Genomic DNA, 184,919 nt, shown 5'->3' with positions numbered 1-184,919 from the left:
GGCTCGAGGAACTTCGTGAGCAGGTTGAAGCAGGTCGTCTTGCCTGCGCCGTTGGGTCCGATGAGCGCGTGGATCGAACCGCGCACGACCGAGAGGTTGACCTTGCTGACAGCAGTGAAGCCCTTGAACTCCTTGGTGAGCTGGCGTGTTTCGAGAATGCAGCCGCTCATCGACGGACCTCTTCGCGCGGCGTGTCCTGGTTCATGCGCGCCCCGTTCATTCGTTGACGCACGAGAAGCTCGCCGCCACGTTGACATCGCCGCTGCCCTTGTACTTGGGCCAGGCCGGGTAGTCGCAAAGCGGCCGGGTGCGTCCAGGCACGCCCGCGGTGTCGGCCACGATCGGCGCGGTCGGCGCCGCGTCCTTCTCGACCCAGTTCTCGAGCGCGCTCAGCGAATCCCAGCTGGCGTTGAACACCGTGCCCACGGCATGCGCGTAGCCCGGGATCTGGTAGTAGCGCATGAAGCCCTTCACGCGCTCCGCCCCCATGGTGGCGCGCACCCGGTTGAAGTACTGGTCGGTGGCGCGCGTGCTGACCAGTTGATCGGCGGTGCCATGCGCCATCAGCAGCTTGCCGCCGTTCGCGGCGAACGCCGAGAGGTCGGCCTGGTTGATGTCCTGCAGCCCCGTGAGCTCGGCGATGCGTGCCTGCCAGGGTCCGGGATTCTCGGGATCGAGCGTCAGCGAATCGAAGGCGGGGTTCTTCGTCACGAAGAAGCGCACCCACTGGTCCCAGAAGTTGGCGAGGTAAGCCGCGTCGGCGGGCATCGGCGATGCGGGCTGCTGCGTTCCCAGGCCCAGGTGGGTGACGGTCGATTGGGTCGGGTCGGCGCCGGGCCGGCCGAACTCGGCCCCCCAGGCATTGAAGCCCGGATACTGGTTCTCCCCACTGCCGAGCGGGTAGTTGAAGACTGCCGGCGTGTCGATCACCTTGAAAAGGGCGATCTGCGCATCCGACAGGCAGTCGTCCGCCGTGTCGGCACCGCCCGGGCAGCGCAACGGCTTTCCGTCGAGCAGCGCGGTCGCGGGATCGAAGCGCTGGTTGCACGCGCTCTGGTTGCTGATCAGCCCGTCCTTCACGCCATCGATGGCATCGCAGGCCTGCATCACCGCGTCGAACAGCGCGGCGCGCTTCGTGAGGTTCGGGTAGGCACCCGGCACCGTCATCGCACGCGTGATGCGTCCGAATTGAAGATCGAGGCTGGCGGCGTTGAAGGCCGGGTAGAGCACGATGGCGCCGTTGAAATCGGTCGGCCATTTCTGCACCACCGCAAGCGCTTCGCGGCCGCCCGACGAGCCGCCCGCGAAGTAGCTGCGCTGCGGGCGCTGGGCATAGCGCTGCTCGATCAGGAACACGGCCGCGTCGCGCGTCTTCTTCAGGGCCTCGAACGAGAAGTTGCGCAAGGCCTCCGTGTTGAGCGCGAAGGCCCCGAGGTTGGCGGGATCGGTGGTCGCGTCGTGGCCCGAGTCGCTTCCGAACACCGCATAGCCGCGCCCGACCGGGTCGAGTGCGTCGACGGGACCGGCGGGCACGTTGCCGGCGACAACGGGAATGCTGCCGTCGTAGCCGCCACCGCCGTACATCATGGCCTTGCGGTTCCACTCGGTGGGCAGCAGCAGCGTCAGCTTGATCGGCGGCGCGGCCGGGTCGACCGGTGCGATCTCGGCGCTGAGCTGGCAGTACTCGCCGTGGCTCTTCGGCGCCTTGCCGCCCGCGGGCACCAGCGTGGCCGCCGTCACCTTGGCGCCGCCGGTGGCGAGCGCGATCGCCGAGGCGGGCACGGAGAGCTTCGCCATCTGCTCGCAGTTCAGCGGCGTGGCCGCGGCCGGCGCCGGTGCTGGCGCTGGCGCTGGCACCGCTGCCTGCGGGACGAAGGCCACGCCATCGCCGCTCCCGCCGCAGGCACTCAGCAAGGCCGCTGCGGCGAGCGTCGCGGCGAAGGAGATGCGCGGCACGGCGCTCGTCGCGCGGCGTTGCGATGAAAACTGGATGCTTCTGTTCATGCTTGTCTCTCTTTGTGGTGGAGTCGAGAAATCGCCATGCGTGCATGGCCTGCGGGATTCACGGCGACGGGCGCCGATCGATACGGCGGGCGCTACCGCGCCAACATGCCCTGGCGGCGTTCGCGCACCGATTGCCAGTGCGCGTCGGTCCATTCGTAGAAGCCGTGGCCGGAGCTCGCGCCGCATCGGCCGGCCGCCACCAGGGTCTGCAGCAGCTGCAGCACCGACTCGTTCTTCTCGAGTTGGGGCATCAGGTGAGCGCCGATGTCGAGGAAGGTGTGCAGGCCGCCGAGGTCGGCCGTCTCCAGCGGGCCGAAGGAGGCGTAGCGCTTGCCGATGCAGGCGCGCACGACCGCGTCGACGGTGGCCGCGTCGGCCACGCCGCTTTGCACCAGGTGGAGCGCTTCGCGCAGCACCGCGAACTGGATCCGGTTGCCGACGAAGCCGGGCGCCGCCTTGCTCAGCAGCACCGCCTCGAAGCCGGCGCGTTCGAGCCGGCTTCGCAGGGTTGCGCAGGCCTCGGGGGCGGTGGCCTTTGCCGGCACGAGTTCCACGAACGGGATGACGTGCGGGGGGTTCCAGAAATGCGCGACGAGAAAGCGCTCGGGGTGCTGCATGCGCTCGCACAAGGCGTCCGGCAGGAAGCCGCTGGTGTTGCTGGCGATCACGGCGTCGGGCCACAGTACCGCTTCGAGCTCTGCATAGAGCGCATGCTTGACCTCGAGCCGCTCGACGATGGCCTCTAACACGAGCGTGGCATCGGCCACCGCCGCGAGTTCGGCCACGACGCGAATCCGCGCGCGGGCCGCGTCGCGCTCGGCCTCAACGATACGGCCCGCGGCCATCAATTCCTCGAAGATTTTGTCCGCCAGCGCGGGCAGCTCATCGCGCCGCGCTTCGCTGAGATCGAACACGTCGACCGCTTCACCGGCGAGTGCCAGGCAGCTCGCGATGCCCACGCCCATGAGGCCCGCTCCCACCACGGCCACGCGTCGATTGATCTCGTTCATGCAACTTGTCTCCAGCATCTTGTGGCGCCGAAATCGCTCGGCCCTTGGCGCTGGTTTTGCAGAAAGCGTGCCCGTCGATCGCGGCCGTCGCGGCGCGCGTGTTTCTCATTCGGGCGCTTCGCGTAAACCCGAATGCCGCGAGCGCGCGCGACGCTGTGCAAGCGATGTCCAATACTGTCCAGGCCAATGCACACCACGTCCAACAACTGGACATCGATTCGGAGCGTCTAAAGTCACGCCCCTGCGCGCCACCGCCGCGCGTCATGGACATTCGCACCCGCGAACCAAGGGAGTCAGCCATGCTGCAGATCAAGGGAGACCAGGCCTTCGACCTGGCGAGCATCCGGGGCCAGGCCCTGCAGTCCTTCTTCGAGCTGTTCGGCCAGCTCGCCGAGGGCGCCTTCGTGATCGGGCGCGATGGCAAGGTCATCTGGGCCAATGCGCGCTACCTGGCCTTCATCGGCCTGGAGCCCGACCGGCCGGTGGTCGGCCAGCACATCTCGACGGTGGTGCCCGCGACGCGCATGCCCGAGGTGGTCGAGACCGGCCGCTCGATCCCCTTCGACCTGGTCGAGGTCAACGGGCGCTGGGCCGTGGTGTCGCGCTTCCCGATCAAGAACGACGCGCAGGAGGTCATCGGCGGTTTCTGCTTCGTGCTGTTCGACGAGCTCGATCCGCTGCGGCCGATGCTCGCGCGCATCCAGCAGCTGCAGAACGAGCTCGAGCGCACGCGCTCGAAGCTCAACCAGTTGCGCCGCACGAAGTACGAGTTCAGCCACTTCGTGGGCTCGAGCCCGCAGGCCGCGCAGGTGCGGCGCAGCGCGCGGCAGGTCGCGGCCACCGACTCGACGGTGCTGCTGCTCGGCGAGACCGGCACGGGCAAGGAGATGGTCGCGCAGGGCATCCATGCGGCCTCGCGGCGCGCGCGGCAGAACTTCATCGGCGTCAACGTGGCGGCCATTCCCGAGGAACTGATGGAGGCCGAGTTCTTCGGCTCCGCGCCGGGCGCCTACACCGGTGCCCATCCCAAGGGCCGCACCGGCAAGATGATGCTGGCCGACAAGGGCACCTTGTTCCTCGACGAGATCGGCGACATGCCGATGCGCATCCAGGTCAAGCTGCTGCGCGCGCTGCAGGAGCGCGAGATCGAGCCGATCGGCGGCAACACCGTGATCCCGCTCGACCTGCGCGTGATCGCGGCCACCAGCCGCGACCTCCGGCAACTGGTCGAGACCGGCCAGTTCCGCGCCGACCTCTACTACCGCCTGAGCGTGGTGCCGATCCAGATCCCGCCCCTGCGCGAGCGGCTCGAGGACCTGCCCGAGCTGGTCGACCTGCTGCTGGCCGAACTCTGCGCCACGCTCGGCATGCGCGAGAAGGACATCGCGCCCGACGCGCTGGCGCTGCTCGCGACGTTCGGCTGGCCCGGCAATGTGCGCGAGCTGCGCAACGTGCTCGAGCGCGCCTGCGTGGTGTCTGGCGATGCCTCGGAGCTGCGCGCCGAGCACATGCTGCTCAACGACGGCGCGCGGCCAGCCGCGGTTGCTGCGTCGGCCGCGACGGTGGCTCCGGCGCGCCACGACCTGCACGCCGCCGTGAACGAGACCGAGCAGAAGGCCCTGCTCAACGCGCTGCAGGAGACCAAGGGCAACAAGCTGCTCGCGGCCCGCCTGCTCGGCATCAGCCGCTCGACGCTCTACAACAAGCTCAAGCAGATGGCGCTCGAGCGCTAGCGGCCCGCGCGTTCAGCCGCCGCGGAACTGCCCGCGCAGGAAGTTGCGGTGCCGCGCGATGTGCCCCATCTGCGCGGGCGCGATGGTGCCGCCCAGGTCGTTCTCGTCCGCGCCGTTGAGCACCGCGTTCGCATGCGCGAGCGCGCGCGCCACGATCTCCTCCTCGCTCACGCCGAGCTGCGCGCCCAGGTCCAGCGCCACGCGCCGCATCGCGCGCTGCGACAGCATCCACATCGCGCCGAAGCGGTCCCAGGCGAGTGCGGACTCGCCGGCCTTCTCGTGCTCGGCGAGGATGTCCTTGAGCGGCTTGGCGAGCAGCTCGTCCATCGCCTCGAGCCGCTCGATCAGCGCGGCATTGCGCTCGGCCAGCTGCTCGGGCGTGGGCCCCGGCTCCGCCGCCTTGGGCGCGGGCGGCGGCGGTGGCACGAAGCCGGCCACGTGGGCATCGGCGGGAACGATCTGGAGTTGGTCTTGCAGGCTCATGATTTCTTTCCGTGGCCGGTGTCTGTGGAGGAAGTCTTGCGGCTCGTCATCGCCGTCGCGCGCAGCCCGGGCAGGTCGAGCACGCGCAGGCCGCCGTATTCGACGCGGATCAGGCCCTGCGCCGACAGCCCGTTGAGCGCCTCGTTCACGCGCTGGCGCGACAGGCCCACGAGGTAGGCCAGTTCCTGCTGCGTGATGCGCAGCACCTCGCCCACGCCCGGATAGAGCACCGGGTTGAACAGCGAGACCAGGTTGCGCGCCACGCGCGCGTCGGGGTTGTTGAGGCGGTCGATCTCGAGCGCGGCGATGAACTGGCCCAGGCGCTCGTTGAGCTGGTTCATCACGAAGCGGTTGAAGCCGATCGAATGGTCGAGCAGCCAGTGGAAGCTCTCGATCGGCAGGCCCGCGACGAGGCTGCGCCGCAGTGCCTGGATGTTGTAGCGGTAGGGCTCGCGCTTCATCACCGTGCCCTCGCCGAACCAGCCGCCGGGCGGCACGCCGGTGTAGGTGACCGAACCGCCGTCGGCGTTGTCGTTGCTCATCTTGAGCAGGCCCTCGACCACGCCGAACCAGTAGGTGGGCGAACGCCCCACGCGGCACACGAGATCGCCGACCTCGGCCTCGCCGACCACCAGCGCGGCCTCGGCACGGCGGCGCTCGGGCGCGGTGAGCGTGAGCAGCCAGGGGATGCCGTCGAGCTCGGCGGCATTGGGCGGACGCACGCGGTCCTTGATCGAACTGCCCGCGGCGAGGGGGAGGTTGAGCGAGGGGCTGCCGGTCGGCATCGGGAAACTCCGGGGAGTAGTGTCCCTAGGATTGTCGTTGGAACGACAACTGGACGTCAAAGTGCGGCCCTACGATCCGCGCACCGTGCAAACAAACGCCCTCACCTTTCCCCGCCTGCTGCTTGCGCATGCGCAAGCGCAGCCCGAGTCGCCCGCGGTGCGGGAGAAGGACCTCGGCATCTGGCAGACCTGGACCTGGCGCGCCGTGGCGCAGGAAGTGCGCGAGATCGCGTGCGGCCTCGCGAGCCTGGGCTTCCAATCCTTCGACAACCTCGCGATCGTCGGCGCCAACCGCCCGCACCTGTACATGGCGGTGGTCGCGGCGCAGAGCCTGCGCGGCGTGCCGGTGCCGCTGTACCAGGACGCGGTGGCCAACGAGATGGTGTTCATGCTCGACGACGCGGCCATCGACTTCGTGGTGGTCGAGGACCAGGAGCAGGTCGACAAGCTGCTCGAATGCCGCGACCTGCAGGCCGAGCGCGTGGCGCGCGGCGAGGGCCGCCAGGGCATCCGCCACATCATCTACGACGACCCGAAGGGCCTGCGCCACTACGACCAGCCCGGGCTGATCGGCTACGAGCAGTTGCGCGAGCTCGGCCGCGCCTACGACCAGGCGCATCCCGGCGTGTTCGACGCCGCGGTGGCCAGCGGCGAGGCCACCGACGTGGGCGTGATCCTCTACACCTCGGGCACCACCGGCCGCCCCAAGGGCGTGTGCCAGACGCATGCGAGCTTCATCGCGGCGGGCCGCGGCGGCGTGGAGACCGACAGGCTCGGCCCCGGCGACAACATCATGAGCTACCTGCCGATGGCCTGGGTCGGCGACCACCTGTTCTCGGTGGCGCAGTGGCTGGTGGGCGGCTTCACGCTCAACTGCCCCGAGTCGGCCGCCACGGTGATGAACGACATGCGCGAGATCGGCCCGAGCTACTACTTCGGTCCGCCGCGCACCTTCGAGGGCCTGCTCACCGCCGTCTCGATCCGCATGGAGGACGCGGCGGCTCCGAAGCGCTGGCTCTATGCGAAGTTCATGGCGCTCGCGCAGCGCGTGGGTGCCGACATCCTCAACGGCCAGCCCGTGGGCGCCGGCGACCGGCTGCTGTACGGCCTGGGCAACCTGCTGGTCTACGGCCCGCTGCGCAACGTGCTGGGCATGAGCCGCATCCGCGTGGCCTACACCGCGGGCGCGGCGATCGGGCCCGACCTGTTCCGCTTCTACCGCTCGATCGGCGTCAACCTCAAGCAGTTCTACGGCCAGACCGAGACCTGCGCCTATGTCTGCCTGCAGCAGGACGGCAAGGTCAAGCTGCAGACCGTGGGCACGGCCGCGCCGGGCATCGAACTCAAGATCGCCGACGACGGCGAGGTGCTGGTGCGCGGCGTCTCGGTGCTCAAGGAGTACTACAAGCGCCCCGACGCCACCGCCGAGGTGCTCGATGCGAACGGCTACTTCCACACCGGCGACGCCGGCGTGCTCGACAGCGAGGGCCACCTGCGCATCATCGACCGCGCCAAGGACGTGGGCCGGCTCGCGGGCGGCGCGATGTTCGCGCCCAACTACATCGAGAACAAGCTCAAGTTCTTCCCGCAGATCAAGGAAGCCGTGTGCTTCGGCCATGCGCGCGACGAGGTCAGTGCCTTCGTCAACATCGACTTCGAGGCCGTGGGCAACTGGGCCGAGCGCCGCGGCCTGGCCTACGGCGGCTACGTCGACCTGGCCGGCAAGCCCGAGGTGCTGGCGCTGATCGCCGAGTGCCTCGGCAAGGTCAATGCCGACCTGGCCGCGGAAGCCGGCATGGGCGAGACGCAGATCGCGCGCTTCCTGGTGCTGCACAAGGAGCTCGACCCCGACGACGACGAGCTGACCCGCACGCGCAAGGTGCGCCGCGGCTTCATCGCCGAGAAATACGCGGTGCTGGTCGAGGCGCTCTATGGCGGCAAGACCGAGCAGTTCATCGAGACCCAGGTGAAGTTCGAGGACGGCCGCACCGGCGCGGTGAGCGCGACCCTGAAGATCGTCGAGGCGAAGCGCTTCCCCGGCATGGCAAAGGCGGCCTGACATGGCAAGAAAAACCGGCGACGTCATCCTGGACGTGCAGAACATCTCCCTGAGCTTCGGCGGCGTGAAGGCGCTGACGGACATCAGCTTCAACGTGCGCGAGCACGAGGTGCGGGCCATCATCGGGCCCAACGGCGCGGGCAAGAGCTCGATGCTCAACTGCATCAACGGCGTGTACTGGCCCCAGCAGGGCTCGATCACCTTCCGCGGCCAGACCTTCAAGCACATGAACTCGCGCCAGGTGGCCGAGATGGGCGTGGCGCGCACCTTCCAGAATCTCGCGCTGTTCAAGGGCATGAGCGTGCTCGACAACATCATGACGGGGCGCAACCTCAAGATGAAGAGCGGCCTGCTCGCGCAGGCGCTGCGCTGGGGCCCGGCCGAGCGCGAGGAGCTCAAGCAGCGCGAGTTCGTCGAGCACATCGTCGACTTCCTCGAGATCCAGGCGCACCGCAAGACGCCGGTGGGCCGCCTGCCCTACGGCCTGCAGAAGCGCGTGGACCTGGGCCGCGCGCTCGCGATGGAGCCGCAGGTGCTGCTGCTCGACGAGCCGATGGCCGGCATGAACGTGGAGGAGAAGCAGGACATGAGCCGCTTCATCCTCGACGTGAACGACGAGTTCGGCACCACCATCGTGCTGATCGAGCACGACATGGGCGTGGTGATGGACATCTCCGACCGCGTGGTGGTGCTCGACTACGGCAAGAAGATCGGCGACGGCACGCCCGACGAAGTGCGCAACAACGAAGACGTGATCCGGGCGTACCTGGGCGTGGAGCATTGATATGGGCTTTTTTCTTGAGACCCTCTTCGGCGGCCTGATGGTCGGCATGCTCTATTCGCTGATAGCGATCGGCTTCGTGCTGATCTACAAGGCCTCGGGCGTGTTCAACTTCGCGCAGGGCGCGATGGTGCTGTTCGCGGCACTCGCGATGGCACGCTTCGCCGAATGGATCCCGCAGTGGCTGGGCTTCCAGAGCCTGATCCTCGCGAACATCCTGGCCTTCATCGCGGCGATGGCGATCATGGTGGTGGTGGCCTGGCTGATCGAGCGGCTCGCGCTCAGCAAGCTCGTGAACCAGGAGGGCATCACGCTGCTGATGGCCACGCTGGGCATCGCCTACTTCCTCGACGGCCTGGGCCAGACGCTGTTCGGCAACGACATCTACAAGATCGACGTCGGCATGCCGAAGGAACCGCTGATGGTGCTCGAGAGCACCTTCCAGGGCGGCCTGCTGCTGAGCCAGGAGGACCTGATCGCGGCGCTGGTGGCGGCCGCGCTGGTGGTGGTGCTCGCGATCTTCTTCCAGAAGACCGCCACCGGCCGCGCGCTGCGCGCCGTGGCCGACGACCACCAGGCGGCGCAGTCGATCGGCATTCCGCTCAACCGCATCTGGGTGATCGTGTGGTCGGTGGCCGGCTTCTCGGCGCTGGTGGCCGGGATCATCTGGGGCTCCAAGCTCGGCGTGCAGTTCTCGCTCTCGCTGGTGGCGCTCAAGGCACTGCCGGTGGTGATCCTCGGCGGCCTGACCTCGATCCCGGGCGCGATCATCGGCGGCCTTTTGATCGGCGTGGGCGAGAAGCTCTCGGAGATCTACCTCGGGCCGATGCTCGGCGGCGGCATCGAGATCTGGTTCGCCTATGTGCTGGCGCTCGTGTTCCTGCTGGTGCGGCCGCAAGGGCTCTTCGGCGAAAAAATCATCGATCGGGTCTGAGACATGTTCTACAGGGAAAACGGCCAGTTCAAGTCGACCTACCGCGCCGATCAGCAGATCTTCCCGATCCTGCAGGACCGCGTGGCGATCCTGGCGCTGCTCGCGGTGGCCTTCATCGCGGTGCCGCTGGGCGTGTCGGACTACTGGATGCGCGCCATCCTCACGCCCTTCCTGATCCTGTCGCTCGCGGCCATAGGCCTCAACGTGCTGGTGGGCTACTGCGGCCAGATCTCGCTGGGCACCGGCGCGTTCATGGCGGTGGGCGCCTACGCGGCCTACAACTTCCACGTGCGCATCGACGGCATGCCGCTGATCGCATCGCTGCTGCTGGGCGGCCTGTGCGCCACGGTGATCGGCGTGCTGTTCGGCATCCCGAGCCTGCGCATCAAGGGGCTGTACCTCGCGGTCGCCACGCTGGCGGCGCAGTTCTTCACCGACTGGGCCTTCCTGCGCATCCAGTGGTTCACCAACAACTCCTCGTCGGGTTCGGTCAGCGTGGCGGGCCTCAACGTGTTCGGCATCCCGATCGAGTCGCCGGTGCAGAAGTACCTGTTCTGCCTCGCGCTGGTGGTGATCTTCGCGCTGCTCGCGAAGAACCTGGTGCGCAGCGCGATCGGCCGCGAGTGGATGGCGATGCGCGACATGGACGTGGCGGCCGCGGTGATCGGCATCCGCCCGGTCTACGCCAAGCTCACGGCCTTCGCGGTCAGCAGCTTCATCGTCGGCGTGGCCGGCGCGCTGTGGGGCTTCGTGCACCTGGGGGCCTGGGAGCCTGCGGCCTTCAGCATCGACCGCTCGTTCCAGCTGCTGTTCATGGTGATCATCGGCGGCCTCGGCTCGATCATGGGCTGCTTCTTCGGCGCCGCCTTCATCGTGCTGCTGCCGCTGCTGTTGAACCAGCTGCCGGGCTGGCTGGGCTTCTCGATCTCGACCGCCCTGGCCTCGCACCTCGAATACATGATCTTCGGCGCGCTCATCGTTTTCTTCCTGATCGTGGAACCGCACGGCCTCGCGCGGCTGTGGTCCACGGCCAAGGAGAAGCTGCGGCTGTGGCCCTTCCCCCATTGAGCTTTTCAAGCGTTTTTTCGGCGTTGACAACCCGGCACCGCGGTGCCCCCAAAAAGGAGACAGGCATGAAACTGAAATCGCTCGCTCTGACCGCCGCCCTGGTGGCCGGCACCCTCGGCACCGCGCTGGCGCCCTCGCTCGCACAGGCACAGGCCAAGGAGCAGTTCTTCCCGCTGCTGGTCTATCGCACCGGCCCCTATGCGCCCAACGGCACGCCCTGGGCCAACGGCAAGCAGGACTACCTGAAGCTGGTGAATGCGCAAGGCGGCATCAACGGCGTGAAGATCTCGTACGAGGAGTGCGAGACCGGCTACGCCACCGACAAGGGCGTGGAATGCTACGAGCGCCTCAAGGGCCGCCCGGGCGTCGCGCTGTTCGACCCGCAGGCCACCGGCATCACCTTCGCGCTGACCGACAAGGTGCTGACCGACAAGATCCCGCTGATCACGCTGGGCTACGGCCTCGCGGCCTCGCAGGACGGCGGCGTGTTCAAGTGGAACTTCCCGCTGATGGGCAGCTACTGGACCGCGGCCGACATCCTGATCCAGCACATCGGCAAGAAGGAAGGCGGCCTCGACAAGCTCAAGGGCAAGAAGATCGCGCTGGTCTATCACGACTCGCCGTTCGGCAAGGAACCGATCCCGCTGCTGCAGGAGCGCGCGAAGCAGAACGGCTTCGAGCTCTCGCTGATCCCCGTGACCGCGCCCGGCGTCGAGCAGAAGTCGGCCTGGCTGCAGGTGCGCCAGCAGCGTCCCGACTACGTGCTGCTGTGGGGCTGGGGCGTGATGAACTCCACCGCGCTCAAGGAAGCCGTGGCCACGGGCTACCCGCGCGAGAAGATGTACGGCGTGTGGTGGGCCGGCGCCGAGCCCGACGTGAAGGACGTGGGCGCGAATGCCAAGGGCTACAACGCGCTGGCGCTCAACACCTCGGGCACGCAGCCCAAGGTGATCCAGGACATCCTCAAGCAGGTGCACGAGAAGGGCCAGGGCACGGGTCCGAAGGACGAGGTGGGCTCGGTCCTCTACACGCGCGGCGTGATCATCCAGATGCTGTCGGTCGAGGCCGTGCGCCGCGCGCAGGAGCGCTTCGGCAAGGGCAAGGTCATGACCGGCGACCAGGTGCGCTGGGGCTTCGAGAACCTCGCGCTCGACCAGAAGAAGCTCGACGCGCTGGGCTTCTCGGGCGTGATGCGTCCGGTGAGCACCTCGTGCCAGGACCACATGGGCTCGACCTGGGCGCGCGTCCACACCTGGGACGGCGCGCAGTGGGGCGGCATGTCGGACTGGTACCAGGCCGACGAGCAGATCATCAAGCCGATGGCGAAGGCCGCGGCCGACAAGTACGCGACCGAGAAGAAGCTGACGCGTCGCGACGCGGCCGACTGCCAGAGCTGACGCTCTGGCAGGTGCCAGGGACTGACGGCACCCTCCCCCTACCCCCTCCCGCCAGGCGGAAGGGGGCCTGCCTCCCCTTCATGGGAAGGCGGCATCCGCAAGCGCAGCGTCTCGTTCCACGTGCGCTTGCGGATGTCCGAAAGAACACCATGAGCCAACCCAACATCCTTCTCGACGTCAACGGCATCGAGGTCATCTACAACCACGTGATCCTGGTGCTCAAGGGCGTGTCGCTGAGCGTGCCCGAGGGCGGGATCGTGGCGCTGCTGGGCGGCAACGGCGCGGGCAAGACGACGACGCTGCGCGCGGTGAGCAACCTGCTGGCGGGCGAGCGCGGCGCGGTCACCAAGGGCACGATCGAATTGCGCGGCGAGCGCATCGAGGCGCTGTCGCCGGCCGAGCTGGTCAAGCGCGGGCTGATCCAGGTGATGGAAGGCCGCCACTGCTTCGCGCACCTGACCATCGAGGAGAACCTGATGACGGGCGCCTACACGCGCACCGACGGCAAGGCCGCGGTGCAGCAGACGCTCGAGAAGGTCTATGCCTACTTCCCGCGCCTGAAGACGCGGCGCACCTCGCAGGCGGCCTACACCTCGGGCGGCGAGCAGCAGATGTGCGCGATCGGCCGCGCGCTGATGGCCAACCCGACGATGGTGCTGCTCGACGAGCCCTCGATGGGCCTGGCGCCGCAGATCGTGGAAGAGGTGTTCGAGATCGTGAAGGACCTCAACACCAAGGAACGCGTGACCTTCCTGCTGGCCGAGCAGAACACCAACATGGCGCTGCGCTACGCCGACTACGGCTACATCCTCGAGAACGGCCGCATCGTGATGGACGGCGCGGCGCAGAGCCTGCGCGAGAACGAGGACGTGAAGGAGTTCTACCTCGGCGTGGGGGGGGCGGATCGCAAGAGCTTCCGGGATGTGAAGAGCTACAAGCGGCGCAAGAGGTGGCTGGCTTGATGTTCTTTCCTGCCGTCTGTGCTGTCCCTGCCGTCTACGGGTGGGGGTGGGCTCGCGCCGACGGGGTACTCCCCTCCGCGAATGTCCCCCGCCTTCGGCTCCTCCTTTATTTCGCTGCGGGGAGTACCCCATCGACGCGAGCCGGGACGCAATCGCTGTTGAACCGCCGGCACCACCGCAGCGCCCACGTGCACAGGGCAGTGGGTGCTTCCCGCAGCGAAATAAAGGAGGAGCCCGAAGGGCGGGGGACATTCGCGGAGGGAAGTACCCGCTGTCCTGTGCACGCGCCCCGGACGCCCCTCTCGAAGCAAGACAGCAGAAATCCGAATTGAACAGATTGAAGGGTACGGACATGACCGACCACTACGACGCACTAGAGATCCGCGACCCTGCCGAACGCGAACGCGACCTGCTGGCCGCGCTGCCCCGACAGATCACCCAGGCCCAGACCGCCGCACCCGCCCTCTCGAAGATCCTCGACGGCATCACGGCCGCCGACGTCACCACGCGCGAGGCCCTCGCCAAGCTGCCGGTCACGCGCAAGTCGGAACTGCTCGAACTGCAGAAGCAAGGCCGCGAGAACGATCCCTTCGGTGGCTTCTCGGCCATTGCGCGCGGCACCCGCATGCCGCGCATATTCGCGAGCCCCGGCACCATCTACGAACCCGAGGGCGAGGCGCGCGACTACTGGCGCACCGCGCGCGCGCTGCATGCCGCGGGCTTTCGAAGCGGCGAGCTGATCCACAACAGCTTCAGTTATCACATGACACCGGCCGGCTCCATCATGGAGAGCGGCGCGCGCGCCGTCGGTTGTACCGTGTTCGCGGGCGGCACCGGCCAGACCGAACAGCAGCTCGAGGCCATGGTCGACCTCAAGCCCGAAGGGTATGCCGGCACCCCGAGTTTTCTCAAGATCCTGCTCGAGAAGGCCGAGGAGAAGGGCCAGAAGCTGCCCTGGCTCACCAAGGCCCTGGTCTCGGGCGAGGCCTTCCCGCCGAGCCTGCACGACTGGATCGCCGCGCGTGGCGTGAAGGGCACCCAGTGCTATGCCACCGCCGACCTCGGCCTCATCGCCTACGAGACCAGTGCGCGCGAAGGCCTGGTGCTCGACGAGGGCGTGCTGGTCGAGATCGTGCGGCCCGGCACCGGCGACCCCGTGCCCGACGGCGAGGTCGGCGAGATCGTCGTGACCACCTTCAACCCCGACTATCCGCTGGTGCGCTTCGGCACCGGCGATCTCTCGGCCGTGCTCGCGGGCACCTGCCCTACCGGCCGCACCAACAAGCGCATCAAGGGCTGGCTCGGCCGCGCCGACCAGACCACCAAGGTGCGCGGCATGTTCGTGCATCCCTCGCAGGTGGCCGAGATCGCGCGGCGCTTTCCCGAGATCCAGCGCGCGCGGCTCGTCGTGTCGGGCGAGATGGGCGACGACCAGATGAACTTCCGGCTCGAATGCGCGGGCGCGCCCGAGGGCCTGGTGGTGCGCATCGCCGAGGCCGTGCGCGAGGTGACGAAGCTGCGCGGCACCATCGAGCTGGTGGCGCCCGGCAGCCTGCCGAACGACGGCAAGGTGATCGAGGACGCGCGCAGCTACAAGTAGCGACGGTACAGCCGGCGCGTCATGGCACGCGCCAGCAGCACCGTGAGCGCCGCGTAGAGCGCGATCAGCACGGCCATGAAGCCGGCCATCGCGCCGATGCCCTGCAGCGCCTTGATGGCGCCCACCGCGAGCGCGAACCACAGGAACGCGAAGACGATGCAGCCGAGCTGCACCAGCACGAAGCTCAGCAACGCGGCTGATACCGCGCGGAACGGCCGCACCGGCCACAGGCCCGGGCGCGTGCCCAGCCAGCCGCCCCAGAGGGCGAGCGCGCCGGCCACGACCGGCGGCAGGGCCCAGGTCAGCAGCAGTGCCCAGGGCCCGCCATCTTGCGAGGCACCGGCCCAGCGCGCCACGGCGAGCGCGCTCCAGACCTGCAGCGACGCGAACAGCCCGCCCACCAGCAGCGCCACCGCCGCGCGCGGCGAGGCTCCGGCCGGCACCGTCGAGACTTCATCGGGTGCGCGCGCATCGAGCGCCTCGGCCGTTGCGGAGCGGCTGCGGCGCAGCGCGAAGCGAGCCGCGAGCCAGAGGCCCAGCACCAGTACCGCGAGCTGCACCAGCGACTGCAGCAGCGCCGCGAGTCCCAGACTCAGCCGTGGCACCGCGCCGCCCAGCAACTCGGCATAGCGCCCGCCCGGCATGAACATCAGCTGCAGCTCGTAGAACAGCGGCGTGAGCGCGAGGTGGTTGAGCACCAGCACCAGCAGCCAGGCACCGCCGAAACGCAGCCGCGCGCCGCTCGACAGCGCCACCCGCGGCACGCCCAGCCGTTCGAGCGCGTGGCGGCCATGGCTCCAGGCCAGGCCACCGATCAAGGCCCACGACATCGCCGTGCTCGCGACCAGCAGGATCCACACGCCGGCCTGCGCATAGGCGCGGCGGATCTGCGCCGCATCGTCGGTGCCCGGCAGCAGCAGCATCGACAGGTTGAGCGCCAGCAGCACGGCATCGAGGCCGACCGCGATCAGCGCGAAGTCGCGCGGCAGGCGCAGCGCGCGGGCATGGGCGGGATCGGCGGTCGTCATCGGTCGGTACGTCGTGTCGCTGAAAATGGCAGTCGACACGAGCGTATCGGAGGACGGCGGGACCGCCGTGTAGGCTCAGTGCGCGAGTGCGGGCTCCCGCGCGGCGGGTTCGGGGCCCACGTAGACCGACTGCGGCCGGATCAGCCGCCCCTTCTGCACCTGCTCGCGCGCATGCGCGAGCCAGCCCGCGGTGCGACCGGCCGCGAACACGCAGGTGAAGCTCTCGCGGCCGAAGCCCAGCGCCTCGAGCAGCAGCGCCGTGTAGAACTCGACGTTGGTCTCGAGCGGCCGGTCGGGCTTCTTCTCGCGCAGGATCGCGAGCGCGGCCTGCTCGGCGGCCTCGGCCAGCGCGAAGCGCGCGGCATCGACCCCGCCCTCGGCGCTGAGCCGCTTCAGCGCGCCCTTGAGCGCATCGGCGCGCGGATCGCGCACCCGATAGATGCGATGGCCGAAGCCCATGAGGCGCTGGCCCTCGGCCACGGCCGCCTCGAGCCAGGCACGGGCCCGCTCGGCGCTGCCGATGGCGTCGAGCGCATCGAGCACCGGCCCGGGCGCGCCGCCATGCAGCGGCCCCTTCAGCGCGCTGATGCCCGCGAGCACCGCCGAGGCCAGGCCCGCGCCCGTGGACGCCACCACGCGCGCCGCGAAGGTCGAGGCATTGAGGCCGTGGTCGCAGACGGTGACGAGGTAGGTGTCGAGCGCCGCCGCCTGCGCGGCCGTGGGCGCGCGGCCATGCAGCATGCGCAGCATGTCGGCCGCGTGGCCCAGGCCTTCGTCGGGCGCGAGCGCCGGCACGCCGAGCCGCCAGCGCATCACCGCGCCGGTGTAGACCGCCGGGCCCGCGAGCAGGCGCAGCGCGGTCGCGAGGTCGTCGCCGTCGGGCAACCGCGCGAGCAGCGCGCGCACGGCCTCGATCGCCGGCAGGCGGCGCAGCTGCGCCTCGTCGCCGGGCTGCAGCCGTTCGAAGGCCTCGCGCCGCGCGCGCCCCAGCGCGACGCGCAGGCTGGCGGCATCGGGTGCGCGTTCGAAGAAGCCTTCGAACAGCGCGGCCGCCACGTCCTCGAACTGCCAGCGGCGCGCGATCTCGTCGAGCGTGTGGCCGCGGATCACCAGCCGGCCCGCCGCGCCATCCACCTCCGACAGCACGGTGTGCGCCGCCACCACGCTTTCGAGTCCATCGTCGTTCATCGTTTCATGCTCCATTCGTGTTCACGATGCGGACGATTCTGGCGCCGCTAACATTGACGTCAATCTTGATCCATTTCGTCAACATGACCCGTTCCTCGCCCTGGCTTCCCGCCGCCGAAGCGCTCGCCCTGATGCAGGTGCGGCCCCAGACGCTCTATGCCGGCGTGAGCCGCGGCCGCATCCGCGCCAAGCCCGATGCCGCCGACCCGCGGCGCAGCCTCTACCACCGCGACGACGTGCAGCGGCTCGCGGCGCGCGCGCAGGGGCGGCGCAGCAGCGAGGCGGTGGCGAGCGAGGCGATCCAGTGGGGCGAGCCGGTGCTGCCCTCGGCCGTGTCGACCGTGTCCGGCGGGCGGCTCTGGTACCGCGGGCAGGATGCGTGCGCGCTGTCGATCCAGGCCACGCTCGAGGACGTGGCGGGCCTGCTGTGGGAATGCGCGCCGCCGCGCCTGTCTGTCGATGAAGCCACCGCGCGCGACGGCATGCCGCCGCTGCAGGCGGGCCTGCGCGCGCTCGCCATGCGCGCGGCGGTCGACCCGCCCTCGCGCGGCCGCTCGCCGCAGGCCCTGCGCGCCGAGGCTGCCGAGGTGGTGGGCACGCTGGCCGATGCGCTGATCGGCAAGGTGCCCGCGAGCGCCGCCGCGCAGCCGCTGCATGCGCGCCTCGCCGCGGCCTGGCGCCGGCCGCGCGCCGCTGCGCAACTGCGCCGCGCGCTGGTGCTGCTGGCCGACCACGAACTCAATGCCTCGACCTTCGCGGCGCGCGTGACGGCCTCCACCGGCGCCTCGCTCGCGGCCTGCCTGTTGACCGGCCTCGCAACGCTGACCGGCCCGCTGCATGGCGGCGCGGCGCGCGCGGTGCAGGCGCTGGTGCGGCAAGCCGAGCAGTCGAGCGCCGACGCGGCCGCGCGCGAGTGGCTCGCGCACGACCGGCCGCTCGCGGCCTTCGGCCATCCGCTCTATCCGGCCGGCGACGTGCGCTGCGCCGCGCTGCTCGAGGAGCTCGAACTGCCGCCGGCCTTCGCGGCGCTGCGCGAGGCCGGCGAGCGCCTGGTGGGAGAGCCCGTCAACATCGACTTCGCGCTGGCCGCGCTCGCGGCCGTGCACGAGCTGCCGGCCGATGCGCCGCTGGTGCTGTTCGCGCTCGCGCGCAGCGTGGGCTGGACCGCGCACGTGCTCGAGCAGGCGGCCACGGGGCACCTGATACGGCCAAGGGCGCGCTACACCGGGCCGGCGGTCTCAGTCGACTGAAGCCCCCTCCAACCCGTTCACGCTGAGCCTGTCGAAGCGCCGCGCGAGGCTTCGACAAGCTCAGCCCGAACGGTAGTTGCCGGACTCAGTGATGCTGCAGCGCCGCCTCGTGCGCCAGCTCGAACAAGCGCACCATCTCGCGGTTGAAGGCCGGCAGGTCGTCGGGCTTGCGGCTGGTCACCAGCTCATGGTCGACCACGACCTCCTGGTCGCTCCAGCGCGCGCCCGCGTTGCGCAGGTCCGCGCGCAGCGAGGGCCACGAGGTCATGCGCCGGTCCTTCACGCCGCCGGCATCGATCAGGGTCCAGGGTCCGTGGCAGATCGCAGCGATCGGCTTGCCGGCCTCGACGAAGGCGCGCACGAACGCGACCGCCTTCTCGTCGATGCGCAGGGCATCGGGATTGACGACGCCGCCGGGCAGCAGCAGCGCATCGAAGTCGTCGGGGTTCGCGGTCTTGAGCGGCACGTCGACCTCGAAGGTGTCGGCCGGGTCGTGATGCTTCCAGCCGCGCACGCTGCCGTCGAGCGGCGAGACGACCTGCGTCTTCGCGCCCGCGGACTCCAGCGCCTTGCGCGGCTCGGTCATCTCGACCTGCTCGAAGCCGTCCGACACGAGGATCGCGACCGTCATTCCGTCCAGTGAAGAGGTGGTGATGGTGGGCATGGTGAATCACTCCTTGGGTGGGTTTCTCGAGGCAATGAAACTTCACCCTAGGCCCGTGCCACGCATGCCGCATCGGCCGGCGCCGGCCGCCGTTGTCGGACAGTTCGACGGCCGGCAACCTCCGCTTACTTGTCGAGACCGGCGAGACAGACGTACTTGACCTCGAGGAAATCGTCGAGCCCGTACTTCGAGCCCTCGCGCCCCAGCCCCGACTGCTTGACGCCGCCGAACGGCGCCTCGGCGGTCGACACCAGGCCGGTGTTGACGCCCACGATGCCCGACTCCAGCGACTCGGCCACGCGCATGATGCGGCCGATGTCGCGGCTGTAGAAATACGCGGCGAGGCCGAACTCGGTGTCGTTGGCCGCGGCGATGGCCTCCTCCTCGGTGTCGAAGGCGAAGATCGGCGCCAGCGGGCCGAAGGTCTCCTCGCGCGCGAACAGCATGTCGGCGCTGGCACCGCCGATCACGGTGGGCTCGTAGAACAGGCCGCCGAGCGCATGGCGCTTGCCGCCGGCCAGCACCTGGCCGCCCTTGGCCACGGCATCGGCCACGTGCTCCTCGATCTTCTCGACCGCCTTGGCATCGATCAGCGGGCCCTGGTTGACGCCGGCCTCGGTGCCGTCGCCGACCTTGAGCGCCTTGACCTTGGCCACCAGCTTCTGCGTGAAGGCCTCGAGCACGCCGCGCTGCACGTAGAGGCGGTTGGCGCAGACGCAGGTCTGGCCGGTGTTGCGGTACTTCGAGACCATCGCGCCCTCGACGGCCGCGTCGATGTCGGCATCGTCGAACACGATGAAGGGCGCGTTGCCGCCGAGCTCGAGCGAGAGCTTCTTGATGGTGTCGGCCGACTGCTTCATCAGCGTGCGGCCGACCTCGGTGGAGCCGGTGAAGCTGAGCTTGCGCACGATCGGGCTGCGCGTCATCTCGCCGCCGATCTTGCTGGCCGAGCCGGTGAGCACCGACAGCAGGCCCTTGGGCACGCCCGCGCGCTCGGCCAGTTCGGCGAAGGCCAGCGCCGAGTACGGCGTCTGCGTGGCGGGCTTGACCACCATCGCGCAGCCCGCGGCCAGCGCGGGGCCGGCCTTGCGCGTGAGCATGGCGGCCGGGAAGTTCCAGGGCGTGATCGCGGCCGTCACGCCCACGGGCTGCTTGAGCGCGAGGATGCGGCGGTCGGCCTGCGGCGCGGGAATGGTGTCGCCGTAGACGCGGCGCGCCTCCTCGGCGAACCACTCGATGAACGAGGCGGCATAGGCGACCTCGCCGCGGCTCTCGGCCAGCGGCTTGCCCTGCTCGGTGGTCATGATCAGCGCGAGGTCGTCGACGTTGGCCAGCATCAGGTCGTTGAGCTTGCGCAGGATCGCCGAGCGCTCCTTGGCGGGCAGCCTGGCCCAGCCCTTCTGGGCCTTCTCGGCGGCCGCGATGGCACGCTCGGTCTCGGCCGTGCCGCACATCGGCACGCTGCCGATGGTCTCGCCGTTGGCGGGGTTGGTCACCGCGACGGTGGTGCCGTCGTCGGCATCGATCCAGGCGCCGGCAACATAGGCCTGCTGGCGCAGCAGGGTCGGGTCTTTGAGTCGAAGGGCGGGCATCGGGCAGGGTCTCCGGGTCGTCGTTGCTGAAAGGGGAAACGACGAGGGGACCACGCCCGGGCCCGGGCCGCAAGCCGTGCGCGCCAAATCCGCGCGTGCGGCTCGGGTTTGGCGACGCCTACTTGCAGCTCGCGGGCAGCGCCTTCTCGGCCAGGCCCTCGCCCGCGCCGCAGGTCCAGCGCAGGCCGTTGCCCGAGGGCGCGGGCTCCATCAGCAGCGTGCCGCGCGCGGTCTGCACCTCGACCACCATGGTGTCGCTGTCGAGCCGCAGCGCGGTGCCGTCGGGCAGGGTCTCGGGCAGCCCCGCGGCCTCGAGGCTCTCGGGGATCTCCTCCTTCTCGCGGTAGTACTCGGCGAGCGCGAGGCGCACCGGCGCACCGTTGGCCCAGGCCTGCGCGACCACCGCGCGCGACTGGTAGTCCTGGTAGGCGGGCAGCGCCACCGCGGCCAGGATGCCGATCACGGCGACCGTCACCAGGATGCCGAGCGCGCCGCCGCCGGCGCGGCCCGCGTAGGGCACGAACAGGCCCAGCAGGTAGGCCGCGGGATTGCGCTCGGGCAGTCGCGCGGCCGGGTCGATGGCACGCGCCACGCGCTTGGTGAGCCAGGGGTAGCCGCCGACCACTTCGTGGAACGAGCCCCAGAAGCCGGCATTGGCGCGCGACTGCGCCGCATAGGCGTTCATGTCGACGTTGCGCCACTGGTGCGCGCCGGCGGCCAGCGCGAGCAGCGCGCGCGGCGCGGAATCGAGTTGCTCGCAGCAGGCGGCACCGTGCAGGTCGCAGGTGTATTCCTTGGCGCGCGCATAGGCCGCGCCCAGCAGCGGCAGCCACAGCACCGGCGCGCGCCAGAAATGGCCCGTGAGGTGCTTGCGCCGGATGTGGCCGAGCTCGTGGCCGATGTAGAAGTTGATGCCGTCGGGTTGCGGCTCCATCGCGTCGACCACGTCCGACAGCAGGATCACGAAGTCGCGCCCGAGGAAGCGGGTGGCGAAGGCGTTGAACATGCCGTCGCCGTGCAGCAGGTAGGCCTCGGGCGGCGTGGCGATGCCGAGCCGGGCGCAGCAGGCCTCGAAGCGCGCGTTGAGCTCGGGCAGCTGGGTCGGCGAGAGCTTCACGCCGGTGCCCTTGATCCAGGCGATCAGCGCCGAGTGCGCGAAGCAGTAGCCGATGAAGCCCATCAGCAGGTAGAGCAGCAGGATGCCGAAGGTGCCCACCAGCAGGGCCAGCCAGACCAGCAGGCCGAGCACGAGCGTGATCGCGCCGAGCGTGCGCTCGCGCGGATAGACCAGAGGATCCATGTGTGTTTTCCCTTCTTTTGTCGCGGCCCGGCGGGCCGCACCGTCGTTGCGGCATGCGCGCCCCCCATGGCGCGTCTCCCAGGGAAACATCATGCCCGAGCAGCGCGGCGCAACGATGGCGCCCCTCCTTCCGCAGGAGCCTCTGCCCGCATCGCCGTGTGGACTAGGGCTTGTGGGGATTCGTCAGGGCATGGTCAGCCTTTAAGATCGCGCCCGCTTTCAATTTCCCTTCATTCCTTTTTCCTCTTCCGGGGGTCCTCTCCATGAAAAAACTGCTAGCCCTGACGGCGATCGCCGCTGTTGCCATCGGCGCCCACGCCCAGGACTACCCGAGCGGCAAGCCCATCAGCATCGTGGTGCCCTTCGCCGCCGGCGGCCCCACCGACCGCGTCGCGCGCGACCTGGCCGAGGCGCTGCGCAAGCCGCTCGGCGGCGCCAGCGTGGTGATCGACAACGTGCCCGGCGCCGGCAGCTCGATCGGCGCGGCCAAGGTGGCGCGCGCGGCACCGGACGGCTACACGCTGCTGCTCAACCACATCGCGATGTCGACCATCCCGACGCTGGTGCGCAACGTGCCGTTCAAGGTCGAGAGCGACTTCGAGTACCTGGGCATCATCAACGACGTGCCGATGACGCTGATCGCCAAGCCCAGCCTGCCGGCCAACAACTACAAGGAACTGACCGACTGGATCGGCGCCAACAAGGGCAAGATCAACCTCGGCAACGCGGGCGTGGGCTCGGCCTCGCACCTGTGCGGCCTGCTCTACCAGAGCGCGATGAAGACCGAGATGACGCCCGTGCCCTACAAGGGAACGGCGCCGGCCATCACCGACCTGATCGGCGGCCAGATCGACCTGCTGTGCGACCAGACCACCAACACCTCGCCGCAGATCGAGGGCAAGAAGGTCAAGGCCTATGCCGTGACCACGCCCAAGCGCCTGACGGTGCCGCTGCTCAAGGACCTGCCCACGCTGCAGGAGTCGGGCCTGAAGGACTTCCAGGTCACGATCTGGCACGGCCTGTACGCGCCCAAGGGCACGCCGGCACCGGTGCTGAAGAAGCTCAACGACGCGCTGAAGGTCGCGCTCAAGGACCCCGACTTCCTGAAGAAGGAAGAAGCGCTGGGCGCCGTGGTGGCGGTCGACGGCCGCATCGAGCCCGATGGCCACAAGAAGTTCGTGCAGGCCGAGATCGCCAAGTGGAGCCCGATCATCAAGGCCGCGGGCGTGTACGCCGACTGATCGATCGCGTCGCTCGCATCAACGACGAAGCCGCCGGCCCTCGCGGGCCCGGCGGCTTTTTTCATGGGCCGCGGAGCGCGGCCCGGCCGGTTCACTTGGGCCGGATCGCGTCGGCCGTGCCCTGGATGAAGGCCTTGATGCTCTCGATGTCGTCGGCCGAGAGCTTGCCCGTGAAGTCGGGCATGCCGCGCGCCATCGCCGGGCCCTTGAGCACGAACTTGTCGAGGTTCTCGATGTACGCGGAATCGAGGTAGCCGAGGTTCGGGATGTTGCCGCCGCGGTCCACGCCCGGCACGCCGTGGCAGAAGACGCAGTTGCTGACGTAGAGCATGGTGCCGGCCTGGACCTTGGCCGGGTCGTACTTCACGCCCTGCACCAGCTTGCTCATGCGGTACTGCACGAAGTCCGGCATCTTGGCGGTGCCGCCGACCGCAAAGGTGTAGACGGTGCCCGGGCCCTGGCGCTCGGTGGCGCGCTGCGCGAGGCCGTAGACGCCGCCCCAGCCCACGGCCACCGACACGTACTGCTTGCCGTCGACCATGTAGGTGGCGGGCGCGGCGACCACGCCGGTGCCGGTGGGCGTCTCCCAGAGCTTGTCGCCGTTGCGCGCGTCGTAGGCCACGAGCCGGCCGTCGGCCGTGCCCTGGAACACCAGGTTGCCCGCGGTGGTCAGGGTGCCGCCGTTCCAGGGCGACGCATAGTCCACGCCCCAGGCCTCCTTCTGCTTCACCGGATCCCAGGCCACGAGGCGGCCGAAGGGCTTGCTGGTGGGCGGCTCGACGTTGGCGAACTTGCCGGTGTTCCAGCCCAGCGCGGCATGCGGGCGGCCCGGTGCGTTCTGGTCGAACTTCCAGTCCTTGTCGTCCATCAGGTTCAGCGGCACGTGCTGCGCGGGCAGGTAGGCCAGGCCGGTCTGCGGATTGAAGGACATCGGGTGCCAGTTGTGCGCGCCGAAGGGGCCGGGGATGCTGTCGCCGGGCTTCTCGTTCTGGCGCGCGGCGGCGATCTCGATCGGGCGGCCGTTCTTGTCGAAGCCGGTGGCCCAGTTGACCTCGACGAAGTTCTTCGCCGAGATGAACTTGCCGTTGGTGCGGTCGATGACGAAGAAGAAACCGTTCTTCGGCGCATGCAGCACCACCTTGCGCTGCTTGCCGTCGACCTTGATGTTGGCCAGGATCATCGGCTGCGTGGAGGTGTAGTCCCAGTTGTCGCCGGGCGTCTCCTGGTAGTGCCAGACGTACTTGCCGGTGTCGGGATTGAGCGCGACCACCGAGCCCAGGTAGAGGTTGTCGCCGCCCTTGGGGCTGCGCGCCTTATGGGCCCAGGGCGAGCCGTTGCCGGTGCCGATGTACATCAGGTTGAGCTCGGGATCGAAGGCCATCGAGTCCCACACGGTGCCGCCGCCGCCGGCCTCCCAGTACTTGCCGTCGGGGTCCCAGGTCCTGGCGGCGCGCGCCATGGCCTCGTTCTCGAAGGGCTTGGCCGGATCGCCGGGCACGGTGAACCAGCGCCACTTCTGTTCGCCGCTGGCCGCGTCGTAGGCCGTGATGTAGCCGCGCACGCCGTACTCGGCGCCGCCGTTGCCGATGATCACCTTGCCCTTGAACACGCGCGGCGCGCCGGTGATGGTGTAGCTGCCCTTCTGGCCCTCGATGGTGTTCTTCTCCCAGAGCTTGCGGCCGCTGGCGGCATCGAGCGCGATCAGGCGGCCGTCGTAGGCGCCCACGTAGACCTTGCCCTCGTACAACGCAACGCCTCGGTTCACCACGTCGCAGCAGCCCCTGAAGCCTTTGGACTTATCGACCTCGGGATCGAAGGTCCACAGCTTCTGGCCGGTGCGCGTGTCGATCGCATGCACCACGCTCCACGAGGCCGTGACGTACATGATGCCGTCGACCACCAGCGGCGTGGCCTCGACGCCGCGCGTGGACTGCAGGTCGTAGGACCAGACCAGGCCGAGCTGCTTCACGTTGCCCGCGTTCACCTGGTCGAGCTTGCTGAAGCGGGTCTCGGCGTAGTCCAGGCCGATGCTGGGCCAGTCGGGCGTCTGCTTCTGCGCCGCGTTGGCGCGGATGAAGCTGCCGTTGACACGCTGGGCGGCGGCGGCGGCACGGTCCTGCGGCGAGGGCCCGCTGCCCTGCGCCGCGGCGATCGATGCGGCCGCGAACAGCCATGCGGCGGCCAGCGCCGGCAGCCCGGAGGAATTCCTTCTTCTCGTCATCGTGGGTCTCCTTGTGCCCAGAGAATCGTCCGAGCGGCGCATGCGTTCACCTTCGGGATTTCCCCGATCCGGTGCTGTTCCATTGCGGAACACATTCGATGCTGGTCCCCGGTCCCCCACGGAGGCGATGGCACATGACCCTCGACAGGCTGGGCACGGCGAACGCGCCGCGCCAACTCTTCGCCACCACGCCGGCGCAGCGCGTGGCGCTCGCGCGGCAGCAGTTCTTCGAGGAAGGCGTGCGGCCCTCGGGCCTCGTCGGCGAGGCGGTGCTGCAGTCGTGGATGCGCTGCAGCCGCACCCACAGCGACCGCCAGCGCATCGTGCCCTTCGACCCCGTGACGCCGAGCCGGCTGCACGCCACGCTGGCGCGCAACCGCGAGCTGCTCGAGGTGGCGCGCCAGGAGCTCGCGAGCATGGAGCACTCGCTCGCGGGCACCGACTGCCGCGTGATCCTCACCGACCGCGACGGCGTGGTGGTGCACGTCACGCACGAGCCCGCACCCGCGCACCAGCCGGTGCTGCGCAAGACCGCGCGCGTGGGCGTGAACATCTCCGAGCGCGTGGTGGGCACCACCGCGCCCGGCATCGTCGCGAGCACCGGGCTGGCCTGCACGGTCGACGGCGCCGAGCACTACTTCGACGTGCTGCGCGAGATGCAGTGCGCCGCGGCGCCGATCCGCGACGTCGACGGCCGGCTCGCGGGCGTGCTCGACCTCACGGTGGAGGCGCAGCGCTTCGGCTTCGACGCGGCCTCGATGGTCGCGGTCTATGCGACCACGATCGAGAACCGCCTGCTGCAGGCGCAGTCGCGCGAGCACCTGATCCTGCGCTTCCAGGCCAGCCCCACGCTGCTGGGCACGCCGCTCGAGGGGCTGGCCGGCATCGCGGCCGACGGCACCATCGCCTGGCTCAACGGCGCGGGCGCGCGGCTGATCGGCCACCTGCCCGAGCATGCCGACGAGCGCGGCGTCGAATGCCTGCTGGGCCACGACCTCGCGAGCCTGCTGCGGCTGGGCCGGCGCGAGTCGGCACAGCCGCTGCGGCTGGCCAGCGGGCTCGGCGTGTGGGTGCAGGCGCAACTGCAGGGTGCGAACGGCATCGACTTCCGGCATGCGGTGGCGCTGCCGCAGCGCGTCGAGGTGCCGGCGCCCGCGCAGGAGCCGGTGCAGCAGATGCAGCAGGAGGACGCAACCGTGTTGCAGTCCGCCGATGCGCCGGCCATGCCGCAGGCGGGCACGCTGCGCGAGCACAGCCGCAAGCTGATCGAGGAGACGCTGGCCGCGCACGGCGGCAACGTGTCGCAGGCGGCGCGGCAGCTGCGCGTGTCGCGCGGCACGCTGTACCGGCGCCTGCGCAGCTGGGAGCAAGGGACCGACGAGCCGGGAGAAAGCTAGCTCACTCGCCCTCGCGGCCCGAGCCCGCCTCCACCGGCTGCGATTCGAGCAGCACGCAGATCGCGCGCACCTGCTGCTCGATGATCTTCGCCACCTCGGCGCGGCGCGCCGGTCCCATGCGGCTGGAGATCGCGGCCACGCTCACGGCCGCGATCGGGTTGTCGGGCGGAAAGGCGACGCCGATGGCGGCCGCGCCCGGCGTGGCCGCGCTGTCGAGGAACGAATGGCCCTGCGCGCGCGTCTGCGCGATGGCTTCGCGCAGGAAGCCCGGCGCGAAGGCGGCGCCGAACTTCGCATAGCGCGCCTCGTTGGAGGCCACGATCAGTTCGGCTTCGGCCTCGGGCAGCGCGCTGAGGATCGCGAGGCCGCCGGCGCCCACGCCCATCGGCCGGCGGATGCCGACGTCGAGCGTCAGCGCCTTGATCGGGTAGGCACCGAGCGCGCGGCTGGTGCAGATCGATTCGGGGCCGCGCCGCTCACTGAGGTAGACCGTGTCCTGCGTGAGTTCGGCGATGGTGCGCAGCGCCGGCTCGCAGAGTTCGCTCAGGTGGTAGCGCGGCTGGGCCAGCATGCCGAGCTCGTGCAGCAGCGGCCCCAGGTGGTACTTGCGCGTGAGCAGGTCGCGCACCAGCAGGCCCTCGACCTCGAGCCGCTGCAGCATGCGAAAGCAGGTCGACATCGGCAGGCCGCTCAAGTTCACGACATCGGCGATGCGCATGCCGCGCCGCCCGCGCGAGGCCACCACGCGCAGCATGCCCACCACGCGCTCGATGCTCTGCGTGCCCGAGCGAGCGCCGCTGGCGGTCGGCGGCGGGGCGGGCTTGGCGGTGGTTCGGCGTTTAGTTTCCACGATGCGGCAGTAATTCGGGTTGCTCCCCAATAGGGAAGAAGTTGGCTCGACTGTAATCGGTTGATCGAAATACAAGAACTGCCACATCGTGGAAGTCGAAAGCCGAACAAGATGCCCCAGACGATGACCGAGAAGATCCTGGCCCGCGCCGCCGGCAGACCGCGCGTGGTGCCCGGCGAGGAGATCACCGCGCGGCCCGATTTCGTGATCGCCTACGACTTCCCGGGCTACACCGACGTGTTCTTCAAGGAGACGCGCGAGGACTTCGGCATCGAGAAGGTGTCGAGCCCCGAGCGCTTCGTGCTGTTCATCGACCACATGGTGCCGGCCACCGCGCCGAAGGAAGAGGAACTGCACAAGATCACCCGCGCCTGGGGCAAGGAACAGGGCGTGCCGGTGCACGAGCGCGAGGGCATCGGCCACCAGGTCGCGGCCGAGCTCGGCTACGCCACGCCGGGCGCCTTCGCCGTGCACTTCGACGGCCACGTGAGCCAGCTCGGCGCCTTCGGCACCTTCGCCTTCGGCGCGCGCAAGGGCGTGCTCGAGTCCTTCGTGACCGAGACGCTGACCCTGACCGTGCCCGCGACCGTGAAGGTCGAACTCACGGGCACGCTGCAGCCCGGCGTGATGGCGCGCGACGTGTTCCATCACATGGTGCGCGTGATGGGCCCGGCCTCCTGCCGCTTCAAGGTGGTGGAACTCTGCGGCCCGGTGATCGACGCCATGAGCATCGAGGGCCGCCAGACGCTCTGCGGCCAGGCCATGTTCCTGGGCGCGACCACGATGCTGATCGCGCCCGATGCGAAGACGCTGGCCTACGTGCAGGGCCGCTCGAAGATCGCGCTCGATCCGGTCTACCCCGATGCCGATGCGACGTACGAAAGCGTGGTGACGATCGACGTCTCGACGCTCGAGCCCATCGTCGTGATACCGCCGAGCCCCGCCAACACGCGCGACCTCAAGGACTACACCGGCGTGGAGGTGCACACCGGCTACCTGGGCTCGTGCGCCAGCGGCCGGCTCGAGGACCTGCGCATCGCGGCCGAGGTGCTGCGCGGGCGCCGCATCCAGCCGGGCTTCCAGCTGCACGTGGTGCCGACCTCCAAGGCCATCATGGCGGCGGCCGCGCGCGAGGGGCTGATCGAGGTGCTGGTCGAGGCCGGCGCCTTCATCAGTTCGCCGAGCTGCGACTACTGTTTCGGCCGCATCGCGACCATGAGCGACGGCCAGCGCGCCGTGTCCACCGGCACGCTCAACACGCCCGGGCGCATGGGCAGCGTGGATTCGGAGATCTACATCTGCAACGCGGCCGTGGTCGCGGCCTCCGCGCTCGAGGGCCGCATCGCCGATCCGCGGCCCTACCTGGCGGCGGCGCGCGAAGGAGTCGCGGCATGAGCCTCGTGAACCTGCGCGGCCGCGCGGCCTGGGTCTTCGAGGAAGACGACTACGACATCGACCTGATCGTCGGCGTGCGCAACATCAAGATCACCGACGTGAAGGAACTGGCCGCGCTGGCCATGACCGACTACGTGCCCGGCTTCGCGGCGAGCGTGAAGAAGGGCGACCTGCTGGTCGGCGGCCACAACTTCGGCTACGGCCATCCGCACTACCCGGCCATGCGCGCCATGCGGCACCTGGGCATCGCGGCGGTGATCGCCGAATCCTTCTCGCCGGGCTTCTTCCGCGGCGAGATCAGCATGGGCTTTCCGCTCGTGAGCTGCCCGGGTATCCGCGCGGCCACGGCGCGCGGCGACGAGCTGACGGTCGACTGGGACACGAACGAGGTGAGGAACCTGCGCTCGGGCCAGACCTTGATGCTGCAGCCCTTCTCCGAATCCGAGCGCGGCATGCTCGACGCGGGCGGACTCATCCCCTACCTGAAGCGCCGCGTGATCCCCGCGAGCTGAGCCCTCTTTCTCTTCCTTTGCAGTGAGTTCATGGCGCAGCGCCCATGTCGGGTCGCCACGCCCTTTTTCTGGAGACACACGATGACTTCATCCCGCCAGGCGCTGCGCCAGCGCATCACCCACGGCCCGACGCTCTGGTTCGGCGGCGCGCAGGACGCGCTGTCGGCCCTGCTGGTCGACCAGTCCGAGTTCGACGGCATCTTCAGCACCGGCTTCGGCGTCTCGGCCGCGCTGCTGGGCCAGCCCGACATGGAGCTCTACACGCTGAGCGAGAACGTCGCCACCGTGAACCGCATGGCGAACGTGGTGCGCAAGCCGATCTTCGTCGACGCCGACACGGGCTACGGCAGCGTGCTCAACGTGGGCCGGGCCGTGCGCGAGTTCGAGAAGGCCGGCGCCGCGGCGCTGCAGCTCGAGGACCAGGTCAGCCCCAAGCGCTGCCCGGCCGCGGCGGCGCCCTCCACGCTGGTGTCCATCGACGACGCGGTGGCGCGCATCAAGGCGGCGCTCGATGCGCGCCTCGACCCCGACCTGCTGATCGTCGCGCGCACCGATGCCCAGGACCCGGGCGAGGCGCTCGAGCGCGCCGCGCGCTATGCCGAGGCCGGCGCCGACCTGATCCAGCCGATCTCGCGCACCTTCGAGCGCCACGAGCAGCTGGTGCAGCTGCGCGAGGCCTGCGGCCGCCGGCTGTCGCTGATGCTGATGGCCGGCACCTGGATGACGGCGCTGACGCGCGAACAGATCGAGAGCGTGGCGGCCTTCGCGAGCTATCCGATCGCGGGCCTGCTGACCACCGTGCACACGGTGCAGGCCAACCTGCGCGAACTGGCGCGCCGCCGCTCGGGCGATTTCGCCGACCTGCCCTTCGCGCAGACCTCGATGGCCGACTTCAAGCACATCATCGGCTGGCATGCGCTCGAGGAGCGGCAGGCGCACTACGAGGTCCGCTGAGCCGGCCCCACCCGTTTTCCCACCAGAAGAATCAGGAGCACACGTGCGTACCCTCACCCTCATCGGCCGTGTCCTCACGGCGGGATCCCTGGCCCTGGGCCTGGGCGGCGCCGCCCTGGCGCAGGACGCGGCCTATCCGACCAAGCCGATCCGCCTGGTCGTTCCCTACCCGCCGGGCGGCGCCACCGACGTGGCCGCGCGCATGCTGGGCCCGCGCCTGCAGGAGGAGCTGGGCCAGACCGTGCTGGTCGACAACCGGCCCGGCGCGGGCGGCAACATCGCCATGGTCAACGTGGTGCAGAGCCCGCCCGACGGCTACACGCTGGCGGTGACGCTCACGGGCATGCTGTCGATCAACCCGGTCATCTACAAGAAGGCGGGCTTCCAGGCCTCGGACTTCGTGCCGGTCGCGCGCGTGTCGCTGGCGCCGCTGCTGCTGGTGGTGCCCGAGAAGTCACCGTACAAGAACGTGCAGGAGCTGCTGGCCGCGGGCAGGAAGGCCGGCAAGGGCGGCATGCCCTACGGCTCGGCCGGCGCGGGCGGGCTCTCGCACCTGGCGTCGGAAGCCTTCAACGCCAACGCCGACGGCAACTTCACGCACGTGCCCTACAAGGGCGGCGCGCCGCTGGTGCAGGCGCTGATGGCCAACGAAGTGAGCTGGGGCCTGCTGGGCACGGGCGACGTGCGCAGCTTCATCCAGTCGGGCAAGCTCAAGGCCATCGGCCAGCTGCGCAACGGCCGCTCCGAGCTGTGGCCCGAGGTACCGACCCTGACCGAGCAGGGCGTGCCCGGCGGCGTGGACTTCGACGTCTGGTTCGGCGTGGTCGCGCCCGCGAAGACGCCGCCCGCGGTGGTCAAGCTGCTCGGCGAGAAGATTGCCAAGATCACGGCCGAGCCGGCCTTCCGCAAGCGGCTCAACGACCTCGGCGGCGTGGCGCCCGCGACCGGCAACACGCCCGAGGCCTTCGCCGAGGTGCTCAAGCGCGAACTCGCGATCCTGCCGAAGGCGGCGCAGGACGCGGGCCTGCAGCTCGATTGAGTTCCTAGCGCTTGGGCAGCGCGTAAGCGATCACGTGGTCGCCGGTGCGCGTGCCCAGCGAGCCATGGCCGCCCGCGGCCACCACCACGTACTGGCGGCCGTCGCCGCCCTCGTAGGTCATCGGCGTGGCCTGCCCGCCCGCGGGCAGGCGGCTGCGCCAGAGCTCCTTGCCGCTGTTCACGTCGTAGGCGCGCAGGTAGTAGTCGAGCGTGCCCGAGAGGAAGGCCACGCCGCCGCCCGTGAGGATCGGGCCGCCGAGGCTGGGCACGCCCATCGCGAAGGGCAGCGGCAATGGCGAGCTGTCGCGCACGGTGCCGTTCTTGTGCTTCCAGAGGATCTGGCCGCTGCGCAGGTCGGCGGCCGCCACGTGGCCCCAGGGCGGCGCCTGGCACGGCAGGCCGAGCGCCGAGGTGAAGGGATGGAGCTTCACCGCGAAGGGCGCGCCGAAGTTCTCGTTGAGCGCGGGCAGGCTGCCCTCGGGCGGCTTGCCGCCCTGCACGTAGAGCGTGCTGTCGTCGGCGCGCGGGACCAGCGTGGAGACGAAGGCCAGCGAGGCCGGCGTGGCGAACGCGATCTGGCGCTGCGGATCGACCGCCACGCCGCCCCAGTTGAAGACGCCGAAGTTGCCCGGATAGATCAGCGAGCCCTGCGTCGACGGCGGCGTGAAGCGGCCCTCGTAGCGCAGCCGGTGGAAGGCGATGCGGCAGGCCAGCTGGTCGAACACGGTGGCGCCCCACATGTCGGCCGGCCGCAGCGCGGGCGGGTCGAAGGACAGGCCCGACACCGGCTGCGTCGCCGCCGTGCGGTCGCCCTGCGCGGCGCCCTGCGGCGCGGCCTGCTCGCGCACCGGCACCACGGGCTGGCCGGTGCGGCGGTCGAGCACGAACAGCTCGCCCTGCTTGGTCGGCTGCACCAGCGCCGGCACGCGCACGCTGCCCACGCGCAGGTCGACCAGGCTGGGCTGCGCGGGCACGTCGTAGTCCCAGAGGTCGTGGTGCACGGTCTGGAAATGCCAGCGCACGCGGCCGGTCGCGAGGTCGAGCGCGACCACCGAGGAGGCATAGCGCTCGGCGCCCTCGGTGCGCTTGCCGCCCCACTGGTCGGGCGGCTGGTTGCCCATGGGCACGTAGACCATGCCGAGCTTCTCGTCCACGCTCGAGATCGACCAGCTGTTGGGCGAGTTGACGGAGTAGGTCCGGCCCGGGCCGATCGGCGCGGTGTCCTCGGGCCGGCCCGAGTCCCAGTTCCACACCAGCGCGCCGGTCTCGATGTCGAAGGCGCGGATCACGCCCGAGGTCTCCTGCGTCGAGACGTTGTCGAGCACGGTGCCGCCCACCACGATCAGCGAGCGCGTGACCACCACCGGCGAGGTCGAGTAGTACGAGCCCGGCTTCACGTTGGGCATGTTCTTCCACAGGTCGATCTGGCCGCTGCCGCCGCCGAAGCGCGCGCAGGGCTTGCCGCTCTCGGGATCGAGCGCGAGCACGCGGCCGTCGGCCGTGGGCATGAACAGCTTGGCGGCGCAGGCGCCATCGGCCGAAAGGTTGGGCGACGGCGCCGTGGCCGGCGGCGGCTGGTACGAGAGGCCGCGGCAGGTGAGATGCTGCAGCGCGAGCGAGGGCGCGATCTTCGGCGTGTGGCGCCACAGCTCCTGGCCCGTGGTCGCGTTGAGCGCCACCACCGACTGGTGCGGCGTGCAGAGGAACAGCCGCTCGCCGACCTTCAGCGGCGTGACCTCGAAGGTGGTCTCCTCGGGATCGCCGGGCTGGCCGCGCACGTCGCCGGTGCGGTAGTGCCAGGCCTCCTGGAGCTGCGACACGTTGACCGGCGTGATCTGGCCCAGCGTCGAATAGCGCTGGCCCATGGCGGTGCCGCCGTAGGCGGTCCAGTCGGCGCCGGCAGGCGGCAGCGCCTCGCCGGTGAAGGGCGGATCGGCCTGCGGCGCGATGCCCTCGAGGCGCTCGTCGCCACGCACCCACGACAGCACGGCCGCCACCGCGAAGGCCGCGAGCACCAGGCTCAGCGCCCGGCGCGAGGCCACGATGCCGGCGCCGTCGCGCCGCGCGAGCGCACGCGCGACCCAGGGCGTGAGCAGCAGCAGGCCGAGCAGGAAGAACAGGTCGCCGCGCGCGGCCATCGGCCACCATGCGAGCCCCACCTCCCACAGCGCCCAGGCCAGCGTGAACGCGACCACCAGCGCATAGACCATCAGGCCGCGCCCGCCGCCGCGCGGCAGCAGCAGCGCGGTGGCGACGAGGCCCAGGCCCGCGAGCAGGTAGTACCAGGAGCCGCCGAGCGCGATCAGCCAGCCGCCCGCGACGACGAGCGCCAGGCCGGCCAGTCCGATCAGCAGCGCGAGGACGAGGAGCAGCGCGCTGGCGCGGGGACGGGTGGACGAGGGCATGGCGGGGACTCCGGAACGGCGGGCAAGCGCCCACCGTAGTCCCGTGCGCGCCCTGCCGGCGTAGGCGGTTCGCGCATGTGCCTCCCGGCGCGGCGCGGCAGATCGCGCGCACGGGGACCAAGGTATGCAGCGCGCGGGCGCGGCGTGGACGAAGGTACTCGCGCGCTCAGACCCGCGCGCTCAGGCCCGCGCGCGCATGGGCCAGCGCCGCGCGCGCGCGACGCGCCCGCGCATCGGGTTGCAGCGGCCGCAGGTACTCGTGCAGCGCGAGCGCGGCCGCGCCCACGGCGGGCGCGAGCGCGTCGTAGCGCGCGGTGCGCAGCTCGGGCGCGGGCATGCCGGCGCCGTCGGCATGGTGCTTGACGCTCGCGAAGGCGGCCTGCGCGAAGCCGCGGTGCTCGGCGCAGGACTTGCCGCCGAGCACGATGGCGCGCGGATTGAAGGTGACCCAGAGGTTCTGCAGCAGCACGCCGAACAGCGCGGCGGCGCGCTGCATGTCCACGCCCTCGCGCGCCAGCACGCGGGCGCCGAAGAAGGCCTCGGCGCAGCCGCGCCGGCCGCACGAGCACGGCGGACCGTCGAGCTCGAGGATGGTGTGGCCGATCTCGCCGGCCATGCCCTGGGCGCCGGTGAACAGGCGGTCGTTGAGCACCACGCCCGCGCCCACGCCGACGTCGCAGTTGACGAAGATCAGCGGATCCTCGCCCTCGCCCGCGGCGAACTCGTACTCGCCGAGCGCGGCGGCGTCGGCATCGTTCTGCAGCTGCACCGTCACGCCCGTGAGGCCGGCCGCGGCCAGCGCGTCCTCGAGCATCGGCAGCAGGCGCACGTTGCGCCAGCCGAGGTTGGGCGCGAAGCGGACCTCGCCGGTGCAGTCGTCGACCGCGCCCGGCACGCACACGCCGATGCTCGACAGCCGCAGCCCGCGCTCGGCCAGCCGGCGGTGCGCGGCCGCGGCCATGCGCGCGACCTGCGCGCAGGTGCCGGCCGGCGCGCTGTCGGCCAGCGCCTGCTCGTCGGAATGCAGCACCTCGCCCTGCAGCGAGACGCAGGCCAGCCGCGCCGTGTCGACCGCGATCTCGATGCCCATGAGCGCGCGCACGCCGACATTGATCTGCAGCGGGGTCGAGGGCCGCCCGAGCCCGTCGGCCACCGCGGCGCCCGATTCGCTGAGCCAGCCCTCGTCGAGCAGTTCGCGCACCAGCAGGCTCACGGTCGACTTGGTGAGGCCGCTCTCGCTCGCGAGCCGCGCGCGCGACAGCCCCGGCTGCGCGCGCAGGAGCCGCAGCAGCACGCTGCGGTTCATGCGCTTGAGCAACTGCTGGTCGCCGATGGTCTTCATGCGCGGGGCCGGATGGGAAGGCCTCAGGCCGCGGCCACCGCCGTCGCCGCGTGCGGCGCCTGCTCGCGGCCCTCGGGCCGCTTGCCCGCGATGATCATGCCGAGCACCTCGTCCTCGGTGACATCGGCGGTGCGGTAGGTGCCGACCAGCTTGCCGTTCTTCATCACCGCGAGCCGGTCGCTCAGCGAGAACACATCGGGCATGTCGTGGGTGATCAGGAAGATGCCCACGCCGTCGTCCTTGAGCTGCTTCACGAGCCGGCCGACCATCGCGGTTTCTTCGGGGCCGAGCGCGGCGCAGGGCTCGTCCATGATCAGGATGCGCGCGTTGAAGTAGAGCGCGCGCGAGATCGCCACCACCTGGCGCTGGCCGCCCGAGAGGCGGCGCACCGGGATGCGGATGTTGGTGAAGTTCTTGTTCAGGCGCTGGAACACCTTGCGCGCCTGCACTTCCATGAAGTGGTCGTCGAGCGTGTTCCAGGCCGTCATCTTCTCGCGGCCCAGGAACAGGTTGGCCACCGAGTCGAGGTTGTCGGCCAGCGCCAGCGTCTGGTAGATGGTCTCGATGCCCTGCGCCTGCGCCTCGGCCGGGGTGCGGATGTTGACCCTGTCGCCCGCGATGCGCACCTCGCCCGAATCGATCGGGTAGGCGCCCGCGAGCATCTTCATCAGCGTGGACTTGCCGGCGCCGTTGTGGCCCAGCAGCGCCACCACCTCGCCCGGATAGAGGTTGACGCTCACGCCGTCGACCGCCTTCACGCCGCCGAAGGCCTTGCGGATCTCCTGCAGCTCGACCAGCGGCCGGGTCTTGTCGATCTCGGCCATCTTCAGTTCTCCCCGAATTTGCGGCGATAGAGCACGTCGAACACCACGGCCACGATCAGCACCTGGCCGATGATCACCATGCGCTTGCCGATCGGCACGTCGAGCAGCAGCATGCCGCTGTCGAGCGACTGCATGATCAGCGCGCCCAGCACCGAGCCGAAGATCGAGCCGCTGCCGCCGGCCAGCGCGGTGCCGCCGATGACGGCCGCGGCGATCACGTAGAGCTCCATGCCGGTGCCCAGCGAGTTGGTGCCGGCGTTCAGCCGCGCGATCGAGACGATGGCCGCGATGGTCACCAGCACCGCGAGCAGCGCGAACAGCATCAGCGTGACGCGCTTGACCGGAATGCCCACCAGCGCCGCCGCATCGGGGTTGCCGCCCATCGCGAAGACGTAGCGGCCGAAGCGCGTGCGGTGCACGATGAACGACAGCACGATCGCCACCACGGCCCAGATCAGCACCGGGATCGGGATGCCCTGCGGCGCATCCTTCGAGTCGATCTTGTAGTGGTTCATCACGGCCGCGAACAGCAGCACCACGGCCGCCGGCACCGCGGTCAGCAGCAGCTCGATCCACAGCGGCTCGTTGGGCATCTCGTGGCGCGTGCGCGCGCGCCGCTTCTGCACCATGCGCGCGAACAGCACCACGGCCACCAGCCCCGCGATCACCCAGCTGGCCGTGACGCCGATGCCGCCGTCGTAGCCGCCGCCCAGGCGCTGGAAGAACTCGTCGTTGACCGGCTGGGTCTTGCCGTCGGCCACCAGGAAGGCCGCGCCGCGGAACGACATCAGGCCGCCGAGCGTGACCACGAACGAGGGCACGCCGAGCACCGCCGTGAGCCAGCCCTGGTAGATGGCCACCAGCAGCGCCACCGCGAGCCCCGCGAGGCAGGCCGTGGGCCAGGACCAGCCCGAGGTGTACTGCAGGTAGGCGATCAACACGCCCACGAAGCCCATCACCGAACCGACCGACAGGTCGATGTGGCGCGCCACGATGATCAGCACCATCACGGTCGAGACGATGCCGACCACGGCCGTCTGCTGGGCCACGTTGTAGAGGTTCTCGGGCGTGAGGAACACGCCGCCCGACATGAGGTTGAAGGCGATCGCCAGCACCGCCAGCAGCACGCACATCAGCACGAGCCGCAGGTCGATGCCGGTGCGGCGCCACCAGCCTGGGGTTGGATTGCTCATTGGAGGACTCCCTCGGAGAAAACGGGATGGGCGGCGGCGGTCACGGCCGGCCCGTCGGGGACGGGGCCCGCGCCCTGCCGCGGATCGCGCGCGGCGCGGCGGGACGCACCGCGCGGTGCGCCCCCTGCCCTGTTCTTACTTGCAGGCCGCCGGCGCGTTCGCGCCCGAGACGCCCTTGCAGAGTTCGTCCTTCTTGATCCAGCCGGCCTTGACGACCACGTCGAGGTTGTCGCGCGTGACCGGCACCGGCGTCAGCAGGCGCGAGGACAGCGAGACCTTCTTCGGGCCCGAGTTCCAGGTGCCGGCCTTCTCGACCGGCTTGCCCTGCGACAGCGCCAGCGCGGCGCTGGCGGCCTCGCGGCCGAGTTCGCGCGAGTCCTTGAAGATGGTGGCGGTCTGCGTGCCCAGCGCGATGCGGTTGAGCGCCGCGAAGTCGGCGTCCTGGCCCGACACCGGGATGCCGCGCAGGCCCTTGGCCGTGAGCGCGGCCACCGCGCCGCCGGCCGTGCCGTCGTTGGCGGCCACCACGGCGTCGACCTTGTTGCCGTTCTTGGTGAGGATCTGCTCCATGTTCTTCTGCGCCACCTCGGGTTTCCAGCCCTCGGTGTATTCGTCGCCGACGATCTTGATGTCGCCCTTCTTGATGGCATCGGCCAGCACTTCCTGCTGGCCCGCGCGCAGGAAGTCGGCGTTCGGGTCGCTCGGCGAGCCCTTGATGATCACGTAGTTGCCCTTGGGCTTGACCTTGAGCACCTCGCGCGCCTCCATGCGGCCGACCTCGACGTTGTCGAAGGTGATGTAGAACACGCCGGGCGCCTCGATCAGGCGGTCGTAGGCCACCACGGGCACCTTCTGGCGCGTGGCCTTGGTCACCGCGGGCAGGATCGCGTCCTTGTCCATCGCCAGCACGATCAGCGCCTTCGCGCCCTTGGCCATCAGGCCCTCGATGTCGCCGAGCTGCTTCTCGGGCGAGCCGCCCGCATCGGCACTGATGTACTTGGCGCCGAGCTTCTCGAGCTGCGCCTTGATCGCGGCCTCGTCGGTCTTCCAGCGTTCTTCCTGGAAGTTGGACCAGCTCACGCCGACCACGGTCTGGGCCATGGCGCCCACGGCCGTCAGACCGAAAGCCATGGCGGCCAGGGTGTGTTTCAGTTGCATCGATGTCTCTCCAGTGTTGAGTCGCCCGGTGCAGGCGGCCTGTGCTTCGGGACCGGCGCGAGAAGGCCGGAACCCGCCCCATGCCACGCCTGTGGTTCGCCGCGGACCCGATTGAGAACCTTGGCGCTACTTAGTTTGGCTGGCGAACTAACTATCCCATCGCAGGCGCGGCGGGGGCATCGGGGAATTCCCCGAGCGGGTCGGACGGACGGGGGAAAAGGAGGCGCCCCGGCTCAGGGCGCGGGTGCGTTCGCCGGCGCGGGGGCCGGCCAGGCGACCTCGCTGGCCACGCGCGGCTTGCCCATCGGCGCGCCGGCCTTGCCGATGCGCACGGCCGCCATGTCGGCCTCGCTCGGGTACTGGTCCGAGAGCCAGTAGTCGAACACGCGGCGCGCGATCGGCGCGGCGGCGCCGGCGCCCCAGCCGGCGTTCTCGACGATCACGGCGAGCGCGATCTTGGGATCGTTGACCGGCGCGAAGGCCATGAACAGCGCGTGGTCGCGCTGGTGTTCCTCGAGCGCGCGCGCGTTGTACTTGGTGTTCTGCGCCTGCGTCACGGCCTGCGCCGTGCCGGTCTTGCCGGCCGCCTGGTAGCCCGCGCCCGCGAACACGCTGCGCGCGGTGCCGCTGGTGACCACGCTGGTCAGGCCCTCGCGGATGACGGCGATGTTGGCCGCCGTGAGGCCCAGGTTCACGCCCGGCGGCTGCGGCAGCGGCACCACCTGGCCGCTGACGGTGTCGCGCGTGGCGAGCGCGAGGTGCGGCTTGTGCTTGATGCCGCCGTTGGCCACGATCGCGGTGGCCTGCGCGAGCTGCAGCATGGTGAAGGTGTTGTAGCCCTGGCCGATGCCCAGCGAGATGGTCTCGCCCGCGTACCACTTCTTCTGCTCGGGCCGCTTGTAGGTGTTGCGCTTCCACTCGGTGCTCGGCAGCACGCCGCGCACCTCGCCGCCGAGGTCGATGCCGGTGATCTGGCCGAAGCCCAGCGGCTTCATGAAGTCGTGGATCAGGTCCACGCCCATCTCGTTGGCCAGCGAGTAGTAGTAGATGTTGCTCGACAGCTGGATCGAGCGGCGCATGTCGACGCCGCCGAGGTTGCCTTCGGGGCTGCCGAAGCGGTGGCCGCCGAAGTTGAAGTAGCCGGGGTCGTTGACTACCACGCTGGCGCCGCGCTTGCCGGTCTGCAGCGCGGCCAGCGCCATGAAGGGCTTGTAGGTGGAGCCGGGCGGGTAGGTGCCGCGCAGCGCGCGGTTGAGCAGCGGCTTGTCGATCGATTCGGTCAGCGCCTGCCAGCTCTCGGTGTCGATGCCCTCGACGAACAGGTTGGGGTCGAAGGTGGGCTTGCTCACGAAGGCCAGCACCTCGCCGGTCTTGGGATCGATCGCCACCAGCGCGCCGCGCCGGTCGCCGTACATCTCCTCGACCAGCTTCTGCAGCTTGATGTCGATCGACAGCATGACGGTGTTGCCCGGCGTGGCCGGGTGGCTCGCGAGCCGGCGCACCGCGCGGCCGCCGGCCGAGGTCTCCATCTGCTCGACGCCGGTCTGGCCGTGCAGCGTCTTCTCGTAGCTCTGCTCGATGCCGAGCTTGCCGATGTAGTCGGTGCCCTTGTAGTTGGCCTGCTCTTCCTCGTCCCAGTCCTCCATCGCGATCTTCTCGCGCTGGTTGATGCGGCCGATGTAGCCGAGCACGTGCGAGCCCAGCTCGCCCTGCGGATAGTTGCGGAACAGCCGCGCCTTGATCTCCACCCCCGGAAAGCGGTAGCGCTGGGCCGCGAAGCGCGCGACCTCCTCGTCGCTCAGGCGGGTGCGGATCGGGATCGAGTCGAAGCTGCGCGAGTCCTCGCGCAGGCGCTTGAAGCGGCGCCGGTCGCGCGGCGAGACCTCGACCACCTGCGTCAGGTCGTCGATGGTCTGCTCGACGTCGCCCACCTTCGAGGGCGTGATCTCGAGCGTGTAGGCCGAGTAGTTGGAGGCCAGGATGATGCCGTTGCGGTCGAGGATCAGCCCGCGATTGGGCACCACCGGCACCACGGCCGTGCGGTTGCTCTCGGCCTGCTCGGCCAGGTCCTCGTGGCGCGTGACCTGCAGGTAGATCAGCCGCGACGACAGCAGCCCGAAGGCGAACAGCACCGTGAGGCCGATCACGATCACGCGGCGCTTGAAGCGCGCGAGGTCGGCGGCGACGTTGCGGATTTCGGTCATGGGCGGCGAACGGTCAATGGATGAGCTTAGGCTTCATGCGGTGGCGAGGCAACCGGCCCGGTATCGCCGGTGCCGGCGGGCACGAAGTCCACCGTGGCGCCAAGCGCGCGCAGGCTGCGCAGGTCGGCCTCCAGATGAGTTTGGAAACCGCTGCACAGTTCCAGCGGCAGCGCCTTGAGCAGCGCGAGCGCGCGTGCCGGCGCGACATCGAGCAGCCGCACCAGGCATTGCGCGACCTCGACGCGGCGCGGTCCCGCATCGCGCAGCACCAGCGCGCCGCGCGTCCAGTGCGCGGGGTCGACCGGCGCGGACGGCTCTTCCTCTTCGTCCTCTTCGGGCGCGTCCATGGCCTCGGCGAGGTTGGCGCGGATCTCGCGCCAGGGCGCGCCCTCGGTGCCGGGCTCGCGCTCGATGCGCGCAAGCATCGCGCCCGGGTCGTCGCCCAGCGCCGCCAGCGCCTGCAGCAGCGCGCCGAAGCGCTCGATCGACGCGGCCACGGGCGACGGCGTCCAGCGGCCGGCCGAGGCCGGTGCCCACCAGACCGGATAGCCCGCGTCGGCCTCGCGCAGGTCGATGAAGTAGGGATCGCGAAAGTAGTTGGCCGCCACCGCGAGCCAGGCGGGATGCCACTGGCCCGGCGCCTCGCTGCTCAGGTCCTCGCCGGTGTGGCCGTGCGAGCGGTAGCCGACCTGGAAGGCATCGATGCCGCCGGGCTCGGGATACCACTGCGGCAGCCCGAGGTCGCCGACCACGAGGGCGGCATCCACGAAGGCCTGCACGGACGGCGGCAGGGAAGGTCCGGCGGCGGACATGGTCACAAGGGACGGTTTTCGTCGGGCTCGGGCGTGCGGCGCTGCGGCGCCAGCAGCACGAAGGTGGCCAGCGGCCACAGCGCGGCCTCGACGGCCGGCGAGATCAACACCGACCAGCCCGGGAACACCCCGCCGCCGAGGATGCGCGTGACGATCTCGATCAGCTGCGACAGCGCGAACAGCGGCAGCACCTGCAGCGCCTGCGACAGCACCGGGTACCAGAGCAGGCGCCGGTGGATGGTGATCGCGAAGAAGCCCAGCGTGGTGTAGGACAGCGCATGCTGGCCGAGCATCGAGGCCTGGTGCACGTCCATCAGCAGGCCGAAGACGAAGGCGGCGCCGATGCCCACGCGCATCGGCTGGTGCACGCCCCAGAACACGATCGCCAGCGCGAGCAGGTCGGGCATCCAGGCGGCGCGGCCGATCGGGACCATGTTGATCAGCAGGGCCACCACCAGGCTGCCCCACATGAACACGGGGCTGACGGGCAGCAACAGCTGCTGCTGGCCGGGTCGCTTGATCATCGCGCGGCCTCCGCGGGTTTCTTCGCGGCGGCGGCGGCGCCGTTCTTCTCGGACGCCTTCTCCGCGCCCTTGACGGCCGCGCCGGCCTTGCCTTCTGCCTTCTTCGGGCGCGGTGCCGGCGCGGCCGCGGCCGCCGGCGGCGGTGCCGAGGGCGCGCCCGTGGGCTTCAGCACCAGCACGTAGCGCGCGGCCATCACGTGCGCGAGCGGCACGCAGTAGATGCGCGCGAAGGCCGAGTCGGCGCGGCGCTCGATGCGCTCGATCTTCGCCACCGGCAGTCCGGCGGGATAGATGCCGTCGACGCCGCTGGTCGACAGCAGGTCGCCCTCCTGCAGGTCGGCGTTGGCGGCCATGAAGCGCAGCTCGAGCCCGCCGCCATGCGCCGAGGCATCGCCGAAGGCCACGCTGCGCACGCCGGTGCGGGTGTTCTGCACGGGAATGGAGAGGTCGCGGTCGATCACCAGCGTGACCTCGCTCGTGAAGGGCTGCACCGCCGTCACCTGGCCGAGCACGCCCTGCGCGTCGATCACCGGCGAGCCCGGCGCCACGCCCTGGGCCAGGCCCTGGTCGATGACGATCTTGCGCGTGTAGGGGTCGGCCGCGTCGTACAGCACCTCGGCCGCGCGGCCCGGCGTCTGCTGCAGCTGGCGCAGCTCGAGCAGCGCGCGCAGCCGCGCGTTGTCCTGCGCCAGCGTGTCGGCCTGGCTCGCGCGCTCGGCCTGCAGCATCAGCGCCTTGCGCGCGTCGGCCTCGTTCTTCTGCGCGGTCTGCAGGTCCTCGAGGTAGCCGCCGGCGCCCACCACGAATTGCACGGGCTTGAGCGCCACCCATTGCACCGGGTAAAGCACGGCCGCGATGGCCTGGCGCACCGGCTGCACGATGTGGAAGCGGGCGTCCGCCACCATCAGGAAAAGCGCGAGCGTGCTGAAGAAGATCAGCTTGCTCAGCGCCGATGGCCCCTGGTTGAACAGGGGTGGCGCGGTGCGGTCGAGCGTGCCCAGGGGCATGGGATCAGGTCGGGTGCTGCGGCATCAGATGACAAAAGGCCGGCCCGCGCAAGCGGGGGCCGGCCGATGGAGGCGGCGCTGCATTCACTCGCTCGTGAAGATGCTTCCCAGCCGGTCCATGCGCTCGAGGGCGATGCCGCAGCCGCGCACCACGCAGGTCAGCGGGTCCTCGGCGACCAGCACCGGCAGGCCGGTTTCCTCGGCCAGCAGGCGGTCGAGGTCGCGCAGCAGCGCGCCGCCGCCGGTGAGCATCATGCCGCGCTCGGCGATGTCGGCGCCGAGTTCGGGCGGGGTCTGCTCGAGCGCGTTCTTGACGGCCGAGACGATGTTGTTGAGCGGGTCGGTCAGGGCTTCCAGCACTTCGTTGCTGCTGATCGTGAAGCTGCGCGGCACGCCCTCGGAGAGGTTGCGGCCCTTGACTTCCATTTCCTTGACCTCGGAGCCCGGGAAGGCCGAGCCGATGCTCTTCTTGATGACCTCGGCCGTGGGCTCGCCGATCAGCATGCCGTAGTTGCGGCGGATGTAGTTGATGATGGCCTCGTCGAAGCGGTCGCCGCCGACGCGCACCGAGCCCTTGTAGACCATGCCGCCGAGGCTGATGACGCCCACCTCGGTGGTGCCGCCGCCGATGTCGACCACCATCGAGCCCGAGGCTTCGCTGACGGGCAGGCCGGCGCCGATGGCCGCGGCCATGGGTTCCTCGATCAGGTAGACCGAGGTCGCGCCCGCGGCCTCGGCCGCGTCCTTGATGGCGCGGCGCTCGACCTGGGTGGAACCGCAGGGCACGCAGATGATGATGCGCGGGCTCGGCGTGAGCAGCGTGCGCGGGTGCACCATCTTGATGAACTGCTTGATCATCTGCTCGGTGATCACGAAGTCGGCGATCACGCCGTCCTTCATCGGGCGGATGGCCTCGATGTTGCCCGGCACCTTGCCGAGCATGGCCTTGGCCTCGCGGCCGACGGCCTGGATCACCTTCTTGCCATGCGGACCGCCTTCGTGGCGGATGGCGACGACCGAGGGTTCGTCCAGCACGATGCCCTTGTTGCGGGCGAAGATGAGCGTGTTGGCGGTGCCGAGGTCGATCGCGAGGTCGGTGGAGAAGTACCGACGGAAAGCTCCAAACATGTGCGGAATCCTCTGGAGCACGGGCTGCGCATCGGCAGAACGTCGCTCACTCTATGGGTGTTTTGGGGGTGCTGGAAGGGTGAATTTGATCGTTTTTGCAGCAAAAGCCGGCGCGTTCGCGGGGGTTGCGGCAAAGGCGGGATAATACCCGAATCCCCTCTGAATCCCGTGTTGGCGGCCCTTGCGGCGCGCTATTTACCTCCGGTTTTTCGGCCGGTTCCACCATGTCCCTTTCCGCTTCCGATATCGCCCGCATCGCCTCCCTGGCGCGGCTGCAGCTCGCCCCCGACGAAAGCGAGCGCATGCTCAGCCAGCTCAACGGCTTTTTCGACGTGGTCGAGCGCATGCGCTCGGTCGACACCACCGGCGTCGAGCCCCTGGCCCATCCCGTGGCCGCCATCGAGGACATCGTCCTGCGCCTGCGCGAGGACGTCGTGAGCGAGCCGGACAACCGCGAAGCCAACCAGCGCAGCGCCCCCGCCGTCGAAGCCGGCCTGTTCCTCGTGCCCAAGGTGATCGAATGAGCGGCGCCAAGGACCTGCACCACCTCGGGGTGGCCGCGCTGGCGAAGGCGCTGGCCGGGCGCGAAGTCTCGGCCGTCGAGGCCGCGCAGCACTTCCTGGGCCGCATGAAGGCCCACCAGGCGCTCGGCAGCTTCGTCGAAGTGAACGAGGACGCGACGCTGGCCCAGGCCCGCGCGGCCGACGCGTCGATCGCGGCCGGCAACGCCCCGGCGCTGGCCGGCGTGCCGATCGCGCACAAGGACATCTTCGTCACCACCGACTTCGCCACCACCGCGGGCTCGAAGATGCTCGCGGGCTACCGCTCGCCCTTCGACGCCACCGTGGTGCGCCGCCTCGCCGAGGCCGGCACCGTCACGCTGGGCAAGCTCAGCTGCGACGAGTTCGCGATGGGCTCGGCCAACGAGAACGTGGCCGTGCCCGCCGTCGGCCACGACCAGGCCGTGCCGGTGCGCAACCCCTGGAACCTCGAGCGCATTCCGGGCGGCTCCTCGGGCGCCAGCGCCGCCGCCGTGGCCGCGCGCCTCGCGCCGGCCGCCACCGGCACCGACACCGGCGGCTCGATCCGCCAGCCGGCCTCGTTCTGCGGCGTGACCGGCATCAAGCCCACCTACGGCCGCGCCTCGCGCTACGGCATGGTGGCCTTCGCCTCCAGCCTCGACCAGGCCGGCCCGATGGCCCGCTCGGCCGAGGACTGCGCGCTGCTGCTGTCGGCCTTCTGCGGCCCCGACCTCGACCGCGACTCGACCTCGCTCGACCGCCCGGCCGAGAACTTCGGCCGCACCTTGCACGACTCGCTCGAGGGCCTGCGCATCGGCGTGCCGAAGGAGTTCTTCGGCGAGGGCGTGGCGCCCGGCGTGCGCGCCGCCATCGATGCAGCGCTGTTGCAGTACGAGAAGCTCGGCGCGAAGCGCGTCGAGGTCTCGCTGCCGCGCACCGAGCTGTCGATCCCCGTCTACTACATCATTGCCGCGGCCGAGGCCTCGAGCAACCTGAGCCGCTTCGACGGCGTGAAGTTCGGCCACCGCGCCAAGGACTTCTTCGACCCCGCGAGCAAGAAGACCGCGCTCACGCAGATGTACGAGCGCACGCGCGCCGAAGGCTTCGGCGACGAGGTCAAGCGCCGCATCATGATCGGCACCTACGTGCTCTCGCACGGCTACTACGACGCCTACTACCTGCAGGCGCAGAAGGTGCGCCGCATGATCGCCGACGACTTCCAGCAGGCCTTCGCGCAGTGCGACGTGATCGCCGGCCCGGCCGCGCCGACCACCGCCTGGAAGATCGGCGAGCACGGCGACGACCCCGTGGCCGACTACCTGGCCGACATCTTCACCTTGCCGGCCTCGCTGGCCGGCCTGCCCGGCATGAGCCTGCCGGTGGGCTTCGACGGCGGCATGCCCGTGGGCCTGCAGCTGATCGGCAACTACTTCGGCGAAGCGAAGCTGCTCAACGCGGCGCACCGCTTCCAGCAGGCCACCGACTGGCACGCGCGCACGCCGGAGGGCTTCTGACATGAGCGAGACAGTGAACACCTTCGAAGCACAGCAACAGGGCCGCCCGACCGGCCCGCTGGTGCGCGGCTATGAAGTCATCATCGGCTTCGAGACCCACGCCCAGCTCTCGACCGCGAGCAAGATCTTCAGCCGCGCCTCCACGGCCTTCGGCGCCGAGCCCAACACGCAGGCCTGCGCGGTCGACCTCGCGCTGCCCGGCACGCTGCCCGTGATGAACAAGGGCGCGGTCGAACGCGCAATCCGGCTCGGCCTCGCGCTCGGTTCGCACATCGCGCCGCGCAGCGTGTTCGCGCGCAAGAACTACTTCTATCCCGACCTGCCCAAGGGCTACCAGATCAGCCAGTTCGAGATCCCCGTGGTGCAGGGCGGCTCGGTGAGCTTCTTCGTCGGCGAGGAACAGAAGACCGTGCGCCTGGTGCGCGCCCACCTCGAGGAGGACGCGGGCAAGTCGCTGCACGAGGACTTCGTGGGCCAGAGCGGCATCGACCTGAACCGCGCCGGCACGCCGCTGCTCGAGATCGTGACCGAGCCCGACATGCGCTCCACCGCCGAGGCCGTGGCCTATGCGAAGGAGCTGCACAAGATCGTGACCTGGATCGGCATCTGCGACGGCAACATGCAGGAAGGCAGCTTCCGCTGCGACGCCAACGTCTCGGTGCGCCGCCCCGGCGAGAAGCTCGGCACGCGCCGCGAGATCAAGAACCTGAACAGCTTCAAGTTCATGCAGCAGGCGATCGACTACGAGATCAGCTGGCAGATCGACACGCTCGAGGACGGCGGCAAGATCGAGCAGGCCACCGTGCTGTTCAACCCCGACACCGGCGAGACGCGCGCGATGCGCGCCAAGGAAGACTCGTCCGACTACCGCTACTTCCCCGACCCCGACCTGCCGCCGCTGGTGATCGCCGCCGACTGGATCGAGCGCGTGAAGGCCGAGATGCCCGAGCTGCCGCGCGTGATGGCCGAGCGCTACGTGCGCGACCATGGACTGTCGGCCTACGACGCCGCGCAGCTCACGCAGGGCCCGGCGCTCGCGCGCTACTTCGACGAGGCGGTGAAGGCTGGCGCCACGCCCAAGCTCGCGAGCAACTGGATCACCGGCGAGATCGCACGCCGCCTCAATGCCCAGGAGATCGGCATCGAGGCCGCGCCGGTCAGCGCGGCGCAGCTCGGCCAGCTCGTGAAGCGCATCGCCGACGGCACCTTGCCGAACAACGCCGCGCGCCAGGTGTTCGAGGCGCTGTGGACCGGCGAAGGCAGCGACGTCGACGCGATCATCGAGGCCAAGGACCTGAAGCCGATGAACGACGCCGGCGCGCTCGACGCGATCCTCGACGAGGTGATCGCGAAGAACGCGAAGAACGTCGAGGAGTACCGCGGCGGCAAGGAGAAGGCGCTCAACGGCCTCGTGGGCCAGGTCATGAAGGCCAGCGGCGGCAAGGCCAACCCGGCGCAGGTCACGGAACTGCTGAAGGCCAAGCTGGCCTGAGCCCGGGCTTCGTCCCGGCACGACGGTGAAGCGGGCCCCGCGCGGGCCGCTTCACCGTTTTTTCTTTGGGGAATGCCGCTCAGCGCGAGGTGGTCGCGGTCTCGCCCGACCACAGCTGCTTGAGCCGCACGCGCTCCTCGTCGAAGCGCGCGTTGACACGCTTCTTCTCGTCTTCCTGCTCGCCGATGAAGCGGTTCTGCACCGCCACGCTCTTGGCGTTGTCGTCGAGCCGGCGCCGCAGCACGCCCGGCGCCTTGCTCGCGTCGCCCTTGTAGAACTCGAGCTCCTCGTCGATCTTCTTGCGGTCGTCGGCCAGTTCGGACAGCCGCTTGCGCGCCGCCTGGATCACGGCATCGACCTGCACCAGCGCCTCGCCGCGCTCGCGCTCGTGGGCGGCGGCGTTCGGGTAACGGATCAGCAGCGCGCGCTCGCGCCGGCGCTCGTCGGCGATGCGCGCGGCCTGCGCCGCGGCCTCGCGCGCGCGGTCCTCGCGCTCGGCCTGCTCGCGCGCCGTATAGGTGGGCTCGAGCCGGCGCCGCGTCATGCCGCTCGGGCTCAGCTCGCGCTGCTCGCGGTCGCTGCACTCGGCGATCGGCCGGTCGGCGGTCAGGGTGCGGCCCTTGGCATCGACGCACGAATAGATGCCCGCGGCGCTGGGCACCGGCGCGCCCTTCTGCGCCTGGGCCAGCGCCAGCGTGCAGCCGGCGGCGAGCACCGCGGCCAGCGCGGCACGGGCGTTTCCGATGGCGCGGAATCGGCTGTGGCGGACGCGGCGCGGCAGGCGGTGCATCGGGCGTGTCCTTCAGAGGGCGCCGTAGCGCGTGCGGTAGGCGAGCACGCGCTCGCGGTGGGTGCCGAGGTCGGCGGCCGCGCCGCCCGAGAGGTAGCTCAGCAGGTCGTCGAGGGTGGCGATCGCCACCACCTGCAGGCCGAGCTGGTTGCGCACGTACTGCACGGCGCTGTGGTCCACGTCGACGCCGTTCTCGGTCGCCTTCTCCTGCCGGTCGAGCGCGATCGCCACCGCGTGCGGCACCGCGCCCGCGGCCTGGATCGCGGCGATCGACTCGCGCACCGCGGTGCCCGCGGACATCACGTCGTCGACGATCAGCACCCGGCCCTGGAGCGGCGCGCCGACCAGGTTGCCGCCCTCGCCGTGCGCCTTGGCTTCCTTGCGGTTGTAGGCGAAGGGCACGTTGCGGCCGCGCCGCGCGAGCTCGGCCGCCACCGTGGCGCCCAGCGGGATGCCCTTGTAGGCCGGGCCGAAGATCATGTCGAACTCGAGCCCGCTCTCGATCAGGCGGTCTGCATAGAATCCCGCGAGCCGCGCGATCTTGGCGCCGTCGTCGAAGAGGCCCGAATTGAAGAAATAAGGACTCATGCGGCCGGCCTTGGTCTTGAACTCGCCGAAGCGCAACACGCCCGCGTCGAGCGCGAACTGGACGAAGTCCTGCGCCACCGCACTGCTTTTCTCACCATCTACAGCCATCGGAATTCCTTGTGTTCAAACTGACCAGTCTCAATCTCAATGGCCTGCGCTCGGCCGCCACCAAGGGCGTTGCCGACTGGGTGGCCGAATTGGCGCCGGATTGTATTTGCATGCAGGAGATCCGGGTCCAGGCCAGCGACATCGAAGGCCGCTTCGAGGAAATGGCCGGCCTCAAGGGCCACTTCCATTTTGCCGAGAAGAAGGGCTATGCGGGCACCGCGATCTACACGAAGCACGTGCCCAGCGAGGTGGTGGTGGGCTGGGGCGACGCCGAATTCGACGCCGAGGGCCGCTACCTCGAGCTGCGCTTCGACACGCCGAAGCGCAAGTTCTCGGTCATCAGCTGCTATTTCCCGAGCGGCAGCTCGGGCGAGGAGCGCCAGCAGGCCAAGTTCCGCTTCCTCAAGGGCTTCTTCCCGCACCTGGTGGCGCTGAAGAAGCAGCGCGAGTTCGTGCTGTGCGGCGACATCAACATCGCCCACAAGGAGATCGACCTCAAGAACTGGCGCGGCAACCAGAAGAACAGCGGCTTCCTGCCCGAGGAGCGCGCCTGGATGACGAAGCTGCTCGACGCCGGCGCCGAGGGCGCGGGACTGGTCGACGTCTACCGCATGCTCAAGCCCGACACCACCGGCGAGGCCTACACCTGGTGGAGCAACCGCGGCCAGGCCTATGCCAACAACGTGGGATGGCGGCTCGACTACCACCTCGCCACGCCAAAGACCGCCGCGCTCGCACGCACCGAGCAGATCTTCAAGACCATCAAGTTCAGCGACCACGCGCCGATCACGCTGGAGTACGACTTCACGCTCTGAGCGCCGCCTGGGCGCTGGCAGTCATACCCACAGGCGCGCACCCGAGGGCCGGACCCGACGCGCAATGACCAACCGCTATCAAACCACCGGCCCCGAAGGCGAGTTCGAGCCGGGCTCGAACGGACAGGTGCTGCGCAACCTGGTCGGCATCGCGTCCGCCGACGACATGAACGACCTCGAACTGCAGCTGCTGAGCGCGCTGTACGACGAGGTGCTCTTGCGGAATCTGCCCGACCGCCCGTTGACGGTGGCCGACCTTCGGCGCTGGCACCGCGTGTGGCTGGGCAATGTGTATCCATGGGCGGGGCAGGAACGCTCGGTCAACCTGGGCAAGGGCGGCTTCCAGTTCGCCACCGCCGCGCTGCTGCCGGGCTTGCTGAGCGACTTCGAACGGGAGTGCCTGACGAGATGGACGCCCTGCGGCGAGCTGGCGCCCGACGAACTGGTACATGCCATTGCCGTGACGCATGTGGAGCTGATCGTGATTCACCCGTTTCGCGAGGGCAATGGACGCTTGTCACGCCTGCTGGCCGATGTGATGGCCGTGCAGGCCGGCCATGAGCCGCTCGACTACAGCAGTTGGGAGCAGAACAAGCCGGCCTATATCGGCGCGATTCACTCTGGTTTTTCAGGGGACTACGGCCCCATGGGTCAGCTCGTGGCCCGGGCCATCGCCGATGGCGATGCCAGCCTCAGCGAGCCAGCTTGATGTGAGGAAAGCGCACGGCGGGTTGCTGCAACCGGCGCTCGAGCTGCGCGACGTCCTGACCTGTTTCCACCGCCGTGGAACTGGCCACCGACCGCAGCACGGCCTTGCGGCTCGGTGCTTTGCGTTGAGGTACGGCGGGTTTGGTCATGCTGTGATTTCGACAGGCGAAGGCTTGAATTTTATCGGAAATCACATGCGTTGCGCCTCCCCTTGAGCACGGCCTTCAGCCGCAACAGCGCCCGATCCGCCCCTCGCGGTACAGCGGCCCCAGGTCCTCCGCCAGCGCCCCCAGCGTGCGGCGCCATTGCGCATGCGAGGGATCGGCCGCCAGCGCCGCGCGCATGCGCGCCAGCAGCTCGGCGCGCAGCGCGGGCTCGTCGATGCCCAGCACGCGCCCGGCATCGACCGCCAGCCGGCCGCCGACCAGCACCTGCGCCACATGGCGCCCACTGGCGCGCGCCAGCACCAGCTCGAGCGGATCGATGTCGTCGAACAGCGCGTCGTCGTCGAGCGTCTCGAGGTCCAGCAGCACCAGGTCGGCCGGGGCGCCGGTCGCGATGCGGCCGCCCGACACCAGCGCGCCGCCCACGCTGCGCGGGCCGTGGCCGGCGGCGAAGGACCAGAGCTGGGCCGGGGTCATGGTGCGCTCGTAGCCCCAGCCGCGGTGCAGCGCATAGGCCAGGCGCATCTCGCGCAGCGCATCGTCGTCCTCGTCGAAAGCCATGCCGTCCAGCCCCATGGCCACGCGGCAGCCCTGGCGCAGCATCTCGGCCAGCGGTGCGATGCCCGACTGGAGGCCGAGGTTCGAGCTGGTGTTGACGGCGATGGTGGCGCCGCGCTCGGCGATCAGCGCGAGCTCGTCGGGCCGCGCCCAGGTGCAGTGGGCGAGCGTGAGGCGCGGGCTCAGCAGGCCGATCGCATCGAGGAAGCGCACGATGCCGCCCGGATGGTGGGCATCGGCCCAGTCGCGCTGGTAGCGGGTCTCGAGCAGGTGCATGTGGACCGGCCGGCCGGTATCGGCCGAGGCGCGCGCGATGGCCTCGAGCAGCGGCGTGCCGCACCACTGGACCGCGGTCGGGCCGTACTGCACGGTGACGTGCGCGCCCAGGCCCTCCTCCTCGACCATGCGCGCCACCGCGTCGACCTGCGCGAGCTGCCGCGCGGGCTCGACCGGCTGCACCGCGAGGCGCCGCGCGACCGCGTCGCGGATGCCGGGGCGCAGCAGGGCCAGCACGGCGGCATCGTCGTCGTAGGCGATGCCGTGGCGGTCGCGCATGGCGACCGCGAAGCCGATGCGCACGCCGACGTCACGCGCGGCCCGCGCCACCGCGCGCGCCTCGTCGACGTAGTCCATGCCGCCCTGAACGCGCGTGTAGTGGACCATCAGGTTCGTCACGCCATGGCGCAGCGAGCGCGCGAACGAGGTGGCGGCGCAGAGGTAGGGGTCCATGCCCGGCACCGTGCCCAGGAAGGGCAGCCAGCTCTCGAGCGGCTGGCCGAAGGCGCCGAGCGTGGCGCTGCGGAAGGTGCGCGCATGGTCGTGCGCATTGGCCAGCGCCGGCAGCGCGAGCAGGCGCGGCGCGGGGCCGGCGGCATCGCGCGGCGCGATCGCGCCGAAGCGTTCGCCGTCGAATTCGATGCGCATGCCGGCCTGCGCGGGCCGCAGGCCCGGCTCGGCCAGCAGCCAAGCGCAGTCGATGGCGTCGGAATGCGGGGCAAGGCTCATGCGCGATGCCTCAGCTCGCCACCACCCGGCGCGCGGCCGCGGGCGGCAGGAAGCGCCGGTCGAACACCTCGCCGGGCGCGGGCGCGCGCGGCAGCTCGAAGGCGGTGCGCAGTTGCGCGATGGCGCGGCCCATGCGCGCGTCGTCGACATCGCCGATGCCGGCCTGCGCGACCGCGGGTGTCAGCATCACGGTGCGCAGCGTGTAGAGCAGGCGCCGCTTCTCGAGCGCGGCATCGAGCAGCGGCTCGCGCTTGGCGAGCGCGGCGATGGCCGCGTCGGGATCGGCGATGGTGTCGAGCACCGCGCGGTGGATCGCGCGCACCAGTCCGGCCACGGCCTCGGGCCTGTCGCGCAGCAGCGCGCGCGACACCATCACGCCGTTGCCGTAGAGGTCCACGCCATGGTCGGCATAGTGGAACCAGCGGATGTCGCGGTCGGGGTCGACGCCCTGCGCCACCAGGTTCATGTAGCTGGTGACCGAGAACACGGCCGAGCCGTCGACATGGTCCTTGAGCAGCATCTGCTCCTGCAGGTTGGGCGCCATGCCGGTCCACTGGACCTTGGCCGGGTCGATGCCCGCGCGCGCCGCGATCACCGGGAACATGCGCGCCGCGGCGCCGCCGGCCGGGCTGCCGAGCGTGCGGCCCTCGAGGTCCTTCAGCGTCTTGATCGGTCCCGACGCCTTCACGATCAGCGCGAAGGGCGCGCGGTCGTAGAGCATGTAGACCATCACGGGCGCGTCGGCCGGCCGCGTGGCGGCGTTCTGCACGATGGCGTTCATGTCGCCGAAGGCCGCCTGGTAGGCACCGTTCATCACCTTGGTGACGGCGGCCGCCGAGCCGTCGCCCTGGTCGATGCTCACGGCCAGCTTCTCGGCCGCGAAATAGCCGCGGTCCTGCGCGAGGTAGTACCAGGCATGGATGCCCTGCAGCTTCCAGTCGAGCACGAACTTGATCGGCGTGGGTGCCTGCGCGAAGGCACGCGGCGCGCCGAGCGCGGCCGCCAGCGCGGGCAGGGCCGCGAGCGCGCCGCGGCGCGAGAGGGTTTGCAGCATGGGAGCTCCTTGGTCTTGCGTGAAGTTCAGGCGGCCTCGAAGCGCACGTCCTGCGCGCCCTCCCACAGCACCCGCCGGCCGAGTTCACGCAACTGCTCGCGCCCCTCGACGATCCTCAGGAAGTGGTTGCCCGCGAGCTGGCCCATGCGGCTCGAGAAGCTGCAGGCGCCGTAGGCCAGGATGATCTCGGTCTCGCTGTAGCCGCCGGGATAGAACAGGATGTCGCCCACCGAGGGATGGCTGGTGTGGTTCTCGAAGCCCACGCCGAGCTGGAAGTCGCCCAGCGGCACCCAGCAGCCCTCGCCGCTCCAGCGCACGTGGATCAGCTTCTGCCGGTAGGGCAAGAGCTTCGAGAACGCGGCCACGGTGAGCGGCGCGTCGGGATGGGTTTCGGCCACGAAGCGCAGGTCGCCCGCGGTGATGAGGATGCGTGTGGAAGTCATGTCGGTCTCGTCGTGGGGGAGTCAGGCCATGGCCATGTCGGTCTTGCGCTGGGCCCAGCCCGTCATGCGCCGTTCGACGAGAGCCGACACCGCATACAGCAGCACGCCCATCGCCGCGAGCAGGAACAGGCCCGCGAACACCATCGGCACGTCGAAGTTGCCGCTGGCGATCATCATCACGGTGCCGATGCCCTTGTTGGCCGCCACGGTCTCGCTGAGCACCGTGCCCACGAAGGCCAGCGTGATCGCGATCTTGAGCGAGGCGAACAGGTAGGGCAGCGTGCGCGGCAGGCCCACGTTCCAGAGGATGTCGCGCTTGCGCGCGCCGAGCACGCGCAGCACGTCCTCGAGCTCGGGCTCGGTGCTCGCGAGGCCGGTGGCCACGTTGACCACCACCGGGAAGATGCTGATCACCATCGAGGTCAGGATCGCCGGCACCGTGCCGGCCCCGAACCACACCACGAACAACGGCACCACCGCCACCTTCGGGATGCTCGAGAAGCCCACCAGCAGCGGATAGGTCACGTCGTAGGCCAGCTTCGAGGAACCGATGGCCACGCCGATCAGCACGCCCGCGGCCACGCCCAGCACGAAGCCCGCGAGCGTGGTGTAGAGCGTCTGCACGGTGTGCGGCCACAGCAGCGGCATCTTCTCGAGCAGCACGTGGGCGATCTGGCTCGGCCGCGGCAGCACCAGGTCGGAGATGCCGCCGGCCAGGCAGGCCAGCTCCCACAGCACGAAGAAGCCGAGCAGCGCTCCGGTCGACAGCAGGCGCTGGCGCAGCACGGGGGAGATCGCGTTCATGCCGCCACCTCCGCGACCAGCGGCTCGGCCGCTGCACCTTCGGGCACCGCGTCGCCGCCGCGGCGCGCCTGCGCGATGCGCATGCGCAGCTGCTGCACCAGCGCTGCGAACTCGGGCGCATAGCTGCTCTCGAGCGTGCGCGGCCGCGCGAAGCCGACCTCGCGCGTCTCGAGGATGCGGCCCGGCCGCGCGCTCATCACGCAGATGCGGTTGGCCAGGTAGGCCGACTCGCGCAGGTCGTGCGTCACCAGCAGCACCGTGGGCCGGCGCGCGATCCACAGCGACTGCATGATGTCCCACAGCTCCTCGCGCGTGAACTGGTCGAGCGCGCCGAAGGGCTCGTCGAGCAGCAGCAGCTCGGGCTCGTGCACCAGCGCGCGGCACAGCGAGGCCCGCTGCAGCATGCCGCCCGAGAGCTGCCAGGGCCGCTTGTCGCCAAAACCCTTCAAGCCGACCTGGGCCAGCAGCGCATCGGCGCGCTCGGCGTATTCGCCGCGCTTCTTGCGCCGGTAGTCCTGGCGAAACGGCTCGACGATCTTCAGCGGGATCATCACGTTCTCGCGGATCGTGAGCCAGGGCAGCATGGTCGGGTTCTGGAACGCGAGGCCGATGCGCAGCCGCGGCGCGGCCGAGGCATGGCTGCCCGCGGGCGTGCGCACGCCCACGGCGCCCACCTCGCGCCCGCCCGCGATCACCGCGCCGGCGCTGGGCCGCAGCAGCCCGGCCACCAGCTTGAGGATGGTCGACTTGCCGCAGCCGCTGGGGCCGACCAGCGCGACGAAGTCGCCCTTGTCGATGCCCAGCGTGGTGTGGTCCAGCGCGATGGTGCCGCCGCCGTAGCGCAGCATCACGTCCGACAGTTGGATGAAGGCTCGTTCCATGGTCGCTTTCAGGAAGAAGGAGAGGACGCGTGCGCGTCCTCGACGCGCACGATCGCGGCCACCGGTCCGCCGCCCGCGGGTCCCTGGTGCTCCGCGCCGCCCGAGACATAGAGCGCGGTGTGGCCGGCCAGCGAGGCCAGCACGCCGCCGACCACCGCGCGCGCATGGCGCGTGGCATGGATGTCGGAGTCGTTGAGCATGGTGTGGCGCTCGCCGCGCACGCGGCCGTCGGGGCTGGCCTCGGCCTTGGCGAGCAGGTTCACGAGCCGGCGCGAGACGGCCTGCGCGTCGCGCTCGGCATCGAGGCCGAAGGCATCGCGCAGCAGCGCGCGCACGCTGTGGCCGTCGATCGCGTCGCGCATCACGCCGTGGGCGATGCGCAGCGCCGAGGCGCTGGCGCGCGCCTCGCCGAGCACGATGACCACGTTGCCCTCGAGCTCGATGCCGGCCGAGGCCGAGGCGCGCGCCGAGTAGGCGCTCCAGTCGGCCATCACGCTGGCGTCGCCGATATCGGCGCGCGCCACCTCGCCGAGCGCCACCGCCACGCCGAGCGCCGAGGCGCCGCGCGAATAGCCCATCGACTCGTAGCTGTCGTGCGTGACCGGCGCGGCACCGCGCGCGAGCGCGGCCGCCACCTTGGCCGATGTCAGCAGCGGGCACTTGACCTGCACGAAGTGCACGTCGTGCGTGCCGTCGATGCCCGCGTCGCGCATCGCCGCGGCCACGGCCTCGGCGGTGGCATCGATCTGCGCGGCACGGCCCATCTCCTCGGGCAGGAAGTCGCGCGTGTGCGCCACGCCGACCACCAGCCGCTTCTCGCCATGCGCGGGCACGGCCTCGTCGCGCCAGCGCCGCGCGAACACGGTGAAGTGCGGCGAGAGCACGCCCTCGGTGCCGCCCGACATCACGAGCGCCACCTGGCGGTGCACGGCTTCGGGCGTGCAGCCGAGCCCGCCCGCGAGCAGCTGGCACCAGGCCGCGGAAGCGTACTCGCGCGTGAAGTCGTTGACGCAGCCGTTGCCCTCGGTCTTGCCCATCACCGCGACGATCTCGGACGGCACGAGCTCGCCCGCGTCGATCAGTGCCCGCGCGCCGCGCAGGTCGCCGGGCCCGCTGCACGGAATGCGCCAGACGCGCACCTCCTGGATACGGCCGCCGCTCATGCCGCGTTCCAGTCGATCTCGCCCACCGGCACCGCATTCACGGGCACGCCCGGCGGCGTCTCGAGGATCGCGCTGCTGTAGTGCTCGGTGTTGCGCGGCCTGGCCAGCGGCATGCGCTGCACGCCCTTCACCGAGCGGCCCCAACCCGCGGCCTCGGCCACCAGCCGGCCGTCGCGCATCACGAAGCGCCCGCGCAGCAGGGTGTGCAGCGGATAGCCGCGCACCGCGCGCCCGTTCCACGGCGAGATCTTGCTGATGCTCTGCAGCTTGTTCTGCGACAGCACGCCCGCGCGGTTCATGTCGACGAAGGCGATGTCGGCATGCGCGCCCGGCGCGATCACGCCCTTGGTGCCGTACAGGCCCCAGGCCTTGGCCGGGTTGACCGAGCTCCAGCGCACGTAGTCCATCAGCGAGGCGCGGCCGCGATTGACCTCGGTCAGCATCAGCGGCATCTGCGTCTCCACGCCCGGAAAGCCGCAGTCGCAGTCCCAGATGCTCTCGCGCGTCTTCTCCTCGGGCGCGTGCGGCGCATGGTCGGTGGCGATCATGTCGAGCGTGCCGTCCATCAGCGCGTCCCACAGCGGCTGGTTGTGGCGCGGTTCGCGGATCGGCGGATTCAACCGCATCACGCCGCCGAGCGTGCGCATGTGGTCGGTGTTGAGCAGCAGGTACTGCGGGCAGGTCTCGGCCGTCACGTCGACGCCGCGCGCGCGCGCCGCGCGCAGCAGGTAGAGCGAATCGGCCGCGCTGTGGTGCGCGATGTGCACGCGCGCGCCGGTCCATTCGGCCAGGGTGAGCACGCGGCCGATGGCCTCGATCTCGGCCACCGCGGGCCGCGCCGCCAGGTGCGCCATCGCGTCGATGCGCCCGGCCGCCTGCATCTTCTTCTGGCGCCGGAACAGGATCGAGGAGTTCTCGGCATGCACGACGGTGCGGATGCCCAGCGGCGCGAGCTTCTCGAAGCCCTCGAGCAGCGCGCCGTCGGTGGGCGCGGGCAGGTTGCCGAAGGTGTTGCCGACGAAGGCCTTGAAGCTGGTCACGCCGGCCTCGAGCAGTTCCTCGAGCCGCTCGACGGTGTCGTCGCCGAGCAGGCCGTGGATGCCGAAGTCCACGTACGAGGACTCGGCCGCCTTCTGCTTCAAGCGCAGCGCCTCGACGGTGCCGGTCGGCGGGTTGGTGTTGGGCATCTCGAACACGGTGGTCACGCCGCCGAGCGCCGCGGCCGCCGAGCCGGTCTTCCAGGTCTCCTTGTTCGGATAGCCGGGATCGCGGAAATGCACGTGGCTGTCGATGGCGCCCGGCAACAGGTGCAGGCCGTCGGCGCGCATCTCCTCGCGCGCGCTCGGCATAGTGTCGTCGTGGCCCACGGCCACGATGCGCTCGCCGGCGATCGCGACGGCGGCTTCGAAGATGCGGTCCGGCGACACCACCTGGGCGCCGCGGATGACGAGGTCGACTTCCTTCATGGTTCGTTCCTCGCGTTCAGAGCATGGCCCAGCCGCCATCGACCGGCAGGTCGACGCCGGTGATCTGGCGCGAGACCTCGCTGGCCATGAACAGGCAGGCGTTGGCCACGTCGGCGTCGGTGGAGACGCGGCGCAGCGCGTAGTCGGCCGCGTGGCGCGTCATCGCCTCCTCGAGCGTGATGCCCAGCTTCTCGGCCATGTTGGCGCACACCTTCTCGCGAAAGCGCGGCCCGTCGACCATGCCCGGCGCGACGCAGTTGACGTTGATGCCGTGCGGGCCGGCCTCGAGCGCGAAGCTCTTGGTGATGCCGCGCAGCCCCCACTTCGAGGCCGAGTAGGCGAGCCGGCCGGCGCGCCCGCGCATGCCGAAGGTGCCGCCGACGTTGACCACCTTGCCGCTCTTGCGCTCGATCATCGAGGGCAGCACCGCGTGCATGGTGTTGAAGCAGCCCGTCATGTTGAGCTGCACGATCTCGTCGAACTCCTCGCTCGTGGTCTCCCAGCCGGTCTTGCCGATCGGGCCCGAGCCGCCGGCCACGTTGACCAGGATGTCGATGCGGCCGAAGGCCTCGAGCGCATGCGCGGCCAGCGCCTCGGTCTGCGCGCTCTGCGTGAGGTCGCAGGGCACCACGATGGCGGCCACGCCGAGCGCGCGCGCTTCGGCGGCCACGGGCTCGATGGCGGCGGTGTCGCGGCCGGCCAGCACCAGCTTCGCGCCTTCGCGCGCGAAGGCCAGCGTCACGGCGCGTCCCATGCCCTTGGCGGGGCCGGTGATGAGCGCCACCTTGTCCTTGAGTTGCAGGTCCATGTTCGTGTCTTTCTCTGTTCGTTCGTCGTTGTGGCGGGGTTCAGGGCTGGCGGTCCAGGCTCGAGGGCCGCTCGGCGCGCGCGGGCAGGAAGCCGCGGTCGAAGACCTCGGCCACCGTGGGCTTGCGCGGCAGCTTGTTGGCATCGGCCACGATCTCGATCGCGCGCTGCATGCGCGCCTCGTCGATGTCGCCCAGGCCGATGCGCGCGATCTCGGGATGGCTCATGTCGTTGCGCAGGGTGGCGAGCAGCTTCTCCTTCTCGACCTCGCGCTTGAGCAGCGGCTCGCGCTTCATCACCGCGGCCACGCCGGCATCGGGATCGGCGATCACGTCCTTGATCGCGCGGTTGAGCGCCTTCACGAAGCCCTGCACCGCCTTCGGGTTGTCCTTCACGAAGGCGCGCGAGAAGAAGACGGCGTTCGAATAGAGGTCCATGCCGTGGTCGCCGTAGCGGATGAAGCGCAGGTCCTTCGCGGGATCGAGGCCCATGGCCTTGGCGCTGAAGCTCACGGTGGTCACGTAGCCGAAGGCGGCGTCGATCTGGCCTCGGCTCAACATCTGCTCGCGCAGGTTGGGCGCCATGTTGGTGATGTTGACTTTGGCGGGGTCGACGTTGGCGATCTTCGCGAAGGCCGGGAACAGCTTGAGCGCGCCGTCGTTGGCCGGGCCGCCGATGGTCTTGCCCTCGAGGTCCTTGGGCGTGCGGATCGGGCTGTCCTGCTTCACCACCAGCGTGAAGGGCGGCGTGTTGTAGAGCATGTAGACCGCCACCGGCGCATCGGCCGGGCGCTTGGAGGCCAGGTCGATCAGCGCGTTCACGTCGCCGAAGCCGGCCTGGTAGGCGCCCGCGGCCACCTTCGGGATCGAGGCGGCCGAGCCCTCGCCCTGGTCGATCTCGACATCGAGGCCCTCGGCCTTGAAGTAGCCCTTGTCCTGCGCGGTGAAGAACCAGGCCTGCGCGCCTTCGTACTTCCAGTTGAGGACCATCTTGACCGAGGTCTGGGCGGCGGCGCCGGTGGCGGCCAGCGCGAGCGCGCAGGCCGAGAGCAGCGCGGGCATGGGAAGGCGGAAGAGGGACATGTCAGAACTCCTGGTGGGGCGGGGTGGATGCGGTGCGGCGCGAACGCTTCGGCAGCGAGGCCATGAGCGCTTCGGCCGTGGCGACGAAGCCGTGCAGCTGCTGCACGATGAAATGGATGCCGCGCGTGACGTAGGCCGGCGACGGCGTGTTGCAGGCGTCCTTCAGCAGCACGCAGTCGTAGCCGAGGAAGGCCGCGTCCTGCAGCGTGGAGAACACGCAGCGGTCGGTGTTGATGCCGGCGAACAGCAAGGTGGTGATGCCCTGCTGGCGCAGCAGGCTGTCGAACTCGTTGTCCCAGAAGCCGCTCAGGCGGTGCTTGTGCACGGTGATGTCGGTGGCGGCGACCTCGAGCTCGTCGATCACGCGCGCCCCCCATTCGCCGCGCACCAGCGAGGGGCCGTGGTCGATCGGCGAACGCTCGGCATAGCCCACGCCGTCGGCGCTGCGCTTGCCCTTGAAGTGGATGGTCGGGCTGAGGTTGAGCGCATCGGCGCGGATGCCCCAGTTGAGCCACACCACCGCGCCGCCGGCCGCGCGCCAGGCGGGCAACAGGCGCGCGATGACGGGAATGGGCTTGCGCGCGGCCTTCGTGCCCAGGCCCTTCTGCGCGAACCAGCCCTCGGGGTGGCAGAAGTCGTTCTGCATGTCGACCACCACGAGCGCGCTGCGCGCGAGGTCGAACTGCACCGGCTGCGGCTGTGCATCGATGCGCACCGGAACGGGTCGCCTTGGTGCGCGCACCAGGCTCACGCCCTGCGCGTCGAGCGTCCAGGCGTTGTGCGCGGCGGGGCCGAAGCGTGCCGGCTGTTCGTCTTTGGTGCGCGGGATATCGGATCGGCGTTTCATGCCCGACCTCCACGCAGTCACCGTGCCAGAAGGTGCTCCGAATCCATACCGTTTCGCGGACCCTGCGTTGCCGCAACGGCAACGCACGTCCGGAGCCGCCATTGGCCCGGATCGTGCAATCGCCCGCGGCCACACCCTCCACACGACGATCCGCCATGAACCACCTGCGCTTCCTGCGCTATGCCGACGAGGTCGCCCGCGCGGGCTCGATCCGCCAGGCCGCCGAACGGCTGCATGTCGCGCCCTCGGCCGTGAACCGCCGCATCCAGGACATCGAGGAGGAGCTCGGCACGCCGATCTTCGAGCGGCTGCCGCGCGGCATGCGGCTGACCACCGCGGGCGAGCTGTTCATGCGCTATGTGCGCGGCCGCGCGGCCGACCTCGAGCGCGTGCGCTCGGAGATCGAGGAGCTCAAGGGGCTGCGCCGCGGCACGGTGCGGGTGGTGGCGAGCCAGGCGCTGGCGCCGCGCTTCCTGCCCGCGGCGATCCACGACTTCCGCCGGAGCCATCCGCTGGTGGCCTTCGAGGTGCGCATCGGCGACCACGTGCAGGCCGCCGAGGCGCTGCGCAGCTTCGGCACCGACCTCGCGCTGGTGTTCAACCTCGCGCCCGAGAGCGACATCGAGCGCCTGACCTCGGTCGAGCAGCGGCTCATGGCGCTGATGCATGCGCGCCATCCGCTCGCGATCGCCACGGGGTCGGCCACCGGCGTGCGGCTGCGCGACTGCGCCGAGTACCCGGTGGTGCTGCCCAACCGCGACACCGGCGGGCGCCAGCTGATCGAACGCTTCCTCGCGCGCAGCTCGACACGCATCGACGCGATGGTGGAGAGCAACAGCTTCGAGTTCCTGCGCGGCTGCGTCTACGACCGCCGCTCGATCTCGTTCCAGATGGCGATCGGCGCCCTGCCCGACGACCGCGAGGTGGTGGTGCGCGAGATCGAGGACCGCGGCTTCCCGCGCGGCGAGCTGGTGCTCGCGAACCTGCGCGGGCGGCAGCTGCCGGTGATCGCCTATGCGTTCGCGGAGTTCCTGGGCAAGCGGCTGGCGGCGCTCGACTGAGTCAGCGCGACAGCGCTGGCAGCGCCTTCATCAGCGTCTCGCTGAAGGCCCGCAGCGCCTCGGTCTCGTGCGCGCCGCGCTTGGTCACGCGGAAGAAGTCCATGCCCACGCGCGGCTTCACGAGCACGTCGGTCCGCACGCGGTGACGGCGGCAGGCCGCGAGCGCGAAGGTGGGCATCACGGCGGTGCCGAAGCCGGCCTCGACCATCGAGATCAGCGTGCCGAAGAAGTTGAAGGCGGGCCGCTGGGCGTCGGCCAGCCCCATCTCGCCGAGCTGGCGGTCGATCACCTTCTGGATCGGGTTGCCGGGCGGCAGGCCGATCAGCGCGGCACCGCGCAGCGCCGACCAGGGCGCGCTGCCGACCGGCTCGCCGTCGGCCGCGGCCTGCGTCACGCGCATCAGCTCGAAGCGGCCCACGGGCGTGCGGTCGAGGCTGGGCGCGGCCCTGAAGAAGAAGCCCAGGCCGAGGTCGGCATCGCCCGCCTCCACCATCGCCTCGACGTCACGCAGGTCGGCATCGAACAGCCGCAGCGCGACCTGCGGATGGGCCTCGCGAAAGCTCGCGAAGACCCAGGGCAGCAGGTGCGACGACACCAGCGGCGTGGCCGCGATGCGCAGGGTCTGGCGCGCCGCGTCGCCCTCGGCACCGAGCTCGGCCGCCACGTCGTCGAGGTCGGTCAGCAGCCGCTCGACCACCGGCAGCAGCCGCCGGCCGGCCGGCGTGAGGCTCACCATGCGCGTGGTGCGGTCGAACAGGCGGCAGCCGAGCTGCTTCTCCATCTCGCGGATCAGGATGCTCAGGCCGGCCTGGGTGATGTGCGCCTGCTCGGCCGCGCGCGTGAAGTTGCCGATGCGCGCCACCTGCAGGAAGGCGCGCATCTGGCGCGTGCTCAGATTCATAAGGATTCATGATAAATCCATATCACATCTAAATTTCCCCTATGGCTCGTTTCAGGTCCCAATACGGCCCCCATGAGCACCGCATCCAACGAAGTCATCATCCTGGGCGCCGGCATCGGCGGCCTGACCCTCGCGCTGAGCCTGCACCAGGCCGGCATCGCCTGCCGCGTCTACGAGGCCGTGCCCGAGCTGCGCCCGCTGGGCGTGGGCATCAACCTGCTGCCGCACGCGGTGCGCGAGCTGTCCGAGCTGGGCCTGCTCGAATCGCTCGACCGGGTCGGCGTGCGCACGCAGGAGGCCGTGTTCTTCACCGAGCACGGCCAGCTGGTGTTCCGCGAACCCGCGGGCCGGCATGCGGGCTACGACTGGCCGCAGTACTCGATCCACCGCGGCGACCTGCAGACCGTGCTGCTCGAGGAGACGCTGAAGCGCCTCGGCCCCGACAGCGTGCGCTGCGGCCACCGCTGCACCGGCGTCGAGCAGGACGACGCGGGCGTGACGGTGCATTTCGCCGACGGCCGCGCGCCGGTGCGCGGCGCGGTGGCGATCGGCTGCGACGGCATCCACTCGGCGCTGCGCAAGCAGCTCTATCCGGACGAGGGCGCGCCGCGCTACTCGGGCATCAACATGTGGCGCGGCACGGCCGCGTGGCAGCCGTTCCTCACGGGCGGCAGCATGGTGCGCGCGGGCTGGCTCACGGTCGGCAAGATGGTGATCTACCCGATCCGCAACGACATCGACGCGCAGGGCCGCCAGCTCGTGAACTGGGTGGCCGAGATCCACGCGCCGCAGCCCGCGATGCGCGACTGGAGCCGCGCCGGCCGGCTCGAGGACTTCCTGCCCGCCTTCGCCGACTGGCACTTCGACTGGCTCGACGTGCCGGCGCTGATCCAGGCCTCCGACACCATCCTCGAGTACCCGATGGTCGACCAGGACCCGCTGCCGCGCTGGACCCACGGCCGCCTCACGCTGCTGGGCGACGCCGCGCACCCGATGGTGCCGCGCGGCTCCAACGGCGCGGGCCAGGCGATCATCGACGCACGTTTTCTCGCGGGCGCGATGAAGCGCGAGGGTGTCGGCCAGGCCGCGCTCGAGAGCTACGACCGGGTGCGCGTGAAGGCCACCACCGAGGTGGTGCTGACCAACCGCAGCAACCCGCCCGACACCATCCTGCGCGAGGTGTTCGAGCGCTCGGGCGGCAAGCGCTTCGACAAGCTCGACGAGATCGTGACGCAGCAGGAGCTGCAGGCGATCTCGGACCACTACAAGCGCGTGGCCGGCTACGACCCGGCCGCGCTCAAGCAGCGCGCCTCGTACCTTTGACCCCTTCCCACAAGAACATGCCCACGGAGACACCATGCGCCTTCTGACCAAGACCCTCGCCACCCTGCTTACCGCCGCCAGCGCCATGGCCGCCCATGCCTGGCCCGACCAGGCCGTGACGCTGGTCGTGCCCTACACGCCCGGCACCGGCATCGACCTGATCGCGCGCCAGCTCTCGGCGCGGCTGCCCGCGGTGCTGGGCCAGCCGGTGGTGGTGGAGAACGTGGCCGGCGCCAGCGGCAACATCGGCAGCGAGAAGGTGGCGCGCGCCAAGCCCGACGGCTACACGCTGATGGTGCAGGTCAACACGCTGGTGATGAACAAGAGCCTCTACAAGACGCTGGCCTATGACCCGGTGGCGGACTTCACGCCGGTGTCGCTGACCTCCTGGGGCACGCTGCTCTTGGTGACCAACCCGAACACGCAGAAGGCCACCACGCTCGCGCAGCTCGTGGCCGCGGCCAAGTCGCATCCGGGCCAGCTGACCTACGCCACGCCCGGTGTCGGCACGCCGCACCACCTGTCGATGGCGCTCTTGATGCAGGGCACCGGCACCGAGCTGCTGCACGTGCCCTACAAGGGCACCGCGGGCGCCGTCACCGACCTGCTCGGCGGGCGCATCGACGCGATGTTCCTGCCGGTGCACGTGGCGCTGCAGCACATTCAGGCCGGCAAGCTCAAGGCGCTGGCCACCGGCAGCAGCCACCGCCTGCCGCAGCTGCCCGACGTGCCCACCCTGGCCGAGGCCGGCGTGACCGCCGACAACGTCGACATGTGGTACGGCGTGCTCGCGCCCAAGGGCACGCCGGCCGACGTGGTGGCGCGGCTCAACAAGGAGATCGCCGCGGTGCTGAAGTCGCCCGAGGTCGCCAAGTCCTTCGAGTCGCAGGGCATGGTGCCCGCGAGCTCGACGCCGGCGGAGTTCGGCACGCTGATCCAGAAGGATGCGCAGCGCTGGGCGGCGGTGGTGAAGAAGGGGAACATCACGGCGGATTGAGCACGGCGGTCGAGCTCGCCCCGCCCCGCCCCACCCCCTCCAAAAGGAGGATGGCACAACACTTTCGGCACGAAGCGCCCCGGCATTCGCCCCTCGGATTCGCTCTAGCGTACCTCGACCCACGACAGCTCTCGCCCGCACCGGGCGGCTCGCGCACGCCCCGCCCCTTCGCCCGACACCTCGACGGCGATCGCTCGCAAAGCTGAGATACTTTGCGGAATAAGTATTAACCGCCGTGCATGCGTCATGCATCGCTGCGCGGCTTCGAGCGACAGAGGAAAAGAGGGGCGAGGGAATGAAGCTGAAATTCACGGCCATTGTTGGCTTTTGTCTGGCATTGGCCGCCTGCGGGGGCGGTGGAGGCGGCGGCGGAGGGGGAGGATTCCCCGGCTTCGTGGGTGGTGTTCCCGGCGCCACGGGTCAACCGGAAACGCCTGCGTCCAACCCCGTCATCACCTTCTCGCCATCCACGCTCACCGGTAACCAACAGACCGGCACCAGCGCCAGCTATGTGGTGAAAGTCAACGTCACCAACCCCGACGTGTTCACTGGCCCTGTCTATGCAGTGGTCCTGGATCGCGAGCAGATCCTGAGACAGGCCGATGGCCTGCGTCTCGTCGCCATTGACAAAGTCACCTTCGCCGCAACCCTGAATACCTCGGGCAGCCTGACGCCAGGCCGCCACAGAGGCACGTTCTCCGTGTCCCTGTGCAAGGACACCGCGTGCATCGGCCAGTACGCAGGCTCTCCGGTTTCGCTTCCCTACGACCTCACGGTCACGCCAAAGCCGCTGTCGGCTCTCGCGCCGACCGGTACGCGTGCAACCGTTCATGTGGGCGCCGCCAACCCGCCCGAGGTCGACGTCCACGTCGGCGGCCCCGACGGCACCTGGAAGGCCACCACGAGCAGCAGTTGGCTGAAGGTCGCGCAGGCGGAAGGCCAGCTGCCGGCCACGCTCAAGGCCCGCTTCGTCACGCAGGGCATGACTGCCGGCATCTACCAGGATGAGCTGGTGGTGCGTTCCGCCGACGGTCAGGAAGCCAAGGTCGGATTCACGCTCGAAATGCTGGCCACGCAGTTCCAGGTCAGCACCGACTCCTTCACCTTCACCGGGGTGAATGGCGCGACCATCCCGCCACAAACACTGAATTTCGAGCTAGACAACGGCACGCCCGCGAGCTGGACGGCCAGCGCCGCCTCGCCATGGCTGCTGCTCCAGCCGGGCACGGGCACCACCCCGGGCTCGCTGACTGCCCGCGTCGATGCCAGCAAGTCCAACCTGGCCTCTGGCGACTACACCAGCAGCATCGTGCTGGCTTCGGCGGGTTACCCGAGCAAGACCGTGGGCACCGCGCTCACGCTCACGAAGCCCACGCTGTCCGCTCCATCCATGGCAGTCATCCTGGGCGGCGCCAAGGGACGGGACGAGGTCGCGCAATCGCTCTCCATGAGCCTGAACACGGGCACCAACAAATGGCCCTGGACGCTCTCGACGCCGCTGCCCAACTGGGTCAACGCCGCCGCCACGTCCGGCAGCGTCGATGCGAACGGCACGCCGCTGAGCTTCTCGCCGATCTTCAATGGCATCACGCCAGGCACCCATTCCGGCCTCGCGACCGTGACGGCGAAAGTCAACGGCGACACGGTCACGCTGCCTGTGAGCCTGGTCCTGAATCGGGACCAGCGGCAACTGCTTCCCTCCGAGTGGGGCATCGGTTTCGCCAGCGTACCTGACGGATCCGTGCTCACGAGAACGGTGCGGGTCACCGACAACTTCGGCGGCGCACTGCCCTGGACCGCCACCTCCAGCGCCCCCTGGCTCTCCGTGACGGGCAATGGCACGACAGGAACCAGTCCGGGCCTGGTGCTCACTGCGGATCCGAAGCTGGCGCCCACGGGCCAGACAAGCTATGCGACCGTCACGCTGAAGACATCCAATCCGGACGTGGCTGCCGCGGTCATCAACGTCGGGTTGTGGAAGGCCACCAGTGGATTGACCGCCTTGACCACGCTGCCGGCCGAGTACACAAACATCGTCGCCGACAAGATCCGCCCTTACGTCTACGCGCATAGTGGTGGCACGTCGATCGATATCTACAACGCGCATCTGGGCACCAAGGTCGGCAGCATCGCCAACGTCGGAGGCTCGCTGGCGGAGATGACCGTTGCACCCGATGGAAGCAAGCTCTATGCGGTGGATACGGGTGGCCAGGCCATCGCCGTCGTGGACCTCGCGACCGCATCGAAGATCGAAGCTTGGCCGCTGATATCGAGCGCCGATCCGTACCTGAGCTTGCTGGCGATCCGCACCAACGGCAAAAACATCGTCATCGCGGGTGACGGCAATGCGTACGTGGACGGCCTGAGCATCAACACACTGTCGCCCGGCGGCATTCGCCTGGTCCTTGCCGCCTCGTCCGACGGCCGGAGGGTTTTCGCGCAGGACACGGGCTTCAGTCCCGCCGGCTTCATCGCGTTCGATGTCGACTATTCCGCCATGGGTGGCGGCACCCTGCTGGTGACGAACACTGCATCGGGGGCCGTCAACGGTGCCGCGAATGGGCAGGATATCGCCGTGAATGCGGACGGCACCGCCCTCTACACCGCGTCGGGCGCGCCCTACCGCTGTTCTTCCGTGAATCCCATCAGTCTGGCGTTCATTGCCAGCCTGCCGGGCGGAGAGGCCTATCCCAACAATGTCAAGGTCACCAGGGACGGCCGTGTGATATGCGGCGTGGATGGCGGACTTGCGAATGCGGACGTCTGGGTCCATTCCGCCAACGGAACGCTGTTGAAGTTCTTCAAGTTCGGCGGTCTTCTCCGGCGCCAGTTGGCGGTGACACCGGATGGAATGACGGCCGTGGGCCTGACAAGCCTTCCCCAGATGGTGTTCGCCCCCCTCGGCGCGCCGTAATCGCACGGCACCTGAAGCAGGTGCATCAACTCAGCGCGGCGCGCGCCCCGCGTGCCGCGCCAGGTGCACCTGGTGCAGCGTGATCTTGCGCACCTCGGCCTGGCTGGTCTCGATGTGGGCGCGCAGCAGCATCGCGGCCTGGTCGCCGCGGTTGGCGCGCACGGCCTTGAGGATCTTGGCGTGCTCGTCGTAGGTGGCGTCGATGCGCGGCTGCTGCGTGAAGTCGAGGCGGCGGATGATGCGAATGCGGTCGGTGACGTCGCGATGCACGCGCGCCATCTCGGCATTGCCCGCGGCCGCGACCAGTGAGCAGTGGAAGGCCTCGTCCCAGGCCGCGACCTGCGCCATGTCGGTGCTGCGCTGCGCGGCGGGCACCAGCCAGATGGCCGCGAGCTCGTCGAGCAGGCTGCGGTCGACGCGGCGGTCGGCCTCGCACAGGCGGTGCACGGCCGATGTCTCCAGGATCATGCGCAGGTCGTAGAGCTGCTCGAACTGCTCGAAGTCGAAGGGCAGCACGCGCCAGCCGCTGCGGAACAGCACCTCGACGAAGCCCTCCTGCTGCAGCCGGAACAGCGCCTGGCGCACCGGCGTGCGCGAGACGCCGAGGCGGTCGCTGATCTCGTTCTCGGTGAAGCGGTCGCCCGGCACGAGGATGAACTCGGCCACGTCGCGCTTGAGCTGCGCATAGACCTCGTCGGCGCGCGTGCGGAACACGACCGCGTCGGCGGCCACCGGCGTGGACGCGGGGGCGCTGGGTTCGGCGGCTTCGGTGCCGTGGCGGGGACGGGCGATGGTCGACACGGGGCGAATGGTAGTCGCTGCGGCGCGCTTCATGCGCCGCCGAGCGCTTCGATGAGCTGGCCGCCGGTGGCGGTCCAGCCGACGATGCCGCCCTGGGCGCGCACCATCTCGACGGTGGCGGCCTTGAAGGCCGGGAAATAGCTCTCGGTGCAGTCCTCGAGCAGCAGGCCGTCGTAGCCGCGGTCGTTGGCCTCGCGCATGCTGGTCTGCACGCAGACCTCGGTGGTGACGCCGCCGAACAGCAGGTGGGTGATGCCGCGTGCACGCAGCAACTCGTGCAGCTCGGTGGCATAGAAAGCCCCCTTGCCGGGCTTGTCGATCACGATCTCGCCGGCCACGGGCGCGAGCGCCTCGATGATCTGGTTGCCGGGCTCGCCGGCCACGAGGATGCGGCCCATCGGTCCCTCGTCGCCGATGCGCAGCGTGGGATTGCCGCGGTTGCGCTTGGCCGGCGGGCAGTCCGAGAGATCGGGCCGGTGCGCCTCGCGCGTGTGGACGACGAGGCCGCCGGCTGCGCGCCAGGCGGCAAGCACGCGCTGCGTGGCCGGCACGATGGCCTCGAGCAGCGAGACGTCGTTGCCCAGGGTCTCGCCGAAGCCGCCGGGCTCGATGAAGTCGCGCTGCATGTCGATCAGCACGAGCGCGGTGGTCTTTGGGTCGAAGTCGTAGGGGAAAGGAAGTGCCTGCGCGATCTGCATGTTGGATGTCCTTCTAGTGCCCGCCGCCCATGTGCGCGCCGATCACGTGCCTCTCTGCACCCGCGGCGGCGGTCTCGTGGACCACGCGGCCCTCGCTCATGACGACGATGCGGTCCGACAGCTCGAGCAGCTCGTCGAGGTCCTCGCTGACCAGCAGCACGGCTCCGCCCTTCTCGCGCACCTGCACGATGCGCGCGTGGATCTCGGCCACGGCCGCGAAGTCGAGGCCGAACACGGGGTTGGCCGCGATCAGCACGTTGATGTCGCCCGCGAGCTCGCGCGCTAGCACGGCGCGCTGCACGTTGCCGCCCGAGAGGCTGCGGATGGGGGCGCCTTCGCCCTGCGTCTTGACGCCGTACTCGGCGATCCATTCGCGCGCCCGCGCACGCCAGCGCGAGAAGCGCAGCAGGCCGCCGGCCGCGAGCGGCGCTCGGTCGAAGTCGCGCAGCGCCATGTTTTCGGCCACGCTGAGGTCGCCCACGCAGGCATTGCGCAGCGGCTCCTCGGGCAGGCTGCGCACCTTGAGTTCGCGGTTCTCGGCGCGGCTTGCGCGGTAGGGCGTGCCCATCACGCGCACCCGGCCCGCGAGCCGCGGGCGCTGGCCGACCAATGCCTCGACCAGTTCGCGCTGGCCATTGCCCGAGACACCCGCCACGCCGAGGATCTCGCCTGCGCGCACCGACAGGCTCAGGTCGTGCAGCGCGAGCGTGCCGCGATCGCCGAGCGCGCGCAGGCCCTCGACCTCGAGCGCGACGGGCGCATCGGCGGCCGGCGCGCGGCGCGTGGAGGCAGCGGCCTGCGCCGGAGCCGCGGCGGTCTCCTGCGCGCCCATCATGGTCGCGGCGAGCAGCGCCGGGCTGGTGTCGGCCACGCGGCCGTGGTGCACGGCCTTGCCGCGCCGCAGCACCGTCACGCCGTCGGCATAGGCCATGACCTCGCGGAACTTGTGCGTAATGATCAGCACCGTGCACAGCCCGCTGCGCGCGAACTCGCGCACATGGCCCAGCACCTCGTCGGCCTCCTGCGGCGTGAGCACCGAGGTCGGCTCGTCGAGGATCAGCAGGCGCGGCTTCAGGTAGAGCTGCTTGAGCAGCTCGAGCTTCTGCTTCTCGCCCGCGGCCAGTTCGGACGGCCGCGCATCGAGGTCGAGGCGGAACGGCGTGGTGGCCAGGAAGGCCTCGAGCTCGGCGCGCTTGGCCTTCCAGTCGATCACCGCGGGCGTGCGGCCGCCGGCCAGCAGCAGGTTCTCGGCCACGGTCATGCCCGGCGCCAGCGTGAAGTGCTGGTAGACCATGCCGATGCCGAGCGCGCGCGCGACGATCGGGTTGGCGATGTCCTGCTCGCGGCCGTCGATCAGGATGCTGCCCTCCTCCGCGCGCTGGAAGCCGGCCACGCACTTGACCAGCGTGCTCTTGCCCGCGCCGTTCTCGCCGAGCAGCGCATGCACGCTGCCGGGTTCCACGCGCAGGGTCACGCTGTCCATCGCGGTGAAGGCGCCGAAGCGCTTGGTGAGGCGGTAGGTGTCGAGCGCGAGGGCGCCGGTGCCTGGGGGGAGGCCGCCGATGGCGTGGGTGCTCATGTCCGAGCTCCAGCTTCGTTGGCACCCGAGAGGTTTCGTTCGGGGCGCATGCACAGGCCGCCGGGTACTCCCCTGTGCGAATGTCCCCCGCCTTCGGCTCCTCCTTGATTTCGCTGCGGGGAGTACCCGACGCCCTGTGCACGAGAAGCGCAGCGGTGGTGCGGCCGGCACAGGCGCTGCGCCCCTCGATCACGTCGCTGGGGTGCCTTGCGCAGCGAAATCAAGGAGGAGGCCGAAGGCCGGGGGACATTCGCGGAGCAAGGCACCCCAGTGGCGTGATCGCGCCCCAGCCGTCGAAAGCCCGTCCCCATGACACGAACCGAATGACCCGTCCTCATAACGCCGCCAGCAAAGCCTGCGACGAAGCATGCGCCCCGAACACCCCGCCCTGCATCGTGATCATCTTGAGCGCCGCGAGATGGTTGCCATGGTCGGTCGCCGCCGTGCAGTCCGACAGCAGCAGGCATTCGAAACCGCGGTCGTTGGCATCGCGCATGGTGGTGTGCACGCAGACGTCGGTGGTGATGCCCGCGAGGATCAGGTTCTCGATGCCGCGCGTGCGCAGGATCAGCTCGAGGTCGGTGGCATAGAACGAGCCCTTGCCGGGCTTGTCGATCACGGTCTCGCCGGGCAGCGGCGCGAGCTCGGGGATGATTTCCCAGCCCGGTTCGCCACGCACCAGGATGCGCCCGCAGGGACCGTCGTCGCCGATGCCCACGCCGTTGGCGCCGATCTGGCGCGAGCGCCAGCGCTTGTTGGCCGGCAGGTCGGCGAGATCGGGTCGGTGGCCCTCGCGCGTGTGGATCACGTGATAGCCCAGCGGCCGCAGTGCCGCGAGCGTGCGCGCGATCGGCTGGATCGGCGCCTGCACCAGCGACAGGTCGTAGCCCATCACGTCGACATAGCCGCCCTTGCCGCAGAAGTCGGTCTGCATGTCGATCACGATCAGCGCCGTGTTGTCGGGCCGAAGCTGGCCGTTGTAGGGCCAGGCGTAGGGCTCGGCCGCGACGTGGCGCTGCACGGCGGCGGTGTCGGTGGTGCTCATTGCTCGGGTCCTGCGTAGCTGCGTTCGGGCGGCGCGAAGCCGCAAGGCGTGCCGTCGGTCACCTTGACCTCGGCGCTCCAGGGCAGGCGATAGGTGCCCGCGGCCATGTCATGCATGTAGGTGTAGGGACAGTCCTGCGCCCCGCCCTTCACCGCCACGTAGCCGCGGTGGTAGAGCTGGTAGATGTTGTTCTCCACGCCCCAGCCGGTGCGCGCCTCGCGCACCAGGTCGGGCCGCAGCTCGGCCGTGACGATCTCGTCGACGCGGCCGCCGCCCTCGACCAGCACGGTGCCGTCGAAGCTGCAGAACATGCCCTCGCCCATCGAGTCGAAGCTGCCGTCGCTGCCGCTCAGGCACACGCTGGCCGTGTAGGCGAGGTTGCAGAAGGCGTTGGCCTGGTTGGTGATCTTCCAGGCATGGCGGATCGGCGCGGTGTAGCCGGCCGTGCGCAGGATGATCTCGGCGCCCTTGTACGCGGCCTCGCGCGCCATCTCGGGGAACATGCCGTCGTGGCAGATGATCAGCGCGAGCTTGCTGCCGTTGGGGCCGTCGCACACCGGCACGCCGAGGTTGCCGGGCTCCCAGGGCTCGACCGGCACCCACGGATGCAGCTTGCGGTAGTAGAGCCGGATCTCGCCCTGGTCATCGACGATCAGGCCGCTGTTGTAGGGGTTGCCGCGCGGGTTGGCTTCCATGATCGAGAAGCAGCCCCAGATGCGGTGCTCGATGCAGGCCCGCTGGAAGGCCGCGACCTCGGGGCCGTCGAGCGTGCACATGATCTCGGGGTTGGTGTCCATCGAGAGGCCGTGCAGCGCGTACTCGGGAAACACCACCAGGTCCATGGTCGACTGGTTGCGGCGCGCCTTGCCCACCAGCGCGCAGATGCGCGCGGTCTGGGCCGCGAGCTCGGCACGCGTCTTCACGTTCGGCAGCTGCAGCTGCACCAGGCCGACGACGACGCCGTTGGCCGATTTGTTGAGTCCGCCGAGGCCGCTCATGGGCGATGTCCTTGTGTGATGGGTTCTGTGGTCATGTCGAAGCTCAGTTCCTGGTGGCCGACAGCTCGCCAGGGCTGCCCGCGGCCGCGCTGCCGGGACGGCAGGTCAGCACCAGGATCGCCAGCGTGAGCACGTAGGGCACGGTGTTGAAGAGGTGGTAGCCCCAGCCGATGCCGATCGACTGCAGCGCCGGGCCGATGGCGCCCGCGCCACCGAAGAGGAAGGCCGCGCCCACGCAGCGCAGCGGGCTCCAGCGCGCGAAGATCACCAGCGCCACCGCGATCAGGCCCTGGCCGCTGGAGATGCCCTCGTTCCAGCTGCCCGGATAGAACAGCGTGAGCGAAGCGCCGCCGAGCCCCGCGATGAAGCCGCCCGCGGTGGTGGCCGCGATGCGCAGGCCCGACACCGAATAGCCGAGCGCGCGCGTGGCCTGCGCCGAATCGCCGGCCATGCGCACCAAGAGGCCGATGCGCGTGCGCGCGAAGCCCCACCACAGCAGCAGCGCGAGCGCCAGGCCCACCGGCACCAGCGCATTGAGCTGCAGCGCCGAGCGCACCACCGGGTTGTCGCTCCAGAAGCCCAGCGGGATCGCGGGAATCTGCGGCGCCTGCGGCTGGATCAGCGGCTTGCCGAGGTAGAACGCCAAGCCGGTACCCAGCAGCATCAGCGCGATGCCGGTGGCCACGTCGTTGACGCGGTCGAGCGAACACAACAGGCCGTGCAGCAGCGCGAGCGCCGCGCCCGCCGTGGCACCGATCAGCACGCCGAGCCAGGCCGAGTCTGTGAGGTAGGCACCGCCGAAGGCCGCCATGGCCGACAGCACCAGCACGCCCTCGAGGCCGAGGTTGATGCGGCCCGATTTCTCGGTGAGGCATTCGCCCAGGCTCACGAACAGGAAGGGCGCGCCCACGCGCAGCGCGCCGCCGACGATGCCGGCCACGAGCGCGATCCATTGGTCAGCGGTCATGCAACGGAACTCCTGTCGTAGCTCTTGGCCTCGGGCAGCATGCGGTCGCCGAACTTCTTCCAGTTGACCGTGCGCAGTCCCTCGCTCGCGAGGATCAGCACGAAGGCGATGCCCTGCAGCACCAGCACCGAGGCATCGGGCAGGCCGACGCGCCGCTGCAGCAGGCTGCCCGCGGCGCCGAAGCCGCCGAACAGGATCGCCACCGGCACGATGGCCGCGGGGTTGTGGCGCGCGATGAAGGAAACGAGGATGCCCGCGTAGCCGTAGCCCGCGATCAGCGAGGCGTTGGCGTTGGTGTGCACCGCCGCCACCTCGATCGCGCCGGCCACGCCCGCGCAGGCGCCGCCGAGGCCGCAGGCGCCGAGGATCAGCCGCGTGGCCGGCAGCCCGACGAGCTGCGCGGTGCGCGGGTTGCCGCCCACCACGCGCACCGAGAAGCCCGAGGGCGTGGCGCGCAGCCAGGCCGCGAGGCCCAGGCAGGCGACGATGCCGACCACCAGGCCCCAGTGCACGTCGGAGCCGCCGATGCCGCCGATCAGCAGGCCGTCGGGCAAGGTGTGGGTCGAGGGCTTGTTGAGGCTCGCGGGATCGCGCAGCGGCCCTTCGACCAGGTGCTTGAAGATGCCGATCGCGATGTAGGCCAGCAGCAGGCTGCTGATGGTCTCGTTGATGCCGCGGTACTGGCGTAGCCAGCCCGCGAGCATGATCCACAGCGCGCCGACCGCCGCGCCCGCGATGCACAGGAGCGTGATGCCGGCCACGCCCGAGGGCAGAGGCAGTGCATGCGCGAGCGCCGCGCAGGCCAGGCCGCCGAACACCAGCGCGCCCTCGCCGCCGATCACGATCAGCCCGGCGCGCGCGGGCAGCGCCACGCACAGGGCCGTGAGCATCAGCGGCGCCGCGCGCTGCAGCGTGTTCTGCCACGAGAACCAGTCGCCGAAGGCGCCCTTGAACAGCGTGGTCCAGACCTCCACCGGATCGACGCCCGCGAAGGCGACGACCAGGCCGAAGACCAGCAGCGCCGCCGCGATGGCGAAGACCGGGAGGGCGAATTCCTTGAGCGCGTTGCGCATGGCGATGCGATGGACGGCGCTGCGCTCAAACTGAGCCGAGCACGCCTTCGACCAGGTAGTTCATCTTCTCGAGCTCGAGGTCGGTCTGCTTGAGCACCTTGCCCGCGGGCACCACCACCGCGCCCTTGTTGTCCTTGATGCCGTCCTTGAAGATGTCGAAGGTGCCCGCGATCATTTTCGCCTTGATGTCGTCGGCCTGCTTCTTCGCGGCGTCCGGCACCATCGGGCCATAGGCCGACATCTTCACGTAGCCTTCCTTCAGGCCGCCGCGCAGGAAGTTGGGATGCGGCTTGCCGGTCTGCGCGGCCTCGATCGCGGTCTTGTAGGCGGTGAGCCAGTTCCACTCGGCGCCCGTGAGGTAGGCGTTCGGCGCGAGCTTGGCCTGGCTCGCGTGGTAGCCGCAGACCATCTTGCCGCGCTTGGCGGCCGTCTCGACCACCACCTTGGGGCCGTCCACGTGCATGGTGAACACGTCGCAGCCCTGGTCGGCCAGGCTGTTGGTGGCTTCGGCCTCCTTCACGGCCATCGACCAGTCGCCCGTGAAGATCACGCTGCAGGTGATGTTCGGCTTGACCGAGCGCGCGCCGAGCGTGAAGGCGTTGATGTTGCGCAGCACCTGCGGGATCGGCTTGGCCGCGACGAAGGCGATCTTGTTGCTCTTCGTCATGTGGGCGGCGATCACGCCGTTGAGGAACTGGCACTCGTCGATGTAGCCGAAGAAGCTGCCGACGTTCTTCGGGTGCTTGCCCTCGGTCCAGAGGCCGCCGCAGTGCGAGAAGCGCACGTCGGGGTTCTTGGGCGCGACGGCCAGGATGTGCGGATCGAAGTAGCCGAAGGAGGTCGGGAACAGCAGCTTGGCGCCGTCCTGCGCGATCATGCCCGACATGGTCTTCTGCACGGCCGCGGTCTCGGGCACGTTCTCCTCTTCCACCAGCTTGATGCCGGGCAGCTTCTTGATCTCGGCCGCGGCCTGCGCGTGCGCCTGGTTGTAGCCGTAGTCGTCGCGCGCGCCGACGTAGATCACGCCGACGGTGAGCGGCTTGGCCTGCGCGCGAGCGAAGGGGCTCAGCGCACCGAGGGTGCCGGCCGCGCCGAGGGCGGCCAGGGTCTTGAGGGAATCGCGGCGATTGGGTTGGCTCGTCATGCTGTGCTTTCGGGAGGGTGGAGGTGGGGGTGCAAGAAATGGGCCCTGCGTCGGAACGTGTACTCAGGCGCCGAGCAGGCTCACGTGCGCGGCGACCACGCGCCAGCCCTCGGCCGTGCGCATCCAGGTCTGGCTCTGGCGGCCGGTGCGTTCGCTGCCTTCGCGGCGGAACTCGCAATTGGCGGTCGCGAAGTCGCGGCCGTAGGTTGTGACGACGACGCGCAGCAGTTCGCGCGCGAGCCCCTGGGCGGGGCGCGAAGCGCGGAAGGCCTGGATCGCTTGGTAGCCGTAGAGGTTCTCGGTCGCGCCGTAGCGCAGCGTGGTCGGGCTGGCCCAGAACAGTTCGTCGAGCACCTCGACCTCGTTGTTCACCAGCGCGTGCTCGTAGCGCGCGAACACGGCCTCGACTTCGGCGAGCACGTCGGGCAGGTTGATCTCGGGAGTGGTCATGAAGCTGGGTTGTCCGTCGGTCGTCAAAGGGTGGCCACGGGCGCGCGCGCCACGCCCGCGTCCTCGAGCGCCGCGGCCACGCGCAGCGCGAGGTCTTCGCGCCAGGGCGCGGCGATCAGCTGCACGCCGATCGGCAGCCGCGCATGCGCGCCCCACACCGGCATGCTGCACACCGGCAGGCCGATGCACGAGATCGGCTGCGTCAGCAGCCCCATGTTGGGCCGCACCGGCAGGCTCTGGCCGTTGATCTCGAAGCGCTCGGCGCCCACCGGCGTGGCGGCGCTCGGCGTGGCGGGCGCGAGCAGCACGTCGAAGCGGCCGAACACCCGCGCCACCGCCTCGGCATAGGCGCGGCGCACGCGCTGGGCGCGCGCGATCCAGGCGGCCGGCAGCAGCGCGCCCGCGAGGAAGCGGTCGCGCGACAGCGGCTCGAAGTCGTGCGCGCGGCGGCGCAGGTCGTCGAGGTGCAGCGCCGCGCCTTCGGCGTTGGTGATCAGGAAGGCGGCCGCGCGGCCGGCCTCGACCAGCGGCAGCTCGACGCTGGCGTGCGCGGCCAGCGCATCGGCCACGCGGTCGACCGCGGCGTTGGCCTCGGCGCCGGCGTTGGCGCGGAAGTAGCCGCCGAGCACGCCGATGCGCAAACCCTGCGTGCCGCGCACCAGCAGCGGCGCCACCGGTTCGACCGCGCGCTGCGTGCAGCCGGGGTCGCGCCGCCCGGCGGGATCCTCCGGCCCCTGCATCGCGTCGTAGGCCAGCGCGAGGTCGCGCGCCGAGCGCGCGAAGGGCCCGAGGTGGTCGAGGCTGGAAACGAAGGGATAGCTGCCGCTGCGCGGCAGCCGACCGAAGGTGGGCTTGAGGCCGAACACGCCGCACAGCGAGGCCGGCACGCGGATCGAGCCGTTGGTGTCCGAGCCCAGCGTGAGCGCGACCTGCCCCGCGGCCACGGACGCGCCCGAGCCGCCCGAGGAACCGCCCGCGATGCACGAGAGGTCGTGCGGATTGCGCGTCGGGCCCTCGTGGCTGTTCTCGGTGGTGAAGCCGTAGGCGTACTCGTCCATGTTGAGCGCGCCGACCAGCACCGCGCCCGCGCGCTCGAGCCGGCGCACCAGCAGCGCGTCGGCATTCGCGGGCGCGGCCTCGCGCTCGATCTTCGAGCCGGCCAGCGTGGCGATGCCCGCGATGTCGAACAGGTTCTTGACCGCGAAGGGCACGCCGAGCAGCGGCAGTTCGCGCGTGCGCTCGGCCGTGGCCGAAGCCAGCGAGGCATCGACCTGCGCGGCGCGGCGCAGCGCGCGTTCGCGCAGCACGGCGGTGAAGGCGTTGACGCGGCCGTCCGTGGCCTCGATGCGCGCGAGGCTGGCTTCGACCAGCGCGCCGGCGCTGACCTCGCCGCGGCGCACCGCCTCGGCCATGGCGCTCGCGTCGCTGGCGATCAGGCTGGCGGTGTTCATCGGCCGGCCTCCGAAGCCGAAGCCGGTGCCACGGGAACGAACTGCACCGCCGCCTCGTCGTGCACCGACAGCGGCACCGCCTCGACGGTGGCCGCGAAGCCGGCCGCGAGCGCGAAGTAGCGCAGCACGCCCTCGCGGTGCGCGGGCGAGAGCGGGAGGCCGAGCGCGGCCGCGGCCGCGTCGACATGGCGTTCGATCTGTTCGGGCGTCATCGCGTCGTCCCCTTTCAACGGCGCACTTCGCGCTGGAAGATGTCGAGGCTGAGCTTCTTCATCGCGACGAAGCTCTCGGTGCTCAGGGTCTCGACTGTGCGCGGGCGCGCATCGCCATAGCGCAGGATCTCGGCCACCTTGGTCGGGCGCTTGGTCAGCAGCAGCACCTCGTCGGCCAGGTACACGGCCTCCTCGAGGTCGTGCGAGACCAGCAGCATGGTGGTGCCGGTCTGCATGAACACCTCCTGCAGCTTCTCGCGGATGAACAAGGTCATCTCGAAATCGAGCGCCGAGAAGGGCTCGTCGAGGAACAGCACCTCGGGGTTCGGCGCGAGCGCGCGCATGATCGACGCGGTCTGCTGCTGGCCGCCCGAGAGCTCGTAGGGAAAGCGATTGAGGTCGAACTTGACGTCGAAGGAAGCGACCAGCTCCTCCATGCGGCGATCGACCTCGGCCTTGCTGCGGCCCTCGAGCTTCAGCGGATAGGCGATGTTGTCGATGGTGCGCATCCACGGGAACATCGCCTCGCGGTAGTTCTGGAACACGTAGCCGATCTTGGTGTCCTTGCGTTGCTTGCCGTCGAACAGGATCTCGCCGCTGTCGATGGGGATCAGCCCCGCGATCATGTTGATCAGCGTGGACTTGCCGCAGCCGTTGGGACCGAACACCGAGACGATGCGGTGCTTGGGGATGTCGAGGTCGAAGTTCTCGTACAGCGGCCAGCCCGCGAAGTACTTGGTGAGGCCGCGGATGGTGATGTGGGTGCCGGCCGGGCCGGGCTTGAACACCGGCTTGGGCACGTCGGCATACACCGGGCCGTTGACGACGATGTCGGGCGTGGCTTTCATCGGCCGCTCCAGTGAACGATGCGGCGCTCGGCCACGAGGAAGAGGATGTTGAGCACGTAGCCCAGCGCGCCGGCCGCGAGGATGGCTGCATACATGCTCTTGACGTTGAGCACCTGCTGCGCATCGATGATGCGGTGGCCCAGGCCGTTGTCGGAGCCGATGAACATCTCGGCCACGATCACGATCACCAGCGCCATCGAGACCGCCGAGCGCAGGCCCACGAAGCTGGGCTGCAGGCTCTCCCACACCAGCACGTCCTTGAAGATCTGCCAGCGCGAGGCGCCCATCACGCGCGCCGCCATCACGCGCTGCTTGCGCGCGTTGATCACGCCGTAGGCGCTGTTGAACACCACGATCAGCAGCGCGCCGAAGGCCGCGATCGCCACCTTGTTGATGTCGGACACGCCGAAGATCAGCAGGAACAGCGGGATCAGTGCCGACGAGGGCGTGGAGCGGAAGAAGTCGATCAGGAACTCGACGCTGCGGTAGGCGCGTTCGTTGCTGCCCAGCAGCACGCCCAGCGGCATGCCGACGACGGCGGCGATCGCGAAGGCCTGCACGGTGCGCCACACGGTGACGGCGAAGTCGAGCAGCAGCGGCCCGCCGGCCAGGCCGGTGATGAGCGCGGCCACGGTGTCGGCCGGCGAGGGCAGCAGGATCGGCTTGATGAAGCCGAGCCGCACCACCAGGTCCCAGACGATGAACAGGACGACCGGCCCGATGGCCGGCAGCCAGCGCTCCCAGGCGGGCGCCTTCGGTGCCGCGGAGGCGGCGGCGTTGCCCGCGGGCGGCGCCCACGGGGAGGCGGTAGTGCTGCTGTCGGCCATGGCGTCAGGCCTTGTAGAGCAGGCCGTCCACCAGGACCTTCTTCTCGAAGATCCCCTTCTCGGTGAACAGGTCGTAGAACTTCTGGAAGTAGGCGACGTCGCTGGGCTTGAACTCGTTGTAGAGCATGTACGAGGCCAGCGGCACCTCGGCCGTGAGCTTGCCCTCGATGGCGGTGTAGCCCTTCATGTACTGGCGCGCCTCGTCGGGCTGGCTGCGCACCAGCTCGACGCCGCGCGCATAGGCGGCGATGTACTTCTTCGCGGCGTCGGGGTTCTTCTTGAGGAATTCGGTCGTGAGGCTGGCGGCGCCGCCGTGCCACGGCGCCATCGGGTCGCCGAGGATGTAGCGCGCGACCACGCCGGCCTCGAGCACGCGCGTGGTGCCGTTCATGCGGCCCACGGTGCCGGTGGGCTCGAGCGTGTAGCAGGCGTCGACCTGCCCCGCCACCAGCGCGGCCACGTGCTGGCCGATCGGCAGCTCGCTGACCGACACGCCCTTGGCGCCCGCGCGCTCGAGCATGGTCTTGCACAGCGTGACGTTCTGGATGCCCGGGCCCGAGGCCACCTTCTTGCCCGCGAGCTCGGCCATGGCCTTGATCGGGCTGTCCTTGGCGACGATGAACTCGTCGAGCACGAACTTCGCGTTGCTCGGGTTGGTGCAGAAGATCTTGAACAGGCCCGGCTGCGCGATCTCGCCGATCGCGAGGTTGGCCGAGCCGGTGCCGTTGGCGCTGCCGTCGCAGCGGCCCGCGAGCATGGCTTCCATCACCTGCTGCGCGCCCGCGAACTTCTGCGGTTCCACGTCGAGCCCCGCCTCCTTGAAGAAGCCGCGCTCGACCGCCGCGAAGAAGGGCAGGCCCGCGGCCACCGGCCAGAAGCCGACGCGGATCTTCGGTGCCGCCTGGGCGCGCACGATCGCCGGCGCGGCGAGCACCGCGAGGCCGGCGGCGCCGGCCTGCAGCAACTGTCGGCGCGAGGCGGTGGAAGGGAAGTCGGAGATGGACATGGAAGACTCCTCGGTCGGGGTTCGAAGACAACAGGGATTCAGGCGGCGCGGCTCGCGAGGTAGGCGCGCCAGCCGCCATGGCGCGTGACCTCTTCGGCGCCGGCCAGCGCATGGCCCTCGCAGATGAAGCCGTGCACCCAGCGGCCGTCGGCCAGCTCGACGCTGCCCAGGCCCAGCGGCGCGGGGATCAGCGCGAGGAAGCCGCCGACCTCGGCCAGCGGCAGGTCCCACACCTCGAGCGCGATCGCGGCGCCGCCCTCGGCGCTGCGCTGCAGGCCGGGCTTGGGCGGCACGGTGCCGGGCAGTGCGTACAGGCGGTAGCGCGGCGCGGTCTGGATGGCTTCGCGCAGCACTGCACCGCGCTCGGTGAGCTGGCCGTTGAGCGGCATGCCGCTGAGGTGCGCGCCGACCACCGCGATCGGCAGCGTGGCGGCCTGCGCCGGCGCGAGGCCACGGATCGGCCGCGGCGCGGGCAGCGGCTCGCCGGTCGCGCCCTGCGCGAGGCCGGTGGCATGGTGGTAGCGCTGGCCCAGCTCGGCCAGCGCGAGGTCGCTGCCGCAGCGGCCGATCAGCGTGATGCCGAAGGGCAGGCCGTCGGGCCGCAGGCTGCTGGGCACCGAGAGCGCGGCGTAGTCGAGCAGGTTGACGAAGTTGGTGTAGGCGCCGAGGTTGCGGTTGAGCGCCACCGGGTCGGCGCGCATCGCGTCGCGCGTGTAGTGCGTGGGCGCGGTGGGCACCAGCAGCACGTCGATGTCGCGCCACATCGGCTCGGCCTGCTGCGCGAGCGCGCGCAGCCGGGTCTGGGCCTCGAACACGTCGGCCGCGTTGTAGCCGCGGCCCTGCGCGAGGATGCCGCGCACGGGCTCGACGACCTCGGCCTCGTGGCGGTCGAAGAAGGCGCGCACCGCCGCATAGCGCTCGGCCACCAGCGCGCTGTCGTAGAGCAGCGCGGCGGCCTCGGCCAGCGGCGCGAAGGGCACGGTGACGGCCGTGCCGCCCAGCGCCTCGAGGCGGCGGCGCGCGTCGGCGAAGGCGGCCTCGGCGAGCGTGTCGCCGAAGAAGGCGAGGCGGTCGGGCACGCCGAAGCGGAAGGCGGCGGGCAAGGGTTCGGCATCGAGCGCGATGTCGCGTGAATAGGGATCGCGCGCATCGAAGCCGAGCGCGGCCTGCAGCACCTCGACCGCGAGCGCGACGGTGCGCGCGAAGATCGAGACGCAGTCGACGCTCTGCGCGGCCGGCACCACGCCGGCGGTGCTCAGCAGCCCGCGCGAGGGCTTGAGGCCGACGATGTTGTTGAGCCCCGCGGGCACGCGGCCCGAGCCGGCCGTGTCGGTGCCGAGCGCGAAGTCGGCCTCGCCGGTGGCGACCACGCGGGCCGAGCCCGAGCTCGAGCCGCCCGAGACATAGCGTGCATCGAAGGCATTGCCGACCTCGCCATAGGGCGAGCGCGTGCCGTTGAGGCCGCAGGCGAACTGGTCGAGGTTGGTCTTGCCGAGCAGCGACGCACCGGCATCGAGCAGCCGCTGCACCACAGCCGCATGGGCCGCCGGCAGGCGGTCGAAGGCCGGGCAGGCGGCGGTGGTGGGCACGCCGGCGACGTCGATGTTGTCCTTGACGGCGAAGCGCAGGCCCGCGAGCGGGGCGGGGGCGGCGGTGGAAGCGGGCGTGGCTTCCCGCGTGTCGTCGTTCTCGCGCGTCAGCGGCTGCGCGAAACGCAGGATCCACGCCGCGGCGGCCGGGTCTTTCTCGTCATGCACCATGATCAGGCATCCAAACTTGTGTACAAGTCGAGATGCAAGCGGCGTGCCAGCGCGCGCGGGCCGCTGCCGACGCGCCTATGGCATCAGCCGCTCAAGTATTTATGTATGGCTCCCTCCCCCGCTGGGGGAGGGTTGGGGTGGGGGCGCCGAGCCTTGCAACAGCGCTGACCGTGTCCACCGCCCGGAGCCCCCATCCCGGCCTTCCCCCAGAGGGGGAAGGAGGAAGACAGGGCGCTCAGCTCTTCTTGGCGTCCCGGTACAGGTTCTCCACCTTCGGCAGATTCGCCTGCAGCTTCGCGATCCGGTCCGGCCCGCTCGGATGGGTGGAGAGGAAGCTCAGCCCGCCCTGGTTCTTCGAGGCCGCGGCCATCTTGTTCCACAGCGACACCGAGGCCTTCGGGTCGTAGCCGGCGCGCGCCGCGAGTTCCAGGCCGACGAGGTCGGCCTCGGTCTCGTCGCCGCGGCTGAACTTGAGCGTGAGCAGCTGGGTGCCCGCGCGCGCCGCGAGGTCGCCGACCTGCCCCAGGCCGAGCAGCTGCGCACCGATCGAGAGCGCGGCGCCGGTGCCCGCGCTCTTGGCCATGCGGGCGCGCGCATGCTCGCGCAGCGCATGGGCCATCTCGTGGCCCATCACCATCGCGACCTCGTCGTCGGTGAGCTTGAGCTGGTCGAGGATGCCGGTGAAGAAGGCGATCTTGCCGCCCGGCAGGCAGAAGGCGTTGATCTGCTTGCTGCCGATCAGGTTGACCTCCCACTTCCATTGCCGCGCGCGGCTGTTCCAGGGCGTGGCGAAGGGGATCAGCCGGTTGGCGATGGCGCGCAGCCGCTGCAGCTGCGGATTGCCGTCTCCCGCGAGCGCGTTCTTGGCGCGCGCCTGCTGCAGCAGCTCGCCGTACTGCTGGCCGCCCGCGGCCTCGATGCGGTCGGCCGGCACCAGGTTGCGCGCCACCGAGGCATTGCCGACGTCGACCTGCGCCAGCGCCGGCCCGCTCAATGCCGCGCCGGCCGCGGCCAGCAGGAAGGCGCGCCGCGGCTGCCAGGCCGAGGCATGGGAGGGGACCGGGGCGGAGCGATCGCAGCGTGTGCACATATGGGGCCGGATGATAGGAACAAATGAAGACGCCTTGGTGGATGACCCGGCCGCCGGCAGGCGCGGCGCTCATGGACAATCGCCCCCACATGTCTTCCGTCCCGCCCGCCGAATCCACCGCCGCCGGTTCGCCGCCCTGGCGCGACGCCCTGAAGGTCTACCTAGAACCCGCCACCCTGCGCATGCTGGCGCTGGGCTTCTCGGCCGGGCTGCCGCTGCTGCTGGTGCTGGGCACGCTGAGCTTCCGGCTGCGCGAGGCCGGCATCGACCGCGCCACCATCGGCTACCTGAGCTGGGTCGGCCTGGCCTACGGCTTCAAATGGGTTTGGGCGCCGCTGGTCGACCGGCTGCCGCTGCCGCCGCTGACCACGCTGCTCGGGCGCCGGCGCGGCTGGCTGCTGCTGGCGCAGGGGATGGTGATCGCGGGGCTGGTCGGCATGGCGGTCAACGATCCGCGCCAGGGGCTCATGCCGATGATCTGGTGCGCGCTGCTGGTGGCCTTCGGCTCGGCCACGCAGGACATCGCGCTCGACGCCTTCCGCATCGAGTCGGCCGAAACCCGCAAGCAGGCGGCGCTGGCCGCGGCCTACCAGACCGGCTACCGGCTCGCGATGATCTGGGCCGGGGCGGGGGTGCTGTGGGTGGCGGCCTGGGCCGAGGTCGCGCCGGCCGCGGCAGCGGTGGGCGCGGCTGCCGGCGCGGCCTACCAGAACGGCGCCTGGAAGACGGCCTATCTCGTGATGGCCGGCTCCATGTTCGTGGGCGTGCTCACGGTGCTGCTGTCGCCCGAGCCCGCAAAGCGCTCGCTGTCGGCGCCGCGCAATGCCGCCGAGTGGCTGCGCGACGTGCTGGTCGAGCCCTTCGCCGACTTCATCCGCCGCTACAAGTGGCAGGCGGTGCTGATCCTGTCGCTGATCGCGATCTACCGCATCAGCGACGTGGTGATGGGCATCATGGCCAACCCCTTCTACGTCGACATGGGCTTCACCAAGGACGAGGTGGCCACGGTCAGCAAGATCTACGGCGTGGTCATGACGCTGGTGGGCGCCTTCGTCGGCGGCGTGCTGTCGATGCGCCTGGGCGTGATGCGGGTGCTGATGCTGGGCGCGGTGCTCAGCGCGGCGAGCAACCTGCTGTTCGCCTGGCTGGCCTCGCGCGGCCACGACCTGACGGCGCTGATCGCCGTGGTCTCGGCCGACAACCTCGCGGGCGGCATCGCCTCGGCGGCCTTCATCGCCTACCTCTCGAGCCTCACGAACATCAGCTACTCGGCCACGCAGTACGCGCTGTTCAGCTCGCTGATGCTGCTGCTGCCGAAGTTCATCGCCGGCTACTCGGGCGTGTTCGTCGACGCCTACGGCTACAGCACCTTCTTCTATGCGACCGCCCTGCTCGGCGTGCCGGTGCTGGTGCTGGTGGCGCTGGCCTCGCGCACGCTGGCGGCGAGTCCGGACAGCGGGAAATCCTGACCCGGCCCCATAGGAAACCGCCGACACGGCCCCACCCCCGCAACTGGTAGGCTTTGCGCTGCTTTCCCCAGACCCGACCACAAGAACTACTCCTCCAACCGCGTCACCGCCCAGCCACGCCCACACCGTGCCCGCCCGCATTCCCCCCCTCCAGATCAGCGCCTACACGGCCACCTCGGCCGTCGGCGTCGGCAAGGAGCCGCTTGCCGAAGCGCTCGAACATTCGCGCAGCGGCCTGCGCGCCAACGACTTCGGCCCCGCGCCGCTGCCGACCTGGATCGGCCGCGTCGACGGCCTCGAAGAGATCCGCCTGCCCGAGGCCTTCGCGCGCTGGGACTGCCGCAACAACCGGCTGGCCTGGCTCGGCCTGCAGGCCGACGGCTTCCTCGAGGCGGTGGCCGCGGCGCGCGGGCGCCATGGCGCGGCGCGCATCGCGCTGATCCTCGGCACCTCGACCTCGAGCATCGGCGAGACCGAGCTGGCCTACACCCAGCTCGACGCCGACGGCCATTTCCCGCCCGCGCAGCGCCGTCCGGCGGTGCACACGCCGCATTCGCTCGCGATGTTCGTGCAGGAAGTGCTGGGCCTCGAGGGGCCGAGCGAGACCATCTCCACCGCCTGCTCATCGAGCGCCAAGGTGTTCGCCTCGGCCGAGCGGCTGATCCGCCTGGGCCTGGTCGACGCGGCCGTGGTCGGCGGCGTCGACACGCTGTGCGGCAGCGTGCTGTTCGGCTTCAACTCGCTCGAGCTGGTGTCGGGCGGGCCCTGCCGGCCCTTCGATCCGGACCGCGACGGCATCAGCCTGGGCGAGGCCGCGGGCTTCGCGCTGCTCGAGCGCGCCGATGCGTCTTCCGGCTCGGGGCTGCAGTTGCTGGGCTACGGCGAGGCCAGCGACGCGCACCACATGTCGACGCCGCATCCCGAGGGCCTGGGCGCCGAGCGCGCGCTCGACGAGGCACTGGCGCGCGCCGGCCTCGCGCCCGAGGCGATCGACTACATCAACATGCACGGCACCGCGAGCCAGAAGAACGACGAGGTCGAGGGCGCGCTGGTGGCGCGCCGCTTCCCGGCGCGCACGCATGCGAGTTCGACCAAGGGCTTCACGGGCCACACGCTGGGCGCCGCGGGCATCGTCGAGGCGGTGATCAGCCTGCTGGCGATCGAGCGCGGCCTGATGCCGGGCACGGTCAACTCGGCCGCGCTCGACCCGGGCTTCGGCCCGCAGATCCGGCTCGCGCCGGCGCACGGCGAGGTGCGCTACGCGCTCTCCAATTCCTTCGGCTTCGGTGGCAACAACTGCGCGCTGGTGTTCGGCAGGGCGGCGCAGGCATGAGCACCACACCGACGATCTACATCGAGGGACCCGCCTTCTGGGCCCCCACCCTGCCCGGCTGGGAGGCTGCGCGCGCGGCCTTCCGCGGCGAGGGCGCGCTCACCGATCCGCCGGCCAAGCGCCCGGCGCCGCAGGTGCTGGCCCCGGCCGAGCGCCGCCGCGCGCCCGACACCGTGGCGCTGGCGCTCGAGGTGGCGGCCGCCGCCATCGCCGGCTCGGGCCGACAGGCCGCCGACCTGCCCTGCGTGTTCGTCTCGGCGCACGGCGACCTGTCGATCAACGACTACATGTGCAGCACGCTCGCCACCGATCCCTCGGTGCTGTCGCCCACGCGCTTCCACAACTCGGTGCACAACGCCGCCGTCGGCTACTGGACCATCGGCACCGGCTGCATGGCCGCGAGCAATTCGATCTCGGCCTACGACAGCAGCTTCGGCGCGGCCCTGCTCGAGGCCGCGGCGCAGTGCGCGGCCGACCGCGAGGCGGTGCTGCTGGTGGGCTACGACGCGCCCGCCTCCGGCCCGCTGGCGGCCGTGACGGGCAGCCAGGGCCAGCTCGCGCTGGCGCTGGTGCTGGCGCCCGAGCCCACCGAACGCACGGTGGCGGCGCTCGACTGGTCGCTGGCCAGCGACGGCGCGGCCGGCACGGCGCCCACGTCCGAGGCGGCGAAAACGCTCGCGCAGGTCAACCCGATGGCGCAGGCGCTCGGCCTGTTCGAGGCGCTGGCGCGGCTCGACGGCCGCACCGATGCGCCGGTGACGCTGCCCCTGTCCTCCACCCTCTCGCTGAGACTGCTGCTGCGGCCCGGCGGGCATTGACGGAAAACCCCGAATGAAGCCGACCGCCCCTCGTTACGACGCAGTGATCATGGGTGGCGGTCTGGCAGGGCTCACGCTCGCGCTGCAGCTGCGCCAGCGCTTCGACGACCTCTCGGTGCTGGTGCTCGAGCGCCGCGCGCACCCGGTGCCGCATGCGGCGCACAAGGTGGGCGAATCGTCGGTCGAGATCGGCGCCCACTACTTCGACACGGTGCTGGGCCTGAAACCGCACTTCGAGAGCGCGCAGCTGCGCAAGTTCGGCTTCCGCTTCTTCTTCAGCGAGGGCCGGCGCGACATCGACGGCGTGACCGAGATCGGCGCCAGCCGCTACCTGTCGGTGCCCAGCTACCAGATCGACCGCGGCATCCTCGAGAACTACCTCGCGCAGGAGGCCGCGCGCCACGGCGTGCACTTCGCCGACGACGCCTTCGTGCGCCGCATCGAGCTGGCCGAGGACGGCGCCACCCACCACCGGCTGCAGTGGACCCAGGGCGGCGAAACCCGCGACACCGAGGCGCGCTGGCTGATCGACGCCTGCGGGCGCGCCGGCCTGCTCAAGCGCAAGCTGGGGCTGGCGCAGCCCAACGACCACGACGTGAACGCCGTGTGGTTCCGCATCGGCGAGCGCATCACCATCGACCACTGGAGCGACGACGAGGCCTGGCGCGCGCGCTGCGATCCGCAGGCGCGCTGGCTGTCGACCAACCACCTGGTGGGCGCGGGCTACTGGGTGTGGCTGATCCCGCTGGCCTCGGGCTCGCACTCGGTGGGCATCGTGGCCGACCAGAAGCTGCATCCGCTGGCCACCATCGACAGCTTCGACAAGGCCATGGCCTGGTTCGCGACCTACCAGCCGCGGCTTTACGAGGCGCTCGACGGCAAGCGCCACCTGCTGCAGGACTTCGCGTTCCTGCGCCACTTCTCGTACGGCTGCAAGCAGGTGTTCTCGGACCGACGCTGGGCGCTGACCGGCGAGGCCGGCCTGTTCCTCGACCCCTTCTATTCGCCGGGCAGCGACTTCATCGCGATCGGCAACACCTACATCACCGACCTGATCGCGCACGACCGGCGCGGCCGCTCGATCGAGGCGCGCGCGCAGCTCTACGACCAGATCTACCACTCGTTCTACGAGAGCACGCTGGCGCTCTACCAGGACCAGTACCCGCTGTTCGGCGATCCCGAGGTACTGCCGGTGAAGGTGATCTGGGACTATGCCTACTACTGGGGCGTGCTGTCGCAGATCTTCTTCCAGGGCCGGCTCACCGACCTGGCGCTGCTGGGCAGCGTGCGCGACGAGCTGCAGCACTGCCAGCGCCTCAACCTCGCGGTGCAGGCGCTGCTGCGCGCCTGGTCGGGCGCGAGCGAGAAGCGCAACCGCGCGGCGATGCTCGACCAGGCCGCGATGCCGTGGTTCGCCGAGCTCAACCGCAGCCTCAACGACCGGCTCGACGACGCGGCCTTCAAGGCGCGCATCCGGGCCTCGACCGCGCAGCTGCGCCGGCTGGCCGGCGAGATCCTCGCGCGGGCGCGCGACTGCGACCCGGCGCTCGAGGCCGTCGCGCTCGAGGCCCTGCTCGCGCAGCCCGAATACCGCGGCGCGGAGCGGCTTTCGGCGGCCTCGCAGGACGACGGCGCTATGCTTTTCGCAGTGCCGGCCGGTTGACACCGCGGCACCAGGTTTACCCAACTTTACGGAGCGTTCAAGCCAGCTTGCTCCCGGTGGAACACCATGAAGCGCATGAGCACCCCCCAACTCCTGATGATCGAAGACGACCAGCGCCTGGCGCAGATGGTCGGCGAATACCTCACCCAGTCGGGCTTCGGCTTCAACCATGCCGGCGACGGCGCCAGCGGCCTCGAGCAGCTGCAGCAGCACGCGCCCGACCTCGTCATCCTCGACCTGATGCTGCCCGACACCGACGGCCTCGAGGTCTGCCGCCGCATCCGCGCGCTGCCGGGCGCGATCTCCAAGGTGTCGGTGCTGATGCTGACCGCCAAGGGCGACCCGATGGACCGCATCATCGGCCTGGAGATCGGCGCCGACGACTACCTGCCCAAGCCCTTCGAGCCGCGCGAGCTGCTGGCGCGCATCCGCGCCGTGCTGCGCCGCCGCGGCGAGAGCAGCACCGAGGCCGAGGCGGCGTCGATGATGCGTTTCGGCACGCTCGAGATCGACCGCAACGCGCGCACCGTCTCGGTGGCCGGCCAGGTGGCCGACCTCACCTCCTACCAGTTCGACCTGCTGGTCGCGATGGCCGAGCGCGCGGGCCGGGTGCTCACGCGCGACCAGATCATGGAAGCCGTGCGCGGCCGCGAGCTCGAGGCCTTCGACCGCTCGATCGACGTGCACATGGGCCGCATCCGCGCGGCGATCGAGGTCGACGCGAAGAATCCCAAGCGCATCCTCACGGTCCGCGGCGTGGGCTACGTGTTCGCCAAGCAGCAGGACTGAACGGCCGACGGGTGATTTCCGTCCCGCTCGTGGCACCTCTCCAGAAAAAGCGGCCGGCCCCGGCCGCCGCACTCCCCACCTCCCCATGATCAATCTGTACTCCCGCCACCTCTACGTGCGCATCTGGCTCGCGGTGGTCGGCGGCGTGGTGATCCTCACGCTGATGGCCAACTGGATCGTGCGCGTGGCGGCCGAGGCCGAGCGCGAACGGCTGGCGCCGGTGCCGCGCGAGGTGGTGGTGCTCGACGCGCAGGACAAGCAGATCGGCGCCGGCAAGGCATTGCGCGTGCCGGGCCAGGGGCTGGAATTCGACGTGACGCTCAGCGACGGCAAGGAGATCACGCTGCGCGTGGCGCCGCGCGAGCGCGCCACCGGCACCAGCGGCTTCGCGCCCTGGCGCACGCCCTTCGGCCTGGGCTGGATGATCGCGCTGGTCGGCGTGGCGGTGGCGCTCGGCGTCTATCCGATCGTGCGCCGGCTCACCAAGCGGCTCGAGACGCTGCAGCGCGGCGTGCAGCGTTGGGGCGAGGGCGATCTGTCGGTGCGCGTCACCGAGGAAGGGCAGGACGAAGTGGCCGATCTCTCCAAGCGCTTCAATGCATCGGCGGTGCGCATCGAGCAGCTGGTGCGCTCGCACAAGTCGCTGCTGGCGAATGCCTCGCACGAGCTGCGCTCGCCGCTGACCCGCATCCGCATGAGCCTGGAACTCATGGGCGACCAGCCGAGCCCCGCGGCGCGCGCCGAGATCTCGCGCAACATCGCCGAGCTCGACCAGCTGATCGACGAGATCCTGCTGGCCAGCCGGCTCGACGCCAGCGAGGCCGACATGGGCACCATCGAGGCGGTCGACCTGACCGGCCTGGCCGCCGAGGAATGCGCGCGCGTCGACGCCGAGCTCGACCTGGTGGCAGGCACCGACAACGCAGCGCTGACCGTGCCGGGCGTCTCGCGGCTGCTGCGCCGCGTGATCCGCAATCTGCTCGAGAACGCGCGCCGCTACGGCGCCGGCGAGATCTCGGTGGAACTCGGCAGCACCGACGGCCAGGCCACGGTGCGCGTGAACGACCGCGGCCCGGGCGTGCCGGCCGCGCTGCGCGAGCGCATCTTCGAGCCCTTCTATCGGCTGCCGGGCGCGAGCGAGCGCAACGGCGGCGTCGGCCTCGGGCTGGCGCTGGTCAAGTCGATCACCGAGCGCCACGGCGGCACGGTGCGCTGCGAGGACCGGCCCGGCGGCGGCGCGAGCTTCGTGATCCGGCTGCCGCGCGGCTGAAGCACGGCGCGGCCAAGCCCCGCGCGCCCCGGGGTGAAGTCAGGTTGCGCCGGAATCCGGCCCCCTAGAATTCGCGCCCTATGCAGAGATCGCACATCGTCCGGCCCGCGGCCATGTTCTGGGGGCTCGCGGTGTACATGCCGGTCGGCGTCACCTACCTCTCGGCCCTGCTGCTGCTGGTCGCCCTGCTGGTCGCGGGCAGCGGCCGCGAACGCATCGCGCGGCTGCGCGCCAATCCGCTGTGGTGGCCGGTCGTGGCCTATGTGGCCTGGACCCTGATCGTGCTGGCCATCCGGCCGCACTACCCCGAGACCCCCTCGAACCTGGTGCACGGGCTGCGCATCGCGGCCACGCTGCTGATGGCGATGGCGCTCGCGCGCGACGAGGCGATGTGGGCGCTGCGCGGCTTCCTGCTGATCTCGGCGCTCAACCTGCTGCTGGTGGTGGTGTTCTACGCGGTCGGCGGCTTCCACATCTGGGCGCCGCTGCGCGGCGTGGTGATGGAGGTCGGCAACAAGTCGATCAGCAATGCGCTGCTGTTCAGCGTGGTGGCATCCACGGCGGCGGTCTGGGGCCTGTCGCAGATCGCGGCGCATCGGCCGCTGCGCGCGCTGCCGGCCTTCGGGCTGGTGCTGCTGCTGATGGCGGTGGTGGCGCTGCCGCTGACCTCGCGCACCTCGGTACTGGCGCTGCTGCTGGTGCTGCCGCTGGTGTGCATCCACCAGTGGCGCAGCCACCTGAAGGCGCTGTCGGCGGCGCTGATCGTGGGCGCCGTGGTGCTGGGTGCGGGCCTCTATCAGCTGCCGCAGCTGCAGCAGAAGGTCGAGGTCGGCATCCAGGAGATCGAGAAGGCGCAGGCCGGCGAGATCTTCCACGGCAGCATGGTCATCCGCTACTTCATGTACCGCGACACCGGCCGCATGATCGCCGACCGGCCGCTCACCGGCTGGGGCATCGGCGGCTGGACCGAGCAGTGGCACCAGCGCGGCCCCGCGCTGTTCGCCGACTCGAACATGCCGCACAACGACTTCCTCTGGATGGGCGCGCAGGGCGGCCTGCCGGGCCTCTTGAGCCTGCTCGCGATCATGGTCGCGGCCGTCTGGCAGGCCTGGAAGCGGCCCGACATCGCGGGCCGCTATGCGCTGGCCGCGACCCTGATCGCGCTGATCGCTTCCTGCGTGAACTCGGCGCTGCGCGACGCGCAGATCGGGCTGGCGCTGCTGTGGATCGCGATGGTCTACCTGCGGCTGGCGCAGGAGCGGCAGGACCCCGAGCCCTGGCGCGACCTCTGGCCGGGCCGGCGGATCGGCAGCGAATCCGAGGCCTCGAAGCGCGCGGCGGCACCGGGCTGACTACGAAATTCCGGCACTAGACGACTGGTCTAATCGGCGCTAGAGTCCGGCGCCATGACTGCCGTCGCCACGCCTCCCGACGTTCGCCGCCACATCCTCGACGTGGCGCATCCGCTGTTGCTGCGCAAGGGCTTCACGGCCGTCGGGCTGGCCGAGGTGCTGAGCCTGGCCAAGGTGCCGAAGGGCTCGTTCTATCACTACTTCGGCTCGAAGGAGTCCTTCGGCGAGGCCGTGCTCGAGGCCTATTTCAGCGACTACCTCGCGCGCACCGACGCCCTGCTGGCCGAGTCGGGCACGGGCGCGCAGCAGCTGGTCGCCTACTTCCAGGATTGGCTCGACTCGCAGACCGGCGACGACGCCCAGAGCCGCTGCCTCGTGGTGAAGCTGGGCGCCGAGGTCTGCGACCTGTCCGAGACCATGCGCGCGGCGCTGGACCGCGGCATCCGCCAGATCACCGACCGGCTCGCGCGCTGCATCGAGACCGGCCGGGGCGACGGCTCGCTGCCGGCCGCCGAAACTGTCGATCCCGCGCAGAGCCAGGCCGTTTCGCTCTACCAGAGCTGGCTCGGCGCCAGCCTGCTCGCGAAGATCGCGCGCGACCGCGCACCGCTCGACCGCACCATGGCCGGCACCCGGCAGGCGCTGGGTCTGGCGCCCGTTCCCACCCCGGTCGGCTGAGAGGCGGGACGACCGATGTCGCTCCCGCCTTTTTTGCGGCCCTTTTCTAGACGACCGGTCTAATTACCTGCCAGGTCATCGCCTTTCCACCACCCAGGAGCCCCTGCCCATGCCCCAAAGCGACACCGTCAACCGCCGCCTCGTCCTCGCCGCTCGCCCGCGCGGACTGCCGACGCCCGCGCACTTCCGCCTCGAGGAGAGCGCCGTGCCCGCGCCCGCCGAGGGCCAGGTGCTGCTGCGCACGCTGTACCTCTCGCTCGACCCCTACATGCGCCAGCTGATGGACGAGGTCGCGCCGATCTACGCGGCCTCGGTGCCGCTGGGCCAGCCGATGGTGGGCGGCACGGTCAACCGCGTCGTGGCCTCGAGGCATCCGCGATTCAGCGCCGGCGAGCTCGTGCTCGGCAATGCCGGCTGGCAGGACTACGCGCTGTCCGACGGCCAGGACCTGATGCCGCTGGGCGACATGGCGCGGCCCTCGCTCGCGCTCGGCGCGCTCGGCATGCCGGCCTTCACCGCCCATGTCGGCCTGCTCGACATCGGCCAGCCCAGGCCCGGCGAGACCGTGGTCGTGGCCGCGGCCACCGGCGCGGTCGGCGCGATGGTCGGGCAGATCGCCCGGCTGAAGGGCGCGCGCGTGGTCGGCATCGCGGGCGGGGCGGACAAATGCCGCCACGCGGTCGAGGTGCTGGGCTTCGACGCCTGCCTCGATCGCCACGATCCCGCGCTGGCCGAGCGCCTCGTCGCGGCCTGCCCCAAAGGCATCGACGTCTATTTCGAGAACGTCGGCGGACCGGTGTTCGACGCGGTGCTGCCGCTGCTCAACATCGGCGCGCGCGTGCCGGTCTGCGGCCATATCGCCGACTACAACGCCGACGGCGAAACCCAGGGGACGAACCGCCTGCCGCTGCTGATGGCCTCGCTGCTGCAGAAGCGCATCCGCATGCAGGGCTTCGTCATCCTCGACCACTACGGCGACCGCTTCGAGGCCTTCCGCCGCGAGATGGGCGACTGGATCGAACGCGGCGAGGTCCGGCCGATGGAAGACATCGTCGAGGGCCTGGAGCACGCGCCGGCCGGCTTCATCGGCCTGCTGCAGGGGCGCAACTTCGGCAAGCGCGTGGTGCGCGTGGCCGACGAGACCTAGTTCGAGAACAGCGCCCTGATGCGCGCGTCGTGCGCCTCGATGTTCGGCGCGTGCGCCGGATCGAGCGTGCGCAGGAAGGCCGCGTTGGCCTGCGCCTGCGCATCCAGCTGCGCATCGTGCGTCTCGGCCGCCCGCTCGATCGCGGCGGCGGCCTCGAAGACCTCGAACTCGGGGTAGTAGTAGCCCACCTCGCGGAGGAACGGCGAGTTGTGCACCAGCGCGTAGTTGCCGTAGAGCGCCTCGTACAGCAGGTAGTTGAGCCCGTTCTCCCACTGATGCGACACCACGATGTCGGTGTGGTGCGCGGCCCATTCGACGAAGGGCGCGCGCGGGTCGGCCGTGGCCTTGCCGTCCTGCACCATGCGCAGGCCCAGCGCGATGTGCTTGAAGGCCGTGTTCTCCTTCTTGTCGAAGGTGTTCGTCATGTACACGTGCTGCACGAGCTCGGGCCGCCGCACATGGCATTCGTTGGCCGCCAGCATCGGGATCAGCGAGCTCTTGACCACGTTGAGGTTCGGCTCGAAGAAGGCGATGCGCTTGGCCCGGCCCTGGTTGCGGTAGCCGAAGCGTGCCTTGAGCTCGGCGTTGGCCGCGAGGCTCCGGTCGAGGAAGTACGGCGACCACACGTGCGGCAGCACGTGCGCCGGCGCGCGGTACACGGCCTCGAAGTAGCTCTTGCAGGTGTGGGCGTGCTGCGGGTTGGTCCAGAGCTCGTCGAACTGCACGCGGTGCGGGTTCGGCAGCCAGGGATTGGCCTGGAAGTTGATGGTCTCGACCGCCACCACGTAGTCGTTGCCGAAGCGGTACGACACGCAGTGCCCGCCGCGCTGGCGCACCGCCTCGACGTGCGTCGGGTGCACCAGCGCATTCATCTCGATCAGCAGGTCGGTCTGGTGGACCACCGCCGAGAGCGGCCGCAGCGCGCCGGCCAGTTCGCCGAGCATCATGCCCTCTGCATAGGCGGCGACGCCGTCGCCGTGCACCAGCCAGACCTCGCCCACCAGCGGCGAGCGCTTCAGCAGCATGTAGAGGTACACGCAGTGCTGGTTGGCGCCGTTGAACCAGATCGATTGCCGTGCATCGGCCCGGATCTCCATCGTGATCGCGACGTTGATCTTCATGGATGTTCCGGGCCTCCCCCGGTCTCTTTTTCTAAGGTTGCGTCAGTGCCGCGCCGACACCACCTCGCCGGCCTTGAGCCGGTAGGTGGTGCCGCAGTACGGGCACCTGGCCTCGCCGGTGCGCGCCACGTCCAGGTAGACCTTGGGGTGGCTGTTCCAGAGCTTCATGTCGGCCTTGGGGCTGGGGCAGAACACGCCGCCCTGGTGGTTGAGCTCCTTCGCGAGGAGTTCGACGACTGCAGTGGTGGACATGTTCTTCAGACCTTCGTGAGCCAGTGGGCGTACTTGGGATTCTTGCCGTTCACGATGTCGAAGAAGGCCGCCTGGATCTTCTCGGTCACCGGGCCGCGCGCGCCGCCGTCGCCGCGGTTGCCGATCTCGACGCGGTCGAGTTCGCGGATCGGCGTGACTTCGGCCGCGGTGCCGGTGAAGAAGGCTTCGTCGGCGATGTAGACCTCGTCGCGCGTGATGCGCTTTTGCACCAGCTCGATGCCGAGGTCCTTGCACACGTGCAGGATGGTGTTGCGCGTGATGCCGTTGAGGGCACCGGCCGACAGGTCGGGCGTGTAGACCACGCCGTTCTTGACCACGAACACGTTCTCGCCCGCGCCTTCCGACACGAAGCCGCTCGCGTCGAGCAGCAGCGCCTCGTCGTAGCCGTCGTCCAGCGCTTCCATGTTGGCGAGGATCGAGTTGGTGTAGTTGCTGACCGTCTTGGCCTGCGTCATCGTGATGTTGACGTGGTGGCGCGTGTAGCTCGAGGTCTTCACGCGGATGCCGCGGCGCATGCCTTCCTCGCCGAGGTAGGCGCCCCAGGACCAGGCCGCGACCATGGCGTGGATCTTGTTGCCCTTGGGGCTCACGCCGAGCTTCTCGGAGCCGATCCAGATCAGCGGGCGCAGGTAGCAGCTCTCGAGCTTGTTCTCGCGCACGACCTGCTTCTGGGCCTCGTTGAGCTGTTCCTGCGTGAACGGGATCTTCATGCGCAGGATCTTGGCGCTGTTGAACAGGCGCTCGGTGTGCTCGGCCAGGCGGAAGATCGCCGTGCCGCCGTCGGCCGTCTTGTAGGCGCGCACGCCCTCGAAGGCGCCGCAGCCGTAGTGCAGCGTGTGGCTCAGCACGTGGATCTTGGCGTCGCGCCAGTCCACGAGTTCGCCATCCATCCAGATCTTGCCGTCACGGTCGTCGAGCGAGGGGGGGATCGAGCTCATTTCCTGATTCCTTTGGGAGCTTTTGCAGAAAGCCTTCAGCGGGGGGAGGCTGTGGGGTGCGGCCTGAAGGCCGCCAAAGCCGCCGATTTTACGGCGCCGTGCCACGCTTGCCTGACCGGCGCCCCGGGCCATGCAGCGCCGGTGGCGCGAACCGGCCCGACGCCGCGACAATGGCCGGTTCCGCCAAACAAGCGATTGAAGGGAAAGATTCTCCGTGTCCGTATTCAAGAACGTCATCGTCTACCGCATCGAGCCCGGCTGGTCGCAAACGCTGGCCGAGGCCGAGGAAGGCCTGGGCAAGCAGCGCTTCGAGCCCTGCGGCGCCTCGCAGGAGAAGTCGGCCGGCTGGGTCGAGCCGCGCGGCGAGGCCCACGGCCCGCTGGTGGAATCCATCGACGGCCAGTGGCTGCTCGAGTACATGATCGAGAGCAAGTCGGTGCCGGGCTCGGTGGTGCGCCGCAAGCTCGACGAGCGCTGCGCGCAGATCGAGGCCGCCACCGGCCGCAAGCCCGGCAAGAAGGAAAAGAAGGACCTCAAGGAGGACATCACGCACGAGCTGCTGCCGATGGCCTTCACGCGCACCGCGCGCGTCACGGTCTGGGTCGACCAGGCCGAGCGCCGGCTGGTGGTCAACAGCTCCAACGCGGCGCGCGCCGACGAGGTGGTCAGCAGCCTGGTGCAGAACTTCACCGGCTTCGGCACCATGCAGCTCAACACCCAGATCGAGCCGGCCGCCGCCATGTCCGAATGGCTGGCCTCGCAGGAGCCGCCCGCGGGCTTCACCATCGACCGCGAGTGCGAGCTCAAGGCCACCGACGAATCGAAGGCCGTGGTGCGCTATGCCAAGCACCCGCTCGACATCGACGAGGTCAAGCAGCACATCGCCGACGGCAAGCGCCCCACCCGCCTCGCGCTGACCTGGGACGACCGCGTGTCCTTCGAGCTCACGCACGGCCTGCAGATCCGCAAGATCGTGTTCCTCGAGGGCACCGACGAAGGCGCCGGCGGCGGCAAGAAGGAAGACAACTTCGATGCCGACGTGGCGATCGCCACCGGCGAGCTGGGCCAGCTGGTGCCGGCGCTGCTCGACGCGCTCGGCGGCGAGGCGGCGTTCACCGCGGCGCCGGCCGAGGACGCGCCGAAGGCCGCTGCCAGCGCGACGGCCGTGACCACGGCCGAAGAGGAAGACGCGCCGTTCTGAGCCGGCGCGGCCGGCGTCAGGCCACCAGGTAGGTCTGCGCCAGCCGCACCCAGCAGGCCGCGCCCAGCGGCAGCACCTCGTCGTTGAAGTCGTAGCCGGGGTTGTGCACCATGCAGCCGCCGAACTCGCCTTCGCCGTTGCCCAGCAGCACGTAGCAGCCGGGCAGCTCGGCCAGCATCCAGGCGAAGTCCTCGCTGCCCGCGAAGCCGCGCGGCACCGTGGCCGCCACCTTGTCCGCGCCCACGAGCGCGGCGCACACCTCGGTCATCAGCCGGCTCTCGGCCTCGGTGTTGACCACCGGCGGCACCAGCGGCCGGTAGTCGATGGAGGCCTCCACGCCATGCGCCTGCGCGGTCAGCGCGACGATCTCGCGGATGCGCGACTCGACCAGCGCGCGCGTCTCGGGCCGGGCCGCGCGCACGTTGAGCCCGAGCGCGACCGACTGCGGGATCACGTTGTGGGTGGCGCCGCCGCGGATGAAGCCGACCGACAGCACCGCCGTGTCGTCGGGCGCGACGTTGCGCGCCACCACGCTCTGCAGCGCGGTCACGGTGGCGGCGGCCGCCACCACCGGGTCCTGCGCGCGGTGCGGCATCGCACCATGGCCACCCTTGCCCTGGATCGTCACGTCGGCCACGTCGGACGAGAGCGTGACCGGCCCCGCCTGCACGATGAAGCTGCCGGCCGGCACGCCGGGCGCGTTGTGCAGCGCATAGACCGCGTCGCAGGGAAAGCGCTCGAACAGGCCGTCGGCGATCATCGCGCGCGCGCCGCAGAGGTTCTCCTCGTCGGGCTGGAAGATCAGGTTCAGCGTGCCATCGAAGTCGCGGCTCTTGGCGAGCGCCTTCGCGGCCGCGAGCAGGATCGCCGTGTGGCCGTCGTGGCCGCAGGCATGCATGCGGCCGTGCTGCCGGCTCGCGTAGGGCAGGCCCGTGGCCTCGACGATCGGCAACGCGTCCATGTCGGCGCGGATGCCCAGGCGCCGCGTGCCGCTGCCGAGCCTGAGCTGCCCCACCACGCCAGTCTTGCCGATGCCCGTGTGCACCTCGTAGCCCCATTCGCGCAGCAGCCGCGCGACCAGTTCGCTGGTCGCGCTCACCTCGAAGCCCAGTTCGGGCTCGGCATGGATCCGGCGCCGGATGTCGACGAAGGCCTCGGTGTCGATCTCGATCGGCGGCAGCAGGCGGGACAGGAGCTTGGTGGTCTGGAGGCTGAGTTCGCGGGTCATGGGAAGGAATCGTTTCGCGGAAAAGGTGGGGAGGAAGGCGGCGCTCAACCGACGCGCCGTTCGCGCAGGCTCAGCAGCGCGCCGATGCTCAGCACGCCGCAGGCCATCATGTAGAAGGCCGGCGAGAGCGGGTTGCCCGTCTGCGCCAGCAGCCAGGTCACGATGAACTGCGAGGAGCCGCCGAAGATCGTGACGCCCACGCTGTAGATCACCGAGATGCCGCTGGCGCGCACGCCGATTGGCAGCATCTCGAGCAGCATCAGGAACATCGGCGTGGTGCCGATGTTCACGCTCGCGGTCAGCAGCGCCGACAGGCACAGCACCAGCGGCACGCTCGGATGGTGGCTGATGAGCCAGAACACCGGGCCCACCGCGACCAGGCTGAACAGCAGCGAGCCGATCGCCAGCGGCTTGCGGCGCTCGAGCCGGTCGGCCAGCCGGCCCGCCACCAGCGACACCACGAACAGCGTGATGCCGGTGACGCAGCCCGACAGCAGCGACAGCGAGGGCGGCATGTGGAGCACGCGGATCATGTAGGTGGGCATGAAGAACACCACCAGGTACATGGTGGCCGTGCCCGCGGTGGTCGCGAGGATGCCCTTGAAGACGGTGCCGCCGTGCGCGCGCAGCAGCCGGCCGATCGGGCTGGCTTCGTGGCTCTCGGCCTGGTGCGTTTCCTCGAGGTGCGCGCGGATGTACAGGCCCACCGGCGCGATCAGCAGGCCCAGCAGGAAGGGCAGGCGCCAGCCCCAGCTCTCGAGCGAGGCCTGCGGCAGCAGCGCATACAGCAGCGCACCGGTGAGCGCGCCGGCCAGCGCCGACAGGCCCTGGCTCGCGAGCTGCCAGCTGACGCGGAAGCCGCGGCCCTTGACGCCGCCGGCCTCCATCAGCATCGAGGTCGCGGCGCCGACCTCGCCGCCGAGCGAGAAGCCCTGCAGCAGCCGGCCCGCGACGATCATCAGCGAGCCGAACACGCCGGCCGAGGCATAGGTGGGCGCGAGCGCGATGCACAGCGTGCCGGCCACCATCAGCGCGATGGTCAGCGTCATCGCGGCCTTGCGGCCCTTGCGGTCGGCGTAGTTGCCGATGATCACGCCGCCCAGCGGCCGCATCACGAAGCCGATGCCGAAGGTCGCGACCGCGAGCAGCAGCGAACCGAAGGCGCTCTCGGAGGGAAAGAACAGCTTGCCGATCAGCAGCGCGAAGAAGCTGTAGACGGTGAAGTCGTACATCTCGAGCGCGTTGCCGATCGAGCAGGCGGCGATCAGCCGGAACTGGCTCTGGCCGCCCTTGGTGGCGGCGGCGGGTGGGGAAGAAGCCAGCACGGGGCTGGCAGGCAGGGCGGCGGCTTCGCTCATTCGATCTCCACGGGGCGTTGTTGCGGACGACGGATTCGCGAAGCGCGAACTTCATGCGGCGCATGGCACCCCGAACCCGTGGCGGCGGAGTATTCAGGCAAAGCGCGGTGGCGAGGAATCACAAATTTTCATGCCGATAACCAAAAGGCATCCCCCGCAGAAGCGGGGCCGCGAAGCCATCGGTGGAACTACCGAGATGGCGCATCGCGCGCCATTCGCGGGCATGGCGCCTTCACAATGGCGCGTCGGCGCCCTGCCGCTTCCCAGCCCTCGAGAAAAAGGACAACACCATGAAGCTCATCCGCCACTGCCTCTGCCTGCTGGCCCTCGCGCCCTGCTGCATGATGGCCGCCTCGGCCCAGGGCAGCCGGCCCGTCGTGCAGTTCATCGCCACCGGCGGCACCATCGCGATGAAGGTCGACCCCGTCACCAAGGGCGTGGTGCCCGCGATCTCGGGCGACGACCTGATGCAGACCGTGCCCGATGCCGGCAAGTACGCCACCATCGAGGTCAACAACTTCTCGGCCATGTCGGCCAACTACGTCGAGCCCAAGTGGTGGACGCGCCTGACCAAGGCGGTGGACGACGCGCTCGCGCGCCCCGAGGTGGCGGGCGTGGTGATCGCGCACGGCACCGACACCATGGAGGAGACGGCCTACTGGCTCGATCTCACGGTCAAGTCGAACAAGCCCGTGGTCCTGATCGGCGCGCAGCGCAATGCGTCCTCGAGCGACTTCGACGGCCCGCGCAACCTGCTCAACGCGATCCGCATCGCCACCACGCCCGAGGCCGTGGGCCAGGGCGTGATGCTCGCGATGAACAACCAGATCAATGCCGCGCGCACCGTGACCAAGACCCACACCGGCAACGTCGAGACCTTCAAGTCGGGCGACTTCGGCTTCATCGGCGAGGTCTGGGACGACAAGGTGGTGTTCTCGCGCACCGCGCTGCGCCGCCAGCACATCGACATCGGCAGCGCCGAGATGCCGCGCGTCGAGATCCTCGCGATGTTCGGCGGCGCCGACGGCTCGCTGCTGCGCTACGCGGTGGACCAGGGCGCCAAGGGCATCGTGGTGCAGGCCGTGGGCATGGGCAACATGAACGTCTCGATGTACGAGGCCGTGAAGTACGCGCTCGGGCGCGGCGTTCCAGTGGTGATCGCCACGCGTGTGCCGAACGGCCGCACCATGCCGCTGTACGGCTTCGTCGGCGGCGGCAAGACCACCTTCGACGCCGGCGCCGTGATGGCCGGCGACCTGAGCCCGCAGAAGGCGCGCCTGCTGCTGATGCTCAAGCTGCACCAGGGCGTGAGCGACAAGGCCGGCCTGCAGGCGGCCTTCGACCGTTGAGGCCCGGGCGCGCGCGATGAAGCTGCAGCAGTTGCGCGTGCTGCTCGCGGTGGCGCAGCACGGCAGCATCCACGAGGCGGCGCGCGGCCTGCACACCACGCAGCCGGCGCTGTCGAAGGCAATCGCCGAGCTCGAGCGCGAACTCGGCGTCACGCTGATGTCGCGCTCCACGCGCGGCGTGAGCCTCACGCCCTACGGCGCGGCGCTGGTCAAGCGCGCCAGCGTGGTCGAGCAGGAGCTGCGCCATGCGCTCGAGGACATCGAGGCGATCCGCGGCCACGACGAGGCGCGGCTGGACATCGGCTTCACCGCGGTGGCCTCGAACGGCCCGCTGCCCGAGGCCATGGCCGCGTTCCGCCAGCGCTTTCCGAACGTGGCGCTGCGCGCCTTCGAGATGCGGCCGCAGCAGATGCTCGAGGGCCTGCGCGAGGGCCGGCTCGACCTTGGCCTGATCTCGACCTGCAGCGGGCCGGGCTCGAACGTGTTCCAGTGGGAGCCGCTGTTCTCGGTGGCGATGCACATCTCGGTGCGCGCCGGCCATCCGCTGCGCCGCGTGCGCAAGCTGCGGCCGCTGCTCGATGCCGACTGGCTGGTGCTCGATCCGGTCGACGATCCGTTCAGCCCGCTGGTCAGCACCATGCGCCTGCACGGCCTCGAGATGCCGCGGCGCATGGTGCAGAGCGCCTCGAACCTGCTGGGCCTGCAGCTCGCCACGCAAACCGACCTGGTCAGCATGTGGTCGGACGCGGTGTTCCACGGCGCCGGGCCGCTGCGGCTGAGCGGCGACGCGCTCGAGCGGCTGCCGATCACCGACGAGCTGCCCGACTTCGAGGTCTACCTGGTCTACCGCTCCGCCGACCTCATGACGCACGTGTGCACCGAGTTCGTGAAGGAGGCGCGCCACCATGCGCGCACCAATCCGCCGTGGCGCGCGCCGCGCGGCGCGCGCAAGGCCGCCGATTAGGCCGAAGGAGACGCCGGCGCCTCGGGCTCGTCGTCCTGGACCTCGGGCCGCGTCAGCGTCCAGCTCTGCAGCCGGCCGCCGTTGAACACCGTGTCGACGTAAGAGCCGCCGGCATCGGTCCAGCGGTAGTGCTCGGGCTGCTCGTCCTGCGGCGAGCGCAGCTGGCCGAGCGCGCGCGTCATCGCGACCACGTGCATCAGCGTCACGCCCGGCTTGAGCTTGGCGTTGAGCATCACCGAGCTGGCCACCGTGCCCACGGGCCGGTCGGCCGCGCGCTTGAGCACCTGCATCGCGCGGTTGAAATGCATCAGCAGGAACATCACGATCGCGCCGGCCGCCAGGGCCACGCCGCCCCAGCCATAGCTGCGCCAGGCCACGCCGAGCACGACGAGCGCCCCGACGGGCACGAGAAACTTCTGGAAATTCATGGCCCGCATTGTCGCCGCGCCGGCGCGGCGGGGTAGCGAGCCCGGCTACCGCCAGGCGCATCTCGCGCTACCGGGCCACAAAGCCGCCCGCGCCGCGGGCCGTCGCGGGCACATTTCGCCGCACGGGCATCGGCCCGGGCCCCGCGAACACAGCAGATGAACATTCCACGCTCCGTCACCTTCGTCCGGCTCAGCCTCGCCGCCCTGCGCGGCACCGGCGAACCCCGGCGCGAACCAGGCGGCCGCGGCGGCCCACGTTGTCAGGGAGAGGCCGTCGCCGACGGCCGGAACGCGATGAACCCGGCCCCGTCGCCCGGCGGCCAATGCCGGCGCGACGGCGGACCGGCGTTCACGCAGCGCATCGACGCACGAATCAGGGGGTAGGAGGGCAGGGAGCCCGCCCGGCGCGCCGCCACCGATGCGCCGGGCGTCTTTTCAACGGGCCATGACGGCCCGTTTTTTTTGGGCGCTCACTCGAGCTCGCGCACCACGTCCATCGCCTCCTCGATGCGGTCCACCGCATGGATCGTCAGGCCCTCGATGTCCTTCGTGCCCTTGCGCGGCGCATTGGCCCTGGGCACCACCGCGATGCTGTAGCCCAGCTTGGCGGCCTCGCGCAGCCGCTCCTGGCCGCGCGGCGCGGGCCGCACCTCTCCCGCCAGGCCCACTTCGCCAAAGGCGATGAAGCCCTTGGGCAAGGGCTTGCCGCGCAGGCTCGAGGTGATGGCCAGCATCACCGCGAGGTCGGCTGCCGGTTCGCTGATGCGCACCCCGCCGACCGCGTTGACGAACACGTCCTGGTCCATGCAGGCCACGCCCGCATGGCGGTGCAGCACCGCCAGCAGCATCGCGAGCCGGTCGCGGTCCAGGCCCACCGACAGCCGGCGCGGGCTCGGCCCGCCGTCGTCGACCAGCGCCTGGATCTCGACCAGCATCGGCCGCGTGCCCTCGAGCGTGACCAGCACCACGCTGCCGGGCACCGGCTCGGTGTGCTGGCTCAGGAAGATCGCGCTCGGGTTGGCCACGCCCTTGAGGCCGCGCTCGGTCATCGCGAACACGCCGATCTCGTTGACCGCGCCGAAGCGGTTCTTGATCGCGCGCACCAGGCGGAAGCTCGAGTGCGTGTCGCCCTCGAAATACAGCACCGTGTCGACCATGTGCTCGAGCACGCGCGGCCCCGCGAGCGCGCCCTCCTTCGTGACGTGGCCCACCAGCACCACGGCCGTGCCGCTGGTCTTGGCGAAGCGCGTGAGGTGCGCCGCGCATTCGCGCACCTGCGCCACCGAGCCCGGCGCCGAGGTGAGCTGGTCGGAGTAGACGGTCTGGATCGAGTCGATCACCGCGATGGCCGGGCGCGTGGCGTCGAGCGTGGCGATGATCTTCTCGAGCTGGATCTCGGCCAGCACCTGCACCTGGGAGTGGTCCAGGCCCAGCCGCTTGGAGCGCAGCGCCACCTGCGCGCCGCTCTCCTCGCCCGTGACGTAGAGCGCGTTCTGCCCCGCGCGCTGCAGCGCGTCGACCGCCTGCAGCAGCAGGGTCGACTTGCCGATGCCCGGGTCGCCGCCGATCAGCGTGACGCCGCCGGCCACCACGCCGCCGCCGAGCACGCGGTCGAGCTCGTCGAGGCCGGTGGGCGTGCGCGCGACGTCGCTGGCCTCGATCTCCGAGAGCACCGCGAGTTCGGAAGCCCCGGCGAGCGACGCGAACTGCGTGCCGAAGCGGTTGTTGGCCGGGGCGTTCGCGCCGCCGGCCGCTTGTTCGATCAGTGTGTTCCAGGCGCCGCAGCTCGGGCACTTGCCGAGCCACTTGGCGCTGGTGCCGCCGCATTCGCTGCAGACGTAGATGGATTTGTCCTTGGCCATGGCCAGGAGTTTAGGGCGTGCCCCCGCGCCATCCCGGCGCGGGGCCGCCCGCTCAGCACACGCGGTTGACCAGCGCGCCGACGTCGCCCACGGCCAGGGCCGCCGCGTTGTCCAGCAGCATCGGCAGCACCTGCCGCGCATAGACGTCGCTGAGGCCGCCGATGTGCGGCGTGGCGATCACGTTCGGCAACCGGCGCAGCGGATGATCGGCCGCGAGCGGCTCGGTCTCGTACACGTCGAGCCCGGCGCCGGCGATGACCCCGTTCTCGAGCGCCGCGAGCAGCGCGTGCTCGTCGACCACGCCGCCGCGCGAGAGGTTGACGAGGAAGGCATGCGCCGGCATCGCCGCGAGCACCGGCGCATCGATCAGGTGATGGGTGCGCGCATCGTGCGCGGTCAGCACCACCACGAAGTCGGCCTGCGCCACCACCTGTTGCAGCCGCTCGCGCCCATGCACTTCGTCGAAGCCGTCGATGGTCGCGGGCGTGGCCGAGATGCCGCTGACCCGCATCCCCATCGCCTGGCAGCGCCGCGCCAGCTCGCGCGCGACGTGGCCGGTGCCGACCAGCACCGCGTGCCGGCGCCACAGCAGCGGCTGGGCCCATCGGTTCCAGGCGCCTTCGCGCTGGTCGCGCAGCATGCGCGGCAGGTCGCGCGCCAGCGCCATCATCATCAGCAGCGCCAGCTCGGACATCTGCGGCCCATGCACGCCGCGCGACGAGGTCACGAGCGTGCCGGGCCGCAGCGCGGACGAGCCGGTGATGGTGTCGGTGCCCGAGGTCAGCGCATGGACCCAGCGCAGCGCGGGCCCGGCCGCGAGCATCGCGTCGTCGACCCACGGGCCCGAGACCACCAGCGCCTCGACCTCGGCCAGCAGGCGCAGGGCCTCGGGCCGCTCGGTGGTGGCGTGCACTTCCAGCGCCGGGCAGCGGGCGCGCAGGGCCTGCGCATAGAACCCGGCCTCGCCGTTGAAGACCAGCAACGAGCGCAGCGGCGGCGCCGTCATTCGAGCTTGATGCCGGCGGCCTGGATCACGGCGCGCCACTTGGCATTCTCCGAGGCGATGAACTCGGTGAACCGGGCCTGCGAGGACGGCGCGGGCTCGACGCCGATGAGTGCCAGCTTCGCGCGCACGGCCGGATCGGCGATGACCTTGTTGAGCTCGAGCGCCAGCCGGTCGACGATGGGCTGCGGCGTGCCCTTGGGCACGGCCAGGCCGGCCCAGGTGTCGAAGTCGATCTCGCCCACGCCCGCCTCGGCCAGCGTCGGCGCCTCGGGATAGAGCGCCGAGCGCGTCTTGCCCGCGGTCGCGATGATCTTCGCGCGGCCGCCCTGCACGTGCGGCAGCGCGGCCGGCAGGTCGGCGAACATGAACGACACGCGGCCGGTGGCGACCTCGGGCGCGGCCTGCACCATGGCCTTGAACGGCACCGCCGTCATGTCGGCCTTGAGCTGGCGCTTCATCAGCTCCGAGCCCAGGTGGCCGCCGCTGCCGCTGCCGCCGATCGCGAACAGCAGCGGCTGGCTGCGCGCCGCCGCGAGGAACTTCGGCATGCTGTCGAGCGGCCCGCCGGCCTCGACCATCAGGAACAGCGGGAAGTGCACCAGCTGCGTCACCGGCGTGAGCGCATCGCTCGCATAGGGCAGCTTGTCGTAGAGGTTCGGTATCACGGCCATGGTCGACAGCGCCGCGAAGAACACGGTGTAGCCGTCGGGTGCCGCCGAGGCGGCCGCGGCCGCGCCGATGATCGTGTTGCCGCCGGGCCGGTTGTCGATCACGATCGGCTGGCCCAGCGCCACCGAGAGCTTCTCGGCAATGATGCGCGAGCTCTGGTCGGTGCCGCCGCCGGGCGTATAGGGCACCACCCAGCGGATCGGCTTGCTCGGCCAGGCGGCCTGCGCGCTCGCGGGCATGGCGCCCGCCGCGAACTGCAAGGCCACGGCGGCCATGCCCAGCCAGGTGGCAGCGCGGCGCGGCCATCCAACGGTCTTCGTCTTCGTCATCGTGTGTCTCCTGTCGTTCTTGTGGGGCTGCCGGCTTCAGGTCGCGTACGACGGATCGATGCGGTCCAGCAGCCGGCGCAGCGCCGGCCAGTCGTTGTCGCGTGCCGAGCGGCCGGGCCGGTCGAGCGCCTGCGCCACCTTCTCGGCGATCTCGTCGCTGCATTCGATGAGCTCGGCGCCGCCCGACTGCGCGCGCACCTGCGCCTCGCAGGCACGCTCGAGGTAGTAGAGGCGCTCGAAGGCCTCGCGGATGGTGTCGCCCGCGGCCAGCAGGCCGTGGTTGCGCAGGATCATCACGTTGTGCGGGCCGAGGTCGCGCACCAGCCGGTCCTGCTCGCTGAAGTCGAGCGCCACGCCTTCGTAGTCGTGATAGCCGATGCGGCGATGGAAGCGCATGGCGTGCTGCGACAGGTTGAGCAGCCCGCGCCGCTGCGCCGCCACCGCGATGCCGGCGGCGGTGTGGGTGTGCAGCACCGCATGCAGGTCGGGCCGCGCACGGTGGATGCAGCTGTGGATCAGGAAGCCCGCGGGATTGATGCCGATGCCGGTCGGGTCGAACACCACCTCGCCGTCGAGGTCGACCTTGACGAGGCAGGAGGCCGTCACCTCGTCGAACAGCACGCCGTAGGGGTTGATGAGGAAATGCGCCTGCGTGCCCGGCACCTTGGCCGTGAGGTGGGTGTAGATCTGGTCCGTCATGCGGTAGTAGCCGGCCAGCCTGAAGGCCGCCGCCAGATCGACGCGCTGCTGCCACTCCGCGTCGGACACGGCGGCGCGCGTGTGCGCGAATGAAAAGCCCGAGCCGTTCATCGAGTCTCCTGTTGTCGTTGGCGCCCTCCGGATGCAGGGCATGGGCGAGATTGGAGCGGAGGACGCAGCGCGAGAGAATCGAAACTTATTTTGCAAGCGTCGAAATAAATTCATGAATCACGATGGCTCGATCCCCGGCACCAGCCTGCGCCAGCTGCGCGCCTTCGTGGAGGTCTATCGCTGGCGCAAGCTCAGCGCGGCCGCCGACCGGCTCTACCTCACGCACTCGGCCGTCAGCGTGCTGGTCCGCCAGCTCGAGGCCGCCACCGGCACCAGCCTGTTCGACCGCACCACGCGCTCGCTGAGCCCGACCGAGGCCGCGCACGAGATGCTGCCGGTGGCCGAGCGCATCCTGCGCGACGTGCGTTCGCTCGAGACCGGCTTCCGCGGCCAGGCCGCGCCCAGCGGGCGCATCGGCATCGCGGTCACGCCGACCATCGCGCTGACGCTGGTGCCGCCGGTGATCCGGCATTTCAACGACCTGCACCCGGGCGTGCGCGTGCAGCTGGTCGACTGCGAGACCGAGCAGTTCGTGCCCCGCATCCTCTCGGAGCAGGTGGACTTCGGCATCGGCTCGCCCGACCAGGAGGTGGCGGCACTGAGCCAGCGCACGCTGATCCACGACCACCTCGCGCTGGTGTGCCTGCCCAGCCATCCGCTGGCGCGGCGCCGCCAGGTGCGCTGGAGCGACCTCGCGGGCCATGCGCTGATCACGGTGAAGGCCGGCTACGGCATCCGCAATGCCATCGACCGCACCGCGCGCGCGGCCAACGTGGCGCTCGACATCCAGCAGGAGGTGTCGCTGTTGACCACCGCGCTCGCGATGAGCGCCTCGGGCCTGGGCGCGTCGATCGTGCCGGCCGAGCTGGTGGCGCAGTGCGGCTTCAAGGAACTGGTGGCGCGCAAGATCCACGCGCCGGTGGTGACGCGCAACATCTCGGTGGTCGCCAAGCGCGACCGCACGCTCTCGGTGGCGGCCAAGACCTTCATCGAGACCATGCAGGCCTATCTCGCGCGGCCGCGCGCCTGAGCCTTCAGATCGCGAATTCGCTCGCCAGCAGGTCGGCGAAGGCGGCCGCGGCCGGCGACAGCGAACGGCCCTGCCGCGTGACCACCGCGATGTTGCGCGCCACGGTCGGCCGGATCAGCCGGCGCGCGACCAGCCGCGAGGGATCGGCATGCGCAAGGATCGAGGCCGGCAGCAGCGCCGGCCCGAGCCCGCCCGCGGCCATCGCGAGCGCGGTGGTCAGCAGGCTCACCTCGTAGGCGATCTCGAGCCGCACGCCGGCCTCGGCGGCCGCGGCATCGATGCTGTTGCGCACGCCGTAGCCGGGCTTGACCGTGATGAGCCGCAGCGCCGCGAGCTGGCGCCAGGTGATGCCCGCGGCGCCGCCGGGCAGCGGCAGGTCGCGGTCGGCGATCACCGCGAGGTGGTCGTGCACGAACACGCGCTCGTCCAGGCCCGGCGTGCGCGCCTGCAGGGTGCCGACGCCGAAGTCGACCTGGCCGCTCAGCACGGTCTCGACGAACTGGCTCGGCGCGCAGTCGTCGATCGCGACCTTCACATCCGGATGCTGCTGCGTGTAGCGGCGCAGCGCGCGCGGCATCAGCGTCTGCGCGATGGTGGAGGTGACGGCGATGCGCAGGCGGCCGCGCCGCCCGGCCGCGAGCTCGGCCATGCCGCTGCCCAGCGCGTCGAGCTCGGCCAGCACGCGCTCGGCATGGCCGATGGCCTCGTCGGCCGCGGCGGTGCGGTGCAGGCTGCGCGTGGTGCGGTCGAACAGCCGCACGCCGAGCCGGTCCTCGAGCTCGCGCAGCAGCACGCTGACCGCCGGCTGGGTGAGCGACAGCGCCGCGGCGGCGCTCGACAGCTGGCCGCTGTGATAGACGGCCGCGAAGGCGCGCAGCTGGCGCACCGAGGGCACGCCGCGCATTGATAAAGGCTTTTTATGAATGGCCATGAAAGTTTCACTTCTGTCGGATGGCACTTCAGCACTGTAATGGCCGCCGTCCACAACGAGAGACAAACGAACCCATGACAGAACCACTGCAGGCGCAGGTGCTGATCGTCGGCGGCGGGCCGGTCGGCCTCACGCTGGCCATCGACCTGGCGCAACGCGGCATCGACGTGCTGGTCACCGAGATCCGCCACCGCGGCGAGCCGCCGAACGTGAAGTGCAACCACGTGTCGGCCCGCTCGATGGAGATCTTCCGCCGGCTCGGCGTGGCGCAGGCACTGCGCGACGCGGGCCTGCCGGCCGACTATCCGAACGACGTGGCCTACCGCACCACGGTGACGGGCCCCGAGCTCTCGCGCATCCCGATCCCCGCGCGGCGCGAGCGCTACACCGCCACCGGCGGCCCCGACACCTGGTGGCCCACGGCCGAGCCGCCGCACCGCATCAACCAGATCTTCCTCGAGCCGGTGCTGTTCGCGCATGCCGAGGCCACGCCGGGCCTGCGCATCCGCAACCGCACGCGCATCGACGACTTCGAGCAGGACGACGAGGGCGTGTGGGCGACCGGCGTCGACCTCGACGACGGCAGCGCGGTGCGCATCCGCTGCAGCTACCTGATCGGCTGCGACGGCGGGCGCTCGACCGTGCGCAAGAAGATCGGCGCCAACCTGCGCGGCACCGACGTGGTGGGCCGCGTGCAGTCAACCTACTTCCGCGCGCCCGCGCTGCTGGGCCTGCTGAAGAACAAGCCGGCCTGGGCCACCTTCGCGCTCAATCCGCGGCGCTGCGGCAACGTCTATGCGATCGACGGGCGCGAGACCTGGCTGCTGCACAACTACCTGCTGGCCGACGAGACCGACTTCGAATCGATCGACCGCGACTGGGCGATCCGCCAGATCCTCGGCGTGGGTGCCGACTTCGAATACGAGGTGATCTCGAAGGAGGACTGGATCGGCCGCCGCCTGGTGGCCGAGCGCTTCCGCGACCGCCGCGTCTTCATCTGCGGCGACGCGGCCCACCTGTGGATCCCGATGGCAGGTTACGGCATGAACGCCGGCATCGCCGACGCGATGAACCTGTCGTGGCTGCTCGCGGGCCACCTGCGCGGCTGGCTCGCCGAGGCCGCGCTCGGCGCGCACGAGGCCGAGCGCCAGCCGATCACCGAGCAGGTCTCGAAGTTCGCGATGAACCATGCGCTGGCCCTGCAGAAGCAGCGCGAGGGCGTGCCCGAGGGCATCGAGGCACCGGGTCCCGAGGGCGACGCGCTGCGCGCCGCGCGCGGCCAGGCGCTGTACGACCTCAACGTGCAGCAGTACTGCTGCGGCGGGCTGAACTTCGGCTACTTCTACGACGCCTCGCCGCTGATCGCCTACGACGGCGAGGCCGCGCCGGCCTACACCATGTACGACTTCGAGCCGTCCACCGTGCCCGGCTGCCGCACGCCGCACCTGTGGCTGGCCGACGGCCGCTCGCTCTACGACGCGATGGCCGCGCTCGGCGAGGGCTACGTGCTGCTGCGCCGCGACCCGGCGCTCGATGTCGCGCCGCTCGTGGCAGCGGCCGCCGCGCGCGGACTGCCGCTGCGCGTGCTCGACATCGACGGCCCCGAGGCCGCCGCGCTCTACGACCGCGCGCTCGTGATCTCGCGCCCCGACCAGCACGTGGCCTGGCGCGGCGATGCCGTGCCGGCCGATCCCGAGGCGCTGGTCGACCTGCTGCGCGGCGCCACGCCCGCGGCCGCTTCCGAATCCAAGAAAGAAAGAGAGACATCCGCATGAACCGCCGCCACGCCCTGCGCCAGCTCGGTGCCCTGTCCGCCGCCGCCTGCGCCGCCGGCCCGCTCGCCGCGCTGGCGCAGAACGACAAGCCCATCACCATCGTCGTTCCCTACGCGCCCGGCGGCACCACCGACATGCTCGGCCGGCTGATCGCGCAGCAGCTCGGCACGGCGCTCGGCCGCACCGTGATCGTCGACAACAAGCCCGGCGCGGGCACCGCCATCGGCGCCTCGCAGGTGGCGCGTTCGGCGCCCGACGGCTCGACCTTGCTGGTGGCCACCAGCACCACGCTCGCGATCAATCCCTGGCTCTACAAGAAGCTCTCGTACGACCCGGCCAAGGACTTCGCGCCCGTGGGCCTGATCGGCGCGGTGCCGCTGATGGTGGTGGTGCATCCCTCGGTGCCCGCGCGCACGCTGGCCGAGCTGGTGGCGCTCGCCAAGTCCAAACCCGAAGGCCTGAGCTACGGCTCGGCCGGCAACGGCAGCCCGCAGCACCTGGGCGCCGAGATGTTCAAGTTCGCCACCGGCACCGCGATGACCCACGTGCCCTACAAGGGCAGCGCGCTCGCGCTCACCGACCTGCTCGGCGGCCAGCTGCAGCTGATGTTCACCGACATCGCGCCGGCGCTGCAGCACGTGCGCAGCGGCAAGCTGCGCGCGCTGGCCGTGACCTCGAAGAAGCGCCAGCCCACCTTCCCCGACGTGCCGACCGTGGCCGAGTCGCGACTGCCTGGCACCGCCGATTTCGAGGCCGTGGCCTGGCAGAGCATCGTCGCGCCCGCGGGCACGCCGGCGCCGGTGGTCGAGCGGCTGAGCCAGGAGATCGCGAAGGTGATCGCCCAGCCCGCGCTGCGCCAGAAGCTCGAGAACGACGGCTTCGAGCCCGGCTCGAGCACGCCCGCGCAGCTCGCGGCCTACATCCGCAGCGAATCGGAACGCTGGGGGCAGGTGATCCGCGCCTCGGGCGCGACCGTCGATTGAGGCAAGCCACCCTGGCCCGCGCGGGCCAGGGTTATCCCGTAGCCGTGTTTTTTTGCCGATCATTTAACATGTTAAATAAATCGATCGACATGAGCACCGCCTTTACCCACCGCAACCTTCCGCGCCTGCTGCTGCAGGCGCGCGAAGCCGTCATGGCCCACACCCGGCCCAGCCTGCGCGTGCATGCGCTGTCGGACCAGCAGTGGCGCGTGCTGCGCGTGCTCGGCGAACACGGCGCGGTCGAAACCGGCCGCGTGGCGCGCGAGGCCTTCATCCTCGGGCCCAGCCTCACGGGCGTGCTCGCGCGCATGGAGCGCGACGACCTGATCACGCGCAGCCGCGACCCGGCCGACCAGCGCCGCACCGTGGTCGAGGCCACGCCGCGCGGCATGAAGCTGGTGAACAAGCTGTCCTCGAGCATCGAGGCGCACTACCAGTGGATGGAGCAATCCCTGGGCAAGGACAAGCTCGGCCAGCTCTACGAGCTGCTCGACGAACTGATCGCACTGGAACAGCCATGAGCCCCCCTTCTTCACCTTCCCATTTCCTTCCCGCCGGCACCGTCTACGGCACGCTGCTCAACTTCCGCGCCGAGGTGGAAGCGCTCGCGCCGCAGATGAGCGCGCCGCCCTACAAGGCGCCGCCCAAGGCCCCGGTGCTCTACGTCAAGACCGCCAACACCTGGAGCCCGCACGGCGCCGCGATCCCGGTGCCGGCGAACGTGCCCGAGGTCGAGGTGGGCGCGAGCATCGGCATGGTGGTCGGCGCCGACGGCGACATCGAAGGCTTCGTGCCGATGAACGACCTGTCGGTGCCGCATGCGAGCTTCTTCCGCCCGCCGGTCAAGTTCAAGTGCCTCGACGGCTTCCTCGGCATCGGCCCCGCGCTGCGCGACGCGCAGGAGGTGGACGATCCCGCGGCGTTCCGCGTCGAGGTGCGCATCAACGGCGAAGTCAGGCAGACGCTGGACTTCTCCACCCTGGTGCGCCCCGCGCGCCAGCTGCTGGCCGAGGTCGGCGAATTCATGACGCTGGCGCACGGCGACGTGCTGATGCTCGGCTGCGGCGCGGGCCGGCCGCTGGCGCGCGTGGGCGACCGCATCGAGATCTCGGCGCCGGGCTTCGAGACGCTCACCAACACCCTGGTTGCAGAAGAAAAGGGAGCCGCCGCATGAAGCACGCACGCATCCGCTACGAGAACGCCGTGCACGAGGCCGTCGAACACGATGGCGCGCTGCGGCTGGCCGATGGCCGCATGGTCGGCTTCGACGCCGTCGACTGGCTGCCGCCGCTCGCGCCCACGCCGCGCCCGCGCACCATCCTCGCGCTCGGCCTCAACTACGCCGACCATGCGAAGGAGCTCGAGTTCAAGGCGCCCGAGGAGCCGCTGGTCTTCGTCAAGGGCGAGAGCGCGCTGATCGGCCATCGCCAGAAGACCTTCCGCCCGGACGGCGTTCAGTTCATGCACTACGAGTGCGAGCTCGCGATCGTGATCGGCAGGACCGCGCGCCATGTGAAGCGCGACGATGCCTACGACTTCATCGGCGGCTACACCGTGGCCAACGACTACGCGATCCGCGACTACCTCGAGAACTGGTACCGCCCCAACCTGCGCGTGAAGAACCGCGACACCTGCACGCCGATCGGCCCCTGGCTGGTCGATGCGAAGGACGTGGCCGACCCGATGGCGCTCGCGCTGCGCACCACGGTCAACGGCCAGGTCACGCAGCAGGGCAACACGCGCGACATGATCTTCGACGCGCCCTTCCTGATCGAGTACTTCAGCCGCTTCATGACGCTGTCGCCGGGCGACCTGATCCTCACGGGCACGCCCGACGGCGTGGTCGACTGCCAGCCCGGCGACGAGGTCGTGACCGAGATCGAGGGCATCGGCGCGCTGGTCAACACCATCGCGGCGGCGGCCTGATTTCCTTCCCGCGCATCCGCACGGCGCGCTTTTCTTTTCCCTTCGTACACACAAGAGATCAGCGGAGACGACACGACATGATCACCGGCAAGAAGCTCCTCCAATCCGTGGCGGCCGCAACGATGGCACTGGCCGTCTCGGCCCTCGCCGTCGCGCAGACCGCCTATCCCGCCAAGCCGGTGCGCTGGGTGGTCGGCTATCCGGCCGGCGGCGGCACCGACTTCCTCGCGCGCACCGTGGGCGCGCAGGTGTCGCAGCAGCTGGGCCAGCCGGTGCTGGTCGACAACCGGCCCGGCGCCGGCGCGATCATCGCGTCGGAGAACGTGGCGCGCTCGGCCGGCGACGGCTACACCGTGTTCTCGGCCGACAACGGCGTGCTGGTCTACAACCCCGCGCTCTACAAGAAGCTGCCCTACGACGCCGAGAAGGACTTCGCGCTGGTCGGCATGATGGGCCGCTCGCCGCTGATCATCACGGCCGCGCCCAACGCCGGCATCGCCGACGCGAAGGCGCTGCTGGCCGCGCTCAAGGCCTCGCCCGGCAAGTACAGCATCGCGACGCCGGGCACCGGCAGTCCGCACCATCTCGCCTACGAACTGTTCCAGCGCGAAGCCGGGGTGTCGATGCTGCACGTGCCCTACAAGGGCGGCGCGCCCGCGCTGCAGGACCTGATGGGCGGCCAGGTCGCGCTGATGATGCTCGACCTGCCCAGCGGCGTGAGCGCGGTCAAGGCCGGCAAGGTGGTGCCGTTGCTCGCCATGTCGGCCGAGCGCGTGCCGCAGCTGCCGAACATTCCCACCGCCAGGGAACTGGGCTTCGCCAACGTCGAGGCCTACACCTGGCAGGGCCTGGTCACGCCCGCGGCCACGCCGAAGGAAGTGCAGGCGAAGCTCGGCACCGAGCTGCAGAAGGCCATGGCCGATGCCGGCGTGCGCCAGAAGCTCTACGACGCCGGCTGGGAGGCCCGCCCCGCCGACGCCACCGAAATGACGCGCTACACCGATGCGGAGCGCAAGAAATGGCATGCCTTGATCAAGGCACGCGACATCAAACTGGACTGAACCGGATTCCCTCATGCAACAGATCGACCATCTCATCGGCGGCAAGTCCGTCAAGGGCTCGGACTACTTCGAGACCGTCAACCCCGCCACGCAGGAAGTGCTGGCCGAAGTCGCCTCCGGCGGCGAGGCCGAGGTGAACGCGGCCGTGGCCGCCGCCAAGGAAGCCTTCCCGAAGTGGGCCGGCATGCCCGCGCCCGAACGCGCGAAGCTGATCCGCAAGCTCGGCGACCTGATCGCGAAGAACGTGCCCGAGATCGCGCAGACCGAGACCAACGACTGCGGCCAGGTCATCGCGCAGACGGGCAAGCAGCTGGTGCCGCGCGCGGCCGACAACTTCTACTACTTCGCCGAGATGTGCACGCGCGTCGACGGCCACACCTATCCCACGCCCACGCACCTGAACTACACGCTGTTCCACCCGGTCGGCGTGTGCGCGCTGATCAGCCCGTGGAACGTGCCCTTCATGACCGCCACCTGGAAGGTCGCGCCCTGCCTGGCCTTCGGCAACACGGCCGTGCTGAAGATGAGCGAGCTGTCGCCGCTGTCGGCCGCGCGCCTGGGCGAGCTAGCGCTGGAAGCCGGCATTCCGCCCGGCGTGCTGAACCTGGTGCACGGCTACGGCAAGGAAGCGGGCGAGCCGCTGGTGGCGCACCCCGACGTGCGCGCGATCTCGTTCACCGGCTCCACCGCCACCGGCAACCGCATCGTGAAGAGCGCGGGCCTCAAGAAGTTCAGCATGGAGCTCGGCGGCAAGAGCCCGTTCGTGATCTTCGACGACGCCGACCTCGACCGCGCGCTCGACGCGGCCGTGTTCATGATCTTCAGCAACAACGGCGAACGCTGCACGGCCGGCTCGCGCATCCTGGTGCAGCAGTCGATCTACGCCGACTTCGCCGCCAAGTTCGCCGAGCGCGCCAGGCGCATCACGGTGGGCGACCCGCTCGACGAGAAGACCATCGTCGGCCCGATGATCTCGCAGGCCCACCTGGCCAAGGTGCGCAGCTACATCGAGCTGGGCCCGAAGGAAGGCGCCACCCTGCTGTGCGGCGGCCTCGAAGCACCGAGCAACCTGCCCGACCGCGTGAAGAAGGGCAACTACGTGGTGCCCACGGTGTTCGCCGACGTCGACAACCGCATGAAGATCGCGCAGGACGAGATCTTCGGCCCCGTCGCCTGCCTGATCCCGTTCCGCGACGAGGCGCATGCCATCGAGCTCGCCAACGACATCCAGTACGGCCTGTCGAGCTACGTCTGGACCGAGAACATCGGCAAGGCGCACCGCGTGGCCGCGGCCGTGGAAGCCGGCATGTGCTTCGTCAACAGCCAGAACGTGCGCGACCTGCGCCAGCCCTTCGGCGGCACCAAGGCCTCGGGCACGGGCCGCGAAGGCGGCACCTGGAGCTACGAGGTGTTCTGCGAACCGAAGAACGTGGCGGTATCGCTGGGCTCGCACCACATCCCCCATTGGGGCGTGGCATGAGCCTGGGTCGTCGCACGTTGCTGCAAGGCACGGCCGCGCTCGCGGCACTGCCGATGCTGGCGCGCGCCCAGGCCGCGTGGCCGGCCCGGCCAGTGCGCATCGTCGTGCCCTTCCCGCCCGGCGGCACCACCGACTTCGTCGCGCGGCTGGTCGGCACCGAGCTCGCGAAGGCCTTGGGCCAGCCCGTGGTGATCGAGAACAAGCCCGGCGCGGGCACGGTGATCGGCGTCGACACGGTCGCCAAGGCCGCGCCCGACGGCTACAGCTTCGTCTGCGTGGCCAACAGCTTCGCGGCCAACCAGACGCTGGTGCGCAAGCTGCCCTACGACACGCTGAAGGACCTGCGCCCGGTGGCGCTGATGGGCATGTCGGAACACGTGCTCGCCACCCATCCGGGCAGCGGCCTCAAGACGCTGGCCGACCTGCGCGACCAGGCCAAGGCCAGGCCCGGCACGCTGAGCTTCGCCTCCTTCGGCAACGGCACCTCGGCCCACCTGTCGGGCGAGATGCTCAAGCTGCAGATGGGCCTGGACATCGTGCACGTGCCCTACAAGGGCCAGGGGCCGGCGCTGACCGACCTGCTCGGCGGCCAGGTCACGATGATGTTCGGCAACTGGCCCGAGTTCCGCGGCCACGTCGAGGGCGGCAAGCTGGTGGCGCTGGGCATGGCGACCGCGCAGCGCTCGCAGTACGCGCCGAACATTCCCACACTGGCCGAACAGGGCGTGGCGATCGAGTCCAATTCGTGGAACGGCCTGCTGGCGCCCGCCGGCACGCCCGACGCCGTGGTGCAGCGCGTGAACGCCGAGGTCAACCGCGCGCTCGCGGGACCGGTGGTGACCGAGGCCTTCCGCAAGGGCGGCATCGCGTCGCTGTCGGGCTCGCCCGAGCGCTTCGCGGTCTTCGTCCAGAGCGAAATCGCGAAGTACGGCGACGTGATCCGCAAGGCCAACATCCAGATCGAGGGCTGACCATGAGCCTCTATGCGATGCAGAAATTCCTGTTCGCGCTCAACCGCGATGCCGAGGTGCAGCGGCGCTATGCCGAAGGCGGCGACACGCGCAAGGCGCTGCTCGGCGGCTACGACCTCAGCGACGAGGAGCGCGAGGCCATCGACAGCGGCGATGTCGGCAAGCTCTACGTGCTGGGCTGCAACGGGCAGCTCTTGATGCACTTCGCGCCGCTCCTGGGCATTCCGTGGGCCGACTACCTCGAGGCCATGCGCGAGGGCGTGCGCAAGTACGGGCCGGTGCGCGCCGGCATCTATGCAATGACGACAAGCACAGACGAAAAGGTGGCGGGCGTATGAGTCTCGTATTCGCAGGCGTTTGCAGCCACGCCCCCGGCATCACCGGCCGCGCGCATCTCGCCGACCCGGCGGTGAAGGACGAGTTCCACGCGCAGTTCCATCGCTTCGGCGAGGCCATGCGCGCGACGAAGCCCGACGCGGTGATCGTGATCGCGGCCGAGCACTTCGCGAACTTCTTCATGAACAACATGCCGGCCTATGCGATCGGCATGGCCGACAGCTACGAGGGCCCGATCGAAGACCCGAAGTGGCTCGGCATCGAGAAGCACACCATTCCGGGCGATGCCGCGCTGTCGCAGCGGCTGATCCGCGAGGTGATGCAGACGGTGGACGTCGCCTATGCCGAGGAGTGGAAGTTCGACCACGGCATCATGGTGCCGCTGAACTTCCTCACGCCGAACTTCGACACCAAGGTCATCCCGGTCAACATCAACTGCCAGGGCCCGCCACTCACGCCGCTGCACCGCGCCTGGGCTTTCGGCGAAGCGCTGCGCCGCGCCTGCGACAAGGTGCCCGAGCGCATCGCGCTGGTGGGCACCGGCGGCATCTCGCACTGGCCGGCCACGCCCGACTCGGGCAAGGTCAATGCCGAGTGGGACGCCGAGTTCATGCGCCGCTGGTGCGCCAACGATCGCGAGGCGCTGCTGTCGCTCGACGACTACGGCGACGAGGCGACCTACCGCGAGGCCGGCCAGGGCGGCTTCGAGATCCGCACCTTCCTCAGCGTGGCCGCGGCCGCGCGCGGCCAGGGCGAGATCTTCCACATGAAGGCCATTCCGATCTTCGCGGTGACCTGCACGGCCGCGACGATGTCGGTGGTTTGAACGGAGCACGACCATGCCGCACCTGGTGATCCTCTACACGCCCAACATCGAGGCCGAGACCGACATGTCGGCGCTGTGCCGCACGCTGGCCGACACCATGCTCGAGCAGCGCGACGAAGCCGGCAAGCCGGTGTTCCCGACCGGCGGCACGCGCGTGCTGGCCTACCCGGCCGCCCACTACGCGGTGGCCGACGGCCAGGCCGACTACGCCTTCGTCTACCTCAACCTGCGCATGGCCTCGGGCCGCTCCGAGGCCGTGAAGAAGAAGGCCGGCGACGAGCTGCTGGCCAAGGTGCGAAGCCACTTCGAGCCCGTCTTCTCGCAACGCCACATCGGCATCACGCTGCAGATCGACGAGAGCCCCGGCCAGGTCTACGACGGCAAGCACAGCAACCTGCATCCCCTGTTCAACAAGAGCTGACCCCACACACACCGCCATGCTTTCTTCCGACACCATCGCCCGGCTCGCGGCCGAACTGCACGAGAGCGAACGCTCGCGCGTGCAGGTCGAGCATTTCTCCAAGCGCTTTCCCGAGATGACCATCGAGGACGGCTATGCGATCTCGCGCGCATGGGTCAAGCAGAAGATCGCCGAGGGCCGCGTGGCCAAGGGCCACAAGATCGGCCTGACCTCGCGCGCGATGCAGCAGTCGAGCCAGATCACCGAGCCCGACTACGGCACGCTGCTCGACGACATGTTCTTCGAGCAGGGCTCCGACATCCCGTTCACGCGCTTCATCGCGCCGCGCATCGAGGTCGAGCTGGCCTTCATCCTCGGCAAGCCGCTCAAGGGCCCGGGAGTGACCATCTTCGACGTGCTCGCGGCCACCGACTACGTGGTGCCGGCGATCGAGATCATCGACGCGCGCATCGAGCAGTTCGACCGTCACACCAAGGCGCCGCGCAAGGTCTTCGACACCATCGCCGACAACGCGGCCAATGCCGGCATCGTGATCGGCGGGCGGCCGGTGAAGCCCGACGCGGTCGACCTGCGCTGGGTCAGCGCGCTGCTCTACAAGAACGGCGTGATCGAGGAATCGGGCGTGGCCGCGGCCGTGCTCAACCATCCGGCCACCGGCGTGGCCTGGCTCGCGAACAAGCTCGCGCCGTGGGACGAGCACCTGGAGGCCGGCGAGGTCGTGCTCGGCGGCTCGTTCACGCGCCCGACCACCGCGCTGCCCGGCGACACCTTCCATGCCGACTATGGCCCGCTGGGCGCCGTGTCGTTCCGCCTCGTCTGACCTTTTCGGAATCCTCCATGCACACCCCCATCAACCTGTTCAAGAAGGCCATGGCCGAGAAGCGCGCCCAGATCGGCCTGTGGGTCGGCCTGGCCGACGGCTACGCGGCCGAGATCCTGGCCGGCACCGGCTACGACTGGCTGCTGGTCGACGGCGAGCACGCGCCCAACGACGTGCGCTCGGTGCTCGCGCAGCTGCAGGGCATCTCGAGCGCCTGGTCGGCGCTGCCCGAGGGCGCGACCCGGCCGCAGCCGATCGTGCGCGTGCCCGTGGGCGACACCACGCTGCTCAAGCAGTACCTCGACATCGGCGCGCAGACGCTGCTGGTGCCGATGGTCGACACCGCCGAGCAGGCCGCGCGCATGGTGCAGGGCATGCGCTATCCGCCCGAGGGCATCCGCGGCATGGGCAGCGCGCTCGCGCGGGCCTCGCGCTGGCAGGCCTATCCCAATTACCTGCACGAGGCCAATGCCCAGACCTGCCTGCTGGTGCAGGCCGAGACGGTGGAGGCGATGAAGAACCTCGACGCGATCGCGGCCACGCCCGGCGTCGACGGCGTGTTCATCGGCCCGGCCGATCTCTCGGCCTCGATGGGCTTCGTCGGCCAGCCCAACCATCCCGAGGTGCAGGCGGTGATCGCCGACGCGGTCGCGCGCATCCAGAAGGCCGGCAAGGCCGCGGGCATCCTCTCGACCACCGAGGAGCAGGCACGCAAGTGGCTCGCGGCCGGCGCCACCTTCGTGGCCGTGGGGGTGGACACCATCGTGCTGGCCGCGGCGGCGAAGCAGCTGCTCGCCAAGTACAAGGACCGTGCAGCAAGCCCCGAATCGTCGAGCTATTGAGCCGCGCCCGGACCGCTGTCGCCTTGAACGCATGATAAATTTGACGTACGTTAAATCCATCGTACTTCAATGAAAATCAATCCAGGCGGAGCGCTGGCGCTCGAAGACATCGTCGGCAGGGACGCCCTGGTCGCCCAGGTCATGGACGCCCTGGAAACCCAGAGCCTGCAACTGGTCGCGGAGCGGCGCATGGGCAAGACCCATGTGCTGAGCAAGCTGGAGGCCCAGCGGCGCGATGGCTGGGTCATGGTCAAGCGCGATCTCGAGGGGGTCCGCAGCGCGAACGAGTTCGTGCAGTACGTGATGGCGGATCTGCACCCGCTGCTCGGCAAGCTCAAGAAGTTCAGGGAATGGCTCGCGGGCATCGGCTCGGAAGCGGCCGGGCTGAAGATCGGCCCGGTCACGTTCCCCAACTTCACGGCCAAGACCTGGAAGCAGGGCCTGGTCGATACCCTGGCGCACCTCGGTGAATCGGCGCAGACCGAGCAGGTGGTCTTCCTGTGGGACGAGCTGCCCATGATGCTGCAGAACCTCGCGAAGACCGCGCCGCAGGAGGCGATGGAACTGCTGGACGTGCTGCGCAGCATCCGCCAGCAGAACCCCAAGGTGCGGATGGTGTTCACCGGCTCGGTCGGCCTGCATCACGTGGTCCGCCATCTGAAGCAGCAGGGCTATGTCAATGCGCCGGTCAACGACATGGCCACGATGGAAGTCCCGCCGCTGGCCCATGCCGATGCGGCCTCGCTCGCTCTGCGGCTGTTCAACGACAACCGCATCGCGCTGGCCGACGATGCCGTGGCGGATACGGTGGCGACGCAGGTGGACGACATCCCGTTCTACATCCACCACGTGCTGAGCAAGCTCAAGTCGAAGCATGCGGGCTCGGGCTATCGCGTGACGAGCGACGACGTGCGCAAGGAAGTGGCCGAGGCCATCCGGTCCGCGCTCGATCCCTGGCATCTGAAGCACTACGAGGAGCGAACGCAGGAGTACTACGCCGGCGACCGCGCCGCTTGCCACGCCCTGCTGGACGCGGTGGCCTCCACGCCGGCTTCGATGCCGATGCAGTCCGCCATCAACCGCGCCAAGGGCACCGTTGCGGCGCTGGAGCGGGAGAGTTGGCTCGAGCTCACGCACCTGCTCGAGCGCGACTACTACTTCGTTCGCGATCCCGACAGCGGCAACCTTCGCTACAAGTTCAGCATCGTGGCGCGCTGGTGGCGCTGGCATCGCGGTGTGTCCGTGAATGACGGAGCCGGCGCATGAAGAAGACCGCCAAGCCCTCCGCGATGCCGACGCCGATGACGCAGAAGGCGTTGTACCTGTCGCACTTCACGCCGAGCATGATGCAGCCCGACACGCTGCAGCAGATGCTTGTGCAACGACAGCCGCTGATCGACGCGTGCTACGACGACGTCGTGCACAGCGTGACCACGCGGTCGAAGCACCACTACCTCTTCGTCGGTCCGCGCGGCATCGGCAAGACGCACCTGGTCTCGCTCCTGCATCACCGGCTTTCCCAGTCGAAAGAGGTTCGCGAGAAAGGCTTGATCGCCTGGATGCGCGAAGAGGAATGGGGCGTGACCAGCTTCTTCGAGCTGGTGCTGCGCATCCTGCGCACGCTCGACCAGAAGCATCCGGACCTGGGCATCGCGGCGCGCACCACGCCGCTGTACGAGCTGACGCTCAAGCAAGCCGAGGCACAGGCCTCGTCGCTGCTGCTCGACGTGCTCGGCGACAAGACGCTGATCGTGCTGCTCGAGAACCTCGACGACCTGTTCGACCAGTTGGGCGACGCCGGGCAGCGGCAGTTCAGGGCCTTCATCCAGAACCATCCGCAGCTGGTGCTGGTCACCACGACGCCCTCGTTGTTCGCGGGCGTGAGCCTGCAGAAGTCGCCGTTCTACGGCTTCTTCGATATCCAGGCGCTGAAGGAATTCAGCCTCGAGGACGTTGTCGATCTGCTGAAGAAGATCGCCGTGGAACGCGGCGACGAGGCGCTGGCCGAATTCATCGGAACGCCCGAAGGCCATGCACGCATCCGCGCCGTGCATCACCTCGCGGAAGGCAATCCGCGCATCTACGTGATCTTTGCGCAGTTCCTGAGCCGCGAGGCGCTCGACGAACTGGTGCAGGCCGTGATGCACACGCTGGACGAACTCACGCCCTACTACCAGGCGCGGATGAAGGAGCTTTCGGGCCAGCAGCGGAAGATCGTGGAATACCTCGTCAGCTATCGCGGCGCGGCACCGGTCAAGCAGATTGCCAAGGCCTGCTTCATCACGCACCAGACCTGTTCGGGGCAGCTCAAGCAACTGCGCGAGAAGCGCTATGTGCGTTCGATCGAGCAGGGGCGCGAGAGCTACTACGAGCTGACCGAGCCGTTGATGCGGCTTTGCATGGAGGTCAAGTCGCAGCGTGGGGAGCCCATTGGCTTGTTCGTCGAGATCCTTCGCATTTGGTACACGGAAGCGGAGTTGAGCGAGTGGCTGGAGGGCTCTCGCGCCAAGGGTTCCATCGAGGAACAGTATGTGCGGCGAGCGTTGGAGCTGACGAAAAAGAGTACTGGTATTGATCCCATCCTGATTGCCCAGATCAAAGCCTTGTCAGCATCCATCCGCGACACGGCTCCGGAAAAGACATCCAGTGTCTTTGACGAGATCTACGCGCGATCCCCAATGAATAAGAAAAGCCGAGAAGCCAGGGCTCTGGTGCTACTCAGTGTGCATTGGATTGTCCCGTCATCTCAAAAAAACTTGAAGACGAGCGTCAACGACCTCGAATCCGATCTGCAAAGCGCCGTCGAATCTGGCAGGGCTGAACTTTCCCATTCCAATGCGTACCAGACTTACCTGGGGCATTTGGCAGCAGCTATCGGCCTTGTTCAACTGGAAGAGCGCAAGGCAGAGACAACGGCATCCATGCTTGTCGAAAGCCTAGACGTTTTCCCCTCGCACGCGGCGGTCGCACTACTTCACTCTGGCATTCAAGCGATCCATGACACATCGAGACGGCAAGCATTCCTGGCAACCTTCGACGCTATCTTCCAGATCGCATCGCAAGGCATCCAACCCGAAGTAAGCAGAGTTTTCATTCGTCTGTTCCAAGCGATCGTCAATTGGAAACGTACGAACAACGAGAAAGAACTTTTGGTTCTGTCCAGAGAGGAGCGAAATCTCGTGATGAACCTCCCTCCGTTCGAAGCGCAGATCACATACACACCAGAGGCCACTGAATGAATTCGATACGCATACTTTTTTTGGCAACCACCGCCATCTTGGCCTTGCTCCTTACCGCCTGCGCCCAACTGCCCGCCACCGGCCCCGGAGCCCAACAGGAAGCCAACCGCCAGGCCGTCCTGGCCTTCTACGAGAAGGGCCTGAACCAGAAGGACGCCGAGGCCGCGCTCCAGTACGTGGGCAACCGCTACGTGCAGCACAACCCGACCGCGGCCGACGGCCCCGAGGGCTTTCGCAAGTTCATCGCCTTCCTGCGCGAGAAATTCCCGAACTCGAAGAGCGAGATCAAGCGCAGCTTCGCCGAGGGCGACTACGTGATCCTGCACGTGCACGCGGTGCGCGAACCGGGCACGCGCGGCAACGCGATCGTCGACATCTTCAAGCTCGAGAACGGCAAGATCGTCGAGCACTGGGACGTGATCCAGCCGGTGCCCGAGACCGCCGCCAACAGCAACGGCATGTTCTGACCCTTTTCTTCTCCTTTCCGAGCCAGCCCGCCGCCAGCCGATGACCACGCCCACCGATCCCAAGCCGCCGCGCTTCCGTTCCGCCACCATCCGCGAGGGCACGATTCGCGCTACCACGCGCAGCTTCCTGCATGCGCTGGGCCAGGACGACGAGGACATCGAGCGTCCGCACGTCGGCGTGTTCCACACCGGCGGCGAGATGAGTCCTTGCAACCTGAACCTGCGCGAGCAGGCGCAGCATGCCAAGACCGGCATCTACGCGGGCGGCGGCACGCCGCACGAATGCCCGGTGGTGTCGGTCAGCGACGGGCTGACCATGGCGCACTCGGGCATGCGCTTCTCGCTGATCTCGCGCGAGCTGATCGCCGACAGCGTCGAGGCCTCGGTGCGCGGCCACCAGTGGGACGGCATCTTCGCGATCGGCGCCTGCGACAAGAACCTGCCGGGCCTGATGATGGGCATGGTGCGCTGCAACGTGCCGAGCGTGTTCGTGCACGGCGGCTCGGCGCTGCCGGGCCAGATGCCCGGGCCCGACGGGCGCGACCTCAACGTGGTCGACACCTACGAAACCATCGGCAAGGTGCTGGCCGGCACGGCCACGCACGACGAACTCGACGCCATGAGCCGCGCCTGCCTGCCCACGGCCGGCGCCTGCGCAGGCCAGTTCACGGCCAACACCATGGGCATGGTGTCGGAGGCGCTGGGCCTCGCGCCGATCGGCTCGAGCATGGTGCCGGCCGTGTTCAGCGAGCGTGCGCCGCTGATGCGCCGCGCCGCGAAGACGCTGATGAAGGCGGTGATGGGCGACAGCCCGCTGCCGCGCGAGATCGTCACGCGCAAGGCGCTCGAGAACGCCTGCGCCGTGGTCTCGGCCACCGGCGGCTCGACCAATGCCGCGCTGCACCTGCCGGCGATCGCGCACGAGGCCGGCATCCGCTTCCACCTCGACGACGTGGCCGAGGTGTTCGCGCGCACGCCGCTCATCGCCGACCTGCGCCCGGGCGGGCGCTACCTCGCGCGCGACGTGTTCTACATCGGCGGCGCCGGCGTGATCCTGCGCACGCTGCTCGAGCAGGGCTTCCTGCACGGCGACGTGCTCACCTTCACCGGCCGCACCATGGCCGAGGAACTGGCCGACGCCCTGGCGCCCGACGGCCGCGTGGTGCGCGAGGCCGGCAACCCGATCACGCGCGACGGCGGGCTGGCGGTGCTCAAGGGCAACCTCTGCCCCGACGGCGCGCTGCTCAAGACCGCCGGCCTGCAGACGCTGGTGCACCGCGGCCCGGCGCGCGTCTTCGATTCGGAGGAACAGGCGCAGACGGCGGTGCAGAACCGGCTGTACGAGGCCGGCGACGTGATCGTGATCCGCAACGAGGGCCCCAGGGGCAGCCCCGGCATGCGCGAGATGCTGGGCATCACCGCCCTGCTCTACGGCCAGGGCATGGGCGACAAGGTGGCGCTGCTGACCGACGGACGCTTCTCGGGCGCCACGCGCGGCCTGTGCATCGGCTATGCCGGGCCCGAGGCGGCCGACGGCGGCCCGATCGCGGCGCTGCGCGACGGCGACCTGATCGCGATCGACGCGCGCGCGGCGGCGCGCACCATTTCGGTGGAACTGACGGACGAGGAGATCGCGCGGCGCCTCGCCGGACGTGAGGTAAACGCGGGGGTCCCGCGCGGTGGCTTGCTGGAAAAATACGCGCTCACCGTGCGCCCGGCCCACCAGGGCGCGGTGACCCATTCGGGCGCGGTCACCTGGCTGCGCGACGAGTCCTGACCCCCAACCACCGTTACCCGGAGACAGAACCATCATGAGCTTCACCCGCCGCCAGCTGCTGCAGTCCACCGGCGCCTCCGCGCTGCTTGCCGGCATCGGCCAGCGCGCCTTCGCGCAGGCCGGCATCGAGACCGCGACCATCGTCACCGGCTTCGCGGCCGGCGGCACCTCGGACACCATCTGCCGCCGGGTCGCGACCAAGCTGAGCCCCGACTACGCGCGCGCGGCCGTGGTGGAGAACCGCACCGGCGCGGGCGGCCAGATCGCGGTCGGCTACGTCAAGGGCCGGCCGGCCGACGGCACCACGATCCTGCAGACGCCGACCTCGATCCTCACGATCTACCCGCACATCTACAAGAAGCTGCCGTACGACCCGATGGTCGACCTCACGCCCGTGACCATCGGCTGCATCTTCGACTTCGGCTTCGCGGTCGGCCCGGCCGTGCCGGCCAGCGTGAAGACCGTGCCCGAGTTCCTGGCCTGGGCCAAGGCCAACCCGGCCGGCGCCAACTACGGCTCGCCGGCGGCCGGCTCCACGCCGCACTTCATCGGCGCGCTGCTCGGCAAGAAGGGCGGCGTCGAGCTCAAGCACGCGGCCTACCGCGGCACGCAGCCGGCCATGCTCGACCTGCTGGGCGGCAACATCTCGGCGGTGTCGGGCCCGATCGGCGACATCACGCAGCACCTGCCCACGGGCAAGGTGCGCATCCTCGGCGTCTCGGGTGCCAAGCGCAGCCGCTTCGCGCCCGACGTGCCGACCTTCGGCGAGCAGGGCATCCAGGACATGGCGCACAGCGAATGGTTCGCCTTCTTCCTGCCGGCCAAGGCCTCGCCCGAGCTGGTCGCGAAGCTCAATGCCTCGATGAAGAATGCGCTGGCGCAGAAGGACGTGGTCGACGGCCTCGGCACCTTCGGCCTGGAAGCCATGTCGTCCACGCCCGCCGAGCTGACCGAACTGTTGAAGAAAGACACCGCCAAGTGGGCGCCGATCGTCAAGGAAGTCGGCTTCACCGCGGAAGGCTAACCGTATGAAGGAACTGCAATGACCTCTCTCGCCACCACCACGCCGTCGTCCGCGTCGGCCCTGGTCCATCCCTCGATCCATCCCGACGAGCGCGCCGCGCGCGAGGAGCTCGCGGCCTGCTACCGCATCTTCGCGATGCTGGGCTGGACCGAGATGATCTACAACCACATCACGGTGCGGCTGCCCGACAGCGTGACCGGTGGCGAGAAGCAGTTCCTGATCAATCCCTTCGGCCTGCACTACAGCGAGGTGACGGCCAGCAACCTGGTGAAGATCGACCTGCAGGGCCGAGTGCTCGACGGCTCGACCTTCCCGGTCAACCCGGCCGGCTTCACGGTGCATGCCGCGATCCACGACGGCCTCGAGGGCGCCCACTGCGTGATGCACACGCACACCACCGCGGGCGTGGCCGTGGCCTGCCTGCAGGGCGGCCTGCAGCAGACCAACTTCTACACCGCGCAGCTGCACGGCATGGTGGCCTACCACGAGTTCGAGGGCATCACCATCCACGCCGACGAGGGCCCGCGCCTGCTGCAGAGCATCGGCGACCGCAATGCCGTGATCCTGCGCAACCACGGCCTGCTGGCCTGGGGCCAGACGCTGCCGCAGACCTTCGCGATCCTCTGGACCCTGCAGCGCGCCTGCGAGATCCAGATGGCGACCTTCTCGATGGGCGCCGCGATCCCCGTGAGCGAGGAGATCGCGCGCCGCTGCACGCGCGACGCGCTGCAGTTCAGCCCCGCGCACGGCGCCGGCCAGGACGTGTTCAATGCCCTGGTGCGCCAGGTCGACCGCATCGATCCTTCCTACCGCGCCTGACCGCTACGATCCGACCATGAAGATCTGCATTTACGGCGCCGGCGCGATCGGCGGATGGATCGGCGTCGGCCTCGCGCAAGCGGGCCAGCGCCTCAACGTGGTGGCGCGCGGCGCCACGCTCGAAGCGCTGCGGCGCGACGGTCTCTCGCTGATGCGCGGCGACGTGCGCACGCGCGTGCCGGTCAACGCGGTGGCCGACCCCGAGGAACTCGGCGTGCAGGACCTGGTGGTGATCGCCGTCAAGGCACCGGCGCTGGCCGGGGTGGCCGAGCGCATCGCGCCGCTGATCGGTGCCGACACCCTGGTGCTGACCGCGATGAACGGCGTGCCCTGGTGGTTCCTCGAGGGCGGTTTCGGCGGCCCCATCGCGGGCCACCGCCTGGGCGCGGTCGACCCCGACGGCGCGATCGCGCGCGCCATTCCCGCCGCCAACGTGATCGGCGGCGTGGTGCACTGCAGCTGCTCGCTCGACGCGCCCGGCGTGGTGCGGCACCACTTCGGCAACGGCCTGATCGTGGGCGAGCCCTCGGGCGAGGCCACGCCGCGCGTGCAGAAGCTGGTCGAGCTGCTGCAGGCCACGGGCATCGAGACCACGCTGTCGCCGCAGATCCAGCGCGACGTCTGGTTCAAGCTCTGGGGCAACATGACGGTGAACCCGATCAGCGCGCTGACCGGTGCCACCACCGACCTGATCATGGGCGACGACTACGTGCGCGGCTTCATCTCGGCCGTGATGCTCGAGGCCAAGGAGATCGGCCGCCGCATCGGCATCGAGATCGCGCAGAGCCCGGAAGACCGCCATGCCGTCACGCGCAAGCTCGGCGCCTTCAAGACCTCGATGCTGCAGGACGTGGAGGCCGGCCGCTCGGTCGAGCTCGACGCCCTCGTGACCGTGGTGCGCGAGCTCGGCGAACTGACCGCCGTGGCGACGCCGTTCACCGATGCGCTGCTGGGGCTGGCGCGCCTGAAGACGCGGCAGCTGGGCCTGTACTGAGCGGCGCTGGCGCTACGCCAGCGTGCGCAGCGCGGCCTCGAGCACGCGCGCGTGGTCCCGCGGATGCGCGGGCAGCCATTCGTGCAGCTTGTGGCCCGCGCCCGCGAGCCGCAGCACTTCCACGCTCTTCGCGCGCCGCGCCCGCTGCGCGTACTGCGCGAGCACCGCGGCGGGAATGACCGCGTCCTCGTCGCCGAGCACCAGCAGCAGCCGGCCCTCGAAGCGATCGAGCGCGGCGAAGGCCGGCGAGGCCGCGTAGTCTTCGTCGCGGGTCGCGCGCAGGAGGCCCTGGAAGCGCGGGCCGAAGGGCGCGTCCTCGGCCTCGGCCACGTAGGCGGCCGGGCAGAACAGCACCAGCGCGGGCGGGTTCAGCACGGGAATCAGCGCACAGGCAATGTGGCCGCCCATGCTGCTGGCGATCAGCGACAGCGGCCGGTCCGGCGCCACCTGCGCGGCGACGGTCCGCGCCTGCGCCACGCGGTGCGCGAGGCTCGAGCCCTCGAGCTGCCCGCCGCTCTCGCCATGGCCGCAGAAGTCGAAGGAGGCGCAGGGCACGCCGCCCTGCACCAGGCCGTCGAGCAGGTAGCGGATGCCGCGCCGCGAGGCCTGGACGCCACCGCCATGCAGCGCCAGCACGCGCGGCGGCTCGCCCGCGGCATTCGGAAGGATCGAGCCCCGCAGGGTGTGGGGGCCATGGGCCACGGAGAAATCGGTCATGCGCTCCGAGGATGCCATGCCCGGCGGGCTCAGCCTCGGCGCGGCGGCAGCGTGACCCACCACGCGGCCGCGACGATCATCGCGCCGCCGATCCAGCCGCCCGGGCCGACCCGTTCGCCGAAGCCCCAGACCGCGATCAGCGCGCCGAACACCGGCTCGCTGCCCATCAGCAGCGAGACCCGGCTCGGGCTGGTGCGCGAGGCCGCATGGTTCTGCGCGAAGAAGGCGAACACGGTGCACAGCAGCACGAGGTAGGCCATGCCCCACCAGAACGAGGCCGGGGCCGGCGGCAGATGCCAGGCGCCGCCCGACACCGCGAGCGCCAGCACGGCCGCGCCCAGCGCCATGGTGCCCGCCTGCACCGCGGTCAGCGTGAGCGCCGGCAGTGCATGGCGGCCCGCGAGGCGGCGCGTCAGGCAGACCATGAGGGCGCGCAGCACGGCGGCCGCGACCATCAGCGCGTCGCCCCAGCCCAGGCCGGCCGAGCTGGCCGAGGCATGCGCGCTCAGCGACAGTAGCGCGGCGCCCGCGAGCGAGATCGCCGCGGCCGCGAACACGCGCGGCGCGGGCCGCTCGCCGAGCAGCCACCATTCGGCCAGCGGTGTGAAGGCCACGCACAGGCTGATCAGGAAGGCGGCATTGCTCGCGCTGGTGAGCGAGACGCCGAAGGTCTCGCAGACGAAGATCGCGAGCAGGTTCGCGCCCAGCAGCCCGCCCACCGCGAGCCCCTGCCGCCATTGCGGCCCGACGAGCGGGCGCAGCGCCGGCAGCAGCACGAGGAAGGTCAGGCCGAAGCGCAGCGCGATGAATTCGAGCACCGGCAGTTGCAGGGTGGCCTGCTTGGCGACCGCATAGCTGCCGCCCCAGACCGCCGCCACCAGCAGCAGCATGAGTTCGGCCATGCCGAAGCCGGGCCGGGCCGGCACGCCGCCGGGGGTGAGGGCGATGCCGCCCGCGCGCTTTGAATCCATACTCCGCCTGTTCGATGCCGGTGCCCGCGCGCCATGCGCAGGGCCCGAGGCGGAATTGTTCCGGGCATCGATCGCGGCGAGTAGCCATCCGCAGGAACAGGACTGTTGCACCGTGGGACCGAATTCATTCCTCAAGGTACTGCCCGAGATGGTGGCCTTCCTGCGCGTGGCCGAGCTCGGCAGCTTCTCGGCCGCGGCCGACCTGCTGGGCATCACGCCCTCGGCCGCGAGCCGGCAGGTGAAGCGGCTCGAGAAGGAGATCGGCGTGCAGCTGCTGCAGCGCACGACGCGCCAGCTGCGCCTGACCGAGGCCGGCGCCGAGGCCTTCGAGCGCTGCCGCGAACTGGCGGCCGCGGCGCAGGACACGATGGCGCTGGCGCAGCGCTTCTCGGCCGAGCCGCGCGGGCTGGTGCGGCTGAGCGCGCCCAAGGCCTTCGCGCGGCGGGTGCTGCATCCGCTGGTGCTGGACTTCCTCGCGCGCCATCCCGCGGTCGACGTGCAGCTGATCGTGGAGGACCGCGACATCGATCCGATCCGCGAGGGCGTGGACCTCGTGGTGCGGCTCACCACCGAGCCGCCCGAGGGGCTGGTGGCGCGCCGGCTGATGGCGGTGGCGCACATCCTGGTGGCCGCGCCCGCGTACCTCGAGGGCCATGCGGCCATCGCGCACCCGCGCGATCTCGCGGCCCACAGCTGCCTGTCGCTGGGCGAGCACGAGCGCGACAACCACTGGCGCTTCAGCCGCCCCGGCGAGGACGGCGTGGAGGTGACGGTGCAGGGCCGCTACATCGCCAACCACAGCGAGATGCGCATGGAGGCCGCGACGGCCGGCCTGGGCGTGGCCTGCGTGCCGGCCTTCTCGGCGCAGCAGGCCCTGGGCGAGGGCCGCGTGGCGCGCGTGCTCGGCGACTGGGAGTTCCGCGGCAACTACCACGGCCATGCCTGGATCCTCTATCCGCCGAACCGCTTCACCGTGCCCAAGTGCCGGGTGCTGATAGACCACCTCGTGGCGCACCTCGGCACCGAGGGCTGAGCCTCACTGCGGCTGCAGCCCCGCCTGCTTCATCATCGTCTCGGTCAGCGCCATCTCCTGCGTGAAGCCGCGCGTGTACTCGCGCGCGCCCTGCGGGCTGGCCAGGCCGCCGTTCTCGGCCAGCGTGGCCTGCACCGCGGGCTGCGCGAGCGCCTTCTCGAAGGCCGCGCGGATGCGCTCGGCGATCGCGTCGGGCGTGCCGGCCGGCACCGAGATGCCGCCCCAGGAGGTCAGCTCGACGCCCTTCACGCCGAGCTCGGCCAGCGTGGGCACCTCGGGCAGTGTGGGGTTGCGGCGCGCGCCCGCGATCGCGAGCGCCTTGAGCCTGCCGGCCTGGATCTGCGGCGCGGCCACCGACAGGATCGGCGTGCCGAACACCACCTGCTGGCCGAGGATGGCGTTGACCAGCTCCGAGGCGCCCTTGTAGGGCACGTGCGTGGCCTGCGCGCCGAGCGCGTTCAGCAGCAGCTCCACGCCGAGGTGCGAGGGCGTGCCGACGCCGCCCGAGGCGTAGTCGAGCTTGCCGGGGTTCGCGCGCGCCTTCGCGGCCAGCTCGGCCAGGCTCGCGATGCCGGCGTTGGCGTTCACCACCAGCACGATGTCGGAGGTGGTGAGCCGCATGAGGTGGCGGAAGTCCTTGAGCGCGTCGTAGCCGGGGCTGCGGTACATGCGCATGTTGGCGGCCATCGGCGCGGCCGAGTAGATCCAGGTGTAGCCGTCGGCCGGCGCGCGCGCCACCAGCCGCGCGCCGATGTTGCCGCCCGCGCCGCCCTTGTTCTCGATCACCACCGGCTGGCCCAGCAACGGGCCCACGGCCTCGGCCAGCACGCGCGCCGTGATGTCGGGGCCGGTGCCCGCGAGGTAGGGCACGACCCACTTGATCGGGCGCTCGGGCCAGGGCGCGGCGGCCGCGCGGGCGCGCGAGGCGGCCGGCAGCGCGAAGGCGGCCAGCGCGGCGGAAGCGGTGCCGAGGAAGCGGCGGCGGTCCGTGAAGCACATGGGGTTGTCTCCTTGTCGTTCTTGGTTGATGCGTTCAGCCCGGAAGCTCGCCGAGCAGCTCGCGCGCGATGGTGTTGCGCTGGATCTCGCTGGTGCCGGTCAGCACGCGGTACATGCGCAGCATGCGGAACAGGAACTCCACGCGCCGGCCCTGCACGATGCCCTCGCCGCCGTGGATCTGCACCGCGCGGTCGGCGATGCGGAAGGCCGACTCGGAGCAGAACAGCTTGGCCATCGAGGCCTCGGCGCGCGCCTCGGAGCCGGCGTCGATCTGGCGCGCGGTCGCGAGCATCAGCGCGCGCGCGGCCGCCAGCTCGGTCGCCATGTCGGCCAGCAGGTGCTGGATCGCCTGGAACTGGCCGATGGCGCGGCCGAACTGGCGCCGCCGGCCGGCGTATTCGCAAGCGTCGCGCAGCGCCACCGCGGCCAGCCCCACCATCGCGGGGCAGTGCAGCAGCCGGTTGACCGTGATGCGACCGAGCGCGAGCGCGAGGCCGCGGCCGGGTTCGCCCACGAGGTTCGCCACCGGGATGCGGCAGTCCTCGAGCACGATGTCGCCGGTGTGCGACTGGCCCGCCATGGTCTTGTAGCCGGCCTCCACGCGCACGCCGGGCTGCGTGAGGTCGACGAAGAAGGCGCTGACCTCGCGCTGCGCCGGGTCGCTCGCGGTGGAGGCCATCAGCACCGCGAAGTCGGCGAAGGGCGAGCCCGAGATGAAGCGCTTGCGGCCGTTGAGCACGAAGTGTTCGCCCTCGCGCACGGCGCGCGTCTGCACCGCGCCCGCGTCGGAGCCGGCCTCGGCCTCGGTCAGCGCGAAGCAGATCGCCTTCTCGGCGCGCGCCACCGGCACGATGAAGCGTTCCATGTGGTGCGGCGTGGCCTTGCGCACCAGCGCACCCACGCGCGGCGGGCCGCTGAGCTCGCCGAGCACGTGCGGCGCCAGCGGCGAGCCGCTCGCGTAGATCGCTTCCTTGACGAGCACGTGGTCGAGCACCGAGAGGCCGAGCCCGCCCATGGCTTCGGGCAGGGTCATGCCGTAGAAGCCCAGCGCCTGCGAACGGCGCCAGACCTGCCGCAGCAGCTCGCGGCTCGCGCCGTGCTCGTGGTCGATGCCGTGCACGCGCACCAGGTCGGCGAGCTCGCCGTGCAGGAAGTCCTCGATGCGCGCGATCAGCTCGGCCGCGCGCGCGGAACCTTCGAAGGGGCGCGCAGGGGCGCCGGACGACGGGAGGGATGCGTTCATGTCCGTCCCCGCCTTCAGTTGACCATGCGGCTCTGGCCGGCCCAGTACGGCGCCTGGATCGCCTTGCGCGCGACCTTGCCGTTCGGGTTCTTCGGCAGCGCGCCCACGAACTCCACGCGGCGCGGCCGCTTGAAGCCGCCGAGCCGCTCGGCGCAGAAGGCATCGAGCGCGCCCAGGTCGAGCGCATGGCCGGGCTTGAGCACCACGTGCGCGGCCACGGCCTCGCCCCACTTGTCGTCGGGCACGGCGAACACGCAGGCATCGGCGACGGCCTCGTGCTGGTAGAGCACGGCCTCGACCTCCGAGGGATAGACGTTGAAGCCGCCGCTGATCACCATGTCCTTCTTGCGGTCGACGATGTAGACGAAGCCCTGGTCGTCGGCGCGCGCGAGGTCGCCCGTGTGGTAGCGGCCGTTCTGCAGCACCTCGGCCGTGAGCTCGGGCGCGCGCCAGTAGCCGGCGAACACGTCGGGGCCGCTGACCACGATCTCGCCGATCTCGCCGCGGGCCACGGGCTGGCCCGCGTCGTCGACGATCTCCACCAGCGACTCGAGGAAGGGCCGGCCGCACGAGGCCAGCCGCTCGGGCGCGGCGGCGCGCGCGAACAGGTGGTCCTCCACGCCGAGGCCGCAGACGCCCGAGGTGGTCTCGCCCGCGCCATAGCCCTGCGACAGCACCGGGCCGAACACGTCCATGGCGCGCAGGATGCGCGCGGGCGCCATCGGCGCGGCGCCGTAGCCCAGGCGCTGCAGGTCGGGCAGCGGGCGGTAGCGGCCCTCGAGCTCGGCCAGCAGCATGTTGATCATGGTCGGCACCATGAAGGTGTGGGTCACGCGCTCGGCCTTCATGTCGGCGAGGAAGCGGCCGGGCTCGAAGCCCGCGAACAGCCGGATGGTGGCGCCGCTGCACAGCGCGGGCACGATCTGCATGCCCGAGGCATGGGTGACCGGGCCGACCAGGCCCAGCAGATGGCCTTCGCGCATGCCCTCGGAACGCACGAGGAACTTGCGCAGCTGCGCGAGCCGGTTGCCGAAGGTCTGCATCGCGGCCTTGAGCACGCCCGAGGAGCCCGAGGTGTAGTGCAGCACGGCGAGCTCGTCGGCCTCGACGCTCGCGGCCTCGAAGGCATCGCTGGCGCGGCCGAGCGCGCCTTCGTAGGAGGCGGCGTCGCCCTCGGGCACGTCGACGAACAGCAGCATGGGGCGCGCGTCGCCTTTCAGGTGCGGCAGGAAGCTTTCCGCGCGCTCGGCCGTGGTGACGATCAACGCGGCGCCGCTGTTGGCGACGATCTCGCCGACCTCGGCGGGCGAGAGCCGCGCATTGAACGGCGCCTTGACCAGCGCGGCCTTGTAGCAGGCCAGCTCGACCTCGACGATCTCGATGCAGTTCGGCAGGTAGATGCCGACGCGGTCGCCGCGCGCGAGGCCCAGCCCCAGCAGCGCGTTGGCGAGCCGGTTGGAACGGCGATCGAGCGCCTCGTAGCTGAGGCTGCGGGATTCGGTGCGCAGCGCGATCCGCGGGCCGTGCAGGCGCGCGCAGCGCGAAACGAGTTCGCCGACGTTGGCGACCCGGGGGGTGGTCTGTGGCAAGGGGTGTCTCCTGGAGGCAGGCATGCGTTCGTGCATGCGATGCGCCACTGTCCGCCAAAGCGCTTCGTCACAGGAAATACCGTTTGCTGATGCCGAGCCATCAATCGCATTGATGGCCTGGCTTGCGAGAAGCGCGCCGAGCTATGCCTCGGGCTCGACCTCGGCGAGCAGCTCGGCCTCCCAGCGGCCCTCGGCGATCAGCCGCGCGGCCTGCCGCACGAGGGCGCGCGCCACCACCTGGGCGGCGGGATCGGGCGCGCGGTCGGCCGGCGTGGCGATGGCGTAGCTGCGCTGCAGCGCGGGCCGCACCACGCGCGCCGCGATCCAGCCTTCGCCCGCGGGCGGGTTGTCCGACAGCGCGCAGGCCGGCGTGAAGGTGAAGCCGGCGCCACAGACATAGAGCGAGCGGATCACGCGCGCCGAGTCGTGCTCGTGCGCGAGGTTGAGCGCCACGCCGAGCGTGGCCGCGGCCTCCTCCACGCGCTGGCGGATCGCGAAGCGGCGCGACTGCAGCACCAGCGGCAGCCGGGCCGCGTCGGCGAAGTCGATCTCGGGCCGCGGCGCGGGTTGGGTCTTGCTGCGCCGGCCGGCGCGCAGGCGCGGCGCCACGCTGCCGTCGCGGTCGAAGCCGCAGGCGAAGATGGCCTCGCGCGCGAGCGGGCGGCAGGCCAGGCCCTCGACCTGCGGCGTGTCGACCAGGATGCCGACGTCGGCACGGCGGTCGAGCATGGCCTTCTTCACCATCAGGCTCAGGTCGTCGAGCACGAACACGCGGATGCGCGGATGCGAGGCCTTGAGCTCGGCCAGCACCGGCCCGAGCAGCAGCGAGGCCAGCAGGAAGGGCACGGCCACCGTGACCGAGCCCTCGGGGCCCTGGGGCAGGCGCTGGATGCGCTCGCGCACCGCGTCGGCATCGGACAGCAGGCGCCGCGCGTCCTCGTAGAGCTGCAGGCCCGCGGGCGTGGGCGTGACGCCCGCGTGCGAGCGGTCGAACAGCTGCGTGCCGAGCTCGGCCTCGAGCTTCTTGATCTGCGCCGTGAGCGCCGGCTGCGCGATGTAGAGCGTGCCCGCGGCGCGCGAGAGGCTGCCGGCCTCGAGCACGGCGATGAAGTAGCGCAGGGTGCGCAGGTCCACGGTACGGGCCTCGCCTCAGCGCCCGAGCAGCATGCGCACCGCCTCGGGCAGGCTGCGCGCCTCGGGCAGGAAGTGGTCGAGGGTGGCGCCGAGGATCACGGCGCAGGCGATCGCGCCCAGCAGCGGCTTCCAGGTCAGCCGCACCGCGGCCAGGAGCCAGCCCTCGCGCGCCACGCGCACCGCGGCGCGCGCCGAGACGTACGAGAACGCCACCTCGATCGCCACGGCCAGCAGCGCGTCCCAGCTGAAATACAGCAGCACCAGCGAGCCGGCGCCGAGCACGACCGCGATGCAGACCAGGAAGATAGCGACCACCGGCACGACCACCACGGCGCCTTCGTCGGCACCGCCGGCGACCTCGAGCGCGCCGCTGGCGGCATCGGACAGCAGGCCGCCATCCGCCCTGGCACCCGAGCGCGCGAGCGCGCTGCCCGCGTCGAAGGCCAGCTCGCCGGCATCGTCCGCGTCGACCGCGTCACCGAGGTCGGCGCTCCCCTCCACCAGCCGCTGCGCCCACCAGCGCAGCACCAGCAGGTAGCCGAGGTAGCCCACGCCCAGGGTCATGAAGTAGCGCACCGCCAGCGACTGCACGCCCAGCAGGTGCATCTGCAGCGCCGAGGCGCCCCACATCAGCAGCAGCGTGAAGCTGCCGATCAGGATGCCGTGCGTGCGCAGGCTGTGGTGGCGGTGCAGGTCGCGCTCGACCTGCGTCTCCCAAAGGCGCACCGAGCGCCAGTTGGAGAGGACCTTCATCGGTCGTGGTCGACGGTCTTGGGTGCGAAGGGCACGCGCTGGGCCACCGCGCACATCAGCTCGTAGCCCACGGTGCCCGCGGCCCGCGCCACCTCGTCGATGGGCAGCACCGCATCGTTGACGGCCGAGCGGCCCCACAGCGTGACCTCGCTGCCGAACTGCGCGTTGGGCACGGGCGTGAGGTCGACCGTGATCATGTCCATGCTGACGCGCCCGACCATGCGCGTGCGCACGCCGTTGACCAGCACCGGGGTGCCGGTGTCGCAGTGGCGCGGATAGCCGTCGGCATAGCCGACCGCCGCGATGCCGATGTGGAGCGGCGCATCGGCCGTGAAGCGCGAGCCGTAGCCGATGGTGTCGCCCGGCTGCAGGGTCTGCACGCCGATCAGCTTGGTCGACAGCGTCATGGTGGGCTGCAGCTGCCAATGGGCGGCATCGTTGGCCGGGAAGTCGGGCGCGCTGCCGTACAGCACGATGCCGGGGCGCACCCAGTCGGCGCGCGTGCTGTCGGCATGGCGCAGGGTGGCGGCGCTGTTGGCGATCGAACGCTCGCCGGGCAGGTCGCGCGCGGCGCGCTCGAAGGCCTCGACCTGGTGCGCGATGCCGCGCTCGCCGTCGGCGTCGCTGAAGTGGGTCATCAGCGAGATCTCGTCGACCTGGGTCAGCGCGTTGAGGCGGGTCCAGGCGGCGGCGAAGCGCTCGGGCGTGAAGCCCAGGCGGTTCATGCCCGAGTTCATCTTGAGGAATACGCGGTGCGGCTGCAGGGTCTTGTGGGCCGCGAGCATGTCGATCTGCTCGTCGCAATGCACCGTGTGCCAGAGGTCGAGCCGCGAGCACAGCTCCAGGTCGCGCGCCTCGAACACGCCCTCGAGCAGCAGCACCGGGCCGCGCCAGCCCAGCGCACGCACGCGCTGCGCCTCGGCCAGGTCGAGCAGCGCGAAGCCGTCGGCGCCGCGCAGCCCCTCGTAGACGCGCTCGATGCCGTGGCCGTAGGCATTGGCCTTGACCACCGCCCAGACGCGGGAATCGAGCGCATTGCGGCGCACGCGCTCGAGGTTGTGGCGCAAGGCGGCGGTGTGAACCGTGGCGAGAATGGGGCGGGGCATGGCGAAGGGTCTTTGAAAACGATTTGCAGACCACGTTTTAGCATCTTCGGGAATGGGGTCGAATACGCAGAAGCTGCCTGCAGGGCCTGTCGTACCCCCATGCTATAACCGCCCACTCGCCTTCCACGCGACACTTTTTCACTACTGCCAGCGACCCCCCTGGCCAGCCAGCCCATCGATGAAGCGCGGTTTCTACACGATCATGTCGGCCCAGTTCTTTTCGTCGCTGGCCGACCAAGCGCTCTTCGTCGTTGCGGTCGATCTCATGCGAAACGCCGGCGCGCCCGAATGGCAGCGCGCGGCGCTGGTGCCGATCTTCGCCGTCTTCTACGTGGTGCTCGCGCCGCTGGTGGGCGCCTTCGCCGATGCGCTGCCCAAGGGGCGGGTGATGTTCGTCAGCAACGCCATCAAGGTGTTCGGCTGCCTGATGATGCTGTTCGGCTCGCACCCGCTCTTGTCCTATTCGATCGTCGGCCTGGGCGCGGCGGCCTATTCGCCGGCCAAGTACGGCATCCTCACCGAGCTGCTGCCGGCCTCGCAGCTGGTCAAGGCCAACGGCTGGATCGAGGGCCTGACGATCGCCTCGATCCTGCTGGGCATCGTGCTCGGCGGCTCGCTGGTGGGGCATGCGGTCTCGAGCAAGCTGCTGGCCTTCGACATGCCCTTCATCGACACCGGCATCGATTCGCCAGCCGAGGCCGCGCTCTCGGTGCTGATCGTGGTCTACATGGTCGCGGCCTGGTTCAACACCCGCATCCCGCACACCGGCGTCGAGATGCGGCCGATGCGCTCCAACCCCGAGCACAGCCTGGCGCGCAACCTGGTCGGCCTGCTGCCCGACTTCTGGCACTGCAACGCCCGCCTGTGGCGCGACCGCCTGGGCCAGATCTCGCTGGCCACCACCACCCTGTTCTGGGGCGCGGGCGGCAACCTCAAGTACATCGTGCTGGCCTGGGCCTCGCTGGCGCTGGGCTACAACACCACGCAGGCCTCGATCCTCACGGGCGTGGTGACCATCGGCACCGCCGTGGGCGCCATCGTGGCCTCGATGCGCATGCGGCTGGACATGGCCACCCGCGTGATCCCCATGGGCATCGCGATGGGGCTGATGGTGATCTGCATGAACTTCATCGGCAACGTGTGGCTCGCGGTGCCCTTCCTCATCATCCTGGGCGGCCTCGGCGGCTTCCTGGTGGTGCCGATGAACGCGCTGCTGCAGCACCGCGGCCACAACCTGATGGGCGCCGGCCGCTCGATCGCGGTGCAGAACTTCAACGAGCAGGCCTGCATCCTGCTGCTCGGCGGCTTCTACAGTGTGTGCACCGGCCTGGGCCTGTCGGCCTACGGCGCGATCAGCGCCTTCGGCTTCGTGGTGGCGGGCTGCATGTGGATCATCAAGCGCTGGCACGAGAACAACCTCAAGAAGTACCCTGAAGAGGTCGAGCACCTGCTGGCCATCGCCCGCAGCGACAAGCATCACTGAGCCCCCCGGCTTTTCACGCCCTTCGGTCGTGTAACTCCACCCCCCGAGGGGGAGACGCGGCCCGCCTTGGGGCGGCCCGGCGGCGGCCGCACCGAGGGACCGCTATGCTCGGCGGTTTGCCCGCCCGATGCCCGCCCTCGCCCTGATCTTCAATGCCTTCGTCTGGGGGCTGTCGTGGTTTCCGTTCCGCCACATCGAAGGCCATGGCCTGCATCCGGTGTGGACCACCTGCCTGATCTACCTCGCGATCGCCACCGTGGTGGGCCTGCTGCGCCGCGGCGCCTGGGCCGGCTTCGCGGCCCATCCGATGCTGGTGCTGCTGGGCCTCGCGGCCGGCTTCACCAACGTGGGCTTCAACTGGGCCGTGACGCAGGGCGACGTGGTGCGCGTGGTGCTGCTGTTCTACCTGATGCCACTGTGGAGCGTGCTGCTGGGCTGGGCCGTGCTGGGCGAGCGGCCCACGGGCGGATCGCTGGCGCGCGTGGCGCTGGCGCTGGCCGGCGTGGCGGTGGTGCTCAAGACGCCGGGCACCGACTGGCCCGTGCCCTCGAGCCTGCCCGACTGGCTCGGCGTGGCGGCGGGCTTCGGCTTCGCGGTCACCAACATCGTGCTGCGCCAGCTGCGCGCGGCGCCCGGCGAATCGCGCGCGCTCGCGATGTTCTGCGGCTGCGCGGTGGTGGCGGGCACGGCCGCGCTGACCGGCACCGCGCTCGGCGCCTTCGCGCCGCCGACCGCCGCCTCGCCGGGCTGGATCGGCTGGGCCGCGCTGCTGGGCTTCGGCTTCGTGATCGCCAACGTCTGCCTGCAGTACGGCGCCGCGCGGCTGGCGGCCGGCGCGACCGCGGTGATCATGCTGTCGGAGGTGCTGTTCGCGAGCGTGTCGTCGGTGGCGCTGGGCGCGGCCACGATGAACTCGCGCATCCTCGCGGGCGGCGCGCTGATCGTGGCGGCCGCGGTCTGGTCCTCGTTTGCGCGAACGCCCGCCGCGAGCGAAGATCGCGCTCCTTCGACCCCTTGAGGAAATCCCCATGACCAGCGTCTACGACTTCGAGGCCAGACAGATCGACGGCCAGCCGGTGAGCCTCGCCGCCTACAAGGGCAAGGTGCTGCTCATCGTCAACACCGCGAGCAAGTGCGGCTTCACGCCGCAGTTCGCGGGCCTCGAGGAACTGCACGAGAAGTACGCGGACCAGGGCCTCGCGGTGCTGGGCTTCCCGTCGAACCAGTTCGGCGGCCAGGACCCGGGCACCAACGAGGAGATCGGCGCCTTCTGCATGAAGAACTACGGCGTGAGCTTCCAGATGATGGAGAAGATCGACGTCAACGGCAGCGGCGCCGCGCCGCTGTACCAGTGGCTGGTGAAGGAGAAGCCGGGCCTGCTGGGCAGCACCGCCATCAAGTGGAACTTCACCAAGTTCCTGGTCGGGCGCGACGGCCAGGTGCGCAAGCGCTATGCGCCGCTCGACACGCCGGCCTCGCTCTCGCGCGACATCGAGGCGGCACTCGCCGCCTCCGCCTGACGCTCAGTACCTGAAGCTCGCGGTCGTCGAGCCACTGCCGACCGTGACGGCCTGGCTCTTCGACTCGCCGCCCTGGGTGGTCGCGACCACCGTGTAGCGGCCCGCGGGAATGTCGACCAGGCACACCGGCCCCGAGGCGCGCAGCGAGAGCGCGGCGGCGCCGTCCGCCCCCTTGATCTCGACCTGCAGGTCGGCCAGGTAGGCGCCGTCGGCACGCGCGAACAGCAGCGCCAGCGGGTGTTCCTTCATCGCGGCGCGCATGGCCTTCGACTCGTCGGAGCCGATGCCGCCGCAGACGTAGCGCGTGGCGCCCTCGCCCTTCCAGGCGGGCATGGCGGACTGGGCCTGGGCGGCCGTGAAGGCGCCGGCCCCGAGCGACAGAAGAGCGGCCGCGAGCGCGGCACGGGGGGAAGAAAAGCGGGACATGGGTGTACTCCTTGGCGCTGCCGAAGAGCCGGAATGATGCGCCGGCGTCACGGCCGGCACACGTCGGACCAAGGCGCGGCACGGTGTGCGGCGGCGGCGCGGGTGTTCGGGGGCGGCTTTGGGTGAACCTTCTTCGCAAGAAATGCCAGATAATCAAGAATAGTTCTCATTCTTTCTGGCCTGCGCTTCGACCCCGTCAAGTTCGATCAGGCAACGACGACACCGCGGGTCATGGTCGCAAGCTACTACGCCGAACTGCTGGGCTTCTTCTCGCGCTCGCTGCGCGACCGCGACGCGGCCGCCGACGTGGTGCAGGAAAGCTACGCGCGCGTGCTCGCGATGCAGCAGCGCAGCGCCGTGCTCGACCTGCGCGCCCTCCTCTACCGCACCGGCAAGAACATCGTGATCGACACGGCCCGGCATCGCCAGGCCGAGCTGCGCATGCTGCAGACCCTGGCTTGCATCTGCAGCGACCAGGCGCCTTCGAGCGAACGCGCGCTCGACGCGCGGCTGCAGCTCGAGCGCCTGGTGGCACGGCTGCAGGCGATGCCCCGGCGGCGCAGCGAGGCCTTCGTGCTGGTGCGCATCTACGGCTGCAGCCACGCGGAGGCCGCCGCGCACATGGGCGTGAGCGTGGCGGCGATCGAGAAGCACGTGGTGCGCGCGGTCTGCGACTGCCTGCGGCTGCAGGGCGACGCGGCCTTCGTGGTGGCATGAAGGACGCCCTGTCCACCCCCGCCGGCAGCCTCGACGGCGCCCTGCCCGCGCGCCGCCGGCCGGCCGAGGGTTCCGCGCGCAAGCTGTTCGAGCACGCGCTGCTGCTGGTCGCGCGCCAGCACGGCGGCGCGCCCGAGACCGCCGCCGCTGCGCAGGCCGAACTCACCCAGTGGCGCCAGGCCAACGCGCTGCACGAGGCGGCGGCGCAGGCCGCGCTGCGCGCCTGGAGCGCCACCGAGGCCAGCGCGCTGCGCGAGACGGTGGCACGGCCCGCCGCCGGTTCGGCCCCCCATGCGCGGCGCACGCGGCGCCAGATCCTCGCGGCCTTCGGCGGCCTCGGCGCGGCCGTGCTGGTGGCCGGCGGCGCGCGCTGGTTCTGGCGCCAGCCTGTGCTGGAACTGGCGCTGCGCACGTCGCGCGGCCAGCGCATCGCGCATCCGCTGCCCGACGGCAGCCGGCTCGACCTGGCCGCCCGCACCGCGGTCGAGGTCGCCTATTTTCGCGACCGGCGCGAAGTGCGGCTCGCGGGCGGCGAGATCCGCTGCGAGGTCGCGCACGATCCGGCACGGCCCTTCTTCGTCAACACCGAATGGGGCCGGGTGCGCGTGCTCGGCACCGTGTTCAGCGTGAGCGCGCGCGACGGCCGCATGCACGTGGCGGTGGCGCAGGGCCGGGTCGCGGTCTGGGTCGGCCAGGGGCCTGACGACGGCCGCGCGCCCGACATCGAACTGGGCGCCGGCACCGCGGTGGACGTGGGTGCGCAGGGCCTGGGCCCGCGCGCGGCGGTGCGCCCGGGCGACGTGGGCGCCTGGCGCCAGGGCTGGCTGGCCTTCTACGACACGCCGCTGCCCGAGGCGGTGGCGCGCTGGAACGACTACCTCGACCGCCCGATGGAGCTGGCCGACGAGCCCGCGCTGCGCGGCCTGCGGCTGACCGGCAGCTTCCCGCTGCGCGACCCCGCCACCTTCCTGGCCAGCCTGCCGAGCGTGCTGCCGGTGCGCGTGGAGCGCACGGGCAGTGGCGCGGCGCTGATCCGGCCGCGGCGCTGAAGCCGGCCGCCGCCATCTCTGCCAAAGAGGGCGGACCGCAGCGAAAAAAATTTGTCCGGTCTTTGCCGCCCCGTACGTCTTCCCTGCGCAAACCCCGCACAAAGGACGTAATTTCCATGGCTCCCAGGCTTCCCGCCACCTTCGCCCGCCCGCTTCCCTGCGCCATGCTGGCGCTCGCGCTCGCCGCCACCCTGGCCGCGGGAGGCGCCCAGGCCCAGCCCTCAAGCGCCGCCGCGGTGCTGTCGGCCGAACACCGGCTGGCGCTGCCCGCGCAGCCGCTGGGCCAGACGCTCAACGCACTGGCGCGCGAATGGAACGTGGCGATCTCGGTCGATGCCGCGCTCGCGGCCGGGCTCACGACCCCGGCGCTGCAGGGCGCGCAGTCGCTGCGCCAGGCGCTCGATCGCGCGCTCGCCGGCACCGGCCTCTCGGCCATCGCCACCGGCGGCGCCATCGTGGTCCAGCGCGCCGGCCAGGCCACGGGCAGCATGCCGCCGATCATCGTGGAGGCGCAGCGCGAGAGCGCCACCGGGCCGGTGGCCGGCTACGCGGCGCGCCTCTCGCAGACCGCCACCAAGACCGACACCCCGCTGGTGGAGGTGCCGCAGTCGATCTCGGTGGTCGGCCGCGAGGAGATGGAGGCGCGCGGCGCGCAGGACGTGATGGCCGCGATCGCCTACACGTCCGGCGTGTCGGTCAGCGTCTACGGCCCCGACAACCGCGGCTGGGAGGACATCACGCTGCGCGGCTTCAACACCTACAACAGCACCTACCGCGACGGCCTCGCGCAGACGCCGTTCAACGTCACCTATCCGCTGACCGAGCCCTATGCGCTCGAGCGCGTGGAGGTGCTGCGCGGCCCGTCGTCGATGGCCTTCGGCCGCGGCGACGCGGGCGGCATCATCCACCGCGTGAGCAAGCAGCCCACGGGCGGGCGCATCCGCGAACTCGAGCTGCAGTACGGCAGCTTCGACCGCAAGCAGTTGGCCTTCGACCTCGGCGACGCCTTCGGCCCGAACGGCACGCTGAGCTACCGCCTGGTGGGCGTCTCGCTCGACAGCAACGACCAGGACCGCTACCCCGACGGCAAGCGCATCAACCGCACGCGCTCCTACATCGCGCCCTCGCTGCGCTGGCAGCCCGACGCACGCACCTCGTTCACCGTGTTCGGCGAGTTCCTGAAGGACAGCTCGGGCGAGGACCCCTACTTCATCAACGCCAACGGCCGCTACACCAACCTCAAGATGGGCGACCGCAGCTACAGCGGCATCAAGCAGGAGCAGGCCTCCGCCGGCTACCGGCTCGAGACCCTGCTGGGCGAGGACTGGACGCTGCGCCAGAACTTCCGCTACGGCCACCTGCGGCTCGACCGCCGCGTGGTCTGGGCCGATTCGGCCGCCGAGGACCAGCGCACCATCTACCGCCTCGCGCGCAGCTGGAACGATCCGATGTCGCAGGCCGGGCTCGACACCCAGCTGCAGGGCAAGCTGCGCGCCGGCGCGACCGAGCACACGCTGCTGCTGGGCCTGGACTGGAACGACCAGAAGGGCCGCGCACGCCAGTTCCGCGGACCGGCGCCCGACCTGGACCTGTACTTCCCGGTCTACGACCAGTTCATCCCGGTGCCCGACGAGCCGCTCAACAACTACACGCAGCGCATCCGCCAGGTCGGCCTCTATGCGCAGGACCAGATCAGGTTCGGCGACGGCTGGACGCTGACGCTCGGCGGGCGCAAGGACCACGTGCGCTCTATCACCGAGGACTGGCTCGAAAGCAAGGTCACGGAGCAGCGCGACTCGGTGTTCAGCGGCCGCGCCGGCATCACCTACCTGTTTCGCAGCGGCTGGGCGCCCTATCTGAGCTACACCGAGTCGTTCCTGCCGAACGCCGGGCTCGACGCGCAGAACAACCCCTACCGGTCGAGCCGCGGCAAGCAGGTCGAGGCCGGCGTGAAGTACCAGCCCGCGGACTCGCGCCTGCTGTTCACCGCCGCCGTCTACGACCTGCGCAAGAACAACGTGGTCTCGTACGACCCCGTCACCTTCGAAGGCCGGCAGATCGGCAAGGTACGCTCGCGCGGTATCGAGCTCGAGGCCAAGGGCGAGCTGATGCCGGGCCTGAACTTCACGGCCTCGTTCACGCGGCTGCAGAACCGGGTGCTGCAGAGCGCCGACGGCGACGAGATCGGCAAGACCCTGCCGCTGGTGCCGAACCAGACGGCCGCGCTCTGGCTCGACTACACGCTGGGCAACGGCCTGGGCTTCGGCGCCGGCGCGCGCTACATCGGCAAGCGCGCGGGCGACGAGCACAACACGAACTTCGAGCGCGGCGTGGCGGTGGCCGACGCTACCGTGCATTACGAGCGCGGCCCGTGGCGGCTGGCGCTCAACGTCAGCAACCTGTTCAACCGCAAGTACTTCTCGGGCTGCTACCACGGCGAGTGCTACCGCGGCAACGAGCGCGCCGTGACGATGACCGCGCGCTACCGCTGGGACTGAGCGCCGGGACCCGCTACAGTCGGCGGCTCCCGCACTTCCACGCCGCCGTCCTGGCGCCGCTCACGCCATGCGCCATCGCGCCACCCCGCTGATCCTCCTGGCCCTGGCGGCCGTTCTCGCCGGCTGCGCGGCCCGCACCGCGCCGCGCGTGACCATGCTCGGCGACGGCGTGCTGCGTTCGCCGAGCCCCGAGGAGGCCGAGGCCTACTGCCGCAACTTCGGCGCGCCGTTGCGCTTCGTGCCGCCGACCACGGGCCGCGCGCCGCAGGGCGAGGTCACCTACCGCTGCGATTGAGGGCTCAGCCGGCCGGCTGCAGCGCTGCGTCGAGCAGCTCGACCCAGTGGCGCACCGGCAGCTCGCCGCTGCCGCTCTGCAGGTGCGTGATGCAGCCGATGTTGGCCGAAGCGATCGCCACCGGCTGCAGCTGCTTGAGGTGGCCGAGCTTGCGGTCGCGCAGCGGATAGGCGAGCTCGGGCTGCAGCACCGAGTAGGTGCCGGCCGAACCGCAGCACAGGTGCGATTCGTTCATCGCCACGCGCACGTCGAAGCCCAAGGCACGCAGATGGGTCTCGATGCCGCCGCGCAGCTTCTGGCCGTGCTGCAGGGTGCAGGGCGGGTGGTAGGCGATGGTGCCGGGCGTCGCGCGCACGCGGGCTTTGAGCGCCGGCACCAGGTCGGGCAGCAGTTCGCCGAGGTCGCGCGTGAGCTCGCTGATGCGCGCCGCCTTCAGCCCATAGGCCGGGTCGTTGCGCAGCACATGGCCGTACTCGCGCACGGTGACGCCGCAGCCCGAGGCGTTCATCACGATGGCCTCCACCTCGTCGCGTTCGACCAGCGGCCACCAGGCGTCGATGTTGGCGCGCATCTGCGCCTTGCCGCCCTCCTGGTCGTTGAGGTGGAACTTCACCGCGCCGCAGCAGCCGGCCTCGGGCGCGAGCACGGCCTGGATGCCCCCCGCGTCGAGCACGCGCGCGGTGGCGGTGTTGATGTTCGGCATCATCGACGGCTGCACGCAGCCCGCGAGCATCAGCACCTTGCGTGCATGCGTGGCCGTGGGCCAGGCACCGGCCGCCTGCTTCGCGGGCACCTTGGCCTTCAATGCCTCGGGCAGCAGGCCGCGCACCGACTGGCCCAGCTTCATCGCGGGGCCGAACAGCGGCGAGGGCAGGCCTTCCTTGAGCACCCAGCGCGTGGCCGATTCCATCGCGGGACGCGGCACCTTCTCGTCGACGATGCGCCGGCCGATGTCGACCAGGTGGCCGTACTGCACGCCGCTCGGGCAGGTGCTCTCGCAGTTGCGGCAGGTCAGGCAGCGGTCGAGGTGCAGCTGCGTGCTGCGCGTGGGCGCCTGGCCCTCGAGCACCTGCTTGATCAGGTAGATGCGTCCGCGCGGGCCGTCGAGCTCGTCGCCGAGCAGCTGGTAGGTCGGGCAGGTGGCGGTGCAGAAGCCGCAGTGCACGCACTTGCGCAGGATGGCCTCGGCCTCGCGGCCGTCGTCGGTGCCGCGGAATTCGGGAGCGAGCTCGGTTTGCATCGTGGGGTCGGTTCTTGTCGTTGTCTCGTGAAACTCGCCGGCCTCAGGGGCCGGAGGACGCGTCGTTCTTGCGCCGCGGGCGGATCGCGCCGAGCAGCTGGCGCAGGTGGGCCGAACGCCGCACGTCCTCGATGAAGGGCGGCAGCGACAGCGCCAGCAGCAACGCCGCCAGCGGCACCACGCAGACGAAGCCGACGTAGGTGAAGCCGGCCGCGCCGACGATGCCGCCCGTGACGAACATGCCGACCAGCCCCGCGAACAGCCGCAGCCGCGCGCCGTTGTGGCGCACCGGTCCCGCCAGGGTTTCGCCGGGCTTCGCGCGGCGGTTCCAGTACAGCAGCTTGCCGAGCTCGATGCCGAGGTCGGTGAGGTTGCCGGTCATGTGGGTGGTGCGGATGCGGCCGCCCGAGGTCTTGGAGCCCACCGCGTTCTGCAGCCCCATGATGAAGGACAGCAGCAGCACCGTGAGCGGCACCGCGAAGGGCGTGTGCCAGGTCAGCGTGATCGCGCCCATCAGGCCGAAGGGCAGCATCAGCGCCGACTCGAGCAGCAGCGGCAGCGCATAGACGCTGCGCAGGTGGTGCTGGCGCGCCCAGTTGACCAGCAGCGCCGAGACCGCCGCTCCCGCCACGAAGGCCAGGATCGCGCCCAGCGCATTGAGCAGCAGGGTCGCGTTGCCGAGCACCAGGCCGTCGGCCACCTGCGAGGTGAAGCCGGTCATGTGCGAGGTGTACATGTGCAGCACCAGGAAGCCGCCCGCATTGACGGCGCCGGCGTTGAACGCGAGCAGCAGGCCGAGCATGTGGTTGGTCGAGGGCGCGCGGTGGCGGCCGGTGAGAAAGCGCAGGCGCCGCATGGGGGTCGTTCAGTCGAAGGCGTGGAGCCGGCCGCGGTCGAACACGGCATGCGGATCGAACTCGCGCATCAGCGCGCGGTGGATGCGCTCGACCGCGGGCTCGAGCCGGTCGAAGCGCGGCGCTGCGGCCTCGTGAGCTTCGCCGTGCGCGGGCAGGCGGAACAGCGTCGCATGCCCGCCCGCCGCGCGCGCGGCCTCGCGGATGCGCGCGGCCGCGGCCGGCGTGGGCGGTGCCTTGTACCAGCGCTGGCCGCCATGCCATTCGACCAGCGGCGCGCCGAATGCCTCGAGCCCCAGCACCGGCGCGGTCTGCGGCACCGACAGGCGCCATAGCGCATCGGGCCCGGCCGCGGTGTCGAACCACGGCAGGCTCTGCTCGCGCAGCGACTGCCAGTCGGCCGCGGCGCGCTCCTTGTCCTTGCGTTCGCCGCCGAGGTGCGCGCACGCGGCCTCGACCGCCGCCACCGCGCCGCGCAGCCGCAGGTAGAGCGCGCCGGCGCCCGCGTACTCGAACCAGCAGCTCGCGTTGAGCGGCAGCGGCCGGCCGCCCCATTCGTTGAGCAGCCGCAGCGCATCGGCCTGGTCGCAGGCGAACTCCAGCGTGGCCTCGGCCGGCGGCACCGGCAGCACCTTGAGGCTGACCTCGGCGATCAGGCCCAGCGTGCCGAGCGAGCCCGCGAGCACGCGCGAGACGTCGTAGCCCGCCACGTTCTTCATCACCTGGCCGCCGAAGCTCAACACCTCGCCGCGGCCGTTGACCAGCATGGCGCCGAGCACGTAGTCGCGCACGTTGCCCACGCTGGCGCGCGACGGGCCCGCGAGGCCCGCGGCGACCATGCCGCCGACGGTCGCATCCGCCGCGAAGTGCGGCGGCTCGAAGGCCAGGCACTGGCCCTTCTCGGCCAGCGCCGCCTCGAGCTCGGCCAGCGGCGTGCCCGCGCGCACGGTCACGACCAGCTCGCTGGGCTCGTAGCTCGCGATGCCCGCGAGCGCGCGCGTGTCGAGCAGCTCGCCGCGCGGCGCCTCGCCGTAGAAATCCTTGCTGCCGCCGCCGCGGATGCGCAGCGCGGTGCCGTCGGCGGCCGCGGCGCGGATGCGCTCGACGGCCTGGCCCAATGCGTGATCGATGCCGTTGCTCATCAGAACCTCGGCAGCTCGGGATGCGGCAGCCGGCCGCCGCGCACCACCTGCTTGCCGTACTCGGCGCAGCGCTGCAGCGTGGGGATCACCTTGCCGGGGTTCAGCATGCCTTCGGGATCGAAGGCGCGCTTGACGCCGAACATCTGCTCGTTCTCGGCGGCCGTGAACTGCACGCACATGCTGTTGAGCTTCTCCACGCCCACGCCGTGCTCGCCCGAGACGGTGCCGCCCATCGCGACGCTGGTCTCGAGGATGTCGGCGCCGAACAGCTCGCAGCGGTGCAGCTCGTCGGGGTCGTTGGCATCGAACAGCACCAGCGGATGCAGGTTGCCGTCGCCCGCGTGGAACACGTTGCAGCAGCGCAGGCCGTACTTCTGCTCCATCGCCTGGATCGCGAGCAGGATGTCGGCCAACCGCTTGCGCGGGATGGTGGAGTCGAGGCACATGTAGTCGGGGCTGATGCGGCCCGAGGCCGGAAAGGCGTTCTTGCGCCCGCTCCAGAAGCGCATGCGCTCGTCCTCGCTGTTGCTGACCGCGATGGCGGTGGCGCCGCAGCCGCGCAGCACGGCCGTCATGCGGCCGATCTCCTCTTCCACCTCCTCGGGCGTGCCGTCGGATTCGCACAGCAGGATGGCGGCCGCGTCGAGGTCGTAGCCCGCGTGCACGAAGTCCTCGACGGCGGCGGTCATGGGCTTGTCCATCATCTCGAGCCCCGCGGGGATGATGCCCGCGGCGATCACCGCGGCCACCGCGTCGCCGGCTTTGCGCACGTCGTCGAAGCTGGCCATGATGCAGCGCGCCAGCTGCGGCTTGGGCACCAGCTTCACCGTGACCTCGGTGGTGACGGCGAGCATGCCCTCGCTGCCGATCACCAGCGCCAGCAGGTCGAGGCCGGCGGCATCGAGCGCCTCGCTGCCGAACGTCACCGGCTCGCCCTCGGCCGTGAAGCCGCGCACCCGGAGCACGTTGTGCAGCGTGAGGCCGTACTTGAGGCAGTGCACGCCGCCCGAGTTCTCGGCCACGTTGCCGCCGATCGAACAGGCGATCTGGCTCGAGGGATCGGGCGCGTAGTAGAGGTTGTAGGGCGCGGCGGCCTCGCTGATGGCGAGGTTGCGCACGCCGCACTGCACGAGCGCGGTGCGCGCGACCGGGTCGATCTTGAGGATGCGGTTGAACTTGGCGAGCGACAAGGTCACGCCCATCTCGTGCGGCATGGCGCCGCCCGACAGCCCCGTGCCCGAGCCGCGCGCCACCACCGGCACGCCCAGCCCGTGGCAGGTGCGCAGCACGGCCGCCACCTGCGCCTCGGTCTCGGGCAGCGCCACCACCAGCGGCCGCTGGCGGTAGGCCGTGAGGCCGTCGCACTCGTAGGGCGTGGTGTCCTCGGCATGCCAGATCAGCGCATGCGCCGGCAGGTGGGCCTGCAGCGCGCGCACGACCTGCGACTGGCGTTCTGTCTTCTGGAGCGACGCATGCTGCGTCGGGCTCGGGGGCGCGTTCATGGGCGAAGTCTCTTCTCGGTGTTCTTCTGCGGATGGCTGGCGGGGGCCGGCCCCCCACTCTAAGGAAATGCGCGGCCTCCGGGTTGAAGGATTTTTGCGGCGGACTTGAGGAATCTTCGCCGCGCCGCGCGGGCTCAGCGCAGCGCCTGCACCAGCCAGTCGGCGAAGGCGGCGCATTCCCAGCGCTCGAGCGCGCCCGGCTGCCAGCACAGCGTGTGGCGGTGCGGCGAGCGCACGGCATGCTCCGACAGCGCCACCAGCCGGCCCGATTCGAACCAGGCCGCGCCCATCTTCTGGCGCACCAGCGCCACGCCGAAGCCGCTGGCGGCCGCGTCGTAGACCAGGCCCAGGTCGTTGAACTGCGAGCCCAGCTGCGGCTCGGGCTGGTCGATGCCGCAGCTCGCGAACCAGGTGCCCCAGGGCTCGAGCGGGCTGCGGATCAGCCGCGCGGCCGCGATCTCGGCCGCGGTGCGGAAACCGTGGAACGGGCCGAACTCGTTGAGGTAGCTCGGGCTGCAGGCCGGCACCACCAGTTCCTCGAGCAGCGGGCGGTGCTCGCAGTCGGCGTAGTTGCCGCCGCCGTAGCGCACCTCGAGGTCGGCCGGCTCGGCGGTCACGTCGAGCAGCGGGATCGACACCTGCAGCACCAGGTCGATGTCGGGATAGATGTTGCGGAACAGCTCGAGCCGCGGCATGAGGAACTGGCGGCTGAAGGTCGGCGTGACCGCGAGCCGCAGCCGCGTGGCGGTGCGCTGGCCCGCCGCCGCGTTCGCGCCGCCTGCATGCGCCTGCAGTGCCGCCAGGCCGGTGCGCACGTTGGCGAGGTAGGCCGCGCCGTCGGCCGTGAGGCTGAAGTCGCCGCGGCCGAACAGCTTGAAGCCCACGTGCGACTCGAGCTGGCGGATGCGGTGGCTGACCGCGCTGGCGGTCACGCAGAGCTCGTCGGCCGCGCGGCCCGCGTGGCGCAGCCGCGCCAGCGCCTCGAAGGTCACGAGGCACTGGATCGGCGGGATGTGCTGCAGGGCCATGCGGCGCGGGCTAGTCCTCGAAGAAATGGACCGGCAGGCCGGGCACGTCCGAGCGCATCGACAGCACCATGCCCGAGGCGGGTTTCTGCGCCAGTTCGGCCTCGGGCCGGCCCTTGCGCGCGGTGGTGACGAACAGCGTGCGCAGGTCGTCGCCGCCGAAGCAGGGCATGGTCGGGCACTGCACCGGCAGCGCGAAGGCGGCCACGACCTCGCCCGAGGGCGCGAGGCGCAGCAGCTGCGCGCCCTCGAACATCGCGACCCAGTAGTGCCCCTCGGCATCGACCGTGGCGCCGTCGGGCCGCCCACCATAGGCCAGCGCCGAGCCGGGCGCCCAGCCTTCGGGCTTGGCGTCGAACCGCTTGAAGACGCGGCCGTGCGAGAGCGTGTTGTGCGCGGCGTCCCAGTCCCAGGCGCGCACCGCGTGGGCCGGCGTGTCGGCCCAGTAAAGCGTGCGCGCGTCGGGCGAGAACGCGAGGCCGTTGGCCGTGGTCACGCCCTCGGCCATCTGCGAGAGCATCGGCGACTGGCCGTCGTCGCGGCGCGCGTCGAGGCAGTAGAGCGCGGCATTGGCCCGGTCCTTCGCCTCGTTGATGCTGCCGGCCCAGAAGCGGCCGAGCGCGTCGCACTTGCCGTCGTTGAAGCGCATGGTGGCCGCGTCGTGCTCCACGCGCGCGATCGCGGTCAGCGCGCCGCCCCATTCACGCGCGCGGTAGATGCCGTCGCGCAGCGCGATCACCAGGCCGCCGCTGCGCGCGGGCGCCATGCAGCCGGGCTCGGTCGGCAGGTGCCAGCGCTCGACCGCGCCGCCGGCGCCGATCTCGCCGCGCGTGCGCAGCACCGCGCGGCCGGGAATGTCGAGCCAGTACAGGGAACGTTCCTGCGGGTGCCAGAACGGCGATTCGCCGAGGGCGCTGAGGCTGTTGTCCAGGGGGGTCCACATGACGGGGATTGTGCCCCCGCGCCACGGCCCGCCGCTGTCGGACCGCACCGGGCCGCGTCGGGCCGAGGACAAAAAAAAGCCCGCTCGCACCGGAGTGCTTGCGGGCTGAACATCCAAAGGAGACTCTCGCTGAAAAAAAATGGGCTTCAGGAAACCTTGGAAGGACCTTGGAAGAACCTTGGAAAAAAAGGGTGGTGGTCTGGTGGTGGACCGCGGGTCCCTTCCTCTGGAGCGAGGAACCCGCGGTGTCCTTGTCGCGTGTCGGAGGGTTTCCGATCAGCGGTTGTAGGCGGTTTCGCCGTGCGACGAGATGTCGAGGCCTTCGCGCTCTTCCTCTTCGGTCACACGCAGGCCGAGCACCAGGTCGGCGATCTTGAAGGCGATGAACGCCACGACGCCGGACCAGACGATGGTGAACAGCACGCTCTTGATCTGGATCCAGACCTGGGCGCCCATCGAGAAGGTGTCGGGGGTCAGGCCGCCGGTGCCGCCGAGGCCCTGGGCCGCGAACACGCCGGTCAGGATGGCACCCAGGATACCGCCCACGCCGTGGACGCCGAACACGTCGAACGCGTCGTCGGCACCGAGCATGCGCTTGAGACCGCCCACGCCCCAGAGGCAGACCAGGCCGGCCAGCAGGCCCAGCACGATCGAACCCATCGGGCCGACGAAGCCGGCGGCGGGGGTCACTGCGACGAGGCCGGCGACGGCGCCCGAGGCGGCACCCAGCATCGAGGCCTTGCCCTTGTGCAGGCTCTCGCCCAGGATCCAGGACAGCGCGGCGGCGGCGGTGGCGAGCACCGTGTTCACGAAGGCCAGGCCCGCAGCGGCGTTGGCGGCACCCGCCGAGCCGGCGTTGAAGCCGAACCAGCCGACCCACAGCAGCGAGGCGCCGACCATGGTGAGCGTGAGCGAGTGCGGCGTGAAGGCTTCCTTGCCGTAGCCCACGCGCTTGCCGACCATGTAGGCACCGACCAGGCCGGCCACACCGGCGTTGATGTGCACCACGGTGCCGCCCGCGAAGTCGAGCGCGCCGTCCTTGCCGAGCAGGCCGCCGCCCCAGACGATGTGGGCCATCGGCACGTAGGCGAAGGTGAACCACAGCACCGAGAACAGCAGCACGGCCGAGAACTTGGCGCGTTCGGCGAAGGCGCCGACGATCAGCGCCACGGTGATGGCGGCGAAGGTGCCCTGGAACGCGACGAACACGTACTCGGGGATCGTCGTGAGCGCACCGAAAGTCTCCTGCGACACGCCCTTGAGGAAGATCTTGTCGAAGGTACCGACGAAGCTTCCTTCACCCGTGAAGGCGAGGCTGTAGCCGTAGATGGCCCACAGGATGCTGATCAGCGAGAAGATCACGAAGACCTGCATCAGCACCGACAGCATGTTCTTCGAGCGACCCAGGCCGCCGTAGAACAGCGCGAGGCCGGGGATGGTCATCAGGATCACGAGCAGCGTGGAGGTCAGCATCCAGGCGGTGTCGCCCGAATCGACCTTGGGTGCCGGTGCCGCGGCCGGTGCGGCGGCGGGCGCTGCAGCAGCCGGTGCCGCTGCGGCGGGCGCCGCGGCCGGTGCCGCGGCCTCGGCGGCCGGTGCCGAAGCGGCGGCGGCGGGCGCGGGCGTCTGCGCGAAGCCGGTGGTGCCGGCGGCAAGCACGCTCAAGCCGAGCGCGAGGGAGACAAGCAGTTTTTTCATGGACGTTGTTCTTTCGGGCCTGGACTCGATCAAAGGGCTTCGCGGCCCGTTTCGCCGGTGCGGATGCGCACGACCTGCTCGAGGTTGTAGACAAAGATCTTGCCGTCGCCGATCTTGCCGGTGCGCGCGGCGCCCTCGACGGCTTCGATCACGCGTTCGACGAGGTCATCCGAGACCGCCGCCTCGATCTTGACCTTGGGCAGGAAGTCGACGACGTACTCCGCGCCGCGGTAGAGCTCGGTGTGGCCCTTCTGGCGGCCGAAACCCTTGACCTCGGTGACGGTGATCCCCTGCACGCCGATGGCCGAGAGGGCTTCGCGCACTTCGTCGAGCTTGAACGGTTTGATGATGGCTGTGACCAGCTTCATGAGTTGCTCCTTTGGATGGAAAGAATTCGCGCGGCAGCATGGGCCGCGCCTCGTTGTGTTGCGTGCTTACAGCGTCTTCGTCAGCGTGAGGATGAAGCGCGGCTTGTTGGGCGAGTAGACCTGCTGCACGGTGTAGAAGCCGAAGTCGTACAGCGGGCCGGCCGCGACGTTGAACGCGTCCTTCTTGTTCGCGCCCTGCACCGAGCCGGTGAGCGTGAGACCGCCGCCGAAGTCGTAGGTGGCGCCCACGTTGTAGTCGACGTAGTTCTTGGCGGCCGTGTTGTGGCGGATGTCGCTGGAGAAACGGGTGAAGCCCACGGCGGCCTTGAGCGTGACCTTCGGCACGATCTCCTTGCTGTAGCTCAGGTTCAGGTAGCCGGTGTTGCGGCCCTTGAGGCCCGAACCGTTCTTGTTGCCGGCGTAGCCGAAGTAGTCCTTCGACACCGTGTGCGAGTACTTGGCCGTGAACGAGCCGAAGGTTTCGTTGGCGTAGGTGGCCGCGCCGTAGAGCTCGGTGGTGTTGCCGAGGGAGTTGCCCGGGTAGATGTAGGTGAGCGCACCGACGTCCATGTCCAGCGGGCCGGCCTTGAACTTGTAGCCGCCGTACAGGTCGACCTCGACGCTGTTGCCCTTGAGCCAGTTGACGCTGGAGTTCCAGTTGCCGACATAGAAGCCGCTCTCGCCAAAGGCGTAGTCGAAGCCGCCCTGGATGGCGGGCTTCACGCCGCGGGTCTTGGCGAAGTCGTCCCGGCCGATCATGTCCTGGTCCTGGCCGCGGAACTTGTAGTTCGTGGTCAGCGAGATGTTGGCCGTGATCGGAGAAGCAGCGGGTGCCGCTGCAGGCGCCGCCGCAGCGTCTGGGGTGGCCTGCGCCAGGGCGGCGCCCGACGTGGTCAATGCGGTGGCCAGGACGATCAGGGCCTGGGCGGCGGAACGGTGCGTCATCGGGAACTCCTCGCAAGTAGTGTTGTGGAACCTGATGACCCTCAAAGCAGGGAGCGTGCCAAAGTGCACATCCCCCGGTGACCGGTTGAAGCGCGCCCAAGGAAGCCAGCCAAAAATGGTTACAAGCGCAAGGCTTTGTGCCTTGCACCGAAAAAAGAACAAGACGCCCGCGACGACCGGAATCGGGCGCACCAATATAGGGAGGAAGCAGAGAATGAGTCTGTCTTTGGTGCAAAGCCGCGCCTTGCTCGGGCTGGAAGCGGCCAGTGTCACGGTCGAGGTGCATCTGGCCAACGGCCTGCCGAGCTTCACGCTGGTCGGACTGGCCGAGACCGAGGTCAAGGAAGCGCGCGAGCGCGTGCGCTCGGCCATCCAGAACGCCGGGCTGGAGTTCCCGCACAACAAGCGCATCACCGTCAACCTGGCGCCGGCCGACCTGCCCAAGGACTCGGGCCGCTTCGACCTGCCGATGGCGCTGGGCATCCTCGCGGCCAGCGGCCAGATCGAGGGCGCGCGGCTCGCGGGCCACGAGTTCGCGGGCGAGCTCTCGCTGTCGGGCGAGCTGCGGCCGGTGCGCGGCGCGCTCGCGATGGCGCTCGCGCTGCACACGCGCGGCATCGCCACCCGGCTGGTGCTGCCCGCGCCCAGCGCCGACGAGGCCGCGCTGGTGCCCGGCGGCGAGGTCTACGGCGCAAGGCACCTGCTCGACGTGGTGCGGCGCTTCCTGCCGGCCGATGCGCAGGCGGGCCTGGAGGCGGACGACGAGGGCTGGTCGCGCGCCCATGCGTCCACGCAAGCCCATGCCCCCGCCTATGCCGACATGGCCGACGTGAAGGGCCATGCCGGCGCCAAGCGCGCGCTCGAGATCGCCGCGGCCGGCGGCCACAGCCTGCTGATGATGGGCGAGCCGGGCTCGGGCAAGTCGATGCTGGGCCAGCGCTTCGCGGGCCTGCTGCCGCCGATGCGCATCGCCGAGGCGCTCGAGAGCGCCGCCATCGCGAGCCTCGGCGGCCGCTTCTCGACCGAGCGCTGGATGCACCGGCCGACCGCGTCGCCGCACCACACCTCGAGCGCGGTGGCGCTGGTGGGCGGCGGTTCGCCGCCGCGGCCCGGCGAGATCTCGATGGCGCACCACGGCGTGCTGTTCCTCGACGAATTCCCCGAGTTCTCGCGCGCCGCGCTCGAGGCGCTGCGCGAGCCGCTCGAGACCGGCACCATCAGCATCGCGCGGGCCGCGCGGCGGGCGGATTTTCCGGCGCGCTTCCAGCTCATTGCCGCGATGAATCCCTGCCCTTGCGGTTTTCTGGGCGCGCCCACGAAAGCCTGCCGCTGCACGCCCGACCAGGTGGCGCGCTACCAGCGCAAGCTCAGCGGCCCCTTGCTCGACCGCATCGACCTGCACATCGAAGTGCCCGCGGTGTCGGCGCAGCAACTGCTCGACGCACCCGCGGGCGAGACCACGGCCGCCATCCGCGCGCGCGCAGCCGCCGCGCGCGAACGCGCGATCGAACGCCAGGGCCGACCCAACCAGGCACTGCAGGGCGCCGACATCGATCGCCATGCGTCGCTCGGCGACGAGGCGCGCCGCTTCATGCACACGGCCGCCGCCCGGCTCGGCTGGTCGGCGCGCAGCACGCACCGCGCGCTCAAGGTGGCACGCACCATCGCCGATCTCGCGGGAGCGGCGGTCATCGAGACGGCGCATGTGGCCGAGGCGGTGCAGTACCGGCGGGCGCTGCAGAAGGGCCTGTAGCGCCCCGCACATCGCTTAGAGTGCGGCGCAATCCCGCTCACGCCAGACCCGCCATGACAAACCGCGCCCTCCTCGTCATCGACATGCAGAAAGGCATGCAGGAGCCCCGCGCGGGCCGCCGCAACAACCCCGACGCGGAAACCCAGGTGCAACGCCTGCTCATGCACTGGCGCACCACCGGCCGCCCCGTGGTCCATGTGCGCCACATGTCGCGCTTCGCCGATTCGGTGTTCTTCCCGGGCCAGCCGGGCGCTGAATTCCAGGACGCGCTGGCACCGCTGCCCACCGAGCACGTGGTCGAGAAGAACGTGACCGATGCCTTCGCGCACACGGGCCTCGAGCGCTGGCTGCGCGTGCGCGGCATCGAGGCGCTCGTGGTGGTCGGCGTGGCCACCAACATGTCGGTCGAGGCCACGGCGCGCACCGCGAGCTGCCTCGGCTTCGCGGTCACGGTGGTGTCCGATGCCAGCTTCGCCTTCGACCGCGCGGGCATCGATGGCGCCACTTTCGGCGCGGAGCAGGTCCACGCGATGGCGCTGGCCAACCTGCAGGGCGAGTACGCCCAGGTAGTGACCGCGGCCAGCCTGCTCGGCTGACCGCCGCCTTCGCCCCTTACTTGAACTCGTGGCTCACCACCGGCGCTGACTTGCTGTCCTGCACCGTCACGCGCTGCCGGTAGACCTCGAGGTCGCCGTTGCGCACCTCGATGTTGTAGATGCCAGGGCGCAGCGACAGCGACTTGAGCGGCGGGCTCACGCCGCGGTCGGCGCCGTCGACGAAGACCTGGCCCCAGGGCCGGATGTTGAGCGTCACGCGGCCCATGCCGGCCGCGGCACCCGGCACGGGCGGAACCGCCGTGCCGCCCGCGACCGGGGGTGTTGCACCCGGCGCACCCGGCACACCGGGCGTGCCCGGCGGCACGGTGCCCACCACCACGGGCTGCGTGGAGGCCGGCTGCGCGAGCCGGTTGAGTTCGGCGATGGCATTGCGCGCATCGCGCGCATGCGGGCCGCGGCGGTAGCGGCGCAGGTAGGCCTCGTAGCCCTCGCGCGTGTTCTCGGCCTGCGCGAGGTTCCAGTCCTCGGCCTCGCTGATCGCCAGCGCGGGCTCGGGCGGCGGGCTCGCGGGCGTCACGGGCACGTTGTCGAGCGGGCTCAGCGCGCCGTTGCTGCCCGGCGCGGTGGCCGGCGGCACGGCGGTCGGCGAGTTGCCGCCGGTGGGCGCGGCCGCGACGCCGCCGCCGCCATCGGCCGACGGCGGCTGCGAGGCGGCGGGCACCGTGGCCGAGGCCGGCGCGGCGGGCGGCATCACGGCGGGCGGCGAGGCGGGGTTCGACATCGGCGCGCCCGGCGGCGGCACCGGCGGTGCCATCGCGGTGCTGGTGGGCGGCGGCGACTGCGTGATGCGCAGGCCGATCCAGCTGCCGACCGCGACCAGCGCCACCAGCAGCACGCCGACCAGGCCCCAGCGCGGCAGCGAGGATTTCTTCGCGGGCCGGCGCGCGGCTGGCGCGCGGGCCGGTGGCGCGACCGGCGGCAATGCCTCGAAAGGCGCGGGCGCGGAGACCGGCGCATACGACTCGGGCAACGCGATGGGCACCACGGGCGCCGCTGCCGGCGCAGGCACCGCGGCCACGCCGGCCGCGTGCACCGGCGCCGCGAGCCCGCCCACGTAGATGTCGCCGAGCTTGCTGAGCCCGAGTTCGGCCGCGAAGGCAGCCACGGTCTGGGTGCGGTCCTTGCTGTGCACGGCCAGCGTGTGGTCGACCGCGGCGCAGAAGGCCGGGCTCAGGTCGGGCCGGTTCAGGCTCGCGAGCGGCACGTAGGCGTCCTGCACGCTGCGCACCACGGCCGAGGGCGGCGGGTGGCCGGTGACGGCGCGGTAGAGCACCGCGCCCAGCGCGTAGAGATCGGTCCAGGCGCCCTGCAGCAGCGTGTTGTCGTCGGCGTACTGCTCGATCGGCGAGTAGCCCGACTTCACCATCACCGCCACCTCGTCGACCAGGTCGGCGATCGACTTGCGCGCGGCGCCGAAGTCCAGCAGCACCGGCAGGCCGTCCTGCTGGATGAAGATGTTGTCGGGCGCGATGTCGCGGTGGAAGCAGCCGCTGCGGTGCAGCGTCTCGAGCGCGCCGAGCAGCGGCCCGAGCATGCCGAGCAGCCAGGCTTCGGAGATGGTGCCGGGCTCCTCGTCGGCCAGCCGGCGCAGGGTGCGGCCCTTGTAGAGCTGGATCGCCATGTAGGCGGTGGAGTTCGATTCCCAGAAGCGATGCACGCGCACCAGCGCCGGGTGGCTGAACTGCGCGAGCGTGCGCGCCTCGTTGATGAAGCTGCGCAGCCCGGCCTGGAAGGTGGCCGTGAGCCGGTCGGAACGCACGTGCACGCTGTCGTCGCCGATGCGCCGCGCGAGCATCGAGGGCATGTACTCCTTGATCGCGACCTCGCGCTGCAGCGAGTGGTCGTAGGCCCGGTAGACGATGCCGAAGCCGCCTTCGCCGATCACCTCGAGCAGCTCGAACTCGTCGAGCCGGTGGCCGATGGCCAGCGGGTGGGGCCGCTCCTGCGGGTCGGTGCCCACCGGAGGGCCGGTGCGTCCTTCCGTCGTCATTCTTGTTCCTCCTCATGCATCGGGACTCTCACGCCCATGGCACGTGCCCCTGGGAAAAAAGCTTCGAGAACAGCGGCGTGTTGAGCCCGCCGCCATGCGCCGCGGTCCGCAGCGGCGAGCCGTCGGCCTGGTTGGTCCACCAGTAGCTCGTGCTTCCGAACGCGTCGAAGCACAGTGGAAGCTCCGGCCAGCCCAGCCGCTGCTGGGCGCCCTCGCCCGCCGACGTAGGCCCGAGGATCGAAAGAATGTCGTCCGAGCCGCCACTGGCCGGCTGGAAGCCGCCATGGCCCGCGGCCAGCACCTGCGCATCGAACTGCTCGGGCGCCACGCCATGGCGGATCGCCTGCAGCATGGCGTTGCCGCAGCGCCAGTACCAGGCGGCCGCGCCTTCGAGCACCGCGGGCCGGTAGGCGCGCGCATCCACCTGCAGGCTCACGCACACCGGGTAGTAGCGGCCCACGCGGTCGCAGCTCGGCGCGATGCAACCGAATTGCACCGCGTTCACGCCCTGCGTGGCGGGGATCGCGAAGTTCCACACCGGCGCCACCGCGTAGTGGCGCGTCATGGCATCGGGCCAGCGCTTGAAGGCACCCAGGCCGTTCTGCATCCAGCGGTCCCACCAGGCCTGCAGCTCGCGCGACATGCGCCGGTGCAGGAAGTCGCCGGCCGCGGGCAGCTTGCCGTACCAGCCGACCTGCTCGTCGCCCGGCACCCAGGCCGGCTGCGCCGCCGCGCCGGGGTTCGTCACGAGCGCCCCGGGCACGAGAAGCCGCTCATCTGCGACAGCCGCAGCGGGTTGTAGACGCTGTTGGCGGTCACGTTGAGCACCACCTTGCGGCCCTGCAGGTCGAAGCTGGCATTGAACGACTCGCTCGAGCCGCCCGGCGAGATCGAGGCCTTGTCGAACAGCCGGTGCAGCGCCCACGGGCCCTCGGTGACGATGCCGCCGGCCGGCGTGCCGCTCGAGGTCGTGACCTGCAGCCGCACCTGGTTGCTGTTGCGCGGCCCCGGCCACTTGACGGTGGTGGGCGCCTGCGGCCCGTGCGCGTAGCGCACCGTCTGGCCGTCGATGTCCAGCGTCATCTGCGTGAGGCCGGCATCCATGTCCTCGGGCCGGATGTCGATCGAGAACGAGGGCGTGCGCCCGCCCGCCATGCCCGAGAAGAACACGTCGCGGATCGCCTGCGCCTTCTGGAACGCATCGAGGTAGGACGAGCGGCCCGAGGCGCTGCCGTCGACGCCGCGCTTCCAGGTCCACGGGTTGCTCGATGTGTCGACCTGCGTCATGAGGTTCTTCTGGAAGAAGTCGTCCATCATCCCGCCCGGCGCGAACAGGTTGGCGAAGTCGCCCGCGGCCACGTCGCGGCTGGAGCCGCGCGAGAACGGATAGCGGCCCGCGATCGCCTGGTTGCAGAAGTTGCCGATGGTGGCGGCCGCGTTCTGCCCGATGTTCTGGCGCGTGACCGCGGCGGCCTTCGACGAGGCTGTGGCCGAGAGGTCGTTGAGCATGCCCTGGAACGGCACCGGCATGCGGCCGGCCTCGGCCTGCACCTTGGTCACGGCGTCGCTGGTCGGCGGGATGTTGCCGCTGCGCAGCGCGGTGTCGGTGGCCGTGAGGTAGTTGTAGAGCTCGTTGATCAGCGCGGCGGTGGCATCGATCGGTGCCTGCCCGCCCTGCTTGGGCGCGGTCACCATGCGGCGCAGCGGCTCGAAGTGGTTGTCCACCAGCGACTCGGGCCGGTCGGGCACGGTGTTGCGGCGCTGGCTGCCGTCGGGCTGGCCGATCAGCTGCTCGATGCGCTCGCGCGTGGTCTGTACGCGGTTCTGCGCCTGGTCGAGCAGGCTGCGCGCGGCCTCGTCGTGGTTGCGCAGCAGGTCGGTCTCGCGCGCGGCGCCGCGGATGATGCGCGACATCGGCGACTCCGAGGTCGAGAGCACGCGCGTCATCTGGATGCTCTGCAGCAGCGAGCGGCTGTCGGCCAGCCGGATGTCGGCCAGGTAGTCGTCCCAGACCCGGATGTAGTCGGTGAGATAGAGCCGGCGCACCTCGCGCAGCAGCAGTTCGCGCGAGGTGATGTCGGTGATGCCGGGCGCGCGGATCTGCAGCACCCAGCGGTCCTCCTGCTCGAGCGCGAGCGTGGTCTCGGCCATGCGCTTGTCGAAGATGTCCCAGTAGCCGCGGTAGGTGAACAGCGTGGGGATGCCGTCGGTCAGCGGCTTGCCGCTGGCGCGCCGCACCACCAGCGCCGACTCGGCGCCGCCGGCCTCGGCGATGGTGAAGGCATTGGGCTGGCTGGTCTGCAGCAGGATGCGGCGCAGCCGCGCATACGAGCGCTGCGCCAGCGGCACGCCCGCGAGGCGCTCGCGCGTCTCGGTGATCAGGCGCTCGTCCTTCGCGAACGGCGAGCTCACGACGCGGCCGCCGAACAGCGCCTTCAGGTGCGACTCGAGGTTCGTGCGCTGCTCGCGCGTGAGCGCGGCGCCGACCTTGCGGTCCACGTCGGTCAAGAGCCAGGCCTGCAGGAAGTCGGCGTCGTAGCGCTCGGCGTCGTACAGCATCAGGTAGGCCTTGAGCGCCTCGTAGCTGTACTCGGGGTTGTTCTTCGAGGCCTCGCGCAGCGACTGCTCCACGCGCTGCGCCGCCTGCGGCAGCAGCACGCTCTCGAGCGCGCGCTGGTAGACGCCGTCGGTCGCGGCCTGCAGCTTCTCGCCCTGGTAGAGGCCGAAGCGGTAGCTGACGGGCGGATCGCCGATGTCGAACTTCTCCGACTTCGGCAGGTCGCGCAGCCGGTCGAGGATCAAGAGCGAACTCGCGAGGTCGCCGCTCGAGTCGACCACGGTCGGCAGCTCGCCGCGCGCCGCGGCGCGGTTGAAGGACTTCGCGTTGCCGTCGACCTCGGCCACGTACGCCTTGTTGTTGTGCCAGCTGTTGACGCAGGCGCCCAGCAGCGCCACCAGCAGCACGCCGATCACGCCGTAGCCCACCAGATCGGCCGCGCGCTTGCGCCGGTACCAGCGCAGGTTGGTGCCGGCCACGCCCGCGTCGCGGAAGATCACCTGCTGCAGCAGCTCCTTGAGGAAGTAGCTCTTGCCCGGGCCCGGCGGCGGCGCCGGCGGCGCGTTGACCTGCAGGTAGCGCTTGATCGCGCCCATCACGCGGTCGAAGGCCGTGCCCTCCTGCGTGCCGCTGGTGAAGTAGACGCCGCGCAGCATCGGCGCGGTCTCGAACTTCGACGGGTTGAAGACGTCGGCCAGGAAGGTGCCGAGGATGTCCTCGAAGCTCGCGAACTGCTGCGGCAGCAGGTAGGCCTGCGCGCGGCGCATCGGGTCGGGCTCGGCGGCCAGCAGCTCGGGCAGACGCTCGTCGAGCCGCTGGTGCAGCAGCCGGTACTCCTGTTGGAAGCGCTCGCGCAGGTCGCTGCCCTCGAGCGTGGTGGCGGTGCCCGCGCGCTGGTCGCCCCTGGCGGCCTTGGCGCTGGCGGCGCTCGCGTCGATCGGGAAGGTGAAGCCCCAGACCTGCGCACGCTCGGCGCGGCTCAGGCCGCCGAAGTACTCGTTGAAGCCGGCCAGCAGGTCGGCCTTGGTCACCATCACGTAGACCGGGAAGTTGATGCCCAGGTCGTTGCGCAGCTCGAGCAGCCGCTTGCGCAGCGCCATCGCGTGGCGCGCGCGCTGCGCGTCGTCGGCCAGCGGCAGGTCGGCGATGCTGATGGTGAGGATCGCACCGTTGATCGGCTGGCGCGGGCGGAACTTCTTGAGCAGCTCGAGGAAGCCCTTCCACTCGCCTTCGTCGGTCTCGCGGTTGCTCTCGTGCGTGGTGTAGCGCCCGGCCGTGTCGATCAGCACCGCGTCGTTGGTGAACCACCAGTCGCAGTTGCGCGTGCCGCCGATGCCGCGCACCGCGGCCTTGCCGAGCTGGTCGGCGAGCGGGAAGTCGAGGTCGGAGTTGACCAGCGCCGTGGTCTTGCCCGAGCCCGGCGCGCCGATGAAGATGTACCAGGGCAGCTGGTAGAGGTACTGGCGGTCGAAGATCGAGAAGCGGCCCGCGGCCTTGCCCTCCTCGCCCGGCCCGAAGCGCATGTTGCGCAGGATCGAGGTGGCGTCGTTGAAGCCGGTCTGCAGCTCCTTGATCTCGGGCGCCTCCTCGGGCTTGGCCTCCTTCTCCTTCTTGGAGGGCGTGCGCAGCTGGTTCAGCAGCTGCGCGTTGAGGCGGCGCTCGCGCCACTTGCGGTAGGCCACGCGCACCAGCCAGATCGCGAACATCAGCGCGATCACGACGATGCGCACGAACTCGCTCTCGAGCGGGCGGTAGCGGCCGACCGCGATCACCGGGCCGATGATCCAGATCAGGAAGGCCAGCGCGACCAGGCCGAAGAAGACCCAGAGGTCGCGGCTGACCAGGAAACGGAAGAACGCGCGCAGCATCTCAGCGTCCTCCCTGCGGTGCCACCGGCGCGACCAGCAAGGTCACTTCCACGCGGCGGTTGCGCGCGCGGTTGGCCGGCGAGTCGTTCGGCACGATCGGGTCGGCATCGCCGCGGCCCTCGGCGCGCAGCCGGTCGGGGCGCGTCATGCGCGCGCCGATCATCTTGCGCACCGAGTCGGCCCGCGCCTGCGACAGGTGCCAGTTCGACGGGAAACGCACGCTGCGGATCGGCTGGTCGTCGGAGTAGCCGTTGATCAGCACGCTGCCATCGACCGCGTTGAGCGCCTCGGCCACGCGGTTGAGCACCGGCACGTAGCGGTCGAGCACCTTGTCGGCACCCGAGGCGAACAGGCCGTCGCCGCGCAGGATCACCACGCTGCGGTCGGCCTCGTCGCGCACGCTCACCAGGCCCTCGCGGATCTCGGCCTCGAGGAAGCGCTGCAGCCGCGGCTGCGGCGCGGGCTGCGCCACCGCGCGCTGCGTCTGCGGCAGGCGCACCGCGTTGATCGCGGAGAAGGCGCCGTCGGAAGTACCGCCGAGGTTGAAGGTCAGGAGCGCGAAGGCGATCATCAGCAGCACCGCGGCCACCGCGCCCACGGCCCACACCGGCAGCCAGTTGCGCGTGCGGCGCACCGGCGCGCTGGTGTCCTGCCAGTGCGGCGACAGCGGCACGGCGATCTCGCCGCGCGTCTGGCGGATGATCTGCAGCAGGCGCTGCTTGAGGGTCTCGAGCTGCGAGCGGCCGTTGTCGATGACGCGGAAGCGCCCCTCGAAGCCCATCGCGAGGCAGAAGTAGATCAGCTCGATCAGGTGCAGGTGCTGCTGCGGGTTCTGCACCAGGCGCGAGAGCAGCTGGAAGAACTTCTCGCCGCCCCAGGTCTCGTTGTGGAACATCACCAGCAGGCTCTGCGAGGACCAGATGCTGCCGCCCCAGGGCGTGAGCGCGGCCGCCTCGTCGACGGCGGTGCACAGGCAGTAGCGCGCGCCGATGATGACCTCGGGCGAGATGCCGCTGTGCTGCGCGCGCGTCTCGAAGCGGCGCACCTCGTCGACCAGGTGCTCGCGCAGCTGCGCGGGCGAGTCGTGGTGGCCGGTGGCGCGGATCTGCGGGATCAGGTCGAGCAGCGGATTGGCCGCGGCCACCAGCGGGTTGTTGCCGGCCAGCGCGGTGTCGCCCGCATGCGGGCGCCGCGTGTCGTGAAAGGCGGTGAAGGCCTGCGGCTGCTCGCCGAGGCCGCGCGGCGCGTTCAGCGGGTTGTTGCCGCCGCCCGGATTCGGCGGCACGAAGCCGCCCGGCCCGACGGCCACGTCGTTGATGCCGTTCATGCGATCGCTCACGGACGGATGGCCCAGAACTCCATGGCCAGGCCGGGGAACTCGCCGGCCAGGTGCATGGCCACGCCGCCCGACTTCTCGAGCTGGCGCCACATGTCGCCGCTCTTGTCGAGCTCGAAGTAGTGGTAGCCCGCGTTGTAGGGAATCTGCCGCGGCGCCACCGGCAGCGGCCGCACGGTCACGCCCGGCAGCTGCAGCTGCACCAGGTCGCGGATGCGCTCGACCGAACCGATCTTCACCTGCGTGGGGAAGCGCTGCTGGATCGCATCGGCCGGCAGGTCGGCATGCACCGCGAGCACGAAGCCGGCGTTGCGCACCAGCACCGGGTCGGGCATGCGGCCCACGCGCACGCCGTGGCTGCGCTCCTCGAGCTCGATCGCGATCGCGCTCTGCTCGAGCACCGCCGACAGCGAGCGGCGCAGCTCCTCCATCAGCGGGCGGATGCTCTCGTTGAGGTTGTCGTGGTCATACACCGGCCACACCACGGGCCGCCGCGTGGGCGAGGTGTGCGTGGCCAGATGACAGGCGAGCTTGAACCAGTCGACGAACAGTTCCTCGGGATGCACCTGCACCGCCTGCTGCGCATGCCAGGTGAGCGCGAGGTAGCGGTTCACGAGCTCGAGCAGCAGGAAGTCGGACACCTCGCTGACGCCGCCGCGCCCCGGCTGCGAGAGCCGCGAGGCCAGCGCCTCGGAACGCTGCGTGAGCAGGCCGTGCAGCTCGGCCACCATGCTGCGCAGCATCGGCTGCGCCGACACGTCGAGCACCGGCGGGATGTAGTTCGCGTCGATCACCAGCTTGTGGTCGGTGCGGCGCTCGATCACGCGCAGCGCGCCGATCGCCTGCCACTCCGCGGTCAGCGACGAGGCGCGCACCAGCCGCAGCCGCGGCGCCGCAAGCTGCAGCACCGCCGGTCCCAATGCAACTGCGTTGCCATCGGCGACTTCGCGCTCGACCACGTGGAAGCGCGCGGCCGAGGTCGTGTCCTCCGCGAAGATGACCTCCTCGCCGCCGGGCCGGCGCAGCGGCAGCGCGAGCACCACGAGCTCGTCGGTCAGGTCGCCGGGCACGTCGTAGGGAACGGGTGCGTCCTCGACGCCGAAGGAGAACGGCGTGCCGTCGGGCATCACGCCCGCGCCGCCGAGCAGCGAGACGCGGCCCAGCGCATGCGCATCGCGATCGATGTCCAGGTGCAGCCAGCCCCAGTACGCACCCTGCAGCCCCGCGGTGCGGCGCGTCACGTACTGCTCGACATAGCGCTCCAGTTGCTGGAAGTGCTGCGGCCGCAGGTACATGCCCTCGGACCACACCACGCGATTCGCCAATGCCTGCGGATGGGCGCCCGTTCTGCTGATGGCGCCCGGATTGCGAACTGTCACCAAAGAAAACCTCCTGGAGTGCGGCCACTGTCGTGCGGGCGGTCCATCGTCGCGACGGCCTCCCTGCATGGGCGCAATGCGTGTCGATGCTACACGGCGATGTTTACGATTTGCACCGTTTTTGCAGCGTCGAGGTGTCGGCCTACGTGCGGCGCACTTTCGTACTAGGGCGTGCGTGCAAGTGCTACGAAATCACGTAGTCGGCAACAGTTCGATACCGCTCTTGCGGATCACGATGCGAACCTTTTGTTCACTCGGAGAGAACTGCCAGACCTTGTAGAGGTTCGTCTGCTTGGGCTCCTTGAGCGGCAGCACGAGGCGCCAGCGCGCGTTCTCGAGCTTGCGGTAGCCCGCGATCACGCCGATGGCGCGCGAATCGAGGCCGGCCTCGCGCTTGAAGGTGCGCTCCTCGCCGCTGCGCAGAATGGCCTGGTCGGCATTCACGAGTTCGGCCGCGAGCGTCTCGCGATCGCGGTCCTGCAGTGCAAAGTAGTCAGCCGTTTCGAAGTTGCCCGAGGACTTGAGTTCGAAGACCTTCACGAGGATCGGTGCGGCCTGCCCGCGGCCATCGGGATTGACGCCGTCGTCGACCTTGATCGACACCGCGTAGGGCGTGGGCATGGACTTGGCCGTCGATGCACAGCCGCCGAGTCCGGCGAGCCATGGCGACGTCACGATCGCACTTCGCAACAGGGTTCGTCGATGCATGGGTTCTCCATCGAAGTTCGCACCTATAGTATCGAGACGTCATGCAGGGCCGATGTCGGCCGACGTGCCGTCATATCGATGCGGCACAGTATCCAGGCTTAACTTTGCAAGGCAGGAGAGAAGATTGAAGTCATTGCTGTGCGCTCTGTTGATCCCGCTCTTTCTGATCGCAGGCTGCGACACCACGCCGAAGGCCCCCGTCGATCCGGGCCCGCCGCAACCCGAACGCCTGAGCCAGCAGGTCGCGCGCACCACGCTCGAACGCGCGCAGCAGGCCTATGACGACGGCGACTACGCGAAGGCCATCTCCACGCTCAAGAGCGGCGGCGTGTCGGTGTTCGATGCGGCCGAGCCCACCACGCGGCTCGCCGCGATGAAGCTCGAGGCCTTCAGCTACTGCGTGGCCAACCAGCTGCCCGAGTGCCGCACGCAGTTCCTCAAGATCCTCGACGCCTTCCCCTCCTTCGATCTCAGCATCGCCGAGCGCAAGCATCCCGTGTGGGGCCCCGCGTTCGAAGCCGCCAAGAAGATGAAGCGCTGACGGGCCTCCCGCGCCAGGAGCCCGTGTCATGAACTGGGAGATGCCATGCGTTGGACGGTGATCGAACATGCGGGCAGGCCGGTGGCCGCGGGTCCGTCGGCCCTGCTCGCGGCCCCGGGCGGCACCATCGGCCGCAGCCCCGACAACCACCTCGTGCTGCCCGACGAACAGCGGCAGATCTCGCGCCTGCAGGCCACGGTGCGCTTCGACGACGAAGGCCGCGCGGTGCTGCGCAACATGAGCGCGGTGCTGCCGATCAGCGTGAACGGACAGACGCTGCGGCACGACCAGGAGTCGCCGATCGCCGAGGGCGATCGCGTGACCATCGGCAGCTACGTGCTCGAGGCCGCGCCTGCGAGTGCAGCAGCCACGAGCCGCGCGGCGCCATCGATCGCGGCCGCCGAGCCCACCATCGCATGGCCGCCCGCGATCGAGCCCGCGAGTTCGCGCCTGGCGTCGGCCCCCGCGAGCTCGCGCATCGCATCGACACCGGACTTCGGCGCGCAGGCCGCGTCGCTGCCGACGTCGGTGCCGCCGCCCGCACCGGCCCATCCATCACCGATGCCCGCGGCAGCGCCGCTCGATGCGCTGCTGCCGCAGGCACCGGTGTCCGATGTGTTCGCCGACCTGTTCGGCGCGGGCGCGCTGCCGATCGGCGACACGCATGCCGCGCCGCCGCGCGAAGTGCCCGCGCCGTCACCGGTGCAGCGGCCGTCTGCGCCCGCGCCCGTGGCCGCACCGGTCTTCACGCCGTCGCCGCCCCCCGCGTTCGCGCCTCCGCCCGCCGCGACGCCGTCACCCTTCGCGGTGCCCGCACCGGCACCGGCACCGGCCGCGCGCTCGGCCATGCCCACCGCGGCCGACTGGGACGCGATCCTCGCCAACGCGCCGCGCCGCGTCGACAGCACGCCCGAGCCCATGCCCGACCCGTTCGCGCACGAGCCCTTCGAGCTGCCCTCGCAGGCGCGCAGGAACCCGGCCGATCCGCTGGCGCAGCTCAATCCCGGCGCCACCACCGACGTCTCCGACTTCGCGCTCAAGCGCGGCATCGATCCGCTGTCGCTGTTCGCGGCCGACCAGCATGCGCCCTCGCCGCTGTCCGATCCGCGCCCCACCGCGCTGACGCATGCGCCCGCGCTCGAGGACGTGCATCCCGCGATGGACCTGCTCGAGAAGCGGCCGACGGTGCCGGGCTACAGCCAGTCGAACCATGCGCGCGAGGTGTCGGGCCAGTTCCGTCCACCGACGCCGATGCCGCTGCCCGTGGCGCAGCCGCCCGCGCGCATGGTCGAGCCCGAGCCCGTGCGCGAGGCGGCGCCCGCGGCGCCGGTCGCCGCGCCGCCCACCGCATCGATGCAGGGCGCGCCCGTCGAGGCCGCGCTCGCGTCGATGCCGACGCGCGCACCCGCCACGCCCGCCGAAACGCCGCTGCCGGCGGCGCTCTCGACCATGGCCCCGGTGGCGGCGCCCGTGGTGGCACCCGCGCCGGCCGTGGTCGAGGTGCCCGTCGAAGTCGTCGCGCCGAAGGCGAGCCCCGAACCGGTCGCCGTCACCGCACCTTCGAGCCCCGCCACCGACACCGCGCCCGCGCTGCCCGCGGCCTCCTGCGAGGCGCTGTTCCGCGCCTTCCTCGATGGCGCCGGCGTGCCCGACGTCGCGGGCCAGCAGCAGCTCGATGCCGAGATGATGCGCAGGCTCGGCCGGCTGATGCGCGCCTTCACCGACGGCACCATCGAGCTGCTGTCCTCGCGCGCGATGCTCAAGCGCGAGGTGCGCGCCGAGATCACGATGATCGTGGACGAGGAGAACAACCCGTTCAAGATCCTGCCCAACGGCCGCGCGGTGCTGATGCAGATGTTCGGCGCGCGCATGCCGGGCTTCCTGCCGCCCGAGGCCGCGGTGCACGATGCGCTCGGCGACCTGCAGTCGCACCAGCTCGGCATGGTCGCGGGCATGCGCGCCGCGCTGCTGATGGTGCTGCAGCGCTTCGATCCCGAGGCGCTCAAGAAGGACACGCCGCACGACGGCGGCCTCGGCGAGAAGCTGCTGCCCGGCGGGCGCGAGGCGCGCCTGTGGCGCCAGCTGCAGCAGCTGCATGCCGAGACCACGGCTGCCGTCGAGGACGACTTCCAGGCCGTGTTCGGCCGGGCCTTCCAGCAGGCCTACGACCGGGAAATGGAACGATTGAAGGAGGCACGCCGTGCTTGAAGCGACCCGCACGACCCCGTTCGCCGTTCCGCTGTCCACGTCGCAGTTCTCCTGCGTGGGCGAGCGCAGCGGCAACCAGGATGCGATCGGCTACCACCTCGACGACTGGTTCGGCTGCTTCGTCGTGAGCGACGGCGTCGGCGGCAACGCCGGCGGCGAGCAGGCCGCGCGCACCGCGGTCGACACCGCGCTCAATGCCTTCGTCGCCAACCCCTCGGTGGCCGCCGAGGACATCCAGCAGTGCGTGACGCGCGCCAACGACGCGATCCTCGCGCGCCAGCGCGCGCAGGCCGAGCAGGGAAAGATGAGCGCGACCTTCGTCTCGCTGTTCGTCGACCGCAGCACCGGCCAGGCGCGCTGGGCCCACGTGGGCGACAGCCGCCTCTATTGGTTCCGTCGCGGCGTGCTGATGGAACGCACCGAGGACCACAGCCTGTCGCAGCGCTCGCGCGAAGGCATGGCGCAGGGCGAGGCCGTGCCCGCCAACGGCGCGCAGGCGCTGATCCAGAGCAACCTGCTCTACCGCGCGCTGGGCGCGCGCGAGCGCGCCGAGGCCACCGTCTCGGGCACGCAGCGGCTGGCCGACGGCGATGCCTTCCTGCTGTGCACCGACGGGCTGTGGCAGCTGATCTCGCAGCAGGTCATGGAGCGCTCGCTGCAACTGGCCGACAGCGCCGAGGAATGGCTCGCGCTGCTGCGCCGCGCGGCCGAGGCCAAGGCCGACGAGTCGCGCGACAACTTCTCGGCGCTCGCGGTGTGGGTGGGCTTCCCGCAGCAGGTGACGCTGGCGGGGACGGCCACGCCGCGCTGAGCGCGGGGCCCGGCGGCTTCAGGCCGCGAGCACCAGCACCTTGAGCTGGCTCGGCACCAGCCGCATGCCGACGATGTTGCAGCGGTTCTGCAGCGTGATGCTGGTGACGCGCGTCGCGGGCGTGCCCTTGAGCAGCACCGTGAAGGCGCCCGTCAGGTGGCGCGACTGCTGCATGAAGGTCTGCGAGATCATGCCGCCGAGCACCCCGGGCTGATCGCCGAGCGTGATCGGCGTGACGGTCGCCATGTTGTGGGCCGGCATGCCCATGAACAGGATGTTCCAGGCATTGGGAATGGCCATCGGCCCCAGCGCCATGTTGGGAAAGGGAATGGGCACCGGTGTGCGGCACACGTCGGGGAACGCGAGGTCCATCCCGAACAGCTGGCAATTGGCGAACATGCGGCCTCCCTCCTCAACCCATGTGGATCTGCGCGGCGTCGACCTTCACCAGGTCCTGCCCGGTGACGGTCGTGTGCCGGCCGTGGATGCGCACCGTCTCGCTGGCCTTGCAGTCGAGGTGGCGCACGCGCGACTGGTCCATCTCGTCGACGATGCGCAGCGTGTTGCGCGCCATCTGCACGATGCGGTCGGCCACGGTCTCGAAGACCTTGCCGAACAGCTTCGCCGTGCCGGTGGTCGCCTCGACCTCCTTCGCCGTGAGGCGCAGCGCGTCGGTGCGGCAGTCGGCCCTGTCGGCCTGCATCGACCACTGCTGCGCGCTCATGGCGAGCCGCGTGCCGCTGCGCAGCCGCACCTCGCCCTCGCTCTCGATCGCGACCGGGTGCGCGTTGCCGCCGAGCACCAGCGCGCCGTCGACCTCGATGCGGCTGACGGCGGCATCGGCCTGTTCGAGCACCGCGATCAGGAACACGCGGTAGGCATCCGGCCCCGAGACCAGCACGGTGTCGCCGAGCTGCGGCTTGAGCAGGCAGCTGGCCGCGCGGCGGCAGGTGCGCAGGCCGCCGGCCTCGTCCTCGATGGCGAACTGCCCGTCGGCCAGCAGGCTGCGAACCGTGCCGATCGAATGAACCGGGGACGAGGCGTCGGGAGCGACGCGCAGCGGAACGACGTTCATGGTGATTTCCCTTTTCGAGCTCGGATGAAACGATGGCGCGGCATCAGCGGGCGTCGGACCACGACTGCGCGCGGTGCAGGTCCGGGTCGTTTTCGATGATGCCGCCGCGCCTGGAGAAACGGGTGCCCTGCTGGATGGCGCGGTGCAGGCGGGTGCGCAGGAAGTGCGCATCGACGAGGTCCGCGTCCGTGAGGTCGGCATAGGAGAAGTCGGCGTCCTCCAGCCCGGCCTGCGCGAAGCTCGCGCCCCGGCAGCGCGCGCGATGGAAGACGGCGAGCGGCAGCCGGGCCTGCGCGAAGTTCACGCCCTCGAGCGCGGCATCCACCCACAGCGACTGGTCGAAGCGCCCCGCGCCGCAGTCGGCGCCGGCCAGGTCGGCCTCCGCGAAGATCGTCATGCAGGCCTCGGCCCCGCCGAAGCGCGCGCCGCGCAGCGAGGCGCCCTTGAAGTTGCTCTGCGTCAGCGTGGCCTGGCGGAAGTCGACCTCGTCGAGCCGCGAGTCGGTGAACTGGCAGCGCGGCAGCACGAGCCCGGCGAACTGCTGGCGCGCGAGCTCGCATTCGAGGAACACCACGCCATCGCCCTGGAACTGCGCGAAGACGGTGCTGCGCAGGTCGAGCTTGAACATCGTCACGGATTGCAGGCTGGCGCCGGTGAAGTCGCTGCGCGCCAGGTTCGACTCCGTGACGGTGGCCTGCGCCATGCGCCGGGTGCGCAGCGAGGCCTCGGTCAGGTCGCAGCGGAAGAAGGTGACGCGGTCGAGCAGCGCGTCGTCGAAGCGCGCGAGCGCCAGGTGCGACTCGACGAACCCGGCCTGCTCGAGCAGGGCGCCCGAGAAGTTCGCGCGCTCGAAGCGCCCGCGGAACAGCTGCAGTTGCCCGCCCTTGGCGCCCGCGAAATCGCAGTCCGCCATCGTGCAATGGCTGAGGATGCCGCCCGAGAGGTCGGCGCCGCGGAAATCGGCACCGGTGAAGTCGATGCGGTCCCACAGCGCGCCCGACAGGTCGAGCCCGCGCAGGTCCCAGCCGCGGCAGTCGAGGCCCTGGAGCTGCACGCCGTGGCGCACCGCATCGAGCAGTTCGTCGAGGGTCATGGCGTGGCCTCCGGATCGCGCCGCGGCCAGACCTTGGCATGCTGCGTGTAGGCATCCTCGAGCAGCGTGGTGGCATCGATGAAGGCCTGCGACACGTCGGCGCGGAACAGGTTGGCCTCGCGCAGGTCGCAGCCCAGCAGGTTCGACTTCGAGAAGTTGGCGTCGATCAGGTTCGCCCCGCGCAGCGAGGCGCGCGCGAGGTTCGCGCGCACGAACAGGCTCTCGCCCGCGACGAAACCGTCGAGCCGCGCGTCCGACAGATCGCATTCCGACAGGTCGCAGTTCTCCAGCCGCACCGCGCTCAGGTCCGCGGCCGCGAAGGAGGTGCCGCGCATGCCGCACTGCTTCATGAAGGCGCCCACCGCCGTCACGCCCGCGAACGCGCTGCCCAGCGCGATGCTGCAGGCATCGAAGCGCGCATGCGAGAGATCGACCTGCGCCACCAGCCGGACCGTGACGAAGCCGCAGCGCACCAGCCGCGCGGCATTCAGCGACACGCGCTCCAGGCTGCATTCGAGCAGCAGCACCTGGTTGAGCTCGGCCTGGTCTAGCACCAGGTCGCGCAGGGTCATGCGGCGCAGCGCGACCTGCGTCCAGCGCGAGGACTGCATCGCGCAGGCCACCATCTCGGTCTCGTGCAGTTGGGTCTGGTCGAGCTGCGCGCCGCGCAGGTTGCAGCCCGTGAAGCGCGTGCCGTGGCAGAGGGTCTCGCGCAGGCTCACCGACGAGAGGTCGCAGTTTTGCAGGTGCGCGCCGCCGAGGTTGGCCTTGTCGAGCCGGCTGTCGGCCAGCAGCGTGCCGGTCAGCAGCGCGCGCGCGAGCACGGCTTCGGTGAAGTCGCAGCCCTCGAGGTTGGCGCCCTGCAGGTTCGCGTCGGCCAGCACCGCATGGCTGAAGTCGGCACCGCGCAGGTCTATGCCCGAAAGGTCGGCGCCCGTGAGGTTCATCCTCGAGAAGTGGCGCGCCCCGGGCGCGGCCGCTTCCAGCCGGCGCCGCAGCTTGGCGGCGCGGAAGCTGGTCACGCGCGGGGCCTCGGGCGCCAGGTGCGCCGAGTACAGGCGGCCCTGCAGCTTCAGCGGATCGGTCTCCAGCGGCGGGTCGGCGTCCTCGTCGGCCTGGCCTTGCTCGTCATCCCCGAAGGCCGACGGCGCCGGTTCCTGCGGTGCCGTCGCGCGCTCGGCCTCGACGCGCGCCACCTCGCCCTCGAGCCGTTCGCGCGCCTGCTGCGCCTGCGCCTCGGCCCGCTCGAGGTACTCGGGCAGGTCGTCGAAGCCCGGCAGCACCTCGGGCACCGGCAGCGGCGCGAGGTACTCGGCGGGGTCGAGCCCCTGCGCGAGCAGCTCGGCGCGCTGCTGCTCGTGGTGCCGGCGCATGCCGGCCTGCAGGTTGCGCGGCAAGGGCTCCGCCAGGGTGTCGGGCATGCGCATGGCGGTCCATTCCGCCAGCAGCGCGCGCGGCACCAGGTCGCTGTCGCGCAGCACGTGGACGGCGCTCTTCTCCGGATCGATGCGCTTGCGCAGCACGTCGGCGTAGTGCGCGTCCGTGCGCGTCGCATCGGGCAGTTCGAGCGACGGCATGATGTGCTTCACGTCGGCCGCGTCGTCCTCGCGGATCGGCGTCGAGCCGTGCCACACCAGCACCACGCGCTCGCGGTCGGGAAAGAACCAGGCGGTGCTGAGTCCGAGCTCGACCCGGCGCAGCGCGCCGACCTCCTTGTCGAAGTTGAGGTGGCACACGGCCTGCCACGGCGGCAGGTGGCCGCGCAGCACCGGGATGCTCGGGTGCATGTTCCAGATCTCGTAGGGCGCGCCCGCGGGCAGCGCCGGCTGGCCGAAGCGCTGCTCGGGGCCGGCGGCATTGAAGAAGCGCCAGTCGAGGTCGTCGGCGAAACCCGGAAAGCCGTTCTGCAGCCAGGCGTCGTCGTAGCGCGTGCCGACCAGCGCCATGCGCTGCGGCGCATCGGGCAGCAAGCCCGAGAACGAGGCCGGCCGCGGCCGCTGCCCGCGGCGCTGGATCTGCTGCCCCACCACCTCGACGTTGGGCAGCCGGCAGGTCTGCACGCCGTTGACGAGTTCGTCGACCGTGCCCAGGCCCAGCGGGTTCTCGGGCACGTCGGGGCCGCCGAAGGCATGGCGCCAGTCGAGCGGCATCCGCTCGAACGCGGCCGGCTCGGTGATGTGGCCGCCGAGCCAGAAGCGGTCGCCGAACACGGCCAGCGAACGATCGACCGTGCCCACGCGCAGCCGCGCCGCGCAGCGGGTCTTGTCCTCCTGGTGCGCGGTGTAGGCGAAGCCGCTGGCCAGCACCTCGGCCTCGCCCTTGGGCATGCTCATGTCGAGCACGCTGCCGGGGTCGAGCACCTCGCCCGCCATCTGCCAGAGCTCCTGCTCGGGCTGCAGGCGCGGCTCGGCCTCCAGGCTGGCGCAGGCCAGCACGGCGATGCCCAGGTGATTGCCGGAGCGCCATCGATAGGGGCGGGTGAGCAGGCTGAGGCGAAAGGGCTTGACGATCTTCAAGGGTCGGTTTCGGAAGGGAAGGCTGCGCGCGATGCCGGCGCGGGATCAGAAGGAAAAGCCGGCCGGCCCGGCGATCGGCGAGATCACCAGGTCGGTGGCGGGCGAGGCGGAGGCGAAGCGCACGAGCACCGGGCGGCCCACCGCGTACAGCGGCAGCTCGTTGAGCATCACCACCTGCTGCACGCCGACCTGGCGCTCGATACCGCCGCGGTCGGCGAAGCGCACGGTGAGGTTCATCAGCGGGCTGGTGTCGCTGTAGGCATCGCCGATCTCGCTGCCGACGATCACGCCCTGCGCCTGCGCGTCGAAGCCGCGGCTGCGTGCCTCGCGGCGGCGGATCTCGAGCAGCTCCCAGGCGCCGCACAGCAGCGCCGAGCCCGCGAACATCGCGGCGATGCATGGCAGCGCCAGCCACATCGGGAAGGTTTCCAGCGGCACCAGCATCGGCAGCAGGCCCGCGGCCACCAGCACGGCACCCAGGACCCGGATCCAACGTCGGCGGGGCATGGCGGTCGCTGCCATCACATGATCAGCACCAGGATCTTGATGTCCACGTAGATCGGGCCGATCGAGATCTTGGTTTCGGTCTTCTGGTTCAGCGCGCGGTTCGACCAGCGGTAGGCCTTGATGTCGAAGCTCGCGCCGCCGATGTTGGTGGAGGCCAGGTTGAAGGTCTCCGACAGCGAGGCGTAGGTGAAGGAGTTCACGAAGGCGATCGAGAACAGCAGCGGTGCCTGCGAGCGGATGTAGCTCGAGGCCTTGGTGGTGGCGCTGCCGCCCGCCACGGTCTCGATGCTGCCGTCGTACTTGTTGGTGTGCTTCTCGGTCGAATGCAGCAGGATCTTCTTGGCCTTGACGTTGAAGTCGGTCTCGGCCTCGATCGACACGTTCTTGGCCCAGCCCTTGTAGTCGCCGGCCGAGACGGTGGAGGTGTGGTTGCCGGTCGAGATCGTCTCGGTGAGGCCGTCCTTGATCGTGTCCTTGCCGCCGCCGCTCAGGATGTCGCGCTCCCACCCGGTCTTGTAGCTCTCGAAGCGCTTGCCGGTCCAGGTCTCCAGCCTGGAGTCGCCGGTCTTGACGTGCTCGATCATCCCCTCCTTCACGTCCACGTGCAGCGCCTGGTCGAAGGTCTCCTGCCGCAGGTCGGCCATCACGTGCACCTCGGAGCGCCCGGTCTCGACCGTTTCCTTGGCGCCTTCCTTGGTCGTGATCTCGATGCTGTTGTTGAAGAAGTGCTCGGTCTTCTTCGTCACCTCGAGCTTCGAGCCCGACTTGTAGATCGCGTGGTCGAGGCCCTCGTTGACCGTGGTGGTCCGCGCCTGGTCCACGGTCAGCTCGTCGTTCTTCTGGACGTGGGTGGTGCGGTTGCCGTCCACCGTGTGGGTCTCGTCGTTCTCGACCTCGATGACGAAATCCTTCTGCGCATGGATCTTGATCGACTCGTTGCTCGGGTCGTCGTCGATCACGAAGTGGTTGGCCAGCTCGCCGTTGCCCTTGATCGTGCGGCTGATGAAGCCGCTGACCGTGGCCTTGGCCGGCAGCTCGAGCGGCGGCATCTGGTCGGCGTTGTAGACGCGGCCGATGATCAGCGGCCGGTCGGGGCAGCCGGCGATGAAGTCGACCACCACCTCCTGGCCGATGCGCGGATGGTTGACCGCGCCGAAGTTCGAGCCGGCCCAGGCGCTCGACACGCGCACCCAGCACGAGCTGTCCTCGTTGCGCTGGCCGTAGCGGTCCCAGCGGAACTGCACCTTCACGCGGCCGTACTTGTCGATCCAGATGTCCTCGCCGGCCGGCCCCACCACGGTGGCGGTCTGTGGTCCATTGGTGGTCGGGATGCGCGTCACGCGCGGCGCGCGGTAGGGGAACGAGGTCGGCTGCACGCCGAACTGGAAGCCGTAGTCGCCATCGCCGTTGCCCGAGGCGTAGCCGCCCTCGCGCAGGTTGTAGAGCACCGAGACGATCAGGTATTCGCGGTTGTCCTCGTCGCGCGGCGCGTTCTGCATCGTGAAGCGGTAGCCGGGCGCCATGCCGCGCACGGTGGCGTGGCCGATGTCGAGCTCGGCCTGGGCCTGCGCCTCCTCGAGCCGGATGCGCGCGTAGTGCTCGCCCTGGCCGGCGTCGCTGTAGCCGCCGAGCCATTCGTACATCTCGTACTGGCCGTGGTCGTTGCCGCGCGGCTGGCTGCGCGTGGTGAGCAGGTCGGCCTTGGGCTTCTTGAAGTCGAAGTCGTCGACCACGTAGGTGCCGGGACGGATCTCCTCGGTCACCTCCCACTGGTCGATGGCCTCGCGGCCCGGGTCGCCCACGCGGTCGGTCGAGACGTAGCTGATCCTCGGGTACTCGGGCAGCGTCTCGTGCGCGCTCATGTCGTCGGCCAGCACCAGCGTGTGCTGGTTCTTCTCGTGCTTGAAGAAGTAGTAGATGCCCTCGTGCTCCATGAGCCGGCTCACGAACGCGAAGTCGGTCTCCTGGTACTGCACGCAGTAGTCCCACTGCCGGTACGAGGCCGTGAGCTTCTTCTCGAGTGCGAAGCCGTATTCGCCGAGCACCTCCTCGAGGATCTCGACCACCGACTTGTTCTGGAAGATCTTGCAGTCGCTGGTGCGCGTGAGATACCACAGCCACGGCCGCACCGAGGCGCGGTACACCATGTAGCGCGACGAGGCCGCGTCGCGCCCGACCAGCGTGAAGCGCGTGATCTGGCCGTTGAGGTAGCGCGGCGTGCCGGTGAGCGTGCGGATCTCGAGCGTGAGCGGCTTGCCGAGCATGGCCTTCATGTCGACCGAGGTGTTCGGGCTCAGCAGGTCGACCTCGAACTCGAACAGCTGGGACAGGCCCTCGCTGCCGTGCATCGAGCGGAACAGCAGCTGGTCTTCTGCGAGCGGTGTGTGGGCGGTGACGACACGGGCCATGGCAACTCCCTTCGCTTAGCTGGCTTCGGAAAATTCGTAGTGGAAGTCGTCGCCCTGCGCCGAGAGTTCGACGCCCGCGAGCTTGCGCGCACTGACCGTGGCGCCGATGACTTCCTCGCTCAATCGCGGCAGGATGGTGTGCGTGAGGATCGCATCGATCATCCGTCCGCCCGACTCGATGGCCGTGCACCGGCGCGCCACGAGCGCCACGGCGCTGTCGGTGTAACCCAGGGCAATGCCGTGGTTGGCCTGCAGGCGCGCGGCCACGCGGTCGAGCTGCAGCCGGATGATGCGGTGCAGCGCATCGGCATGCAGCGGGTAGTAGGGCACCACCACCAGCCGCCCGAGCAGCGCGGGTGCAAACACCTTGAGCAGCGGCTCGCGCAGCGCCTGCGCCAGCGGCTCGGGGTCGGGGCGCAGCACCGGGTCCTCGCACAGCTGCATGACCAGGTCGGTGCCGACGTTCGAGGTCATGATGATCACGGTGTTGCGGAAGTCGATGTGGCGGCCCTCGCCGTCCTCCATCCAGCCCTTGTCGAAGACCTGGAAGAAGATCTCGTGCACGTCGGGGTGGGCCTTCTCGATCTCGTCGAGCAGCACCACGCTGTAGGGCCGGCGGCGCACCGCCTCGGTCAGCACGCCGCCCTCGCCGTAGCCCACGTAGCCGGGCGGCGCGCCCTTGAGCGTGGAGACGGTGTGCGACTCCTGGAACTCGCTCATGTTGATGGTGACGAGGTTCTGCTCGCCGCCGTAGAGCGCCTCCGACAGCGCGAGCGCGGTCTCGGTCTTGCCCACGCCCGAGGGGCCGCACAGCAGGAACACGCCGACCGGCTTGTTGGGGTTGTCCAGCCGCGCGCGCGCGGTGCGGATGCGCCGCGCGATGGTGTCGAGCGCATCGGTCTGCGCGACCACGCGCTGCGACAGGATCTCGCCGAGCCGCAGCACCGACTGCGCATCGTCGCGCACCATGCGCCCGATCGGGATGCCGGTCCAGTCGGCCACCACCGTGGCCACGGCCTGCGCGTCGACCGCGGCGAGGATCAGCGGCGATTCGCCCTGCAGTTGCGAGAGCTTGCGCTGCGCCGCGTCGAGCTCGGCGCGCATCTGCTCGGGCGAGGCCGGCGGCTCGGCGGGCGCCGGTGCGGCCTCTGTGCTGTCTTCTTCATCGCCATCCTCGGCGACCTCTTCAGCCTGCACCGGCACCGCCGCCGGCGAGAGCTGCCGGCGCAGCGCCACGATGCGCTCGACCAGCTCGGCCTCCTCGATGCGCCTTTGCTCGAGCGTCGCGAGCTCGGCCTTGGCGGCATCGATCTGCGCCGCGATGTCCTGCACGCGCTGCGCCTCGCCCACGCCGATCGCGGCCTCGCGCTGCGCGATGCCCGACTCGATGCCCAGCACCTCGATGCGTCGCTGCAGGTCCTCGAGCGCGGCCGGCAGCGCATGCTGGCTCAGCGCCACGCGCGCGCAGGCGGTGTCGAGCAGGCTCACGGCCTTGTCGGGCAGCTGGCGCGCGGGGATGTAGCGGTGCGACAGGCTCACGGCGGCCTCGAGCGCGGCGTCGAGGATCAGCACGCCGTGGTGCTTCTCGAGCTCGGCCGAGATGCCGCGCAGCATGATCACGGCCTTGTCCTCGGTCGGCTCCTGCACCTGGATGGTCTGGAAGCGCCGCGTGAGCGCCGGGTCCTTCTCGATGTACTTCTTGTACTCCGACCAGGTGGTGGCGCCGATGGTGCGCAGGCGGCCGCGCGCGAGCGCGGGCTTGAGCAGGTTGGCGGCGTCGCCGGTGCCGGCGGTGCCGCCCGCGCCCACCAGCGTGTGGACCTCGTCGACGAACAGCACGATGGGCTTCGGGCTCTTCTCGACCTCGTCGATCACCTGCCGCAGCCGCTGCTCGAACTCGCCCTTCACGCCCGCGCCGGCCTGCAGCAGCGTGGGATCGAGCACCCACAGCGAGACCTCGCGCAGCGAGGGCGGCACGTCGCCCGCGGCCAGGCGCTGCGCCAGGCCCTCGACCACCGCGGTCTTGCCGACGCCGGCCTCGCCCGTGAGCAGCGGATTGTTCTGGCGCCGGCGCATCAGGATGTCGACGATCTGGCGGATCTCGTCGTCGCGGCCGTAGACCGGATCGAGCTCGCCCGCGCGCGCCTTGGCCGTGAGGTCGCTCGCGTACTTGGCGAGCGCCGAGCCGCCCGCGGCCTGCGGCGCGGCACCGGCCGGGGCCGGCGCGCCGCCGGCCGCCGGTTCGGGCGCGATGTCGTAGTCGTCCTCGGGCGAGCCCTCGGTCCAGGCCGGCAGCTGCGCGATCAGCACGTCGGGCACCAGCTTGTCGAACTCGCGCGAGATGCCCGAGAGCACCTGGCGCAACCCCGGCGTCTTGACGATGCCCGCGAGCAGGTAGGCGCCGCGGATCGAGGTCGCCTCGAAGCGCAGGCTGGCATAGACCCAGGCCCGCTCGACCGCGCTGTCGACATGCTCGGAGATGTCGCTGATCGAGGTCGCGCCGTGCGGCAGCCGGTCGAGCGCGCGCACCAGGTCCTGCTCGACCGCGTCGAGGTTGAGGCCGGCGCGCTTGACGATGCGCAGCAGGTCGCTGTCCTGCAGCTGCAGGATCTGGTGCAGCCAGTGCACGAGTTCGACGTAGGCATTGCCGCGCAGCTTGGCGAAGGCGGTGGCGGTCTCCAATGCCTTGTAGAGCATCGGGTTGAGCTTGGAGAACAGCGAGACGCGGCGGATGTCGGTCATGAGGCCTGGGTGAAGGAAGCGGAGGTGTGGGAAGCGGTGGCTGCGGAACGCGAATGCAGGGCCTCGGGCGCGAACACCAGGTCGCCGGCGTCGGTGTCGGACAGGCGGGTGCCGAGCCAGCTGCCCCAGCCCAGGCGCTGGCCGCCGTTGAGCTGCATGCCGCCGGCCTCCTCCTTGCGCAGCACGAGCCGCAGCTCCCACGCGAATTCGATGCCGACGTACTGGCGCACCCAGTCGACCACCTGCTGCAGCCGCTGGCTGCCGGGCAGGAAGGCGCGGTACTGCTCGAGCGTGAGCGGCCCGAGCTCGAGGCGGAACTTGCTCTGCGCATCGCGCACGGCGAGGCCGATGGTGGCGCCGGCGCCGAGCCGGTGGTTGCGCCCGAACAGGCCGATGCGGCTGACCTGCGGTTCGTCGATGGTCACCCAGTCGCTCACGAACTCCTCGATGCGCACCGGCAGGTCGAAGTACAGGCGCAGGATCTGGATCAGGCCCTCGGGGTTGCGCGTCTGGCGCACCAGGTGGCCCGCCATGTGGGTGCGCGCATGGTCGGCGATGCGGTCGCGCTCCTTGAGCCCGGGCTGCCCCATGTTCATGAGGCTCGCGACGTACTCGACGAAGCGGTGGCCGTCGGGCCGGTCGAGGCTGTTGACCGACTGCGCATCGGCCCAGGCGCGGTAGAACAGCAGGATCAGCCGGTGGTGGAACAGGTCGGCGAAGGCGCTGAGCGTGTGGTCGTTGTGGTGCCGCTTGCGCTCGCGCGCGTACTCGGTCAGGTGCAGCGGCAGCGGGCCGTTGGGACCGAACAGGCCGAAGCCGTAGATCGAGATCTGCGGCGGGCCGTCGCGGCTGTCGTCCACGCCCGAGACGTTCGAGGGCGCGAAGGCCATCGAGGGCTCCTGGCCGAGGCGCAGCGGCTCGTCGAGCGGGCGCGGCGCGCGGCCCAGCAGCGGATGGTCGCCGTGCGCGTCGAGCCGGCGCAGCAGCATGAAGAGGTCGTGCTCGAAGGGCTGCTCGACCAGGCCGGCCCACAGCGCCGGATCGACCTGCGGCAGGCCGCGCGCGGGCGGCGGCGCGGCCTCGGCCCGTGCTTCGTGGTCGACCGCCCGATCCACCGCGTCGCTCGCCGGCGCCTGTTGCGCGGCATCCGTGTCCTCGCGGAGGTCGGTGGTGCTGTTCATACGGCGGGGCGGCGTCCGATGCGCGGCGTCCAGCGCGCGATCTCGCCGCGCTGCAGGCTGGCCAGCGCGAACTCGGTGAAGGCGTTGAGCGACACGTGGCGGCTGAAGAACTGCTCGAGCACGGCGCCGAACAGGTACGGGCTCGCGCCCGAGAACGCGGTCTCGTCGAGCTTCAGCGCGATCTCCACGCCGCGGCCGAAGACGATCGGGCCCGGCTCGGGCAGGCGGCGGAACACCGGCGCCAGCTTCATCGAGCGCACGCCCTGGATCTGCCGGCGCACCGCGGGATCGGCGAGGTTGCCGTAGAGGTCGAGCATCTCGCGCAGCGCGGCCGCGCCCTGGTCGGCATCGACGTCGGTGAGGCTCAGGTAGTTGAGGCCCAGGTGGCTGATGAGGCGCCAGGTCAGCGCGCCCTCGGCCAGCGCCGGGTAGGGCCGCGAGGGCCCGCGCAGGATGCGGATCGCGCGCACCGGCGCCGACACGCGCAGCGTGAAGTCCGACTCCAGCCCGGTGGGCAGCAACAGCGGCAGGTCGCGGTTGGTGCACAGCGCATCGAGCGTGATGTGGCGCAGGCTGTGCGGAAAGGGCGCGTCGTGCTGGTCCA

At 70.3% G+C, this 184,919-nt stretch carries 166 protein-coding genes (1 of these 166 running past the window's edge); 70 read left to right on the top strand and 96 right to left on the bottom strand.

Features of this window, described 5'->3' with window-relative positions:
* The 3 genes from BM109_RS15790 to BM109_RS15780 all read right to left on the bottom strand — a co-directional run.
* Window positions 1-170: ATP-binding cassette domain-containing protein (locus BM109_RS15790; protein ID WP_143129173.1), on the bottom strand; the 170-nt coding region annotated here is incomplete at its 3' end.
* Between the two features lie 46 nt (window positions 171-216).
* Entirely contained in the window at window positions 217-2,004 is a 1,788-nt protein-coding gene (locus BM109_RS15785) for a tannase/feruloyl esterase family alpha/beta hydrolase (RefSeq protein ID WP_093344135.1), read from the bottom strand.
* Between the two features lie 92 nt (window positions 2,005-2,096).
* Window positions 2,097-3,014: a 3-hydroxyacyl-CoA dehydrogenase family protein gene (locus BM109_RS15780; RefSeq protein ID WP_093344133.1), complete on the bottom strand. Its 918-nt coding sequence runs from the start codon at window positions 3,012-3,014 to the stop codon at window positions 2,097-2,099.
* A 299-nt stretch (window positions 3,015-3,313) separates the two neighbouring features.
* On the opposite strand from BM109_RS15780, the gene BM109_RS15775 reads away from it, so the two are divergent.
* Window positions 3,314-4,747 carry a sigma-54 interaction domain-containing protein gene (locus BM109_RS15775; protein ID WP_093344132.1) on the top strand — a complete coding sequence of 478 codons (1,434 nt, stop codon included), beginning with the start codon at window positions 3,314-3,316 and terminating at the stop codon, window positions 4,745-4,747.
* Window positions 4,748-4,759: 12 nt separating this feature from the next.
* Here the strand turns inward: BM109_RS15775 and BM109_RS15770 are convergent, their stop codons facing one another.
* Entirely contained in the window at window positions 4,760-5,230 is a 471-nt protein-coding gene (locus tag BM109_RS15770) for a hypothetical protein (RefSeq protein WP_093344130.1), read from the bottom strand.
* Entirely contained in the window at window positions 5,227-6,015 is a 789-nt protein-coding gene (locus BM109_RS15765) for a Crp/Fnr family transcriptional regulator (protein ID WP_093344129.1), read from the bottom strand. The genes BM109_RS15770 and BM109_RS15765 overlap by 4 nt, the downstream gene beginning before the upstream one ends.
* Before the next feature lie 85 nt (window positions 6,016-6,100).
* Between BM109_RS15765 and BM109_RS15760 the strand changes: the two genes are divergently transcribed.
* The 7 genes from BM109_RS15760 to BM109_RS15730 all read left to right on the top strand — a co-directional run bounded on the left by BM109_RS15760 (window position 6,101) and on the right by BM109_RS15730 (window position 14,816).
* Complete coding sequence (locus BM109_RS15760; RefSeq protein WP_093344192.1) at window positions 6,101-8,074, top strand: AMP-dependent synthetase/ligase; 1,974 nt, start codon at window positions 6,101-6,103, stop codon at window positions 8,072-8,074.
* Between the two features lies 1 nt (window position 8,075).
* A complete protein-coding gene (locus BM109_RS15755) occupies window positions 8,076-8,858 on the top strand; it encodes an ABC transporter ATP-binding protein (RefSeq protein WP_093344128.1) in 783 nt (260 codons plus the stop codon).
* Between the two features lies 1 nt (window position 8,859).
* Entirely contained in the window at window positions 8,860-9,789 is a 930-nt protein-coding gene (locus tag BM109_RS15750; protein ID WP_093344126.1) for a branched-chain amino acid ABC transporter permease, read from the top strand.
* 3 nt (window positions 9,790-9,792) lie between these two features.
* Complete coding sequence (locus BM109_RS15745) at window positions 9,793-10,857, top strand: branched-chain amino acid ABC transporter permease (protein WP_057597141.1); 1,065 nt, start codon at window positions 9,793-9,795, stop codon at window positions 10,855-10,857.
* Window positions 10,858-10,922: 65 nt separating this feature from the next.
* Complete coding sequence (locus tag BM109_RS15740; protein ID WP_093344125.1) at window positions 10,923-12,254, top strand: ABC transporter substrate-binding protein; 1,332 nt, start codon at window positions 10,923-10,925, stop codon at window positions 12,252-12,254.
* A 149-nt stretch (window positions 12,255-12,403) separates the two neighbouring features.
* Window positions 12,404-13,216 carry an ABC transporter ATP-binding protein gene (locus BM109_RS15735; protein WP_093344123.1) on the top strand — a complete coding sequence of 271 codons (813 nt, stop codon included), beginning with the start codon at window positions 12,404-12,406 and terminating at the stop codon, window positions 13,214-13,216.
* Between the two features lie 352 nt (window positions 13,217-13,568).
* Window positions 13,569-14,816 carry a phenylacetate--CoA ligase family protein gene (locus tag BM109_RS15730; protein ID WP_093344121.1) on the top strand — a complete coding sequence of 416 codons (1,248 nt, stop codon included), beginning with the start codon at window positions 13,569-13,571 and terminating at the stop codon, window positions 14,814-14,816.
* Here the strand turns inward: BM109_RS15730 and BM109_RS15725 are convergent.
* Together BM109_RS15725 and BM109_RS15720 are read right to left on the bottom strand one after the other, a co-directional pair.
* A complete protein-coding gene (locus BM109_RS15725) occupies window positions 14,807-15,844 on the bottom strand; it encodes a hypothetical protein (RefSeq protein ID WP_093344119.1) in 1,038 nt (345 codons plus the stop codon). The two genes, BM109_RS15730 and BM109_RS15725, sit on opposite strands and share 10 nt — an antisense overlap.
* Before the next feature lie 75 nt (window positions 15,845-15,919).
* Window positions 15,920-17,032 carry a citrate synthase/methylcitrate synthase gene (locus tag BM109_RS15720; RefSeq protein WP_093344189.1) on the bottom strand — a complete coding sequence of 371 codons (1,113 nt, stop codon included), beginning with the start codon at window positions 17,030-17,032 and terminating at the stop codon, window positions 15,920-15,922.
* An 83-nt stretch (window positions 17,033-17,115) separates the two neighbouring features.
* On the opposite strand from BM109_RS15720, the gene BM109_RS15715 reads away from it, so the two are divergent.
* Window positions 17,116-18,282 carry a citrate synthase gene (locus tag BM109_RS15715; protein WP_093344190.1) on the top strand — a complete coding sequence of 389 codons (1,167 nt, stop codon included), beginning with the start codon at window positions 17,116-17,118 and terminating at the stop codon, window positions 18,280-18,282.
* 85 nt (window positions 18,283-18,367) lie between these two features.
* Here BM109_RS15715 and BM109_RS15710 read toward each other — a convergent pair whose 3' ends face one another.
* The 3 genes from BM109_RS15710 to BM109_RS15700 form a co-directional block, all read right to left on the bottom strand.
* Window positions 18,368-18,946, bottom strand: a complete 579-nt coding sequence (locus BM109_RS15710) for a type 1 glutamine amidotransferase domain-containing protein (RefSeq protein ID WP_093344118.1) — start codon at window positions 18,944-18,946, stop codon at window positions 18,368-18,370.
* Window positions 18,947-19,071: 125 nt separating this feature from the next.
* Entirely contained in the window at window positions 19,072-20,538 is a 1,467-nt protein-coding gene (locus tag BM109_RS15705) for an NAD-dependent succinate-semialdehyde dehydrogenase (protein WP_093344116.1), read from the bottom strand.
* 118 nt (window positions 20,539-20,656) lie between these two features.
* Window positions 20,657-21,838, bottom strand: a complete 1,182-nt coding sequence (locus BM109_RS15700) for a M48 family metalloprotease (protein WP_093344114.1) — start codon at window positions 21,836-21,838, stop codon at window positions 20,657-20,659.
* 263 nt (window positions 21,839-22,101) lie between these two features.
* On the opposite strand from BM109_RS15700, the gene BM109_RS15695 reads away from it, so the two are divergent.
* Complete coding sequence (locus tag BM109_RS15695; RefSeq protein WP_093344113.1) at window positions 22,102-23,079, top strand: tripartite tricarboxylate transporter substrate-binding protein; 978 nt, start codon at window positions 22,102-22,104, stop codon at window positions 23,077-23,079.
* A gap of 91 nt (window positions 23,080-23,170) precedes the next feature.
* Here BM109_RS15695 and BM109_RS15690 read toward each other — a convergent pair whose 3' ends face one another.
* Complete coding sequence (locus BM109_RS15690; protein WP_093344111.1) at window positions 23,171-25,300, bottom strand: PQQ-dependent dehydrogenase, methanol/ethanol family; 2,130 nt, start codon at window positions 25,298-25,300, stop codon at window positions 23,171-23,173.
* A 134-nt stretch (window positions 25,301-25,434) separates the two neighbouring features.
* Here BM109_RS15690 and BM109_RS15685 point away from each other — a divergent pair, with 134 nt between their 5' ends.
* On the top strand, window positions 25,435-26,697 hold the full coding sequence (locus BM109_RS15685; RefSeq protein WP_093344110.1) for a helix-turn-helix domain-containing protein: 1,263 nt from the start codon (window positions 25,435-25,437) through the stop codon (window positions 26,695-26,697).
* Between the two features lies 1 nt (window position 26,698).
* Here BM109_RS15685 and BM109_RS15680 read toward each other — a convergent pair whose 3' ends face one another.
* On the bottom strand, window positions 26,699-27,547 hold the full coding sequence (locus tag BM109_RS15680) for an IclR family transcriptional regulator (RefSeq protein ID WP_093344109.1): 849 nt from the start codon (window positions 27,545-27,547) through the stop codon (window positions 26,699-26,701).
* 123 nt (window positions 27,548-27,670) lie between these two features.
* On the opposite strand from BM109_RS15680, the gene BM109_RS15675 reads away from it, so the two are divergent.
* The 4 genes from BM109_RS15675 to BM109_RS15660 all read left to right on the top strand — a co-directional run bounded on the left by BM109_RS15675 (window position 27,671) and on the right by BM109_RS15660 (window position 31,447).
* The gene (locus tag BM109_RS15675; RefSeq protein WP_256222595.1) at window positions 27,671-28,942 is read left to right on the top strand and encodes a 3-isopropylmalate dehydratase large subunit; all 1,272 of its coding nucleotides are present in this window, start codon (window positions 27,671-27,673) and stop codon (window positions 28,940-28,942) included.
* Window positions 28,939-29,454 carry a LeuD/DmdB family oxidoreductase small subunit gene (locus BM109_RS15670; protein ID WP_093344106.1) on the top strand — a complete coding sequence of 172 codons (516 nt, stop codon included), beginning with the start codon at window positions 28,939-28,941 and terminating at the stop codon, window positions 29,452-29,454. The genes BM109_RS15675 and BM109_RS15670 overlap by 4 nt, the downstream gene beginning before the upstream one ends.
* Before the next feature lie 81 nt (window positions 29,455-29,535).
* Entirely contained in the window at window positions 29,536-30,408 is an 873-nt protein-coding gene (locus BM109_RS15665; RefSeq protein WP_093344104.1) for an isocitrate lyase/PEP mutase family protein, read from the top strand.
* A 43-nt stretch (window positions 30,409-30,451) separates the two neighbouring features.
* Window positions 30,452-31,447, top strand: a complete 996-nt coding sequence (locus BM109_RS15660; protein WP_093344103.1) for a Bug family tripartite tricarboxylate transporter substrate binding protein — start codon at window positions 30,452-30,454, stop codon at window positions 31,445-31,447.
* Between the two features lie 4 nt (window positions 31,448-31,451).
* Here the strand turns inward: BM109_RS15660 and BM109_RS15655 are convergent, their stop codons facing one another.
* From BM109_RS15655 to BM109_RS15610, 10 genes are all read right to left on the bottom strand, one after another.
* Complete coding sequence (locus BM109_RS15655) at window positions 31,452-33,851, bottom strand: membrane-bound PQQ-dependent dehydrogenase, glucose/quinate/shikimate family (protein WP_093344102.1); 2,400 nt, start codon at window positions 33,849-33,851, stop codon at window positions 31,452-31,454.
* Between the two features lie 166 nt (window positions 33,852-34,017).
* Window positions 34,018-35,193 (bottom strand): ROK family transcriptional regulator, encoded by a 1,176-nt coding sequence (locus BM109_RS15650; protein WP_093344100.1) that lies wholly within the window; start codon window positions 35,191-35,193, stop codon window positions 34,018-34,020.
* Between the two features lie 23 nt (window positions 35,194-35,216).
* The gene (locus BM109_RS15645; RefSeq protein ID WP_093344099.1) at window positions 35,217-36,017 is read right to left on the bottom strand and encodes an ATP-binding cassette domain-containing protein; all 801 of its coding nucleotides are present in this window, start codon (window positions 36,015-36,017) and stop codon (window positions 35,217-35,219) included.
* 2 nt (window positions 36,018-36,019) lie between these two features.
* Window positions 36,020-37,210 (bottom strand): sugar ABC transporter permease, encoded by a 1,191-nt coding sequence (locus tag BM109_RS15640; protein WP_093344098.1) that lies wholly within the window; start codon window positions 37,208-37,210, stop codon window positions 36,020-36,022.
* Window positions 37,211-37,345: 135 nt separating this feature from the next.
* Complete coding sequence (xylF, locus tag BM109_RS15635; protein WP_093344096.1) at window positions 37,346-38,368, bottom strand: D-xylose ABC transporter substrate-binding protein; 1,023 nt, start codon at window positions 38,366-38,368, stop codon at window positions 37,346-37,348.
* A gap of 233 nt (window positions 38,369-38,601) precedes the next feature.
* The gene (mrdA, locus tag BM109_RS15630; protein WP_093344095.1) at window positions 38,602-40,572 is read right to left on the bottom strand and encodes a penicillin-binding protein 2; all 1,971 of its coding nucleotides are present in this window, start codon (window positions 40,570-40,572) and stop codon (window positions 38,602-38,604) included.
* 26 nt (window positions 40,573-40,598) lie between these two features.
* Window positions 40,599-41,384, bottom strand: a complete 786-nt coding sequence (locus BM109_RS15625; protein ID WP_143129172.1) for an SMI1/KNR4 family protein — start codon at window positions 41,382-41,384, stop codon at window positions 40,599-40,601.
* Window positions 41,385-41,386: 2 nt separating this feature from the next.
* Window positions 41,387-41,908, bottom strand: a complete 522-nt coding sequence (gene mreD, locus BM109_RS15620; protein ID WP_093344091.1) for a rod shape-determining protein MreD — start codon at window positions 41,906-41,908, stop codon at window positions 41,387-41,389.
* A complete protein-coding gene (mreC, locus tag BM109_RS15615) occupies window positions 41,905-42,915 on the bottom strand; it encodes a rod shape-determining protein MreC (RefSeq protein WP_093344089.1) in 1,011 nt (336 codons plus the stop codon). Before mreC ends, mreD begins: the two co-directional genes overlap by 4 nt.
* 84 nt (window positions 42,916-42,999) lie before the next feature.
* Entirely contained in the window at window positions 43,000-44,043 is a 1,044-nt protein-coding gene (locus tag BM109_RS15610) for a rod shape-determining protein (RefSeq protein ID WP_057591261.1), read from the bottom strand.
* 224 nt (window positions 44,044-44,267) lie between these two features.
* On the opposite strand from BM109_RS15610, the gene gatC reads away from it, so the two are divergent.
* From gatC to gatB, 3 genes are read left to right on the top strand one after another with little or no spacing between them, the layout of a single operon-like run.
* Window positions 44,268-44,567, top strand: coding sequence for an Asp-tRNA(Asn)/Glu-tRNA(Gln) amidotransferase subunit GatC (gene gatC, locus BM109_RS15605; protein ID WP_057591262.1), 300 nt, complete (start codon window positions 44,268-44,270; stop codon window positions 44,565-44,567).
* Window positions 44,564-46,078, top strand: a complete 1,515-nt coding sequence (gatA, locus tag BM109_RS15600; RefSeq protein ID WP_093344087.1) for an Asp-tRNA(Asn)/Glu-tRNA(Gln) amidotransferase subunit GatA — start codon at window positions 44,564-44,566, stop codon at window positions 46,076-46,078. The genes gatC and gatA overlap by 4 nt, the downstream gene beginning before the upstream one ends.
* A 1-nt stretch (window position 46,079) precedes the next feature.
* Window positions 46,080-47,570: an Asp-tRNA(Asn)/Glu-tRNA(Gln) amidotransferase subunit GatB gene (gene gatB / locus BM109_RS15595; RefSeq protein WP_093344085.1), complete on the top strand. Its 1,491-nt coding sequence runs from the start codon at window positions 46,080-46,082 to the stop codon at window positions 47,568-47,570.
* A 79-nt stretch (window positions 47,571-47,649) separates the two neighbouring features.
* Here the strand turns inward: gatB and BM109_RS15590 are convergent, their stop codons facing one another.
* Window positions 47,650-48,360: a DUF4124 domain-containing protein gene (locus BM109_RS15590; protein WP_093344083.1), complete on the bottom strand. Its 711-nt coding sequence runs from the start codon at window positions 48,358-48,360 to the stop codon at window positions 47,650-47,652.
* A gap of 12 nt (window positions 48,361-48,372) precedes the next feature.
* Window positions 48,373-49,056, bottom strand: a complete 684-nt coding sequence (pyrE, locus tag BM109_RS15585; protein ID WP_093344081.1) for an orotate phosphoribosyltransferase — start codon at window positions 49,054-49,056, stop codon at window positions 48,373-48,375.
* Window positions 49,057-49,067: 11 nt separating this feature from the next.
* Between pyrE and BM109_RS15580 the strand changes: the two genes are divergently transcribed.
* Together BM109_RS15580 and BM109_RS15575 are read left to right on the top strand one after the other, a co-directional pair.
* A complete protein-coding gene (locus tag BM109_RS15580) occupies window positions 49,068-49,871 on the top strand; it encodes an exodeoxyribonuclease III (protein WP_057591267.1) in 804 nt (267 codons plus the stop codon).
* Between the two features lie 64 nt (window positions 49,872-49,935).
* Window positions 49,936-50,580 carry a Fic/DOC family protein gene (locus BM109_RS15575; protein WP_093344079.1) on the top strand — a complete coding sequence of 215 codons (645 nt, stop codon included), beginning with the start codon at window positions 49,936-49,938 and terminating at the stop codon, window positions 50,578-50,580.
* On the opposite strand, the gene BM109_RS41220 is transcribed toward BM109_RS15575, so the two are convergent.
* The 11 genes from BM109_RS41220 to BM109_RS15525 all read right to left on the bottom strand — a co-directional run bounded on the left by BM109_RS41220 (window position 50,564) and on the right by BM109_RS15525 (window position 60,853).
* Window positions 50,564-50,728: a hypothetical protein gene (locus BM109_RS41220; RefSeq protein WP_177239353.1), complete on the bottom strand. Its 165-nt coding sequence runs from the start codon at window positions 50,726-50,728 to the stop codon at window positions 50,564-50,566. The two genes, BM109_RS15575 and BM109_RS41220, sit on opposite strands and share 17 nt — an antisense overlap.
* Before the next feature lie 75 nt (window positions 50,729-50,803).
* Window positions 50,804-52,306, bottom strand: coding sequence for an amidohydrolase family protein (locus BM109_RS15570; protein WP_218159374.1), 1,503 nt, complete (start codon window positions 52,304-52,306; stop codon window positions 50,804-50,806).
* Window positions 52,307-52,316: 10 nt separating this feature from the next.
* Window positions 52,317-53,360, bottom strand: coding sequence for an ABC transporter substrate-binding protein (locus tag BM109_RS15565; protein WP_093344077.1), 1,044 nt, complete (start codon window positions 53,358-53,360; stop codon window positions 52,317-52,319).
* Window positions 53,361-53,386: 26 nt separating this feature from the next.
* Window positions 53,387-53,803, bottom strand: coding sequence for a DUF3830 family protein (locus BM109_RS15560; protein ID WP_093344075.1), 417 nt, complete (start codon window positions 53,801-53,803; stop codon window positions 53,387-53,389).
* A gap of 21 nt (window positions 53,804-53,824) precedes the next feature.
* Window positions 53,825-54,607: an ABC transporter permease gene (locus BM109_RS15555; RefSeq protein WP_093344073.1), complete on the bottom strand. Its 783-nt coding sequence runs from the start codon at window positions 54,605-54,607 to the stop codon at window positions 53,825-53,827.
* Window positions 54,604-55,488, bottom strand: coding sequence for an ABC transporter ATP-binding protein (locus BM109_RS15550; RefSeq protein ID WP_093344071.1), 885 nt, complete (start codon window positions 55,486-55,488; stop codon window positions 54,604-54,606). Before BM109_RS15550 ends, BM109_RS15555 begins: the two co-directional genes overlap by 4 nt.
* Before the next feature lie 8 nt (window positions 55,489-55,496).
* Entirely contained in the window at window positions 55,497-56,651 is a 1,155-nt protein-coding gene (locus BM109_RS15545) for a cyanuric acid amidohydrolase (RefSeq protein ID WP_093344069.1), read from the bottom strand.
* Complete coding sequence (gene allB, locus BM109_RS15540; protein WP_093344067.1) at window positions 56,648-58,117, bottom strand: allantoinase AllB; 1,470 nt, start codon at window positions 58,115-58,117, stop codon at window positions 56,648-56,650. Before allB ends, BM109_RS15545 begins: the two co-directional genes overlap by 4 nt.
* 16 nt (window positions 58,118-58,133) lie before the next feature.
* The gene (locus BM109_RS15535) at window positions 58,134-58,925 is read right to left on the bottom strand and encodes an SDR family NAD(P)-dependent oxidoreductase (protein WP_093344065.1); all 792 of its coding nucleotides are present in this window, start codon (window positions 58,923-58,925) and stop codon (window positions 58,134-58,136) included.
* A gap of 40 nt (window positions 58,926-58,965) precedes the next feature.
* Window positions 58,966-60,006, bottom strand: a complete 1,041-nt coding sequence (locus BM109_RS15530) for an ABC transporter substrate-binding protein (RefSeq protein ID WP_218159373.1) — start codon at window positions 60,004-60,006, stop codon at window positions 58,966-58,968.
* Between the two features lies 1 nt (window position 60,007).
* Complete coding sequence (locus BM109_RS15525) at window positions 60,008-60,853, bottom strand: cysteine hydrolase family protein (protein ID WP_093344062.1); 846 nt, start codon at window positions 60,851-60,853, stop codon at window positions 60,008-60,010.
* Between the two features lie 155 nt (window positions 60,854-61,008).
* Here BM109_RS15525 and BM109_RS15520 point away from each other — a divergent pair, with 155 nt between their 5' ends.
* Window positions 61,009-61,914, top strand: coding sequence for a LysR family transcriptional regulator (locus BM109_RS15520; protein ID WP_093344060.1), 906 nt, complete (start codon window positions 61,009-61,011; stop codon window positions 61,912-61,914).
* 1 nt (window position 61,915) lies between these two features.
* Here the strand turns inward: BM109_RS15520 and BM109_RS15515 are convergent, their stop codons facing one another.
* Window positions 61,916-62,815 carry a LysR family transcriptional regulator gene (locus BM109_RS15515; protein ID WP_093344058.1) on the bottom strand — a complete coding sequence of 300 codons (900 nt, stop codon included), beginning with the start codon at window positions 62,813-62,815 and terminating at the stop codon, window positions 61,916-61,918.
* 72 nt (window positions 62,816-62,887) lie between these two features.
* Here BM109_RS15515 and BM109_RS15510 point away from each other — a divergent pair, with 72 nt between their 5' ends.
* The 3 genes from BM109_RS15510 to BM109_RS15500 all read left to right on the top strand — a co-directional run bounded on the left by BM109_RS15510 (window position 62,888) and on the right by BM109_RS15500 (window position 68,049).
* The gene (locus tag BM109_RS15510) at window positions 62,888-64,138 is read left to right on the top strand and encodes a flavin-dependent oxidoreductase (protein ID WP_093344057.1); all 1,251 of its coding nucleotides are present in this window, start codon (window positions 62,888-62,890) and stop codon (window positions 64,136-64,138) included.
* Between the two features lie 34 nt (window positions 64,139-64,172).
* The gene (locus BM109_RS15505; RefSeq protein WP_093344055.1) at window positions 64,173-65,135 is read left to right on the top strand and encodes a tripartite tricarboxylate transporter substrate binding protein; all 963 of its coding nucleotides are present in this window, start codon (window positions 64,173-64,175) and stop codon (window positions 65,133-65,135) included.
* Window positions 65,136-65,430: 295 nt separating this feature from the next.
* The gene (locus tag BM109_RS15500; protein ID WP_143129171.1) at window positions 65,431-68,049 is read left to right on the top strand and encodes a YncE family protein; all 2,619 of its coding nucleotides are present in this window, start codon (window positions 65,431-65,433) and stop codon (window positions 68,047-68,049) included.
* Between the two features lie 30 nt (window positions 68,050-68,079).
* Here the strand turns inward: BM109_RS15500 and BM109_RS15495 are convergent, their stop codons facing one another.
* The 16 genes from BM109_RS15495 to BM109_RS15420 all read right to left on the bottom strand — a co-directional run bounded on the left by BM109_RS15495 (window position 68,080) and on the right by BM109_RS15420 (window position 83,998).
* Window positions 68,080-68,850, bottom strand: a complete 771-nt coding sequence (locus tag BM109_RS15495; protein ID WP_371268815.1) for a GntR family transcriptional regulator — start codon at window positions 68,848-68,850, stop codon at window positions 68,080-68,082.
* 29 nt (window positions 68,851-68,879) lie between these two features.
* Window positions 68,880-69,548: a cysteine hydrolase family protein gene (locus BM109_RS15490; protein ID WP_093344049.1), complete on the bottom strand. Its 669-nt coding sequence runs from the start codon at window positions 69,546-69,548 to the stop codon at window positions 68,880-68,882.
* Between the two features lie 13 nt (window positions 69,549-69,561).
* A complete protein-coding gene (locus tag BM109_RS15485; protein ID WP_093344047.1) occupies window positions 69,562-71,127 on the bottom strand; it encodes an ABC transporter ATP-binding protein in 1,566 nt (521 codons plus the stop codon).
* A 334-nt stretch (window positions 71,128-71,461) separates the two neighbouring features.
* Window positions 71,462-72,172: a biuret amidohydrolase gene (locus BM109_RS15480; RefSeq protein WP_093344045.1), complete on the bottom strand. Its 711-nt coding sequence runs from the start codon at window positions 72,170-72,172 to the stop codon at window positions 71,462-71,464.
* Window positions 72,169-73,170, bottom strand: coding sequence for a formamidase (locus BM109_RS15475; RefSeq protein ID WP_093344044.1), 1,002 nt, complete (start codon window positions 73,168-73,170; stop codon window positions 72,169-72,171). Before BM109_RS15475 ends, BM109_RS15480 begins: the two co-directional genes overlap by 4 nt.
* Window positions 73,171-73,213: 43 nt before the next feature.
* Entirely contained in the window at window positions 73,214-74,137 is a 924-nt protein-coding gene (locus BM109_RS15470) for an ABC transporter permease (RefSeq protein ID WP_057592790.1), read from the bottom strand.
* Window positions 74,134-75,210: an ABC transporter permease gene (locus BM109_RS15465; RefSeq protein ID WP_093344042.1), complete on the bottom strand. Its 1,077-nt coding sequence runs from the start codon at window positions 75,208-75,210 to the stop codon at window positions 74,134-74,136. Before BM109_RS15465 ends, BM109_RS15470 begins: the two co-directional genes overlap by 4 nt.
* A gap of 25 nt (window positions 75,211-75,235) precedes the next feature.
* Complete coding sequence (locus BM109_RS15460) at window positions 75,236-76,354, bottom strand: BMP family ABC transporter substrate-binding protein (protein ID WP_093344041.1); 1,119 nt, start codon at window positions 76,352-76,354, stop codon at window positions 75,236-75,238.
* A 63-nt stretch (window positions 76,355-76,417) separates the two neighbouring features.
* A complete protein-coding gene (hpxZ, locus tag BM109_RS15455) occupies window positions 76,418-76,804 on the bottom strand; it encodes an oxalurate catabolism protein HpxZ (RefSeq protein WP_093344039.1) in 387 nt (128 codons plus the stop codon).
* Between the two features lie 23 nt (window positions 76,805-76,827).
* On the bottom strand, window positions 76,828-78,255 hold the full coding sequence (locus BM109_RS15450) for an AtzE family amidohydrolase (RefSeq protein ID WP_093344037.1): 1,428 nt from the start codon (window positions 78,253-78,255) through the stop codon (window positions 76,828-76,830).
* Window positions 78,252-78,467 carry a DUF4089 domain-containing protein gene (locus tag BM109_RS15445; protein WP_093344036.1) on the bottom strand — a complete coding sequence of 72 codons (216 nt, stop codon included), beginning with the start codon at window positions 78,465-78,467 and terminating at the stop codon, window positions 78,252-78,254. The genes BM109_RS15450 and BM109_RS15445 overlap by 4 nt, the downstream gene beginning before the upstream one ends.
* Before the next feature lie 14 nt (window positions 78,468-78,481).
* Window positions 78,482-79,315 carry an ABC transporter ATP-binding protein gene (locus BM109_RS15440; RefSeq protein WP_093344034.1) on the bottom strand — a complete coding sequence of 278 codons (834 nt, stop codon included), beginning with the start codon at window positions 79,313-79,315 and terminating at the stop codon, window positions 78,482-78,484.
* The gene (locus BM109_RS15435; RefSeq protein WP_093344033.1) at window positions 79,312-80,142 is read right to left on the bottom strand and encodes an ABC transporter permease; all 831 of its coding nucleotides are present in this window, start codon (window positions 80,140-80,142) and stop codon (window positions 79,312-79,314) included. The genes BM109_RS15440 and BM109_RS15435 overlap by 4 nt, the downstream gene beginning before the upstream one ends.
* A 4-nt stretch (window positions 80,143-80,146) precedes the next feature.
* Window positions 80,147-81,148 carry an ABC transporter substrate-binding protein gene (locus BM109_RS15430; RefSeq protein ID WP_093344031.1) on the bottom strand — a complete coding sequence of 334 codons (1,002 nt, stop codon included), beginning with the start codon at window positions 81,146-81,148 and terminating at the stop codon, window positions 80,147-80,149.
* Between the two features lie 38 nt (window positions 81,149-81,186).
* Window positions 81,187-82,908: an allophanate hydrolase gene (atzF, locus tag BM109_RS15425; RefSeq protein ID WP_177239352.1), complete on the bottom strand. Its 1,722-nt coding sequence runs from the start codon at window positions 82,906-82,908 to the stop codon at window positions 81,187-81,189.
* Window positions 82,909-83,143: 235 nt separating this feature from the next.
* On the bottom strand, window positions 83,144-83,998 hold the full coding sequence (locus tag BM109_RS15420) for a M48 family metallopeptidase (RefSeq protein WP_093344029.1): 855 nt from the start codon (window positions 83,996-83,998) through the stop codon (window positions 83,144-83,146).
* 89 nt (window positions 83,999-84,087) lie between these two features.
* Here BM109_RS15420 and BM109_RS15415 point away from each other — a divergent pair, with 89 nt between their 5' ends.
* From BM109_RS15415 to BM109_RS15375, 9 genes are all read left to right on the top strand, one after another.
* Window positions 84,088-85,467: an AmpG family muropeptide MFS transporter gene (locus BM109_RS15415; protein ID WP_256222594.1), complete on the top strand. Its 1,380-nt coding sequence runs from the start codon at window positions 84,088-84,090 to the stop codon at window positions 85,465-85,467.
* 127 nt (window positions 85,468-85,594) lie between these two features.
* Entirely contained in the window at window positions 85,595-86,800 is a 1,206-nt protein-coding gene (locus BM109_RS15410) for a beta-ketoacyl-[acyl-carrier-protein] synthase family protein (protein WP_177239351.1), read from the top strand.
* Window positions 86,797-87,618 carry a beta-ketoacyl synthase chain length factor gene (locus tag BM109_RS15405; protein ID WP_093344027.1) on the top strand — a complete coding sequence of 274 codons (822 nt, stop codon included), beginning with the start codon at window positions 86,797-86,799 and terminating at the stop codon, window positions 87,616-87,618. Before BM109_RS15410 ends, BM109_RS15405 begins: the two co-directional genes overlap by 4 nt.
* A 13-nt stretch (window positions 87,619-87,631) precedes the next feature.
* A complete protein-coding gene (locus BM109_RS15400; protein WP_256222593.1) occupies window positions 87,632-89,281 on the top strand; it encodes an NAD(P)/FAD-dependent oxidoreductase in 1,650 nt (549 codons plus the stop codon).
* 66 nt (window positions 89,282-89,347) lie between these two features.
* Window positions 89,348-90,070 (top strand): response regulator transcription factor, encoded by a 723-nt coding sequence (locus BM109_RS15395; RefSeq protein WP_093344026.1) that lies wholly within the window; start codon window positions 89,348-89,350, stop codon window positions 90,068-90,070.
* Window positions 90,071-90,155: 85 nt separating this feature from the next.
* Entirely contained in the window at window positions 90,156-91,340 is a 1,185-nt protein-coding gene (locus tag BM109_RS15390) for an ATP-binding protein (protein ID WP_093344025.1), read from the top strand.
* Between the two features lie 80 nt (window positions 91,341-91,420).
* On the top strand, window positions 91,421-92,692 hold the full coding sequence (locus tag BM109_RS15385) for an O-antigen ligase family protein (protein ID WP_093344023.1): 1,272 nt from the start codon (window positions 91,421-91,423) through the stop codon (window positions 92,690-92,692).
* A gap of 54 nt (window positions 92,693-92,746) precedes the next feature.
* The gene (locus BM109_RS15380; protein WP_093344022.1) at window positions 92,747-93,370 is read left to right on the top strand and encodes a TetR/AcrR family transcriptional regulator; all 624 of its coding nucleotides are present in this window, start codon (window positions 92,747-92,749) and stop codon (window positions 93,368-93,370) included.
* 109 nt (window positions 93,371-93,479) lie between these two features.
* Window positions 93,480-94,517 carry an NADP-dependent oxidoreductase gene (locus BM109_RS15375; protein ID WP_093344020.1) on the top strand — a complete coding sequence of 346 codons (1,038 nt, stop codon included), beginning with the start codon at window positions 93,480-93,482 and terminating at the stop codon, window positions 94,515-94,517.
* On the opposite strand, the gene BM109_RS15370 is transcribed toward BM109_RS15375, so the two are convergent.
* Genes BM109_RS15370 through BM109_RS15360 form a run of 3 tightly spaced genes read right to left on the bottom strand, consistent with a single transcriptional unit; the run spans window position 94,514 to window position 96,849 of the window.
* The gene (locus BM109_RS15370; protein ID WP_093344019.1) at window positions 94,514-95,638 is read right to left on the bottom strand and encodes a DUF2827 family protein; all 1,125 of its coding nucleotides are present in this window, start codon (window positions 95,636-95,638) and stop codon (window positions 94,514-94,516) included. The genes BM109_RS15375 and BM109_RS15370 overlap by 4 nt on opposite strands.
* A gap of 42 nt (window positions 95,639-95,680) precedes the next feature.
* Window positions 95,681-95,890 (bottom strand): zinc-finger domain-containing protein, encoded by a 210-nt coding sequence (locus tag BM109_RS15365; protein WP_057592770.1) that lies wholly within the window; start codon window positions 95,888-95,890, stop codon window positions 95,681-95,683.
* Between the two features lie 5 nt (window positions 95,891-95,895).
* Window positions 95,896-96,849, bottom strand: coding sequence for a branched-chain amino acid transaminase (locus tag BM109_RS15360; protein ID WP_093344017.1), 954 nt, complete (start codon window positions 96,847-96,849; stop codon window positions 95,896-95,898).
* 214 nt (window positions 96,850-97,063) lie between these two features.
* On the opposite strand from BM109_RS15360, the gene BM109_RS15355 reads away from it, so the two are divergent.
* Entirely contained in the window at window positions 97,064-98,050 is a 987-nt protein-coding gene (locus BM109_RS15355; protein ID WP_093344015.1) for a recombination-associated protein RdgC, read from the top strand.
* 16 nt (window positions 98,051-98,066) lie between these two features.
* Here the strand turns inward: BM109_RS15355 and BM109_RS15350 are convergent, their stop codons facing one another.
* Together BM109_RS15350 and BM109_RS15345 are read right to left on the bottom strand one after the other, a co-directional pair.
* On the bottom strand, window positions 98,067-99,278 hold the full coding sequence (locus BM109_RS15350; protein ID WP_093344014.1) for a M20 aminoacylase family protein: 1,212 nt from the start codon (window positions 99,276-99,278) through the stop codon (window positions 98,067-98,069).
* Window positions 99,279-99,322: 44 nt separating this feature from the next.
* Window positions 99,323-100,636 (bottom strand): MFS transporter, encoded by a 1,314-nt coding sequence (locus BM109_RS15345; RefSeq protein ID WP_093344012.1) that lies wholly within the window; start codon window positions 100,634-100,636, stop codon window positions 99,323-99,325.
* Between the two features lie 290 nt (window positions 100,637-100,926).
* Here BM109_RS15345 and BM109_RS15340 point away from each other — a divergent pair, with 290 nt between their 5' ends.
* Both BM109_RS15340 and BM109_RS15335 read left to right on the top strand, forming a co-directional pair.
* A complete protein-coding gene (locus BM109_RS15340) occupies window positions 100,927-101,985 on the top strand; it encodes an asparaginase (protein WP_093344011.1) in 1,059 nt (352 codons plus the stop codon).
* Window positions 101,986-102,001: 16 nt separating this feature from the next.
* Window positions 102,002-102,949, top strand: coding sequence for a LysR family transcriptional regulator (locus BM109_RS15335; protein WP_093344009.1), 948 nt, complete (start codon window positions 102,002-102,004; stop codon window positions 102,947-102,949).
* Here the strand turns inward: BM109_RS15335 and BM109_RS15330 are convergent.
* The 5 genes from BM109_RS15330 to BM109_RS15310 form a co-directional block, all read right to left on the bottom strand.
* Window positions 102,946-103,386, bottom strand: coding sequence for a glycerate kinase (locus BM109_RS15330; RefSeq protein WP_093344007.1), 441 nt, complete (start codon window positions 103,384-103,386; stop codon window positions 102,946-102,948). The two genes, BM109_RS15335 and BM109_RS15330, sit on opposite strands and share 4 nt — an antisense overlap.
* Window positions 103,387-103,847: 461 nt before the next feature.
* Window positions 103,848-105,239 carry a DNA repair protein RadA gene (gene radA, locus BM109_RS15325; RefSeq protein WP_093344005.1) on the bottom strand — a complete coding sequence of 464 codons (1,392 nt, stop codon included), beginning with the start codon at window positions 105,237-105,239 and terminating at the stop codon, window positions 103,848-103,850.
* 52 nt (window positions 105,240-105,291) lie between these two features.
* Entirely contained in the window at window positions 105,292-106,245 is a 954-nt protein-coding gene (locus tag BM109_RS15320) for a D-2-hydroxyacid dehydrogenase (RefSeq protein WP_093344003.1), read from the bottom strand.
* Window positions 106,242-107,243 (bottom strand): Bug family tripartite tricarboxylate transporter substrate binding protein, encoded by a 1,002-nt coding sequence (locus BM109_RS15315; protein WP_093344001.1) that lies wholly within the window; start codon window positions 107,241-107,243, stop codon window positions 106,242-106,244. The genes BM109_RS15320 and BM109_RS15315 overlap by 4 nt, the downstream gene beginning before the upstream one ends.
* Window positions 107,244-107,279: 36 nt before the next feature.
* Window positions 107,280-108,053, bottom strand: a complete 774-nt coding sequence (locus BM109_RS15310) for a class II aldolase/adducin family protein (protein WP_093343999.1) — start codon at window positions 108,051-108,053, stop codon at window positions 107,280-107,282.
* A gap of 112 nt (window positions 108,054-108,165) precedes the next feature.
* Here BM109_RS15310 and BM109_RS15305 point away from each other — a divergent pair, with 112 nt between their 5' ends.
* Window positions 108,166-109,083, top strand: a complete 918-nt coding sequence (locus BM109_RS15305; protein ID WP_093343997.1) for a LysR family transcriptional regulator — start codon at window positions 108,166-108,168, stop codon at window positions 109,081-109,083.
* 4 nt (window positions 109,084-109,087) lie between these two features.
* Here BM109_RS15305 and BM109_RS15300 read toward each other — a convergent pair whose 3' ends face one another.
* On the bottom strand, window positions 109,088-110,014 hold the full coding sequence (locus BM109_RS15300) for a LysR family transcriptional regulator (protein WP_093343995.1): 927 nt from the start codon (window positions 110,012-110,014) through the stop codon (window positions 109,088-109,090).
* A 74-nt stretch (window positions 110,015-110,088) separates the two neighbouring features.
* Between BM109_RS15300 and BM109_RS15295 the strand changes: the two genes are divergently transcribed.
* The 20 genes from BM109_RS15295 to BM109_RS15200 all read left to right on the top strand — a co-directional run bounded on the left by BM109_RS15295 (window position 110,089) and on the right by BM109_RS15200 (window position 129,775).
* Window positions 110,089-111,789, top strand: a complete 1,701-nt coding sequence (locus BM109_RS15295; protein ID WP_093343994.1) for an FAD-dependent oxidoreductase — start codon at window positions 110,089-110,091, stop codon at window positions 111,787-111,789.
* Window positions 111,786-112,772 carry a Bug family tripartite tricarboxylate transporter substrate binding protein gene (locus BM109_RS15290; RefSeq protein WP_057592757.1) on the top strand — a complete coding sequence of 329 codons (987 nt, stop codon included), beginning with the start codon at window positions 111,786-111,788 and terminating at the stop codon, window positions 112,770-112,772. Before BM109_RS15295 ends, BM109_RS15290 begins: the two co-directional genes overlap by 4 nt.
* Before the next feature lie 89 nt (window positions 112,773-112,861).
* A complete protein-coding gene (gene hpaR, locus BM109_RS15285) occupies window positions 112,862-113,293 on the top strand; it encodes a homoprotocatechuate degradation operon regulator HpaR (protein ID WP_093343992.1) in 432 nt (143 codons plus the stop codon).
* Window positions 113,290-113,946: a fumarylacetoacetate hydrolase family protein gene (locus BM109_RS15280; RefSeq protein ID WP_093343991.1), complete on the top strand. Its 657-nt coding sequence runs from the start codon at window positions 113,290-113,292 to the stop codon at window positions 113,944-113,946. Before hpaR ends, BM109_RS15280 begins: the two co-directional genes overlap by 4 nt.
* Window positions 113,943-114,698: a fumarylacetoacetate hydrolase family protein gene (locus BM109_RS15275; RefSeq protein ID WP_093343989.1), complete on the top strand. Its 756-nt coding sequence runs from the start codon at window positions 113,943-113,945 to the stop codon at window positions 114,696-114,698. The genes BM109_RS15280 and BM109_RS15275 overlap by 4 nt, the downstream gene beginning before the upstream one ends.
* A gap of 77 nt (window positions 114,699-114,775) precedes the next feature.
* Complete coding sequence (locus tag BM109_RS15270) at window positions 114,776-115,759, top strand: Bug family tripartite tricarboxylate transporter substrate binding protein (protein WP_093343987.1); 984 nt, start codon at window positions 114,776-114,778, stop codon at window positions 115,757-115,759.
* A gap of 13 nt (window positions 115,760-115,772) precedes the next feature.
* Window positions 115,773-117,239, top strand: a complete 1,467-nt coding sequence (hpaE, locus tag BM109_RS15265; protein ID WP_093343986.1) for a 5-carboxymethyl-2-hydroxymuconate semialdehyde dehydrogenase — start codon at window positions 115,773-115,775, stop codon at window positions 117,237-117,239.
* Complete coding sequence (locus BM109_RS15260) at window positions 117,236-118,210, top strand: tripartite tricarboxylate transporter substrate binding protein (protein ID WP_093343984.1); 975 nt, start codon at window positions 117,236-117,238, stop codon at window positions 118,208-118,210. Before hpaE ends, BM109_RS15260 begins: the two co-directional genes overlap by 4 nt.
* A gap of 2 nt (window positions 118,211-118,212) precedes the next feature.
* Entirely contained in the window at window positions 118,213-118,548 is a 336-nt protein-coding gene (locus BM109_RS15255) for an aromatic ring-opening dioxygenase subunit LigA (RefSeq protein WP_093343983.1), read from the top strand.
* The gene (locus tag BM109_RS15250) at window positions 118,545-119,372 is read left to right on the top strand and encodes a DODA-type extradiol aromatic ring-opening family dioxygenase (protein WP_093343981.1); all 828 of its coding nucleotides are present in this window, start codon (window positions 118,545-118,547) and stop codon (window positions 119,370-119,372) included. Before BM109_RS15255 ends, BM109_RS15250 begins: the two co-directional genes overlap by 4 nt.
* A gap of 13 nt (window positions 119,373-119,385) precedes the next feature.
* Entirely contained in the window at window positions 119,386-119,793 is a 408-nt protein-coding gene (locus BM109_RS15245; RefSeq protein ID WP_093343980.1) for a 5-carboxymethyl-2-hydroxymuconate Delta-isomerase, read from the top strand.
* A 16-nt stretch (window positions 119,794-119,809) separates the two neighbouring features.
* Window positions 119,810-120,613: a 2-oxo-hept-4-ene-1,7-dioate hydratase gene (hpaH, locus tag BM109_RS15240; protein ID WP_093343978.1), complete on the top strand. Its 804-nt coding sequence runs from the start codon at window positions 119,810-119,812 to the stop codon at window positions 120,611-120,613.
* Window positions 120,614-120,630: 17 nt separating this feature from the next.
* The gene (hpaI, locus tag BM109_RS15235) at window positions 120,631-121,455 is read left to right on the top strand and encodes a 4-hydroxy-2-oxoheptanedioate aldolase (RefSeq protein WP_093343977.1); all 825 of its coding nucleotides are present in this window, start codon (window positions 120,631-120,633) and stop codon (window positions 121,453-121,455) included.
* 69 nt (window positions 121,456-121,524) lie between these two features.
* Window positions 121,525-122,721, top strand: coding sequence for an ATP-binding protein (locus tag BM109_RS15230; protein ID WP_093343975.1), 1,197 nt, complete (start codon window positions 121,525-121,527; stop codon window positions 122,719-122,721).
* On the top strand, window positions 122,718-124,694 hold the full coding sequence (locus BM109_RS15225) for a hypothetical protein (protein ID WP_093343974.1): 1,977 nt from the start codon (window positions 122,718-122,720) through the stop codon (window positions 124,692-124,694). The genes BM109_RS15230 and BM109_RS15225 overlap by 4 nt, the downstream gene beginning before the upstream one ends.
* Entirely contained in the window at window positions 124,691-125,161 is a 471-nt protein-coding gene (locus BM109_RS15220) for a nuclear transport factor 2 family protein (RefSeq protein WP_093343972.1), read from the top strand. Before BM109_RS15225 ends, BM109_RS15220 begins: the two co-directional genes overlap by 4 nt.
* Window positions 125,162-125,201: 40 nt before the next feature.
* Window positions 125,202-126,938, top strand: a complete 1,737-nt coding sequence (gene ilvD, locus BM109_RS15215; RefSeq protein WP_093343971.1) for a dihydroxy-acid dehydratase — start codon at window positions 125,202-125,204, stop codon at window positions 126,936-126,938.
* Between the two features lie 34 nt (window positions 126,939-126,972).
* Entirely contained in the window at window positions 126,973-127,962 is a 990-nt protein-coding gene (locus tag BM109_RS15210; protein WP_093343969.1) for a Bug family tripartite tricarboxylate transporter substrate binding protein, read from the top strand.
* 18 nt (window positions 127,963-127,980) lie between these two features.
* A complete protein-coding gene (locus BM109_RS15205; protein WP_093343968.1) occupies window positions 127,981-128,781 on the top strand; it encodes a class II aldolase/adducin family protein in 801 nt (266 codons plus the stop codon).
* A 16-nt stretch (window positions 128,782-128,797) separates the two neighbouring features.
* Window positions 128,798-129,775 carry a 2-dehydropantoate 2-reductase gene (locus BM109_RS15200; RefSeq protein WP_093343966.1) on the top strand — a complete coding sequence of 326 codons (978 nt, stop codon included), beginning with the start codon at window positions 128,798-128,800 and terminating at the stop codon, window positions 129,773-129,775.
* 12 nt (window positions 129,776-129,787) lie between these two features.
* Here BM109_RS15200 and BM109_RS15195 read toward each other — a convergent pair whose 3' ends face one another.
* Together BM109_RS15195 and BM109_RS15190 are read right to left on the bottom strand one after the other, a co-directional pair.
* Window positions 129,788-130,492 (bottom strand): alpha/beta hydrolase, encoded by a 705-nt coding sequence (locus BM109_RS15195; protein ID WP_093343965.1) that lies wholly within the window; start codon window positions 130,490-130,492, stop codon window positions 129,788-129,790.
* A 29-nt stretch (window positions 130,493-130,521) separates the two neighbouring features.
* A complete protein-coding gene (locus BM109_RS15190) occupies window positions 130,522-131,463 on the bottom strand; it encodes a DMT family transporter (protein ID WP_093343963.1) in 942 nt (313 codons plus the stop codon).
* A gap of 112 nt (window positions 131,464-131,575) precedes the next feature.
* On the opposite strand from BM109_RS15190, the gene BM109_RS15185 reads away from it, so the two are divergent.
* Entirely contained in the window at window positions 131,576-132,496 is a 921-nt protein-coding gene (locus tag BM109_RS15185; RefSeq protein WP_093343962.1) for a LysR family transcriptional regulator, read from the top strand.
* 3 nt (window positions 132,497-132,499) lie between these two features.
* On the opposite strand, the gene BM109_RS15180 is transcribed toward BM109_RS15185, so the two are convergent.
* From BM109_RS15180 to alr, 6 genes are all read right to left on the bottom strand, one after another.
* Complete coding sequence (locus tag BM109_RS15180) at window positions 132,500-133,495, bottom strand: tripartite tricarboxylate transporter substrate binding protein (RefSeq protein ID WP_093343960.1); 996 nt, start codon at window positions 133,493-133,495, stop codon at window positions 132,500-132,502.
* Window positions 133,496-133,529: 34 nt separating this feature from the next.
* Window positions 133,530-134,738 (bottom strand): acyl-CoA dehydrogenase family protein, encoded by a 1,209-nt coding sequence (locus BM109_RS15175; protein WP_093343959.1) that lies wholly within the window; start codon window positions 134,736-134,738, stop codon window positions 133,530-133,532.
* Between the two features lie 14 nt (window positions 134,739-134,752).
* Window positions 134,753-136,363 (bottom strand): AMP-binding protein, encoded by a 1,611-nt coding sequence (locus tag BM109_RS15170; RefSeq protein WP_371268814.1) that lies wholly within the window; start codon window positions 136,361-136,363, stop codon window positions 134,753-134,755.
* A gap of 105 nt (window positions 136,364-136,468) precedes the next feature.
* Entirely contained in the window at window positions 136,469-137,461 is a 993-nt protein-coding gene (locus tag BM109_RS15165; RefSeq protein WP_093343957.1) for a LysR family transcriptional regulator, read from the bottom strand.
* 15 nt (window positions 137,462-137,476) lie between these two features.
* Window positions 137,477-138,214, bottom strand: coding sequence for a hypothetical protein (locus BM109_RS15160; protein ID WP_093343956.1), 738 nt, complete (start codon window positions 138,212-138,214; stop codon window positions 137,477-137,479).
* Window positions 138,211-139,320, bottom strand: coding sequence for an alanine racemase (alr, locus tag BM109_RS15155; RefSeq protein WP_093343954.1), 1,110 nt, complete (start codon window positions 139,318-139,320; stop codon window positions 138,211-138,213). The genes BM109_RS15160 and alr overlap by 4 nt, the downstream gene beginning before the upstream one ends.
* A 178-nt stretch (window positions 139,321-139,498) precedes the next feature.
* On the opposite strand from alr, the gene lplT reads away from it, so the two are divergent.
* The 3 genes from lplT (at window position 139,499) to BM109_RS15140 (ending at window position 142,323) form a co-directional block, all read left to right on the top strand.
* Window positions 139,499-140,803 carry a lysophospholipid transporter LplT gene (gene lplT / locus BM109_RS15150; protein ID WP_093343952.1) on the top strand — a complete coding sequence of 435 codons (1,305 nt, stop codon included), beginning with the start codon at window positions 139,499-139,501 and terminating at the stop codon, window positions 140,801-140,803.
* 127 nt (window positions 140,804-140,930) lie between these two features.
* Complete coding sequence (locus BM109_RS15145) at window positions 140,931-141,821, top strand: DMT family transporter (protein WP_093343950.1); 891 nt, start codon at window positions 140,931-140,933, stop codon at window positions 141,819-141,821.
* Between the two features lie 10 nt (window positions 141,822-141,831).
* Window positions 141,832-142,323 carry a glutathione peroxidase gene (locus BM109_RS15140; RefSeq protein ID WP_093343949.1) on the top strand — a complete coding sequence of 164 codons (492 nt, stop codon included), beginning with the start codon at window positions 141,832-141,834 and terminating at the stop codon, window positions 142,321-142,323.
* Window positions 142,324-142,326: 3 nt separating this feature from the next.
* Here BM109_RS15140 and BM109_RS15135 read toward each other — a convergent pair whose 3' ends face one another.
* A complete protein-coding gene (locus BM109_RS15135) occupies window positions 142,327-142,749 on the bottom strand; it encodes a hypothetical protein (RefSeq protein ID WP_093343947.1) in 423 nt (140 codons plus the stop codon).
* 231 nt (window positions 142,750-142,980) lie between these two features.
* Between BM109_RS15135 and BM109_RS15130 the strand changes: the two genes are divergently transcribed.
* The 4 genes from BM109_RS15130 to BM109_RS15115 all read left to right on the top strand — a co-directional run bounded on the left by BM109_RS15130 (window position 142,981) and on the right by BM109_RS15115 (window position 147,308).
* Window positions 142,981-143,466: a sigma-70 family RNA polymerase sigma factor gene (locus BM109_RS15130; protein ID WP_093343946.1), complete on the top strand. Its 486-nt coding sequence runs from the start codon at window positions 142,981-142,983 to the stop codon at window positions 143,464-143,466.
* A complete protein-coding gene (locus BM109_RS15125) occupies window positions 143,463-144,515 on the top strand; it encodes a FecR family protein (RefSeq protein ID WP_093343944.1) in 1,053 nt (350 codons plus the stop codon). Before BM109_RS15130 ends, BM109_RS15125 begins: the two co-directional genes overlap by 4 nt.
* 116 nt (window positions 144,516-144,631) lie before the next feature.
* Complete coding sequence (locus tag BM109_RS15120) at window positions 144,632-147,013, top strand: TonB-dependent siderophore receptor (protein ID WP_093343943.1); 2,382 nt, start codon at window positions 144,632-144,634, stop codon at window positions 147,011-147,013.
* 67 nt (window positions 147,014-147,080) lie between these two features.
* Complete coding sequence (locus BM109_RS15115) at window positions 147,081-147,308, top strand: hypothetical protein (RefSeq protein WP_093343941.1); 228 nt, start codon at window positions 147,081-147,083, stop codon at window positions 147,306-147,308.
* Window positions 147,309-147,312: 4 nt separating this feature from the next.
* Here the strand turns inward: BM109_RS15115 and glcF are convergent, their stop codons facing one another.
* The 9 genes from glcF to BM109_RS15070 form a co-directional block, all read right to left on the bottom strand.
* Window positions 147,313-148,548 (bottom strand): glycolate oxidase subunit GlcF, encoded by a 1,236-nt coding sequence (gene glcF / locus BM109_RS15110; RefSeq protein ID WP_093343939.1) that lies wholly within the window; start codon window positions 148,546-148,548, stop codon window positions 147,313-147,315.
* A gap of 43 nt (window positions 148,549-148,591) precedes the next feature.
* Window positions 148,592-149,404, bottom strand: a complete 813-nt coding sequence (locus tag BM109_RS15105; RefSeq protein WP_093343938.1) for a YoaK family protein — start codon at window positions 149,402-149,404, stop codon at window positions 148,592-148,594.
* Window positions 149,405-149,413: 9 nt separating this feature from the next.
* Window positions 149,414-150,544: a glycolate oxidase subunit GlcE gene (gene glcE, locus BM109_RS15100; RefSeq protein ID WP_256222591.1), complete on the bottom strand. Its 1,131-nt coding sequence runs from the start codon at window positions 150,542-150,544 to the stop codon at window positions 149,414-149,416.
* On the bottom strand, window positions 150,544-152,046 hold the full coding sequence (locus BM109_RS15095) for an FAD-linked oxidase C-terminal domain-containing protein (RefSeq protein WP_093343936.1): 1,503 nt from the start codon (window positions 152,044-152,046) through the stop codon (window positions 150,544-150,546). The genes glcE and BM109_RS15095 overlap by 1 nt, the downstream gene beginning before the upstream one ends.
* Before the next feature lie 134 nt (window positions 152,047-152,180).
* The gene (locus BM109_RS15090; protein ID WP_093343934.1) at window positions 152,181-153,074 is read right to left on the bottom strand and encodes a LysR substrate-binding domain-containing protein; all 894 of its coding nucleotides are present in this window, start codon (window positions 153,072-153,074) and stop codon (window positions 152,181-152,183) included.
* A 10-nt stretch (window positions 153,075-153,084) separates the two neighbouring features.
* Entirely contained in the window at window positions 153,085-154,014 is a 930-nt protein-coding gene (locus tag BM109_RS15085) for an SMP-30/gluconolactonase/LRE family protein (RefSeq protein ID WP_093343933.1), read from the bottom strand.
* Window positions 154,015-154,290: 276 nt separating this feature from the next.
* Window positions 154,291-155,712, bottom strand: a complete 1,422-nt coding sequence (locus tag BM109_RS15080) for an ammonium transporter (RefSeq protein WP_093343931.1) — start codon at window positions 155,710-155,712, stop codon at window positions 154,291-154,293.
* Window positions 155,713-155,741: 29 nt separating this feature from the next.
* Window positions 155,742-156,080, bottom strand: a complete 339-nt coding sequence (gene glnK / locus BM109_RS15075; RefSeq protein ID WP_057597341.1) for a P-II family nitrogen regulator — start codon at window positions 156,078-156,080, stop codon at window positions 155,742-155,744.
* Between the two features lie 66 nt (window positions 156,081-156,146).
* Window positions 156,147-157,025 carry a TorF family putative porin gene (locus BM109_RS15070; protein WP_093343929.1) on the bottom strand — a complete coding sequence of 293 codons (879 nt, stop codon included), beginning with the start codon at window positions 157,023-157,025 and terminating at the stop codon, window positions 156,147-156,149.
* A gap of 214 nt (window positions 157,026-157,239) precedes the next feature.
* Here BM109_RS15070 and BM109_RS15065 point away from each other — a divergent pair, with 214 nt between their 5' ends.
* Window positions 157,240-158,778 carry a YifB family Mg chelatase-like AAA ATPase gene (locus BM109_RS15065; RefSeq protein WP_093343928.1) on the top strand — a complete coding sequence of 513 codons (1,539 nt, stop codon included), beginning with the start codon at window positions 157,240-157,242 and terminating at the stop codon, window positions 158,776-158,778.
* 53 nt (window positions 158,779-158,831) lie between these two features.
* Window positions 158,832-159,374 (top strand): cysteine hydrolase family protein, encoded by a 543-nt coding sequence (locus BM109_RS15060; protein WP_093343926.1) that lies wholly within the window; start codon window positions 158,832-158,834, stop codon window positions 159,372-159,374.
* Between the two features lie 16 nt (window positions 159,375-159,390).
* On the opposite strand, the gene BM109_RS15055 is transcribed toward BM109_RS15060, so the two are convergent.
* From BM109_RS15055 to tssJ, 6 genes are all read right to left on the bottom strand, one after another.
* Complete coding sequence (locus BM109_RS15055; protein ID WP_093343924.1) at window positions 159,391-161,385, bottom strand: serine/threonine-protein kinase; 1,995 nt, start codon at window positions 161,383-161,385, stop codon at window positions 159,391-159,393.
* Window positions 161,386-161,413: 28 nt separating this feature from the next.
* Entirely contained in the window at window positions 161,414-162,148 is a 735-nt protein-coding gene (gene tagF, locus BM109_RS15050; protein ID WP_371268813.1) for a type VI secretion system-associated protein TagF, read from the bottom strand.
* Window positions 162,130-165,810, bottom strand: coding sequence for a type VI secretion system membrane subunit TssM (tssM, locus tag BM109_RS15045; RefSeq protein ID WP_093343922.1), 3,681 nt, complete (start codon window positions 165,808-165,810; stop codon window positions 162,130-162,132). The genes tagF and tssM overlap by 19 nt, the downstream gene beginning before the upstream one ends.
* Before the next feature lies 1 nt (window position 165,811).
* Window positions 165,812-167,137 (bottom strand): DotU family type VI secretion system protein, encoded by a 1,326-nt coding sequence (locus BM109_RS15040; RefSeq protein WP_093343921.1) that lies wholly within the window; start codon window positions 167,135-167,137, stop codon window positions 165,812-165,814.
* 8 nt (window positions 167,138-167,145) lie between these two features.
* Complete coding sequence (gene tssK, locus BM109_RS15035) at window positions 167,146-168,528, bottom strand: type VI secretion system baseplate subunit TssK (RefSeq protein ID WP_093343919.1); 1,383 nt, start codon at window positions 168,526-168,528, stop codon at window positions 167,146-167,148.
* 189 nt (window positions 168,529-168,717) lie between these two features.
* Entirely contained in the window at window positions 168,718-169,233 is a 516-nt protein-coding gene (tssJ, locus tag BM109_RS15030) for a type VI secretion system lipoprotein TssJ (protein ID WP_093343917.1), read from the bottom strand.
* A 124-nt stretch (window positions 169,234-169,357) separates the two neighbouring features.
* Between tssJ and BM109_RS15025 the strand changes: the two genes are divergently transcribed.
* Genes BM109_RS15025 through BM109_RS15015 form a run of 3 tightly spaced genes read left to right on the top strand, consistent with a single transcriptional unit; the run spans window position 169,358 to window position 172,793 of the window.
* On the top strand, window positions 169,358-169,774 hold the full coding sequence (locus BM109_RS15025; RefSeq protein ID WP_093343915.1) for a TssQ family T6SS-associated lipoprotein: 417 nt from the start codon (window positions 169,358-169,360) through the stop codon (window positions 169,772-169,774).
* A gap of 45 nt (window positions 169,775-169,819) precedes the next feature.
* Entirely contained in the window at window positions 169,820-171,982 is a 2,163-nt protein-coding gene (gene tagH / locus BM109_RS15020) for a type VI secretion system-associated FHA domain protein TagH (RefSeq protein WP_093343914.1), read from the top strand.
* Window positions 171,975-172,793, top strand: coding sequence for a PP2C family protein-serine/threonine phosphatase (locus BM109_RS15015; protein WP_093343912.1), 819 nt, complete (start codon window positions 171,975-171,977; stop codon window positions 172,791-172,793). Before tagH ends, BM109_RS15015 begins: the two co-directional genes overlap by 8 nt.
* Window positions 172,794-172,811: 18 nt before the next feature.
* Here the strand turns inward: BM109_RS15015 and BM109_RS15010 are convergent, their stop codons facing one another.
* The 9 genes in view from BM109_RS15010 to tssF are tightly spaced (at most 45 nt apart) and all read right to left on the bottom strand, a layout consistent with a single transcriptional unit that may run on beyond the window.
* Window positions 172,812-173,192, bottom strand: a complete 381-nt coding sequence (locus BM109_RS15010) for a DUF4150 domain-containing protein (RefSeq protein WP_093343911.1) — start codon at window positions 173,190-173,192, stop codon at window positions 172,812-172,814.
* Between the two features lie 13 nt (window positions 173,193-173,205).
* Window positions 173,206-173,868, bottom strand: coding sequence for a DUF3540 domain-containing protein (locus BM109_RS15005; RefSeq protein ID WP_093343909.1), 663 nt, complete (start codon window positions 173,866-173,868; stop codon window positions 173,206-173,208).
* A 43-nt stretch (window positions 173,869-173,911) separates the two neighbouring features.
* On the bottom strand, window positions 173,912-174,961 hold the full coding sequence (locus tag BM109_RS15000) for a pentapeptide repeat-containing protein (protein WP_093343907.1): 1,050 nt from the start codon (window positions 174,959-174,961) through the stop codon (window positions 173,912-173,914).
* The gene (locus BM109_RS14995) at window positions 174,958-177,477 is read right to left on the bottom strand and encodes a DUF2169 family type VI secretion system accessory protein (RefSeq protein WP_093343905.1); all 2,520 of its coding nucleotides are present in this window, start codon (window positions 177,475-177,477) and stop codon (window positions 174,958-174,960) included. The genes BM109_RS15000 and BM109_RS14995 overlap by 4 nt, the downstream gene beginning before the upstream one ends.
* Window positions 177,478-177,522: 45 nt before the next feature.
* The gene (locus BM109_RS14990; RefSeq protein ID WP_143129170.1) at window positions 177,523-177,984 is read right to left on the bottom strand and encodes a hypothetical protein; all 462 of its coding nucleotides are present in this window, start codon (window positions 177,982-177,984) and stop codon (window positions 177,523-177,525) included.
* A gap of 14 nt (window positions 177,985-177,998) precedes the next feature.
* Window positions 177,999-180,392, bottom strand: a complete 2,394-nt coding sequence (locus BM109_RS14985) for a type VI secretion system Vgr family protein (protein ID WP_143129169.1) — start codon at window positions 180,390-180,392, stop codon at window positions 177,999-178,001.
* A gap of 15 nt (window positions 180,393-180,407) precedes the next feature.
* Complete coding sequence (tssH, locus tag BM109_RS14980; protein ID WP_093343902.1) at window positions 180,408-183,134, bottom strand: type VI secretion system ATPase TssH; 2,727 nt, start codon at window positions 183,132-183,134, stop codon at window positions 180,408-180,410.
* Window positions 183,131-184,315, bottom strand: coding sequence for a type VI secretion system baseplate subunit TssG (gene tssG / locus BM109_RS14975; RefSeq protein WP_093343901.1), 1,185 nt, complete (start codon window positions 184,313-184,315; stop codon window positions 183,131-183,133). Before tssG ends, tssH begins: the two co-directional genes overlap by 4 nt.
* A protein-coding gene (gene tssF, locus BM109_RS14970) for a type VI secretion system baseplate subunit TssF (RefSeq protein WP_093343899.1) crosses the window boundary here: on the bottom strand, window positions 184,312-184,919 show its end. It continues 1,273 nt past the right edge of the window; 608 of the gene's 1,881 nt are visible here — the last part of the coding sequence; its start codon lies beyond the right edge, outside the window; the stop codon is at window positions 184,312-184,314. Before tssF ends, tssG begins: the two co-directional genes overlap by 4 nt.

It is taken from the genome of Variovorax sp. PDC80 (assembly GCF_900115375.1).
Classification (GTDB): domain Bacteria; phylum Pseudomonadota; class Gammaproteobacteria; order Burkholderiales; family Burkholderiaceae_C; genus Variovorax.
The sequence above is the reverse complement of the archived record's forward strand: the minus strand, read 5'-3'. Positions and strand labels throughout refer to the sequence as shown.

What these genes read in the sequence shown, in the direction of transcription:
- BM109_RS15785 (WP_093344135.1), bottom strand. Translation starts at nt 2,004, where the DNA reads ATGAACAGAAGCATCCAGTTTTCATCGCAACGCCGCGCGACGAGCGCC.
- BM109_RS15780 (WP_093344133.1), bottom strand. Translation starts at nt 3,014, where the DNA reads ATGAACGAGATCAATCGACGCGTGGCCGTGGTGGGAGCGGGCCTCATG.
- BM109_RS15775 (WP_093344132.1), top strand. Translation starts at nt 3,314, where the DNA reads ATGCTGCAGATCAAGGGAGACCAGGCCTTCGACCTGGCGAGCATCCGG.
- BM109_RS15770 (WP_093344130.1), bottom strand. Translation starts at nt 5,230, where the DNA reads ATGAGCCTGCAAGACCAACTCCAGATCGTTCCCGCCGATGCCCACGTG.
- BM109_RS15765 (WP_093344129.1), bottom strand. Translation starts at nt 6,015, where the DNA reads ATGCCGACCGGCAGCCCCTCGCTCAACCTCCCCCTCGCCGCGGGCAGT.
- BM109_RS15755 (WP_093344128.1), top strand. Translation starts at nt 8,076, where the DNA reads ATGGCAAGAAAAACCGGCGACGTCATCCTGGACGTGCAGAACATCTCC.
- BM109_RS15750 (WP_093344126.1), top strand. Translation starts at nt 8,860, where the DNA reads ATGGGCTTTTTTCTTGAGACCCTCTTCGGCGGCCTGATGGTCGGCATG.
- BM109_RS15745 (WP_057597141.1), top strand. Translation starts at nt 9,793, where the DNA reads ATGTTCTACAGGGAAAACGGCCAGTTCAAGTCGACCTACCGCGCCGAT.
- BM109_RS15740 (WP_093344125.1), top strand. Translation starts at nt 10,923, where the DNA reads ATGAAACTGAAATCGCTCGCTCTGACCGCCGCCCTGGTGGCCGGCACC.
- BM109_RS15735 (WP_093344123.1), top strand. Translation starts at nt 12,404, where the DNA reads ATGAGCCAACCCAACATCCTTCTCGACGTCAACGGCATCGAGGTCATC.
- BM109_RS15730 (WP_093344121.1), top strand. Translation starts at nt 13,569, where the DNA reads ATGACCGACCACTACGACGCACTAGAGATCCGCGACCCTGCCGAACGC.
- BM109_RS15725 (WP_093344119.1), bottom strand. Translation starts at nt 15,844, where the DNA reads ATGACGACCGCCGATCCCGCCCATGCCCGCGCGCTGCGCCTGCCGCGC.
- BM109_RS15720 (WP_093344189.1), bottom strand. Translation starts at nt 17,032, where the DNA reads ATGAACGACGATGGACTCGAAAGCGTGGTGGCGGCGCACACCGTGCTG.
- BM109_RS15715 (WP_093344190.1), top strand. Translation starts at nt 17,116, where the DNA reads ATGACCCGTTCCTCGCCCTGGCTTCCCGCCGCCGAAGCGCTCGCCCTG.
- BM109_RS15710 (WP_093344118.1), bottom strand. Translation starts at nt 18,946, where the DNA reads ATGCCCACCATCACCACCTCTTCACTGGACGGAATGACGGTCGCGATC.
- BM109_RS15705 (WP_093344116.1), bottom strand. Translation starts at nt 20,538, where the DNA reads ATGCCCGCCCTTCGACTCAAAGACCCGACCCTGCTGCGCCAGCAGGCC.
- BM109_RS15700 (WP_093344114.1), bottom strand. Translation starts at nt 21,838, where the DNA reads ATGGATCCTCTGGTCTATCCGCGCGAGCGCACGCTCGGCGCGATCACG.
- BM109_RS15695 (WP_093344113.1), top strand. Translation starts at nt 22,102, where the DNA reads ATGAAAAAACTGCTAGCCCTGACGGCGATCGCCGCTGTTGCCATCGGC.
- BM109_RS15690 (WP_093344111.1), bottom strand. Translation starts at nt 25,300, where the DNA reads ATGACGAGAAGAAGGAATTCCTCCGGGCTGCCGGCGCTGGCCGCCGCA.
- BM109_RS15685 (WP_093344110.1), top strand. Translation starts at nt 25,435, where the DNA reads ATGACCCTCGACAGGCTGGGCACGGCGAACGCGCCGCGCCAACTCTTC.
- BM109_RS15675 (WP_256222595.1), top strand. Translation starts at nt 27,671, where the DNA reads ATGACCGAGAAGATCCTGGCCCGCGCCGCCGGCAGACCGCGCGTGGTG.
- BM109_RS15670 (WP_093344106.1), top strand. Translation starts at nt 28,939, where the DNA reads ATGAGCCTCGTGAACCTGCGCGGCCGCGCGGCCTGGGTCTTCGAGGAA.
- BM109_RS15665 (WP_093344104.1), top strand. Translation starts at nt 29,536, where the DNA reads ATGACTTCATCCCGCCAGGCGCTGCGCCAGCGCATCACCCACGGCCCG.
- BM109_RS15655 (WP_093344102.1), bottom strand. Translation starts at nt 33,851, where the DNA reads ATGCCCTCGTCCACCCGTCCCCGCGCCAGCGCGCTGCTCCTCGTCCTC.
- BM109_RS15650 (WP_093344100.1), bottom strand. Translation starts at nt 35,193, where the DNA reads ATGAAGACCATCGGCGACCAGCAGTTGCTCAAGCGCATGAACCGCAGC.
- BM109_RS15645 (WP_093344099.1), bottom strand. Translation starts at nt 36,017, where the DNA reads ATGGCCGAGATCGACAAGACCCGGCCGCTGGTCGAGCTGCAGGAGATC.
- BM109_RS15640 (WP_093344098.1), bottom strand. Translation starts at nt 37,210, where the DNA reads ATGAGCAATCCAACCCCAGGCTGGTGGCGCCGCACCGGCATCGACCTG.
- xylF (WP_093344096.1), bottom strand. Translation starts at nt 38,368, where the DNA reads ATGCAACTGAAACACACCCTGGCCGCCATGGCTTTCGGTCTGACGGCC.
- mrdA (WP_093344095.1), bottom strand. Translation starts at nt 40,572, where the DNA reads ATGACCGAAATCCGCAACGTCGCCGCCGACCTCGCGCGCTTCAAGCGC.
- BM109_RS15625 (WP_143129172.1), bottom strand. Translation starts at nt 41,384, where the DNA reads ATGTCCGCCGCCGGACCTTCCCTGCCGCCGTCCGTGCAGGCCTTCGTG.
- mreD (WP_093344091.1), bottom strand. Translation starts at nt 41,908, where the DNA reads ATGATCAAGCGACCCGGCCAGCAGCAGCTGTTGCTGCCCGTCAGCCCC.
- mreC (WP_093344089.1), bottom strand. Translation starts at nt 42,915, where the DNA reads ATGCCCCTGGGCACGCTCGACCGCACCGCGCCACCCCTGTTCAACCAG.
- BM109_RS15610 (WP_057591261.1), bottom strand. Translation starts at nt 44,043, where the DNA reads ATGTTTGGAGCTTTCCGTCGGTACTTCTCCACCGACCTCGCGATCGAC.
- gatC (WP_057591262.1), top strand. Translation starts at nt 44,268, where the DNA reads ATGTCCCTTTCCGCTTCCGATATCGCCCGCATCGCCTCCCTGGCGCGG.
- gatA (WP_093344087.1), top strand. Translation starts at nt 44,564, where the DNA reads ATGAGCGGCGCCAAGGACCTGCACCACCTCGGGGTGGCCGCGCTGGCG.
- gatB (WP_093344085.1), top strand. Translation starts at nt 46,080, where the DNA reads ATGAGCGAGACAGTGAACACCTTCGAAGCACAGCAACAGGGCCGCCCG.
- BM109_RS15590 (WP_093344083.1), bottom strand. Translation starts at nt 48,360, where the DNA reads ATGCACCGCCTGCCGCGCCGCGTCCGCCACAGCCGATTCCGCGCCATC.
- pyrE (WP_093344081.1), bottom strand. Translation starts at nt 49,056, where the DNA reads ATGGCTGTAGATGGTGAGAAAAGCAGTGCGGTGGCGCAGGACTTCGTC.
- BM109_RS15575 (WP_093344079.1), top strand. Translation starts at nt 49,936, where the DNA reads ATGACCAACCGCTATCAAACCACCGGCCCCGAAGGCGAGTTCGAGCCG.
- BM109_RS41220 (WP_177239353.1), bottom strand. Translation starts at nt 50,728, where the DNA reads ATGACCAAACCCGCCGTACCTCAACGCAAAGCACCGAGCCGCAAGGCC.
- BM109_RS15570 (WP_218159374.1), bottom strand. Translation starts at nt 52,306, where the DNA reads ATGAGCCTTGCCCCGCATTCCGACGCCATCGACTGCGCTTGGCTGCTG.
- BM109_RS15565 (WP_093344077.1), bottom strand. Translation starts at nt 53,360, where the DNA reads ATGCTGCAAACCCTCTCGCGCCGCGGCGCGCTCGCGGCCCTGCCCGCG.
- BM109_RS15560 (WP_093344075.1), bottom strand. Translation starts at nt 53,803, where the DNA reads ATGACTTCCACACGCATCCTCATCACCGCGGGCGACCTGCGCTTCGTG.
- BM109_RS15555 (WP_093344073.1), bottom strand. Translation starts at nt 54,607, where the DNA reads ATGAACGCGATCTCCCCCGTGCTGCGCCAGCGCCTGCTGTCGACCGGA.
- BM109_RS15550 (WP_093344071.1), bottom strand. Translation starts at nt 55,488, where the DNA reads ATGGAACGAGCCTTCATCCAACTGTCGGACGTGATGCTGCGCTACGGC.
- BM109_RS15545 (WP_093344069.1), bottom strand. Translation starts at nt 56,651, where the DNA reads ATGAGCGGCGGCCGTATCCAGGAGGTGCGCGTCTGGCGCATTCCGTGC.
- allB (WP_093344067.1), bottom strand. Translation starts at nt 58,117, where the DNA reads ATGAAGGAAGTCGACCTCGTCATCCGCGGCGCCCAGGTGGTGTCGCCG.
- BM109_RS15535 (WP_093344065.1), bottom strand. Translation starts at nt 58,925, where the DNA reads ATGGACCTGCAACTCAAGGACAAGGTGGCGCTCATCACCGGCCCCGCC.
- BM109_RS15530 (WP_218159373.1), bottom strand. Translation starts at nt 60,006, where the DNA reads ATGTCCCTCTTCCGCCTTCCCATGCCCGCGCTGCTCTCGGCCTGCGCG.
- BM109_RS15525 (WP_093344062.1), bottom strand. Translation starts at nt 60,853, where the DNA reads ATGAAACGCCGATCCGATATCCCGCGCACCAAAGACGAACAGCCGGCA.
- BM109_RS15520 (WP_093344060.1), top strand. Translation starts at nt 61,009, where the DNA reads ATGAACCACCTGCGCTTCCTGCGCTATGCCGACGAGGTCGCCCGCGCG.
- BM109_RS15515 (WP_093344058.1), bottom strand. Translation starts at nt 62,815, where the DNA reads ATGAATCTGAGCACGCGCCAGATGCGCGCCTTCCTGCAGGTGGCGCGC.
- BM109_RS15510 (WP_093344057.1), top strand. Translation starts at nt 62,888, where the DNA reads ATGAGCACCGCATCCAACGAAGTCATCATCCTGGGCGCCGGCATCGGC.
- BM109_RS15505 (WP_093344055.1), top strand. Translation starts at nt 64,173, where the DNA reads ATGCGCCTTCTGACCAAGACCCTCGCCACCCTGCTTACCGCCGCCAGC.
- BM109_RS15500 (WP_143129171.1), top strand. Translation starts at nt 65,431, where the DNA reads ATGAAGCTGAAATTCACGGCCATTGTTGGCTTTTGTCTGGCATTGGCC.
- BM109_RS15490 (WP_093344049.1), bottom strand. Translation starts at nt 69,548, where the DNA reads ATGCAGATCGCGCAGGCACTTCCTTTCCCCTACGACTTCGACCCAAAG.
- BM109_RS15485 (WP_093344047.1), bottom strand. Translation starts at nt 71,127, where the DNA reads ATGAGCACCCACGCCATCGGCGGCCTCCCCCCAGGCACCGGCGCCCTC.
- BM109_RS15480 (WP_093344045.1), bottom strand. Translation starts at nt 72,172, where the DNA reads ATGAGCACCACCGACACCGCCGCCGTGCAGCGCCACGTCGCGGCCGAG.
- BM109_RS15475 (WP_093344044.1), bottom strand. Translation starts at nt 73,170, where the DNA reads ATGAGCGGCCTCGGCGGACTCAACAAATCGGCCAACGGCGTCGTCGTC.
- BM109_RS15470 (WP_057592790.1), bottom strand. Translation starts at nt 74,137, where the DNA reads ATGACCGCTGACCAATGGATCGCGCTCGTGGCCGGCATCGTCGGCGGC.
- BM109_RS15465 (WP_093344042.1), bottom strand. Translation starts at nt 75,210, where the DNA reads ATGCGCAACGCGCTCAAGGAATTCGCCCTCCCGGTCTTCGCCATCGCG.
- BM109_RS15460 (WP_093344041.1), bottom strand. Translation starts at nt 76,354, where the DNA reads ATGACGAGCCAACCCAATCGCCGCGATTCCCTCAAGACCCTGGCCGCC.
- hpxZ (WP_093344039.1), bottom strand. Translation starts at nt 76,804, where the DNA reads ATGACCACTCCCGAGATCAACCTGCCCGACGTGCTCGCCGAAGTCGAG.
- BM109_RS15450 (WP_093344037.1), bottom strand. Translation starts at nt 78,255, where the DNA reads ATGAACACCGCCAGCCTGATCGCCAGCGACGCGAGCGCCATGGCCGAG.
- BM109_RS15445 (WP_093344036.1), bottom strand. Translation starts at nt 78,467, where the DNA reads ATGACGCCCGAACAGATCGAACGCCATGTCGACGCGGCCGCGGCCGCG.
- BM109_RS15440 (WP_093344034.1), bottom strand. Translation starts at nt 79,315, where the DNA reads ATGAAAGCCACGCCCGACATCGTCGTCAACGGCCCGGTGTATGCCGAC.
- BM109_RS15435 (WP_093344033.1), bottom strand. Translation starts at nt 80,142, where the DNA reads ATGGCCGACAGCAGCACTACCGCCTCCCCGTGGGCGCCGCCCGCGGGC.
- BM109_RS15430 (WP_093344031.1), bottom strand. Translation starts at nt 81,148, where the DNA reads ATGTCCATCTCCGACTTCCCTTCCACCGCCTCGCGCCGACAGTTGCTG.
- atzF (WP_177239352.1), bottom strand. Translation starts at nt 82,908, where the DNA reads ATGGTGCATGACGAGAAAGACCCGGCCGCCGCGGCGTGGATCCTGCGT.
- BM109_RS15420 (WP_093344029.1), bottom strand. Translation starts at nt 83,998, where the DNA reads ATGTGCACACGCTGCGATCGCTCCGCCCCGGTCCCCTCCCATGCCTCG.
- BM109_RS15415 (WP_256222594.1), top strand. Translation starts at nt 84,088, where the DNA reads ATGTCTTCCGTCCCGCCCGCCGAATCCACCGCCGCCGGTTCGCCGCCC.
- BM109_RS15405 (WP_093344027.1), top strand. Translation starts at nt 86,797, where the DNA reads ATGAGCACCACACCGACGATCTACATCGAGGGACCCGCCTTCTGGGCC.
- BM109_RS15400 (WP_256222593.1), top strand. Translation starts at nt 87,632, where the DNA reads ATGAAGCCGACCGCCCCTCGTTACGACGCAGTGATCATGGGTGGCGGT.
- BM109_RS15395 (WP_093344026.1), top strand. Translation starts at nt 89,348, where the DNA reads ATGAAGCGCATGAGCACCCCCCAACTCCTGATGATCGAAGACGACCAG.
- BM109_RS15390 (WP_093344025.1), top strand. Translation starts at nt 90,156, where the DNA reads ATGATCAATCTGTACTCCCGCCACCTCTACGTGCGCATCTGGCTCGCG.
- BM109_RS15385 (WP_093344023.1), top strand. Translation starts at nt 91,421, where the DNA reads ATGCAGAGATCGCACATCGTCCGGCCCGCGGCCATGTTCTGGGGGCTC.
- BM109_RS15380 (WP_093344022.1), top strand. Translation starts at nt 92,747, where the DNA reads ATGACTGCCGTCGCCACGCCTCCCGACGTTCGCCGCCACATCCTCGAC.
- BM109_RS15375 (WP_093344020.1), top strand. Translation starts at nt 93,480, where the DNA reads ATGCCCCAAAGCGACACCGTCAACCGCCGCCTCGTCCTCGCCGCTCGC.
- BM109_RS15370 (WP_093344019.1), bottom strand. Translation starts at nt 95,638, where the DNA reads ATGAAGATCAACGTCGCGATCACGATGGAGATCCGGGCCGATGCACGG.
- BM109_RS15365 (WP_057592770.1), bottom strand. Translation starts at nt 95,890, where the DNA reads ATGTCCACCACTGCAGTCGTCGAACTCCTCGCGAAGGAGCTCAACCAC.
- BM109_RS15360 (WP_093344017.1), bottom strand. Translation starts at nt 96,849, where the DNA reads ATGAGCTCGATCCCCCCCTCGCTCGACGACCGTGACGGCAAGATCTGG.
- BM109_RS15350 (WP_093344014.1), bottom strand. Translation starts at nt 99,278, where the DNA reads ATGACCCGCGAACTCAGCCTCCAGACCACCAAGCTCCTGTCCCGCCTG.
- BM109_RS15345 (WP_093344012.1), bottom strand. Translation starts at nt 100,636, where the DNA reads ATGAGCGAAGCCGCCGCCCTGCCTGCCAGCCCCGTGCTGGCTTCTTCC.
- BM109_RS15340 (WP_093344011.1), top strand. Translation starts at nt 100,927, where the DNA reads ATGAAGCTCATCCGCCACTGCCTCTGCCTGCTGGCCCTCGCGCCCTGC.
- BM109_RS15335 (WP_093344009.1), top strand. Translation starts at nt 102,002, where the DNA reads ATGAAGCTGCAGCAGTTGCGCGTGCTGCTCGCGGTGGCGCAGCACGGC.
- BM109_RS15330 (WP_093344007.1), bottom strand. Translation starts at nt 103,386, where the DNA reads ATGCGGGCCATGAATTTCCAGAAGTTTCTCGTGCCCGTCGGGGCGCTC.
- radA (WP_093344005.1), bottom strand. Translation starts at nt 105,239, where the DNA reads ATGGCCAAGGACAAATCCATCTACGTCTGCAGCGAATGCGGCGGCACC.
- BM109_RS15320 (WP_093344003.1), bottom strand. Translation starts at nt 106,245, where the DNA reads ATGACGGCGCCGCCGCTGCGCTCGTTGCTGGTCTTCAACGGCGAGGCC.
- BM109_RS15315 (WP_093344001.1), bottom strand. Translation starts at nt 107,243, where the DNA reads ATGACGAAGACGAAGACCGTTGGATGGCCGCGCCGCGCTGCCACCTGG.
- BM109_RS15310 (WP_093343999.1), bottom strand. Translation starts at nt 108,053, where the DNA reads ATGAACGGCTCGGGCTTTTCATTCGCGCACACGCGCGCCGCCGTGTCC.
- BM109_RS15305 (WP_093343997.1), top strand. Translation starts at nt 108,166, where the DNA reads ATGAATCACGATGGCTCGATCCCCGGCACCAGCCTGCGCCAGCTGCGC.
- BM109_RS15300 (WP_093343995.1), bottom strand. Translation starts at nt 110,014, where the DNA reads ATGGCCATTCATAAAAAGCCTTTATCAATGCGCGGCGTGCCCTCGGTG.
- BM109_RS15295 (WP_093343994.1), top strand. Translation starts at nt 110,089, where the DNA reads ATGACAGAACCACTGCAGGCGCAGGTGCTGATCGTCGGCGGCGGGCCG.
- BM109_RS15290 (WP_057592757.1), top strand. Translation starts at nt 111,786, where the DNA reads ATGAACCGCCGCCACGCCCTGCGCCAGCTCGGTGCCCTGTCCGCCGCC.
- hpaR (WP_093343992.1), top strand. Translation starts at nt 112,862, where the DNA reads ATGAGCACCGCCTTTACCCACCGCAACCTTCCGCGCCTGCTGCTGCAG.
- BM109_RS15280 (WP_093343991.1), top strand. Translation starts at nt 113,290, where the DNA reads ATGAGCCCCCCTTCTTCACCTTCCCATTTCCTTCCCGCCGGCACCGTC.
- BM109_RS15275 (WP_093343989.1), top strand. Translation starts at nt 113,943, where the DNA reads ATGAAGCACGCACGCATCCGCTACGAGAACGCCGTGCACGAGGCCGTC.
- BM109_RS15270 (WP_093343987.1), top strand. Translation starts at nt 114,776, where the DNA reads ATGATCACCGGCAAGAAGCTCCTCCAATCCGTGGCGGCCGCAACGATG.
- hpaE (WP_093343986.1), top strand. Translation starts at nt 115,773, where the DNA reads ATGCAACAGATCGACCATCTCATCGGCGGCAAGTCCGTCAAGGGCTCG.
- BM109_RS15260 (WP_093343984.1), top strand. Translation starts at nt 117,236, where the DNA reads ATGAGCCTGGGTCGTCGCACGTTGCTGCAAGGCACGGCCGCGCTCGCG.
- BM109_RS15255 (WP_093343983.1), top strand. Translation starts at nt 118,213, where the DNA reads ATGAGCCTCTATGCGATGCAGAAATTCCTGTTCGCGCTCAACCGCGAT.
- BM109_RS15250 (WP_093343981.1), top strand. Translation starts at nt 118,545, where the DNA reads ATGAGTCTCGTATTCGCAGGCGTTTGCAGCCACGCCCCCGGCATCACC.
- BM109_RS15245 (WP_093343980.1), top strand. Translation starts at nt 119,386, where the DNA reads ATGCCGCACCTGGTGATCCTCTACACGCCCAACATCGAGGCCGAGACC.
- hpaH (WP_093343978.1), top strand. Translation starts at nt 119,810, where the DNA reads ATGCTTTCTTCCGACACCATCGCCCGGCTCGCGGCCGAACTGCACGAG.
- hpaI (WP_093343977.1), top strand. Translation starts at nt 120,631, where the DNA reads ATGCACACCCCCATCAACCTGTTCAAGAAGGCCATGGCCGAGAAGCGC.
- BM109_RS15230 (WP_093343975.1), top strand. Translation starts at nt 121,525, where the DNA reads ATGAAAATCAATCCAGGCGGAGCGCTGGCGCTCGAAGACATCGTCGGC.
- BM109_RS15225 (WP_093343974.1), top strand. Translation starts at nt 122,718, where the DNA reads ATGAAGAAGACCGCCAAGCCCTCCGCGATGCCGACGCCGATGACGCAG.
- BM109_RS15220 (WP_093343972.1), top strand. Translation starts at nt 124,691, where the DNA reads ATGAATTCGATACGCATACTTTTTTTGGCAACCACCGCCATCTTGGCC.
- ilvD (WP_093343971.1), top strand. Translation starts at nt 125,202, where the DNA reads ATGACCACGCCCACCGATCCCAAGCCGCCGCGCTTCCGTTCCGCCACC.
- BM109_RS15210 (WP_093343969.1), top strand. Translation starts at nt 126,973, where the DNA reads ATGAGCTTCACCCGCCGCCAGCTGCTGCAGTCCACCGGCGCCTCCGCG.
- BM109_RS15205 (WP_093343968.1), top strand. Translation starts at nt 127,981, where the DNA reads ATGACCTCTCTCGCCACCACCACGCCGTCGTCCGCGTCGGCCCTGGTC.
- BM109_RS15200 (WP_093343966.1), top strand. Translation starts at nt 128,798, where the DNA reads ATGAAGATCTGCATTTACGGCGCCGGCGCGATCGGCGGATGGATCGGC.
- BM109_RS15195 (WP_093343965.1), bottom strand. Translation starts at nt 130,492, where the DNA reads ATGACCGATTTCTCCGTGGCCCATGGCCCCCACACCCTGCGGGGCTCG.
- BM109_RS15190 (WP_093343963.1), bottom strand. Translation starts at nt 131,463, where the DNA reads ATGGATTCAAAGCGCGCGGGCGGCATCGCCCTCACCCCCGGCGGCGTG.
- BM109_RS15180 (WP_093343960.1), bottom strand. Translation starts at nt 133,495, where the DNA reads ATGTGCTTCACGGACCGCCGCCGCTTCCTCGGCACCGCTTCCGCCGCG.
- BM109_RS15175 (WP_093343959.1), bottom strand. Translation starts at nt 134,738, where the DNA reads ATGAACGCATCCCTCCCGTCGTCCGGCGCCCCTGCGCGCCCCTTCGAA.
- BM109_RS15170 (WP_371268814.1), bottom strand. Translation starts at nt 136,363, where the DNA reads ATGCACGAACGCATGCCTGCCTCCAGGAGACACCCCTTGCCACAGACC.
- BM109_RS15160 (WP_093343956.1), bottom strand. Translation starts at nt 138,214, where the DNA reads ATGAAGGTCCTCTCCAACTGGCGCTCGGTGCGCCTTTGGGAGACGCAG.
- alr (WP_093343954.1), bottom strand. Translation starts at nt 139,320, where the DNA reads ATGCCCCGCCCCATTCTCGCCACGGTTCACACCGCCGCCTTGCGCCAC.
- lplT (WP_093343952.1), top strand. Translation starts at nt 139,499, where the DNA reads ATGAAGCGCGGTTTCTACACGATCATGTCGGCCCAGTTCTTTTCGTCG.
- BM109_RS15145 (WP_093343950.1), top strand. Translation starts at nt 140,931, where the DNA reads ATGCCCGCCCTCGCCCTGATCTTCAATGCCTTCGTCTGGGGGCTGTCG.
- BM109_RS15140 (WP_093343949.1), top strand. Translation starts at nt 141,832, where the DNA reads ATGACCAGCGTCTACGACTTCGAGGCCAGACAGATCGACGGCCAGCCG.
- BM109_RS15135 (WP_093343947.1), bottom strand. Translation starts at nt 142,749, where the DNA reads ATGTCCCGCTTTTCTTCCCCCCGTGCCGCGCTCGCGGCCGCTCTTCTG.
- BM109_RS15130 (WP_093343946.1), top strand. Translation starts at nt 142,981, where the DNA reads ATGGTCGCAAGCTACTACGCCGAACTGCTGGGCTTCTTCTCGCGCTCG.
- BM109_RS15125 (WP_093343944.1), top strand. Translation starts at nt 143,463, where the DNA reads ATGAAGGACGCCCTGTCCACCCCCGCCGGCAGCCTCGACGGCGCCCTG.
- BM109_RS15120 (WP_093343943.1), top strand. Translation starts at nt 144,632, where the DNA reads ATGGCTCCCAGGCTTCCCGCCACCTTCGCCCGCCCGCTTCCCTGCGCC.
- BM109_RS15115 (WP_093343941.1), top strand. Translation starts at nt 147,081, where the DNA reads ATGCGCCATCGCGCCACCCCGCTGATCCTCCTGGCCCTGGCGGCCGTT.
- glcF (WP_093343939.1), bottom strand. Translation starts at nt 148,548, where the DNA reads ATGCAAACCGAGCTCGCTCCCGAATTCCGCGGCACCGACGACGGCCGC.
- BM109_RS15105 (WP_093343938.1), bottom strand. Translation starts at nt 149,404, where the DNA reads ATGCGGCGCCTGCGCTTTCTCACCGGCCGCCACCGCGCGCCCTCGACC.
- glcE (WP_256222591.1), bottom strand. Translation starts at nt 150,544, where the DNA reads ATGAGCAACGGCATCGATCACGCATTGGGCCAGGCCGTCGAGCGCATC.
- BM109_RS15095 (WP_093343936.1), bottom strand. Translation starts at nt 152,046, where the DNA reads ATGAACGCGCCCCCGAGCCCGACGCAGCATGCGTCGCTCCAGAAGACA.
- BM109_RS15090 (WP_093343934.1), bottom strand. Translation starts at nt 153,074, where the DNA reads ATGGCCCTGCAGCACATCCCGCCGATCCAGTGCCTCGTGACCTTCGAG.
- BM109_RS15085 (WP_093343933.1), bottom strand. Translation starts at nt 154,014, where the DNA reads ATGTGGACCCCCCTGGACAACAGCCTCAGCGCCCTCGGCGAATCGCCG.
- BM109_RS15080 (WP_093343931.1), bottom strand. Translation starts at nt 155,712, where the DNA reads ATGAAAAAACTGCTTGTCTCCCTCGCGCTCGGCTTGAGCGTGCTTGCC.
- glnK (WP_057597341.1), bottom strand. Translation starts at nt 156,080, where the DNA reads ATGAAGCTGGTCACAGCCATCATCAAACCGTTCAAGCTCGACGAAGTG.
- BM109_RS15070 (WP_093343929.1), bottom strand. Translation starts at nt 157,025, where the DNA reads ATGACGCACCGTTCCGCCGCCCAGGCCCTGATCGTCCTGGCCACCGCA.
- BM109_RS15065 (WP_093343928.1), top strand. Translation starts at nt 157,240, where the DNA reads ATGAGTCTGTCTTTGGTGCAAAGCCGCGCCTTGCTCGGGCTGGAAGCG.
- BM109_RS15060 (WP_093343926.1), top strand. Translation starts at nt 158,832, where the DNA reads ATGACAAACCGCGCCCTCCTCGTCATCGACATGCAGAAAGGCATGCAG.
- BM109_RS15055 (WP_093343924.1), bottom strand. Translation starts at nt 161,385, where the DNA reads ATGACGACGGAAGGACGCACCGGCCCTCCGGTGGGCACCGACCCGCAG.
- tssM (WP_093343922.1), bottom strand. Translation starts at nt 165,810, where the DNA reads ATGCTGCGCGCGTTCTTCCGTTTCCTGGTCAGCCGCGACCTCTGGGTC.
- BM109_RS15040 (WP_093343921.1), bottom strand. Translation starts at nt 167,137, where the DNA reads ATGAACGGCATCAACGACGTGGCCGTCGGGCCGGGCGGCTTCGTGCCG.
- tssJ (WP_093343917.1), bottom strand. Translation starts at nt 169,233, where the DNA reads ATGCATCGACGAACCCTGTTGCGAAGTGCGATCGTGACGTCGCCATGG.
- tagH (WP_093343914.1), top strand. Translation starts at nt 169,820, where the DNA reads ATGCGTTGGACGGTGATCGAACATGCGGGCAGGCCGGTGGCCGCGGGT.
- BM109_RS15010 (WP_093343911.1), bottom strand. Translation starts at nt 173,192, where the DNA reads ATGTTCGCCAATTGCCAGCTGTTCGGGATGGACCTCGCGTTCCCCGAC.
- BM109_RS15005 (WP_093343909.1), bottom strand. Translation starts at nt 173,868, where the DNA reads ATGAACGTCGTTCCGCTGCGCGTCGCTCCCGACGCCTCGTCCCCGGTT.
- BM109_RS15000 (WP_093343907.1), bottom strand. Translation starts at nt 174,961, where the DNA reads ATGACCCTCGACGAACTGCTCGATGCGGTGCGCCACGGCGTGCAGCTC.
- BM109_RS14990 (WP_143129170.1), bottom strand. Translation starts at nt 177,984, where the DNA reads ATGCCCCGCCGACGTTGGATCCGGGTCCTGGGTGCCGTGCTGGTGGCC.
- BM109_RS14985 (WP_143129169.1), bottom strand. Translation starts at nt 180,392, where the DNA reads ATGGCCCGTGTCGTCACCGCCCACACACCGCTCGCAGAAGACCAGCTG.
- tssH (WP_093343902.1), bottom strand. Translation starts at nt 183,134, where the DNA reads ATGACCGACATCCGCCGCGTCTCGCTGTTCTCCAAGCTCAACCCGATG.
- tssG (WP_093343901.1), bottom strand. Translation starts at nt 184,315, where the DNA reads ATGAACAGCACCACCGACCTCCGCGAGGACACGGATGCCGCGCAACAG.